Annotated in this window: 196 protein-coding genes and 8 pseudogenes (2 of these 204 only partly in view); 95 read left to right on the forward strand and 109 right to left on the reverse strand. The window is 61.2% G+C overall.

Annotated elements, in window-relative coordinates; translation table 11 throughout:
* Positions 1-296, forward strand: the 3' portion of a protein-coding gene (gene thpR / locus ACZ5Y5_RS06925; RefSeq protein ID WP_464810494.1) for an RNA 2',3'-cyclic phosphodiesterase. It extends 250 nt beyond the left edge of the window; the window shows 296 of its 546 coding nt (coding positions 251-546); the start codon falls outside the window, past its left edge; its stop codon occupies positions 294-296.
* Positions 297-323: 27 nt separating this feature from the next.
* Here the strand turns inward: thpR and ACZ5Y5_RS06930 are convergent, their stop codons facing one another.
* The 12 genes from ACZ5Y5_RS06930 to ACZ5Y5_RS06985 all read right to left on the reverse strand — a co-directional run bounded on the left by ACZ5Y5_RS06930 (position 324) and on the right by ACZ5Y5_RS06985 (position 11,013).
* A complete protein-coding gene (locus ACZ5Y5_RS06930) occupies positions 324-875 on the reverse strand; it encodes a superoxide dismutase family protein (protein ID WP_464810425.1) in 552 nt (183 codons plus the stop codon).
* Positions 876-1,099: 224 nt separating this feature from the next.
* On the reverse strand, positions 1,100-2,188 hold the full coding sequence (locus ACZ5Y5_RS06935) for an OmpA family protein (RefSeq protein WP_464810426.1): 1,089 nt from the start codon (positions 2,186-2,188) through the stop codon (positions 1,100-1,102).
* A gap of 177 nt (positions 2,189-2,365) precedes the next feature.
* Positions 2,366-2,869, reverse strand: a complete 504-nt coding sequence (locus ACZ5Y5_RS06940) for a DUF2793 domain-containing protein (protein WP_464810427.1) — start codon at positions 2,867-2,869, stop codon at positions 2,366-2,368.
* Positions 2,870-2,914: 45 nt separating this feature from the next.
* A protein-coding gene (locus ACZ5Y5_RS06945; protein ID WP_464810428.1) for an IS5 family transposase occupies positions 2,915-3,666 on the reverse strand; the annotation gives its coding sequence in 2 pieces (ribosomal slippage) (positions 2,915-3,330 and positions 3,330-3,666; 753 coding nt in all).
* A 54-nt stretch (positions 3,667-3,720) separates the two neighbouring features.
* Positions 3,721-5,916 carry a GTA baseplate fiber-binding domain-containing protein gene (locus ACZ5Y5_RS06950; RefSeq protein WP_464810429.1) on the reverse strand — a complete coding sequence of 732 codons (2,196 nt, stop codon included), beginning with the start codon at positions 5,914-5,916 and terminating at the stop codon, positions 3,721-3,723.
* The gene (locus tag ACZ5Y5_RS06955) at positions 5,904-6,314 is read right to left on the reverse strand and encodes a peptidoglycan endopeptidase (RefSeq protein WP_464810495.1); all 411 of its coding nucleotides are present in this window, start codon (positions 6,312-6,314) and stop codon (positions 5,904-5,906) included. Before ACZ5Y5_RS06955 ends, ACZ5Y5_RS06950 begins: the two co-directional genes overlap by 13 nt.
* 8 nt (positions 6,315-6,322) lie before the next feature.
* A complete protein-coding gene (locus ACZ5Y5_RS06960) occupies positions 6,323-7,138 on the reverse strand; it encodes a DUF2163 domain-containing protein (RefSeq protein WP_464810430.1) in 816 nt (271 codons plus the stop codon).
* A complete protein-coding gene (locus ACZ5Y5_RS06965) occupies positions 7,135-9,465 on the reverse strand; it encodes a DUF2460 domain-containing protein (RefSeq protein WP_464810431.1) in 2,331 nt (776 codons plus the stop codon). The genes ACZ5Y5_RS06960 and ACZ5Y5_RS06965 overlap by 4 nt, the downstream gene beginning before the upstream one ends.
* Positions 9,462-10,013, reverse strand: coding sequence for a tail tape measure protein (locus ACZ5Y5_RS06970; RefSeq protein WP_464810432.1), 552 nt, complete (start codon positions 10,011-10,013; stop codon positions 9,462-9,464). The genes ACZ5Y5_RS06965 and ACZ5Y5_RS06970 overlap by 4 nt, the downstream gene beginning before the upstream one ends.
* Positions 10,014-10,094: 81 nt before the next feature.
* The gene (locus ACZ5Y5_RS06975; protein WP_464810433.1) at positions 10,095-10,289 is read right to left on the reverse strand and encodes a phage tail assembly chaperone; all 195 of its coding nucleotides are present in this window, start codon (positions 10,287-10,289) and stop codon (positions 10,095-10,097) included.
* On the reverse strand, positions 10,286-10,609 hold the full coding sequence (locus ACZ5Y5_RS06980) for a gene transfer agent family protein (protein ID WP_464807940.1): 324 nt from the start codon (positions 10,607-10,609) through the stop codon (positions 10,286-10,288). The genes ACZ5Y5_RS06975 and ACZ5Y5_RS06980 overlap by 4 nt, the downstream gene beginning before the upstream one ends.
* Entirely contained in the window at positions 10,606-11,013 is a 408-nt protein-coding gene (locus ACZ5Y5_RS06985; RefSeq protein WP_464807941.1) for a phage tail tube protein, read from the reverse strand. Before ACZ5Y5_RS06985 ends, ACZ5Y5_RS06980 begins: the two co-directional genes overlap by 4 nt.
* A 55-nt stretch (positions 11,014-11,068) precedes the next feature.
* Here ACZ5Y5_RS06985 and ACZ5Y5_RS06990 point away from each other — a divergent pair, with 55 nt between their 5' ends.
* Positions 11,069-11,398 carry a hypothetical protein gene (locus ACZ5Y5_RS06990; RefSeq protein WP_464807942.1) on the forward strand — a complete coding sequence of 110 codons (330 nt, stop codon included), beginning with the start codon at positions 11,069-11,071 and terminating at the stop codon, positions 11,396-11,398.
* A 211-nt stretch (positions 11,399-11,609) separates the two neighbouring features.
* Here the strand turns inward: ACZ5Y5_RS06990 and ACZ5Y5_RS06995 are convergent, their stop codons facing one another.
* The 9 genes from ACZ5Y5_RS06995 to ACZ5Y5_RS07035 all read right to left on the reverse strand — a co-directional run bounded on the left by ACZ5Y5_RS06995 (position 11,610) and on the right by ACZ5Y5_RS07035 (position 17,817).
* Entirely contained in the window at positions 11,610-12,008 is a 399-nt protein-coding gene (locus ACZ5Y5_RS06995) for a DUF3168 domain-containing protein (RefSeq protein ID WP_464807943.1), read from the reverse strand.
* Complete coding sequence (locus tag ACZ5Y5_RS07000) at positions 12,005-12,232, reverse strand: hypothetical protein (protein WP_464807944.1); 228 nt, start codon at positions 12,230-12,232, stop codon at positions 12,005-12,007. The genes ACZ5Y5_RS06995 and ACZ5Y5_RS07000 overlap by 4 nt, the downstream gene beginning before the upstream one ends.
* On the reverse strand, positions 12,199-12,738 hold the full coding sequence (locus ACZ5Y5_RS07005; RefSeq protein WP_464810496.1) for a head-tail connector protein: 540 nt from the start codon (positions 12,736-12,738) through the stop codon (positions 12,199-12,201). Before ACZ5Y5_RS07005 ends, ACZ5Y5_RS07000 begins: the two co-directional genes overlap by 34 nt.
* Positions 12,739-12,807: 69 nt before the next feature.
* A complete protein-coding gene (locus tag ACZ5Y5_RS07010) occupies positions 12,808-13,920 on the reverse strand; it encodes a phage major capsid protein (protein ID WP_464807945.1) in 1,113 nt (370 codons plus the stop codon).
* 137 nt (positions 13,921-14,057) lie between these two features.
* Positions 14,058-14,471 (reverse strand): HK97 family phage prohead protease, encoded by a 414-nt coding sequence (locus tag ACZ5Y5_RS07015; RefSeq protein ID WP_464807946.1) that lies wholly within the window; start codon positions 14,469-14,471, stop codon positions 14,058-14,060.
* Positions 14,468-14,788, reverse strand: coding sequence for a DUF6127 family protein (locus tag ACZ5Y5_RS07020; protein ID WP_464807947.1), 321 nt, complete (start codon positions 14,786-14,788; stop codon positions 14,468-14,470). Before ACZ5Y5_RS07020 ends, ACZ5Y5_RS07015 begins: the two co-directional genes overlap by 4 nt.
* A 22-nt stretch (positions 14,789-14,810) precedes the next feature.
* Positions 14,811-15,938, reverse strand: coding sequence for a phage portal protein (locus ACZ5Y5_RS07025; RefSeq protein WP_464807948.1), 1,128 nt, complete (start codon positions 15,936-15,938; stop codon positions 14,811-14,813).
* Positions 15,939-16,083: 145 nt separating this feature from the next.
* A complete protein-coding gene (locus ACZ5Y5_RS07030; protein ID WP_464807949.1) occupies positions 16,084-16,422 on the reverse strand; it encodes a hypothetical protein in 339 nt (112 codons plus the stop codon).
* Between the two features lie 60 nt (positions 16,423-16,482).
* Positions 16,483-17,817, reverse strand: coding sequence for a DNA-packaging protein (locus tag ACZ5Y5_RS07035; RefSeq protein ID WP_464807950.1), 1,335 nt, complete (start codon positions 17,815-17,817; stop codon positions 16,483-16,485).
* An 85-nt stretch (positions 17,818-17,902) separates the two neighbouring features.
* Between ACZ5Y5_RS07035 and ACZ5Y5_RS07040 the strand changes: the two genes are divergently transcribed.
* Entirely contained in the window at positions 17,903-18,352 is a 450-nt protein-coding gene (locus ACZ5Y5_RS07040) for an acetyltransferase (RefSeq protein ID WP_464807951.1), read from the forward strand.
* 280 nt (positions 18,353-18,632) lie between these two features.
* On the opposite strand, the gene ACZ5Y5_RS07045 is transcribed toward ACZ5Y5_RS07040, so the two are convergent.
* The 4 genes from ACZ5Y5_RS07045 to ACZ5Y5_RS07060 all read right to left on the reverse strand — a co-directional run bounded on the left by ACZ5Y5_RS07045 (position 18,633) and on the right by ACZ5Y5_RS07060 (position 23,588).
* Positions 18,633-20,801, reverse strand: a complete 2,169-nt coding sequence (locus ACZ5Y5_RS07045; protein WP_464810497.1) for a glycoside hydrolase family 3 C-terminal domain-containing protein — start codon at positions 20,799-20,801, stop codon at positions 18,633-18,635.
* Between the two features lie 591 nt (positions 20,802-21,392).
* Positions 21,393-21,968: a hypothetical protein gene (locus ACZ5Y5_RS07050; RefSeq protein ID WP_464807952.1), complete on the reverse strand. Its 576-nt coding sequence runs from the start codon at positions 21,966-21,968 to the stop codon at positions 21,393-21,395.
* 141 nt (positions 21,969-22,109) lie between these two features.
* Entirely contained in the window at positions 22,110-22,757 is a 648-nt protein-coding gene (locus ACZ5Y5_RS07055) for a glutathione S-transferase family protein (protein ID WP_464807953.1), read from the reverse strand.
* Positions 22,758-22,820: 63 nt separating this feature from the next.
* Positions 22,821-23,588: a hypothetical protein gene (locus tag ACZ5Y5_RS07060; RefSeq protein WP_464807954.1), complete on the reverse strand. Its 768-nt coding sequence runs from the start codon at positions 23,586-23,588 to the stop codon at positions 22,821-22,823.
* 206 nt (positions 23,589-23,794) lie between these two features.
* Here ACZ5Y5_RS07060 and ACZ5Y5_RS07065 point away from each other — a divergent pair, with 206 nt between their 5' ends.
* The 6 genes from ACZ5Y5_RS07065 (at position 23,795) to ACZ5Y5_RS07090 (ending at position 29,953) form a co-directional block, all read left to right on the forward strand.
* Positions 23,795-24,430, forward strand: coding sequence for a YqaA family protein (locus tag ACZ5Y5_RS07065; RefSeq protein ID WP_464807955.1), 636 nt, complete (start codon positions 23,795-23,797; stop codon positions 24,428-24,430).
* Between the two features lie 10 nt (positions 24,431-24,440).
* Positions 24,441-26,024, forward strand: a complete 1,584-nt coding sequence (gene lnt / locus ACZ5Y5_RS07070) for an apolipoprotein N-acyltransferase (RefSeq protein ID WP_464807956.1) — start codon at positions 24,441-24,443, stop codon at positions 26,022-26,024.
* A gap of 58 nt (positions 26,025-26,082) precedes the next feature.
* Entirely contained in the window at positions 26,083-27,288 is a 1,206-nt protein-coding gene (metK, locus tag ACZ5Y5_RS07075; protein WP_464807957.1) for a methionine adenosyltransferase, read from the forward strand.
* 237 nt (positions 27,289-27,525) lie between these two features.
* Entirely contained in the window at positions 27,526-27,705 is a 180-nt protein-coding gene (locus ACZ5Y5_RS07080) for a hypothetical protein (protein ID WP_464807958.1), read from the forward strand.
* Positions 27,706-27,883: 178 nt separating this feature from the next.
* On the forward strand, positions 27,884-28,579 hold the full coding sequence (gene trmB, locus ACZ5Y5_RS07085; RefSeq protein ID WP_464807959.1) for a tRNA (guanosine(46)-N7)-methyltransferase TrmB: 696 nt from the start codon (positions 27,884-27,886) through the stop codon (positions 28,577-28,579).
* Positions 28,580-28,711: 132 nt separating this feature from the next.
* Positions 28,712-29,953: a tyrosine-type recombinase/integrase gene (locus ACZ5Y5_RS07090; RefSeq protein WP_464807960.1), complete on the forward strand. Its 1,242-nt coding sequence runs from the start codon at positions 28,712-28,714 to the stop codon at positions 29,951-29,953.
* 471 nt (positions 29,954-30,424) lie between these two features.
* Here the strand turns inward: ACZ5Y5_RS07090 and ACZ5Y5_RS07095 are convergent, their stop codons facing one another.
* Entirely contained in the window at positions 30,425-31,024 is a 600-nt protein-coding gene (locus ACZ5Y5_RS07095; protein ID WP_464807961.1) for an SOS response-associated peptidase family protein, read from the reverse strand.
* Positions 31,025-31,065: 41 nt separating this feature from the next.
* Here ACZ5Y5_RS07095 and ACZ5Y5_RS07100 point away from each other — a divergent pair, with 41 nt between their 5' ends.
* The 13 genes and pseudogenes from ACZ5Y5_RS07100 to ACZ5Y5_RS07160 all read left to right on the forward strand — a co-directional run bounded on the left by ACZ5Y5_RS07100 (position 31,066) and on the right by ACZ5Y5_RS07160 (position 43,878).
* Entirely contained in the window at positions 31,066-31,311 is a 246-nt protein-coding gene (locus ACZ5Y5_RS07100) for a type II toxin-antitoxin system VapB family antitoxin (RefSeq protein WP_464807962.1), read from the forward strand.
* A complete protein-coding gene (locus ACZ5Y5_RS07105) occupies positions 31,311-31,706 on the forward strand; it encodes a type II toxin-antitoxin system VapC family toxin (RefSeq protein WP_464807963.1) in 396 nt (131 codons plus the stop codon). The genes ACZ5Y5_RS07100 and ACZ5Y5_RS07105 overlap by 1 nt, the downstream gene beginning before the upstream one ends.
* A gap of 79 nt (positions 31,707-31,785) precedes the next feature.
* Positions 31,786-32,403: an SOS response-associated peptidase family protein gene (locus ACZ5Y5_RS07110; RefSeq protein ID WP_464807964.1), complete on the forward strand. Its 618-nt coding sequence runs from the start codon at positions 31,786-31,788 to the stop codon at positions 32,401-32,403.
* Positions 32,403-32,825 (forward strand): DUF1810 domain-containing protein, encoded by a 423-nt coding sequence (locus tag ACZ5Y5_RS07115; protein ID WP_464807965.1) that lies wholly within the window; start codon positions 32,403-32,405, stop codon positions 32,823-32,825. The genes ACZ5Y5_RS07110 and ACZ5Y5_RS07115 overlap by 1 nt, the downstream gene beginning before the upstream one ends.
* A 118-nt stretch (positions 32,826-32,943) precedes the next feature.
* On the forward strand, positions 32,944-33,720 hold the full coding sequence (locus tag ACZ5Y5_RS07120) for an ImuA family protein (RefSeq protein WP_464807966.1): 777 nt from the start codon (positions 32,944-32,946) through the stop codon (positions 33,718-33,720).
* Positions 33,638-35,443 (forward strand): DUF6504 family protein, encoded by a 1,806-nt coding sequence (locus tag ACZ5Y5_RS07125; protein ID WP_464807967.1) that lies wholly within the window; start codon positions 33,638-33,640, stop codon positions 35,441-35,443. The genes ACZ5Y5_RS07120 and ACZ5Y5_RS07125 overlap by 83 nt, the downstream gene beginning before the upstream one ends.
* Positions 35,443-37,431 (forward strand): annotated as a pseudogene (locus ACZ5Y5_RS07130) (PHP domain-containing protein); the annotation flags it as partial. The gene ACZ5Y5_RS07125 and the pseudogene ACZ5Y5_RS07130, both read left to right, overlap by 1 nt.
* Before the next feature lie 392 nt (positions 37,432-37,823).
* Complete coding sequence (locus ACZ5Y5_RS07135; protein WP_464807968.1) at positions 37,824-38,120, forward strand: DUF736 domain-containing protein; 297 nt, start codon at positions 37,824-37,826, stop codon at positions 38,118-38,120.
* 924 nt (positions 38,121-39,044) lie between these two features.
* Positions 39,045-40,073 carry an ArdC family protein gene (locus tag ACZ5Y5_RS07140; protein ID WP_464810498.1) on the forward strand — a complete coding sequence of 343 codons (1,029 nt, stop codon included), beginning with the start codon at positions 39,045-39,047 and terminating at the stop codon, positions 40,071-40,073.
* Positions 40,070-40,486, forward strand: coding sequence for a DUF2958 domain-containing protein (locus ACZ5Y5_RS07145; protein ID WP_464807969.1), 417 nt, complete (start codon positions 40,070-40,072; stop codon positions 40,484-40,486). The genes ACZ5Y5_RS07140 and ACZ5Y5_RS07145 overlap by 4 nt, the downstream gene beginning before the upstream one ends.
* A gap of 93 nt (positions 40,487-40,579) precedes the next feature.
* The gene (locus ACZ5Y5_RS07150) at positions 40,580-42,604 is read left to right on the forward strand and encodes a ParB/RepB/Spo0J family partition protein (protein WP_464807970.1); all 2,025 of its coding nucleotides are present in this window, start codon (positions 40,580-40,582) and stop codon (positions 42,602-42,604) included.
* 132 nt (positions 42,605-42,736) lie between these two features.
* Entirely contained in the window at positions 42,737-43,006 is a 270-nt protein-coding gene (locus tag ACZ5Y5_RS07155; RefSeq protein WP_464810499.1) for a helix-turn-helix transcriptional regulator, read from the forward strand.
* Positions 43,007-43,008: 2 nt separating this feature from the next.
* Positions 43,009-43,878, forward strand: a complete 870-nt coding sequence (locus ACZ5Y5_RS07160) for a replication initiator protein A (RefSeq protein WP_464807971.1) — start codon at positions 43,009-43,011, stop codon at positions 43,876-43,878.
* A gap of 149 nt (positions 43,879-44,027) precedes the next feature.
* Here ACZ5Y5_RS07160 and ACZ5Y5_RS07165 read toward each other — a convergent pair whose 3' ends face one another.
* On the reverse strand, positions 44,028-44,306 hold the full coding sequence (locus ACZ5Y5_RS07165) for a hypothetical protein (protein WP_464810555.1): 279 nt from the start codon (positions 44,304-44,306) through the stop codon (positions 44,028-44,030).
* On the opposite strand from ACZ5Y5_RS07165, the gene ACZ5Y5_RS07170 reads away from it, so the two are divergent.
* The 8 genes and pseudogenes from ACZ5Y5_RS07170 (at position 44,256) to ACZ5Y5_RS07205 (ending at position 52,744) form a co-directional block, all read left to right on the forward strand.
* Positions 44,256-44,672, forward strand: a complete 417-nt coding sequence (locus ACZ5Y5_RS07170; protein ID WP_464810500.1) for a DUF2840 domain-containing protein — start codon at positions 44,256-44,258, stop codon at positions 44,670-44,672. The two genes, ACZ5Y5_RS07165 and ACZ5Y5_RS07170, sit on opposite strands and share 51 nt — an antisense overlap.
* Positions 44,669-45,214: a S26 family signal peptidase gene (locus tag ACZ5Y5_RS07175; RefSeq protein ID WP_449472700.1), complete on the forward strand. Its 546-nt coding sequence runs from the start codon at positions 44,669-44,671 to the stop codon at positions 45,212-45,214. Before ACZ5Y5_RS07170 ends, ACZ5Y5_RS07175 begins: the two co-directional genes overlap by 4 nt.
* A 113-nt stretch (positions 45,215-45,327) precedes the next feature.
* Complete coding sequence (locus ACZ5Y5_RS07180) at positions 45,328-45,903, forward strand: lytic transglycosylase domain-containing protein (protein ID WP_464807972.1); 576 nt, start codon at positions 45,328-45,330, stop codon at positions 45,901-45,903.
* Between the two features lie 178 nt (positions 45,904-46,081).
* Positions 46,082-47,806 carry a relaxase/mobilization nuclease domain-containing protein gene (locus ACZ5Y5_RS07185; RefSeq protein WP_464807973.1) on the forward strand — a complete coding sequence of 575 codons (1,725 nt, stop codon included), beginning with the start codon at positions 46,082-46,084 and terminating at the stop codon, positions 47,804-47,806.
* A gap of 22 nt (positions 47,807-47,828) precedes the next feature.
* Positions 47,829-49,637, forward strand: a pseudogene (locus ACZ5Y5_RS07190) (conjugal transfer protein TraG); the annotation flags it as partial.
* Between the two features lie 115 nt (positions 49,638-49,752).
* On the forward strand, positions 49,753-51,318 hold the full coding sequence (gene istA / locus ACZ5Y5_RS07195) for an IS21 family transposase (RefSeq protein ID WP_464807974.1): 1,566 nt from the start codon (positions 49,753-49,755) through the stop codon (positions 51,316-51,318).
* On the forward strand, positions 51,251-51,985 hold the full coding sequence (istB, locus tag ACZ5Y5_RS07200; protein ID WP_031293458.1) for an IS21-like element helper ATPase IstB: 735 nt from the start codon (positions 51,251-51,253) through the stop codon (positions 51,983-51,985). Before istA ends, istB begins: the two co-directional genes overlap by 68 nt.
* 321 nt (positions 51,986-52,306) lie before the next feature.
* Positions 52,307-52,744: a CopG family transcriptional regulator gene (locus ACZ5Y5_RS07205; protein ID WP_464807975.1), complete on the forward strand. Its 438-nt coding sequence runs from the start codon at positions 52,307-52,309 to the stop codon at positions 52,742-52,744.
* 4 nt (positions 52,745-52,748) lie between these two features.
* On the opposite strand, the gene ACZ5Y5_RS07210 is transcribed toward ACZ5Y5_RS07205, so the two are convergent.
* A complete protein-coding gene (locus ACZ5Y5_RS07210; RefSeq protein WP_464807976.1) occupies positions 52,749-53,024 on the reverse strand; it encodes an HU family DNA-binding protein in 276 nt (91 codons plus the stop codon).
* 240 nt (positions 53,025-53,264) lie between these two features.
* On the opposite strand from ACZ5Y5_RS07210, the pseudogene ACZ5Y5_RS07215 reads away from it, so the two are divergent.
* A pseudogene (locus ACZ5Y5_RS07215) lies at positions 53,265-53,690 on the forward strand (acyl-homoserine-lactone synthase); the annotation flags it as partial.
* Positions 53,691-53,791: 101 nt separating this feature from the next.
* Here ACZ5Y5_RS07215 and ACZ5Y5_RS07220 read toward each other — a convergent pair.
* Together ACZ5Y5_RS07220 and ACZ5Y5_RS07225 are read right to left on the reverse strand one after the other, a co-directional pair.
* Entirely contained in the window at positions 53,792-56,050 is a 2,259-nt protein-coding gene (locus ACZ5Y5_RS07220; RefSeq protein WP_464807977.1) for a glycoside hydrolase family 3 N-terminal domain-containing protein, read from the reverse strand.
* A gap of 48 nt (positions 56,051-56,098) precedes the next feature.
* The gene (locus ACZ5Y5_RS07225; protein WP_464807978.1) at positions 56,099-57,037 is read right to left on the reverse strand and encodes a ThuA domain-containing protein; all 939 of its coding nucleotides are present in this window, start codon (positions 57,035-57,037) and stop codon (positions 56,099-56,101) included.
* 130 nt (positions 57,038-57,167) lie between these two features.
* Between ACZ5Y5_RS07225 and ACZ5Y5_RS07230 the strand changes: the two genes are divergently transcribed.
* A complete protein-coding gene (locus ACZ5Y5_RS07230; RefSeq protein ID WP_464807979.1) occupies positions 57,168-57,452 on the forward strand; it encodes a hypothetical protein in 285 nt (94 codons plus the stop codon).
* A 61-nt stretch (positions 57,453-57,513) separates the two neighbouring features.
* Here ACZ5Y5_RS07230 and ACZ5Y5_RS07235 read toward each other — a convergent pair whose 3' ends face one another.
* The 7 genes from ACZ5Y5_RS07235 to xylB all read right to left on the reverse strand — a co-directional run bounded on the left by ACZ5Y5_RS07235 (position 57,514) and on the right by xylB (position 68,807).
* Positions 57,514-58,197 carry a TetR/AcrR family transcriptional regulator gene (locus tag ACZ5Y5_RS07235; protein WP_464807980.1) on the reverse strand — a complete coding sequence of 228 codons (684 nt, stop codon included), beginning with the start codon at positions 58,195-58,197 and terminating at the stop codon, positions 57,514-57,516.
* Positions 58,198-58,285: 88 nt separating this feature from the next.
* On the reverse strand, positions 58,286-59,803 hold the full coding sequence (locus ACZ5Y5_RS07240; protein ID WP_464807981.1) for a GH39 family glycosyl hydrolase: 1,518 nt from the start codon (positions 59,801-59,803) through the stop codon (positions 58,286-58,288).
* Between the two features lie 48 nt (positions 59,804-59,851).
* Positions 59,852-62,146, reverse strand: coding sequence for a glycoside hydrolase family 3 N-terminal domain-containing protein (locus ACZ5Y5_RS07245; RefSeq protein WP_464807982.1), 2,295 nt, complete (start codon positions 62,144-62,146; stop codon positions 59,852-59,854).
* A 250-nt stretch (positions 62,147-62,396) separates the two neighbouring features.
* Positions 62,397-64,799 (reverse strand): TonB-dependent receptor, encoded by a 2,403-nt coding sequence (locus ACZ5Y5_RS07250; RefSeq protein WP_464807983.1) that lies wholly within the window; start codon positions 64,797-64,799, stop codon positions 62,397-62,399.
* A gap of 384 nt (positions 64,800-65,183) precedes the next feature.
* On the reverse strand, positions 65,184-66,041 hold the full coding sequence (locus tag ACZ5Y5_RS07255; protein WP_464807984.1) for an aldose 1-epimerase: 858 nt from the start codon (positions 66,039-66,041) through the stop codon (positions 65,184-65,186).
* On the reverse strand, positions 66,041-67,354 hold the full coding sequence (xylA, locus tag ACZ5Y5_RS07260; protein ID WP_464807985.1) for a xylose isomerase: 1,314 nt from the start codon (positions 67,352-67,354) through the stop codon (positions 66,041-66,043). The genes ACZ5Y5_RS07255 and xylA overlap by 1 nt, the downstream gene beginning before the upstream one ends.
* A gap of 10 nt (positions 67,355-67,364) precedes the next feature.
* A complete protein-coding gene (gene xylB / locus ACZ5Y5_RS07265) occupies positions 67,365-68,807 on the reverse strand; it encodes a xylulokinase (RefSeq protein WP_464807986.1) in 1,443 nt (480 codons plus the stop codon).
* A gap of 107 nt (positions 68,808-68,914) precedes the next feature.
* Between xylB and ACZ5Y5_RS07270 the strand changes: the two genes are divergently transcribed.
* Together ACZ5Y5_RS07270 and ACZ5Y5_RS07275 are read left to right on the forward strand one after the other, a co-directional pair.
* Entirely contained in the window at positions 68,915-69,973 is a 1,059-nt protein-coding gene (locus ACZ5Y5_RS07270) for a LacI family DNA-binding transcriptional regulator (protein ID WP_464807987.1), read from the forward strand.
* Positions 69,974-70,025: 52 nt separating this feature from the next.
* Entirely contained in the window at positions 70,026-71,429 is a 1,404-nt protein-coding gene (locus ACZ5Y5_RS07275; RefSeq protein ID WP_464807988.1) for a sugar porter family MFS transporter, read from the forward strand.
* A gap of 336 nt (positions 71,430-71,765) precedes the next feature.
* Here the strand turns inward: ACZ5Y5_RS07275 and ACZ5Y5_RS07280 are convergent, their stop codons facing one another.
* Complete coding sequence (locus ACZ5Y5_RS07280) at positions 71,766-73,487, reverse strand: FAD-binding protein (protein WP_464807989.1); 1,722 nt, start codon at positions 73,485-73,487, stop codon at positions 71,766-71,768.
* Between the two features lie 142 nt (positions 73,488-73,629).
* Between ACZ5Y5_RS07280 and ACZ5Y5_RS07285 the strand changes: the two genes are divergently transcribed.
* The 3 genes from ACZ5Y5_RS07285 to ACZ5Y5_RS07295 all read left to right on the forward strand — a co-directional run bounded on the left by ACZ5Y5_RS07285 (position 73,630) and on the right by ACZ5Y5_RS07295 (position 75,858).
* Positions 73,630-74,121 carry an NAD(P)H-binding protein gene (locus tag ACZ5Y5_RS07285; protein WP_464807990.1) on the forward strand — a complete coding sequence of 164 codons (492 nt, stop codon included), beginning with the start codon at positions 73,630-73,632 and terminating at the stop codon, positions 74,119-74,121.
* A gap of 8 nt (positions 74,122-74,129) precedes the next feature.
* A complete protein-coding gene (locus tag ACZ5Y5_RS07290; protein ID WP_464807991.1) occupies positions 74,130-75,083 on the forward strand; it encodes a hypothetical protein in 954 nt (317 codons plus the stop codon).
* A 187-nt stretch (positions 75,084-75,270) separates the two neighbouring features.
* Entirely contained in the window at positions 75,271-75,858 is a 588-nt protein-coding gene (locus ACZ5Y5_RS07295) for a TetR/AcrR family transcriptional regulator (RefSeq protein WP_464807992.1), read from the forward strand.
* A gap of 64 nt (positions 75,859-75,922) precedes the next feature.
* Here the strand turns inward: ACZ5Y5_RS07295 and ACZ5Y5_RS07300 are convergent, their stop codons facing one another.
* The 4 genes from ACZ5Y5_RS07300 to ACZ5Y5_RS07315 all read right to left on the reverse strand — a co-directional run bounded on the left by ACZ5Y5_RS07300 (position 75,923) and on the right by ACZ5Y5_RS07315 (position 84,003).
* On the reverse strand, positions 75,923-78,790 hold the full coding sequence (locus ACZ5Y5_RS07300; protein WP_464807993.1) for a glycosyl hydrolase: 2,868 nt from the start codon (positions 78,788-78,790) through the stop codon (positions 75,923-75,925).
* Positions 78,791-78,919: 129 nt separating this feature from the next.
* Entirely contained in the window at positions 78,920-80,431 is a 1,512-nt protein-coding gene (locus tag ACZ5Y5_RS07305; protein WP_464807994.1) for a GH39 family glycosyl hydrolase, read from the reverse strand.
* A gap of 60 nt (positions 80,432-80,491) precedes the next feature.
* Positions 80,492-82,177, reverse strand: coding sequence for a family 43 glycosylhydrolase (locus tag ACZ5Y5_RS07310; protein WP_464807995.1), 1,686 nt, complete (start codon positions 82,175-82,177; stop codon positions 80,492-80,494).
* A 221-nt stretch (positions 82,178-82,398) separates the two neighbouring features.
* Positions 82,399-84,003: a DUF5597 domain-containing protein gene (locus ACZ5Y5_RS07315; RefSeq protein WP_464807996.1), complete on the reverse strand. Its 1,605-nt coding sequence runs from the start codon at positions 84,001-84,003 to the stop codon at positions 82,399-82,401.
* A 716-nt stretch (positions 84,004-84,719) separates the two neighbouring features.
* Here ACZ5Y5_RS07315 and ACZ5Y5_RS07320 point away from each other — a divergent pair.
* Positions 84,720-84,932, forward strand: a complete 213-nt coding sequence (locus ACZ5Y5_RS07320; protein WP_464807997.1) for a carboxymuconolactone decarboxylase family protein — start codon at positions 84,720-84,722, stop codon at positions 84,930-84,932.
* Between the two features lie 283 nt (positions 84,933-85,215).
* On the opposite strand, the gene ACZ5Y5_RS07325 is transcribed toward ACZ5Y5_RS07320, so the two are convergent.
* The 4 genes from ACZ5Y5_RS07325 to ACZ5Y5_RS07340 all read right to left on the reverse strand — a co-directional run bounded on the left by ACZ5Y5_RS07325 (position 85,216) and on the right by ACZ5Y5_RS07340 (position 89,998).
* Entirely contained in the window at positions 85,216-86,736 is a 1,521-nt protein-coding gene (locus ACZ5Y5_RS07325) for an MFS transporter (protein ID WP_464807998.1), read from the reverse strand.
* Positions 86,737-87,162: 426 nt separating this feature from the next.
* Entirely contained in the window at positions 87,163-87,972 is an 810-nt protein-coding gene (locus tag ACZ5Y5_RS07330) for an SDR family NAD(P)-dependent oxidoreductase (protein ID WP_464807999.1), read from the reverse strand.
* Positions 87,973-88,034: 62 nt separating this feature from the next.
* Positions 88,035-88,832, reverse strand: a complete 798-nt coding sequence (locus tag ACZ5Y5_RS07335; RefSeq protein ID WP_464808000.1) for an SDR family NAD(P)-dependent oxidoreductase — start codon at positions 88,830-88,832, stop codon at positions 88,035-88,037.
* 272 nt (positions 88,833-89,104) lie between these two features.
* Positions 89,105-89,998 carry a phytanoyl-CoA dioxygenase family protein gene (locus ACZ5Y5_RS07340; protein ID WP_464808001.1) on the reverse strand — a complete coding sequence of 298 codons (894 nt, stop codon included), beginning with the start codon at positions 89,996-89,998 and terminating at the stop codon, positions 89,105-89,107.
* A 296-nt stretch (positions 89,999-90,294) separates the two neighbouring features.
* Between ACZ5Y5_RS07340 and ACZ5Y5_RS07345 the strand changes: the two genes are divergently transcribed.
* The 5 genes from ACZ5Y5_RS07345 (at position 90,295) to ACZ5Y5_RS07365 (ending at position 95,312) form a co-directional block, all read left to right on the forward strand.
* Positions 90,295-91,362, forward strand: a complete 1,068-nt coding sequence (locus tag ACZ5Y5_RS07345) for a hypothetical protein (protein WP_464808002.1) — start codon at positions 90,295-90,297, stop codon at positions 91,360-91,362.
* A gap of 175 nt (positions 91,363-91,537) precedes the next feature.
* The gene (locus ACZ5Y5_RS07350; RefSeq protein ID WP_464808003.1) at positions 91,538-94,072 is read left to right on the forward strand and encodes a TonB-dependent receptor; all 2,535 of its coding nucleotides are present in this window, start codon (positions 91,538-91,540) and stop codon (positions 94,070-94,072) included.
* 42 nt (positions 94,073-94,114) lie between these two features.
* Positions 94,115-94,519 carry a VOC family protein gene (locus tag ACZ5Y5_RS07355; protein WP_464808004.1) on the forward strand — a complete coding sequence of 135 codons (405 nt, stop codon included), beginning with the start codon at positions 94,115-94,117 and terminating at the stop codon, positions 94,517-94,519.
* Positions 94,520-94,545: 26 nt separating this feature from the next.
* On the forward strand, positions 94,546-94,878 hold the full coding sequence (locus ACZ5Y5_RS07360) for an SDR family NAD(P)-dependent oxidoreductase (RefSeq protein ID WP_464808005.1): 333 nt from the start codon (positions 94,546-94,548) through the stop codon (positions 94,876-94,878).
* Positions 94,827-95,312, forward strand: coding sequence for an SDR family NAD(P)-dependent oxidoreductase (locus ACZ5Y5_RS07365; protein ID WP_464808006.1), 486 nt, complete (start codon positions 94,827-94,829; stop codon positions 95,310-95,312). Before ACZ5Y5_RS07360 ends, ACZ5Y5_RS07365 begins: the two co-directional genes overlap by 52 nt.
* 76 nt (positions 95,313-95,388) lie before the next feature.
* Here ACZ5Y5_RS07365 and ACZ5Y5_RS07370 read toward each other — a convergent pair whose 3' ends face one another.
* Positions 95,389-95,970: a nitroreductase family protein gene (locus tag ACZ5Y5_RS07370; protein ID WP_464808007.1), complete on the reverse strand. Its 582-nt coding sequence runs from the start codon at positions 95,968-95,970 to the stop codon at positions 95,389-95,391.
* A gap of 198 nt (positions 95,971-96,168) precedes the next feature.
* Between ACZ5Y5_RS07370 and ACZ5Y5_RS07375 the strand changes: the two genes are divergently transcribed.
* The 3 genes from ACZ5Y5_RS07375 (at position 96,169) to ACZ5Y5_RS07385 (ending at position 99,781) form a co-directional block, all read left to right on the forward strand.
* Entirely contained in the window at positions 96,169-97,431 is a 1,263-nt protein-coding gene (locus ACZ5Y5_RS07375; protein WP_464808008.1) for an MFS transporter, read from the forward strand.
* Between the two features lie 100 nt (positions 97,432-97,531).
* Complete coding sequence (locus ACZ5Y5_RS07380) at positions 97,532-98,836, forward strand: NtaA/DmoA family FMN-dependent monooxygenase (protein ID WP_464808009.1); 1,305 nt, start codon at positions 97,532-97,534, stop codon at positions 98,834-98,836.
* Between the two features lie 255 nt (positions 98,837-99,091).
* Complete coding sequence (locus ACZ5Y5_RS07385; RefSeq protein ID WP_464808010.1) at positions 99,092-99,781, forward strand: TetR/AcrR family transcriptional regulator; 690 nt, start codon at positions 99,092-99,094, stop codon at positions 99,779-99,781.
* A gap of 98 nt (positions 99,782-99,879) precedes the next feature.
* Here ACZ5Y5_RS07385 and ACZ5Y5_RS07390 read toward each other — a convergent pair whose 3' ends face one another.
* The 4 genes from ACZ5Y5_RS07390 to ACZ5Y5_RS07405 form a co-directional block, all read right to left on the reverse strand.
* A complete protein-coding gene (locus ACZ5Y5_RS07390) occupies positions 99,880-101,100 on the reverse strand; it encodes an MFS transporter (RefSeq protein WP_464808011.1) in 1,221 nt (406 codons plus the stop codon).
* A 94-nt stretch (positions 101,101-101,194) separates the two neighbouring features.
* Positions 101,195-102,253 (reverse strand): NAD(P)-dependent alcohol dehydrogenase, encoded by a 1,059-nt coding sequence (locus ACZ5Y5_RS07395; RefSeq protein WP_464808012.1) that lies wholly within the window; start codon positions 102,251-102,253, stop codon positions 101,195-101,197.
* Positions 102,254-102,261: 8 nt separating this feature from the next.
* A complete protein-coding gene (car, locus tag ACZ5Y5_RS07400) occupies positions 102,262-105,813 on the reverse strand; it encodes a carboxylic acid reductase (RefSeq protein WP_464808013.1) in 3,552 nt (1,183 codons plus the stop codon).
* A 348-nt stretch (positions 105,814-106,161) separates the two neighbouring features.
* Entirely contained in the window at positions 106,162-106,845 is a 684-nt protein-coding gene (locus ACZ5Y5_RS07405; protein ID WP_464808014.1) for a TetR/AcrR family transcriptional regulator, read from the reverse strand.
* 466 nt (positions 106,846-107,311) lie between these two features.
* On the opposite strand from ACZ5Y5_RS07405, the gene ACZ5Y5_RS07410 reads away from it, so the two are divergent.
* From ACZ5Y5_RS07410 to ACZ5Y5_RS07430, 5 genes and pseudogenes are all read left to right on the forward strand, one after another.
* Positions 107,312-109,774, forward strand: coding sequence for a TonB-dependent receptor (locus tag ACZ5Y5_RS07410; protein WP_464808015.1), 2,463 nt, complete (start codon positions 107,312-107,314; stop codon positions 109,772-109,774).
* 197 nt (positions 109,775-109,971) lie between these two features.
* Positions 109,972-110,490, forward strand: coding sequence for an ATP-binding protein (locus ACZ5Y5_RS07415; protein WP_464808016.1), 519 nt, complete (start codon positions 109,972-109,974; stop codon positions 110,488-110,490).
* Positions 110,491-110,621: 131 nt separating this feature from the next.
* Complete coding sequence (locus ACZ5Y5_RS07420) at positions 110,622-112,103, forward strand: hypothetical protein (RefSeq protein ID WP_464808017.1); 1,482 nt, start codon at positions 110,622-110,624, stop codon at positions 112,101-112,103.
* A 48-nt stretch (positions 112,104-112,151) separates the two neighbouring features.
* Positions 112,152-112,286: pseudogene (locus ACZ5Y5_RS07425) on the forward strand (IS630 family transposase); the annotation flags it as partial.
* Between the two features lie 218 nt (positions 112,287-112,504).
* Positions 112,505-113,446, forward strand: a complete 942-nt coding sequence (locus tag ACZ5Y5_RS07430; protein WP_464808018.1) for an IS110 family RNA-guided transposase — start codon at positions 112,505-112,507, stop codon at positions 113,444-113,446.
* 13 nt (positions 113,447-113,459) lie between these two features.
* Here ACZ5Y5_RS07430 and ACZ5Y5_RS07435 read toward each other — a convergent pair.
* The 3 genes and pseudogenes from ACZ5Y5_RS07435 to ACZ5Y5_RS07445 all read right to left on the reverse strand — a co-directional run.
* Positions 113,460-113,792 (reverse strand): annotated as a pseudogene (locus tag ACZ5Y5_RS07435) (IS110 family transposase); the annotation flags it as partial.
* Positions 113,793-114,028: 236 nt separating this feature from the next.
* The gene (locus tag ACZ5Y5_RS07440; RefSeq protein ID WP_464808019.1) at positions 114,029-114,817 is read right to left on the reverse strand and encodes a 3-keto-disaccharide hydrolase; all 789 of its coding nucleotides are present in this window, start codon (positions 114,815-114,817) and stop codon (positions 114,029-114,031) included.
* A 689-nt stretch (positions 114,818-115,506) separates the two neighbouring features.
* Complete coding sequence (locus ACZ5Y5_RS07445) at positions 115,507-117,891, reverse strand: TonB-dependent receptor (protein WP_464808020.1); 2,385 nt, start codon at positions 117,889-117,891, stop codon at positions 115,507-115,509.
* Positions 117,892-118,190: 299 nt separating this feature from the next.
* Here ACZ5Y5_RS07445 and ACZ5Y5_RS07450 point away from each other — a divergent pair, with 299 nt between their 5' ends.
* Positions 118,191-119,306: a helix-turn-helix domain-containing protein gene (locus tag ACZ5Y5_RS07450; protein ID WP_464808021.1), complete on the forward strand. Its 1,116-nt coding sequence runs from the start codon at positions 118,191-118,193 to the stop codon at positions 119,304-119,306.
* Positions 119,307-119,340: 34 nt separating this feature from the next.
* Here the strand turns inward: ACZ5Y5_RS07450 and ACZ5Y5_RS07455 are convergent, their stop codons facing one another.
* The 5 genes from ACZ5Y5_RS07455 to ACZ5Y5_RS07475 form a co-directional block, all read right to left on the reverse strand.
* Positions 119,341-119,820: a VOC family protein gene (locus tag ACZ5Y5_RS07455; RefSeq protein ID WP_464808022.1), complete on the reverse strand. Its 480-nt coding sequence runs from the start codon at positions 119,818-119,820 to the stop codon at positions 119,341-119,343.
* A complete protein-coding gene (locus tag ACZ5Y5_RS07460; protein WP_464808023.1) occupies positions 119,817-121,163 on the reverse strand; it encodes a DUF1552 domain-containing protein in 1,347 nt (448 codons plus the stop codon). The genes ACZ5Y5_RS07455 and ACZ5Y5_RS07460 overlap by 4 nt, the downstream gene beginning before the upstream one ends.
* On the reverse strand, positions 121,163-122,863 hold the full coding sequence (locus tag ACZ5Y5_RS07465) for a DUF1592 domain-containing protein (RefSeq protein WP_464808024.1): 1,701 nt from the start codon (positions 122,861-122,863) through the stop codon (positions 121,163-121,165). Before ACZ5Y5_RS07465 ends, ACZ5Y5_RS07460 begins: the two co-directional genes overlap by 1 nt.
* On the reverse strand, positions 122,860-124,080 hold the full coding sequence (locus ACZ5Y5_RS07470; protein ID WP_464808025.1) for a hypothetical protein: 1,221 nt from the start codon (positions 124,078-124,080) through the stop codon (positions 122,860-122,862). The genes ACZ5Y5_RS07465 and ACZ5Y5_RS07470 overlap by 4 nt, the downstream gene beginning before the upstream one ends.
* 156 nt (positions 124,081-124,236) lie before the next feature.
* Entirely contained in the window at positions 124,237-125,031 is a 795-nt protein-coding gene (locus ACZ5Y5_RS07475) for an IclR family transcriptional regulator (protein WP_464808026.1), read from the reverse strand.
* Positions 125,032-125,227: 196 nt separating this feature from the next.
* Between ACZ5Y5_RS07475 and ACZ5Y5_RS07480 the strand changes: the two genes are divergently transcribed.
* Together ACZ5Y5_RS07480 and ACZ5Y5_RS07485 are read left to right on the forward strand one after the other, a co-directional pair.
* Positions 125,228-127,432: a ThuA domain-containing protein gene (locus ACZ5Y5_RS07480; RefSeq protein WP_464808027.1), complete on the forward strand. Its 2,205-nt coding sequence runs from the start codon at positions 125,228-125,230 to the stop codon at positions 127,430-127,432.
* Between the two features lie 62 nt (positions 127,433-127,494).
* Positions 127,495-128,298: a cyclase family protein gene (locus ACZ5Y5_RS07485; protein ID WP_464808028.1), complete on the forward strand. Its 804-nt coding sequence runs from the start codon at positions 127,495-127,497 to the stop codon at positions 128,296-128,298.
* Between the two features lie 52 nt (positions 128,299-128,350).
* Here ACZ5Y5_RS07485 and ACZ5Y5_RS07490 read toward each other — a convergent pair whose 3' ends face one another.
* Genes ACZ5Y5_RS07490 through ACZ5Y5_RS07510 form a run of 5 tightly spaced genes read right to left on the reverse strand, consistent with a single transcriptional unit; the run spans position 128,351 to position 133,869 of the window.
* Entirely contained in the window at positions 128,351-129,130 is a 780-nt protein-coding gene (locus tag ACZ5Y5_RS07490; RefSeq protein ID WP_464808029.1) for an SDR family NAD(P)-dependent oxidoreductase, read from the reverse strand.
* Between the two features lie 43 nt (positions 129,131-129,173).
* Complete coding sequence (locus ACZ5Y5_RS07495; RefSeq protein ID WP_464808030.1) at positions 129,174-130,061, reverse strand: 2-hydroxy-3-oxopropionate reductase; 888 nt, start codon at positions 130,059-130,061, stop codon at positions 129,174-129,176.
* 1 nt (position 130,062) lies between these two features.
* Positions 130,063-130,848 (reverse strand): 2-oxo-tetronate isomerase, encoded by a 786-nt coding sequence (otnI, locus tag ACZ5Y5_RS07500; protein WP_464808031.1) that lies wholly within the window; start codon positions 130,846-130,848, stop codon positions 130,063-130,065.
* A gap of 26 nt (positions 130,849-130,874) precedes the next feature.
* On the reverse strand, positions 130,875-132,194 hold the full coding sequence (locus ACZ5Y5_RS07505) for a glycerate kinase type-2 family protein (RefSeq protein WP_464808032.1): 1,320 nt from the start codon (positions 132,192-132,194) through the stop codon (positions 130,875-130,877).
* Positions 132,195-132,198: 4 nt separating this feature from the next.
* A complete protein-coding gene (locus tag ACZ5Y5_RS07510) occupies positions 132,199-133,869 on the reverse strand; it encodes an L-lactate permease (protein WP_464808033.1) in 1,671 nt (556 codons plus the stop codon).
* A gap of 259 nt (positions 133,870-134,128) precedes the next feature.
* Between ACZ5Y5_RS07510 and ACZ5Y5_RS07515 the strand changes: the two genes are divergently transcribed.
* Positions 134,129-136,285, forward strand: a complete 2,157-nt coding sequence (locus ACZ5Y5_RS07515; RefSeq protein ID WP_464808034.1) for an alpha-amylase family protein — start codon at positions 134,129-134,131, stop codon at positions 136,283-136,285.
* 53 nt (positions 136,286-136,338) lie between these two features.
* On the opposite strand, the gene ACZ5Y5_RS07520 is transcribed toward ACZ5Y5_RS07515, so the two are convergent.
* On the reverse strand, positions 136,339-137,406 hold the full coding sequence (locus tag ACZ5Y5_RS07520; protein WP_464808035.1) for a TolB-like translocation protein: 1,068 nt from the start codon (positions 137,404-137,406) through the stop codon (positions 136,339-136,341).
* A 132-nt stretch (positions 137,407-137,538) separates the two neighbouring features.
* Between ACZ5Y5_RS07520 and ACZ5Y5_RS07525 the strand changes: the two genes are divergently transcribed.
* On the forward strand, positions 137,539-138,270 hold the full coding sequence (locus ACZ5Y5_RS07525) for a FadR/GntR family transcriptional regulator (protein ID WP_464808036.1): 732 nt from the start codon (positions 137,539-137,541) through the stop codon (positions 138,268-138,270).
* Here ACZ5Y5_RS07525 and ACZ5Y5_RS07530 read toward each other — a convergent pair.
* The 5 genes from ACZ5Y5_RS07530 to ACZ5Y5_RS07550 all read right to left on the reverse strand — a co-directional run bounded on the left by ACZ5Y5_RS07530 (position 138,267) and on the right by ACZ5Y5_RS07550 (position 143,220).
* Positions 138,267-139,571, reverse strand: a complete 1,305-nt coding sequence (locus ACZ5Y5_RS07530; RefSeq protein WP_464808037.1) for a glycerate kinase type-2 family protein — start codon at positions 139,569-139,571, stop codon at positions 138,267-138,269. The two genes, ACZ5Y5_RS07525 and ACZ5Y5_RS07530, sit on opposite strands and share 4 nt — an antisense overlap.
* A gap of 97 nt (positions 139,572-139,668) precedes the next feature.
* The gene (locus ACZ5Y5_RS07535; protein ID WP_464808038.1) at positions 139,669-140,916 is read right to left on the reverse strand and encodes an FG-GAP repeat domain-containing protein; all 1,248 of its coding nucleotides are present in this window, start codon (positions 140,914-140,916) and stop codon (positions 139,669-139,671) included.
* Positions 140,916-141,134 carry a hypothetical protein gene (locus ACZ5Y5_RS07540; RefSeq protein ID WP_464808039.1) on the reverse strand — a complete coding sequence of 73 codons (219 nt, stop codon included), beginning with the start codon at positions 141,132-141,134 and terminating at the stop codon, positions 140,916-140,918. The genes ACZ5Y5_RS07535 and ACZ5Y5_RS07540 overlap by 1 nt, the downstream gene beginning before the upstream one ends.
* A gap of 30 nt (positions 141,135-141,164) precedes the next feature.
* The gene (locus ACZ5Y5_RS07545; protein WP_464808040.1) at positions 141,165-141,827 is read right to left on the reverse strand and encodes a sugar phosphate isomerase/epimerase family protein; all 663 of its coding nucleotides are present in this window, start codon (positions 141,825-141,827) and stop codon (positions 141,165-141,167) included.
* Between the two features lie 64 nt (positions 141,828-141,891).
* Positions 141,892-143,220, reverse strand: a complete 1,329-nt coding sequence (locus ACZ5Y5_RS07550; protein ID WP_464808041.1) for an MFS transporter — start codon at positions 143,218-143,220, stop codon at positions 141,892-141,894.
* A 126-nt stretch (positions 143,221-143,346) separates the two neighbouring features.
* Here ACZ5Y5_RS07550 and ACZ5Y5_RS07555 point away from each other — a divergent pair, with 126 nt between their 5' ends.
* The 3 genes from ACZ5Y5_RS07555 to ACZ5Y5_RS07565 are packed head-to-tail and all read left to right on the forward strand — an operon-like array spanning position 143,347 to position 145,962.
* Positions 143,347-143,844, forward strand: a complete 498-nt coding sequence (locus tag ACZ5Y5_RS07555; protein ID WP_464808042.1) for an RpiB/LacA/LacB family sugar-phosphate isomerase — start codon at positions 143,347-143,349, stop codon at positions 143,842-143,844.
* Positions 143,845-143,846: 2 nt separating this feature from the next.
* A complete protein-coding gene (locus ACZ5Y5_RS07560) occupies positions 143,847-144,779 on the forward strand; it encodes a ribokinase (protein ID WP_464808043.1) in 933 nt (310 codons plus the stop codon).
* Between the two features lie 25 nt (positions 144,780-144,804).
* The gene (locus tag ACZ5Y5_RS07565) at positions 144,805-145,962 is read left to right on the forward strand and encodes a hypothetical protein (protein ID WP_464808044.1); all 1,158 of its coding nucleotides are present in this window, start codon (positions 144,805-144,807) and stop codon (positions 145,960-145,962) included.
* Positions 145,963-146,283: 321 nt separating this feature from the next.
* On the opposite strand, the gene ACZ5Y5_RS07570 is transcribed toward ACZ5Y5_RS07565, so the two are convergent.
* Genes ACZ5Y5_RS07570 through ACZ5Y5_RS07585 form a run of 4 tightly spaced genes read right to left on the reverse strand, consistent with a single transcriptional unit; the run spans position 146,284 to position 149,868 of the window.
* Complete coding sequence (locus ACZ5Y5_RS07570; RefSeq protein WP_464808045.1) at positions 146,284-147,300, reverse strand: sugar phosphate isomerase/epimerase family protein; 1,017 nt, start codon at positions 147,298-147,300, stop codon at positions 146,284-146,286.
* A 10-nt stretch (positions 147,301-147,310) separates the two neighbouring features.
* Entirely contained in the window at positions 147,311-148,444 is a 1,134-nt protein-coding gene (locus tag ACZ5Y5_RS07575; protein ID WP_464808046.1) for a Gfo/Idh/MocA family protein, read from the reverse strand.
* Positions 148,445-148,447: 3 nt separating this feature from the next.
* Positions 148,448-149,284 (reverse strand): 3-keto-disaccharide hydrolase, encoded by an 837-nt coding sequence (locus tag ACZ5Y5_RS07580; RefSeq protein WP_464808047.1) that lies wholly within the window; start codon positions 149,282-149,284, stop codon positions 148,448-148,450.
* Positions 149,281-149,868, reverse strand: a complete 588-nt coding sequence (locus ACZ5Y5_RS07585) for a TetR/AcrR family transcriptional regulator (RefSeq protein WP_464808048.1) — start codon at positions 149,866-149,868, stop codon at positions 149,281-149,283. The genes ACZ5Y5_RS07580 and ACZ5Y5_RS07585 overlap by 4 nt, the downstream gene beginning before the upstream one ends.
* A 105-nt stretch (positions 149,869-149,973) precedes the next feature.
* On the opposite strand from ACZ5Y5_RS07585, the gene ACZ5Y5_RS07590 reads away from it, so the two are divergent.
* The 6 genes from ACZ5Y5_RS07590 (at position 149,974) to ACZ5Y5_RS07615 (ending at position 156,176) form a co-directional block, all read left to right on the forward strand.
* Positions 149,974-150,858: a sugar phosphate isomerase/epimerase family protein gene (locus ACZ5Y5_RS07590; RefSeq protein WP_464808049.1), complete on the forward strand. Its 885-nt coding sequence runs from the start codon at positions 149,974-149,976 to the stop codon at positions 150,856-150,858.
* Positions 150,855-151,913: a Gfo/Idh/MocA family protein gene (locus ACZ5Y5_RS07595; RefSeq protein ID WP_464808050.1), complete on the forward strand. Its 1,059-nt coding sequence runs from the start codon at positions 150,855-150,857 to the stop codon at positions 151,911-151,913. The genes ACZ5Y5_RS07590 and ACZ5Y5_RS07595 overlap by 4 nt, the downstream gene beginning before the upstream one ends.
* Positions 151,910-152,704 (forward strand): hypothetical protein, encoded by a 795-nt coding sequence (locus tag ACZ5Y5_RS07600; RefSeq protein WP_464808051.1) that lies wholly within the window; start codon positions 151,910-151,912, stop codon positions 152,702-152,704. Before ACZ5Y5_RS07595 ends, ACZ5Y5_RS07600 begins: the two co-directional genes overlap by 4 nt.
* Positions 152,705-153,949, forward strand: coding sequence for an MFS transporter (locus ACZ5Y5_RS07605; RefSeq protein ID WP_464808052.1), 1,245 nt, complete (start codon positions 152,705-152,707; stop codon positions 153,947-153,949).
* A gap of 343 nt (positions 153,950-154,292) precedes the next feature.
* Entirely contained in the window at positions 154,293-154,631 is a 339-nt protein-coding gene (locus ACZ5Y5_RS07610; protein ID WP_464808053.1) for a hypothetical protein, read from the forward strand.
* 822 nt (positions 154,632-155,453) lie between these two features.
* The gene (locus tag ACZ5Y5_RS07615; protein ID WP_464808054.1) at positions 155,454-156,176 is read left to right on the forward strand and encodes a phosphatase PAP2 family protein; all 723 of its coding nucleotides are present in this window, start codon (positions 155,454-155,456) and stop codon (positions 156,174-156,176) included.
* A gap of 23 nt (positions 156,177-156,199) precedes the next feature.
* Here the strand turns inward: ACZ5Y5_RS07615 and ACZ5Y5_RS07620 are convergent, their stop codons facing one another.
* The 6 genes from ACZ5Y5_RS07620 to ACZ5Y5_RS07645 form a co-directional block, all read right to left on the reverse strand.
* A complete protein-coding gene (locus ACZ5Y5_RS07620) occupies positions 156,200-159,292 on the reverse strand; it encodes an efflux RND transporter permease subunit (RefSeq protein ID WP_464808055.1) in 3,093 nt (1,030 codons plus the stop codon).
* Entirely contained in the window at positions 159,289-160,308 is a 1,020-nt protein-coding gene (locus ACZ5Y5_RS07625) for an efflux RND transporter periplasmic adaptor subunit (protein WP_464808056.1), read from the reverse strand. The genes ACZ5Y5_RS07620 and ACZ5Y5_RS07625 overlap by 4 nt, the downstream gene beginning before the upstream one ends.
* Positions 160,305-161,576 carry a TolC family protein gene (locus ACZ5Y5_RS07630; protein ID WP_464808057.1) on the reverse strand — a complete coding sequence of 424 codons (1,272 nt, stop codon included), beginning with the start codon at positions 161,574-161,576 and terminating at the stop codon, positions 160,305-160,307. Before ACZ5Y5_RS07630 ends, ACZ5Y5_RS07625 begins: the two co-directional genes overlap by 4 nt.
* Before the next feature lie 65 nt (positions 161,577-161,641).
* The gene (locus tag ACZ5Y5_RS07635) at positions 161,642-162,988 is read right to left on the reverse strand and encodes a sensor histidine kinase (RefSeq protein WP_464808058.1); all 1,347 of its coding nucleotides are present in this window, start codon (positions 162,986-162,988) and stop codon (positions 161,642-161,644) included.
* Positions 162,985-163,659, reverse strand: a complete 675-nt coding sequence (locus tag ACZ5Y5_RS07640; protein WP_464808059.1) for a response regulator transcription factor — start codon at positions 163,657-163,659, stop codon at positions 162,985-162,987. Before ACZ5Y5_RS07640 ends, ACZ5Y5_RS07635 begins: the two co-directional genes overlap by 4 nt.
* A gap of 8 nt (positions 163,660-163,667) precedes the next feature.
* Entirely contained in the window at positions 163,668-163,946 is a 279-nt protein-coding gene (locus tag ACZ5Y5_RS07645) for a PepSY domain-containing protein (protein WP_464808060.1), read from the reverse strand.
* Positions 163,947-164,309: 363 nt separating this feature from the next.
* Here ACZ5Y5_RS07645 and ACZ5Y5_RS07650 point away from each other — a divergent pair, with 363 nt between their 5' ends.
* Positions 164,310-165,188, forward strand: a complete 879-nt coding sequence (locus ACZ5Y5_RS07650) for an ankyrin repeat domain-containing protein (protein WP_464808061.1) — start codon at positions 164,310-164,312, stop codon at positions 165,186-165,188.
* A gap of 478 nt (positions 165,189-165,666) precedes the next feature.
* Here ACZ5Y5_RS07650 and ACZ5Y5_RS07655 read toward each other — a convergent pair whose 3' ends face one another.
* Positions 165,667-165,882, reverse strand: a complete 216-nt coding sequence (locus tag ACZ5Y5_RS07655; protein ID WP_464808062.1) for a hypothetical protein — start codon at positions 165,880-165,882, stop codon at positions 165,667-165,669.
* Between the two features lie 144 nt (positions 165,883-166,026).
* Here ACZ5Y5_RS07655 and ACZ5Y5_RS07660 point away from each other — a divergent pair, with 144 nt between their 5' ends.
* Positions 166,027-166,266 (forward strand): DUF6894 family protein, encoded by a 240-nt coding sequence (locus ACZ5Y5_RS07660; protein ID WP_464808063.1) that lies wholly within the window; start codon positions 166,027-166,029, stop codon positions 166,264-166,266.
* Between the two features lie 738 nt (positions 166,267-167,004).
* On the opposite strand, the gene ACZ5Y5_RS07665 is transcribed toward ACZ5Y5_RS07660, so the two are convergent.
* Together ACZ5Y5_RS07665 and ACZ5Y5_RS07670 are read right to left on the reverse strand one after the other, a co-directional pair.
* Entirely contained in the window at positions 167,005-167,907 is a 903-nt protein-coding gene (locus ACZ5Y5_RS07665; RefSeq protein WP_464808064.1) for a nucleoside hydrolase, read from the reverse strand.
* Between the two features lie 87 nt (positions 167,908-167,994).
* A complete protein-coding gene (locus ACZ5Y5_RS07670; protein WP_464808065.1) occupies positions 167,995-169,644 on the reverse strand; it encodes a family 43 glycosylhydrolase in 1,650 nt (549 codons plus the stop codon).
* Between the two features lie 406 nt (positions 169,645-170,050).
* Between ACZ5Y5_RS07670 and ACZ5Y5_RS07675 the strand changes: the two genes are divergently transcribed.
* Both ACZ5Y5_RS07675 and ACZ5Y5_RS07680 read left to right on the forward strand, forming a co-directional pair.
* Complete coding sequence (locus tag ACZ5Y5_RS07675) at positions 170,051-171,133, forward strand: alpha/beta hydrolase (RefSeq protein ID WP_464808066.1); 1,083 nt, start codon at positions 170,051-170,053, stop codon at positions 171,131-171,133.
* Positions 171,134-171,168: 35 nt separating this feature from the next.
* Entirely contained in the window at positions 171,169-173,583 is a 2,415-nt protein-coding gene (locus tag ACZ5Y5_RS07680; protein ID WP_464808067.1) for an alpha-L-rhamnosidase-related protein, read from the forward strand.
* 213 nt (positions 173,584-173,796) lie between these two features.
* Here ACZ5Y5_RS07680 and ACZ5Y5_RS07685 read toward each other — a convergent pair whose 3' ends face one another.
* Complete coding sequence (locus ACZ5Y5_RS07685; protein WP_464808068.1) at positions 173,797-174,210, reverse strand: MarR family winged helix-turn-helix transcriptional regulator; 414 nt, start codon at positions 174,208-174,210, stop codon at positions 173,797-173,799.
* Positions 174,211-174,284: 74 nt separating this feature from the next.
* On the opposite strand from ACZ5Y5_RS07685, the gene ACZ5Y5_RS07690 reads away from it, so the two are divergent.
* Together ACZ5Y5_RS07690 and ACZ5Y5_RS07695 are read left to right on the forward strand one after the other, a co-directional pair.
* Positions 174,285-176,051, forward strand: coding sequence for a chloride channel protein (locus ACZ5Y5_RS07690; protein WP_464808069.1), 1,767 nt, complete (start codon positions 174,285-174,287; stop codon positions 176,049-176,051).
* Between the two features lie 106 nt (positions 176,052-176,157).
* Positions 176,158-176,448, forward strand: a complete 291-nt coding sequence (locus ACZ5Y5_RS07695) for a hypothetical protein (protein ID WP_464808070.1) — start codon at positions 176,158-176,160, stop codon at positions 176,446-176,448.
* 753 nt (positions 176,449-177,201) lie between these two features.
* On the opposite strand, the gene ACZ5Y5_RS07700 is transcribed toward ACZ5Y5_RS07695, so the two are convergent.
* On the reverse strand, positions 177,202-177,900 hold the full coding sequence (locus ACZ5Y5_RS07700; RefSeq protein ID WP_464808071.1) for a TetR/AcrR family transcriptional regulator: 699 nt from the start codon (positions 177,898-177,900) through the stop codon (positions 177,202-177,204).
* 273 nt (positions 177,901-178,173) lie between these two features.
* Between ACZ5Y5_RS07700 and ACZ5Y5_RS07705 the strand changes: the two genes are divergently transcribed.
* From ACZ5Y5_RS07705 to ACZ5Y5_RS07735, 7 genes and pseudogenes are all read left to right on the forward strand, one after another.
* A complete protein-coding gene (locus ACZ5Y5_RS07705) occupies positions 178,174-180,654 on the forward strand; it encodes a TonB-dependent receptor (RefSeq protein WP_464808072.1) in 2,481 nt (826 codons plus the stop codon).
* Positions 180,655-180,740: 86 nt separating this feature from the next.
* Positions 180,741-183,101 (forward strand): sulfatase-like hydrolase/transferase, encoded by a 2,361-nt coding sequence (locus tag ACZ5Y5_RS07710; protein ID WP_464808073.1) that lies wholly within the window; start codon positions 180,741-180,743, stop codon positions 183,099-183,101.
* Positions 183,098-184,564: a DUF1254 domain-containing protein gene (locus ACZ5Y5_RS07715; protein WP_464808074.1), complete on the forward strand. Its 1,467-nt coding sequence runs from the start codon at positions 183,098-183,100 to the stop codon at positions 184,562-184,564. Before ACZ5Y5_RS07710 ends, ACZ5Y5_RS07715 begins: the two co-directional genes overlap by 4 nt.
* Entirely contained in the window at positions 184,561-185,970 is a 1,410-nt protein-coding gene (locus tag ACZ5Y5_RS07720; protein WP_464808075.1) for a DUF1254 domain-containing protein, read from the forward strand. Before ACZ5Y5_RS07715 ends, ACZ5Y5_RS07720 begins: the two co-directional genes overlap by 4 nt.
* Before the next feature lie 77 nt (positions 185,971-186,047).
* Entirely contained in the window at positions 186,048-186,818 is a 771-nt protein-coding gene (locus ACZ5Y5_RS07725) for a glucose 1-dehydrogenase (RefSeq protein ID WP_464808076.1), read from the forward strand.
* A gap of 73 nt (positions 186,819-186,891) precedes the next feature.
* Positions 186,892-187,652, forward strand: a pseudogene (locus ACZ5Y5_RS07730) (IS5 family transposase).
* 131 nt (positions 187,653-187,783) lie between these two features.
* A pseudogene (locus tag ACZ5Y5_RS07735) lies at positions 187,784-188,005 on the forward strand (SUMF1/EgtB/PvdO family nonheme iron enzyme); the annotation flags it as partial.
* Between the two features lie 317 nt (positions 188,006-188,322).
* On the opposite strand, the gene ACZ5Y5_RS07740 reads toward ACZ5Y5_RS07735, so the two are convergent.
* From ACZ5Y5_RS07740 to ACZ5Y5_RS07760, 5 genes and pseudogenes are all read right to left on the reverse strand, one after another.
* Positions 188,323-188,955 carry a tyrosine-type recombinase/integrase gene (locus tag ACZ5Y5_RS07740; protein WP_464810501.1) on the reverse strand — a complete coding sequence of 211 codons (633 nt, stop codon included), beginning with the start codon at positions 188,953-188,955 and terminating at the stop codon, positions 188,323-188,325.
* A 751-nt stretch (positions 188,956-189,706) separates the two neighbouring features.
* On the reverse strand, positions 189,707-191,374 hold the full coding sequence (locus tag ACZ5Y5_RS07745; RefSeq protein ID WP_464808077.1) for an FAD-binding protein: 1,668 nt from the start codon (positions 191,372-191,374) through the stop codon (positions 189,707-189,709).
* A gap of 348 nt (positions 191,375-191,722) precedes the next feature.
* The gene (locus ACZ5Y5_RS07750) at positions 191,723-193,192 is read right to left on the reverse strand and encodes an FAD-dependent oxidoreductase (protein ID WP_464808078.1); all 1,470 of its coding nucleotides are present in this window, start codon (positions 193,190-193,192) and stop codon (positions 191,723-191,725) included.
* Positions 193,193-193,328: 136 nt separating this feature from the next.
* Positions 193,329-194,052: pseudogene (locus ACZ5Y5_RS07755) on the reverse strand (IS5 family transposase).
* A 273-nt stretch (positions 194,053-194,325) separates the two neighbouring features.
* Entirely contained in the window at positions 194,326-194,832 is a 507-nt protein-coding gene (locus ACZ5Y5_RS07760; protein WP_464808079.1) for a BLUF domain-containing protein, read from the reverse strand.
* A gap of 156 nt (positions 194,833-194,988) precedes the next feature.
* Here ACZ5Y5_RS07760 and ACZ5Y5_RS07765 point away from each other — a divergent pair, with 156 nt between their 5' ends.
* Positions 194,989-195,558, forward strand: coding sequence for a PilZ domain-containing protein (locus ACZ5Y5_RS07765; protein WP_464808080.1), 570 nt, complete (start codon positions 194,989-194,991; stop codon positions 195,556-195,558).
* Positions 195,559-195,626: 68 nt separating this feature from the next.
* Entirely contained in the window at positions 195,627-196,247 is a 621-nt protein-coding gene (locus tag ACZ5Y5_RS07770) for a response regulator transcription factor (protein WP_464808081.1), read from the forward strand.
* A 165-nt stretch (positions 196,248-196,412) separates the two neighbouring features.
* On the opposite strand, the gene ACZ5Y5_RS07775 is transcribed toward ACZ5Y5_RS07770, so the two are convergent.
* From ACZ5Y5_RS07775 to ACZ5Y5_RS07785, 3 genes are read right to left on the reverse strand one after another with little or no spacing between them, the layout of a single operon-like run.
* Positions 196,413-197,834 (reverse strand): hypothetical protein, encoded by a 1,422-nt coding sequence (locus ACZ5Y5_RS07775; protein ID WP_464808082.1) that lies wholly within the window; start codon positions 197,832-197,834, stop codon positions 196,413-196,415.
* Between the two features lies 1 nt (position 197,835).
* The gene (locus ACZ5Y5_RS07780; RefSeq protein ID WP_464808083.1) at positions 197,836-198,318 is read right to left on the reverse strand and encodes a three component ABC system middle component; all 483 of its coding nucleotides are present in this window, start codon (positions 198,316-198,318) and stop codon (positions 197,836-197,838) included.
* Positions 198,315-199,349 carry an ABC-three component system protein gene (locus ACZ5Y5_RS07785; RefSeq protein WP_464808084.1) on the reverse strand — a complete coding sequence of 345 codons (1,035 nt, stop codon included), beginning with the start codon at positions 199,347-199,349 and terminating at the stop codon, positions 198,315-198,317. Before ACZ5Y5_RS07785 ends, ACZ5Y5_RS07780 begins: the two co-directional genes overlap by 4 nt.
* Positions 199,350-199,731: 382 nt before the next feature.
* Between ACZ5Y5_RS07785 and ACZ5Y5_RS07790 the strand changes: the two genes are divergently transcribed.
* Entirely contained in the window at positions 199,732-200,949 is a 1,218-nt protein-coding gene (locus tag ACZ5Y5_RS07790) for an RES family NAD+ phosphorylase (RefSeq protein ID WP_464808085.1), read from the forward strand.
* Between the two features lie 287 nt (positions 200,950-201,236).
* Complete coding sequence (locus ACZ5Y5_RS07795; protein ID WP_464808086.1) at positions 201,237-201,920, forward strand: hypothetical protein; 684 nt, start codon at positions 201,237-201,239, stop codon at positions 201,918-201,920.
* 182 nt (positions 201,921-202,102) lie between these two features.
* On the opposite strand, the gene ACZ5Y5_RS07800 is transcribed toward ACZ5Y5_RS07795, so the two are convergent.
* The 4 genes from ACZ5Y5_RS07800 to ACZ5Y5_RS07815 all read right to left on the reverse strand — a co-directional run bounded on the left by ACZ5Y5_RS07800 (position 202,103) and on the right by ACZ5Y5_RS07815 (position 204,628).
* Complete coding sequence (locus ACZ5Y5_RS07800) at positions 202,103-202,405, reverse strand: HigA family addiction module antitoxin (RefSeq protein ID WP_165418773.1); 303 nt, start codon at positions 202,403-202,405, stop codon at positions 202,103-202,105.
* Positions 202,395-202,685 (reverse strand): type II toxin-antitoxin system RelE/ParE family toxin, encoded by a 291-nt coding sequence (locus ACZ5Y5_RS07805; RefSeq protein WP_464808087.1) that lies wholly within the window; start codon positions 202,683-202,685, stop codon positions 202,395-202,397. The genes ACZ5Y5_RS07800 and ACZ5Y5_RS07805 overlap by 11 nt, the downstream gene beginning before the upstream one ends.
* A gap of 113 nt (positions 202,686-202,798) precedes the next feature.
* A complete protein-coding gene (locus ACZ5Y5_RS07810; protein ID WP_464808088.1) occupies positions 202,799-203,440 on the reverse strand; it encodes an autoinducer binding domain-containing protein in 642 nt (213 codons plus the stop codon).
* 555 nt (positions 203,441-203,995) lie between these two features.
* On the reverse strand, positions 203,996-204,628 hold the full coding sequence (locus ACZ5Y5_RS07815; protein WP_464808089.1) for a flavin reductase family protein: 633 nt from the start codon (positions 204,626-204,628) through the stop codon (positions 203,996-203,998).
* A gap of 298 nt (positions 204,629-204,926) precedes the next feature.
* Between ACZ5Y5_RS07815 and ACZ5Y5_RS07820 the strand changes: the two genes are divergently transcribed.
* Positions 204,927-208,664 carry a beta strand repeat-containing protein gene (locus ACZ5Y5_RS07820; RefSeq protein ID WP_464808090.1) on the forward strand — a complete coding sequence of 1,246 codons (3,738 nt, stop codon included), beginning with the start codon at positions 204,927-204,929 and terminating at the stop codon, positions 208,662-208,664.
* 9 nt (positions 208,665-208,673) lie between these two features.
* On the opposite strand, the gene ACZ5Y5_RS07825 is transcribed toward ACZ5Y5_RS07820, so the two are convergent.
* A complete protein-coding gene (locus tag ACZ5Y5_RS07825) occupies positions 208,674-209,600 on the reverse strand; it encodes an NAD(P)/FAD-dependent oxidoreductase (protein WP_464808091.1) in 927 nt (308 codons plus the stop codon).
* Between the two features lie 227 nt (positions 209,601-209,827).
* On the opposite strand from ACZ5Y5_RS07825, the gene ACZ5Y5_RS07830 reads away from it, so the two are divergent.
* Positions 209,828-210,682, forward strand: a complete 855-nt coding sequence (locus ACZ5Y5_RS07830) for a glucose 1-dehydrogenase (RefSeq protein WP_464808092.1) — start codon at positions 209,828-209,830, stop codon at positions 210,680-210,682.
* Positions 210,683-210,936: 254 nt separating this feature from the next.
* Here the strand turns inward: ACZ5Y5_RS07830 and ACZ5Y5_RS07835 are convergent, their stop codons facing one another.
* The 5 genes from ACZ5Y5_RS07835 to ACZ5Y5_RS07855 form a co-directional block, all read right to left on the reverse strand.
* Positions 210,937-211,485: a hypothetical protein gene (locus ACZ5Y5_RS07835; protein ID WP_066529267.1), complete on the reverse strand. Its 549-nt coding sequence runs from the start codon at positions 211,483-211,485 to the stop codon at positions 210,937-210,939.
* 342 nt (positions 211,486-211,827) lie between these two features.
* Complete coding sequence (locus tag ACZ5Y5_RS07840; protein ID WP_464808093.1) at positions 211,828-212,187, reverse strand: winged helix-turn-helix domain-containing protein; 360 nt, start codon at positions 212,185-212,187, stop codon at positions 211,828-211,830.
* A gap of 40 nt (positions 212,188-212,227) precedes the next feature.
* A complete protein-coding gene (locus ACZ5Y5_RS07845; RefSeq protein ID WP_464808094.1) occupies positions 212,228-212,476 on the reverse strand; it encodes a hypothetical protein in 249 nt (82 codons plus the stop codon).
* Between the two features lie 94 nt (positions 212,477-212,570).
* Positions 212,571-212,801, reverse strand: coding sequence for a hypothetical protein (locus ACZ5Y5_RS07850; RefSeq protein ID WP_464808095.1), 231 nt, complete (start codon positions 212,799-212,801; stop codon positions 212,571-212,573).
* Positions 212,802-213,077: 276 nt separating this feature from the next.
* Positions 213,078-213,425 carry a UrcA family protein gene (locus tag ACZ5Y5_RS07855; protein WP_464808096.1) on the reverse strand — a complete coding sequence of 116 codons (348 nt, stop codon included), beginning with the start codon at positions 213,423-213,425 and terminating at the stop codon, positions 213,078-213,080.
* Between the two features lie 462 nt (positions 213,426-213,887).
* Here ACZ5Y5_RS07855 and uvrA point away from each other — a divergent pair, with 462 nt between their 5' ends.
* The gene (uvrA, locus tag ACZ5Y5_RS07860) at positions 213,888-216,803 is read left to right on the forward strand and encodes an excinuclease ABC subunit UvrA (protein WP_464808097.1); all 2,916 of its coding nucleotides are present in this window, start codon (positions 213,888-213,890) and stop codon (positions 216,801-216,803) included.
* A gap of 3 nt (positions 216,804-216,806) precedes the next feature.
* Here the strand turns inward: uvrA and ACZ5Y5_RS07865 are convergent, their stop codons facing one another.
* Positions 216,807-217,259: a hypothetical protein gene (locus ACZ5Y5_RS07865; protein ID WP_464808098.1), complete on the reverse strand. Its 453-nt coding sequence runs from the start codon at positions 217,257-217,259 to the stop codon at positions 216,807-216,809.
* Between the two features lie 10 nt (positions 217,260-217,269).
* Here ACZ5Y5_RS07865 and ACZ5Y5_RS07870 point away from each other — a divergent pair, with 10 nt between their 5' ends.
* The 7 genes from ACZ5Y5_RS07870 (at position 217,270) to ACZ5Y5_RS07900 (ending at position 221,756) form a co-directional block, all read left to right on the forward strand.
* Positions 217,270-218,454, forward strand: coding sequence for an ImmA/IrrE family metallo-endopeptidase (locus ACZ5Y5_RS07870; RefSeq protein ID WP_464808099.1), 1,185 nt, complete (start codon positions 217,270-217,272; stop codon positions 218,452-218,454).
* Positions 218,454-218,888: a hypothetical protein gene (locus ACZ5Y5_RS07875; protein WP_464808100.1), complete on the forward strand. Its 435-nt coding sequence runs from the start codon at positions 218,454-218,456 to the stop codon at positions 218,886-218,888. The genes ACZ5Y5_RS07870 and ACZ5Y5_RS07875 overlap by 1 nt, the downstream gene beginning before the upstream one ends.
* A gap of 121 nt (positions 218,889-219,009) precedes the next feature.
* A complete protein-coding gene (locus ACZ5Y5_RS07880) occupies positions 219,010-220,047 on the forward strand; it encodes a hypothetical protein (RefSeq protein ID WP_464808101.1) in 1,038 nt (345 codons plus the stop codon).
* Between the two features lie 276 nt (positions 220,048-220,323).
* Positions 220,324-220,536 carry a cold-shock protein gene (locus ACZ5Y5_RS07885; RefSeq protein ID WP_464808102.1) on the forward strand — a complete coding sequence of 71 codons (213 nt, stop codon included), beginning with the start codon at positions 220,324-220,326 and terminating at the stop codon, positions 220,534-220,536.
* 81 nt (positions 220,537-220,617) lie between these two features.
* Positions 220,618-220,818, forward strand: a complete 201-nt coding sequence (locus tag ACZ5Y5_RS07890; protein ID WP_464808103.1) for a hypothetical protein — start codon at positions 220,618-220,620, stop codon at positions 220,816-220,818.
* Between the two features lie 138 nt (positions 220,819-220,956).
* Positions 220,957-221,193: a hypothetical protein gene (locus ACZ5Y5_RS07895; protein ID WP_464808104.1), complete on the forward strand. Its 237-nt coding sequence runs from the start codon at positions 220,957-220,959 to the stop codon at positions 221,191-221,193.
* A 218-nt stretch (positions 221,194-221,411) separates the two neighbouring features.
* A complete protein-coding gene (locus tag ACZ5Y5_RS07900; protein ID WP_464808105.1) occupies positions 221,412-221,756 on the forward strand; it encodes a glycine zipper 2TM domain-containing protein in 345 nt (114 codons plus the stop codon).
* A 130-nt stretch (positions 221,757-221,886) separates the two neighbouring features.
* On the opposite strand, the gene ACZ5Y5_RS07905 is transcribed toward ACZ5Y5_RS07900, so the two are convergent.
* From ACZ5Y5_RS07905 to ACZ5Y5_RS07920, 4 genes are all read right to left on the reverse strand, one after another.
* The gene (locus tag ACZ5Y5_RS07905) at positions 221,887-222,816 is read right to left on the reverse strand and encodes an electron transfer flavoprotein subunit alpha/FixB family protein (protein WP_464808106.1); all 930 of its coding nucleotides are present in this window, start codon (positions 222,814-222,816) and stop codon (positions 221,887-221,889) included.
* Between the two features lie 82 nt (positions 222,817-222,898).
* On the reverse strand, positions 222,899-223,648 hold the full coding sequence (locus ACZ5Y5_RS07910) for an electron transfer flavoprotein subunit beta/FixA family protein (RefSeq protein ID WP_464808107.1): 750 nt from the start codon (positions 223,646-223,648) through the stop codon (positions 222,899-222,901).
* 113 nt (positions 223,649-223,761) lie between these two features.
* The gene (gene sucC, locus ACZ5Y5_RS07915) at positions 223,762-224,961 is read right to left on the reverse strand and encodes an ADP-forming succinate--CoA ligase subunit beta (RefSeq protein ID WP_464808108.1); all 1,200 of its coding nucleotides are present in this window, start codon (positions 224,959-224,961) and stop codon (positions 223,762-223,764) included.
* Positions 224,962-225,103: 142 nt separating this feature from the next.
* Positions 225,104-225,436: a hypothetical protein gene (locus tag ACZ5Y5_RS07920; protein WP_464808109.1), complete on the reverse strand. Its 333-nt coding sequence runs from the start codon at positions 225,434-225,436 to the stop codon at positions 225,104-225,106.
* Between the two features lie 62 nt (positions 225,437-225,498).
* Here ACZ5Y5_RS07920 and ACZ5Y5_RS07925 point away from each other — a divergent pair, with 62 nt between their 5' ends.
* The gene (locus tag ACZ5Y5_RS07925) at positions 225,499-225,897 is read left to right on the forward strand and encodes a low affinity iron permease family protein (protein ID WP_464808110.1); all 399 of its coding nucleotides are present in this window, start codon (positions 225,499-225,501) and stop codon (positions 225,895-225,897) included.
* Between the two features lie 13 nt (positions 225,898-225,910).
* Here ACZ5Y5_RS07925 and ACZ5Y5_RS07930 read toward each other — a convergent pair whose 3' ends face one another.
* Positions 225,911-226,090, reverse strand: a complete 180-nt coding sequence (locus ACZ5Y5_RS07930; RefSeq protein WP_464808111.1) for a hypothetical protein — start codon at positions 226,088-226,090, stop codon at positions 225,911-225,913.
* Positions 226,091-226,371: 281 nt separating this feature from the next.
* Here ACZ5Y5_RS07930 and ACZ5Y5_RS07935 point away from each other — a divergent pair, with 281 nt between their 5' ends.
* Both ACZ5Y5_RS07935 and ACZ5Y5_RS07940 read left to right on the forward strand, forming a co-directional pair.
* A complete protein-coding gene (locus ACZ5Y5_RS07935; protein ID WP_464808112.1) occupies positions 226,372-227,757 on the forward strand; it encodes a glycosyl transferase family protein in 1,386 nt (461 codons plus the stop codon).
* A 9-nt stretch (positions 227,758-227,766) separates the two neighbouring features.
* Positions 227,767-228,752: the 5' portion of a hypothetical protein gene (locus ACZ5Y5_RS07940; protein WP_464808113.1), read on the forward strand. The gene runs 76 nt beyond the window's last position; only the first 986 of its 1,062 coding nucleotides appear in the window; the start codon lies at positions 227,767-227,769; its stop codon lies off the right edge, out of view.

Genomic DNA, 228,752 nt, shown 5'->3' on the forward strand with positions numbered 1-228,752 from the left:
CCCTATGGGCTGCCGTCGAGCCGCGCGATACCCTCGCCCAGCTGCATCGCAAGGTTGATCGCGCCTGTGTCAGCGCTGGTTTCGCCGCAGACGACCGAGCCTATCTGCCCCACATCACGCTTGCCCGCTTCAACCGCATCGGCGGGGTGACAGACAGCTTCATGGCGAGCCATGCCGGCCTCTCCAGCCCGCCGTTTCTGGTCAACAAATTCATGTTGTTTGAAAGCCATCTGACGCAAAGCGGCGCGCGTTATGAGATGGCAGCCGTCTATCCAGCCGATCCGCCCGCCATTTGAACAGGCGAGATCAGCCCCGCACTGCCCTCAGCTCGCCGACAAGATTCCGCACGCAATCCGACCGCCCGCATTGCCTGCGGGATCGCTCTTGTTGTCGTCAGCTTGAGCGTGGATCACAACAGCGGCGCCATCGGCATCCAGCAAAGGATGAGGACCTGTGCGCAGCGTTCCGCCCTGGATGAGATATTCCATCTGACCTGATCCGTCGGGACCCGCTGTCAGGTTTGGCATGTCGCCCATATGCATGCCGGCTGGGTTATCCCTGCCATGCTGCCGGCCGGTCGGGTTCCAATGGCCGCCAGCACTGGTGAAATCAGGCGGCGTGCAGGTGCCCGTCATATGGACATGAACCGCGTGAACGCCAGGAGTGAGGCCATTCGCACGGACCGCGACGCGCAGACCTGCCGCCGTTTCCGTCACGGCCGCATCCCCCCGGCGTGATCCATCCGCCGCCAGCAACGGAGCGGTTGCAGAAGGCGCAGCGGCCGATCCTGCATTGTTCATGCTTCCATCCGCACTCGCGCAAGCGGCCAAAAAGGCAAGCAAGGGCAATGCAAAGACAAGGTTTGGCTTGTTCATGATCAAGGCATCTCCGGGCAAAGCATAACTGGCGAACGCAGCAAGAAGGCGTTTGTTGCGGATATAGTTCATGTTGCCAAGCGATCTTCGCACCTCTCACGGCGCTGCCTAAGGATCAGCTTGGACTCCACAGTCTTGGAACACGCCTGATGGCCAAAGGAAAAGGGGCCGGTCTTTCGACCAGCCCCTCAACCTTGTTCCATCCGCGAGGATGAAAATCTTGCTTACTGACCCGAACCCGGACCGTAAGTGATTTCCACGCGGCGGTTCTGCAGTTCGCGGACACCGTCGGCGGTTTCGACACGGGGGTTCGATTCACCGAACGCCTGGGTCGTCATCACACCATCGGGGATGCCCTTCGAAGCCATGTAGGCCTTGACCGCGTCAGCACGGCGCTGCGAGAGGCCGACGTTGTACGAGGCCGAACCCGAACGGTCCGCATAACCTGCCAGCATGACCTGGGCGCTGCCGCAGTTGCTGTATGCCGAAACCGCGTTGTCCAGAATGGTGGCGGCGTCAGGCGTGATGTCCGACTTGTCCCACTCGAAGAAGACGATGTACGGCCCAGGGCTGCACTCTGCAACCGGCGGAGGCGGCGGCGGAGGCGGCGGAGGCGGCGGGGGCGGCGGCGGGGGCGGCGGCGGAGCAGCCGGTTCACCACCGAAGTTGTAGGTCAGACCCAGCAGCAGGCTGTGGGTACGCAGCTTCGTATCCACGTCACCGCCAGCAACGCCAACAGAGGTCGTGTAAGCCGGGACGAGGTTGATGTTGTCCTGGTTGAAGAAGCGATACTTCAGCGAGACGTCCAGGTTGTTGGTCAGCGGATAGCGGACGCCAGCAAGCGCCTGCCAAGCGAAGCCAGTGTCGCTGTCGTTGACCAGGTCGTTCGCCAGCTTGGCGCGCGACACGCCGACGCCGCCGCCGACGAAGCCCTGCAGGCCATCATCTGCGCCGAAATCGAGCAAGCCGTTCAGCATGAAAGAAAGAGCCGACGCCGAACCGCCGAAACCGCTCTTGTCGAGATCGACCTTAGCGCGCTTATAGCCGGCTTCAGCTTCCAGACGGAAACCGCCGAAGTCATAACCGATGACCGCATCGCCGTCCCAACCCTTGTGGTAGTCCACATTGTCCAAGGTGGAGCTGGCGGTGGGGAGGCCCGTAACGGGATCACGGCCGGGGGTGAAGGTGATGTCCTGGTCTTCGACAAGCACGACACCGGAATCGATTCCGATGTACCAGCTGTCGTCACGCGCCAAGGCCGGGGTGGCCAGGGCGCTGGTCGCAAGCACAGCCGCGAGGGCAAGCTTCCGCATCTGAATTCCCCTTTCAATAGTGTCACGAAGGACTGCTGAAACCATGTATCGGCAAGAAAGTTTCATGGCAAGTCCACATTTGGTGAAACTGTTGCACAAATACATCATGCCCCGGCTACAACCCCACCCGTTAAGCATTTCCTGTGCTCTCCATTGTAAAAGATGGACAGCTGCAAGTCATGAATCGATCAATCCGTGGATGCGCATCGCGGACAGGATGGAGCCGATTGCGTCGCGAGCTTCAAGGTCGGGATCAGTGCCCCCGGCCGGGTTGACGATCGCCGCCTGGCGCGGCCCTACCACGCGCAGGCCCTCGACATAAACTCCGTCGCCGCGAACCGCTCCCTCGCGCCACGCGCCCCCGTCATGGAACATCGAATATCCCCTGTCCGCGACCCAGAGCCTCAAGCCCCGCTGAGGCGCGGCAAAGCGCCACCCACCCTCGGTCCAGCAGGCAACGTCACCCTCCCGTCCGGCCCATTCGCCTGTCCCGCCTCCCGCCACGATCCAGCACTGCCCCAATGCCGGTGCGGAAGGAGGCGCACTTTCGTCCGCGCTTTCCGCCTGACCGTGCAACAGCATGTCGATGCGCGCCAGCGCCTCATTGTGAAAGATTTCCTTTTGCGCCTGACCCGCAAACAATTGCGGCAGACCCCATCGCGGGGTCGTTTCTATGGTCATTGTCTAAATTCCCTTCCCGCTTGAGCTATTAAGGCTTGTGGGGATTCATCGTGAACTGATGACGGCTGCTGCGAGGTAGATCATGGCGGAGAAGCTGCGATCCGTTTTGCAGGCACGCATTGCGATGCGTTTGAATTCCTTGAGTTTGCAGAAGAAGTTCTCGATCAGGTGGCGCCACTTGTACATTTCGGTATCGAGCGGGATGGGTTTGGCCCGTCGCGGGTGCTGGGAGATGACGATCTTTGCGCCTCGCTCGTTGAGATCGGCGACGATCTCGTTGCTGTCGAAGGCTTTGTCGGCGAGCAGCGCCCCGAATTCGATGCCTTCGATAAGGGGAGCGACCCCTACGGTATCGAAGCGATGGCCAGGCATCAGATGGAAACGCACAAGGTTTCCCAGAGCATCGGTCAGCGCCAGTATCTTGGTCGTCATTCCACCTTTGGAGCGGCCAATGGCCTGGCGCGAAGTCCCCCTTTTGCGCCCTGACCATGCCGGTGCACCTTGACTATAGTAGCATCGACCATGGCATATTCCATGTCCGGCTCATCCGACACAGCATCGAATATCCGTTTGAAAACATCGGCTTCCCGCCAATCCCGAAACCGCCGGAACGCCGTGCTCCAGTTACCGAATATCGCAGGCAAATCGCGCCACGGACTGCCCGTCCGCACGATCCATAACACCGCTTCCATAAACAACCGGTTGTTTCTGCCGCTGCGCCCCGGGTCTGTCGGCTTGCCCAGGCAGTGTGGTTCCATCTGCGCCCATTGGGCATCGGTCAGTACAAAGCGATCCATCCAAAGCCTGAATCACATCTACCGCAAAATGGGAATCCTAAATCCCCACAAGCCTTAGAGTGACAGTTCAATCCGCCCCGGCCGGCCCAGCGCAAAGGCGCCGATCTGCCGAACCTCGATCGTCACCATGCTCTCGCCATCATCAGCGATCGCCGCCGCATCATAGGTCCAGGCGGGAGACGCCGTTTCCACCCGGCGCAGCAAGCTCCCGCCGTTCAGCACGCGGAGCTCGTGACGCTCGCTTTCCTCGCCAAGCGGCACATCTGCGCCACTGACCCAGCGCCACCCGCTTCTGCTGCGTCTCACCCAACTGAGGTTCCAGCCGCCTGCTCCATCCGATGCGGCGCGCACATGAACCGGAGCGACCGGCGTCACAGCTTCACCGCTCACCGTTAGCGCCGCTTCAACCGGCTCTGCATCCCCAATTCCCACGGCCGCCAGCCGTAGCATGCTGCCGATCTCGCCGCTCGCCTGCCCGGCAAAGGGTTCGACCAGCCGCTCCTCCTCGATCAGCAGGAACCGCTCGCCAGCTTCATGCTCCGCCGCCGCCCAGTCCGTCCCGCACAGCCCGCGCCGCAGCCCTTCAAGCCGGAAGCTCGCCGGGCCGGTCTGCACCGCGCGCGAAAATTGCAGCAGCTCCCGCCCTACCAGACAAAGATTGCGCCCCTGCGCCAACGCCGCTTCGTCGGCATCGCCCAGTTCCATGTCAGCGGCCAGCAACGTCACATGAAGGGTGTTAGCCGCATCGATCAGCGTGCAACTCCCCGCGCGCAGCGCCTCGTCCGCCTGCCCCATCACGGCGCGCGGAGCGGTGAGCCCGACTGGAGAGGCGTCACCCGTATCGCTCATCGCGAGCAGCGCCGCACTCCGCCACCCCGCCCCGCCGCTGGCTGCAGCAACGATCAAAGGAGCGACGGCCGCAGCCTCCCGCAACGGCGGCAGATCGACCAGCATTAAAGATGTCGGCCCATGCGGCGCATCCGCCTGCCGCACGATCGCGCCGGACGACGCCCCGGACCGCAGCACGCCGCCCGCGCCCGGCACCCGGCGCAGCGCGAGCCGCACTGCCATGGCTTCCCATTCGCGCTCCTCGATCCGCCAGCGGCCTGGCCTTCCCTCGACGGTCACCAAGTCTCCGGCGTCATGACGCAGCGCCTCCCAACCGCAGCGCAGCGTCATGGATGCCCGCCCGGCCCAGCCATGGCTCAACCGCCGCGCCGCAAGTTGCCGGCCGGCATCGGCCGACATGGTGACGGGCAAATCGATCCCCTGCTCCGCTCGCCCCGACCCCGGACGGCTCACGCGCTGCACGCCTGCCTGATAATCGCGCGCCGGATCATAATGGCGCAAGGACAGCGCCAGCGGCACCCTCTCCGCCCCCTCGCCGGATTGCTCGACAGGATCGACAGCCCGCCCGTTCACCCGCCTGCACAGAACAACGGCGCTGATCTCCGCAGCCGCTTCCTCGACGCTCGTACCCTTGAGCCGCAACCCATCCTCATCGGCGGCAAAGGCCAGATCCCAGGCTTCCACCAGCGGCGCGATCGCGTCGCCGACATCAGCGCCACCTGCGGCAAAGCCGGTAATCGCCTCCGCAGCCGCCGCGTCGAGCGCCCCGCCGCTCAATTCCGCCGCCACCGTCTTGATTAGAACCGATCCGTCATCCGCCTCGACCTCGAACGTCAGCGAGGGGATACGGTTGCCATAGTCGGCAAGCTGCAGATCCTCGAACACCGCATAGGCGATCCCGCGATGCGCAGGCGTCCGACTGATCCCTTCCGCCGAAGCGATCAACGGATCGGCGGCCTGATCCTCTCCGCCCAGATGCAGGCGGAACGCGTTCAACCCCGTCTTGAAATCGCCCGCCGCCCCGCGCAGCAGATTGCCATCCGCCCATATCCGCCGCACCGCCCGCACCCTTCGCGCCGACAAAGCCACCGCAAAGCTGGCCGAATAGCTATAAGTCGTGACGCTCGGCCGCCCCTTGCCGCCGCCGCTCTTGTTCTTCTTCTCCTTAAGGTCCGTCGCCCAGATGACCGATCCTGCCGCGCGCATCGTCCCGAACAGCTTCGGGATCTGCGCGCCATAGGTCGATGTCTGCAACTGCAGGTCCGCCAGCCGCCTGCCTTCGCGGCCCTTGGGCTTGAACAGCACCGCCTGGTCAAAGCTGCCGCCGATCAATCCGCCGATCGCTCCGCCTAGTGGCCCGCCAATTGCGGTGCCCAGCGCCGTCAGCACTAAAGTCGCCATGTCTCCTCCTGTCTCGTCCGCCAATGACCGATCACCGGCCAGGGGGACGGCCCCGGCGTTTCGACCACGCGCCCCAACCCCGCATGGGCATGCACATGCCCGCCCGGCACCAGGATCATCAGATGCAGTTGCAATGGCCCCGGCCGCACGAGCGCCAGATCGCCGGCCCTGCCTTCGGGCACTACTGCCAGCCCCGCTTCGCAAAGCCAGGCGCGCGCCAGAGCCTCATCCCCGGACCGCAGCCCATATCCGCGCGGCACAACGCCCCGATGCCCTGCTTGCATCAGCGCCAGCGCCGCCAGACCCACGCAATCCACGCCTCTTTCAGCACTGCGCCCATGAAGCCGGAATGGAACGCCCACCAGATCGCGCGCCGCCGCGACGATCCGGTCCTCCATCGCCTCGCTCACGCGCCAGGGTAGCGGGTCAGCAGGTCCGTCCCCGGCAGATAGGGCTCGCCCCTGAAGTTCACGACATTGGCAAAGCGCGTCCGGCATGTCTCCAGCTGCCGATCGCACCCCTCCGTCAGCAGCGCCAGCGTCCCCGCCTCCACCGCGAAGGCGGGTGGATCGGCCAGCGTCAGCCCGCTCGCCCCATTATCCACCACCGCCTGCACCGCGCCAGCATTAGGCCCGGTCATCCAGCGCAGCGTGCCAAAGGCATAAGCCCCCGCCACCAGCCCGGAGGCGCTGACCTCCACATCGTCAACGCCATCCACTGCCACGACCTTCCGCCGCGCCGCCAGATCGACCCGGCACTGCCGGTCCCCCAGCCGGGCGCGGCAATCGGGCGAAGTCGACGGCGCGACCGGCGTCTTCAGCACCGCCATCGCCCCCACCAGTTCCGCCGTAAAAGCCCCGCCCTTGCGCGCCACGCTGCCAATCTCGCCCTTCGCCAGCAGCAGCCACATCTCGCCCGGAGCGTCCCACTCCGTCAGCCGCAACTCCAGCGCCGCGCCATCCCAGCGCCCAGCCATCAAATCCGCCTCGCTGATCGCATCCGCCACCAGCGCACCCTGCAGATCGGTATCGCTCCCCTCCGCCGTGATCCCGCTCCGGATCGCCGAGGGCATCACCCCCGGCGCAGCGCGATAGCGGACATGGCCGATCTCCAGATCGCGATCATGGCTGGTCAGCCCGATCGTCACCCCGTCCCGCCGCTCCAGCCGCCAGCAGAAGGCGAGCGTCGCCAGCACCTTGTCCAACGCCTCCAGCCCGCTCATTCGCGGATCTCCACCAGCGGCACCGAAGGCGCTTCGCCCGCTGCAAAGGTGGCGCGGTTGATATCCAGCCGGTCCTCGGCAAAGCGTACTGGCACATCGAAACGAAAGCCCGCCGTCAGCACAACGCCAGCAGCCGGAGCTTCGTCAAAGGCGACGACCCCCAACCCCGCATGACTCCACCCCTCGGTCAGTTCGACGCCATCCACCGCCACGCGGATGCTCCCCGCCACCGGCCGCGTGATCCGCCGCACCTGCGCCTCCTCCCCCGCGCCATAATAGCGTTGCAGCGGAAACTCCGTCCGCACCCCATCGCCGATCCCCAGCCGTTGATCCAGCGCGCCCGGAACCCCGCCGATCCCGCAACTGCGATCATCATAGGGATCGGTAAAACGAAACCCCCGCGCCGCCCCCCGCCGGGCCCGGAAAAAGGCGACCAGGGCTCCGATATCCGCTTCGGACCGCACCCCCGGCCCCGCGTCGAAGGACAGCCGCGCGTCGGCCCAGTCACTGCTCCGCCGCTCATGCCCCGAAGGGCTCTCGACGATCTGCGTCGAAAAGGTGGGAGCCAAACTCGCCTCCCGCCCGATGCTCAACGGAAAAGCCACATCATCAAAGGCTTGCATCTCTTCCTCCCCCTGAAGTCTGAAGCAGGTGAAGCCATCCCGCGCCACCTGCGGCAGCGCCCACACAAAGGTCGCCGCCGTCCCCCGCCGCACAGCCGCTCCCGCTGCATCAGCGATCCGTCGCCATTGCGCCGCCTGCTCGGGCATCAGCACGAAGCCCGAAAAATAATGCTGCTCATCGACTGGGTAGCCCAGCCGCGCCGTCGCCAGCTCGATCCCGCGCGCGGTGCGGCTCGGCCGCCCCTCCGTCACCCAGTCATAATCTTCCAGCTGCAGCACATCGAAAGCGGGCGAGGCCCACCCCACCGGCATGTTCGCCCGCTTGGCTTCCGGCGCCAGCGGATCAAGTACCGTCGGCAGATAGGCCAGCAGATGCGTCACCGCCCCCGGCGCCACCCCCTTCACCCAGGCACAAATCGCCGCCGTCGAAGACGCCAGCACCGCCCCTGCCTGATCCAGCAACGCCTTCTGCGCCCCGCTGAGCGTCCCCCGCACATCGGGAATGGACACCGGGCTCCCCCCAAAGGCCGCCCGCGCCGCACCATCATAAATGCAGATGCGCCCATCCGCAGGCATCACCCACCACCAGGGCTCGCCCACCTGAAACTTGATCGCTATCCCTGCCGCCAAGCCGATGGAGACAAAGGCCCCCGCCACCAGCCGCAAATAGCTCATCGCGCCTTCATGGGCAGGTGACAGCAAGGTCGATGGCGGCGACCAGCCAGTCAGCGCCGGATCGCCATTCTCCGCCCGCTGCTTCCAATCGTTCCAGCAATGCGCATCCAGCAGCTCATAGGAAAGCGACCAGATCACCCCCAGCCCCAGCGCCTTGGACCGCTGCGCAAAATCCGCATGCCAGGCCGCACAGGGCGTATTCAGCACGCCGCCTGCAAGGCTGATGTAGAATCCCCCGCCCAGCGGTTCGAGCCGGAAATAATGGCTCATCCCCACATAATGGTTGATGTCGCCGCGATAGCCGAGCGCATGGATCGACGCGACGATCCGCTCCGGCGTCTGGTTGAAGCAGTCATCATAGCCCGTCGCCATCGACAGGCCATGCTCGGGCAGCATCACATCCCCGACGCTCAGCACCGACCCCGCACCATCGCAGCGCAAGCCGGAGAGCTCGACCCAACCCTCGACGCCCGCAGCAAAGGGCGTGCTGGCTGCATCATAGCCCGGCGGCGCGAGCGATATGAACATCCGGTCCACATCGCCCGCCCACACCGGATCAGCCTCGCCCGGCAGCAGGAACCCGCCACTGATCGCAGCGAAATTCAGTACGATCTGCGCATCTTCCGCCGACCCGCTGGCATAGTTCCACAGCCGCACATACCAGGATCGTGGATTGCCCGCCGCATCGCGCCCCTCGATCGTCAGCGTCGGCCCATGTACCTCGTCCAGCCGCCTGAGCCCCCCGCTCCGCCAGCGAAAGCGCAGCACGCACTCCCGGAAATCCCGCGATGTCTCATAGGCCAGCAGAGTATGGCTCCACTTGTCGTCCGCCTCCCAGATCAGCCCTGCCAGATCCCCCGATCCGTAGAAGACTGCATCCACCCGCAAAGCATCCGGCGCGGTCGTCACCACGCTCGCCATCATCGGCCGGGGAAAATTGACGGTCCAATGCGTCGGTGCGAACCGCTTCATGAAGCGCTCATCCTGCCCCCGCCGCGCGTCCGCCAGCCAATAGCCAAGTCCACTCATCCGTTCAGCGCCCCCCTGACCGCCCGCGCCACCTGCCGCGCACTCCGCGCCAACAGCCGCGCATTGTCCCATCCCTCGCCGCGCCCCTGCACGGCGATGTTCACTCGCACATCACGCCCGCCAGCGCCGCCATGCGCGACCACCTGCCCGCTCGCCGTAGGGACAAACAGTTCCGGCCCCCGCTCGCCCACCACATAGGCGCGCCCCGGAGCCACCGGCCCGCCCGTAGCCCGCCCCGGCAGACCCAGCGCCGCCGCCCCCAGCGTCAGCAGGGAACCACCGACACCCCCGACGCTGGCCGCGCCCGACCGCACCGCGCCCGCCGCAATCTCCTCCAGCACCGACAGCGCGACCTGCTTCAGCTCCTCAAAGCCGAACCGCCCGCTCCGCACCGCGCGCAGCAGACCCTGCTCGATCCGCCGCCCAGCCCGCTCCGCGCCCGAAGCAAGCGGCCCTTCCAACTCCCCCCGCATCGCCTCCACATCACGCGACAGGCCCTGCGTATCCGCCCGAACCCGCACCACCAGCGTCTCGATTTCCTCGTCCATCCCAACCTCCAGGAGCCAATGACAAAAGCCCCTCCCCTTGAGGGGAGGGGTTGGGGGTGGGGCGTGCCCCAATCGCCATCCTCAATCCGGCATCACGCCCCTAAGCCGCTCCAACTCCCCCTTATCCATCCCCACATCCGGCTCCTCCTCGCCTCTCGCCGCCTGCAGCACCGCCTCCAGCTCCACCGGCGTCGCGCGCCAAAACTCATCCGGCCGCCAGCCCAGCAACCATCCCGCGACGCCAGCCAGCCGCGCCGCCGCTTTGAAAAAGCTCATCTTCCGCCCAAAATCTGTTTGAGAATGCCCCGCAGCACCGGCGACAGCTTCGCCAGCCCCGCCTCGACAATCGCCTCGCCCAGCGCCTCGCGCGTCAGCCCGCGCGGCGCATCGACCAGGCAATGCCAGAACAGCGCCGCAATATCGGTGAGGGACAGCTTCCCGTCCGCCGCCCGGTCGACGAGTTCGAACAGCGGCCCCAACTCCTCCTCCGCCGCCACCAAGGCAGCAAAGCTCGGCCGCAACCGCAATGTCTCGCCCGCAATCTCCAGCGCGGCCTCGCCCCTTGCGCCATTGGGCACCGCGTTCGCCCCCCTCATTCGGACACCACAGCGCCGGAGCTTTCCAGGCTCAGCGCATAGTTGCGCTCGCCATTATAATCGCCCGCATAGTCGAGCCGCGTCACCAGGAAGCGCCCGCGCATCCGCTCGCCGCTTTCGAAACTCAGCTCGAACTGCTCGATCGTCCCGGCCAGCGCATGGTTGCGGATGCGCACCTCGGCCGCCGATCCGGTGAATATGCCCGCCGCCGAAACACTGACGGACCGCACGCCCGCACCGGACAGCAGCTCACGCCAGCCGCCTGAATCCTTCGACGTGACGTTCACCGCCTCGCCATTCACGGACAGCTGCGTCGTGCGCATGCCCGCTACCGTCGCATAGGCCACCGGCGACCCGCCATCGCCGACTTTCAACAGAAACGCGCTTCCTTTTTCCACGCCCATGTAGCATTCTCCTGTGAGATAAACCGTGTCAGAATCGGGATTTGGAGAGGTTTGAATGCTTGTTTCAGCTCCCCTCATGTTGATGCTGGCCGCCGCCCCGCAGAGCGGCGACGCCGTCGGCGCGGGCCGGAAGGCCTATTCGGAATGTCTGTCGAAAGAGATTCAGCCGGCCCTCGATAAGAAGGTCTCGCTCAGCGAATTCCAATCAACGCTGAAGTCCAAGTGCAGCGCAAAGGAAGCCGCCTTCCGCGCTGCCGTCGTCGCAGACGACAAGTCCGGCGGCATGTCGGACAAGGACGCCCAGGCCGACGCCGACGATCAGATCGCCGAATATGTCGACAAGATCACCGGCGAGTTCGAGGATTATTCCCAACCCGGCGGTTGAGGCTGCGATCCTATCCGTTCGTTTCGAGCGCAGTCGAGAAACCGGAGGCCCACACAAATAACGGGTGGAAAGTTCTAAAAAAACCCGCTCCACTCAGTCTCCGTTCGCCCTGAGCCTGTCGAAGGGCATTCGCGCACAGACGTCGACATTCGAATGAGGCAGGTGACTCATTCGGACAGCCCGAACGAAAACTTGAAACGCTCGCCGCACTTCAAGACGCCACCACCCGCAGACGGTAATCCACCAACGCCTGCCAGCCATCCTTCTCCCGCGCCTTCATCACCCTCGACCGGATCAGCCGCACGCTCACCACCCGCCAGCCTGAACCGCCAGCGTCCAGCGCCTGCATCACCGCCTCGACCCGCCCCAGCAACGCCGCCAGCCGCCCCGGCGTCTCCCCCGCATCGTGCAGGCCAACCGTCAACCGCAGCTCGCGGCCATCCAGCCCCTTCGCGCCCCAATCGCCAGCGATGCACTCACCCACCACCGCATAGGGCACGCTCGCCCGCACCGGAGCGCCATCGAAAACCCCGTTGAGCGCGCCCATCAGCTCAGCATCCCCGCGCAATGCTGCAATCACCGCCGCCCGCACCACCAATTCCGCACTCATCCCCTGCCCCTCCCCGCCTCACGCAGCATGAGGTCGCTCATCCACCGGCGCAGCAAACCCTGTCCCGACAGCCGCACCGCCTCGCCCTCGACCTGCCCATCCTCAACCCCTGCGGCCAGCATCGCGCCAGCAATCTCCCGCCGCCTCTGCTCAGCCCGCGCCTCCACCAGCCGCACCAGCGCCGCCAGCTTCACGCCAGCCGCATCCGCCGCCACGGCCGCCACAGCGCACCCACCACGGCGGGCGGCGTCGCCACTTGACCTTCCCGCGCGGAAAAATGCTCCGCGGCGAGGCGCACGATGCCCTGCCGGATCGGCTCCGGCAGGCCCTCCGCCGCCTCCGCCATCCCGGCCTGATAGGTCACCGCCAACGCCCGCCGTCCATCCAGCGGCCGCGCCCTTACCCACCCGTCACCCGCAGCATCAATGTCGATCGCATAGGCATCCGCCGCCAGCGGAACGGCCTCGCCACCAGGCCCCACCGCTTCTACAGCGGATATCGCCACCACCGGCGTCGCCGACAGCCGCTGCCAGCCTCCATCCGCCCGCACCGTCTCCCGCGCCGCGCCTATGATCAGCCACTGCCCGACAAACTGCTCGCACAGGGCCGTCGCACTTTTCAGCAGGCCCTCAAGCAGCCCATCCTCGCCACTCCCGCTGATCCGCAGATAATCCTTCAACTCCTCCAGCGACGCCCCGGCCGCCCCCACTTCTTCCCGCACCAGCACCAGCCCCTCCCGTCAGCAAAGTCCGCCTGGGCGGCGAAAAACCGCCCAGGCGCAGTTGGATGAGGGCGCTGCTTAGGAAGCCGCGAACTTCATCAGCTTGATCGCTTCCGAATTGGCGACAGCGCCGCCGATCCGCTTCACCGCATAGAAATGCACGAACGGCTTGTTGCTGAACGGATCGCGCAGGATGCTCGTCTCGCTGCGTTCGGAAATCACATAGCCCGCCTGGAAGTTGCCAAAGGCGATGGAGAGCGATCCCGCGGCGATGTCCGGCATGTCCTCGGCCTCCACCACCGGATAGCCGAGAAGCGTCGCAGGCTGACCGGCGGCCAGCGAAGGCTGCCAGATAAACGCCCCGTCGCCGGTCTTCATCTTGCGGATGACCGCCAGCGTCGCCGAATTCATCACGAACACCGCACCCTGGCGGTAAGGCGCGCGCAGGCTCTGCACCAGATCGATCAGCTTGTCCGGACCCGATGCGCCAAAACTCGCCGATGCGCCCGAAGCCACATATTGCAGCGATCCGAACGCACGCACGCTATCCGCCTCATTGGTCGCCGTATAGGTCAGGAAACCCTTGGGCTTGTTCGTGCCATTGCCGTTGACGAAGGCCGCACCCTCGGCCGCGGCGAACTCGCGCGCAATCTCGCCCGCCAGCCAGCCTTCGACATCGAACTGCGCATCGTCCAGCATCGCTTGGCTAGCCGCCGGATTGGCATAAAGCTCACCCGATGGCGGCACGATTTCATTGAAGCTTGGGCTGGCCGTCTCGGCCCGTGCGCCCGTCTCGCTTGCCCAGCCCGACACGATGCCGCCCGAAGTCACCAGCTTGCGATAGCCCGCCGTGCCCGTCCGCACGACATTGGCGATCGAACGAATGGGCGAGATGCCCTTCAGCGTCGCATCGATGATCTGATCGATCTCGCGCGGCACCGCATAGCCGCCCGCCGCGCCGCTCGCGCCCGAAAAGCTCTTCAGCTCCACGCCCGCCTCAAGCCCCTGCCGCACATAACGCTCGACAAAGGCCGCCCGCTTGGGATCAAAGGCCCCACCTTTCACCCCGTCCAGCGCGGGCCGCTGCTGCTGCACCAGCGCGCCCTTCAGCGCCGCAATCTCCCCTTCAAGCGCCTCGATACGCTCACCCTGCACCACCGCATCAAAGCTCGCTTCCAACTGATCCGTCATCCACCACTCCTCGCTTAGAAACAAAAAAGGGCGGCCCCACCGGACCGCCCGAACAAATCCTCCCCATCGACAGATGGGGAGGGGGACCGCCAAGGGCGGTGGAGGGGAGCGCCTGCAGGGCGCTGCGACATTTGCCCCTACCCCTCCACCGCAATGACCCGCGCCCAAGGCTGCATCGGATGGGTCACCACGCTCACCTCCACCAGCTCCAGCGCCAGAAGTTCCCGCGGCGAAGTCCCCCGCGCCTCCCGCACCCGATAACCAAAGGACAACCCGTCCACCGCACGATCCTTCAAGGCCCGCGCCGCCGCCCGACCGGCCCCGGTCCGGCCCGAAACCCGCCCGATCACGCGCAGGCCCCGCGCATCCTCCTCGACCCGTTCCACCGTCCCGATCGCTTCACCCGGCAAATGCTGCCACAGGATCGGCACCCCCGCCGCCACACCCGCAAAAGCCCCCGGCCGCACCACATCGCCGCCATGATCGACCCGATCGAACACCGCCGCATATCCGGCGAACCGCACATCCTCGTGCGAGATTGAGCCCCTCATCCCCGCACCATCCCGATCAGCCCCGCCTTCACCGCCACCCCCAACAGCACCAGCGCCATCACGATCCGCACCGCCCAACCGACCACAGCCCCGCGCGCCGCCTTCTTCGCGTCGCGCCAGGCGGACAGCAGTTCGCGTAGCTCCCGCACATCCCCTTCCGCACTCCGGTCGGCCAGCCCCAGCCGCTCCAACGCCCGCCCCGCGCCCAGTTCGCTCGCCTCCTCGATCAGCGCGCGGATCATCACCATGTCCATCTGCCCCGGCGCGCCCTCGGCCTGCGCCACCAGCCGCGCCAGCATCTCGCCATCATATTTCATGACACCCGCCTCCCGCGTTCGATCAAATCCCCAACATCGCCCTCTTCTCATCCGCCGAGAGAAAGTCCGCGCTCGCCACCCGCTCCCACAAGGCCGTCCGCTCCTCTGACAAGGCAGGCACCGCATCCAGGTCGGCAGCAACCGTCAGCCCCGGCCACCACTCCTGCAGCCCCTGCGCCAGCCCGCCGCAGATCTTCGCCACCAGCGGCAAAATCGTCTGACGCCACAGCGCCTTGTTCGCCTCGCGATAATTGGCGTAGCTATTGTCGCCCGGCAGCCCCATCAGCATGGGCGGTACGCCAAAGGCCAAGGCGATTTCCCGCGCCGCCGCCGCCTTCAGCCCCACAAAGTCCATCTCCGCAGGCGTCAGGCTCATCGCCTTCCAATCCAGCCCGCCCTCCAGCAGCATCGGCCGCCCGGCATTGGCCGCGCCAGAGAAAGCCATCTCCATCTCCCGCTTCACCCGCTCGAACTGCTCCGGGCTCATCACCGATCCATCACCCGGATCATAGACCATCGCCCCGGAAGGCCGCGCCGCATTATCCAGTAGGGCCTTGTTCCACACCGTCCCCGCATTGTGGATCGCCACCGCCCCGGCCGCCGCGCCCACACAGCCCAGCCCATAATGATCGTCCAGCGGATGCAGCGCCTTCAGGTGCAGGATAGACGACCGTCCCGCCCCATCCTCAGGCAGCAGCCGCGTCACGCTGTCCCCGACCCGATACAGATAGGCCGCAGGCCACCCCCGCGCGTCCGCCTCCACGCTCACGCGCTCTGGCCGGAGCGCATATAGCTCGGCGGGCTTCCCATCCGCGCCCGCCATCACCTGCACATAGCCATTGCCATGCAGCAGCAAATGGCTCGCCAGCGTCTCGACCAGCCCCTGCCCCGCCAAACAGCGCGTCAGCAGGCAAGCCACACGCCCGCGCTCATCCTCGCTGACGCCGCCGACGGTCAGCGCCGTCGCCCCCGCGCCCTCCGTCACCAGCCGCAAGGCGCGCTGCGCCACGGGATTGCCGATCACGCCGCTCCGCACCTGCGCCTCATAGGAAGCAGGCCACTCCCCCAAAGCCACCGCGCCCGATCCCCAGGCACGCGCCAACACCGGCCGCGCGCCCGCGCGCGCCGCCTTCGCCCCAAAAAACTTCATGAAAGCCCCCACAAAAAAAAGGAGAGGGCAATACCCTCTCCTATTAACCGAGACGTCATCCTGAACTTGTTTCAGGATCCATCGCGCCGCTATCTGCTATCGCGCCTGGTGAGAAATGGCTGCCGAAAGCAGGTCAGGGCAAAGCTCAGGGATTGCGCGCCAACACCCGGTCACAAGCCGCATTCGTCCCCTCACTCTTCCCGATCACGCGACCGGCCACGGCCCCAGCCGCGCCCGCCAGCAGGGACTCACCCAAATTCCCGCCGGCCAGCGCACCCACGCCAGCACCGCCAGCCGCACCAATCACCGTCCCGCGATCGCGACCCTTCTTCGCCTGCAACAGGCAATAGCGCACCTCATCCCGGTCCCGCGGCGCAGCCCGAGCGATCCGCGCCCGCTCCTTGCCGTTGAGCGAGGCAGCCATGACCGGCGTCGCCACCAGCGTAACGCCCGCAGCTATCATCATGAATTTGGCCAGCTTCATTGCCGTCACTCCTCAAAAAATTGACTTGGGATAATACGCAAGACAGCCCAGCGCAGTTCCTCAAACCGCCCGCACCCGCGCATCCCCGCGCCGCCCCAGCATCAACTCGGTCAGCGCCCAAACCAGTGCATCGGCCCGATCCGGCGACCGGCCCGGACCCACATAGCCGCCACCGGCCACCAGCCCGCACATCTCATCCTCAAGGCGCCAGAAGGCCCCGCGATGCCGCACCCGCCCGGCCTCATACAGCGCCGCCACCGGCTCGGCCCGCGCCGTCTTCCCCCGGCTTGCATGCACCAGCCGCACCGGCAGCGCAGCCTCCGCCGCGCGCAGCACGCTTTCCACCATAGCCCCACCATTATTGGCCTCGGCGATCACCCGATCAGCCCCATGCACCGCCGCCGCTTGAGCCACAGCCCGCGCCCAGCCTTCTGGGCTCGCCTTTTCCACGCTCGCATCGGCAATCACATAAGCCCGTCCATCAGGCCCAAGCCCTGCCACGACGATCCCGCACGCATCGCCATGCGCCGACGCAGGCGGATCGACGCCCACCACCACGCGCGACAGCAACGCGCCGCCATCCTCCCGCTCGGGTACATGCGCCACCCGGCACCGCTCCAGCAGATCGCGGCTCCACAGCGCGCCCTCGACCTCGCCGATCAGCTCGCCGTCCAGCTCCTGCCGCCCCAGCCGCGTCGCGCCATAGCTCTGCTCCATCGCCGCCACGAAACCATCGGCAAGGTTCGCCACATTGTCCGCCGTCCGCCCCCGCGTCACGACGACATCAGCGCCCTCCCGCGCCACCAGCCCGCGTATCAGCGGCACCGGCCGCGGCGTCGTCGTCGCCAGCACGCGCGGCCGCTCGCCCAGCCGCATTCCCATCATCAGATTGTCCCATGCGGCCTCGCCGCACGGCCATTTGGCGATCTCGTCCGCCCAGCCATGGCTGAACTGCGGCCCGCGCAACGCTTCCGGCTCCGCCGCCCCGAACAACAGCGCCGTTGCACCATTTGGCCATATCAACCGCCGCAGCGCCGGCGAAAAGACCGGCCGGTTCCACCAGGGCGCAACCGACAGCAGTCCCGAAGGCCCCTCCACCATCACGCTGCGCGCCTCGCCCAGCGTCGCGCCCACCAGCGCGATCCGCGCCTGCCCGTCCCGCTCGGCAATGCTGCGCACCCACTCCGCCCCGGCCCGCGTTTTCCCAAAGCCGCGCCCCGCCATCATCAACCAAATGCGCCAATCGCCATCCGGGGCCAGTTGCTCGGGCCGCGCCAGCCATTCCCAGTCATGCGCCAAAGCCTGCGCCGCCGCGCCGTTCAGTCCCGCCAGCACCCGCTCGCGCGCTGCATCAGGCAGTGCCGCCAGTCGTTCAAAATCCGAAATTCCACCCATCCGGCCTAGCTCCCCTCGCCGCGCTCAGCCTTTCGTCCGTCGCCCGCCCCTTCGTTTGCGCCGCTTCGTCGCTATATGCGTGCCCATGATATCGATCCGTCCTGCCCGCGCCGCCGATGGCGCCCGCCTCATCGACATCTGGCGCCGCGCCGTCGATGCGACCCATGATTTTCTCCAGCCTACCGATCGCCACGCGATCGATCAGGAAGTGTCCGCCTTCCTGCCCCAGGCGCCCGCATGGCTCGCCACCGACGCGGACGACTGCGCCGTCGGCTTCATGCTGATCGACGGCACGCATATGGAGGCGCTCTTCATCGATCCCGACTGGCACGGCAAAGGCGTAGGCCGCTCGCTCGTCGAACATGGCCTCGCCCTCCATCCGGCCATGACGACCGACGTCAATGAACAGAATGAAGGCGCCCTCACCTTCTACGAACGCATGGGCTTCGCCCGCACTGGCCGCTCCGACCAGGACAGCCAAGGCCGCCCCTACCCGCTCCTCCACCTGCGATATGCGCCGGAAACCGGGCGCTGAAGCAGAACCTTTTCCAACCGTCACCCCGGACTTGATCCGGGGTCCCGCTATATTCCCTTAACCAAAGCAAACGGGATCCCGGCTCAAGGCCGGGATGACGGAAGAGTTGTCGGGTAACGACCATTTGTTGCCATTTAACCGAATGTGCCGTTCTGCGTTCCGGCTCGTCCGCTTACCATTATTCCGGCGGCTATAATCGGGTCACCATCGAGCACCCGCTACAATGCTTGGACGGAAGCCGCCGCTTAGGCTTGTAGCACTAAGACTCCGACAGCTGCGGCTATGGCCGAAGCTTACGATGGTTCATCGCGACGTTCGAGGTCTGGACCACGTGTCCAGCATCGTGGGCAACTTCGATCCCATATCGTCCTTTGCGGATGATCCACTTCTGTAACTTCTGGTCGAATTCTCCGATTAACCGGGGGTCGGCGGTGACGGTCACCATTGTCGACTCTCCAGCTTTCAGATAGGGCTTGCTCCAGCCGACCAAGCGCTTGGTGCGTCCCGGGGGCGAAACATAGATCTGCGGAACGTCCGCCCCATCATGTCCCCCGATATTGGTTACGCGGAACGTCACTTTGAGTTGGCGACCGCCTGTCGCCTTCAATCTGTCATAGCTAAATGCCGAATAGCTGAGGCCATAGCCAAAGGAATAAAGCGGTTTCGCGCCGCTTTTCTCGAACCAGCGATACCCGATGTCGGAGCCTTCCGGATATTCGAGGTCAAACGGCATTCGGTCTGCCTGAAAGCCGAACGCCCGACGGACGTCGGCATTAGCGCGCGGTACTTTGGAACCGGGAAGGACGGGCAGCGGTAGCTGCTCCAATCCGGCGGGCCATGTCACTGGGAGATGGCCGGAGGGATTAACTTTCCCGGAAAGAATCGCCGCTATTGCCGCCCCCCCTCTTTGACCAGGGTACCATGCAGCTAAAATGGCGGGCACTTTCGAAGCCCAGGGCATAAGAACAGGGTTGCCCGTTTCGAGGACAACGACGCTGCGGGGATTGGCAGCAGCCACTGCATCGATCAATGAATCTTGACCCTCACCAAGTGAGAAGTCGGCATTGTCGTCAGACTCGTTCGACCATTTTTCAGCAAACAGGATCGCCACATCGGCCTTGCGTGCGAGTTCGGCTGCGGCAGCTACATCTTGACCATCAATATAGTCTATTTGCGCGTTCGGGAACGCGCTTCGCAAAGCGGCCAGAGGTGCGGTTCCACCGTAGCTACGTTTAATTGGACCTTTGTGAAGAACTTCGAGAGCGAAACCGCCGACAGGCACAACCTGCGAAGAGCCACCGCCGGACAGAACGCCAATGTCGGCATGTCCACCGATGACGGCGATACGCTTTGCCGCGCGGGCGAGAGGCAGAAGATTTCCTTCGTTACGCAAGAGCACCATGCCGCCTTCAGCCGCAGCCTGGGCGATGTCTGCGTGAGCATCATAGTCGATTGCGCTTTGAACCGGTGGAGCATCCACAAGTCCGCTGGCGAAAAGCGTGCGCAGTATCCGGCGCACCGCAGTATCTACTGCCGCATAGGGGATGGTGCCGTCAGCCAGTTTTGGCTCCAATTCTTTGCTGAAGAACAGCTTGGTATCGATGTTGCCGCCTGACTTCTTGTCCAAACCGTTTGCGAGCGCTTCGGTCGAATGGACCGCGCCCCAGTCAGACATCACGAAACCCCTAAACCCCCAGTCCCTTCTTAACACATCCGTAAGCAGGAACTTGTCTTCACAGGCGTAGACGCCGTTAACGCGATTATAGGAACACATCACCGACCCGGGTTTTCCGATTTCGTTCGCTATTTGAAAGGCGAGTAACTCGGTTTCGCGCATGGTCGATTCGCTGATGTTGACCGAGTAGACGGCACGACCCGTTTCCTGATTGTTGAAAGCGAAATGCTTCAATGTCGAGATGATCTTGTTGCTCTGAATACCCGCAATCGATCGACCAGCGAGCACGCCGGTGAGCAGCGGGTCTTCGCTTATATATTCAAAGTTGCGTCCGGCGCGGGGGTCGCGGATGAGGTTCGCACCTCCTCCCAGGAGAATGCCAAAGCTGCTCGCACGCGCTTCCGATCCAATCATAGCGCCGCCCCGGAAGGCTAGGTCAGGGTCCCACGATGAGCCTAAAAGCAACGAAGCTGGCAAAGCCGTTGCGACAAATCCTTTTCGCATGTTCCCGATATTCGCGATGCCTAGGCTCGCATCCGTTTCCTTGATTGCTGGAATGCCAAGGCGGGGCACGCCAAGTGGGTCCGCATTCAAGATCGCAATCTTTTCCTGATGCGTCATCGCGGCCAGTGCTGCGTCCGCCCGAAGGTCTGGCGACAGATGCTGATTAGACCACCGGCCGCGTATTACGGTTTTCGCCTCAGCCGCCTCGACCTGATCCTGCGCATAGAGAATGTCCTGCGCTTTAAGAGAAACTGGCTGCAGGAACAGCATCGTCACAAAGGCAATCCCATGCCCTGGTAGCCACCAACGCGAGTTGCTCGACGCTCCTCGGGCATGGGATGGCTCCCCGTCGTTCCGGCATCCTATGTCCCAAAAGATGCTTGCAGACCTGCATACCTGTTGTCCGACGGCCACGTTTCCATCTCCCTCTTCTGACACCTTATAACGCACCCTTAGTTTGGGGGCCGCATTGGTCGCGCTTAGCCGCGACCGACCCCAAACGACCTGGCCGCCTAAATCGAACGCACGCGTACAGAAAAGGAGGTTCGTTTTGCAATGTCAAGCATCAGGGAGTTGGCGCTTCGCGGGCAAAAATTTGCGACTCAGGATGAGTGCGCACCAGCGCACCCCAACGCGCGTGACTTCCGGCTGCGATGGAGACTACCAATTGCGTTGATTGATTGCCTGCACGTGGCCGGTTCATCAGCATGGAATGGGCAGCTTTGTCGATTAATCGCCGCAACCCGCCATTCCGGAATCCACCCAGCATTGTCATTCCAGCGAAAGCTGGGATCTCAGAGGCAAAACGCACCGTGTCGATAAAAACGCCAGCTTCCGCAGGCACGATGACGCACCAAAACCTCACTCCACCCCGATCCTCTCCCGCACCTTCTCCAGCGCCCTGCGCAAACGCTCGACCGCGTCCTCGCCGTCCGGCCGATCCGCCTCCTCCACAGCGCGCCTGTCCCCTACCTCACGCCGATGCTGCACCAGCAATCGCACGCCCACCGCATTGGGGTGACCCCGCTTCACCTTGCGGCTCTTCACCATTCCCTCGGCGTCCAGCGTCACCTCTTCCTCCTCGGTGCCGAACAGCGCCTGGCGCAGCAGCAGCGCCTCCAACTCTGCATAGCCGATGTTCAGCGCCTGCGCCCATTCCCGCGCAAAGCCAGGATCGCGCCGCTTCTGATAATAGGCGCTCGACAGGTTCATGCCCGCCGTCCGCGCCGCCTCGCTGACGTTGCAGGTCGCGGCCAGCGTTTCCATGAAAATCCTGCGCCGCTCCGCTGTCCATCCATCCTTGCGCACTGCCCGCAACTGCGCGCCGCTCCCTGCCCGACCGCGCTGGCTGCGCTGTACCGACAGTTCACGGTCCGGCGCATCGCTGGCCTTGCCTGAAAAGCGCCGCACAGCGCCCGCCTCACCCCTGTCGCCCATGCCTGCCCCCCAGCAAAAAGGGCCGGCCCTTTCGGACCAGCCCTTGTCGTGCCGCCTTCCCGGCGACTCACAATTCCCAATATCGACATTCCTGCCAGAACAGCGTGACGATGTCAACAGAAATGTTCCAAATAGGTTATTTCAGCTTACCCTCATCCTCTCGATCTGTGCGGCCTCGGCGGCCAGAGCGCTCGCAAAACTGGGGCGGGCGCGCATCTGCTGCACCCAGCCTTCGACCCTCGGCCAGCGGCCTTCGGCAACAGCCTTGCTGCAATAGCCGATATTGATCAGCGGACAGGCCACGGCGATGTCGGCCAAGGTAAAGCGATCTTCCACCAGAAATCCGCTTTGCGGCAATATCTTCTCGATATAATCCAGCACGCGCGGCAAGGCTTCCGCCTCGGATTTTTCGGCCGCTGCCAGATCCTGCGGCATCCCCAGCAGCGGCGCAACCATGCGGTTGAAGAAGATCGGCATGCCGGCCGCCTGCACGATCGTATCGCCAAATTCCTCATACCATATCGTCCGCGCCCGCGCCTTGGGCTCCAGCGGGATCAAATTGGGATCGGGCTTGACGGCATCCATATAGGTTATGATCGCCGTACTGTCGCTGATCAGGAAATCGCCGTCCTGGAAGGCTGGCATCTTGCCGAATGGCGATGCCTCGGCAAAAATGTCGCCGCCCCGCCCAAATCCGCCGGGCTGCACATCAACCGCCAGCCCCTTTTCCTCCGCAAAGATGATGACCTTGCGCACAAAGGGCGAAGGCCGCGCTCCATAGATGATCATGATTCCACTCCCTGATGTCAGGCGGCCTCACCATGCCATTTCAGTATCGAAACGCAACCCAATTCACATGCCTGCCGCGCCGCTCTCTACCGGCTTGCGGCTATAATCGATCCTGATGCGTACCCAGCTGCCGATCATCGGCTTGCCATTGACGCGCGGGGGCCGCACCAGAAATTGCCATGCCGCCAGCCGCACCGCCCGCGCAAAGCCGGACCCCTGTGGCGATTCTCCCAGCGCCTGGCAGTTTTCGACGCGGAAATTCTCGACCGTCTTGCACGCCACCAGACCCCAGCCATCGCCCGGCGCCGTGGCGGGGATATAAGTCCCCAATTCAGCGGGTGTCGGCCGCCGATACCATTCCGCCTCGAACAGCTGCACCCCGCCGGGGCCTTCGCCCGGCCCCGCCGCCATGCGGCTGTTTCCCTGGCCGGACGCCCCTTCACCGGCGTCCTTTTTCGGCATCTTCCCGATGTCCGCCGACGCCATTTCGGCGCTGTCCATCTCGATAAAGGGCGCGGGTGAGGGCAAGGGCAAAGGGGATCGCAGGATCGGCCTCTCCCGTTCGGCAGGTTTCACCACTGGCTGCGCCTTTGGCCGGGCCGCAGCTTTTTCCTTCCGCTTCTCCTGGCTCTTCTCCGCTCGCGCCTCCTGCTTGGCTGGCGCGGGCGCCATTTCGAAGGTCACCGGATTGCGCGGGTCCTCCACCCGTTGTTCCAGCTGCGGCGCCATCGTCAGCAAGGCCAGCAGCAACAGCGCGTTCAGCCCCAGCGCGAACAACAGCCCCCCGCCGCGCTCGCGCAGCCTGGACCATGATGGGGAAGAAAATGTCACAGGTAGTAACTGGCCGAGCTGCTGGTGCGGAAGAACGGGGTCTTGCCCAGACGTCACCCGCCCGTCAACGCCGTCGCGTCAGCGCATAGAGTCTTCGCGGACGAGTGGACGTCTTTCGCCGCTCGCCTGCCCTCCTTGTCATTACGATATCGTTATAAAATGAAAGCTCTGGCGGTCCCCTGCAATCTCCGCTAGGCCCGCCCCCGATGCTCACCAAGCTCTATCAATGGACGCTGGCGAAAGCCGCCCACGCCCATGCCGAACGCTGGCTTTTCGTCATTTCCTTCATGGAATCCAGCTTCTTCCCCATCCCCCCGCATCCGCTGCTCGGCCTGATGTGCCTTGCCCGGCCGGAACGGGCGATCCGCTTCGGCATCATCTGCACCATTGCGTCCGTACTCGGCGGCCTGCTCGGCTATGCGATCGGCCATTTTCTCTATGAAGCGGTCGGCCAGCAGATCCTGCACGCCCTCGGCCTCGCCGCGAAATTCCCCGTGGCCGCCTGCTATCTGCGCGATTATGGGGCAGAGATCATCCTGGTGAAGGGCGCGACGCCCATCCCCTTCAAGCTCATCACCATCACCGCGGGCTTCATCGGCCTGTCGCTTTTCACCTTCCTCTGGGCCAGCATCCTTTCCCGCGCCTTCCAGTTCATGCTGGTGGGCTTCCTCTTCTGGAAGTTCGGCCGGCCGATAAAGGCGTTCATCGAAAAATATCTCGGCCTCCTCTCCGCGGCCTTCCTGGTGCTGGTGGTCGGCGGCTTCATCGCTGCCTCTGCGCTGTCGGGCGGCGGGCACAAGAGCGACAAGTGCAGCCACGCCACCATGGCGACCCTGCGCTGATCCGCACCCGATGAAAGTCATACCGGACCGCTTTCCAAAGCTCACCGCCCTCTCCGCAGGCTTTCTGTCGGCGACAGGCTTCGAGCCGCTGAAGCTCTGGCCCGTCACCCTCGCCTGCTTCGCGCTGCTCCTCTTCCTTATCGAGCGGGCGCCCAACCGCCGCGCCGCTTTCATTCGCGGCTGGCTGTTCGGCCTTGGCTATTTTACCCTTGGCCTCAACTGGATCGCCCATGCCTTCAGCTTCCAGGACGCAATGCCGCACTGGTTCGGCTATGGCGCGGTGGTCCTCCTGTCGCTCTATCTGGCAGTCTATCCGGGTCTCGCGACATTGGCCGCGTGGTGGCTCCATATTAAACTTCCATCACCCAGGCGGGAGGGGCCGGGGGTGGGCCGCGCGCGCAATGCCCTGCCCCTCGTCCTCCTCTTCGCCGCCGCCTGGATCGCCAGCGAATATCTCCGCGCCACCGTCTTCACCGGCTTTGCCTGGAACCCGCTCGCCGCCACCCTTCTTCCCACAGGCATACCCATTGCCGCGACGCTGGTCGGCACCTATGGCACAGGCGCGCTCGCCATCCTCGCGGCCGGAGCCATTCTCCTCGCCCTCCGCTGCCAGTTCACTCCCGCTGCGGCGATCTTTTTCCCGCTCTGCGCCCTCGCGCTCTGGGGCCTCCTCTCCCTCGCGCCTCCCACGCCAGCAGGCGCGCCACGCATCCGCGTCGTCCAGCCCAATATCGGCCAGGACGAAAAATACTCCCCGGAACTGGAAGAGGCGCATTTCCGCACCCTGGCCCGCCTCTCCGGCGAACCGCGCCCCGCCCCGCGCCTCATCTTCTGGCCCGAAGCCGCCATCCCCGCTTATCTCGACATGGAACCGCAATGGCGAACCCGCCTCGCCGCCCTGCTCGGGCCCGGCGACCTGCTGATGACCGGCGCGACCAAAGTCTATTTCAAACAGGTCGAAGAAGGCGGCGTCACCACCAACGCGCTCGCAGGTGCCAACAACAGCCTCTTCATCGTCTCGCCCCAGGCGCAGCTGCTCGGCCGCTACGACAAATCACACCTTGTCCCCTATGGCGAATATCTGCCCATGCGGAACATCCTTCAGCCGCTCGGCCTGTCCCGCCTTGTCCCCGGCGACGCCGATTTCTGGCCCGGCCCCGGCCCGCAAAGCCTGACCCTCCCTGCCACTCTTGGCCGTCCCCCGCTCAAGATGGGCGTCCAGATCTGCTATGAGATCATCTTCTCAGGCCAGGTGATTGACGCGAAGAACCGCCCCGCCTTCCTCTTCAACCCCTCCAACGACGCCTGGTTCGGCAGCTGGGGCCCGGTCCAGCACCTCGCCCAGGCCCGCCTGCGCGCGATCGAGGAAGGCGTGCCCATCGTCCGCTCCACCCCCACCGGCGTCTCCGCCGTCATCGATGCTCGCGGCCACGTCCTCCACGCACTCGGCCTCCACCGGGCCGGGTTCTTGGACACAAGCCTGCCCGCGACGTTACCGCCGACCCTGTTCGCCCGGCTCGGCAATTGGGCGTCCTTCCTGTTCCTGGCACTGCTCGCCGGACTGGCCATTGCCACCCGCCGCGCGACCCGCTAATAGGCACATAAACTTTTCTTTATATCGCCTCAGACCCAAGCGTGCTAACGGGAGTCCCATGCGCAACAACTATCTCTTCACCTCGGAATCCGTTTCCGAAGGCCATCCCGACAAGGTCGCCGACCAGATTTCCGACGCCATCGTCGATCTGTTCCTGTCGAAGGACCCCGAAGCCCGCATCGCCTGCGAAACGCTGACGACGACCCAGCTTGTCGTCCTGGCGGGCGAGATCCGCTGCAAGGGCGTTTATGAAGACGGCCAGTGGGCGCCCGGCGCGCAGGAAGAGATTGAGCGCACCGTCCGCGAAACGGTAAAGCGCATCGGCTATGAGCAGGACGGCTTCCATTGGGAAAGCTTCCGCTTCGAAAACAACCTCCACGCCCAGTCCGCGCATATCGCGCAGGGCGTCGACGCCGCCGGCAACAAGGACGAAGGCGCTGGCGACCAGGGGATCATGTTCGGCTTCGCCTGCGACGAGACGCCTGACCTCATGCCCGCCACGCTGGACTACAGCCACAAGATTCTCGCCCGCATGGCGCATGACCGCCACTCCGGCCGCGCCCCCTTCCTGGAGCCGGACGCCAAGAGCCAGGTCACGCTCCGCTTCGAAAATGGCAAGCCCGCCGCTGCGACCGCGATCGTCGTCTCGACCCAGCACGCCCCCGGCTATGACCAGGGCGACAAGGAAGCCGAACTGAAGGACTATGTGAAGGGCGTCGTCGCCGAAGTCCTTCCCGGCGAACTGCTCTCGGCCGAGACCGTCTATCACATCAACCCGACCGGCAGCTTCGAAATCGGCGGTCCGGACGGTGACGCTGGCCTAACCGGCCGCAAAATCATCGTCGACACCTATGGCGGCGCATCGCCCCATGGCGGCGGCGCATTCTCCGGCAAGGACCCGACCAAGGTCGATCGTTCCGCCGCCTACATCACGCGCTATCTCGCCAAGAACATCGTCGCCGCCGGCCTCGCGCGCCGTTGCACGATCCAGCTCGCCTATGCGATCGGCGTCAGCGAACCGCTCTCGCTCTATGTCGATACCCACGGCACCGGCAGCGTCGACGATGCGAAGATCGAGGACGCGATCAAGTCGATCAAGGAACTGGGCGGCCTCACTCCGCGTGGCATCCGCACGCATCTCGGCCTCAACAAGCCGATCTACCGCCCGACCGCTGCCTACGGCCATTTCGGCCGCAAGGCGGAAGGCGACTTCTTCCCCTGGGAACGCACCGACCTCGTCGAAAAGCTGAAGGCCGCGCTCTAAGCCGCTCCTCGCTAGTTTAAAAGGCGGCGCGCAAGGCACGAGCCTTGCGCGCCGCTTGTTTTTATCTGCACACTGAACCCCGTTCGCCCTGAGCCTGTCGAAGGGCGCGCACGCTCCCATCAATGGGCGCAACATGACGAAAAGTTCATTAGCTTCCGCTGTGCGCCCGGCTCATAAAGCCCCTGTCGAACCCGCACCCCTGTCGGGTTCGGCAACTCCTCTCAGGGAGACCAGCCGATGACCAGATCTCTGACATCCGCTCTTGCCTGCATCGCCCTTCTCGCCGGCAGCGCCGCTCCCGCGCTCGCCGCGCCCTGCAAGGACGCAAAAGGCAAATTCATCAAATGCCCGCCCAAGCCGGTCGCCAGGAAGGGACCATGCAAGGACGCCAAGGGCCGCTTCGTCAAATGCCATTGATCTGACGGGCGGCATTATCCCATCGCACTGCATGCCATAGCCCGGCCGAGCAGCCCCGGCCGTGGCCCTGCGTGCCTCCCGTCCCGCATTCTCCTCACCATGGGGGCGGGAGGCACGCTTGCACAACAGCGCGGCCTAATGCTTGCTCCCATCGCTCCACGCCGCTAAGCGCGCCGCCATGACCGCGCACAAATCGGGCGATCCCACCACGCTCAACCGCCTCTATGGCCGCCAGTCGGGCCACAAGCTCCGCGCCGGGCAGCAGCAGCTCGTCGATACGCTGCTCCCCGCCTTGTCCGTTCCGGAAGAAGGCGAAATCACCGCCGCCAACCTCTTCGGCTATGACCGCCCGCTACATTTCGAGATCGGCTTTGGCGGCGGCGAGCATCTCGCCTATCGCGCTGACCTGTTGCCCGACCACGGCTTCATCGGCGCCGAGCCTTTCCTGAACGGCGTCGTCACAGCGCTCGGCCACATCCGCGATCAGGGGCTGGGCAATATCCGCCTCCACATGGGCGACGCGCTGCAAGTCCTCTCGCGCATCCCCGACGGCGCGCTGAGCTTCGTCTATCTCCTCCATCCTGATCCCTGGCCAAAGGCGCGCCATGCCAAGCGCCGCATGATGAACCCCGGCCCGGTCGCGATGATCGCCCGCAAGCTGAAACCCGGCGGCGAATTCCGCTTCGGCACCGACCATCCGGTCTATCTCCGCTGGGCGCTGATGGTGATGAACGGCCATCCCGATTTCGACTGGCTGGCCAGCGAGCCCAAGGACTTCCTCAACCGCCCCGGCGGCTGGCCCGAAACCCGCTACGAATCCAAGGCCCGCCGCATCGGCCACGAAGTCTGGTATGTGCGCTGGAGACGTAGGTAGATCGTACTATAGCGTTGAAATAGAAAGGTTTTTCTTCGGCCTGCCTACGCCAGCCTGGTAGTCTTTTAGCAGTGTTTTCCGCTACGGTGATTACCCGGTGATTACTCGGCACGCTAGGCGGGAGGCCCCAAGTTGGCGAACGGAAAAATCACAAAGCGGACCATCGATTCGTTGGTGTCCCAAGGCTATATCGGCTTTGTATGGGACCTCGATACCAAAGGGTTCGGGGCCAAATTCACCAAATCAGGAGCCATCTCCTACGTAGTCCAATACAGGATGGGCGGTCGTGAGGCTGCTACGCGGCGATATACAATTGGTAGGCACGGATCCCCCTGGACACCGACGACAGCTCGCACCGAAGCAGAGCGCCTCCTGATCCTTGTCGCGCAAGGCCGAGACCCGGTCGAAGCAGACAAATTGCGGCGGCGGGAGGCCGTCGATCTCGCCTTCTCCAACTACGCGGATCTCTTCGGCAATTCAGTGAGGGGAGAGGGGTGGACAAAAATGGTCAAGCGCTCCCTCCGACTGCATGTTAAGCCCATACTCAAGAACAAACCGCTGCCGCAGATCACCCGATCCGACATAGCCGCTGTTCTCGACGCCATGCCCGTCAGTCAGATCGCCAAGCGGCGAGATGTCTTCGCAGTGATCAGACGCATGTTTCGCTGGGCCGTCAGCCGAGGCGATCTCGAGCGCAGTCCTACGGAAGGTATGGAGACGCCGCCTCCTGTCACGCCACGGGAGCGCTGGCTCGCCGACGATGAGCTTAAAAGAATCTGGAAGCACGCTCCTACAGCAGATCCCTGTTTCGGTCCGATAGTTCGGCTCCTCATTGTAACCGGCCAACGCCGAGAAGAGGTGTCGAGGATTGCATGGGAGGAGCTCGATCGCGCCGAAAAGCTTTGGACCCTTCCCGGCACACGGGCGAAGAATGGCAAGGCGAATACGATCCCCTTGAACGACCTTGCCATCCGCGTCCTTGATGACGTCGCCGGGGGAGCACAGTGGCCCGGCCATGGAAGGCTCTTTTTGACCTCCAGGGGCGGCTCGTTCACCAGCTATCACAAAGGCAAACTGAAGGTGGATAGCGCAATAGCAGCAGAACGCGGGTTCGCCTTGCCCCCCTGGCGTTTGCATGATCTCAGACGCACCTTGGCAACGAACTTTCAACGTCTGGGTGTCCGCTTCGAAGTTACCGAGGCTGTGCTGAATCACGTAGGCTTGGCTCGGTCCGGCGTGGCGGGGATCTATCAGCGACATGATTGGCGCGATGAAAAGCGAGCCGCGCTTGAGGCCTGGAACGATCACGTGGCGCAAATAATCGCAGCAGATTCTGATGTCGCGAGCGAAGACTATCTCCGCTTGGTCGCTTGATTTCTTGCGTCCTATGATTCGGAGAGCGGAGGATGTGACCGGGAGGGATCGGGTTTGCAAAACCAATGGAGAGGTTTGCTGCGGCAGGCCCGATCGGTTACTTTCAGTTCGCTGCGGCCTGATTTCCTAGTCATGGCATCTGACTGCCGAATCGGGCTCGCTGGATAATTGGTGCGGCGCGATCTGGAGTTTTGCCGCCAGCCGTGGCAGTGCGAGGCATGCATTCTCGCCCGATCTGGCTTCTGTTGGCGCTCGTCACTCTTAGCGCCCTCACGCTGTCGATCGCTCGCTTCGGCGGCCATCCGGTTTGGCCGACCGAGGTCTTGGCCTTCGGGTTCCGATGGGCGTTCATTGCCGCCTTTGCGATGTTCGGCCGTGCCGTTTTTCACCGCCGATCACGCTAGCGGCTGCTCGGCATAAACTTGACCATCCTGGCTACCGTGACCCGTCGCCGCACGCTCGCTGCCTCGATCAGAGGGCGAGGCTAGTCTGAACCGGTTTCGTCAAAATCTCCTCGATTCGGAACATCCAAGCCGGTGGCGTCACGAGCAGTTCTGCCTCGGGACGGGTCAGGTCTAACCACTGCATGACCTGACGCCGCTCGATAATCGCGCCATGGCGAGCCTGATAGCGCATCACCTCAGGACTGGCGTCGACCGTGAGGATACGATAGCTGACCGGCCAGTCACCCATGGGCGGCTCCCAGATCGCAGCCAAATAGAAGAAATTGCCATCTTCCCTGAAGGCGCGAAATTTCTTCTCGCCATTGCGGATGTGGAATTCGGACGCCGCGACCAGGCAGCGGTTGCTGGCAAAGCGTTTTCCTTCGGCACGGATGAACTCGTAGGATATGCCGTCACTGAACTGCGGATTGGAACCCCAGACCGCCTCGATCATCTCGATCTCAGCTACGTCATCGGGGTTTCGCCTGATGATCGCACGCCGGCTTCCCGCAGCGGCCGTATCGAATGGAGTTGCGTTCGAGTCCATCATAAGAACATACAGAGAACGAGGGTTGGCAGCAAGGCGCGTGACTGGTTTACGTTCCGGCCTCCATGGGTGTTGTTCCACTGATATATATGAAGTATATCCTACCTGTTGGAGGATATCCCATGTCACTTTACGTCAAGGATAATGAAGTGAACCGGATGGCAGAACGCCTCGCCGTGCTGCAGAAAGTGAGCAAGACCGAAGCCGTTCGCCGGGCTTTGCGACACGAGCTCGAGCGCGAACAACAAATGCCTTCGCTGATGGAACGCGGTTTAGCTTTTGCCCGCTCGCTGCGTGCAAAAGCGGGACCTGCTGCGGGACGAACGGCCGACAAGGAATTTATCGACAGCCTCTACGGTGAACCATAATGTTCGTGGACGCGTCTGCTCTTACAGCGATACTGGCTGACGAAGGCGACGCTCCGGAGCTGTTGGCTCGGCTCCAGAAGGCACGGATCCGTATCACATCCCCTCTCGCCGTCTGGGAAACGGTCCTGGCCATCTCTCGAATCCTCGACCTGGAGGTTCGTCACGCTCATGAAGCCGTAGAAGAATTTCTGGTCCTATCCGAAATTCAAGTCACAGCGGTACCGCCAGAGGCCCGAAATCACGCGATCGATGCCTATGATCGCTACGGAAAGTCACGGCATTCGGCTTCCCTCAACTTCGGCGACTGCTTTGCCTATGCCTGTGCCCGGATCGCCGGTGTGCCGCTCCTCTACAAGGGCGACGACTTTCCTCAGACCGACATTGAAACAGCCTAGAGGAGCAAGGCCCGCCATGAGACCAACCCTATCTGTTGGATAGCCGGGAGCAAGAGGCGCAGCTGGTGAGGATCATGCAATGTGCAACGACTACCGCCTTGAGGTCGATATCGCCTCGATCGCCGAGGATTTTGAAGATCTGCAAATCAAGATCAAAATGCCTGAAGGCGCGCCCAATGTGCCCGCGCGCGAGGACATCAAGATCACCGACATGGCGCCCATCCTTCGTTCCGTTGAAGGCGAACGGGGCATCGGCGAACTGGTGAACAGGCGCTGGAGCTGGCCGGGCCCCAGGGGCAAGCCTGTTTATAATTTCCGCAGCGAGGGCCGCACCTTCAGTTCGCACCGCTGCCTGATCCTGGCCGACGGCTTCTATGAATTCACGGACCCGGCAGACCCGAAACAGAAGCGGCTCGACAAATGGCTGTTCACCATGAGGGATCACCCATGGTTCTGCATCGCAGGGATTTGGCGCGAGAGCGCTGCTGGCGAGGCGTTCACGATGCTGACCATGGATGCAGGCCCCGACGTTGCGCCCTATCATCATCGCCAGATCATCCCGCTCGCCCGCGACCAATGGGCCGACTGGCTTGATCTGACGGTGCCGGCCAATGAGGTGCTCCGCTGGCTGCCGCAGGGGAGCCTGCCGGTCACCCAGGTCTATGGCGCCCCACCCGCGCAGGGAGCGCTCGTTTGATGACGACCGATGCGACCCTCGCGCGCTTCGTCGAGGCGCAGGCCAAAATCTATGATACGGCCCTGGCGGAAATCCGGGCGGGTGCAAAGCGATCGCACTGGATGTGGTTCATCTTCCCGCAGCTTCGCGGCCTCGGGCAGAGCCCGACTGCGCAATATTACGGGATTGCCTCGCTCGCCGAAGCCCGTGCCTATCTTGACCATGGCTTGCTCGGCCCCCGCTATCTCGAGTGCGTGACGGCGCTGCAGGCGCTCGGGAACCACGACCCAGTCGCGGTCTTCGGTTCTGTCGACGCCATGAAGCTGCGCTCCTCTTTGACGCTGTTCGAGTGGGCTGACTCTCGGCCGCTCTTCGCCGAGGCGCTGGACCGCTGGTTTGACGGTGCGCGGGACCCGGCAACGCTGCAGATGCTCAAAGGTTGAGCCGATAAGCCAAGCCGCTGTCGCCGCGCCAAGAGACTGGAGCGGCAGGATTCATCAGCCTTGACGAATCCCGCGTGACAACGGAACATAAAGGGAACATTTGAGTCGATATGTTCCCATGCCCAGCCCCTCTCTTTCTCTTGATCAGCCCCAGGCTGATGCTGTTGCGGCGCTTCGCGCGAGCCTCGGGCAGAGCTGCGCGGGACAGGCCGCTCCGCTGCCTTTCCGATTGCCGGAGATGGATAACCGGCTTGCCGACCAGGGCCTCCATGGCGCTGGCCTGCATGAGATTGCCCCTGCTTCCGCAACGCTGAACGATGATGCCGCCGCCACGCTCTTTGCAGCGGGCATTGCCGCGCGCTTCGCGGCGAGCGAGAATGCCGAGATTTTCTGGGCGCTCAGCCGTTTTGACCTTTATGCCCCGGGTCTTGAACAGGTGGGCCTTCGTCCCGACCGGATTTTCTATGCGCAAGGCCTGAAGGACAGCGCCGTTCTCGCGATGGCCGAGGACGCCCTGCGCGATGGATCACTGGCCTGCGTCATTGCGGAGGTGAAGGCGGCGGATCAGACCGCAACCCGGCGGCTGCAACTCGCGGCTTCCGACGGCAAGACCCCAATCCTGCTCTACCGCCGCCATCGATTGCGCGAGCGCTGTCCCTTGAGCGGGCTCTCTTCGGCGATGACACGCTGGCGGATCGGCTGCCGGCCTTCTGAGCCCCTTCTTCATCCGGGAGTGGGCCGCGCCCGCTGGTCGGTCGAGCTGGTCCGCCAGCGCAACGGAAACCCCTTCTCCCTCGAACTGGAAGCGTGCGATGACACGGGTCGCCTCGCTCTACCTGCCGCAACTCGCCATCGAGCGGTTGCGGCGGTTGGAGCGGCCAGCCAGGCCGCTTGAGCACGTCCCGGCCGCGCCCCGTTTCGCGCCGCCGGTCGACGATGATCCAGGTGCATGCTCTGTGCCGCGCGGCGGCGGCTGGCGGCCCGGTGCGCGCTGGGCGCGAGACGGGGCGCTAGGACATAAGCCCAGCCAGTCCGACATCGACGCCTTGCCGGCGCATCAACGTCCGTCCATGCGCGAGATGGGCCGCAGGAGTGAAGCGGCCGAGCATCCCTTCAAGGCCATGGCGCGAGGTGAAGGCAGCGGCGGTTCAGCGCCTGCGATAAGCTGGGGGCGCTTGTGGGGCAGGCCCACTATCCTGATCGCTCGCTCCGGGCAGCGCGACATTGTCACCTCCGGCTGCCCGGTCGCGCTGGATCTTGGTCTACGGCCTGGCATGGCGGCGGCCCACGCTCGGGCGCTGGTGACAGAGCTTGAGGTCCGCGAGGCCGAGCCGGATGCCGACCGCGCCTGGCTCGATCGCCTCGCCCTTCATGCGGTGGGGCATTGGACACCGACAGCCAGTGTCTGCGGTCCCGATGGTCTCTGGCTGGACCTGACGGGGACCACCCATCTCTTCGGCGGCGAACAACCATTCTGCCGCCGGCTGCTGCGCTTTCTGCAGCGGCTGGGCTTCACCGCCAGCATCGCGGTCGCGGGGACGGCGGGCGCGGCTTATGCGCTTGCGCGCCACGGCGGCGCCCCCATCACGCTCTTGCCGCCGGGAGAAGAGACGCAGGCGCTTGCCGATCTGCCGCTTGCCGCACTGCGCCTTGAACCTGAGGCGCTGCACGCAGCCGCCCGCTTTGGTCTCGAGCGGATCGCGGAACTCTATTCCATGCCGCGCGCGCCGCTTGCCCGGCGGCTTGGCCTCACGACCGTGCAACGGCTCGACCAGGCGCGCGGCATGGCGGCCGAACCCATAATCCCGGTGGTGCCGTTCGACGCGCCCCGCGTGGAGCGGCGGCTGCTTGAGCCGATTGGCACGGCAGAGGCGATCATCCAGGTGATCGGCGATCTCGTTGATGACCTGGTCATCCTTCTGCAGCAACGCGGCCTTGGCCTGCGCACAGCCCATCTTGCCTGCCTGATCGTGGACGGCAGCGAGCAGCGCGTCGCCATCGGCACCGCCCGGGCGACCCGCGAGCCCCTACATTTGAAGCGCATGCTCGCCATGCGCGTCGGGCGGATCGATCCCGGCCTCGGGATCGAAGCAATGATCCTTGCCGCGCCGCGCGTTGAGACGCTCGCAGCCCAGACGATAGAGGCCGGCCTTGGCCGGGATGATCGGCGGCGCGACATCGTGCCGCTCATCGATCAGCTGACCGGCAGGATCGAGCCGGACAGGCCCTTCCGCCTCTCGTCCCACGAAAGCGATGTGCCCGAGCGGGCGGTGCGGCGTGTCGCGCCGCTGGCAAAGCCGCTGGGCTGGCCAGATTGGAAACGGCCGGTGCGGATGCTGAGGCGCCCTGAGCTTCTTGTCCATGTCGTTGCCCTGATGCCCGACCATCCGCCGCGCCGCTTCACCTGGCGCGGCAAGAGCTACCGCGTCATCGCCGGCGACGGCCCCGAGCGCATCCATGGCGAATGGTGGAGGAACGAGGACGAAATGTGGGCGGTACGGGATTATTTCCGGGTGGAGGCGGCAGGCGGCGAACGCTTCTGGCTCTTCCGCCGCGGTGATGGCGTCGACGCGCAGACCGGCAATCTCAGCTGGTTCATGCACGGGATGTTCGGCTGATGGCCCGCTATGTCGAATTGCAGGTCACCAGCCACTTCTCCTTCCTGCGCGGCGCGTCCTCGCCCGAGCAGCTCTTCTCCGCTGCTGCCCTGCTTGGCCATGAGGCCTTGGGGTTAGCCGACTGGGGCAGCGTTGCGGGCGTGGTGCGCGGCTGGGACGCGCAGAAGGCGACCGGCGTGCGCATGATCACAGGCACACGCCTGGATCTCACTGATGGCAAGGCGCTTCTCCTTTACCCCACCGATCGGCCGGCCTGGAGCAGGTTGACCCGGCTCCTCTCCCTGGGCAAGGCGCGAGGCGGCAAAGGCTGCTGCCGGCTCGACTGGGCCGATGTTGCAGCGCATGCTGAGGGGCAGGTCGCCATTCTCCTGCCGGACCAGCCCGATAGCGGCACGCTCGCCGATCTTGCGGACATGAAGCAATTGTTCGGAGCCCGCGCCTATATGGCGCTGTCGCTGCGCCGCCGGCCCGATGATATCGCGCGGCTGCACGAGCTCGACGCCATGGCACGCGCGGCTGGCGTGCGCAGCGTCGCGACCGGGGACATCCTCTATCATGCCCCCGAGCTCCGGCCGCTGCAGGATGTGATGACGGCGATCCGCGAGAAGAGGACGATCGACGCGCTCGGCTTCAGGCGCGAGCGCTATATGGATCGCAACCTCAAATCCCCTGAGGAGATGGAACGGCGCTTCGCCGCCTTTCCCGATGCGATCGAGGCGAGCGCGGACATCGCCGGCCAGTGCCGTTTCAATCTTGGGGAGATCCAGTATCAATATCCCTATGAGCAGGTGATGGAGGGCCGCACCGCGCAGGAGGCGCTCGCCGCGCTGACGCAGGAGGCGGCCGCGCGGATGTTTCCCGATGGCGTGCCGAAAGACTATCGTGACCAGATCACCCATGAGCTGCGGCTCATCGATCAGCTTGGCTACGCACCCTATTTTCTCACCGTCCATGCGATCGTGGCGGAAAGCCGCCGGCGCGGCATTCTCTGCCAGGGCCGCGGCTCGGCCGCGAACAGCTGCGTCTGCTATATGCTTGGCATCACCTCGATCGATCCGATCCAGCATGAGCTGCTGTTCGAGCGCTTCGTCTCGGGCGAGCGCAAGGAGCCACCCGACATTGACGTCGATTTCGAGCATGAACGGCGCGAGGAAATCATCCAGTGGATCTATGAGACCTATGGCCGCACCCGCTCGGCGCTGACGGCGGTGGTGACCCGCTACCGCACACGCGGCGCGGTCGCCGAGGTGGGCAAGGCGCTCGGGCTGCCGCGGGACCTCACCAAGATGTTGACCGGTCTCGTCTGGGGCTGGTCCATGGACGGCATCAGCGAGGAACAGATCGCCAGCGTCAACCTCAACGCCGATGATCATCGGCTGAAACTCACGCTGGAGCTCTCCCGTCAGCTCATCGGCACGCCGCGCCATCTGTCCCAGCATCCGGGCGGCTTCGTGCTGACGCAGGACCGGCTCGATGATCTGGTGCCGATCGAACCTGCCCGGATGGAGGACCGTCAGATCATCGAGTGGGACAAGGATGATATCGACGCCTTGAAGTTCATGAAGGTCGATGTGCTGGGTCTTGGCATGCTTGGGTGCATGAACCGCGCCTTCAACCTCCTGGAAGAACATAAGGGCATCAAGGTCGGCATGGCCGACCTCCAGGATGATGACCCGGCCGTCTATGCCATGATCCAGCGCGCCGATACGCTCGGCGTCTTCCAGATCGAGAGCCGTGCGCAGATGTCGATGCTGCCGCGGATCAAGCCACGAGAATTTTACGACCTTGTGATCGAGGTGGCGATAGTTCGTCCGGGACCCATTCAGGGCGACATGGTCCATCCCTATCTGCGCCGCCGGGAAGGCAAGGAGGTGCCGGAATATCCCAAGGAGGAGCTGAAGGCGGTCCTGAAGAAAACGCTGGGTGTACCTCTCTTCCAGGAGCAGGCGATGAAGGTCGCGATTGTGGGGGCGGGGTTCCCCGCCTCACCTAAATTCATCGGCCGCCCGCGACGACATCTTGCAGGTGCGTAGTCATGACTTTCATTGACCCGCACGCACCAAAATGGCCCCCGATCTGACCGGGCTCGATCGAGGGCCGCCAAGCACATGTTCCCAAAGCTGCGGAACGGACCTTCCGACCTCTCCTGGGATGGCTGCCTGGCCGAAGCCGGCTGCGCCTTCGCGGTTGGACTGCAACCCTGCGCTTGCCGCCATTTTCCGCCGCCGGTCGTGCCGGCTTTGCATCGCGAAACAAAATGCCGGCGCTCCGGGTCCTTCGCTGCCGCTGCGGTGCGTCTCGCATGCGGTCACCGCGCCTCCGTCCCTCCCGGCGCCATCGAGGTCGCGAAGGGCGCGGCCTTCCGCAAAGGAGAATGAACATGGCTATCATCGGTACACTCACCAAGACCCAGGCTGGCTTTGCCGGCACCATCAAGACGCTGACACTCGATATCGGCGTCACCCTCCGTCCGGCAGACAAGGAAACCGACAAGGCGCCTGACTACCGCTTCTACGCCGGCGATGCTGATGTCGGCGCGGCTTGGCAGAAGATCTCCGCCGCAGGATCGGAGTATCTATCGTGCAAGTTTGACGATCCAAGCTTCCCCGCTCCGGTCTACGCCTCGCTGGTCCTGCGCGAGGATGGCAAGACCTGCGACCTCATCTGGTCACGATAAGCCGAGGGGCGCCCCGCAAATCCGGGGCGCCCACTTCGCGTGGAGCATAGGAAACCAGAGGGGGCGCTGCTCTCCGTCCTGAGCCAAATGCCCTGACCATAGAGACTTGCTTCACCCCACGGGATAGATCATCATGCGGACAGCCCGGCGGGTGAGCTTGCCGACGGGTCAGGTCATGCTGACGTTTTGAGCCGCGTCCTCATGGCCGCCATCCTGCGGACGGCGGCATGTCTTCCTATGGGCAGGGACATGACCGCTGGTCTGTTGGCCAACGTTTTAACCCGGGTGCTTCACGACCATGGGCGCCCAATGCACGCATGGCGCAAGATCGTCGGGCCAATCTTCAAGCCAATGGCTCATCCAGCCGGCCGACAATCCCGATAAGATCGCCACGGCCGCACAGGGCTGGCAAAATTCGCCTGACCGAACGCCTCGGCATGGATGTTTGCAAAGATGCGAACAGATGCCGACCAACCTTCCAAGGGGAGATTCCACCAATCCCCTCGTGGCCGCGGCGTCCTCTTGTGAGGTCCATTCCATAAAGAGCGTCACTCCGGCGCCTCCTTCCGACCGTGCTCTAGGGCTTCGCCCCAAGCCCCTCCGGGTCTTGGCCTGCGGTTACGATCACTGGCGCGACGCCCCGTCCTTTGGACGGGGCTTATCCATGGTCGCCGCGGCGCTTGCCGCGACGGCGGGATGATGAGGCCTCTCCCGAAACGCGGGAGCGGGCGTCGCTCCCGGATAGTCCCGCCGCGGCCTGCGGCAACCCCGGCGCTACGCTTGGGGTGCTCCATGTGCATTGCGCCCCTGCCGGTGCCGCCGGCCGCTCCAGCGGGCCTTCCCGTCCGCTCATCGCCGCCCACCCCCGCTTTCCGGGGAGGCCTTGTGGTTTTTGGGCAGGCTTGGAGGACAGGCATGAACCAGATGATCAACGGAAAGGCCCGTTCCGCTCCCGGAGCGAGGAAGGAACGCAAGTTGCGGGCAGCAGATGGTGAAGGCACCAACCGCAAAAGCCTCTACGAGGAAGTCACAGCCAAAATCATATCGCAGCTGGAAGAGGGACGCCTGCCATGGGTTCAGCCATGGGACAGCACCGCCTGCGCTGGACCTGCTCTGCCCCGCAACGCCATCACCGGTCGCCCCTATTCGGGCGTCAATATCCTCATGCTCTGGAGCGCGGTCATCACGAACGGCTGGCCCTCGCAGGGCTGGCTGACTTATGGCCAAGCGTTGCAGGCAGGCGGCAATGTTCGCAAGGGCGAACAGGGGACGATGGTCGCCTATGCCGACCGGTTCGTCACCGACGAGGAGAAGGCGCGGGTCGCTGCGGAAGGTGGGGAAGCCAGGACCATAGCCTTCCTCAAACGCTTCACCCTGTTCAATGTAGCGCAATGCGAGGGGCTTGACCCCGACCTTGCGCGCGATCCCCTTCCCCTCCCGGAACGTGAGATCATCCCGGTCGCCGAGGAGGTGATCGCCGCCAGCGGCGTTGAATTCCGGATCGGCGGCGACGAGGCCTATTATGTTCCGTCAGAAGACTTTGTGCAGGTGCCGCCGCAACCGGCTTTCTATGCGCAGGTCGATTATTACCGCACCTGTCTGCACGAACTGACCCACGCGACAGGCCATCCCAGGCGTCTTGCCCGGACGTTCGGGACCAGCTTCGGGACCAAGGACTATGCCCGCGAGGAACTCGTCGCGGAAATGGGATCGGCTTTCCTGTGCGCGGCGCTGGGCATCGTTCCGACCGTGCGTCATGCGGACTATATCGGATCATGGCTGGAGGTCTTGCGCGGCGACATGAGCGACGGTCCCGCCGTGCGCGGCAGCACCGGCCCGCGTGGACGCACCATCTTCCGGGCAGCCCGACAGGCAAGCCAAGCTGCTGAATGGCTGCTCGCGCGGCATCGGGAGGCTGGACAAGCCGTTTGCGACGGGAGGCTGGCCGCATGATCCTCCTCACCCCCGAACTGCGCGCCGCGCTGTCAGCCAATCTCGCGGCCAGCATGGAGGCTCAGCATGATGACCGGCTTCATGATCCCGCCCCGGTCGTCAAATTCTTCAACCCCGTTGGCGCAGCGACTTGGCTGGCGACGGAACTGTATGAGGACGGAGACACCCTCTTCGGCCTCGCCGACCTTGGCTTTGGATGCCCGGAACTGGGCTGCTTCTCGCTGATGGAAATCGAGGCGATCCGTCTGCCTTTTGGCCTTCGCATCGAACGGGACCTGGGCTTTGCCGCGCCCTTCCCCCTGTCCGCATGGGCGCAGACCGCCCAGCGCACAGGCTCGATCATCCAAGCCGAAACTTTCCTGAACCGGGCATCCTCCCGCTTCCACAAGCTTCCGCCCTCGCACGGCGGCTGACGCGGCGGCCGTTTGCCGTCTTTTCGAAGAAAGCCGGTTCCGTCTGGCAGTCCAACGCATAACGGAACCGGCACTCCATCAGGAGCCAGACCGATGAAACTCGACTTTATCGACCTTTGCAATATCGATGTGTGTGTCATGAACATGCGGCACAGCCGCAGGGACCCGGACGTCTCCGATCTCCTGCCAACGGTCCGCAAGCGCGGCGTCATCGTCCCCGTGATCCTCCGGCCCGGCAGCGAAGAAGGCCGCTTCGAAATCGTTGCAGGAAGGCGGCGCGTGCACGCAGCGCGACTCGCGTGCCAGGAGGAGGGTGCCGACCCCGAGCTCGCCCGCCTGCCGGCCGCCATCATAGAGGCAGGAGACGATGCCGCAGCGCTCGAAGCCTCGCTGATCGAAAATCTCGCCCGCCTCGACCCTGACGAAGTGTCGCGCTGGGAGAGCTTTGTGCGGCTGGTGAAGCAGGGGCGGACGCTCGAGGATCTTTCGTCCACATTCGGTCTGCCTGAACTGACGGTGCGGCGCATCCTTGCGCTCGGCAACCTGCTGCCCCGCATTCGCGAACTCTATCGGCGCGACGACATAGACGCCACGACCGTGCGCCATCTGACGCTCGCGACCAAGAGCCAGCAGAGGGCGTGGCTCGCGCTGCTCGATGATCCCGATCGTCACGCCCCGGTCGGACATCAGTTGAAAGGCTGGCTGTTCGGCGGTCAGGCCATTCCGGTTCGTCACGCCCTTTTCGACCTGGCCGCTTTCCCGGGCACGATCCTTGGCGACCTTTTTGGTGAGGACCGCTATTTCGCTGACGCGGACCTGTTCTGGACAGAGCAGAATAGGGTGATTGAAAAGCGCAGGGAGCGCTATTTGGACGCGGGGTGGAGCGATGCCGTCATCGTTCCGCCAACCGAGCATTTCCACCAGTGGGAACATGAGAAAACCAGCAAGCGGGGCGGCGGGCGCGTCTATATCGTGGTGCGATCCAATGGCGAGGTTGCCTTTCATGAGGGCTATCTCAGCCGGAAGGAAGCGGATCGCGCTCGGCGGAATAGCGGCAGTGGCGCGACCGGCGAAAAAGTTGCCCGGCCCGAACTGACCTCGGCCATGGGTGACTATGTCGATCTTCACCGCCATGCCGCCGTGCGGGCCGCTCTGATCGGGCATGGGCAGGTCGCGCTGCGCCTGATGGCGGCGCACGCCATCGCGGGCTCCCGTCTTTTCAGGGTGTCCCCCGAACCGCAGACGACGCGCAGCGACGCGCTGTGCGAAAGCTTCGAAACCTCGGTCGGCGAGACGGTTTTCGACAGAGAGCGCCGGTCCGTGCTTGGTCTGCTCGGCTTTTGCGCCGATGATCCATCCGTGATCGACGGGTCTTTTGAGGGGACGCAGAACGATCAGGAGAAAGGCATGGCGCGCGACCAGTTGTCCGCCGTTTTTGCTCGCCTGCTGACCCTTTCCGATGAGGATGTCCTGCGCGTCGTCACAATCGTCATGGGCGAAGCGCTCGCCAGCGGCAGCCCCGTGATGGAAGCGCTCGGCCTCCACATGCAGGTCGACATGGCGGACTGGTGGGAAGCCGATACGGTCTTTCTTGAGCTTATCCGCGACCGCGAAGTGCTGGGCGCATTGCTGGGCGATGTGGGCGGAAGCGCGGTGGCTGTCGCAAACGCAGGTGAGAAGACAAAAGTCCTGCGGACGCTTGTCCAGGATCATCTCGGGGGTGCCAACGGGCGGGACAAGAAGGATCGCTGGGTGCCCCTGTGGATGCAGTTCCCACCCAGCGCCTATACCGGGCGCGGCGGCGTTCCGACCGTTGACGCCCACGCGCGCATCAGTGCGGATCAGGCGCGTGGCGTTGGGGAATCACGCCAATCCTTCCCTTGGCGGCGTGAGGGAGCCGGGGGGCGGCTTGACGCCGCCTCCCGTCTCCTTGCCCCTAAAAAAATGGGCCGTCGCCGGTCGCGACGGCTTCCTTCTGAAAATAGTGGCCGGCCTTCTGCCGCCAGGCGCACAGCGCTCTTCCCCCAGCAGGTGAACGCTCGGGGCAGCGCTATCGTCGGCCATCTTTACCGTCTTCCCGGAATTGAGCTCTCGCTTGCAAGCGCCGGGCCCCAATGACGGGAGCGTCCCTGGCCTTCCTCCCCCAGACAGCGGAACAATCATCCCCAAAGTCCGGGAGTTCCGCCCCACCAGCGATTGTCCAATCTGTCCGGCACCAACCGCGAGCGGCCCATGCTGCTCATGCCCTTGATGGAGCCGCCGATGGATCCCGTACGCCCCCGCTATTTGCGGACGCCCGATGCTGCCGTGCATCTCGGCCTTTCCGCCCGCACCCTTGAGAAGCATCGTTGCTATGGCACCGGTCCGATCTATCGGAAGCTCGGCGGCCGCATCGTCTACGCCCTTGCCGACCTCGACGCCTGGGCGGAGGTCGGGACACGCCGGTCCACCTCCGATCCCGGCGCCGGGACGATCCACCCGGCGAGGCGAATGCGCAACGATGGTCCGGTGCGGCGCTGACCATGACTATCGCCGCGCCGCGCGCCCGCCAGCTCGCGCTGTTCCATCCCGGTCCCGGCGACATCGCGCCGCGCGACGCGCAGGATCTCATGTCCTGGCCCTTTTTCAGCTTGGCCAAGCGGAAACGTACCGCGCCCATCCGCTTCACCATGGGAAAAACATGGATCGATGTGGAAGCGACCCATGAGCATGGCATGGCGACCATCTGGGACGCCGATATCCTCATCTGGGCCGCAAGCCAGATCGTCGAAGCCCGAGACATGGGACGCCCGACCTCGCGACTGATGGCCGCAACGCCGCACGAAATCCTGCGGTTCATCCGGCGCAGCGCAGGGGGCGATCATTATGGCCGCTTGAAGGCGGCGCTCGATCGGCTGCAATCCACATCCGTCGCAACCTCCATCCGGCAAAGCGATGGCCGCCGACGGCATCGATTTTCATGGATCAACGAGTGGAAGGAGCGTCTCGACGCCTCCGGCCGCCCGGTCGGCATCGAACTGATCCTGCCTGACTGGTTCTATGCCGGCATCCTCGATCGGGCCCTGATCCTCACCATCGATCCTGCCTATTTTTCGCTGACCGGCGGCCTGGAACGATGGCTCTACCGCATCGTGCGCAAGCATGGCGGTCGGCAACTTAACGGCTGGAGCTTTGATGTCGCCCATCTGTATCTGAAATCGGGGATGCTCGAACCCAGGCGGCATTTCGCCTTTCGCCTGCGCCGTATCGTCACAGCGCAACCGCTCCCCGGTTACCGGCTCACCCTGGAAACCATGCAGGGGCGGGAACGGCTGCACTTCGTGGCTGAACCAGTCGATCCGATCCGACAGGCCATGCGGCGAGTCCGGCACGACCGGAGGTCCAGAGCATGAACGGCATCGGCCTTTTGGAAACGCCGGAACTCGGCCTAAGGGAAACGCGAAGCTCGGCCGATTGGAAACAGGTTTTCCGCGCGACTCGCGGAAAAACCGCCGCCGCCGAGTGGCTTAACCATGCTAATAAAAGGATCAGCCGATCCTTTCTAACCGCCTGGCTGGCGCTTGGGGCAGCACGGACCGGCGTCGCACGGCGCGACCGCTCCCTCTTTCCGATGCCGATGAACAGCGCCACGTGGCGTCCATCCGTCAAACGGCGCGCGCGCGTAAAAGGCGGCCGCCCATTGTTCGCAAGCGGCAGTAACGTCGCTGGCCACGGCGAGCCTCTGACCCGCGTCCAGCTGCAATGGATCGAGGGCCGGATCGAAGACGAGCTGCTCTTCGGCCGGCCCCTGGATGAGGCTGTCGCCGATCGACAGGATCATTTCGTGAGCTTTCCACCAGGCGAGTGCGTAGCGCTGAGCCGCCGCTCGCTGGACCGACGCGGCACATCGATATCGCGCCTCGACATCTTCCTGACCGTCCGCGCCGATGAAGCCTATACCACGATTCCGCATGTGCTGCCGGGCGGCGTTCTTCTGCTCAGCGTTCGGGGCTGGACCAAGGTCGCCGCCGTGCTCGAAGCCATTGCCGCGATTAGAAGCCTTGGCATCGATCCGCGGAGCGCCGCGCCCGATCACTGGCGCCATGTGCACAATCGGCTTGCCGCCGACCTGCCGCCACGCCTCTATTCGCGCGAACGCCACGCCGCCTTTGTCGCCCGCTCGACAGCGATGGAGCGATCGCGATGAAGGCGCGCTCCATTCTTCTCATGACCGCTTTGGCGGCGCTTGGCCCGGCCTCTTCGCTGCTCTTCGACATTGCTCCGCGCCTCGCATGGAATGCGAGCGCGAGCGCACCCACGGGCTTCTACCGCATTCACCCCGGCCGTACGCCGCGCCTTTCCGACATGATATTCATCACGCCGCCTGCGCCGCTCGCCACATGGATGGCGCGCCGCCATTATCTGCCGCTGGGCGTACCGCTGCTCAAGCATGTAAGGGCTCTGCCCGGCCAGACGATATGCCGGTCCGGCGCTACGGTCTGGGTCGAGGGAAAGGCCGTCGCGCTCGCTCTGGAAACCGATCGCTTCGGTCGACCCCTGCCGGTGTGGACAGGGTGCCATCGCATGAGGCCGGGACAGATATTCCTCCTCAACGCCGAGTCCCCCGACAGCCTCGACAGCCGCTATTTCGGGCCTATCGCCAGCGACGGCCTCATAGGCACAGCGACGCCATTACTCACCTGGCCGAGCAGGATCGGCGCTGGAGCATGGAGCCGAGCCACGTCATGAGGCTGCACCCAACAGGCACTCGCGCTGTCGCCACTTTGCTCATCCTTCTCCCGCAGTCATCGCCCTCCAGCGCAACGGAACCGCCATGTCGCGACAGCGCTAGCCTGTCTCGCTTGCGCACCCATGTTGCCGAAGCGGCGACACGCTCGGCTTTGCCGGAGCGCTGGATCTGGGCCGTCATGGACCAGGAAAGCCGCTGCAATCCTTCCGCCGTCTCGCCCGCCGGTGCCATCGGCCTCATGCAGATCATGCCGGGAACCTGGCGCGCGCTGCGCGCCCGCTACGGTCTTGGAACTGACCCCTTTGATCCGCGCGACAACATATTGGCAGGCGCTGCCTATCTGCGCGAGATGCTGGATCGCTATGGTCCAAACGGCATGCTCGCCGCCTATAATGCGGGGCCTGGCCGCTATGAACAATGGCTGCGGATGGGGCGCCCCCTTCCCGCAGAGACCCGCGACTATGTCGCTCGGCTCTCTCCCCACATCGCCACCCAAGAGCTGCCTGTGCGCGCAAGGAGCACGCCCGACTGGCGCCAGTCCGGGCTATTCGCGCGCGGTGGGGCGGCCGCCGGATCGACGAGCGCTGACGAGCCGGGGCCTGCTTCTCCCTTCCCTTCCCCGACCGCGCTCTCTCGCGCAGCCCCCGGGCATGACCTCTTTGTCGTTGTGGGGAGCAGGCGGCCATGAGGGAGAAAAGCGCATGGCGAGATAAAAGGGGTGACGTCACACCCCTGCTAAAGGGTTGTCAGACAGGCATTTTCCGCGACGGTCCTTCCCTGTCGGCAGCGTCGGGAGGATCCGTTTTCCCAGCATTTTCAATGATGAAGGCGACGCCACCGGCCGCCCAGCCCAGGAACTGCCTCCGATGACCAGGGACGACCACAGCTTTCGTCCCCGCCTTTCGGGACCACGCGACAGCGGAGCCCGGCCCCTCTCCTTCATGGGCGAGGTCCGCCGTGCGGCGGCAAAGGCAGGCTTTCTGGCCAAGGGACGTGCGGGCAGCGGCACCGGCTGGACTGGGCGGGGCGCACGCGCCGGTCTCCCCACCCGCGCGAACCCTCATGCGCGGCGGGTCATCATCAAGGCACGGATCGTCCGCCACAAAGGTCTTCGGTTCCGCGCCGCACCCATGAGCCGTCACCTCTCCTACCTTCAGCGCGAGGGGGTGAGCCAGGAGGGGCAGGAGCCAGACATGTTCGATGCGACGGGCGACGGCGTCGACACCAAGGCCTTTGCGCAGCGCTGCGCCGAAGACCGGCACCATTTTCGCTTCATCCTCTCACCCGAAGATGCCGCCGAAATGGACGACCTGCGCGGCTTCACCCGGGACCTGATGGCGGACGTCGCAAGCGACCTCGACACCAGACTGGACTGGATCGCGATCGATCATTGGAACACCGATAATCCCCACGTCCACATCCTGCTGCGAGGCGTCGCCGAAGACGGCACCGACCTCGTGATCGGCCGCAGTTACATTCGCGAGGACATGCGCCTTCGCGCGCAGAACCGGGTGACGCTCGAACTGGGTCCCCGCTCCGATCTGGACATTGCCGCGGCGCTCGACCGGGAAGTTGGCGCGGAGCATTGGACAAGCCTTGATCGCCGGATCCTCTCGATCACGCAAGAGACAGCGGGATTGCTCGATCTGCGGCAACAGGCGAGCCCGGGCGCCTACGCGCAACGGCTCATCGGCCGCGCCATGCAACTGGAAAAATGGGGGCTCGCCGAACCGCTGGCACCAGCCTGCTGGTCGATCAACCCCGACCTTGAAGCGACGCTGCGGGAGCTTGGTCTCCGCGGCGACGTCATCAAGACGATGCACCGAACACTGACCCATGCCGGACGCGTGGTCAGTCCGACAGACTTTGCGCTGCACGAGCCTCAGGCACAGGGCCATGTCATGGGTCGCCTTGCCGCCCGCGGCCTTGCCGACGAGCTGTCGGGCAGCGCCTTCGCCATCGTCGAAGGGGTCGATGGCCGGGCCCATTATCTGCGCTTCTCCGATCTTGAGTGGACAGGCGATGCACCGCCCGGCGCCATTGTCGAACTGCGGCGATGGGAGGGACGCGATGGCAGGCCCCGCTCCGCGCTCGCCGTTCGCTCCGACCTCACGCTTGGCGAACAGATCAGCGCGCGCGGCGCTACCTGGCTCGACCGGCAGCTGATCGGCAACGCGCCGCTAGCGCAAGGCGGCTTCGGCGGGGAGGTGCGCGTCGCAATGGCGGCGCGAGCCGATCATCTGATCAACGAGAATCTGGCGTGGCGAGAAGCAGGTCAGTTGCTGTTCTCCCCTCGCCTTCTCGCCCATTTGCGTGAGCGCGATCTTACCGAAGCCGGTGCCGCAATCGCCAAGCGATCGGGCCTCACCCCGCAGTCCGCAGCGGCAGGCGAACTGATATCGGGCACCTATCGCGAACGCGTGACGCTCGCCTCGGGGCGCTTTGCGATGATCGATGACGGCGTGGGGTTCCAGCTCGTGCCCTGGCGTCCAGCATTGGACGCGCATCTCGGCGAGCATGTCGCAGGGACGATGCGGCCAGGCGGTGGCGTCGAGTGGACCCTCGGACGCTCCCGTAGCCTCTCCCTTTGAACCGAGATGAAAGGAGGTTCGCATGTCAGCCACGCGCATCCTATGGGGTCAGGTCGCCCTTGTCTGCTTGCTCACGCTCGGCGCCGTGTGGGGCGCGACCCAATGGACGGCTTTTGCACTTGGATATCAGGACGCGCTCGGCTCTCCCTGGTTTGCGGTCGCGGGCTATCCCCTCTATCCCCCGCCTGCCTTTTTCTGGTGGTGGTTCAGCTACGACGCCTACGCGCCAGAGATATTCGTGACCGGCGCGTGGATCGCAGCCTCAGGCAGCCTGCTTTCCGTTTGCGCGGCCATCGCGATGTCGGTTTGGCGGGCGCGGGAAGCCCGGATCGCCGAAACCTACGGATCGGCGCGCTGGGCAAGCCAGAGGGACATCCGGGCCGCAGGCCTGCTCTCGCCCCATGGCGTGGTCCTTGGCCGTAGCGCCGGTGACTATCTGCGTCATGACGGCCCAGAGCATGTTCTCTGCTTTGCGCCCACCCGGTCCGGCAAGGGCGTAGGTCTTGTCATTCCGACGCTGCTTTGCTGGCCTAACAGCTGCGTGGTTCACGACATCAAGGGGGAAAATTGGCAACTCACCTCCGGTTTTCGGAGCCGGCACGGCCGCGTGCTGCGGTTCGACCCGACATCGCCTGACTCCAGCGCCTATAATCCCCTGCTGGAGATCCGGCGGGGCCCTGGGGAAGTGCGTGACGTCCAGAATGTCGCTGATGTGCTGGTGGACCCGGAGGGCTCGCTCGAACGCCGAAACCATTGGGAGAAGACCAGCCATTCGCTGCTCGTTGGAGCCATTCTCCATGTGCTCTATGCCGAACCCGACAAATCGCTCGCCGGTGTCGCCGGGCTTCTGTCCGATCCCGGACGGTCGATCGAGAAGACGCTGCGGATGATGATGACCACGCCCCACCTTGGCAAGGAGGGCGTCCATCCCGTCGTTGCCAGCGCCGCGCGCGAGTTGCTCAACAAGAGCGAGAATGAAAGGTCGGGTGTCCTCTCGACGGCGATGTCGTTCCTGGGGCTGTACCGCGACCCTGTTGTCGCCAAGGTTACCGCCCGCTGCGACTGGCGCATTGCCGATCTTGTTGGTCCAGTCCCGACGACGCTCTACCTCGTGGTTCCACCATCGGACATCAGCCGGACGAAACCGCTCATCCGTCTCATCCTCAACCAGATCGGGCGGCGGCTCACTGAAGACCTCGACAGTGGCGGACGGCGCCAGCGGCTGCTCCTGATGCTCGACGAGTTTCCGGCGCTCGGCAGGCTCGATTTTTTCGAAAGCGCCCTCGCGTTCATGGCGGGCTACGGGATCAAGAGCGTCCTCATCGCCCAGAGCCTTAACCAGATCGAGAAGGCCTATGGCGCGAACAACGCGATCCTGGATAATTGCCATGTCCGCGTCTGCTTCGCCACCAATGACGAGCGGACGGCCCGGCGTGTTTCCGATGCCTTGGGAACGGCGACAGAGATGCGGGCCATGAAAAATTATGCCGGCCACAGACTCTCGCCCTGGCTCGGCCATCTGATGGTGTCGCGCAGCGAGACGGCCCGCCAGTTGCTGACCCCCGGAGAAATCATGCAACTGCCACCTGGGGACGAGATCGTCATGGTCGCTGGCTCGCCGCCGATCCGGGCCAAGAAGGCGCGCTACTATTCCGATCCCCGCTTCCGGGCGCGCATTCTGCCCCCACCCAGATTAGAGCCCGAACAAGTCCCCGGCGCAGTGAGGGACGACTGGTCGATGCAAGCGCCCAGTCGGCCGTTGGCTCCGCCGATATCACACGGACCTACGACCGACACAGCTAATGGGGGAATCAGACGAGAACCGGAGCTGGGTGTGAATAAGCCTGCAATGTTGACCCCAGTTCTGGGGTGATAGGCGTCCAAAGTTGACCCCCTGAACGATTGCGGTTCACGCTCTTGCACTTTGCTGCGGGAGCGGGTGGGAGATGCTGATCGTGGAGACGGTAGCGCGCATCCGGCGCGAGTTTTTCGTTAAGGGCAAGTCGATCAAGGAGATTGTGCGAGACCTTGGCGTGTCGCGGAATACGGTTCGCAAGGTGCTGCGCTCGGGCGAGACGGCTTTCACATACGAACGCAGCGTGCAGCCCTTGCCGAAGTTGGGGCCTTGGGCTTCGGATCTGAACAGGCTTCTGGAGGCGAACGACCGCAAGGCCCGGCGCGAGCGGCTGACGATGGTCAGGTTGTTCGAGGAGCTGCAGGGTCTTGGCTATCGTGGCGGCTATGACGCGGTCCGACGGTACGCGGCAAACTGGCATCGCGAGCGCTCAGCGGTGACGGCGGGAGCCTATGTGCCGCTGAGCTTCGCACCTGGTGAAGCTTACCAGTTCGACTGGAGCCATGAGATCGTCGTCATTGCCGGGGCGACGACCACCGTGAAGGTCGCGCACATGCGGCTTTGTCATAGCCGGATGTTTTACGTGCGTGCCTATCCGCGCGAGAGCCAGGAGATGGTCTTCGATGCGCACGACAAGGCGTTTGCCTTCTTCGGCGGGGCCTGCCAGCGCGGCATCTACGACAACATGAAGACGGCGGTCGATGCGATCTTTGCCGGTCGCGAGCGGCAATATAATCGCCGCTTCCAGCAGATGTGCGGACATTATCTGGTCGAGCCGGTTGCCTGCACGCCGGCATCGGGGTGGGAGAAAGGCCAGGTCGAGAATCAGGTGGGCCTGGTGCGTGAACGCTTCTTCACACCCCGGCTGCGGTTCAGGAGCTACGCCGAGATGAACGCATGGCTGGAGGATCGCTGTGTGGCGCGGTCGAAGCATGCCGCCCATCCCGAGTTGAAGGACCGCACAGTCTGGGAGGTGTTCGAGACTGCGGACCGTCCCGCCCTGATCGCCTATCGCGGGCCGTTCGACGGCTTCCACGCTCTGCCCGCGTCGGTATCAAAGACGCTGCTGGTGCGGTTCGACTATAACAAATACTCGGTGCATGCATCGGCGGCGGGGCGACCGGTGGACATCCATGCTTATGCCGATCGCGTCGTCATCCGGCAGGAAGGCGAGATAGTCGGCGAACATGTCCGCCGGTTCGGCCGTGAGCAGACGATCTATGATCCCTGGCATTACGTCCCTGTGCTGGCGAGAAAGCCTGGCGCGCTGCGCAACGGCGCGCCGTTCAAGGACTGGTTGCTTCCGCCAGCAATCGAGCGGGTACGCCGCCGCCTTGGTGGCCATGCTGATGGCGACCGCCAGATGGTCGGCATCCTGACGGCGGTCCTGAGCGACGGGCTTGATGCCGTGGAAGCCGCCTGCGCCGAGGCGCTGATCGGTGGCACCGTCAGCCGCGACGTTGTGCTCAATATCCTGACCCGTCAGCGCCAGCCATCGGCGCCGCTGACCATCGCTACGCCCGAGGCGCTCCGGCTTCATCACGAGCCCGTCGCCGACTGCGCCCGTTACGATAGCCTGAGGAGGTTCTATGGAACGCCACGAGATCCTGGAGATGATGGGGACGCTCAAGCTCGCGGGCATGCGGCACGCCTATGATGAGGTGATCGCCGATGCGGTAAAGCGACAGCATGGCCCAAGCCGCGTGGTCGGCGATCTGCTGAAGGCCGAGATCGACGAAAAACAGGCGCGCTCGATCAAATATCAGATGACGATCGCCAAGCTGCCGCTGGCCAAGGAAATTACGGCGTTCGACTTTGCCGATACGCCGATCAATGAGGGACTGGTGCGCGATCTGGCGACCGGCGCCTTCCTGGCCAACCAGCGCAATGCCGTGCTGGTCGGAGGAACCGGGACCGGGAAAACCCACCTTGCCATTGCGATCGGGCGCTCCTGCGTGCGCACCGGCGCCAGGGTCCGATATTACAACACCATCGACCTGGTGAACCGGCTCGAAGCTGAAACCCGCGCCGGAAAAGCAGGGCGCATTGCCGATCATCTGTCCCGGCTCGACCTGGTGATCCTCGACGAGCTGGGCTATCTGCCGTTCGCACTGTCTGGCGGTCAGTTGCTGTTCCACCTGGTCAGCCGGCTCTACGAGCAAACCTCGATCATGGTGACCACCAACCTCGCGTTCGGCGAATGGCCCTCGGTGTTCGGCGACGCCAAGATGACCACCGCGTTGCTCGACCGGCTGACGCACCATTGCGATATCATCGAAACCGGTAACGAGAGCTGGCGCTTCAAGAACCGCGAAGCTGCCTGATAGGCCAGGAGAAACGCCATCGGCATGGGGGTGAGCCGGCTCCGGGCTACGCCCTCCGCCGCCTCACCCCCATGCCGACGATCCTGGCACACTATCAGGGGGTCAATGTTGGGCGCTTATCAGGGGTGAATATCCGGTGCCGATTGACAAGCTGGGCATGCATGAAGATGTGGCGCCCTCAAAGAGGCCCGCACAGGTCCGAAATGAATTTCTGTTCGACGATGCGCCTGACGACGCAAGCCTCGCACGCGAAGCTTTGGCGCGGCGTGCGGCGCGCGCCGCACGACAGGCATCCATGGATCCCAAGGATGGAATAGAGATATGAGCCGTCAGACCATTAGGCACACGATCCGGCTCGCGCCCGGCCAGTCCCGGCAGCTCAGCGAATTCGCGCGCATGAAGCGGATATCGCAGTCCGATGCGGTAGCCCGGGCGCTCGCCAGCTATTTTTCTCCCGATGGCTCTGACCGGATAGAGGCGGCCATCAGCCGCCGCTTGGATCGGCTGACCCGGCAATATGATCGGGCCGCCTGGCGCAGCGATGTCGTGGCAGAGACGCTCGCGCTCTTCATTCGCACCTGGCTGATCCACACGGCTCCTCTGCCCGACGAGGCCTCGGCGTCGGGGCGCGCCGTGGGCAAGGCGCGTTGGGAGTCGTTTGTCGAGGCGCTGACGCGTCGGCTCGAGCGGGGCTCCCGTCTCAGCGAAGAGATTGCCCGGGACATTGTGCCGCACGGCGAGGATGCCCCGGACGCTTGAACTGTCAGCCGTTGACCCTGTCCTTGAGGGCCTTGGCCGGCTGGAAACTGACTTTCTTGGAAGCTGCGATGGTCATGCTTTCCCCCGTACGCGGATTCTTGCCTTCGCGCGCGGCGCTCTGCTTGATCTTGAACTTGCCGAAGCCAGCCAGCGACACTTCATCGCCGCGGACGGCCGCATCGGCAATGGCGGCCAATGCGGCGTCAATGATCTTCTTGACGTCAGCCTTCGTCACGCCCTGCGCCGCCGCGACAGCCTCGATCAATTCGGTTCCGGTCATTGTTACCCTTTCATCAGGAAATTTCGGGACTTCGAGGTGCCAGACGATGCTCTGAAGGTCGAGGCCGAATCGGCAGGCATCCGCGCCAGAGCATCTCGAGGTGAGCGCTATACCAATATCCAGGTATGGCCGTTTTTCGGCTGATCTGGTCCGCTTCGCTCTCCAACATGGGAGGTGGACATGTTCGAACATTCGAACAAAAGCATGATTTACGGCGCAGAAGGCGCGGCGATGCGCGCGATGTTCAGGGCCCGCAAGGAAGTGTTCATCGATTTGCTGGGCTGGGACCTGCCCGTCCTGGCCGGGGAATATGAGCTTGATCAGTTTGACGGCCCCGGCGCTGAATATGTGATACTCACCGACCGGGACGGTGCGCACCGCGCCTCGGCGCGCCTACTCCCAACCGACACGGACCATCTTCTCTCCGCATGCTTCCCCATGCTTTGCGCGGCGCCGCCGCCCTCGGGGCCGGCGGTCCGGGAGATCACGCGCTTCTGCCTGAGCCGGCATCACCGAGGGGCGGCGCGGCGCCTTGCACGCAATCAGCTCGTGACCGCCCTGGCGGAATATGGGCTCGCGCATGACCTGACTGGCTTTACCGGTGTGGCTGCGCCAGCCTGGTCCGAGCAGATCATGACTTTCGGGTGGCGCTGCAAGCCCCTGGGGCCAGTGGTCTCCGTGGCGGGCCAGGCGTTGGTCGCGATCCATATCGAGATCGATGGCGACACCATTGCCGGACTGAAGCGTACGGGCGTAGGCGGGCGAGATCACAACACCTCGAACTCTCCGGCGAGACCGGCAGCGTCGGCGGATGGCGATATCCACAGCTTGAACTTGCCGGCTTCGATGACGGGCTTCAGATCAACACCGAGAAAGGCAAGATCAGTGATCGCGAGGTCAAATGTGACCTGCTGCGAACGGCCCGGCGCCAGATCAACATGCTTATAAGCCTTGAGCTCCCGTATCGGTTGGGCGACGCTTGCAACGACATCCTGCACATATAGCTGCACCAATTCCTTGGCCGCATATTTGCCTTCATTCTTGACCGTCACCGTCACCCGTAACCGGCCATCCTTCGGGATCTGCTTGGACGACAATATAAGATCGGCATAGCTCATTTTCCCATAGGTCAGACCATGGCCGAACGGAAACCGCGCCTCATATTTCGATGTAATATATCGCGCGTTGGCCGGACGGCCCGGCCGGCGATGCGCGTAATAATAAGGCACCTGCCCCGCCGAAATAGGAAAGCTGACGGGGAGGCGCCCCGATGGTCCTGTAGCTCCGAACAGGATATCTGCGACGGCATTGCCCATTTCCGAACCCAGGAACCACGTGACGAGGATCGCCGGGGCATTAAGGATCGCGCCCTCCAGCGCGAGTGCGCGGCCGTTGCGCAGGGCGACGACCATCGGCTTACCCGTCGCGGCCACTGCCTCGGCCAGAGCCTGTTGCGGGGCTGGGACCACGATCAGATCGCGCGACGCGCCTTCGCCCGACATCGCTTCGCGTTCGCCAATGGCGAGGATGATGATATCCGCCGCGCGGGCGGCGGCCACGGCTGCATCGAGGCCGCCGTCAGTCGGCGCCGTGATCTCGCTACCCTTCACCACGGTAACGAGCGAAGGGTCGTTGACCGCGGACCGCACGGCGCTGGCTAGATCGACCGCTTCCTTGTTGTCGGCGAACAGCGTCCAAGGGCCGTGCAGATTGCTGGGTCCTTCCGCAAAGGGGCCGATGATCGCAATGCGCTTGCCCTTGCGCGGCAGAGGCAGAAGGTCCCCTTCATTCTTCAGCATGACGATGGAACGTTGGGCCGCCTCGCGTGCAAGCGAGAGCGCCGGCTTGGTGCGCATGCGCGCCTGCTGCCGCTGGAGGTCCATGCGGCGGAAAGGATCTTCGAACAGGCCGAGCCTTTCCTTGAGCGCGAGGACGCGGCCGACCGCCTCGTCTACCCGCTCCATCGGCACTTCCCCCGCTTGCACCAGCGAAGGCAGATGATCCCGATAGATGCCGCTGGCCATGCTCATGTCGAGCCCTGCCATGATGGCGATCCGCGCGGCGTCGCGCGCGTCGGCCGCAAGGCCGCGCGCTGCGATTTCGACATCGCCGTTATAGTCGCCGACGACCAGTCCGTCGAAACCCATCTCGCCGCGCAATATGTCGGTCAGGAACTCGCGGCTGCCATGGACGGGGCGGCCCGCAATATCCTCGAATGCGGCCATGACGGTGGCGCAGCCTGCATCCACGGCAGCCTGGAAGGGTGGCAGATAGACTTCGCGCAGCGTGCGTTCTGAAATGTCCGCCGTATTATAGTCCACCCCGCTTTCCGCGGCCCCATAAGCCACAAAATGCTTCATGCAGGCTGCGACCGACGCGTCATCGGCAAGAGACCGGCCCTGGAAGCCTCGCGTCCGGGCACGAGCCATGTCGCGTGACAGCAGCACATCCTCCCCCGCGCCTTCGACCGTTCGGCCCCAGCGCGCGTCGCGCCCTATATCCACCATCGGCGCGAAAACCCAATCGATACCGGTCGCCGCCATTTCGACCGCCGCCGCACGGGCGGTGCGCTCGGCAAGGTCTGGGTCGAAGCTTGCCGCTTCGCCAAGGGGCACCGGAAAAACCGTGCGATAGCCGTGGATCACATCCCCCGCGAAGATCATTGGAATGCCAAGACGCCCCTTCATGGCGGCCGCCTGAAGCTTGCGATGCGCTTCCACTCCGAAACCGTTGAACACGCCGCCCAGCCGCCCGGCATGCGCGTCGCCCGTCAAATTCTCGACGTTGCGCAAGGCGGCTTCTGGATTGATCTTGGCCGCCGCGGCTGACGTCCAAGGCGTAGGCATGAGCGTGAGCTGCCCCGCCTTTTCTTCGATCGTCATCTGCGCGATCAGCGACGTGATCCGGCTGGAAAGCGGACGGCGAACAGCGGCCATCGCCGCCGGAATGCCCGAGGCCTGCCATGCGAACATGCAGGCGGAGCTGATCAGGACAGACCTGCGGCTGATATTGGTATCGCGCAACATTTTTCGGACAACTCCAATGAGAAATGCATGTGGTCGGCAGACCGCTGATTATGAGGTTGTTTCCTTGCCGCCGGCGCAGCCCGGCCCTTCCAGCCCTGCAGCCCAGCCAATCGCTCCAGCAATCATTTCGCGATGCTGCGGCTCCTGGTAAGTGGAAGCCGCGTGCCCCAGTGCGGAATAAAATGCCCGGCCGTCCTTCACGCAATGCGTCCAGACCATCGGATGATCGGCACCCATGCGGATGTTCTTTGGCCTGGTGAACGGCAACAGCTTTTCTTCGGGGCGGTAGGTCCGCTCATCGATCGTCACAAGAATATGGTAACCCTTGTCGCGCGGGTTGGTCGCGAAGGAATACCATTCGTCGGTGCGGCGCCACGTCCGGCCCAGATGGCGGGTTGCGGGATGGTCACGATCCTCGACGTTGAGCGTCGCCGTCTGAAATTGTGGGTCCATGATATGGCCGATGAACTGGGTTCCGATCAGCTCATAGACATACCATCGCCACGCATATTGCGGATCGCCGCCCGCACCGTGCAGCCCGACAAAGCCACCGCCCTTTTCGAGCCACGTGCGGAAGGCTTCGCGCTGTTCCGTGGTTAGCACGTCGCCGCTCACGCTATTCCATATTACAGCTTTGAAGCGTCGAAGTTGCCCCGGATTGAAAATAGCCGCGTTCTCGGTCGTATAGCTGCCCCAGCCGTGCTGGCGCGCGATTTCCTCCAGCGCGCGGTTTGCGGCAACGATCTGCGCGTCGTCGCGAAATCCGTTCGTCTTGGAAAAGATGAGAATGGCAGGGCCGGGAAGCTGAGCGGGCAATTGCGGCGGAGTCTTGTCATAGCTGCTGCCGATACCCAGCACCAACCGGCCAAAATTAGCAGGCCCCACAGCGCTCATGAACATCAGGGAAAGGCCTACCAACACGAGGATCAGGGCGGCCGCGAGCACAGCAAGTACCCGGAGCATCTTCCGCTTCGCGATCGCCTTCATCACCTCACCCTTGGTCAACCTTGTTCAGCAGCTGGCAAGGCATAGCCCTTTATGACGAAAGAAGTAAACAGTCTCGTTGCATTCTAGCGGAATCCTGCTAGAGCGTTGCCACCTTGATGGAGAGAAGAAGATGAAGAAACTGATCCTGGTTGCGGCGGTTTTCGCGATGTCGCCTATGCCCGCGCTTGCCCAGATGGCCTATTCGAGCTCGACTACGGAAATTGGCGCGTTACTTGACGATCCGGCTGCAAAGGCCGTTCTGGAAAAGCATATCCCCGGCATGACCACCAACGACCAGGTCGACATGGCTCGGTCGATGACGCTGAAGGACGTTCAGCAATATTCGCCGGATCAGATCACCGACAAGGTGCTTGCCGAGGTTGACGCGGACCTGGCCAAACTGAAGTCCAAGTAAGCTTCAGGCGGCTGGTCGGCTATCACAGCCCCGGCCAGCCGCCTCAAGGCCCGCCTATACTCTACCAAATGTCCCTGCCGCGCAGAAGCACATCGACCGCCTGGGACGCAAATTCCGCCGCCTCTTCAGCGCTGATCGTGCGTACCGTTTCCTCGGTCCTGCGCCATCCCTGGATCATGCTCAACAGCTGCAGCGCTACGCGTCTGGGATCCCTGGGCGGTACAGCATCGTCCTGCGTTCCTCTGATGATTTCATTGGTGAGAAAGCCGAGCTCGTACTTGTAGCCGACGTCATAGAAAGTTTCAGCAATCTCGGGGAAACGATGAGCGGTCGTCAATATCAGCCGATCAAACTGGCGCACTTCAGGGTTAGCCAGCATGTGCACAAAGGTTTGCGCATGTCGCTTCAGGCTGTCGGGAAATTTCTCCGGCGCCTCGCTGTTCCGCGCACTTGCTTCCTTGGACCAGCTGCGGACGCGATCCTCCACAACAGCCTTTATCAAGGCCTCCTTGGTGGAATGGCGGATATAGAGGGTCCGCTTGGAGACACACGCCATCTGCGCGACCGCTTCCATCGACGTCGCTTCATACCCAAGCGACAGGAACAGGTCCTTCGCAGCAGATAGAATCGCTTCCTCTATCTCGCCCGCTCTTTTGCTTGGCGGTCGTCCCATGCGTCGAATTCGCGTGGCTTTGACTTCAGGTTTGGCGTCAACCCGCGAACCGCGCTTCTTGGCTTCCTTCACCCGCATGTCCTGTCTTCGTTAGGCGTGTCTCCCTTATGGAGATAGCACCTCTGCCGCAAGCTGCCTCAACATGTTGGTTTCGACAGTCTCAGTGGGACAATTCAACAAGTGCGACGCCTTCGGGCGGCAGGTCGAGTGCCAAAACGCCCTCTCCATTCAGTTGGCGCGTCTCTGGTGGCGCGAGTTCGGCAGACCGGCGGATCTGCTCGATCTGATGCTTGTTGGGATAGTGCGGCGACCCCAATTCCCGCCATTTGGGAAGAGGCGAACCACGTTCCTGATCGACATAGCTGACGCGCACGCTCTTTCCTGGAGCCGCGCCCTTCAGTTTGACCTCGACCCTTTTGCGCTCGCCCGTGACGATCCGCTGGTTACTCATGCCGGGAATTCCCGAAGGCTGCTTCACTTCGGCCAGGTTCCAGATCAGCGCAGCCGCGCCATTCCGCGTCTTGCTGGCAAGAGCCGGGCCTGTGGCTGCCAGCCTGCGCTCGCCCAGCCGGTGCAGCAATTTATAGGTGTTGAAGGAGGGACGCGGGATACCGCGCTGGGCGATCATGCCCCAGCCCCCATCGCCTTCCTTGAGGATGAAATTCGGGAAGTTGATCTCCTCAAACACGTTGCTGATGCACCATTGTGACATGGCGTGGCAGTAAGGCAGGCAATTGCTGATGACATGGGCGATCATCGCGGGACTGTCGGAGGACCATTCCGATAGCCACAGCTCCACGCCCTTGTAGCGCGTCGCATCGATTTGGCTGCGGACCTTGGCCATGGCGGCGGGGATCACATCCTTGTGAGGATATTTGTTCGCCTGACCGAACAGTTCCTTCTGGTCGTCACCGGCATAAATATGCGTTGAGACGAAATCGACGGGCAGATTCTCCTGGGCGCAAAACCCGAGGAACTCAGGCATCCATTGCGCCGCCGCCGTGGAGGGGCCGCCGACGCGCAGTTTGGAGTCGACCGCCTTGATTGCCAGCGCCGCAGCTTTGTACATCGCGAAATAATCGGCCTGCGTTCCGCTGAAGAACCAGGTCAGATTGGGCTCGTTCCAGACTTCGAAATACCATTGGCGCACGGCGCCAAGGCCGTAGCGGTCGATCAGATGGCGCACGAAAAGGCCGATAAAATCACCCCAGGCCTGCGGCGACGCCGGCGGCGTGATATTGGCGTTGTAGGTGAAGTTCAACTTTGTGTTCCCGCTGGCGAGCTTCCTTGGCATGAAGCTCAATTCAACGAAAGGCTGCACCCCTCTCGCCAACACGCCGTCATAGACATCATCGACATTCTGGAAGTTGGGATCCTGGCCGTTCATGCCACCTGGCCAGACGCCAAGATCATCGTTGAAAATGCCGTGGAACCGCACCCGTTCCAGCCCAGTCTCCGCCCTGAAACGCTCGAGATCGTGCCGCCAACTTTCGCGCATCGTGGCGGATGCCCGATCCGACCCAGCACATCGCGACCAGATATGATCCAGCGGGCCTGTTTCGCGGCGCAGGTCAATTTCAACATGCTCGACGGAGGTCTGGCCGAATGCGGGCTTCGTCAAAGCAGAAGCAGCCAGGGCCGCTGCGCCGACCCCGATTATTTCACGGCGATCCCACATTATCTGCACTCCTCGATGGACGGGTGACGCCCTAACTATAATAGCTGGTCACGCGACCGTAAGTTTCGCCGACTTTAGATCCACCGAGTTGGGGCCCGCTTGGATCGTGAAAGTGCCGGGTTCCACGACATAGTTCATGTCGATGTTCCAGAATGCCAGGCTGTCGGGATCAAGGCGGAACTGAACAGTGCGCTTCTCACCCGGCTTCACTGTCACACGTTCAAACCCGCGCAACTCAAGCACGGGACGTGGCACCGAACTTACATCATCGCGTACATAGAGTTGCACCACTTCGTCACCATCCCGTTGCCCTGTATTGGTGACATCGACCTCCACGATCGCCGTTTCGCCTACCACGATGGCGGATTTGGCAAGGCGAGGCGCGGACATTTCGAACGTCGTGTAACTCAGGCCATGGCCGAAGGGAAAAAGTGGCGCCGGCTTGCCCTCGACATAGCGTTGTATCTTCGCCGAAGGATGCTTGTTATAATAAACCGGCAGATCGCCCACGGAGCGGGGAAAAGTGATCGGCAGCTTGCCTCCAGGGTTGACCTTGCCGAATAGCATATCGGCAAACGCGTTTCCGCCCTCCTGTCCAAGATACCAGCCCTCCACCAGAGCACTAGCCTTTTCCGCAAGCCGATTGACCGCGAGCGGACGCCCGTTGATCAGCAAGCCGATAATCGGTTTGCCCGTCGCGATCATTGCCTCCACCAGCGCATCCTGATCGCCGAACAGATTGAGGCTGTTGCGATCGCCTGGCGCGCCAGCATGGATCGCCTCGCGCGTGATTTCCGGCACGTCGCCAACGACCAGCAGGATGACGTCCGACCGTTTCGCGACCTCGACGGCCTGGGCGATGCGCGCCGCATTTTCCGCCGGATCGGCGTAGCGAGCCCCACGGGCGGGCAGATGCTGACCCGTTGGGTCCGACTTGACGATCTGGACGCCCTCAGCGTACTCGATGGAGATCGCCTGCCCGGCCGCCGCTTTCACGCCCGCCAATATCCCAACCGCCTGAGCATTCACGGACGAATAGCCGCCAAACAGCGGTTCGACAGCATTCGGACCGATGATCGCGATCTTGCGCGGCTTGGCCGGATCGATCGGGAGCAACCCATCATTTTTCAGCAGTACGAGTGACTTCTGCGCAACCTTGCGCGCGAGTGCCTTGCTTGCGGGCGCATTGACCTGGCGCAGGGCGCGCGACTTGTTCAGATAGGGATTCTCGAACAGACCCGCCTCAAACTTGAGAGCCAATATGCGGGAGACCGCCGCGTCGATGCTGGCTTCGGAAATGCGGCCAGCGCGCACCAATTCCGGCAAGCGCGCATAGGCCTGACCCTCCGGCATCTCCGCATCAACGCCCGCATGAATTGCCAACACGGCGGCATCATCGTCATTCGCCGCCATCTGATGGTGCGTGACCAGATTGGTGACGCCGCCATAATCGCTGAAATACGCGCCGCGAAAGCCCAACCGCTCGCGCCCGGTACGCTGAAGCAATTCATAATTCGCGTGCGACGGAACGCCTTCTAGCTCATTGTAGGATGGCATGATCACCGCCGGATCGGCCTTTTTGATCACCTGCGCGAAGGGCACGAGGAAATTCTCGCGCAGTGTCCGCTCGCTCATGTCGGCCGGACCGATGTTAAGCCCGCTCTCCGGCGCCCCGTGAATGAAGTGCTTGAGCGTTACGAACACCTTGTCCGCCGCCAGCGGCCGCTTCCCCTGCTGACCGCGTACCGACGCAATGCCCATCTGGCTGACCAGATACGGGTCCTCGCTAAAGAATTCCTCGACCCGGCCGAAGCGCGGATCGCGGGCGAGGTCCAGCACCGGGCTAAGCGCAACTGTAGCGCCGCGCATACGGGCCTCGCGCCCCGCCAGTTCGTAAGCCTGCTGCACCAGCGCGGGATCCCAGGTGCTGCCAAGGCCCAGAGGGATTGGGAAGATCGTCGCATCCCGCGCCTTAAGCCCATGGGCAGTTTCCTCATGAAACAATGCTGGAATGCCGAGGCGGGTCTTTTCGACGAGGTGCTTCTGGATCGCGTTCACCAGGTCGATCGTCTCTCCTACAGCGCGATAGGCGTCCTTGGCTGAACGGGCCGTACCATTGGTGTCACTCGGATTGCCGATCTGCCCAATGCCATTGACGAAAACCTGCCCCGCCTTCTCAGGCGAGAAACTATCGCCATCCAGGAATAAGGATTTTGTGTAAGCTATGGACCGCATCTGTGCGGCCTTTTCCTCCAGGGTCATCCGGCTCAGCAGATCGCGGACGCGATCTTCGATCCGCGCCTTGGGATCGCGATATACCGCCCTGCCCATTACGTCAGCCATTGCGGCTACCGGCATCGCTAGAGCAGTTGAAGCGATGAACGTACGCCGCGTAACGGCGAGCCTGTTAGCCAAGATAATCCTCCGTCCGAATGTGCCGACGATCCCGCGACTTGAGCCCTGGGCCGTTCTCTACCATCTTACAACAAGGCAAACGAATAAGTAAACTATATCGTTGCATTATTTCGAACCGGTGGGGATCCTGAAGCAAAAAAACCCCGCCAGCCAAAAGGCTGGCGGGAGGTGGAGAGACTTAGAATTTGAAAGTTCCAGAAAGACCAAATTCACGTGGATTGGTAAGATTCACCGTACGATAACCGGAATCGTAGATCACACCAGCGCCGCCAGGAATAACATTGTTGCCAGTTATGGTTGAATTGCTGATCGAGATGTTTGTGATCTTCTTCTGATTAAGAAGGTTGCGGATAAAGGCCGAAACCTCCCACCTATTCTCCTCCCCACGAACACCGACGAACAGATTGATCAGTTCGCGATGGGGGTAACGGAACTGCTGGTTTTGAGAATAGACGCTTGGACGATATGTAATCAGGCCACGAATGAAGGGCTGGATCGGCCCAGACCCAAAACGGAATTCGCTGTTTGCGGTCAGACTGAAGTCAGGAACATCGGCAAGGCGAGAATCACGCTGGCAATAGCTGACATTATTTACGCCGCCAAAAGCCGGGTTCGTGATCACCACTGCTCGCCCCGTCACTGGATTTACAGTGTTGCAGGGCAACAGAGCATTTTTGTAGCGCGCCTTCACGTAGGACATGCTGATAGACACGTCCCAGTTATCAGTCGGTCGCCCTGCGATCGTTGCTTCGACCCCCTTTACCGTGGCGTCACCATTATAGTTGTAATCCGCCGTGCCATCCACAGTGCCATCGGGCGGCCCGAAGAAAACACCATCGGGTATCCCGTCAGGCACACCCGCAGGCCCCGTATAGTCTATGTTGGTGCCTTGATCGGTGGCGATCCCGGTGAAGCGGGAGATGAAGTTGTCAAACTTCTGGTAGAAGGCAGCGACATCGAGCGACAGACGGCGATCAAGGAACGCCGACTTCAAGCCAATTTCGAACGTGTCCGAATGCTCCGCTTTACTGATCGCCAAATCCTGGCTCACATTTTGTGGCACGCCGACACCAGCCGTGGGGGCGCGGAACGAACGTCCATAAGCCGCGTAAACGGTTAGATCTTGCGTAGCCTCATAGGTCAGCGTGGCCGACCCAGTAAATGGGTGCGACTTCTTCTCGAAGTCCACGATCGGGAATGCGCCCACGCCCGGAATGGCGATGGTTGCAAACTGCTTTCCGCTGATAACCGAATAACGACCCGCCGCTTCAAAGGTCAGCTTGTCTGTCGGCTGCAGGCGGACGCTGCCAGCGATGGAATAGGTCTCTGCGCTGACCGGTATGTCGATCACGCCTGTGAGAGGGAAAATGGGCGCAACAGGGAAAGGCACGCCAGGAACGCTAGGAATATAGTCGAGCGGCTTATCGACAGTCACATCCCCGGTCTGCTTCGAGTAGGTGCCACCGATCGTCCAGTTGAAGAATCCATCATCATTATTGGACAGCAGACGCAGTTCAACAGAATCAACATTATAAGGTGAACGGGTTATTTGCGTCGGCGCATAGTTGTGGATCGCATTGCCCGGATCATACTCGCCATATTGAGTCAGCTTGGTTTCCTGATGGCCGCCAACAAAAGCAAGGGTAACCCCGCCCAGATCATATTTGGCGTCCAATGTCAGTAAGTGACTGTTGTTGATAAAGCGGCTACGTCCTTCCGCCAGCGTGTAGCGATCATCCAGTGCGATAGGCGGATTGCCGATCACGGAGTTTCCTGGACCAAAGACCTGCGGATATAGGCGGTTATCAGCATTGAGATATTGATACATCACGTTGATGTCGAAGCCTTCGACGGGCTGGAAGGCTAAGGAAAGGCGCGCACTTTCCGTGCGGCTCCGCGAACGATCGCCACGAACGATGTTGCGGACTTGGTTCAGGCGGTTGCCATCTACCAACATCGAGGCGCGGATCGCGAGTTTATCAGTGATGAGCGGCAAGGATACGCCGCCTTGGACATTGTAGCCGGCGTCCTCGGTCGCCGTGCCCTGCACATAGCCCTCGACTGTATTCAGGTTCGCGCGGCGGGTGCGGATCGTGATGGCACCCGACGGCGCCGTGCGGCCGCGCAGACCGCCCTGCGGGCCACGCAGCACTTCAATCTGGTCTATATCATAAATCGCAGTAAAGGCGGTCTGAGCGTCGATTGGCACTTCGTTGAAGTAGAGATCGACCGCAGGGCCAGTACCCTGATCCGGATCGAAACTTACACCGCGCAGTGTCGCCGAATTGGCGCGGCCATTATCGTTCCGCAGTTCGAGGCCAGGAGCAAGCTGCTGCACGTCCTTTACGTCAAAAATCTTCAAGCGCTCGATCTGCTCGCCCGTGGCGACATTGATGCTCATCGGAACATCTTGCAGCGCTTGCGCACGACGCGTTGCCGTAACGACGATTTCAGCACTCGACTGATTGGCGCCTTCTGAAACATTTCCGGCCATAGTCTGCGCCCCAGCGGGGACAGACAGGCCAAAAGCAGAGCTCGTCGCAAGCAACAATAAAGTTTTACCGTGCAGATGCCTGTGCATCATCCTCTCCCATTTGAACCTAAAGAACAGGTTTTATAAGCAGTTAGACCCTAAAGAGGGCGATCAAGAGCCTCAGACTTGCTGATCGTTTCCCGGACCTTTGGTTGTCACGCACGACCTTTGGAACCACCCAGTCGTCATGAGCAGCAATGCGAGGTGAGCACTGCAAAACGACGCCTGATCCTGTTCAAACAGGATTTGGTAGCGCTATCTTACGAATAGAAGCGTCGTGATTGGTTGCTGTATGATTCCCCCTTTTCGTGCGCGACCAAAGGAGCTTACGCAAGCTGATCAAAAAGTAAACTGCTGCGGAAACTTTTTCTGCTTTATATCTCTTCCTCGCGCGGGCGTTGGCCATAACACAATGAAGGCGCAGGTGGCTCCTTAAGGGATGTTACTCCGGGTGGCGCAGAATGAAGTGGCCACTACAAAACTTTCGCCAGGCGCCAACCATTTCATGCTGGATGATGCAGAATTCAGCGCGTTGGTCGAATGGCTGACCGGCTCCACGCAAAAAAACTTTTGGTCCCGGGGTGTATATATCACTGTATGAGGAAGCGCGTCTCCAGGACTGATCTGAAGGGACAAATTGCGGGACTGCCAGGAGATCGAAAGTGGCCCTTTACGATCGGTGTAGACGGTATCAACCTCACGCTCACAAACAGCGCGGCCCAGCCACCAGTCGATCTCACGATCACTGACATAGAGACTTTCGGGAAGACAGCCGTCGTCATTCTGCCATTCGCCCCGGTGCAAGCCATGGTAGACGGCATCAGGCTCGCTCGGAAAATAGGGATGAAGTCCCAGGCCGGCTGGCATCGAACTGTCGCTTAGATTGGTCACCGACAAGGCTATGGTCAGTCCATCCTCAACAAGTTCGAACTGCTGTTCGGCATAATAGCTCCAGGGCCACTCCCCGGGGGTATGGTGATGCCCGATAATAGCGCCGTAAGCGTCATATGACTGGACAATCCAAGGCGACAGCCAGCCATATCCATGCAGCGTATGAGGATGATCGGAACCGGGGAAATTGGGAGCGAGTTGCACGTCCCGCCCGTTCGCTTTAAAGCGGCCGAAGGCTATCCGGTTCGAAAAAGGCACAAGCGGAAAGCAAGCGACATCCATTATCGACGGGCCGCAGGCAGGGCGAAACAATGCTTCGCCCTGCCACTCGAAGGCAAGGATGGAGCCGCCGCGCTCCGGCGCCAGCAGCAGCCGATATTCGCCTGCAGCCAGTTCCATCAGAAGCGGTTCACCATATTTTCCAGCCACTCCTGGCGGCCGGAACTGGGCTGCGGCACAAGATCGCGCGCAACTGCAATATCAGCGATCGAACTAAGCGTTCCCTCGCTCGACCGGATATGCTGACCAAGCTCACCCTGCCATCCGGCATAACGCTCGGTCCGGAATGCGTCGACGCGCCCATCCTCGATGATTGCGGCTGCCTTTACGAGTGCATGCGCAACCGTGTCGATCCCGCCGATATGACCGTGGAACAGATCGACCGCATCGACGCTCTGTCGCCTGACCTTCGCGTCGAAATTGAAGCCACCGTCACTGAACCCGCCTGCACGGATGATTTCCAGCATGGCGAGCGTCAGCTCCTCCACCGAATTGGGGAACTGATCCGTATCCCAGCCATTCTGATGATCGCCACGATTGGCATCGATCGACCCAAAGATGCCAAGCGCCCGCGCCATGGCGATCTCATGTTCGAATGTGTGCCCCGACAGGGTGGCGTGGTTCGCCTCGATGTTGACGCGAACTTCGCCTTCCAGGCCAAAGCGCTTCAGGAAGCCGTAGACCGTTTGAGTATCAAAGTCATATTGATGCTTGGTTGGTTCATGCGGCTTCGGCTCGATGAGAATCGTTCCGGTAAAACCGATGCGATGCTTATGCTCGACGACGAGATTGAGGAACCGGCCGAAATTCTCCTGCTCGATCCCTATTTCAGTATTGAGGATAGTGTCATAGCCTTCACGACCGCCCCACAGCACATAATTTGCGCCGCCCAACCGGTGTGTCGCCTCCAGGGCGTCACGAACCTGGCTTGCCGCCCAAGCATAGACCTCCGGATCGGGATTGGTCGCAGCGCCAGCCATGTAGCGGGGATGGCTGAACAGGTTGGCCGTCCCCCACAGCAGCTTGCGCCCATGTTTGCCCTGCAGTTCCTCCAGATGATCAACCGCCTCGGCAAAGCTTTTGCGGAACGCGGCGATGGTGTCGGCATCGGCCATGACGTCAACGTCGTGGAAGCAGTAGAAGGGCACGTCCAGCTTCTCGACGAAGGACAGCGCAGCCTCCCGCTTCGCGCGGGCCGCCGACGCATCGTTAACGCCTGCATGCCAAGGGCGGCGGAAGGTGCCGGCGCCGAATACATCGCTTCCCGGCCAGCAGAAGCTATGCCAGAAGCAGACCGCAAAGCGCAGATGATCTTCCATGCGCTTGCCCAATATGACCTTGTCCTTGTCGTACCAGCGATAGGCAAGGTCATTGCCGCTTTCTGGCCCTTCGTAGCCGATGGTCGGGAATTCAGCGAAATAATTGGCGGTCACGGATCTCTCCTTAAAGGGATTTCAGGGCGGAATAGGCGGCGCGAAAACGGGCGAGCCGCGGCGTGAGACGATCGGCAAGAGCGCCGTCGGGCTCTATCACGTGGGAAATGGGCGGCCGGACGCAGGCTTCAGTTGCGCTCGCGCCAGTCACAGCCATGAGGGCGAGCTTCGCCGCGCCAAGAGCAGGGCCCACCTCCCCGCCTTCCAGATAGGCAAGACGCACGTTCAGTGCAGCAGCGATGATCGTGCCCCAATAACGGGATCGCGCACCTCCGCCAATCACCGAAAGCTCTTCAATTTCCGTGCCCGCGTCGCGCAGCACGGCGATGCCATCGGCATGGGCGAAGGCGACACCTTCGAGCACGGCCGCAGCCACACGCCCCCGGCCCGTGTCATTGTCGATGCCCAGCACAGCGGCTCGGATATGCGCGTCATTGTGCGGCGTGCGCTCACCGGAAAGATAGGGAAGGAATATTTCAGGTCCCGTTCCCGCACCTGCCGCTTCGGCAAGAGCAAAGAAGTCCGCCGGGTCATCGGCTCCGGTAGCCTTGATACCCCAGTCAATACAGCAGGCCGCCGAGAGATGAACGCTCATCTGGTGCCACATGTCGGGAAGGCAGTGGCAAAAGGCGTGAACGGCCCGTTCAGGGTTGGGACGGAAAGCCCCGGTAGCCACGAAGATAACGCCAGACGTGCCGAGCGACAGCAGCGCATCGCCTTCATTGACGACGCCAATGCCGACAGCGCCCGCAGCGTTATCACCGCCGCCAGCAGCCACCGGCACCCTCGCCATGCCCCATTGCGCCGCGACCTCGGGCCGCAACATGCCCGTAATGGCATTGCCCTCGAACAGCGGAGCCATGTGATTACTCGAAAGGCCCGTGGCAGCAAGCATGACCTCGCTCCAGTCCCGCGCCGCTACATCGAGCCACAATGTTCCGGCGCTATCGGATAGATCAGACCCTATGTCGCCGGTCATGCAAAGGCGCACATAATCCTTGGGCAGCAAAATCTTCTCGACCCGCGCAAAGATCTCAGGTTCATGCTCCCTCACCCACAGCAATTTGGGTGCGGTGAACCCAGGCATGGCAAGATTGCCCGTGATGGAGCGCGACTCAGGAGCCCGTTGCTCAAGTTGGCGGCATGACTCTGAACTACGCCCGTCATTCCAAAGAATGGCTGGCCGTAGCGGACGATGATCTGCACCAAGCAGCGTGGCGCCATGCATCTGTCCGGCGAGGCCGACCCCCTGCACCCTAGCCCGGAGCTCTCCAGGCAGCGCAAGAACGGCGACGTCGGTCGCCTGCCACCAATGATCAGGATCCTGTTCTGACCAGGACGCGCAAGGTCGCGAAACTCCGAGCGGGGCGGTTCCGGCAGCCAAGACCGAGCCGCTCTCAGCTACGATGACCGCTTTAATTCCGGACGTTCCAATATCTATGCCGAGATACATCCAACTTCATCCTCTCGCCTTCACGGTAGCGCTACCATCACCTATTGCGCAAGAGGCTTGCTCAACCTCCCCTGTGCGAATAGGCGGTGAGGACGGGGGAAGAGACCATGGTTGCCAGAAGAAGTTTGCGCAGGAGAAATGAAGGGCCGACCGTTGCCGATGTGGCGCTGGCCGCGGGCGTGTCGCCGATGACGGTCTCGCGCGTCATCAACCGGGATCAGCGCGTGAAGGAGACAACGCGCAAGAAGGTCGAGGAAACCATCGCGGCCCTTGGCTATGTACCAAATGCCGCCGCCCGATCCCTTGCTGGCGGGAAGCAATGCCGCATCGTCCTGCTTTATGGCAATCCCAGCGCGGCTTATCTAAGCGAATTTCTTCTCGGCAGCCTCCGTTCGGCGCGCGAGAACGAAGCAGAATTGATCGTCGCCGAGCATGATCCGGAGGAAGGACCCACGACTTTGGCTGCGCGGCTGGCCGCGCAGCGCGTCGATGCGATCCTGTTGCCCCCGCCCCTTTGCGATGACAGCGATTTGCGTAGTGCCTTGCAGAAAACGGGCCTTGCAGTGGCTCAAGTGGCATCAGGGCGCCCGGCGCCTTCCTCTCACGCCGTTCTGATAGATGATGAGGAAGCTGCTTTTGCTATGACGCAGCATATTCTTGCCTCCGGTCACCGACGAATAGGCTTTGCTGCAGGCGATCCGAATCAGACGGCGAGCCACCTTCGGCGGCAAGGCTATGAGCGGGCCTTGCGTTTGGCTGGCATCGAGCCGGAAGAGGAACTAATCGCGCTCGGTAATTTCACTTACCGCGGTGGCCTAATGGCCGCAGCATCCCTGCTCGACGCCTCATCACCACCTACCGCCATTTTCGCCGCCAATGACGACATGGCGGCGGGCATTATCAGCGCCGCGCATCAACGTGGATTGGACGTTCCGCGTGATCTAACGGTGTGCGGCTTCGACGATACTGCCATAGCGACGACCATTTGGCCGGAGCTGACCACGGTCCGGCAACCGATTTCGGAAATGGCGAGCCTCGCTATTGAGATACTGGCCCGCGCCGTCAGGTCCAGGCAGGCTCTCGCAAACTCTCCGCCAGAACATGTGAAACTGAGTTTCCAGCTTATCGTACGAGGATCTGACGCAGCACCAATTGGAGAGACTTGACGGAAGCGACAAGTTCGTCATGGTAGCGCTCACAATAAGGAGGGGTTCAGCTATGCATCGGGCTGCGCAGGAGCGCGTCAATCTGGCACTGATCGGTCGTCTCGTCGCTGTAGCCACGATCGGCGGCTTCATGTTCGGTTACGATTCCGGAGCCATCAACGGCACGCAGGAAGGGCTGCGGCACACATTCGGTCTCAATGAGGCCCAGCTCGGACTGACCGTGAGCGCGCTGCTTCCCGGATGTGCGCTGGGGGCATTCCTCGCCGGCCGCTTCGCGGACATTTGGGGACGCCGCACGGTGATGATTGTGGCGGCGATCCTGTTCATCGTCAGCGCGGCTGCTTCGGGGGGCGCGTTCAGCGCCACAGTCTTGGGGATTGCGCGCTTTTTCGCCGGCATGGCGGTTGGTGCCGCGAGCGTCCTTTCACCAGCCTATATCAGCGAGGTGACTCCCGCGCATATCCGTGGAAGGCTATCGAGCATTCAGCAAGTGATGATCATATCGGGTCTGACGGGAGCATTTTTTGCCAACTACTATCTCGCAAACATAGCTGGGTCGTCACTCGGCACAGCGTGGGCCGGCCAGCCAGCCTGGCGATGGATGTTCTGGGTTCAGGCGCTTCCCGCCCTCTTGTTCCTGGTCGCCTTGTTCGGAATTCCAGAGAGCCCGCGGTTCCTGATTGCCAAAGGACGGCTGCAGCAAGCAAGACTGGTGCTCGACCGCCTTCTTGGACCGCAGGCGGCTGCTGCCAAGATGGATGAAATCGGCGCGTCGCTTTCCCATGACCACCAGCCAAGTCTCGCTGATATCCGGAAGCCAGGCGGCGGTTGGCGGAAGATTGTCTGGGTTGGCATTGGCCTTGCCGTGTTCCAGCAACTCGTGGGTATCAACGTCGTCTTCTACTATGGCGCAGTGCTGTGGCAGGCGGTGGGTTTTACAGAAAGCGACGCTCTGAAGATCAACATCGTTTCAGGCGCCGTATCGATCTTGGCCTGCCTGGTTTCGATCCTGCTCATCGACGGAATCGGACGCCGGCCACTGCTTCTGATCGGCTCCGCGGGTATGACGGTGACGCTTGGAACATTGGCATGGTGCTTCAGTAACGCAGCCATGGTCGATGGATCCCTTCGCCTGCCCGAGGGATTGGGGCTTGTCGCCCTCCTCGCCGCAAACATCTATGTCATATTCTTCAACCTGAGCTGGGGTCCGGTAATGTGGGTCATGCTCGGAGAAATGTTTCCGAACCAGATGCGCGGCTCGGCGCTTGCGGTGGCTGGCGCGGCACAGTGGCTCGCAAACTTCCTCGTAAGTTCAAGCTTTCCTTGGCTGGCGAAGAATATCGGTTTGCCCGTCACCTATGGCGCCTACACAGCCTTTGCCCTGCTTTCCCTGCTGTTCGTTCTGATGACGGTTCAGGAAACCAAGGGGTTGGAGTTGGAGGCCATGCAGGGCTGATTTACGAAGTGGCGCGGCACGTGCCGCTTGGGCTTGGCTGCCGTCGCGAACGCGCAAGTGCCCATCACTTCTCTCAGAATATAAGCGCTACTGCATATTAAAGACACAGCAGCCTACGACAGGCTGAGAGCGACATCATGTCAGTACGCCCCGGGCCGCCGTGCAGCTCGGCCCAGGGCGTAGCGCCGACGGAGCGAGAGGCTCTCGCTCTGCGGACACAATTCATGCCGACAGTGATCGAAGCGATTCGACGAACCCCAGCATACACAGTTCAGCAATTAAGTAAACGACATCGGAGCATTAGGGCAAGCTTAATGTATGTGCCGCAGGTGGCGCTCAGTCTGGCCCTGCCAAGGAACGCGCAGCCCTCCTTCCGGAGAAGATGCAATCTGCAACCGACAGACCGCTCACATATATGTTGGAGCAAATCCCGATCGCGTTCCGGCCAGCCGCATACAGTCCCGGGATCGGTTCACCCTCCCCGTTCAGGACCGCGCCGCTCGCCTCCTGCACCTTGAGCCCGCCGAGCGTCAAAACAGGCAGGAAACCCAGCTTTGCATCGATAGACATGTTGATGGCGTGGAATGGTGCTTTGAGGATCGGCACGACATCTTCCGCCCCCTTGCCGAACGGATCGGGCGCACTTGTTTCAGCCAGTCGGTTGTAGCCGATCACCGCTGCCTCAAGACCGCTCGCATCGATCCCGCACTTTCTGGCGAGACTCTTGATCGAGCGTGCCTTCTTAGACCCTAGGAGCATCGCCGCGAGCGCCGGATAGCGCTGAAACGCTAGGATCGATTTGCTCTTCGATTGAAGCTTGGCCTTTCGAAAGCCTTCGTCATCCAGGATGATCCAGCACACGCCTTCATGATCCTCGACCATCGGCGTCCCGATGGACGCGCCATAAAGCATCTCGTTCACATATCGATGCCCCTGCCGGTTGACGATCATCCCTTGCGCCCAAGCCATCGGCGGATTGATGAAACGCCAGGCGCTGACGTGGCTCAGGCGGGCAACGTTGCCACCCGCGCTCTGTCCCAATCGGATCCCGCTTCCATCATCCCCGGGGGTCCCCAGGGGCATCCCCTTCAGATATTTGGGCGCATATTGGGCAACCATGTTCCGGTTAAAAATGAACCCGCCCGCTGCAAGACATACACCGCGTCGGGCGCGGATCATGCGGGCGACGCCTGCCTGCCGCTCCAGTGCCCGCGCCTTGCCGAACAGGCGCGATGCTAGGCGAGAGATGATGGGAGCACCCGGCATAGAGGGCGGCAAACGCAGTATCATTGCCGTTGCGCGGCGCATCAAGGCGTCATAGCGCTTCCCCTCGATCGTATCGGCCGGCATCTGGACTGCGACGACGCCGATGACGCGCCCCCTGCCATCCATGACCAGTTGCCTCACTCTCGTCCAGGGCAGGCATTTCACGCCTGCGCGATCCGCTGACTGCCTCAGCGGATCATAGAGGCCTTTTCCATATCCCATCGGGGCGTCCAGCTTTTCGACCAGGGCGCGATGACCCCTTGCCGCAGGTTTCGCCACCGCCCTGTAATTGGGCGCGAGACTATTGTCCGAATGGTAGAGGGAGTAGTCGGTGTGCGGGTAGCTGGTCTTCTTCTTATAGACCCGCCCTGCAAAGCGGACCCCATGTCGGGCGAGCCAGCCAGCAGTTTCCGCGCTTTCCTCGCAGAAGCGCCGCAGCGTATCGTCACTAACCACGCCTTGCGTTTCCAGGCGAAGATAGTTGAACATGTCGTCTACGCTATCGTCGACGCCTGCTTCCAGCTGCGCTGGAGTGCCGCCGCCTCCGTAAAAGATGCCTCCATTGATGCGCGTGGCCCCTCCCCCGTCGGCACGATCGATGGTCATGACTGAAAGCCCCTCCTCCCGCGCCTGGATCGCTGCGGCAACGCCAGCGCCGCCATAGCCGACGATCACCACATCTTCCGCGCCGTCCCATGCGACGGCGGCGACATCCTCGATCACGAGCGGCGCTTCCACCTCGCTATTCCAATGAGGATCGCCGGGGCGAGGTTCGCTGTGCGGGCTGGTCATGAATGGTCTCCTGGATCCGCCGCACCCTATAAATGGACATTGATGTATATTTCAATTGGCATTCTCAGCAGACCGCCTTAAGCCGCGCCAACGCAGAACAGCGAAAGGAACGAAAGTGGCAGGAACTGGAAAGCTTGTCCTGGTGACGGGCGCGACAGGCAATATGGGCAGAGCGGTCGTCGATGAGCTGCTACAGATGCCCGGCGTGACGGTTCGCCTCCTCGTCCGCCCGGAAGAGAAATCTCATCCTGTCATTCGCCGCCTGCAAAAGCAGCATAGCGTGGATTATGCATGGGGCGACCTCACTGACGCCGCGTCGATCGATCGTGCAGTCGCGGGCGTAGACATCGTCCTGCATATGGGCGCGCTGGTATCGCCGCTCGCCGATGAACTTCCCCCGCTGTCGTCGAAAAGGTCAATGTCGGCGGCACGCAAAACGTCGTCAACGCCATCAAACGCCAGCCCAATTCTGCTCATGTCCGTCTGGTCTATATCGGCACCGTCGCGCAGACCGGCAGCCGCAATCCACCCATTCATTGGGGCCGGACGGGCGACCCCATCTGCATCGGCTATAATGGACATTATGCAGGGACAAAGGCGCGGGCGGAAGCAATCGTTGCCGAATCCGGGCTGAAACAGTGGGTGTCGATCCGCCAGACCGGCATGGCCCATTATGACATGTGGAAGACCCAGGGACCGATCATGTTTCACAATCCTCCAAACGGGGTGATGGAATGGTCAACCGTGGAGGATAGCGCGCGGCTGATGGCCGCCCTTTGCGGAGACGGCATACCGGAAGATTTCTGGCGTCACTTCTACAACATCGGCGGCGGAGAAGCGGCGCGGCTCGTCAATCATCAGTTGATGGTCAGGATGATGACCGCCATGGGCGTCAGCGACTTCCGCCGTGTCCTCGATCCCAAATGGCTGGCGACGCGCAACTTCCACGGGCAATGGTATCTCGATTCCGACCGGCTGCAGGAACTGGTGCCTTATCGCCGCTTCTCGATCGACGATTTCTTCGCCGAACTTTCGCGCCGCATTCCCTGGCCCCTGCGTACCATCATGCGGTTGTTCCCATTCCTCGCCCGCAAGCAGATCCGCAAAGTAGCCGAAGGCCCAGGGGGACCTGTCACCTGGCTACGCACCAATGATGTGGAACATATCAACGCCTATTTTGGGTCTCGGGAGGAATGGGAGCATATTCCCAGCAGCTGGGACGATTTCCCCCTCGCGCAGCCTTCGCGCGAACCCGTTGGGCTCGCCCATGGCTATGACGATGCGAAGCCGAAACGCGAGTGGACGACAGATGATCTGACCACAGCCGCCCAGTTCCGCGGCGGCAAATGTCATGCACCTGCTCTTGACGATCCGTTCAGGCCGGTGGAGTGGGAATGCAGTCTGGGCCATCAATTCTCGATGTCGCCCAATCTTTATCTGGCGGGTGGCCATTGGTGTCCCATCTGCCAGACCGACATCGCCAGCTATCCCAAGGTCGCAGCGTCAAATCCCTTTTTCGCGCAGGTGTGGCCGGGGCCATCCGCTCATACATCGGCAACCCCCACGCAGTCCTCGATCGACTGCAAAACCCCATGAGAAATCTTATCTTGCTTTGCGCTGCGCTCGCTGCATGCCGATTTGGCCGGACTGAAATAGAGGCTGGTTCTGCAGCGGCAACGGCGTTGCCATAGCAACCATCCCGCATCACAAGGTGATGATGGCACGCCGAACCACTAGCCCTGCGAAACTGACTTTAAAAAGGGGCCGCCCTACCTCGACAGAGATGGCCCTGATCGAGCAGGCGATCCTTTCGACAGCGAGAAGCATGTTTCTGGCCGATGGCTTCGACGGCGTGTCGATGGAAAAGATCGCGGCGGAGACCGGCATCACCCGCACAACACTTTACAGCCGTTATCCGACCAAATCCGACCTGTTCCGCTCAGTCGTCAGGGAGACTATCGCCCGCTGGTACGCGGCCTCCCGCGTCCAAACGACGGGTGACGTCAAAGACATAGGCGAGGTTCTGCGCCTGCGCGTAGCGGACATGGCTTCGCTGCTCGTCGATCCGCTGTTCCGCGGACTTCATGCACTGATCCTTCTGAACCGCCATCGCTTCCCCGACCTTGCACCCCTTATGCATGAACTCGGTTATTTGAACGCGGTTCGGCTGCTGACGCAAGACATCCGAGCCGCCGCGCAACGGGACGGCATCCCAGTTTCGCAGCCGGAAGCCGTGGCTGAACATATTCTGACCGCCGTACATGGCTGGTTCTTGCAATATGATCTGGTCCGCGAGCTCGCCGCAAAAGACATCGAAGCGCATGGGAGGAAGGTGGTCGATCTCATGCTCCTCGCCCGCGACCGCTGGTGATTCGCGGCGAACGCAGCTACGGCCAATAGGAGCGCGCGACGGGAGACCCCGCTCGCGCCTGTGATCACCGGCTCGCCTCCAGCCGCCCTGTGGCAGCCCATCCCGCCGCGACCGGTTTCAATTTTTTGAATGAAGGAGTGCCCGGATCGATCATTCCGTTCTGCGGCACATTCGCCACCGTTACCTTGAGCATGTTCGGGCCCGGGCGCAGCGCATCCGTGACATCGATGCGGAACGGAGCCGCGATGACGGGAGGAAAAGTGCGTCCGTTGATCGTCACCGTTGCCATGTCATGCACCTGCCCCAGATCCAGACTGACGCGAGTGCCTGGCTTGAGCCACGATGGATCGATGCTGATCAAACGACTGTAGATGGCTTCCCCAGAGAAGCCGGCCAGCTGAGGCACCTTGCTCCAGTCTTGCAGCGCGACCTTGCCGAAATCATGTGCGTAGGGCTTGCGGGCCACATGACCGGACACCGACAGTGCCCAGCCTTCGGCGGGCAAGGCTGCCGATCCCACTACATCTGAGGCCGCGACGGACTGCGCACGGGTTTTGGGATCAAGAATGAGAAGCACGCTCTCGCCAGCGGAAAGCGACAGAGGCACCTGGGTCATGTCTGCCGCAACAATGGCGGCCACGGGCTTTACGCTGCCGTCCATTGCGTCCCAGCGCGTGACGCCGCCCACACCCGGTAGGGACACCGTGAGACTCCGCGCAGCATCCGCCCGATTGTGAATGAAGGTGACCCGTTGCCCATCCACAATGCGCTGGACGAAAACAATATCAGAAGCATCGCCCTCGAAACGCAGATTGCCTGCGACGCCTGCTGCGCGGATCGCCTCTTGCAGCTCCGCTGCAGGGACGATCTTGGCGCCCGCCTTCGTCGCAGCAGCCACAGCTTTCTTCACGCGAGCATCGCGCGCCTTCGCGTCGGCCAGTCCTTCATCGCGGCGGGGTGCGTGATCGGTGAAGAAAACTGGCAGGCCCGCCTTGGCAAAGCCTGCTATCGCTTCCATCGTGTCGGCCCGAATGCCGTCGATCGGCGGCAGCACGAGTACGCCATATTCGTGCCCGCCCTTGGATATGAGCCGGCGCGACCCGACCCTCGCCTGCGCTATGGAGTCTGGATTGATCCGGTCGAAATCATATCCGGCGGCAAGAAACGCCTTCTCGCCGGCCTGCTTGCCCGCGCCCCCATCCTCGATACCGATATAATAGCCATAGCGGCCATAGAACCAGGCGACGGGAACGACAGACTTGCCCGCCTGCATGACGGCCTGCAACCGGCCCATATAGGCGGCAAGCGGCTTCATGGCGGGCCAGACCGGGTTGGTCTCATTTAGCGGACCGCTGAAGCCCAGGGAAAAAGGGCTTGGTTGGAAGGCGTGCCAGCCCGGCCAATCCTCGGCGTGGAAACGGTAGTTCATGCCGTGCAGGATCATGCTGTTGACCCCGCCGGCCATGATGAGGTCGATGCGCCGCCTCATCTCGGCCGGGGTCACGCTATAGGCCCGGTCGGGCCACACCAGGCTTTCGGCCGAGATGATGCGGCGTCCATAGAGGTTGGCCGCGGAACGGGCGAGGCGCATGAATAGCGGATCACCGCTGTGAACAAGATCCTCGGTTTCCGGTATGTCGGCAAGCCCATAGCCCCGAATGATATCGAATGCGCCGCCATGCGCCTGGAACTTGGCCTTCAGGCCGTGGGCATGGTTCCACGCCACGAAGGGTTCGATGAAGCCCGCAATCATCATGTCCGACACGGTATGGCGATAATCCGCCCTGACACGTTCTGCCAGGTCGCTGTTCGCCGCTTCGAAATAGGGCGGCGAATAATGCTCGTCCCATGCCTGCATCCAGCCCGGCTGCAGCACAAAGGGAAGATAAGGCGTCAGATCATATCCGCGCCGCTTCTTGAATTCCTCCAGCAGTTTGGGCCCCCACTGGATATCCTGCATCAATTCAAGGGAATCGACGAAGGTCGCACGCATGCCCGGCGGGTTCTTGCCCAGCGGATCACCGGTGCGCGCAGCATGTGCCGCAAATGCTGAAGGATCCGTGTGATCCAGGATCAGTTGCGGTCCCCGTCCGGCCGCGCCAAGCACACTCACGTCGGAAGCAAATTGCCGAAATACGAAGACCTGCCACTCACCAGCCGGCGGCGTCCAATCGAGCGTGCCGTCCTCCCGCAGCTTGTCAGTCAGGACAATGCGGCTGGCTGGATCGAGTGTCCCGGAGGTCAGCACATCACTCCAGGGAGAAATGGTCATCCCGTTCATGCCGCCGCGCTTCTTCAGGTCAGGCGCGCTGCCCTTCATCGCAACCACCGCAACGGTTCGTGCGCGAGCATCTAATCGCTTGCCCCAATCCGCATATTTGGGATCTTTTGTACGCGGATCGAAAAAGTTGAGGGCGCCAAGCCTCTTGGTCCGCTTCGGCAGTTCGACCTTGATCGGGCCGGAAGCGCCGCCCTTCACCGCGGTGTGCGCCATGGCCAACTCCGTGAACGCCTTTTCCGGCGGAATTGCTTCGCCGCCGCCGGACGGCCAGGCAGACCCCAAGGTATAGTCGAGACTGAGACCGGCGCTCTTCGCGGCATCCGCCGCCGCGCGCAGATGCGCGAAGAAGCCGGGTTCGGCATAGTCGTTGACCACCGCCCGCTCCTCAGGGGTCAACGTCACGAAGTTTGGCGAAAAGGATTGCACCTCGGCGCCGCCGAAGCCCGTCTCCTTCATCAGTTGGACCTCGCGGCGCAGTTCCGCATCAGTGACAGCGTCGCCGGGCCACCACCACCGCAGGCGGGGCTTGGCCTCCACTGGCGGCGACTTGAACGCGTCCGACAGGGGATCGGCCCATGCCTGCACGGTCAGAACGGACAAGGCCATTGCAGTGGCGGCCAGAAGCTTTGCCGTTTTCCTCTTGGCGAACATGATCTGATCTCTCTCTCAGCTATTAGCCAGGCGCCATTCCGGCGCAAAATATTCGGCTTAAAAAAATATCGGCGGTAGCCCGCATTCGGCTCGATCAACATTACGGCCGAAAGATTATCCTCCCCAGGATCAGACAGCCTCGATCAGCGCGACGCCCTCTGGCGGAAGATCCAGGGTGATTTCGCCACGGCCATTGAGCGTCCGCAGTTCAGGCGCAGCCAACTCCGCAGACTTGCGGATAGCGTCCATCTGCTCTCGCGTGGGATATTGCGGAGACCCCATGGCTCGCCAGGCAGGATAAGGGGAACCGCGCTCCTGATCGACATAGCTCACCTGTACCCGCTGCCCCGCTGGCGCGCCGCGCATCCTCACGAGCATCGTCTTACGCGCACCTGTCACCTTGCGCTCCCTGCTCGCACCAGGGATGCCTGGCGCCTGCTGCACGTCGGCAAGGTTCCAGACCAAAGCTGAAAACTTGCCGCCGCCCTTCGTCGAGGCCAAAGAGGGTCCCTTGCTCGCAAGTTTGCGATCACCCAACCGATTGAGCAACTTATACGTGTTGAACTCGGGTTTTGCGACACTGCCTCGGGCCAGCATGCCCCAGCCATTCTGCCCTTCCTTGAAGAGCCAGTTGGCGACCATATTCTCCTCATATTCGCCGCTGATCTGCCACTGACCCATGGCACGACAGTGAGGGAGGCTTTGCGTGATAGCGTGCGCGATCATGGCCGGGCTGTCGGATGACCATTCGTTCAGCCACAATTCGGTTCCTTTGAACTTGGTGGCATCGATTTGTCTGCGGGCGAGCGCCACTCCGGCAGGGACGACGTCATACTCCTTGTACTTCGCTGCCTTGCCAAAGATCATCGCCTGATCATCGCCGGGGTAAATGTGGGTCGATACGAAATCGACCGGAGTGCCCGTCTTCTCACAATAGTCCAAAAACTGTGGGATCCACTGGATAGCGGAGGTCGCAGGGCCGCCGATCCTGAGCGACGGGTCAACGGCCTTCACGGCGCGGGCGCTCGCCTTGTAGAGCGCGAAATATTCCTCCTGGGTTCCGGTCCAGAACCATGATTTCAGGTTCGGTTCGTTCCATGCCTCGAAATACCATTGCCGTACCTCCGAGGCGCCATAGCGCTGGACCAAATGGCGCACGAATTTCTCGACCAGTTCTGACCATTTGTCCGGTGACGTCGGCGGGGTGACATTGGCCTTGTAGAAACCAAATTCCTTGGCCCCGCTCGCCAGTGCGCGCGGCATGAAACTCAATTCCACGAATGGCTGGACGCCGCGGTCCAGCAATCCGTCATAAACGGCGTTGACGTTCTGGAAATTGCCGTTCGCGCCGACGCCCATTTCATCGTTGAAGATTCCGTGAAAACGCACGCGCTTCAGACCTGCCTCGTTCCTGAAACGTTCCAGATCCTTGCGCCAGGGCTCCCGCATCGTGATTGCGGCGCGGTCCGATCCCATGACGCGTGACCAGATATGGTCCAGCTTGCCGGTTTCCCGCCGAAGATCGATTTCGACCACATCGCTCGCACCTTCCGCCCATGCTGGTGAAGCCAGCGCTGCGGCGCCAAGCACGCCGCTCAGGGCGGTGAACTGGCGACGTGTCCAGACAGGCGTCTCTTCCATAGGTCTTTTATCCTGCATTTCTGACAAACATAATGAATCTCGAGCGGCGCGCAGACCCGCTCATCGTGAACAGACCGGCCTCCCGCCCCGGGTGATGCCGTTTTCGTTCACAGCATCAATGGTGACGCAGTACCCAGTCCCGATGTTGAGGCTCGCTACTTCGATAGAAGTCTCTCCATCATAAACCTGGTAATTCTGGTTCAGAAGGCCGGGGCGAACACCCATGCGCACGACGTAGAACTCGGCCCCGCGAGCCGCTGTCCATCTGATCACCGACTTGCGGCCGTCGTCACTGTCGCGTTGGAACCACGCCTGCCGCACCTTGGCGGACTTTACCCCTCCACCATTGCCGAAGACGCGCAGATCCGAGAGTGAGAACTTACCACTCTCTGGAGAATGGATGTTGCGAAGCCGAACGTAGCGAGCACGCTCTGGCTTGGGCAGAACCTCATAATCATGAGGGGCATCGGTGCCTATGCGCGAGCGATCGACAGCGGCTTTCCATATCCGGCCATCCAGCGACAGTTCGAGGACATACTTATAGACGTCCGCGCTGATCCCGAGCGCCTTGGCATCCTGATCGGCGAAGTTGATCTGCACCGCCTCGATGCGCTTGGGGGCGCCAAGATCCACCTGGAACCATTCACCTGTCGCGCCGGTCTTGGCCGACCACCAGCTCCGCACGTCCTCGTCCACCGCATCCTTGGCGGAGAAGCCGTCCAGCGTCGAAGAGGCGCTCACGCCTTTCCGGCGCGAGAGGAGCATCCATTCTGTAAGCTTGCGCTTCCCTCCGATGTAGCGGGGATAATCGCTCAGATAGGTGTCGGCGATTACTTCACCCGACTTCGAGAAGCTCGTCGGAAATAAGCCAAGCCGACGTTCGAAAATGTGCCGTTGAGAAATCGTCATCGTCCCCACGTGCCACCACTGACCATCCTTCCCCTGGAAGGTCGATCCATGGCCTGCTCCGGCGATAAAACCGCTGGGCTTGAACGCAAAAGGACTATAATCCTGATAGACGAACGGCCCCATGGGTTTGCCCGCCACCAGGACCCCATTGGCATAGGTTTTGAATTCCGTACCAGGCGCTGAATATTCAAGATAATATCGGCCCTTGCGCTTCGTCATCCAAGAGCCCTCGACGAAAGTCATGCCCTTCAACTTGTCATTCCTGTCTCCAGGAACTTCCCAGCCGCGCTCGTCTGGATTGCGCGACTGGGCGATGTCCACCTTCGCAATCGGCTGAAATGTCTTGGGATCAAGCTCCTCGACGTGGAGCGGCCCCTTGGATGCGAGCCCATGGTAAAGATAGAGCCGCCCATCATCGTCCAGGAACAGGGCAGGATCCTGATAGCCAGCATCGAGGTATGCCGCCACGCGCCAGGTCCCCTTCATTGGATCGTCTGTCACCCAGATGTGCCGGGTATCTTCGCTGGTAGCGAGATACATCTTGTCGTTCATGACCGCGACGGTCGGAGCGAACTTATCGACCGCGTATCCGGTCGGCTCGACGAACTCCCATCGCAGAAGGTCCCTCGAATGCCAGTAGCCGCTCGAGTGCGAAGCAAAAAGCCAATAGCGGCCCTTGAACAGGACAATCGTGGGATCTGCAGCTTCCCGGAAGGACTCCTTGGGCCGCGGCTGAAGCGGACGAAAGGGAGAAGGCTCCTGGTAGCGGTAGGGTAGATCAACCGGGTTCGCATAAGTCGCAAATCGGTCAGCGGTAGCCGCTTGCAGCGGGTGCATGGAAGACATCGCGCCAGTGGCCATCAGGCAGGCGACCCGAGACACCCCCGGTCGAACGCTGGAATAGGGACCTAAAATCGTTCTGACGACGTCATTTGCCATGTTCTTGCAGACCCCCTCAAATTTTCGACGACTTAATTGTGATTAGAAACAGTGTAAATTTTGCCATGTATTGCGCACCGCTAAGGCCGGTGGGGAAATACCCTGCGACAGCGGCCTATTCAGTACGTCGAGAGCTTCACGCGAAGTAGCGCAGGCTGCTCGTTGAAGTTAAACCCATAGGAGATTTGATCACCATTCCAGCGGCGGCTTGCTTGCCAGTGGCCATCGATGAACGTCCCCTCCTCCGCGCTCATAATCTGCCCGTTCACGGCCGGATCGACGGGCGTGAACTGAAAGCGGCTATATTGCCCGGCAACCAGAAATTCATTAGGTCCCAGTTGGGCAACAACACCACCCCCAACGGGCTCCTTCGCCCATGGCGGCGGCTCCTGGTTGGGCCAGGGGATGTCGAAGCTGTTGCGGCCATAGGCGACGGAGATCTTCCAGCTGCCCATGGACGTAGAGTCCTCACCCGCGCTGTTCTTGGCGGTGCCCCAGGTCGAATGCTTGCTGGCGATCGCAGCCCAGTCGCTCGCGATAGGCCGGAACAGGCGGTAAGGAGCGGCGAATGCCTCGATTGTGGCAGCGTCCAACTTTCGCGCGCCGAGCGGGTAGTTGGAGTAGTTGGTGCTATCCATGCCAAATGGCGCCCAGCCGATAGCCCCGCGGCCCAGCGCCGCCCAAAAGAAACGAGCAGCCCAGACCGCGTTGCTCGTCTCGGGGACAAACAGCGCATTGTCTGGCCGCGCATAGCGATCGAGCAAGCCAAGATAGGTTTTTTCGAGCGGCAGGTAGAGGTCAGGACCGATGAGATCCAGCGCAGGCGCAGCCGTCTTCCAGATTGGCAGCACATTCCAATTGGGGCCGCCGCTCGCAACCTGGGCGGCCATGGCAGTGCCCGTCGCGTCGAAGACCGCGGCGTTAGTGTACAGGGGCAAGTTCTTCTCAGCCTTGCCAGCGGCAGCCACTTCCTGCACGAACCGCGCATAGGTCCAGGCGGCAAATGCCTGGTCCGCCTCCTTACCGAACACCTCCGCCCATATCCCCGCCTGCTTTCCTGATGCGCGGCGAATGTCTTCGGGCACCTGCTGGGCGAAAAGCTGCTCGGCTGCAGGCGAATAATCGCGGGCGACGCCGTGGCTACCGATCTCATTTTCGACCTGGACCATGATGACCGTGTGCTTGCGATCGACCTCGCGCAAATGCCGCATCAGCGCCACAAAAGCCTTCCGGTCAGCAGCGAGCGTTGCCTCGCCCAGCGGGGAAAGCGTGTTTGTGGGGCGGCCGTCCCGCTTCTGCAGACGGGGGAAGCGCTTCGTGTCGGCCTTCACCCATTCCGGCGTGTAGGTTGACTCTCCGTTTTTCCAGCTCCCGAACCAAAGCAGCACGACACGCATGTTATTTTTGCGCGCCTGGGCCAGCAGCGTGTCCACCCAGCTATAGTCGAACCTGCCCTCTATAGGCTCAAACTGTTCCCACGCGACGGGCACTTCGATCGTATTGATACTGAGCGCCCTCATCACCGGCCAAACCTTGGGGAGTTCCGAGGGGTAGTTGCTCGAATTGTGCACCTGGGCGCCGAGCATAAGATAGGGCTTGCCGTCCACCAGCAAGGCATGACGCCCGTCTTCCGAGCGCAGGCGTGGTAACTCACCCGCCAGGGCCTGCCCAGCCAGCCCTACGCCGCACAGCATGAGCGTCAGGAAACGAACAGAGTGAGCCACATGATCTCCATCTCTCAATATTGCAATCTCAGGAAGGCGCGCAGCCAGAACTTGCACCGCTTTAGCGCCGTTTCAGCTTGGCGTTTCCTTGAACCGAGGCAGAACGTTTACAGTGAGGAAACCCCGACGCCATGCCTGCACGTGCCCCTTAGCCCACTAGACAGCGCATATACGCATTTTGGCATAAAGTAAACATTATCGTTGCATTTTTATGATGACTTTCCTCCTCGAGGTTTCCTGTTCGCTCCTGAGCGTCGTAGATTCTTGGCCTCACTGAGCGTGACTCGCAGGTCCGCGGTCGATGACCACCCCTTCTATTTGGCGCTCGTCGCCATTAACGCCGCGACATCGCCAGCGCTCTCAGCCTCTAGTCCGCTGTTGCTAGAAGAGGTCGTTCAAAGAAGAGGCATCAAATCCTTCATCTCTGAAGCGCAGTCGCATTCTCGAAGGGTGACGGTCCGCCATGACGAGGACAGCATCATGACAGAGACGGCACGTTTGAACTGGTCCGAAGTCGCTCCCGAAGGCGCCAAAGCGCTCTTTGGGGTCCATCATTACGTGACAAAGAAGACGGATCTTTCCGACGAGTTGATCCACCTGGTCTTCCTTCGAGTATCGCAGATCAACGGCTGCGCCATTGCATCGACATGCATACCCGCGATCAGTTCAGGACCATGCCGGTTGACAAGGTTGCGCTGGTAGCCGTCTGAGCGGAGGTGACGCACCTGTTTCCCGATCGAGATCGCGCGGCGCATGCCCGGGCCGAGGAAGTGACGAACGTCAGCACCACCCACGGCTCCGACAATGCCTATGAGGCCGCGGCCTTTGCACCGAAGGACCTGGTCCATCTAACGCTGGTCATCGCGGCGATGAACGCATTCAATCGATTAGGCCCGCAATTCCGCCTCCCCGTTGCAGCAGCGCCATGAATGCACAGAGGCGGGCGCATATCCTTGCTCCCGCCCCTGACAGCAGGCGACCACATTCGGTCGTAGAAATTGCTTCGAGGAATGTCGGGTCATGACGAAAACTGTCGATCAGCCTGCACGGTCGTCGGTGTGACGATGAGCTGCCACATATCGGACCGGACGGACGCCACGATTGGCTAGAACATCGCGTTAGGCTGCATCACAGCGGGTCCTGTCCCTGAGCGGGGATGATCGTGCCGTGCCTGTATTCTATCAAGTATCCGATCCCGGCCAGGGGTTGGGATCAAACATCTCCGTGCGCGGTGGCGCCCTCAATCGGTTTGTAGTGCCTTAACGCCACAAAGACGGTGATGCCTACTAACCCGAAGGCGAGCGCACCGGTCAGGAGAACGGTGGAGTGGGCGCTGGAGAATGCCGCGCTGATCGCCCCTTTTAGCACATTGTCGTCCAGTCCAATGCTTCGAGCCGCGGCGATCGTCTCTCCTACCGAGCGGGCCGCGCTGGATGGCAGATGTCCGACGAGGTGGTCGGGCAATCGGAGCGAATTCGCGTAACTGGAAGACAGCAGCACGCCGAAAAGCGTGATGCCCAGGCCAGCGCCGAGCTCGTAGCCGGTGCCTTCAAGAGAACCTGCAACGCCAGCTTTCTCAGGCCTCACGCTGCTCATTATCGCCAAACTGGATGCTGTAAGGCCTATGCCCAAGGTCAAGCCGAGGAAGAACAGTAGCGCAACCACACCAGCTCCCGCTGCGCCGAAGTCGCTTACTCCGAGCCCTGCAAGACTCGCGGAGGAAATAAACAGAGAGAACGCCGCCACTTGGCGCAGGCCGAAGATGCCGACCAGATACCCGACGACCGGACCGCCAATGGCCGACGCGAGGATCAGCGGCAGCAGGAACAGTCCGGCCTGCAGCGGAGTAAGGCCAACTATGAACTGCAGTTCCTGCGCGATTGTCATTTCGATGCCGGCAAGCGATCCGGACACGACCATTGCAGTAACCACCCCCATACTGACTGCGGGAGTGGAGAAAAGCTGCAGATCCAGCATAGGATTGCGGCTGCACAGTTGCAGGCGCACGAACCAGCCCAGAAGCCCAAGCCCCGTTCCGGCAGCCAGCCAGCTCGGGCCTGGGCGGCTGTCCACGTTGAAGCCTGACTTAATCGCAAAGATCGTGCTGATAAGTCCGAGAAGGAAGACCAGTGCCTGCCCTAGCTGCCACTTCCCCTGAACTTCCAGTGTGTGGCTGGGCAGGGTGACGTAGGCTAGCAACCATACCGCAAGTATGACAGGAACGTTGATCAGGAAAACTGCTCCCCACCAGAAATGCTCAAGCAGCAGACCGCCAGCAAGAGGACCGAGAGCGGCACCGGCAGACGCCACGGTGCTCCAGAGACCCAGTGCGAGTCCCATTTCCTCGGGACTGTCGAACGTCTGCCGGATGATCGCGAGCACGTTGGGCAGCACCATTGCGCCGCCGACCGCCAACAATGCACGCGCGCCGATCAAGACCTCTGCAATCGAAGCGTACGCCGCGATCACGGATGCCATGAGAAACGCGGCCAGACCGCTCAACAACAGGCGACGATGTCCAACGCGGTCGGCCAGAGCGCCCATCGGCACAAGAAGTCCCGCCATGATCAGCGGATAGATATCAATGATCCACAAAATCTGACTACCGCTGGCATTAAGCGCTAGCGTCATCGGGGGAACCGCGATGTGCAGGATCGTCATGTTGATGGCTATCGGGAGGAAGGCCAACAGAACGGCTGCAAGGATGAGCCACCGGCTGAATTGAGTAGTCATGACGTTGAAGATGTACCTAATTCACTTGGAGGTCTCGGGAAGGTGACTGCATCTGGTGATCCCGCTCGTCACCGCGTCGACAAATAGACAACGACAGCTGCGCAATATCGCGCGCGTCTGTCGCACCGTAGAGAACAACATCTGGGATAGGAAACACTTCGCCGAAGGCAGACATGCGCCATATTCGTGCGACGATTCGTCTTCGTACTGAAGCGATCTTTTGCACGTCGTTCGGCACAGACGCGATAGCCATTCGATCATTCGCAACGTGTGCGCAGTTGCAGGCCTACACAATCGAAGCATTCTGTCGTCATCTGTCATCTCTTCCGTCCCATCGCGGGTGGCGGCGACTAGGGCTGTGCATGTTATAGGTTTACGAACTACGCAGTCTGACGGAGATTCAGCTATGAACTGGATCGCCATAGGCTACGGCTCACGAGCGACATCGTTGATCTCAAAGAAATCAGGCGCATTGAGCATCTCGCCATTGGCGAAGCGACCGGCGCTCGGATTCGTCGCTAGCCATGTGATTGTCTGAGCAGTTTCCTCGGGGCGGCGAGCAGGATGTCCTTCACCGATCGTGGCGGCTGCTTCACTGCCCCAGCGCGCCTCCATGCTGTCGGTGAAGGTGAATTGCGGCTCGACAAGAAAGGCGAAAATTCCGTCTGGCCCGTGCTCGTAATTTATAAAGCCGGGAATGCGGTTCAGTGCCGCCTTGCTCGCGCTGTAGAGCAATCCTGCGCCAACCGGGGGCGGCATCACCGCGGCGCCGCTGGTGACGAAGACGATGCGGCCACCGCCATTGCGCGCCATGTGCACGATTGCCTGCCGGCTGATATACATTTGATTGACGACGCTGCCGGTAAAATTATCCTCTGCCTGCTGCATCGTAAAGTCCGCAAGCCGGTCCATGATGCCCGGCCCTTGATAAATCGCGTTGTTAACGAGCACATCAAGACGCCCGAACTGTGCGATTGTCGCGTCAAGCGCAGCATCGATTGAGGCGCGATCAAGCAAGTCGAGCTTGACGCCAAGCGCCACACCTCCTGCGGCTTCAATCGCTGCAACGGTCTCCTCAATGCTGCCTGGAACGAACTCGCCATCGCCGACCGACCCCTGCCCCGCTTGCAGAGTGCGGCCGGTCACAACGACGGAAAAGCCGTGAGCGGCCAATGCCAGCGCCGTAACCTTACCAATGCCCCGCGTGGCTCCTGTAACCAGTGCGACCTTTTTCATCGATTCTCCTGTATCTACGGTGCGTTTGGCATCGTGAGCCAACAATTTTCAAAAATGTGCGCTCATGCGTCCGGCAACTCAGGTGCCCAGGCGACGCCGTTGATATGGCCCCCGCCATCGACGAACAGCGTGTTCCCAGTGAGGTACCGAGCATCTTCGCTGGCTAGGAACAGGGCAACGCCGCCGATATCGGCTTCCGGATCGCCCATGCGGCCCATGGGATTGGCAGCGGCCGCCGATGATGCGGCGGCAGGTTGCAGTTGCTCGAACTCGCGGAATGACGCCGAAGCTGCTGCAGGGCAAATGATGTTCGCGCAAATACCGAAGCCAGCCCATTCACGTGCCACTGTTCGCGTCAGCGTCCGAAGCGCTTCCTTTCCCACATTGTAGTCGACCGTGCCGACATGCGCGTTGACGCCATTGAGCGAACATATGTTGATGATCCGGCCCCAGCCTTTGGCCTTCATATGCGGAAAGGCTCTATCCATCGCCCATTTTGGGCCAAAAAGGTTGATCGCGAAAGATCCATGAAAATGGATGTCGGACATTGCTTCCGCGCGCGAGAATGTCCCACCACTATAAGCATTGTTCACCAGGATATCCACGCTGTCAAAGCGGTTGACAGCGGCGTCGACCGCCGCTTCCATCTGGCTGCGATCTGTGACGTCGGTGCGGATGAAATCAGCTTGGCCTCCGCCCGCGCGAATAGCTGCAGATGCAGCCAAGCCCTTCTCTTCGCTGAACTCCGCGATGATCACCGATGCGCCGGCACGGGCAAGGCGCTTTGCAATACCCAGTCCGATGCCATCTCCCCCGCCGGTGACGATTGCTGCTCTGCCTTCAAGTCGTACATCCACCATCAATCTGTCTCCATAGTAAGGCGTGGCGATCTCCCCGTCACATTCGCAGCAACGCACATTCCGCAGCAGCTTGGCGCACGGTGTAAATTCTCCCAACGGGAGGATCTAAATTACTCCAGACTGGCTTGCAGGCTCAACCAATCAAAGTGAACGGTTATCTTTAAATCGTGCGTGCAGCCCCGCCTTTATCGAATGTGGTCAAGGCTCGTCGCTGCGCATGCTAACGATGGCACAACTGCCTGCCCGATTTGGTGGACTGCTGCGCACGGTATTCAGCCAGGTTCAGCAACGGCATCGGTCTGCGCCATTTCCGGGATTTCGCGAGGCCAGCGGCCAAGTGCAACCTCGGGCGGCACGATATCGCTAAACTGGTCCCTTTTCCGAGGGTCCGTGTAAAAACCCAGAGAGTAGTTACCGAATGAATATCCTAATAGATCCGTCAGTTCTTGGTCGAAATCTTTCGCAATTTCGGGCGGACACGAGAGATACTGATTTTCCTCCTGCCGCAACCAGCCGAGCGTATACGTAACGTTCAACGCCTTTCGAGGGCCCTTGCTGCGATTTTCACCGCCGCCATGGATGACGGTGCCGTTATACAGCAGGACCGACCCCGCCTTCATCACGGCCGGGATTGCCTCGTCGCGGCGAGCCTGGCGGCTGAAAGGCCATTTATGGCTTCCCGGCACGATGTTGGTGGCGCCATTTTCAGCAGTGAAATCTTCCACCGCCCAAATTCCATTGCATTGCGGCTCGATACCTTCTGGAATCACACCGCCGCTGTCGTCGCCCCCCCATACAAAGCGGTCGCGGTGAAGTGGCTGCGCGCCCTGTCCGGGCATGATAGTGATGAGCTGCGTGATGTTGAGCTGGATCTTCGAGCAATAAGGGCGGAGCGTGGCGTTCGCTGCGCCGACGATCAGGGGATTGATGGCGATCTTGCGCACTGACGCACAGCGCGCGATCAAAGCGCCCGTCCGCTTGGTCTTGCGACCGGACCAGTCATCCAGGCCATCGGCCGTCTGCTCGATCCAGGGCGCCGTTTCTTCCTGCAATTCCTTCAGATCTTCAGGAGAAAGCACATCGCGGATGATGCAGGCGCCGTCCCGCTCCATTGCGGCGACTATTTCTTCGACGGTGCAATCGCGATCCAAGGTTTGAAGGCCCATGACATTCCTTTCTGTCGCAGTCGCCCACCTGGCGACCAGCTATCGATGACAATCCTGACTCTTCTTATCGCCAATAGATGACGGTCGTCAACATTCTAAATTGGTGCAGAAATGACGGGCGCGCTATCCACCTGACGCGCTATTTTTCTCACAAAAGAGAACCGGAAATGCGAAACCGTTGACGATCGTCAACTTATGGTCCAGCTTTATCATCGCCAGCTGATCGACTCGGGCTTGCTGCTACTTTGCCATGCGCGCTGGGACGATCGCCGCTTCATCTAATCGAGGAGGGACCGATGACCACTGATCTTGCCGACCAATTCCGCCCCGTTGCGCCGCCTTACGTCGTTGAAAACGCCTATACCGACGATCAGTATAATCGCCTTATCCATGTCGTGCGTGACCATGGGCCTTGGCCGCTCATCCTTGCTGAAAACTTCAAGTCTCCCGAAGAAGTGATCGCGACGACTGGCGGCGCTATCCCTGAAGGCGTGACGCTGACCTGGGACATGATCCTAAATGGAACATTCAGGGGATATTTTGCGCGGGGGGGCGTCTGCTTTTATCCTGAAGTCGAAGATTGCTATTATAATTCTAAGTTTCTCGACATGGTGCGCAAATATTGGGGGGCGCAATATGCGGAACCCGAAACCTTCTTGTTCAACCTGCAAGGTCCGACGCCGATCGGCGGCCCGCCGCATCTCGACGGCACCGTTTTCCGCGGCATGACGATGGAAAATACGCCCCTTTGGCTGCTGCTCATCATGGCCAAGTCAGGGCTGTTCCGCCGTTGGCAGAGCAAAAAGGCTCAGGTTACCGGCTGGTACTATAAGGGCAAGATTGGGGGCGGGTTCAACTATTGGCCGGACGGTCCGCGGGGCGAGCCCCGGCAGGTTACCGCGCCGATGTGGGGCCGCGCCGTTGTCGCTGAAAACGAGATGATGTTCCACCATGCTCAGGCGACTGGCCCTGTGGATATGCGCCGTCCCACAGGCCTCGACATTTCCAGCAAGATCGGCGTCGACCCGACGGTTGAAGGCGGTTGGCGGATCGAAACCTTTGGCGAGGTCACGCAGCAGATCCCGCCGCAGGAAATCCGCCTGCTCGTCCACTGGGGCGCGCGCGTGTTCATGGACATGGCGGACCTGAAGCGGACGTTCGACCATACCGACGACATCACGCACGAGCAGGCGCTGAACATGCTGCTGGATGACCTGCGCAAGCGGAAGGTGCCGTTCGAAATGCCAACCGATCCCATCAACGATCGGGCGTTCATCGGCATGCTCAGCCAGGCCTATGCGGTCGACGGGCCGACCAATGTCCCGGCTGATGTAAATGAAGTTCTGGCCGCCGAGGGCGACTGAGGAAAATCAAAGCGGGAATGGCTGGCGGATCGATCATCGACCGCCAGTCCTAGCATAAATCGCGGACACGTCGTCCGGGGGCATGCCTCATCATGTTCAATAGACACCGGCCAGTCGAGCCGATGCTTTCCTTTTTCACAAAGGGTTAAGTCATAAACCAAGGGGGATTTTTGCGATGCTACGATCCGTGCAGAATGGTGTTCTTCTTTCCACTTCCGCGATGGCGGCGATCTGGATTGGCGGTCCGGCCCAAGCTCAACTTTCGCCATCATCTGCCGCCGATGCCGCCGCGCCATCACCGGCCAACGAAATCGTCGTGACCGCGCAGCGTCGCAATGAACGGGCGCAGGACGTCCCGATCTCCATCACCGCCTTCTCTCCCGAGCGACTCCAGCAGCAGGGAGTTACGCAGGCGCAAGATCTTCAAGCAACCGTGCCGTCGCTGGTCGTCGGCAATAACGGCAATCCGTCACGCGAAGCGCAAAGCTTCACGATCCGCGGTCAGGGCGCGACGTTCCAGGCATCCCCCGGCGTCGTCGTCTATCTGAACGAAGTGCCGCTCCCAGCCCCGATTTCGCTCCCGCAACAAGGCGGGCCGGGCAATTTCGTGGACCTGGAAAATATTCAGGTGCTCAACGGCCCGCAGGGCACGCTGTTTGGGCGCAACACGACCGGCGGCGCGGTTCTGCTGGTTCCGAGGAAGCCGACGAACGATTTTGAGGGATATGTCCAGGCCAAGATCGGCAATTACGACAACAGGGAGCTTGAGGGCGCGCTCAATCTTCCCGTCATAGAGGACAAGGTCCTTCTGCGGGTTGCCGGAGCCTATCAGGATCGCGACGGCTATACCCACGATGTGGTCTGGAACACGGATCGCGACAATCTGCATTGGTATTCTGGACGTGTAGGATTGACGCTCAAGCCATCCGAGGACTTCGAAAACTACACCATGGCGTATGGTGCCTATTCCCGGACGCATGGCACCGGCCTTGTCAGCACGGACATCAACATTGCCGGGCTCCAGTCGCTCACCGACGCTGCGGGAAACCCCACGCCTTTCTGTTATGAAGGGCCGACGATTCCCAGCGCAATAGCATCATGCGACGTGTATCGCGCTTCGGTTGCCGAAGCGGCCGCGCGGGGTCCGCGCGAAACCGCGCACGGCGTCGCTTCCTTTCAGAAGACGAAGACTTGGGGCATCACCAATACATCCACGCTCGACCTGACGGATGAGCTTACAGTCCGGAATATCATCAGCTACCAACGATTCTGGACCAACTACAGCATCGATAGTGACGCAACAGTTTTCCAGTTTGACGATGGCGATCCCCGCAATTATCCAGCTCTAGGCCAAGCGTTCGTGCCGGGGGATGGGACACCGATCACCTATCTCAACGCAACCGCAGCACGCATTCCCCGCGACGACCTGAAAGTCTTCACCGAAGAACTACAGCTGCAAGGCAATCTTTTCCACAATCGGCTGACCTTCACGGCGGGTGCATTCCTCTACGACCAGCGCCCAGTTGGCGAGCAGGGCGCCGGCACCGTCGGCTTCTGCCCGGCCGCGTTCACCGGCAGCGATGTCGCGTGCAGCGGCTATGACATCAGATACGTGATCGCCAACCGGTCAAAGGCGCTCTACACGCAGGCGACGCTGGATCTCGGCCTGGTCACGCCCGCGCTGGAGAAGCTGAAACTGACAGGCGGATATCGCCACACCTGGGACAGGATTACCGGCTCATCCAACTATTACCTGGCTTTCCCCGGCGGCGCGTTCTGCCTCGCCACCAACGCGATCGTGGCTGACCAGAGCCAATGTGGCTTTGAAGCCACGCTCAAAACCAATGCACCGACCTGGAATATTGGCCTTGATTATAGAGTGTCGCGGGCGCTGCTGCTGTATGGAAAGATCAGCCGCGGTTACAAGGCAGGCGGCGTCAATGCGAACGCGGTGTTTGACAACACTCGCACCTTCACGCCGGAATATGTCACCTCTTATGAAGGAGGGTTCAAGTCGGACCTGCGCATCGCCGACATGCCTCTTCGCCTGAATGCAACCTATTACTATCTGAACTACCGCGATATTCAGCGCGCGACGGGAGACTTCAATCCCGCGACCGGCGCTGGCGGCGCGCAGATCCTGAGGGCAAACGCCAGAATACAGGGCGTCGAGGCGGAGGCGTCCTTGCGCCCCTTCCCTGGTCTCGAAGTCGGCGGCACGTTCAGCTACACGGACGCCAAATATAAGCGCTACGACTATCAGCCAAACATCCCGGTTCAGGATTGCACTGGCAATCTCGTCAATCCGGGCGGCACGGCCGTTCTAACTTGCCTGCCCTTCCAATATGTTTCGCCTTACATCTACAGCGTGCATGTATCGGCAGAGCGGCCGCTAGGCGGCAACCTCGGCACGATATCGATGTTCCTCAACTATGCGCACACTGCCTCGCAGCACACCGAAGCCACGGTCGTTCCGGCCAGCATGAAGCCGGGCGAGAAATTGGCCGCATTCGGGACGCTTAGCCTGTCACTCGACTGGCACAATGTCGGCGGCAGCCGCGTCGACATTGGTCTTTATGGCACCAACCTCACCAACAAGCTGTATCGGGTGAGCAACAGCAACACCTATTCATCCCAATATTACAACGCCACTTTGTATGGCGAACCCAGAATGTACGGCCTCCGCCTGCGCTATGCTCTCGGTGGCTGATCCATCCCAATCGACCGTTCATCACATCAAGGAATAGAGCATATGTCCACAGGTTCAGGTGGAGCGATCCCGCTGGCTTTTACAAAGTTGATCGTTGAAAACGCCGACCGCATGGCGCGCTTTTATGCCACGTTATGCAGCCTGGAAGAGGAAGGGCGCGGCGAAGACCAGATCGCCGGTCGCCCCATCCAGGAAATCTATTTCCGTTCCGATCCGCCGGGCACCGGGCGTTTCACGCTGACGAAGTTCCTGGATGCGCCAAGGTCTGCGAGCGAGGCCGTGATCCTTGGCTTCGTGGCCGCAGACATCGATCGGTTCGTCGAAATGGCGCAGTCAGCAGGGGCGACACTCATCGAGCCGGTGCAATCCCGTTCAGACCATGGCGTGAAGGTTGCTTTCGTGAAGGACATTGAAGGCAATCTGATCGAGGTGGTCCAACTCCTCTAAAAGGCGGTGCAGGCCGGAGGCTGATCATGGATTTAGGACCGAGAGGCAAGACTGCCGTCATCACCGGCGTTACCCTCGGCATAGGCCGGGCCATGGCCAAACTGTTCGCGGCGGAGGGCGCAAAGGTCGCGATTTGCGGCCGTGCTGCGGATCGCGTGGCAGGCGTGGTGAAGCAGCTGGAAGCGCACAATGTCGAGGTCTTCGGAGCAGCGGTTGACATCGCTGATGCGCAAGGCTTGCAAACCTTCATTCATGAGGCCGCTGCCGCCCTCCACGGCATTGACATATCGCCAACGCCAGCAGTCTGGTGCAAGGCAATGGCGAGGCTGAATGGCGCAAGGCTTTTGAATCGGACCTGATAGGCGCGGTGAATGCCGCAGCGGCGGTCTGCCCCTATCTAGAGGCTGCCGCCGCCGCAAAGGGCGACGCATCGTTCCTGGCCATTTCGTCGATTGCGGCGACCGAGGTGGGCGCGCCCAGCGCCTATTCGGCGATGAAGGCTGCGCTTACCAACCTGACAAAGGGATTTGCTCGGGAATATGCGCCCAAAAAGGTCCGGTTCAATTCCATATCCCCGGGCCTCATTTATGATGAGGAAGGCAGCTTCGGCCGGATGCGCGTAGAGAAGCCCGACTATTTCAACGCGATGCAGTCAATGATCCCGGTCGGAAGGATGGGCGCGCCGAACGATGTCGCTGCGATGGCGCTGTTCCTGTCGAGCCCCTGGTCGAGCTTCACGACCGGCGCGAACATCGTCATCGACGGATCGATGTCCACCCGGGTGAACTTCTAGAAACCTCCCTGCTCCTGCCGGATCATGGCCCTGCCGGTGCGATGTCGTTCGTCCGGCCCTTGTCCCATCCCCTGCATCAGCCGCGGAAGCTGCCTGGGTAGGCGATCTCGTCCAGCGGCTTGCGATCGCTCGGCACCTCGCGCGCCTGCAGCTTTTCTGGCAGCGTGCCAGGATCGCCCCGACGTCCGATCGCCGCCGCCGCCTCGATCCTGAAACCATCAGGAATCACCAGCTCCGTCCTGGTCCTTTCCATGTCGATCCCCACGATTCCGTGGGCGTGATAGCCGAGCAAATGCGCCTGAAGCGCAATGCCGGCCCAGGCCGCGCCTGCATCGAAGCTGTGCGAATGGCTCGGCTTGTCCAGCGCGCCCATCGCCGTTTCGCTCAGGATGAACAGCAGGACCGACGCGTCCTTTGCCCAGATGGCGTTGAACGGGATCAGGAGCTCGAGGAAACGCTGCCAGTTTTCCGCGTCATTCCGGGTTGCGTAGAGGAAACGCCAGGGCTGATAGTTAAAGGATGACGGCGCCCAGCGGCCCGCATCCAATATCGTGCGCAAGTCTTGCGCACGCATGTCCGATCCGTCGAATGCACGGGGCGACCAGCGGTGGAGGAACATCGGCTCCAAGGCGGTATCGGTCTGCCGGTGTGTCGTCATGTCAGTCACTATCCTCCAAAATCCGTTGCGCTTTCGCGGCGAGGCAACGAAAGGCTTGACTAAACGTTGTCATCTGTCAACTATTCTACTGAGTTGAGAGAGCATCTTTCATGACAGACAACGTCCGCCACTCCTTATCCTCACTGCTCGCCACATTCGCAGGAGCGTTCAGCACCCGCCTTACTCAGGAACATAGGCATGTCTGAAGCCATAGCGGCCGGCCAGCCGGTCAGGCAAGGACGCGGCGGCATGCTGGTCCGGGCAATGCTCGCGCAGAATGTCGGCACGGGATGCGCGTTCGGTGGACTGGGCGTCAGCGTCCTCGCGACGCAGGAGAGATATCATGCGTCCCTTGGAACGGCCACCATGGGGCTGTCCCTAACCGTTCTGTCCATGACAGCCCTGGGTCCGATGATGGCTGGCCTTATCAGCCGCTATGGCCTGAGGTCCGTTATGACAAGTGGCGTGGCGATGTCGCTGCTGGGATATCTCGCCCTGGCCTTCGCGCCGACGATGGCGCTGGCGCTTGCCGCCTGTGCACTGCTGATCGGGCCGGGTGCTGCGCTCTTCGCGGCCTTGCCTCCCGCTATCCTTGCGAGCGGCTGGTATCCCCATGACCGCGGAAAGGTGATGGGCATCGCCTACCTTCCCCTGCTGGTCACTTTCCTTCCGATGCTGGGCGTGGTCATCATCCAGCGGCATGGGCTGACCGCCTTTTATCTGTCGATCGTCGCAATACACCTGCTGCTGCTGCCCCTCATGCTGGGCGTCGCTGATCCGCCCGAAGAGCTTCTGGAGGAGCAGGAGACGGCCGCGTCGCCTACAGGGTCGGCCAAGGTCGTCATTCTGGGCAGCATGCTCTTCTGGGTGATCGTAATGGGCGATGGCATATTGAACGGCACGGCTATCGCGGGATCGGCCCACATGCTGCCGGTCATTAAGGAATATGGCGTTACGCTGGAGACGGGCGCCATGCTCCTTTCCTCATCCGGCGTGGCCAGCATCATCGGATCGCTGGTGGCGGGCTATGCCTGCGACCGAGTTGGCCCTGCCACCACGCTTGCCCTAGCTGCCATGGGGTTTGCTCTCGCCTGGACGCTGATTGCAATCACGGGATGGTTGCCGATCCTGACGGGGGCGTCATTCCTGATCGGATTTTGCGGAGCGTCGGTGTTCCCGCCGATCAGCGCCCTTATAGTCCAGATCTTCAGCATAGACGCGCTTCCTAAGGTTCTGGGGCTGCTAGGCATTATGACGCTGCCCTTCACCTTCGTCATGTCGCCGGTGGCAGGATGGTTGCATGACCTATGGGGCAATTATGAACCGGCGTTCGCAACGCTGATCGCTTCCTGCCTGCTGGCAGCGGCGGCGTTCTTTGGGATCAGCCGATACCTTGCGCGGAGGGGAGCGGCCGAACCGGATGTGTGTGGCGGCTATCTGTCGCCCGCGGACCCAGGCTGACTTGCGCACTACGCCGGTTCACAATTTTACGCCTTCACTCTTGCAATAGTTGATGTTCGTCAACTATCATCCCTGCAAGATCACAAGAGAGGTTCGAGCGATGGCACACACCAAATTCCACCTGGGCTATTTCACCAAATTCGGAGCCACGTCATGGCCGGGTGACGGCAAGGAGTTCGGATCGCAATGGGCGGACGGGTCCTACCATAAGGAACTGGCTAAGATTCTGGAGGCAGCGAAGTTCGACTTCGTCTTTTTCGAAGACAGCTTGATCGTCGGAGATCGCTACGCAGACTCTATGGAGCTGGACCTCAAGAATGCGACGCTCTCGCCCAAGCTCGATCCGCTGCCGCTACTGCCGGTGATGGCGCAGGAAACGTCGCATATCGGCCTGATCGCGACGGCGTCGACCACCTTCTATCCGCCATATCTGCTCGCCCGCCTGCTTTCCACCATCGACTCGCTAACGAAGGGGCGAGCAGGCTGGAACATGGTGACCTCGAGCGAGCGGAACGCCGCCCTGAACTTTGGCATGGACAAGATGCCGCCGCCGGTCGAGCGCTATGACATGGCCGACGAATTCGTCGATCTGGTCAAGCAGCTGTGGGACTCGTGGGAAGAAGGCGCGCTTGTCGCTGACACTGAAACCGGCGTCTATGTCGATCACAGGAAAGTGCGCACCGTCAATTTCGAGGGCAAGCACTACCGGTCGCGCGGTCCGCTGAACACCTTGCGATCGCCCCAGGGCTATCCCGTCCTCGCACAGGCGGGAGCCTCCGAGCGCGGACGCCAATTTTCATCCAAAAATGCCGAGGTCGTCTTGGGGATGATGACCGGTGGCGTACCCGGCATGAAGGCCTATCGCGAGGACATCCGCAATCGCGCCGAAAAACAGGGGCGCAATCCCGACGACATCAAAGTCTTATTCCTAACGCCTGTCGACATCTATCCCGAAGGTGAAGGGCGACCCGAAATGACCGAAGCGGAGAAGCAGGCTTCGTTCGAACATAATATTGTAATGGCCTCATCCTCGTTAGATGTCGACTTTTCGCAATATGATGTGGATGCGCCCGTGCCACAGGACATCGTCGCAGGCGGCCACACCAGCGCACTCGACTTCATGAAGAAGGCGGGCAGGGAAGAAGGAAAGTCCCTCCGCGACCTGTTCTCCGTCGGCAAGGGCGCGAGCGGAATGGATTTCAGCGGCACCGCCGATCAAGTGGCCGAAAAGATGATGGCGGTCATGGACGAAGTGGGCGGCGATGGTTTCCTGATCGAAGGATCGGGCTATAATCGTCAACTCCCGGATCTGGTGAATGGCGTCATTCCCACGTTGCAACGGGCCGGCGCTGTTCGCACCGAATACCGCGGCACCACACTGCGGGAGATACTGCGCGAATTCTGACTAGGCGATGGCGATCATCTCAGTGGTTGATCGCACCCGATCGCCGGCTGCGGTATGCTCGCCCGCAACGCTAATCCCATGAAAGCGGCGGACGGCGTCCACGCTATACTCGGGGCCAACCTCTCCAGGTAGCCACGAGATCGCTGCGCCCTCGCGGCTGAGAAGCAGGATGGGTTCGTTATCGCTCCAGGATCATCGGCCGCATACAGGTTCAGGTATCTTTCCTCGCGCCGAATTCATGCGTACGGATGCAGCATGACCAAACAGAAGCCGAAGACCACGAAACTCCCAGCTCCGACCCGTCCTGGCGTATATTCCCGCGGTTCCGACACCGTCGATGCAATTTTGAAAGCGGCTTCGCACGTACTGATAGAGGAAGGCGCAGCGGCATTCACTCTCCGGCGGATCGCTTCGGAATGCGGCATGCAGGTGGGAAATGTAAGCCGACATTTTCCACGCAAAGAAATGCTAGTGCAGGTTCTTCTTGAAGAACTTCTCAGCCCTAGCGAGGGCGAGATCAGAAGAAATATCACCAATACAGGAATGCCTGCAGACGAGGCGCTTGCGCTCGTTATCGGAGGGAGTCTGGAGGAGATCCAGACAAAGAGGATGACGCACCTGTTCACAGAACTGTGGGCAATGGCCAATCATAATGAGTTCGTGGCGGAACGGGTTGAATTGGTATACCGGTATGTCCATGGCCTCATCGGGACGTTTGTAGCGGAACTTAACCCCACTCTGTCGCCCGACGAGGTGGAGATCGTATCGGTATACATCAGCGCCTCAATCGAGGGAGCAACGATGCTGGCGGGATATGGTAAGCCATGGAACAGCGCGATGCCTCAAATCAAGGCCATAGCTGTCAAGTTCCTGGTAAGTCTGGCGAAGACGATCACCCCCGCAGAGGTTCACGGGCTATCGGATGTCGCCACCGACGCGGGTTAACTGGCGCCGCAACGACGAAGCGTAATGTACTTGGTTTTTTCCAACCGAGGTCATGTGAAAGCGCGCACAGACCCCCGGCGAACAGGATACCAAGATCTTCATGCCGCTAAGGTTTGGCGGCCGCTAGTTGTCCGGTCGATCCAGGTGAATATCGTGGCCGCGCCAAAAGATGCTGCCACCAACAGGAGCATCGCCAAATGGTAGCTGCGAGTGGCGTCGCGGAGCCATCCGGCAACTGGAGCGCCGAACGTGAACGGCAGCGTGAATGCTCCTAGAAATCCTAGGACCCGGGGGAAGGCTGCGGTCCCGAATATCTGGGCAACAAGAACGGTAACGAGTGGAAAAATGGCAGCGCCAGAAATGCCCATGATGATCATGGCGAGAGCCAATCCGGAAAACCAATCGCTCGCCGAAATTATTATCCAGCTGACGGCCAATCCTGCACCTGCAATGATCAGCGTTCGCGCGGCTCTGAGTTTATCGCAAGCCAGTCCTGCCAGGATGGACCCAATGATGCTCGCTAAACCCTTGATGGACAGGAGCAGCGCCGCGGAGGAGGCGGCCACGCCATATTCGGTCGCTATGGCGACAATATGTGCCGAACCGGTGATGGTGCTTGCCTGAAGTACCCCTTCGCCAACCAAAATCGCCCAAAATAATGGCTGCGACAGAATAGCAGGCCTTGAAGCCGGATTTACGGCCACATGTTCTGGTTGCGCGCATTCAGGCGGCTCCGAAACCCCCAGCAGCACCGGCAGAAGACAAATGTGCAGCCCCGCCAGCGCGAGGAACATCGCCGGCAGCCCAAATCGCTGCATGATCATCAAGCCAAGCAACGGGATCACCGTCACGAACAGCGGAATATAGGCGATCCCGACCGCCCGCCCACGCGCGTGCGGATGCCAGTTGCCCGCAAGAATACTAGGCGGCAGACCTCCGAGCAGCGAAGCGCCCGGACCAATTGCCAGGGTGCAAATGACAAGCGTGGCTTCAATCGACTGAACAAGGGCAAGCAGAACATAGCCTGTCACCGACAGCGCAAGGCCGAGCATCATCGTGCTGCGCAGGCCGATCCGGGAAATCAATCCTGCGACAAGCGGTCCCAGCCCGCTCATCGCCAGCACGGTCAGCGCAAGAACCATCGCGGCCATGCCCCGCGTCGTATCGAAACGGTCCTGGATCGCTAATATGCTGACGGCGAACCCACCAAATGCGGAGCCTGTAGCCACATTCTGCGCAAGGAACGCGCGAACAAGCATCCTGCGCGCTTTGCGTCTGTCCGGGTCTGCGGCGGCGCGGCGCTGCGCAAGGCTGCTCATATCGTGGCGATCCCCGATGAATGTATAGCGAGAAGTCGAACGTGCCCGCCGGACCAAGCCCAGCGCGCTGATACGTTATCGACGACCCCTTCCTTTATGATTTCCGCAGCGATGCGTTATCGATGACGAAGCGGTAGTGGACGTCGCCCTTTTTCATACGTTCATAGGCGGCGTTGATGTCCTGGATGTCGATCATCTCGACATCGCAGGTGATGCCATTGGCGGCGCAGAAGTCGAGCATCTCCTGGGTTTCCGCGATGCCGCCGACATTGGAGCTGGCGACGGACTTGCGGCCCATCATCAGCGGCACGTTGTGGAGCGGCGGGTCGATCGCCCCGAGCAGTCCCAGGAGGATGAGCGTGCCGTTCCACGCCAGGGTGGCGACATAGGGATTGACGTCGTGCGCGTTGGGAACGGTGTCGAGGATATAGTCGAAGCTGTTGGCTGCTGCCGCCATCTGCGCCTCGTCGGTGGAGAGTACGACATGGTCAGCGCCCAGGCGCCGCGCTTCCTGCTCCTTGTCCGGGCTGCGGGTGAACAGGGTCACCTCCGCGCCCATCGCCTTGGCGAACTTGAGCCCCATATGGCCGAGGCCGCCCAGGCCCACCACCGCCACCTTGTGCCCCGGGCCGACCTTCCAGTGGCGCAGCGGCGAGTAAGTGGTGATACCCGCGCACAGCAGCGGCGCTGCGGATTTGGCGTCCATGCCCTCGGGAATGCGCACCGTGAACTTGTCCGATACGATGATATTTTCAGAATAGCCGCCATAGGATGGCGTGCCGTCATGCCGATCCATGAACCCGTAGGTCGGCGTTGCATATTCCACGCAATAGGGCTCTTCGCCCCCATGGCATGGCTTGCATTTCTGGCAGGAATCCACATAGCAGCCGACCCCCACCATGTCGCCGGGCTGGAACTTGCTGACCTCGCTGCCGACCGCCGTTACCCGGCCGACGATTTCATGGCCAGGAACGGTGGGATAGATGGTGTAACCGGCATGGTTGCGGGCGTGGTGGAGATCGGAATGGCACACGCCGCAATAGAGGATGTCGATCGCCACGTCGTCGGCACGCAGGTCCCGGCGGGTGAAGGAGAAGGGCTCCAGATCGGTGTCTGCGCCCTGGGCTGCATAGGCTTTGGTCACGTTGGTCATGGCTTTGTCTATTGTCCCTGGATGAGGCCAAGCCGCGAAAGGTCGGCCAGATATTTGACGATAAGAGGGCGAGACAGGTGGGGCACATCCTTCGCCGCGCTCACCTCATGCGCGATCACGTCGGCACGGAAGCGTGCCGAAGGAACCGACGTCCCGAACTCACCGGGCATTTGATATTGCAGCTGGTGCAGCAGCGGCAGGGAGCTTTGCTGCCTTATGCCGTCGGGCAGCGCGCGCAGCGCCGTGCCGAAGCGGTCCAGCCAGTCGGCATAGTCCTCTATCCGCTGTACCGGATATCCCGCCGCATCAATCCAGTCGACGAAGCTATCGAGCGAGATGCCGTCATCATGGGAGTTGATGACATGGTAGGTGCGGTAGCCGCTCGTCGCCCTCGCGCCCAGGCCAGCGATGGCCTCAGCCGTGAAGTCCACCGGTAGTCCTGGATAATGGGGCTTTGCCGTACCCCTGTAGAAGGATCGCGGCGCCAGCCCCGTCGCCACGATGCTCATGATGAGGCGGGTGAACATGTCGGGGACATTGAGCTGCCCCTCGTAGCGGCTGTGCGCCAGGATCATGTCGGAGCGGAAGGTCGCGACCGGCAAGCCGAAGCGGTCATGCGCATCGCGCAACAACACCTCTGCGGCCCATTTGCTGTTGGCATAGCCGTCGGCATAGCCTTCGCTCGACAGCGGGCGGACCGGGGATGTCGTGCGGACATCGGCATCCTCGTCGATCATCGCGCCCTCCGGCGTATGCGCCGCTGCGATGGTTGAGACATTGTTGATGGGCTTTAGCCGGTGCGTGATCGCGAGGCGGATAATCTCGGCCGTGCCGACCACATTGGGGCCGAACAGCTGCTGATAAGGCAGGACATGGTTCACCAGCGCGGCCGGATGGACGATCAGGTCGACGCTTTGCGCTAGCCTTTCCCAATCGACGTCGGCAAGGCCAAGCTGCGGTTCACCTAGGTCGCCTGCCAGAACTTCCAAATGATCCTTGGCAAGCTGGTCAAAGCGGCTTTTGAGTTGCGGATCGCTGTTGAACACCGCGGCGATGCGCTGGCGTGCAGCCTCGCCATCCTGGCCACGGGCAATGCACAGCAGCTTACCACCCACCGCTACCATGCGCTCTAGCCATTCCAGGCAGAGGAACCGCCCCAGATAGCCGTTCGCGCCGGTGAGGAACACTGTTCGGACGTCGCTCGCAGGCGGCAGAGCGTCCCGCGCCGCCTCCAGCACGGCGCCGTCGATGAAGCGATCCAAGGTCAGGTCGCTTGCGCGGATCTCCTTGGCTCCCGGCCCATGCACTGAAGCAAAGGTCGGCCCCTTGGCACCGCCGCTTCGCCCCCGTTCGATGAACTGGGCGACATCGTGCATGCTTCCGGCAGGACTGTTGATGACCGAGACCGGTACATCCACGCCATACACTTCTTCAAGCAGCAAGGAACAGGACACCGCCGAAAGAGAGTCGCCCCCAAGGTCTGCAAAGCTCATCCGCTTCGACAGGTCGACATCCTCAAGGCCCAGCGTCGCCTTGAGCGCGCGGGCGACCGTTTCCAGCACCGGCAGGTCCTTGCCTTTCCGGCGCAGCGTCTCAAGTTCATCCTGCTGACTGGCCGCGATCCGGTCGTAGACCGCTTCGAGCGCCGCAGTGTAGCGCTCCTTGAACTTGGGCCGCTGATATTTGCCGATGCCTGCCAGCAGGCCGTTTTCGGCACTGAAGGGTTCCTGCTCAACGATGAAGTCGCGCGGCACCTCATAGGGTTGCAGCTGTTCGGCGCGCGCTATGGTTTGGATCGCCTCGCGCAAGGCATGTTTGATCGCGGTCGGATCATCAGCGATGCCCATCTGCTGGAGCGTCGCTTCATTGGGCACGAACACGCCGACCAGGAAGGCGCGCTCGCTGGTTCCGTAGAGATAGACCTGCTTGATCAGCGGATCGCCATTGGTGAAGATCGCCTCCAGCCGGGCGATCGCGACGAACTCGCCCTGGGCGAGCTTGAGCACATTGTTGCGGCGATCGACATAGACCAGATGGTCTGGCGCGATTTCCTGCATGATGTCGCCGGTCTTGTAATAGCCTTCCTCGTCGAACACCGCGGCGGTGGCATCGGGGCGCTTGTAATAGCCCAGCATGATGCTCGACGTCTTGATGCGCAGCTCGCCGCGCGGATAGGGCTTGTCGGTCCTGAAGTAGCCAAGCTCAGGTACGTCATCGAGCTTATAGTCCAGGACCGGCGGGCGCTGGATGCGGTTGTCGGCCAGGACGGCGGCGACTTCGGTCGCGCCATAATTATTGCCAAGCTTGTAGCCCAGGCACTCTTCCATGAACTGCAACACTTCAGGGGCAAGCGGGGCCGAGGCGAAGGACGCGACCAGCAACCGCCCGCCCAGGACCACGTCGCGCGTCTCGCGCAGCAGCTCGGCCTTGACCGCATCCATGTCCGCGCTGGGCACGGAGCGCCGTTCCAGCGCGACCTGATAATGCTGGTAAATCATCTCGCACACGCGCGGCACCAGCATCATGTAGGTTGGGCGGCAGATGCGCAGGTCGTCGAACAGTTCCGACAGGTCCTTCTTACCCGTGAAATAGCCGATCCCGCCAAGGCCGAGCAGCGAGAAGACGATGCTGCGCCCCGATGTATGGTTCATCGGCATGTAGATGAGGTTGATCATCGGCATGGGGGAATCGACCAGCCACAACTGCTTGATCATCCGCTCAGGCAGCATCGCGCCCTTGGGCAGGCCGGTGCTGCCCGACGTATAGTAGATGGTGCTCAGCCGCTCGCCATCGGCCTTCTCGAACAAAGACGCGGGCGGCAGGGCCCTGCCCTTTGCCAGGGCCTCGTCCAGCGTGACCAGCAGATGCGCGAGCCCCGCCTCGGCAAGCTTCGCCTGGGCCGCTTCGAACCGCTCGCGCTCGTCATCGACCTGCGGATGATAGTCGAACAACAGCAATCCGCGCGGGCGATGGCCCTGGATGACCAGTTGGACCGCAGTCTCGATATATTCCTGGCTGACGGCCAGCCAGCTGGGCGCCACCTCGTTGAAGATGGACAGCGACTGTTGCAGCGCCCCATTGGCCTGGAGCGGAACAAGGACGGCGCCATTGTGAATGCCCGCAAGATCAACCGTGACGAAATCCACACTGCCAAAGGCCAAGATGCACAGGAAATCGTCGGCCTTGAGCGGCTGCCCGGCATCGTCATGCCAAAAGGCCGCCAGATGCCGCGCCCGCTCCCAGAGCGTGGCATAGCTCGTGGTCTCAAAATGCTTCTGGATCTCACGCGTGGCACGGCCCGTTGCCGGATCGACCTTCAACGCCACCGCCCGCTCGGCCAACGCCGCACGATCGGCATAACCCTCCATGCAGGTCGCCACGATCCGCGCAAAACCCATACCGCTGACACGCTTGGCCGTGTTGATCAGAGGGTCCGGAAGCGCACCAGAAACCTGTGCGTCGGTCTCGACCAAGAACTTGAGACGATCCGCAATGCCTGTCGCATAGTCCTCAACGGACACCGTATATTGCGCCCGGTCCAGCTTGTCCTGAATACCCATATCACCTCTCGATTTTATTTTAATGCGGACAATGATTATATTGCCCGAAACATTTTTCTTCGGATCATCTTGCCTCCAACTTTCCACTTTTGGTTTGGCAATCCGGATGATCCAACATGCAGCAAGTCAACCGCGCGAATTCAATGTCCGCTTCGGGTTCATGCTATAAGTTGGTTATTCCACAACAGGCGGTGCTCTGCCGCAAAAGCATGACGAGAATATTTGGTAATCACCAAGTTTTGTCAATGGCGATTTTTTGAGATAGACCGGTTTCGCGCGCGCAAGCAGGGGCAAGGCGTTGAAAAACCCCGCCTGACCTTCCTGCTTATACCGCGGTCTCCCGTCGGTTTATATATTTCGGGACTTGATCGGAGCGGGAGGCAGATTCGCTATTTCCGCCGGCGTGATTGTCTTGGCGAGGTCGACCAGACCCTTGATCGCAATATTCTTCACGCCGGGCATGCAGGACGCCCACGGCCGGTTATAGCCTGAAAACATGGTCATGCCATCGACCGCACCGTAGATGAATATGGCGACCACCGCGGCGTCATCATGACTTAATGCCGGATTCAGTTGCTCAACCATTCCCGCAATCACGCGGTGAACATGGCGATGCAGCGCTTCCAGCCGGTCAGCCACGACCTGATTGTGGTTCGCCATCGCCCAAAGCTCAGTGAACAGATGCGCCGTCTGCTTCGTGCTGACATCATCCAGAATGTGCGCGATCAGCCGGGCCAACCCGTCCTCAGCGAGGAAATAAGGCTGCTCCATAGCCCATTTGACCTGCTGTTCACCGGCAAGCAGGATCTCGTCCAGCAGAACCTCGACCAGCATTTCCTTGCGGGGGAAATGGTGGTTCACATGCCCCACCTTCAAACCGCATTCCGTAGCGATGCGCTGAAGCGTAAAGGCGCCCGCGCCTTCCTCCACCAACACATGCAACGCAGCCTTGAGGATCGCGTCTACCGTCTCGGCTCCGCGCGAATAGACGCCAGGCTTCCGACGTCTGGCTGTTTTCAGGTCATCGCTCATCGGCCCTCTATATCTGTCGCTAAGCGGCGATCAGCAAGCGAAACCGACGCGAGGCAACGCGGGAGAGCTATTATATTATCTCCGAAAAAGCGGGCGTTAGGACGCCCATCGGCAATTCAGTTGTATTTCCCAAGCGCACTTTCCGCCCCGCACTCCCAACCCGAATTTTCCTGATTGACAAAACCTTGTTAATCTCCAAGTATTCGAACTCGGCCCAGCATGGCAGAATGCCGTTAGAAGAGGATGACGGGCGGATCCCGAATTCTCGGGCAATTTTCTGAATGTGAGGACGCCTCCAAAGTCAACAAGCGCTTCTGGAAAAGAGGCAGATCAGACCGGACGCGGTCGATCGAAGTAAGGGCCAGATGTTCATTCGTATCGGATGGGCCTGTCTTTGTTACGCCATAAGAACCGGGCTCACATCAGCATAATGACAGAGAACAATAATCAATAGAGGGGAAGAATCATGACTATGCGACATTTGACTTTGATCCGGGCGCTGATGGGAACAGCCGTCCTCGTCGGCTGCGCTGGAACGGCCTTCTCCCAGACATCGGCGCGACAGGATGAGCCTGCTCCGACCGCCTCAGCCACCGGATCGGGCCTTTCGGAAATCATCGTTACAGCACGCAGGCGCGAAGAACGGCTACAGAATGTCCCGATCTCCGCGACCGCGTTCGACGCCAACTCGCTGACGCAACGTAACATCTCGAATACGCAGGACCTGCTGGGGCAAGTACCCTCGCTTGTGGTCGGCGGATCGGGACAGCAGCGCAATACCGAGAATATCACGATCCGTGGCCAAGGCGCGACCTTCAACGCGGCGCCGGGCGTGGTACTCTATTCGGCTGAAGTCCCGCTGATCGCGGATCAGCGCAACAACGCCCAGAATGGCGGCGGCCTCAACTATTACGACCTCGCCAGCCTGCAGGTCCTGCGCGGACCGCAAGGCACGCTGTTTGGCCGTAACACAACTGGCGGCGCGGTCCTGTTCGAACCGCAGCGTCCAACGGACCGACTCGAAGGTTATGGCCAGATCCAATATGGCAATTATGATTCGATCGAGTTGCGCGGCGCGCTGAACTTGCCGATTGTCGAAGATACGCTCCTGCTGCGCGTCGCCGGCATCTATCAGAAGCGCGACGGTTTCACGCACGAAATCACCACGGACACGGACCTGGATAATCGCAATCGCTATTCCTTCCGTGCAGGTTTGACCTGGCGCATTGCGCCCGGCATCGAAAATTATCTCCTCGCGACCGTGGGCCGCGTCCAGGAACATGGCACGGGAACGGTGCCTAATGCCGTCCCCGACGGCGTTGATCCTCAAACGGGGCTGCCATTCAGCACCTATCTCCAGCAACAGAACGGTCGCGGTATCCGGTCGGTCGCACTCAGCCCGTTGCTCTGGAGCGAACGGACACGCTATTTCTCCATCACCGACATCTTCTCGGCAGAACTTACCGATACTTTGACCTTCCGTAACATCGCCAATTATCAGCATCTGAAGAACAGCGCGCCTTTCGATGGCGATGGCTATCCTGACGATCACAGGCCTCCATCCACACAGGGCGGTACTTTGATCGGCGCCGATGAGATCAGTCCCGGTGGATTTTCAAAGTACAACTACTACACCGATGCACGGCAATATTCGTTTGAGCCCCAGTTTCAGGGCAAGCTCGCGGGGGAAGCGCTCAACTTCACCGTGGGCGCCTATTATGAGAGCGTGAAGCCGCTGGGCGCGCAGTTGGTTTCAGCTTTCAATCCGACCCGTCGCGGCCAGAGGACGATCAGCCAAGCCCTGTATGCACAAGGAACCCTATCCTTCGGCAGCCTGTCACAGAGCCTTGATGGACTGCGGCTGACCGCGGGCTATCGCTATACATGGGACAAGCTGACGGCCTTCTCGAACTTTGGGTTGCCCGATGCGCCCGTCACGAGGTCCAGTGCCAAGTTCAAGGCGCCGAACTGGACAGTAGGCCTTGATTATAATGTGAACCAGAACGTGTTGCTCTACGCAAAGGTCAGCCGGGGATACAAGACGGGCGGCGTCGGCACTTCGACCCCTGCACCTGATCTTCGTTCCTTCCAGCCGGAATTCGTAACCGCTTACGAGGGCGGCATCAAAGCCGACTGGCATGTCGGCAGCATTCCGATCCGCACGAACATCAACTATTATTACACAAGCTATAAGGATTTGCAGAGGACCGGGGGAACTGCCTATTTCTACAATGGGCAGCAGGTCTTTGGCGCGCAAACCAGCAACGCGGGCAAGGCGCACCTTCAAGGGGTGGAGTTCGAGGGCGAGGTGCGGCCCACACGCTGGCTCACGCTGTCGGGCACCTATTCCCACACCGCTGCAAAATATGATGAATATACCGCGCCATCCCTGTTTCCCGATGGCATTCCTGCCTTTGGCCTGCCGCCCGGCTTCGATTGCGGCGTGGGTGTTCCGTTCAATGGCGAAACGGGTCAGTGCGTCCTGACCGACATCCCTTTTCAGTTCACCCCGAAAAACCAGTTCAGCATCACCGGCAGGGTCGATTTGCCGCTTGATGAATCGATTGGGAAGGTCAGCATTTCGGCAACCTATTCCTACATCGATGCTCAATATACCTCACCGTCCAAGGCACCCATTGACGAGCCGTTCGCCTATATCGGCGGCAACTGTCCCCGCGTGAATAGCGGAACCTATGCCGGGTCGGTCCAGTGCGGGCCGGGAGATGGCTACGGCTTGCTGGGACTGAACATACAGTGGCAAAATGTCGCTGGGTCGAACTTCGATCTCGGCGCTTTCGCCACGAACCTGACCAATGAAAACTATATCATCAGCAGCCAGGGCATTTCCTATCAGAACGGCTTCAACTCCTACATTTATGGCGAGCCTAAAATGTACGGCATTTCGCTTCGGTATCACTTCGGTACCTGAGCAAGCGAAGCGCAATCGCCTTCTCAGCGATTGCGCTTTGCCTTCCCTGTCGGTCCGCTGGCATCTGGGTGGGATATCAGTCGCTACTGCTACATAGCATCGAGCACGGATTTGCGCAGAGAGTTCCGGTCAAACCGCTTGGATAATTGGAGGGTCGATAATGGTCTTCCTGCTGAGATCACAAAGAGGTCCAAGAAATGGCACGTACGAAATTTCACCTTGGCTACTTCACCAAGTTTGGAGGTACTTCATGGCCAGGCGACGGGAATCACTGGCCAGACCGCACCGGAAAGACTTGGCTGGGATGTGCGTTCGATCATCAGGATGCGCGCAACGATCACCCAGTACTGTATATGCATATGCCTCTCTTGTTCGAGGACCTTGCCCTCGCGCGCCTCGATGGCCGGTTCCCGCTAGTGGGCGACAAGCTCATCCGCGTGCAATCGCTGATCCTAGATGACTGGGGCACTCACGGTCTCAATGATCAGCAGCGGCTCAACCTGCTCGAAATCTTCGAGGATCGCTATCGTCGCAAATCCACATTGATCACCGCTCATCTCCCCGTCGCCCGGCGGTGCGAAAGATGTCAGCGACCTCGAGTGAGGTGCGCAGCGGCTCAGCCGTCTGGCGCCACTTGTGGATCGGGCAACGTTACCAACCTGTCGAGCGGGTTCCGCTACTGCCTTGGAGCTGGGACCATGACGCCGTGCTATTAACTTCTGTACCATTAACCCTCAAATCGGTCATGGGCCAAGCACCTTTACAGTCTCCGCCCAATGGTTATTGGCTACTTTAAAGTCGGCAGAAATGTAGATCGCCGGTAATTATCATCTAAGAGGTTCGAGCAATGATAGACCGCCGTAATTTCCTGAACGCGGGAATATTGACAGCGGCCGGGGCGCTAATCGTCCCGGCGCGCGCTGCGGAAACCCCGGCGAGCCTGTCGCTCTCGCTCAATGGATCGGCGCAAGGGCCGCTGGTGCCCCGCGACTTTGTCGGCCTGTCCTACGAGACGCAGCAGCTTGAAACGCCCGATTTCTTCAACGCGCGCAACCGCCCGCTGGTCCGCGCTTTCCGTGACCTGACGCCCGCTGGCATTCTGCGCATCGGCGGCAACACCAGCGAATTTTCCTGGTGGAAGGAGCGCCCCGGCGACAAGCAGCCGCCGCGCATCGAACGGCCGATCAAGCCGGGCCAGCCGCGCCCTGACCTGAGCTACGCCGTCACCCCAGCAGCCATCGATGCGCTCAAGGGCTTCCTGGATGCGACCGGATGGCGGTGCATTTATGGCCTTAACCTTGGCAATGGCGTGCCGCATGACATGGCGCGCGAGGCAGCCTATGTCCAACGGCGGCTTGGCAAGCGGCTGGTTGCGTTCGTCATCGGCAATGAAGTTGACGTGTTCAGCTCGCACCTGCGCGATCCCAAGACCTGGGGTCCCGACACCTATCTTGCCGAATGGCTCGCCGCTGCCCATGCGATCACGGCGGTCAGCCCGGATGCCCGCTTCATCCTGCCCGACGTCGCTTACAAGCTCGACTGGCTGCCCGCCATCGCCGACCGCTGGGCGTCGATCAAGAATCCGCCGCGGATCGAGGCATTGTCGCATCATTTCTACAAGGGCGGTCCCAATGATCCGCGGATCAAGCCCGACCGCCTCCTCCTGCGCTCGACCCGGGAGGCTCAGGAAGGCAAGCTGACCAGCGACGCCGCGCGCAAGATGGGTGTTGCCTACCGCATGACGGAAGGCAACACCGCCTACCACGGTGGCAAGCCGGGCGTGTCGGATAGCTATGTCGCAGCGCTCTGGGCCGCTGATTATATGCTCCAGCTCATGTCGCTAGGCTATTCCAGCGTGAACCTGCACGGCGGCGCTGGCCCTGCGGTTGCCAACTCGGTCGGCGGCCTTGCGGGCGAAAAAATGCTGCCCGACGCGCAGCCCCGCCCGCGCCCCTTCTACACGCCGATCGGCAATATGGACGGGCAAGTGCAGCCGCAGCCGGTCTATTGGGGCATGAAGTTTGCCGGGCTGTTCAGCGGGGCGCGCATGCGGACCGTCCAGTTGGACGCGCAGGGCCTCAACGTCGTCGCTTATGCAGCCGACACGGCTCAGGGCACGCTGCTCGCTATCCTTAACAAGGAAGTCAGCACCGACGTCCGCCTGCCGCTGCCCCGCCACCAGAGCGTCGCCACGTTGAGCGGCCCGTCCCTTGACAGCCGTGAGGCCCGCCTGGACCTCACCTCCCGCAGCGTCCCTGCCGCTACTGTCGACATCGCGCGGTCATCCGCCACTATTGTCAGATTGGGCAAAGTCGTTGCGGCTGTTTGATTGCAGCTTCGGACCCTGATGGGGTTGGCGTCGCCAAACGGGGCAGGCCTCAAGGCCATGCTCCGAAAAGCAGGCGAGCGCACCGTCAGCGGCCTGTGTGGCCTCATCGGCAGGCTTGTTGACATCTTCCAGCCCACCGAATGTGCCAACTATTTCAGCTCGTGCGGTTATGATCCAGACTGATCGAAAACCGCTTGTCTTATGACATTGCGGTCCGTTTGGGTCATGCTGGATTGCCCGGGCCGGGGTGGCCACCCCGGCCCGGGCGGAAGGGGACGGATCGTGAAAGCGCCGGTCGTTGTGGGACCGGGTTAGAGTAGGATCGCCCCTTTCTTTTCCATCAGGCCCGAACGGATACCGGGGTTTTGGACCCGGATGACAAGCATGGGACAGCGGAAAAGATGAGCGACAATCTACCACAGACGATCGGCATCGACATCTCCAAAGCGAGCCTCGACTGCCATGTCCACCCTGCCGGCGCCGAGCGCCAGTTCGCCAACACCGCCAAGGGCCACAAGGCGCTGATCGCCTGGCTGCGACAATGGCCGGTCGAGCGGATCGCCTATGAGGCAACCGCAACCTACCATCGGGCGCTGGAGGCGGCTCTGGCTGCCTGGCCCTGCGTGAAGCTCAACCCGGAGCGCGCCCGGCGCTTCGCCCAGGCGACTGGCATTCTGGCCAAGACCGATCGCATCGATGCCATGTTGCTGGCCCGTATGGCGGCCACCTTGCAGCCGCCGGTCAGACCCGCTCGAAGCGCACAGCAGGCGCAGATGGCGGAGCTCATCAATGCCCGAGACGGCCTCGTGCGCGATCGCACCGCGCTCAAGAATCGCGAGAAGAACCTCACCATCGCCTTCCTCAAGCGCCAGTGCCGGCAGCGGCTCGAGCAGATCGATCGGCATATCGAGGCGCTCGATACCGAGATCGCCAACCTGATCGCCGCCGATGCCGCGCTCGCCCGCCGGCATGAGATCCTCACCAGCATCGCCGGCGTCGGAACGCTGACCGCCAACCAGCTCATCGCCACCATGCCCGAACTCGGCAGCCTCGAGAACAAGCAGGCCGCATCCCTCGCCGGCCTCGCCCCCGTCGCTCGACAGTCCGGACAATGGAAAGGCAAGAGCTTCATCCGTGGCGGACGCGCCAACGTGCGGCAGGCTCTCTATATGCCGGCCCTCGTCGCCGCCCGGTACAATCCCGATCTCAAGGCAAAATATCAGCAGCTCGTTACTGCCGGGAAGCCCGCCAAGATCGCCATCACCGCCGTCATGCGAAAGCTCGTCGTCACCGCGAACGCCCTGCTCAAAGCCGATCGATGCTGGACGCAATCTCCAGCTTGATCATCACGGATACTCTAATCGGCACGAAGCGCATGTTCGGCCTGGCGACCGCTTCGCAAATCGATTCCGCGTCGGCGGCATCCGTCTTATTTCTTTTGACAAAAGGTTTGACGTACTGCGGCGGAATGAGCCTCATCGTATGGCCCAATTCGATGAGCAAACGCCCCCAATGATGCGCGCTGGAGCACGCTTCCATGCCTACCAAACATGCTGGTTGTTTCTTAAAAAACGCGATGAGATCTACGCGAGAAAGCCTTCGGCGTAGAACCGTATGGCCGTTCTCGTCCACGCCATGGACTTGGAACACCGTCTTTGCGAGGTCGAGGCCGATAGCGATCACTGACATGCTTCCCTCCTTTGATGACTGGCCATGAGAGTGCACCCTTCAATAGGGGTGGTCCATGCCATCAAATGGGCGGTCCAGCGCGCCCGCTACATGACACTGGAAAGCGTCGCCCAAATCGGCGATGATCCGCTCGTCACGCTGCCGCCTATGGCCGCGTGATCAACCCGGCTCTCGCCGGAGATCGCCATGGCTACGCCGGCGAACCTACACCATGCGTTGGGACACGATCCCTCGGTTCAGTCCAGCCTGCGCAGCCATATGTTCCGCACCTCGACCCGCGCCGGGTTGAGCTCGGCTTCGATGCCGATCAATCCGGCGCGATTGTCAGGGGATTGCGGATCGTCAAACACGCTCGCCGCCATAAGCTGGCCGTTCAGGAGGTGAAGCACGACAGGGCCGCGCGCGATGATCTCGTATTCGTTCCAGTCGTCCGGGCGAACGTTGAGCGCGAGATTGCTGCCCTCGGCAATCGTGCCCACCAGTTCCGGAGCGGCGCCGGCGGAGCGTCGCGTCACTTGTCCGCGCCAGCTCGTCACCCGCGCGGGCTCGTTCTCCATGTAGACTTGACCGCTGAACAGGTCGCGGCCGAACGTCTTAGCCGGCCAGAAATCGGCCTGCGGCCCTGTCATCATCCAGCGCAGATTGGGCGGCGGTGCGCCCGGCACAGTGTTGGTCCAGGCAAGGCCGGTGCGGCTGCGGTACTGAATGCCCGACCCACCAACAGCCGCCTTGATTTCCAGGCGCAGATCAAAGTCGCGAGCCTTCAGGCCGCGATAGACGAGGTAACTGTTGTTCATCGCCCGGTTCGGCGGGCGAACGGCGACGATCACCCCATTTTCCACGCGCCAGACCTGGGGGTCGCCATCCCAGCCCGCCAAGGTCCGACCATCGAACAGTGAAACAAACCCTTCGTGGTCCTGAAACGCGCGTGGGCTGGGTTGCTTTAGCAGAAACGGTTGCGCCACGCGTTTCGCCGCGAGCGATTCGGCTGTTCCTGCACCGCCCGCCAGCGCGGCGCTCAGCACTGCGCCGCAAACCTTCAGCGCTATTGTCCTCATGCCCACCGTTCCTCTCTTTTTCGCGTCACCATTCAGGCGAATACCGCCGCGCTCCCGTTGGCCTTATCTAGAACCTCGGCGGACTGGATCAATTAGGCAGTTCTATCCCGCGCGAAGCTCCGCTCCTTGGAGGACAGCGGGGCCCGACTGCCTCTTACCAGGTCGCAGCCCGGAAGCTTGCATCGATGGCGAGATCGACCAGGAGCCGATTCCGGATGCGTCCGTGTTGGTCGAGAAAGAAGCGAAGCGTCCAAATCTGACAGGATTTCAGCGCTCGTTCGCGCCAACCTTGGTTCCGGCGTTCCATGACACTCGCTCACGAGCGGCGGGATCAAATTCTGATAATCCCATGACACGCCTCCTACGGCCGTGATGGTCGCGGGATTAAAGCTACAGAAGAGACCGACTCTTTAAGGTCGCCCAGGTACCAATTTTTTTGTGCCTAGGTCCAGTCGATCCGCCCTCTTGCCGGAGTTGGAGGATTTACGAACAACATGTCGGTCGTCCCACCCTTGCGATAGCCGCGCATCGGGAAATGGGGATCGAAGCGCCAGGTTCCTATCTATGCAATTAAGTCGAGCAACCTGCCGACAAAGCGCGACTACTCGATAGGGTGTTGATGGCCGGGGATCACCTTCAAACCCCCGGCCAATTGATCACCAATTAAATCGCAGCGTAGCGCCGAATTCCCGCGGCGACGTGATGGTCGCCACGCGATAGCCTGAGTCGAACGGGATCGTACCAAAGCTTCCAAGACCCGGCAGTGCGTTCGTTCCAACCTGGAAGTTGCCCTGCGACACCCGCTGTGCACGCGTCTGATCGAGGAGGTTCTTCACGAACAAGTTGAATTCCCAACGATCTTCGCCGCGGATCCCAACGAAAAGATCGACTTTGGTGAAATCACGGTAGGTATAATTGCTGTTCTGTGACTTGAAGCCCGGCCGATAGGACAGAAGGCCACGGATGAATGGGGTTAGTGAACCCATGCCAAAGCGAATTTCGCCATTACTCGTCAGGCTGAACTTCGGCACGTCAGCGATGCGATCGTTACGGGTGCAGACAGCAACCTGTTCCGTTCCTGGTACGCTGGGCGTGCCTATAGAGTCAGGGATGCCATCACCATTATAATCGTTGCAATACAGTCTAGCATTATCGTAATGCGCGTCAGCGTAGGTGGCATTGACATTTAAGTCGACCCACGGAGAAGGCTGGAAGCCAAGTTGAATCTCAACGCCCTTGCTGATGGCATCACCATAGGTCGGCAGCGGAGCAGTCGCTGTGTCAACAGCACCCGGCACGCGTGACGAGTTAGTCGTCAATGCTGGAGCAAAGTCCACGTAGTTTTTGAACTTCTGGTAAAACGCCGCGATGTTTATGGAAACTTTTCGGTCAAATAGGCTCGACTTAAGGCCGACTTCAAATCCGTCCGATGTCTCGTCAGGGGTTTGCAGATATTGGGAATCGAGTGGCGTCGATACACCCGTTGCTGCGACGCCCGGACGGAATGACCGGCCGTAGTTCGCATAAATGTTCAGATCAGGGTTTACCTTCCAGCTAATGGCCGCACCGCCAGTCAAAGCGCTTGGCTTCACAACACTTACTGTGGTGGTGTCAGTGCCAATAGCCGGGATTATGAGGCGCTGAGAACGGGTGGTTTTGCCCCAAGTTTGGCGGAGACCGCCGGTTATGGTTAAACCATCGACCACTTCATATCCGAGCAAGCCTGACACTGCATAGGATTTGCTAAGGATCGGGAGGATCACCGAGACATCGACAGGAAACACAAAAATTTGGGGAGGCACGGGGCCGGGACCGGTCATGCCGGGGAAGATTGTGCCGAACGGATCGGTAAAAAAGGCGTCGTTGCTCTGATTTACGCGGACGTCGTTGAACTTTGAATAGTCGTAGTTAGCCGCGATCGCCCAGGTAAGACGAGAGTGGCTTGGCGACTGAAGACGGACTTCGGTGGTCCAGAGGTCATAGGGTGTGTGCACATGCTGATTCAGCTGATAGCCCGGGACCGCATTGCCCTCGTCTTGGTCACGCTGCTGTTCCAGCCGCGTTTTTTGATAGCCCCCATTGAATACCAGTTCACCCCAGCCAAAATTATAATTGGTGTTGAGGGTGATCAGATGCGTCTCATTTGTGAACCGCAAGGCGCCTTCGCTAACTGCCAAGCGGTCATTCAAGCTGATCGCAGGACCGCTACGTAAGGGGAAGAAGCTGCTCGGGCTGGGCTGATTGCCGGGGCCGAAGACGGCACGGAACGGACGCGTATCGGTCCAAAGATATTGGTAAACCAAATCGGCACGGAATTCTGACGACGGTTGCCAAGCAAGCGAAATACGCCCGCTCATCGTTTCGTTGTAGGATTTGCGCCCGTCGACATTCTTTACCTGACCGGCGCGGTTACGGTCATATAGGAGCGCGCCGCGAACAGCCAAGCTGTCCTGGATTATTGGCACGGACGCGGCACCCTGGAAGTTGTACGCATGGAGATCGCTGGCCGCTGCCTGTGCGTAGCCGGTCGGCTTGCCCAGGTCCGGACGAGCCGAGCCTATGACGATCGAGCCAGCAGGCGATACTTTACCGCGGAACAAGCCTTGAGGGCCGCGCAGAACCTGTATCTGACCGATGTCGTAAATGGCGCTGAAGAATGTGTTGGGATCAACGTCGATCTCGTTGAAATAGACCTGAACTGCGTCGCTCGATCCGCTGTCCGGATTGAACGAGATGCCGCGCAATGTCGCAATATTACTCCGACCATCGCCGTTCTCCAGCGTTAGGCCAGGAACGACGTTCTGGATTTCCTTGACGTCGAAGAGATTGAGCTTGGAGATCTCCTGCCCTGTAACGACATCAACTGCCAACGGCGTTTCCTGCAGCGTCTCGGCACGGCGCGTCGCGGTCACGATGATCTCGGCGGGGTTCGGCTCAGCCGCGCCTTGTTCCACCTGCTGGGCCGCTGCGCCGCTGGCGATGGCCAGGCCGCATGCACAGCTTAGCAAGCTGATAAGATGATGACCCCTTCGTCCCTTCATAGTCCCCTCCGTTTTCATGGCGATTTACCCGTTAATGAATAGCCGGCATCTTAGAGGAAGGGTTCACGCGCCATAAGCGCCCATCCCACCATGTGGAACAACGCTGACAACTTGGTGCAGTAGCGCCTGGAAGCTATCCAGGCGCTACGCCCCCTTTAAGATGCGCTTCTTCATGACACCAAAAGCGTTGGCGAGATCAAATGCATCTGTCATTCATCCCATGATGTGGAACGGAGCCATTCACCCTCCCATTGACTTGCCCTGACGATTTCGGTGTCTTGGGACCACGGGAGAGGATCATGGATCTTGGTGGAGAGAAGGAATTTCCGCCCCAGGCCGAATTAGTCGGTTCCGATGGGAGCAGCACGCTGTCGACAGGCATCGGCGAACCGGGCCATGATATTGTCGCACGGCTGCTAACATTGCTCGCTCGTCGTGGAGGCAACGCCGCCGGTGTGTTGCGCGTCAATGGCTTTGAGGAGCCGCTCGATCAATTCATCGTGAACACGCTGCCAACGCTAGAAATCACAAATTTACAAAAGCTGTCTTCACGTGCCAGCGTCGAACTATCGGACATGCAAGCCTCGGCAACGGGGCGGCCGCCTTTTCGGGGTGGCGATTGGAGGCTGCTTTTCTATTGCCTCGTAGGCAGTCGTACCTTGCGTGAAGCGATCATGAGGACCGAAGAACTGCTGCGAGCGATTGACGGGCGCATGGGTAGCATGGCGCTAAGACGAAGCGGCGGAAAAGCTATTCTATCCTACACAGGTGCGCGAAGCGGCGATGAGGAGATGGACTTCATCGTTACGCTGCACGGTCAGTTGATGTTTCATTCTATTTTCAGCTGGCTGATAGGGAGGCCAATCGAAGGCACATTGGCGCTCGATTTCCCTGAATCTGCCGAGCGATACCTGAACGCCGAGCCGTTGCCATTCAATTTACTGCTTGGCGCGGAACAGCTGGAATTACGCTTTGCCGCGTCCTTGCTCGACCAGCCAGTCATTCGCACGATGTCCGATTGCGAAGCTTTACCGACGCTCAACTTCCTCTTCGGCTTGAGGGTCGGCGAAGATCCGCTGGAGATTGTTCGCCGCTCGCGTCATTTCATGGCGATGGCTCTACGGGAAAGGCGCAAGCTTCCCTCGCTCGAGGAATTGGCGCGCCATCTCGCCGTTGCGCCGATGACCTTGCGGCGCAGGCTGCAAAGTGCAGGCACGTCCTTCCGAGTCATCCGGGACGAGCTGCGCCGCGAAATGGCTATCGACATGCTGACGAACAGCCGGATGTCGATTGAAGATATTGCCGAACGGCTGGATCTGTGTGATTCCGATGCCTTGCGCCGCGCATTTCGCGGCTGGACCGGGATGGCGCCCACTGAATTTCGCCGAACGCTGGTGAAAGCCACTATCGGCTAAGCCGCTATTTTGGCGCTGGTAGAGCAGAGCGCTGCTACGGCATCCGCAATTCGACCAACTCCACGATCACGCCATCCGCATCTCGCACAACGCTGTTGATCACCGGCCCTTTTTCGTCAGCGGCAGCGATCCTCGCGACCGGGAAGCCTGCCTTTTGCAGTTTCAACGCCGCAGCGCGGCTGTCACTGACACGGATGCCGACTTTTGCGCCTGTCGAATGGTTCTGCGTCGCATTGGGCTTTTGATAGTGGATCAGGATCAACAGGGGCTCGCTCGATTTGGGATCACCTGAAAAATTGAAGGCAATCTTCTCTGCGGGGTCCCCCGGCTTGCTGACGGTGAAGACCGGTTTCATGCCCAATCCATCGACGTAGAAGGAGCGTGCCCGCCCCATGTCTGCGACCTCGAGCGACAGAAAGCTGAAGCCCGACGCCGTCGCCGGCCCGACTGGCTGCGCAGAGGCGAGGGTCGGCGTCAGCAGCATGGAAAGAAAGATTGCGAGAATACGCTTCATGCCATGATCTCCGACAAGGTGCGGGAGGTTCGCATTGCTTCCGTGCCCCATGCGTCGACCGGCACGCCCATGACCTGCTGCATGGTCAGGCCGATGCGGGAAATGGGGTCCCCCTGGCTCGCTACGTGAATGCCGCTCTTCACCTTGCCGCCCGCCCGCCCGGCGAGCATTACAGGAATGCCGTTCAAGTCATGGTTCTTGGCATAGCTGACCTCGGAATGGGCAACGACCAACATATTATCGAGCAAGGTCCCATCGCCTTCCTTGATTGCTGCCATAGCCGTCACGAAATCTGCCCAGCCCTGCATGCTCTGCGTGGAGAATTCGTCGACCGTCGGCTGATATCCCTTGGCGCGGTCCACCTGTTCTTCATGCGTGGCCTGGTGATATGCGGTCGGCGATCCGGCCTGTCGCAGATCGGCAGTGGCCGTCGAAAACACCATGTTGAAGACCTTGGTCTGATTACACGCCATCGCCATGGCCAGCATTTCCGCCATCAGCTTGTGAGACTTTTGCCGAGCCGGAACATCAGTGCTGGCGACGAGGTCCTCTGGCTGCGCTGGTACGACACAGGCTTCGGCCGGGGGCGGCTTTTCCAGTTGCAGCGCCAGCTTGTTCTCGACTTCACGGATCGAGGTAAAATAGCTGTCGATCCGCGCTTTATCTTCGGCGCCCAGCTTCCCCAACATGCGGCGACGCTCTTCCGTGACCGCGGTAAGGACGCTGCGGCGCGCCATCACCTTGGGGTCGGGGGTGAATTCGGCCGCGTTGGGATCGCGAAAATCCGCGCCGAAGATGCGGCGATAAAGCTCCATCGGCGACGCCACGCTAGGGTTCATCTCGGTCCCGCTGCGGTAGGAAAAGCTGGTGCGTGGATTGCCGTCCGCACTCAGTTCCAAACTGCGAAACAACGTTCCGCCGCCGATGGTGTCTGCGATACTAACGTCGAACGTCGGACCCACGATCTGCTGCCAAGTGTCGTTGGGAGTGCCGGTGCGCAGCCCGACATTACCTGAGATATGCGGCTGATTGCTCTTGCCGCCCAAAGTGACGCTGAAGCCCGAAAGAACCGACACTTTGTCCTGCACCGGCTTGATTGGGGCGAGTTCCGGCGGCAGGTCGTAATTGGCCCCGGCTGTCTTGGGATTCCAGCGGTCCGGGATCATTCCGCAACCCCAAAACCACGTGCCGAAACGCACGGGCAGACGGCCACCGCCATAGGTCGCGGCTAGAGCAGCGCCATTATTGTCCAGGAAATAGTCGAGGAATGGCAGGCCGACGGCGACTGCGCCTCCACCCAGCATCCCGCGTAGCAAAAATCCACGCCTGTCCAACGACCTCATCAGCCTTTCCTTCCTGAAGATGGCTTGCTCGCGACACGAGGCGCCGATGGCGACCGGACTGCGAAGAATTGGGGATCGACGGCGATCTGCCGGAACAGCGAGCGAATGCGATAGCCGGTGCGAGCGAAATCTTCATGCAGCCGGTTTGTTACCGCCTCCTCGGACGGCAACAAGGCCCGGCCAGCGGCATAGCGCCATGCCGACTGCGTCAGGCACTGCGTCACCTTCGGATTGTCATGCAGAGCCTTGCCCAAGCCGGCGCTGTCACTGAATGCGACCTTGTCCAACATGCCAGTCGTGTCGATCGGCACGCCGTTTTCCGTCGCCCTGAACTGGCCTGCTCCATCAAAGCTGTCGAGCGTCAGTCCCATGGGATCGGTCAGCTTATGGCAGCTGGCGCATTCCTCATCATCCAGGTGCGCCTTCAACCGCTCGCGGGTCGTGCGGAAGGCTGGGTTGCTGGTGTCCTGTACGATGGTGAAGTTCACATTGGCAGGGGGTGCTGGGACATGTTCGCACATCAGCACCTCCCGCACGGCTTTGCCGCGCAGCGTAGGCGAGGAACGGCCCTCATGCGAATGGAGCGCGAGGAAGCTGATCTGCGTCAGAATGCCCACACGCGGGTCATCATCAGGCGGCGTGACCATAGACCAGTCGCGTGGACCATAGGGCATGCGGTAAAGCGGGCTCAGCTGGCGGTTCATAGCTACGCGGCGCGTGGTGAACAGGTCGCGATAATCGCCATTCTCGGCCACCAGCAACGTCGTGATGGTGCGCAGCGTCTGTTCCCGCGCAGCGGGCGCGGCGGACGAGCGGAAAGCCGGATATATGATGCCGTCCTTTGACAGCGACATCATGCCTTCCAACTGCAAGAAGTCGTCGAAGAAGGACCGTACCCCGGCCTCGAACCGTGGCGAGGCCATCAGCCGGTCGACCTGTGCCGCAAGTCCCGCACGCGTCATCAGGCTGCCATCAGCTGCTGCCTGCAACAATTGCTCGTCCGGCGTGCTATTCCAGAGGAAATAGCTGAGCTTGCTGGCCCGTGACCAAGCGTCGATCGTGCGGCCACCCGGCGCGCGGGGGTCGGCAACCTCCCGATCAGTCTGGAACAGAAAAGGCAGGTCCGACAACATCGCTGTCAGCATGATCGCAAGGCCGCCGTGGAAGTCCTTGAGGGTTGTTGACGCCGCCAAGGTTTGGGCGACGGCGAGCTTCACCTCACCATCGGTGAGCGGCCTGCGGTAGATGCGAAGGCCCACTCGCTTGAAGAACCCTTCGGCGCAAGTCGCGCCTTGCGGATCGGAAGGCTGAGGCGCGCACCCGACCAACTTGTCACGATGCTTCGCGTCGACCACCTGTTCCGCGATGCCGCGTGCAATCTGTTCATACTGTTCGGCACCCGCAGGCGTCAGAGATACTGCACTGGTTCCCACCGCCAGCAGGCCTCCGACCCGCATGTCGGGTTCGAACCGTCCGCTGACCTTGATATCGGGTCCGAATATATCAGCGATGGTCGAGCGATATTGCGCTTCGGTCAGCCGCCGGAACTTGGGCGCTTGCTGTTGCTGCAGCACCGAATCTTCCGATGGCGCATCTGCATGCCCGGCGCTTGCCGCCAGCAGGATAGCACCAATCGATCCCAGCGCAGTGACCCCTGACAACGCCCGAAGAAGGAGCGGAAAATTAAACGGGCGGCTCATGGCTGGCCACCTTGCGCCAACTGCTCAGGCTTGATCAGGAAGGCCGGCACGCCTTTAAAGCGCAAGGCGGACGAGATGGCGCTGTTGCGGCCCGTCTTGGGATCAGGATAGCCGTCGGCATAGCGACGCACCGCCTTGATCAACGCCGGACAGGACATGCGCGTCAAATTGGCACCGACCTGGGTCGATTGATGATAATTATCCTCGATGCTCGCCAGCGTATGGTAGCCGTAAATGCCACCTTCGATGGTTTCGCCAGGCTTGATCTTGGCCTGAATGCGGGCTTGGCGCAGCTCGCGATAGCTGTCGACGATCTGTTCTCTTAGGCGCATCTTCAGGTCGAACGGCTGGGTAATCAATTCGCCGTCGCGAATTTTCCCCGTGGTCTGCGCCATGAAGCGGCGGTCCTTATCAACGTCCAGGCTGGCCCAAGCCAACGGCTTCCCCGCGCCCGATAACTCCAGCGGGCTGGCGCTGGCGTAGATGCGTACAGTTACGTCGTCGTCATTGGCTGGATCATCGACGCCGCTGATTTCCACCAGCGTAGGCGAAGACATGGACGTAATCACATTGTCCGCAACCTTCGGCGTGCCGAAGTCCCGCGTCGAAAAGGTACATCCGACCGCCCGGATCAGTTGATTGTCAACGCCCGGTTTCTGGTCGGGACTGACATAATCATCCTTGCCAGTGCGGCCGTCGAGATCGATGCCATAGGCGATCGGCCCGCGATAATCCTCATTCCCTTTTTCCAGGAAGGGAAAGTCTTCGGGATTGGTGCAGCTGTCATAAGCGAACCGCGTCCCGAGAAAGGCGGGAATCCCTTTGCCCTCGGGAATATTATATTGCTGCCGCAATGCCTGCCGCTCGGCCTCGGTGAGGCTTGCCATGCTGCCATTAGATCCGGAATCCTTGCCAGTCGGCACCATCTTGAAGCCGAGCCGCTCACCCATCAGCTTGTGCAGTTCCTGCACCTTTTCAGGCGCTTCATATTTGGCCCGCTCGGCAGGCGGCAGCGTCTTGAGAAAGAGGTCCGCCGAGCTGAGCGACAAGCTTCGGCACGCCTTCTCATCCTCATAGGCCGCCACATAAATGTTAGTCAGCGCGAACGACAAGGTCTGAGGCTGAGGCGCTGAGGCGCCGGACATCAGCAGGCTGGTGATCGCCAGCGATCCGGTTGCGGCGCACCTCTTGAGGTCATGAGCCCTCATATCTTTCATCATCCTCTATCCTGCCGCCTCGCGCTGTTACGCGGGCGTTGCGCGTCTTATGTCGCAATGGATGGAGTGCCCGCCACGGCGTTTCTGTTCATCAACCCGACAGAAATGATCTCAAGTGACGAAAGCTAGGCCCCGAAAGCGGCGTAGGGCCGTTGTTCAGAAGCTCTGCGCCGCAATTTCCATGCTCATGCGCTGCGCAGCGCTCATCAGCGCTGGGCCGAGAACATCAAGTCGCTCGCGGGTAAGGTGCGAAGATCGATCCGAGATCGACAGCGACCCCTTTGGCAATCCGTAACGGTCGTTCACCACCGCCGCGACGCAACGCAGCCCGTCGCTATGCTCCTCATCATCGAGCGCATAGCCGCGAGCCCCTATCTCCGCCAGTTCGCGACGGAGCCGATCACCGTCGATGATGCTGCGTGCGGTACGGGCTTTAAGAGGGGCGCCGTCCAGATAGCGGTCGAATTCAGTTCTGGACCATTGTGCCATCAGGACCTTGCCGGACGCAGTGGTATGCAGCGGCAAAACAGCGCCCGGCCGTGCGGCTGTCTGGCGGAACCCGTTCGTGGCAGCCTGCCCCACATAGCAGACGCCTGCACCTTCGGGCACGGCTATATTCACGCAATGCTGCACTTCGGACATGAGTGATCGCATGATGGTGCGGCCCAACTGACCCAGGTCACGCGTTTGCGCGAATACGGCTCCTACCGTGAAAGCCTGCACGCCGATGGACCAGCCGTTCCTACGCCGATCAAATGCGACATAGCGCAACGCTTCCATGGTCGTCAGCAGGCGATGGGTAGTGGATCGGGGCAGTCCAACGGCGCGAGACAGATCGCTGAGCGTCATATTGTCGCTCTTCGCCAGTTCATCGAGAATGCCAAATGCCCGCACCAGCGACTGAACTCGCCCAAGCAAGCCGTCTTCCGGCTCATGCTGACTATCGGTCACGCCTGTTCCTCACCCTGCCTGATTACCACCGCACAAGCGGTAATCTGTCAAACTGGTATGACCTGTTTGTCCCTGCTTGTCGAGATGCTTTCTAAGTTGGGCGGCAAGAGCGTCTTGGTGCCCGCGTTCCATATCATGGGATGAAGAATTGTGGATGCCGCAGCTTTGGCTACCTTCATCGCTCCAAGGAGAGACGATGCCCGAACTATTACCACTTGATCGCCGCACGGCCCTTGCATTGGGCGCTGGCGCACTGCTGTCCGGGATCGAACCCGCTTTCGCCCGACGGTTAGGCGGTGGCGACACGCCCAGCTGGGCCAGTGAACCGATGTGCTGGTTCCAGCTCGCCTTCACCGAAGATGATCCGGGCCATTACGACCCGGAATTCTGGACTGACTATTTTCAGCAGATTCACGCGGATGGCATATGCCTCAGCGCCGGGGGGGGCATCGCTTTCTACCCCACAGACATTCCCTACCACGGTGTGGCGCAGGGGGTCGGCAAAGGCGTCGATCCATTTGGCGACATGGTGGCGGCTTGCAAGAAACTTGGGCTGCGTGTCCTCGCCCGCATCGATCCGCACGCGATGAACGCCGCCGCCGCAGCTGCCCATCCCGAATGGGCGCTGACCGGTCCGGACGGCAAAATCAAGCAGCACGGCAGCGCGCCGGATCTGACGCTGACCTGCGCCTATGGGCCTTATAATTTTGAACTGATGCCAAAGGTGATCGAGGAGATTGCACGGCGATATCCGGTTGACGGGTTTTTTGGCAACCGTTGGAACGGCAGCGGCACCTGCTACTGCCAAAGCTGCCGGACGCTCTATCGCGCTGCATCGGGACAGGAAATCCCGCTCGACCCAGACCCGTCAAAGCCAGAGGGGCGACGCTATGCCGCATGGATCGAAGAGCGGTTACTCTCGCTCATCGATCTGTGGAATGCGGCGGCGCGCAAGCACCGGCGGGAAGCCTTCTTCACGCCAGGCGGGGACCGCAGAGGTCTGGTCGATCTGAATGGACCGGCGTTGGCGAAACGCCTACCGATCGCATTTTGCGACCGTCAAGCGCGATCTTCAGACAGCTCACCTTGGGGCACGGGGCCAGAGGTCTGGGGCGCGGGCCGCTATACCCGCGAATTGCGCGCCTTCATGAAGGACAAGCCGGTCGGCCACATCATCTCCGTCGGGGTAGAAGAGACCTATCGATGGAAAGATTCGGTACAGAGCCCGGCAGAAATCCGCATCTGGGCCGCTGGAGCGATCGCTCAGGGAGCGCGCCCATGGATCACGAAGTTCAACGCCAAGCCTCTGGATCGACGCTGGATGGATGTCGTACGGCAAATCTACGTATGGCATCATGCCAATGAACCCTACCTCCGCAACACCGGAAATCTGGCCCGTGTCGGATTGGTCCACACGCCCCGTACCACCGCTTTTCTTGGCGGCTGGACCGGGCGCGGAAAGCTTGAGGAACATCGCGACGGCTTCTACCAGGCCGCGCTGGAAAGCCGGGTCCCGTTCGACCTGATTGACGAGGATCTCCTGGACGCTGAAAGCTTGTCGCGCTTTGACACCATCATCCTCGCCAATGCGGCAGTGCTGTCGGACCGGCAATGCGATCAGGTGCGTGCCTTCGTAGCGCGCGGCGGCAGCGTCATCGCAACCTATCAGACATCGCTTTATAATGGCGACGGGCAGCAACGGGCCGATTTCGGCCTTGCTGACCTATTCGGCTGTTCCATCGCGGGCAAGGCAGAAGGCCCAATGAGGAACGCTTATCTCACCTTGCGCCACGCCCATCCGGCCATGGCGGGGCTCAGCGATATCAGCCGAACCATCGGGCCGTTATTCCGCCTACCCGTCACCGCGCGCGACCATCGGGACGTCGCCTTGACGCTCGTTCCCAGCTATCCTGACTTGCCGATGGAACGGGTGTTCACCGATCGGACAGAGACCGACATACCCATGGCGATCTGCCGTCAGGTCGGGCGCGGCCGCGTCGTGTATTTGCCGATGGACCTTGATCGCAGCTTTGCGGAACTTGGCCATGGCGATCATCTGACGCTGCTGCGCGCGATGCTCAGTTGGGCGCATGAACAAGCGCACCCGTTGCAGATCGATGGGCCGGGCCTGCTCGACATTGCCTGCTGGCGACAGCAAAGGTCCATCACCGCGCATCTCGTCAATCTCAACAATCCCATGGCGATGCGCGGTAGCTATCGCGAAGCGATTAGTACCGGCCCTTATCGGGTCCGCATTCAACTGCCTAAAGGCAGCCGTGCAACGCGGGCCTGGCTCCTAACCGCCGAAGGCGACGTGACGTACCGCGCAACGGATGGCTGGGTAGAGGTTGAAGTGCCGCACGTCGATTTCCATGAAGTGGTCGCGATCGATTTGATCTAGCGTGTCAGACCCCTCACCCCTTAGTCTCGGTACCTGCCTATTCTGGAGAGACATCAGCCGTCATGATAGACCGCCGCGACATGCTAGCTCTGAGCACGCTCGGTGCACTTACTCTTGGTGCATCATCGCTTGCCGAAGCCGCCTCCGTTGCTCCAGACGAGACCAGCCTCCCCCTCCATGGCCGGCAATTACATGTCCTTGACCTCACGCACCGCCTTACACGCGCCTTCGCGTTCGCACCGGGCCGCCTTTCCATGGAGGCGGTCGAGGGATCGGGCACGAAAGCGGGCATGGCGCTCAACCGCATATCCATCGTCGAACATACCGGCACCCATCTCGACGCGCCGCGTCATTTCGCGCCCGACGGAGCTTCTGTCGGAGACATTGCGATCAGCCAGTTGATCGTCCCGCTCGTCATCATCGATATTAGGAAAAAAGCAAAAGCCGATCGTGACGCGCGGATCGTGCCAGAGGATGTCACAGCTTGGGAACGGAAGAATGGCCGCATCCCCGCGAGATCCTGCGTCGCCATGTTGTCGGGCTGGGACCCGCTCGGTGCTGTCGCCAGTTACGGCAGCCTGTCTCCGGCTGAGCGACGAAAGAGCCCGGGCTTCGATGTTGCAGCCATGGACATTCTGATGAAGCGAAAAGTCATCGGCATCGGCGTCGACACTATGTCGATCGACGCGGGGGAAGCCATGCCCGCTTTTCCCGTGCATCAGGCGTGGCTGCGGAGCGGGCGATGGGCGCTGGAGGGATTGGCCAATCTGGACCGGGCGCCTGCCGCCGGTGCCCTGCTGTTTGCCGGGGTACCGCCGTTGGAAAACGCCACCGGCATGCCTGCGCGAGTGATCGCGCTCTATTGACCAAGCGCTGCGGCGCCCGCCCGTGCAGGAGCGAGCGCCGCAGCCATTGACGTCAGGCGCGCATCAAGGAGCCACCGTTGACGTCAAAGATCGCGCCGTTGATCCAGCGACCATCTTCCGACAGCAGCATCGCCACGACCCCCGCATGATCTTCGGATTCGCCCAGACGCGTGTGCGGGGTGCGCGCCATGAAATAGTCGGCCCACTTTGTCGCTTCTTCGGCATTCGCTTCCATCGCCTTCTTCATCTCGCCGGTGACCGTGAAGCCGGGTGCGAGCACGTTGGCGGTAATCCCTTCCTTGCCCCAGCGCGCACCGACATGGCGCGCAAGCGCGTTTACGCCCGCCTTGGCCATGGCATAGCAGGGCCGCGTCGGCTCGCCGCCATGCGCCGAGCCGGAGCTGGTGTAGACGATCGCTCCTTTACCGCTCTTGACGAGGTGCGAGACGACGGCGCGGGTGCACAGCAGATGTCCGCGCAGGTTGACTGCAATCGTGCGATCAAAGGTGGAAAGATCGATGGCAAGCGCATCGCTATCCTCCATAATGACACGCAGATCCGCCGCGTTGATGTGCGCGCCATCCAGGCCACCGAAACGGCTCACCGCTGCTTCGGTCGCCTTCTGCACGGAAGCTTCGTCGGCAATGTCGACAGGGACGGCGAAGGTCTCGCCGCCTGCTTCCTGCGCCACGCGCGTCGCGCCATCGATGTTGATGTCGGCCGCGCAAACCCGCGCGCCTTCTGCAGCCAGGCGCTTGACAGTGGCGGCGCCGATGCCGGTCGCGCTGCCGAACACGATGATACGGCGGTCTTTAAGACGATTGTTGGTCATGAGCATCCTCCGGAGAATTCGGTGGTGGGAGAAATGTGTGCGGTTAGCAACCACTCACCAAGTGGCTAGCAGCCCGTTCGAGCGCCGTCACCATCGCGCTGTGATCCCTTTCCGCATCTCCGTAGGCAGCGCAGCTGCTGAAGAGTTGCTGGGCATTTGCCGTGGCGGGCAGCGAAACGCCGAGCGAGCGTGCACCCGCCAGCGCGAGATTGAGATCCTTCTGGTGCAACCGAATACGAAATCCGGGATCAAAGCTGCGGTCGATCATGCGTTGACCATGCACCTCCAACACCCGCGACGCAGCAAAGCCGCCCATCAGCGCTTCCCGCACCCGCGCGGGGTCCGCGCCGGCCTTCGATGCGAAGACCAGCGCCTCCGACACGGCTTCGATGTTCAGCGCTACGATGATCTGATTAGCGACCTTGGTAACTTGTCCCGCGCCAACTTCACCGACGAGCGTGATGTTCTTGCCCATCAGCTCCAGCAGCGGCCGGACCTTGTTGAACACATGCTGCTTGGCTCCGCACATGATCGTCAGGGCGGCATTTTTCGCGCCGACTTCGCCGCCGGAAACCGGCGCATCGACATAATCGCCGCCGAGCGCCTCGATCTTCGCCGCAAAGTCGCGCGTGGCGATGGGATCGATCGAGCTCATGTCTATGACGGTAGTGCCGGGCTTCACACCCTGGGCCACTCCATTTTCGCCGAAGAGCACGCGTTCCACGTCCGGCGTGTCAGGCAGCATCAGGACCAGGCACTCCACCTCCTCCGCCACCGCTGCCGGCGTGGCGCATGCGATCGCGCCGCCTTCGCGCAATTCCTGGGGCATAGGGGCACGATTGGCGCAGCTGTAGATCGCATGTCCTGCCGCTTGCAAATGACTGGCCATGGGCCGCCCCATGATGCCGAGGCCGATAAATCCGATTTTCATGTCACGCGCTCCTGGAGTTTAGATAATTGCGCGCCCAGCCAAGGCCCGCCGTCGTGTCGCCCGCAGGTCGATATTCGCACCCGATCCAGCCGTTATAACCAAGCGCGTCGATATGGCTGAGCAGCCAGGGATAGTTGATCTCTCCGCTACCCGGTTCGGCACGGCCCGGATTGTCCGCCAGCTGCATATGACCGATCCGCGGCAGCAGGCGTTCGATCGTGCGAGCAAGGTCGCCTTCCATGATCTGCATATGATAAATGTCATATTGCAGGCGGACATTGTCGCGCGCCGCCTCGTCCATGACGGACATGGCTTCGCTTGTCGTGCCGTAGAAGTATCCCGGGATGTCGACACGAGTGTTGATCGGCTCAATCAATATCTCGACACCATCAGCCGCCGCCAGTTCGGCAGCGTGCACGATATTGGCAACCAGCGCGGACCGGCATTCAGCAGTGGCAGGCGTCTTTCCCGCCATAAGGTGCAGGCGTGGGCAACCTAGCGCTCGCGCATAATCCAACCCCCTGGCGACCCCCGCCCGGAATTCCTTCACCCGGTCAGGCAGGGCTGCAATACCCCGCTCTCCCCCCGCCCAGTCGCCCGCGGGGAGGTTGAACAGCACCACCTCCAGCCCGCATTTCTGTGCGCGCGCCGCCACATCGGTAGCGTCATGGTCATAGGGGAACATGAATTCGACGCCGGAAAATCCCGCCGCCTCTGCCGCATCAAAACGGTCTAGGAACGGCAGGTCCTGGAACATCATCGCCAGATTAGCTGCCAGCTTCACCATATCTCTTCTCTCTCAAACAGTGCGGGTCAGAACGCGATGCCCAGCACCAGGTCCATGACGTTGGTTCCCGTTGGCCCCGTACGGAACAGGTCGCCGGTCGCCTCGAACAGGTGGTAGCTGTCGTTGCGCGCCAGCATGTCTTCTACATCAAGCCCTGCCGCGCCCGCTCGCTTGAGCAACGCGCCATCGGCAAATGCTCCTGCCGCATCTGTAGGCCCATCGGTACCATCCGTACCAGCGGCGAGCAGCGCGGCATTATCCTCGCCCGCCAGCGCCAAGGCTGCCACAAGCGCGAATTCCTGGTTACGCCCGCCCAGGCCGTCGCCGTTGACCTGCAATGTCGTTTCCCCGGCGGATACCAGCAGCGCGGGGCGATATTGCGGCGGCACCGCCCGCAGAGCCTCTGCCATCTTCAGCGCGGCGTCATGGGTGTTGCCCGCCATGACTGCATCAACGTTGTGGACGGTTAGCCCTTCGCGAGCGGCTATTCCGTGCACCGCTTCGACAAGCATCGCGCTATCCGCGAGCATTAGATGCTCCTGGCGCCCCGCGGCTTGAGGAGCATACGATGGCCCTTTCGCCAGCACGTCACGGATAGACGCCGGTACTGATTGCTCCAATCCGTAGCGCGCCAGGATTGCCATCGGACTTGCGGCATCATCGCTGTTCGCAATGGTGGGCCCCGATCCGATCATGCATAGGTCGCCACTGGGAATGTCCGACATCAGCAGCGTCAGCACCGATGCTGGACCGATATGCTCCAACAACCCGCCGCCCTTCACGCGCGACAAGCGCTTTCGCACGGCGTTGATCTCCTCGATCGACGCGCCGGATCGCAGCAGCAAGTCGGTCACCTCCGCCTTTTCCTCAAGCGTCACACCATTGGCAGGAGCGACCATCAGCGCCGACGCGCCACCTGTCAGCAGCACGATGACCGTATCCCGCTCCGTCAGTCCTTTGACCGCACGCAGCATTTCGATGGTCGCTTCCACCCCCTGCGCGTCAGGGATCGGGTGCCCTGCTTGGCGCTGCCGGATTCGCGCCAGCATCGGCTCGACATGGCCATGCTTTACGATGATGCAGCCGCCCGAAATCCGGTCGCCGAGAAGCGTTTCCAGCCCCTTTGCTAGAGAGCCGGCTGCTTTCCCCGCGCCAATCACCACAATCCTGCCATCGGGGTGCAAAGGCCAGTCGATCTCCTTGCCCCTATGGCTGATGCGCCAGTGATCACCCTGCGGCGCGCCCAGACCTTCGACCAGTCTTTTCCCGCGAACTGACTCCAGCGCTTCAACATATATGTTCTTCAGCAGCGCGCGGACGGCTGCCCCTTGTGGAAAATCGCGCATGTGGTCAGGGCACCAGCAGGGTGAAGGGATAGACATAGGCTTGCAGCATCACGAACAGGCCGATCAGCGAGCCCAGCACCAGGCTGTGGACGAATACATGGCGCAGGATGCGGCCTTCCTGCCCAAACCAATGGGTGGCGGTAGAAGCGACAACGATGCTCTGCGCGTCGATCATCTTGCCCATGACGCCGCCCGCACTGTTCGCCCCTGCCATCAACACTGGAGGGAGGTTAAGCTGCTCTGCGGTGATCTTCTGCAATCCGCCGAACAGTACGTTCGACGCTGTATCCGATCCGGTGACAGCAACGCCCAGCCAGCCAAGCATGGTGCCGAAGAAGGGATAGAGCACGCCCGTCGCCGCAAATGCCAGCCCCATCGACGCGTCGATGCCGCCAAACCGGGTGAGATATCCCAGCGCCAGCATTGCCGCGATGGTGAGCAAAGATGGCAGCACCAGCTTCCATGTACGCAGATATACAAGGCCAATCGTGCGCGCGGGCACTCGCAGCAGCAATGCGGAGGCAAGCGCGGCTACCAGTATCGCAGTGCCCGTGGCTGAAAGGAGATTGAGGTTATAGACCGCCTTTTCGAACTCCGGAGCGGTGACGACCGGTGGCAGCCGCTGGATCACCCCATCGAGCCCTACGAAAGGCAGGCGCAGCGCAAAGATGGCGTCCAGGCCTTGCTTCATGAAAGGCAGACCCCACAGAAAGACGCAGGCGGTCAGGATGATCCATGGCATCCATGCCCGCCGGACGGCGGCGGCATCATGCAGCGGCTGGGCATGGGCCGCATCCGCCGTGGCCGCAACATCCCGCTCATCTCCTGCGGCGAGCTTCGCTTCATTGACATGCATGATGCGTGCAGGCTGCCAAATGCGCAAAAAGGCGATCAGCGCAGCGATCGAGGCAAGCGCTGCGCCGATGGACGTCAGCCATGGCCCATGCAAATTCGAAATAAGCAACTGCACGACCGCAAAGCTGACGCCCGCGACCAGAACAGCCGGGAACACTTCCATCGTCCGCCGCCACCCGCAATAGGCGACCAGCAGCCAAAAAGGCACGATAATGGCGAAGGGCGTCATCTGCCGCCCCACCATCGCCGATAGCTCTAGCAAGGGGAGACCCGTCACGCCGGAAAGCGTGACCAGCGGGGTACCCAGCGCGCCGAATGCAACCGGCGCGGTATTGGCGATCAGCGACAGTCCGGAAGCCTGCAGTCGCGTGAAGCCAAGCCCTATCAGCATCGCTCCCGTCACCGCGACCGGCGTTCCAAAGCCCGCCGCGCCCTCGAAAAAAGCGCCAAAGCAGAAGGCGATCAGCAGAAGCTGCAAACGGCTATCGGCAGTGATCGATGTTATCGCTCCACGCAGCACATGGAACTGCCCGGTGGTCTCCGTCAGCTGATACAGGAAGATGATGTTGAGCACGATCCAACCGATCGGCAGAAGCCCATAAGCCGCGCCGAATCCTGCCGCGCGAAGCGCCAAGCCGGCGGGCATACCGAAAGCCAGCACCGCGACGGCCAGGCCAGCACCAAGGCCCATGAGCGCGGCGATGTGCGCCCGCACATGAAAAAGACCGATAGCACCGAGCAACACCACCACAGGAACGGCCGCAACAAGCCCGGACAGCAGGCCGTTGCCGAACGGATCGTAATTCTGCGCCCAAATCATCGCGCCACCTTTGCCTTGATATCGGTCAACTTCCGCTTCAATCGCGCCGCCATTGTCGGTTCGGCATTCTTGGTTAGCCGTCGCTAGGCTGGAGGGCATGTGAACGAAACTCGCCTTTCCGCGATACGGAACACATCCACCGTCCGGAGCAAAGTGTTCCACAGGGCGGAACGCCGTTCTCAGGAAGATTGTCGGCTTGGCGTAGCCAGGGCAGACTGCTCGTTTGACGTCAAATAATAGTTCAGGAGCATGAGGCAGGATGGAACTGAAAGCCAACGGCGGGATTTCGCGCCGCGATCTCGTGCGCGCCCTGCCCGCAACAGCGATGGTGAGCGCACTTCCTGATCAAGCCTGGGCAGCCGCGGACAGTGGCGGATTCGATCGGCGCCGATGGTGGGAGCATGAATATCGGATCCTTCAGACCAACCTGCGCGAAATCGACGCGCTGGAAGACCCCCGTACGATCGCTCGCGAAACCCGCGCCTTTGGGGCGAACGTCATCGTGTCGAACATCGGTGGCATTGTCGCCTTCTATCCTAGCCAGCTAGCGCTCCACTATCGCAACCCGTTCATGAAAAGCGACTTTGCAGGTGACATGGTCACCGCCGCCCATGCTGAGGGCCTGGCCTATATCGGGCGCTTTGATCTCTCCAAGGGGACAAAACCTGCCTATGACGCGCATCCCGATTGGTTCATGCGCAACCGCGACGGCACGCCGCGCGAATATGCCGGGACGTACCAGGCGTGCCCCAATGGTGGGTGGGCGCAGGATTACAGTCTGCAAATCTTGAAGGAGGGCGTCGAGCGTCACGACGTCGACGGCCTGTTCTTCAACATGACCGCCTTTGCTCGCACCGACTATGCCGACGTAGATCACGGCATTTGCGTATGCGAAAACTGCAAGCGGCGGTTTCGCGAGCTTTACAAGCTGGAACTTCCCCGGACCGACGACGGGGCTGATTCCAACTGGGGTGCCTATCAACACTTTCAATCGCGGATCATGGCTGAACTGTCGGCGAAAGCGCGCGATGTCATCAAGGCAGCACGTCCCGACGTGCCGCTTATGGACTTTTTTGGTGGCGTGGTGGCGCGGGGAGAGGTGCAGCGACGTCTTTCGCGCAAAGCTCCGGAATGGCCCCACGCGATGGGAGAACAAACGCGCGCCTTGAGGGCGATCGCACCGGGCAAGGCTTTTTCCGCGACGTCCACAGCGCACATGGACTATCCGTGGCGGCAGGTAACGGAAAGCGCCGACAATCATCTGCTGCGCTTCGCCCAGGCATTGGGCACGGGAGCCAAACTCGACCTTTACCTGATGGGCACGCTGAGCGATCAGGACGATCCGCGCTTTCTCCCTCCGGTCTCACGCCTGTTCCACTGGCACGCCGCCAATGAGCAGCACTATGTAAGGTTGGAGCCGGGCGCACGGGTCGCACTCTACAATATGGGCTCGTTCTTCCAATCGGTCGGCGCCGGGCTTACCCGCTACAGCATTAATGCGCAGCGGGGCGCCTATCAGGCGCTAGTTGATGCGCGTCTGCCCTTCTGGATGACAACCGGCATGCAAGTGGCCAAGGCGACCAAGGACCGCGCCTATGACGTCATCATCATGCCGCATATCATGAGCCTGGATGAAGGCGACGCCACCGCGCTCGATGCCTTCGTAGAGGGTGGCGGCCTGATCATAGCCACTGGCTATACCGGTGCGCTGGGCAAAGACGGCAAGCCGCGCAGCAGCCCGGCCATGAAATCAAGCCCGGTTGGCAGCTTTGGCCAACCGCGCGACGGTCATGGCTGGTCACTGGACATGAGCAAGGCGGCCATACCGATGGGACCGGGGCGGATGCCCATCGACGAGACATTCTTCCCGGTTACGCCACGCAGCGGCGCGACGAGCCTGATCCCATTCGCGCCGGACCAGCGCTTCGGCCCGCCTGAATTTTCCTACGCGCGTCCCGGCGAAGCAGCGCGTGACGACGCGGGGGCGCTCGTGATGCCGTATGGCAAAGGCCATCATGTCCATATCCCCTGGCTTCCTGACTGGCTCTATTATCGTGATGGGATCGACGCGCACCGTGTGCTGTTCGAAAGCCTGATCGCGCGTTACGCTCCGCCGCCGCCCCTCGTCCTGGAAGGTCCAGGTCCAATCGAGATGATGGTGATGCGGCAACCAGCTGCGGGCAAGATGCTGGTCCACGTCATCAATTATTCAGGCCAGCGCAACACGCATTATGGCGATCCAATAATCGCTCAAGGCCTGAAGCTCGGCGTCCGCGGCCTTGTGGGCGGCACAGCTCGGATGCTGGTGGCTGGGAAGGCGGTCAGGGGCAGGCGGCGTTCGGATGACCGCGATCATTTGTGGTTTGACCTGCCGCCCGTCGAAACGTTCGAGGCGGTGCAGCTCACAATGACCTGACGTCTGAAACGGGCGAGGGGCGGTCGGCCGCCCCTCCCCTCCCTCGAGCCCGATCAGAAGTTCGGAGCAAGGTCCATCAATACGATGCCTTGGCCGACCCCTGCGTCGATGACATCGGCCGATCCAATCTGCGCCGCGATCATTCGGCCATCCGGCCGCACGACAGGATTGCCATATTTCCACCCGCCATATTGCACGATGTTCGTCATGCGCGTGTAGCGCGGCTTCTTAGGATCAAGATCAAGTACGCAAAGGTCCATGCCCTTCGAACGATCCTGAGCGCATTCGACCAAGGTCCGCTTGCCGTCAGGGAAAATCCCCTCGACTTCGTTGTAGAGTGTCGAAGGCGTCGGGTACTCAGTGATCTTCTTGGTCGCGAAATCGACCGAAATGACTTTGGTCTCCACGCCCTTCGGCCCCTTGCCGTAATAATAGCAGGGCATGGTCAGCCCCTTGTCGCCCGGCAAGAAATCTTGCGCTTCAACGAAGCATTCGGCGGTGGTGATGATTTCCCGCACATCTTCCAGTTTCGCCGACTGACCTTTAACAGCGACGCGGCCGGTATAGATGGTTGTCGATGCTGGCTTGCCGCCACCGGCCGCCTTCACCTGGCTCCATGCAACCATGTTGCTGTGCGGGCTCACCGCGATCCCTTCAAAAACGGTAATGCCTAACGGAACCGGTGCGTTCATCGCCTTGGCGTCCATCCAGAACAGCTCGATGCGGCCGTGCCGGGTTTCTTCCCGCGTCTTGCCCAGGATGCGTGGGCCGAGCAGCAGGTAGCCGCCGTCGGGGAGATAATGGACCCGAAGATAGCCTTCGCTGGCGGCATGGCTTGTCAAGTTGCGCGTCTGGCCCGTCGCCATGTCATATTCAAAGGCGTCCCCATAGGATTTGCCGATGAACGCTAGCTTGTCCCCTTTAGCCGAAAAGACTGGTCGTTCCCCGAATGCGGAGATCAGGCGCTGCCCGGGCGGCATGTCCTGGATCGGATTGCCCGGCTTGTTCCCCAGCGGCAGGGTCTCGGGCACGGGCTCGCCGCGCGTAAAGGTCTGCGCGGAGAGCGCGGACAGCGGCGCTGCCGCGAATAACGCGGTGGCCAACACATGCTTTGCCTTCATTGATCGTCCTCCTTATGCCTTCGCAAGCAGCTTGTAGGCCGCCATAAGTCAAGCTGGCGCCATGGATGTCCCACCATATGGACAGGACACTAACCGCTGGTCAGCCAACAAGGCGGGCGGTAAAGCAAGAGCATGACCATCGAGTGCGCAACCGTCACTGCTGAGCCGGAGACCTCCGGATATCGCCGGGTTCTGGCTCACCTGCGCGACCTGCTCGTGAACGGCGGTGTGGAAACGGGGCATCGGCTGCCGAGCGAAAGGGAATTGGCGCTGCGCCTGGGGGTTAGCCGCCCTGCTGTGCGCGAGGCCGTCAGGGCAATGGAGATGATCGGTGTTCTGGAAACGCGGCATGGACGCGCCAGCACCGTCCGTGTACCCGATGCGGTGGTTCTAGGCGAATTCTTCTCGCTAGCATTGGCGCAGCAGCCCGCGATCATCGACGACATTGTCGAGGTCCGCATCGCGTTGGAACGTCAGGCCCTTCGCCTCGCCTGCACCCGAGCGACGCCTGAAGATCAGCGCAATCTCGAAGATGCGCTTGAGCAGATCGAAGCGACGATCGATGATGTGTCTGGGGGCGGCCAAGCGGACCTTCGTTTCCACACGCAGTTGGTCGCCGCTGCACATTCCCCGGCGCTTTCCACGGTTTACGGGACGATCACGCATCTGCTGGAGCGCTCCCATGTCGAACGACGCAGGAGAATCGCCGACAGCCCCAAGGCGCGAGACTATTTGGTCGATCATCACCGCAAGATCTTCGAGGCTGTTCGCGCTGGCGACGCAGCGATGGCTGACGATTTGATCCTGAGCCATTTCGCGATCGGCGCCGCCTGGAAATTGCAGAAAGTGGCCGCCGCCCCCTAGCCGTCGATCAGGATCGCGCGAAAGTCGTTCACGTTGGTTCGGGTCGGGCCCGTAAACACCAGATCGTCCAGCGCCTTGAAGAACCCGAAACTGTTATTCTCACGCAGCATGCCGCTCGCCGACATGCCCGCTGCTCTTGCCCGCGCCAATGTGCTTTCGTCAGCGATGGCGCCTGCATGCCCCCCAACGCCATCGATGCCGTCCGTGTCGCATGCCAAGGCGGAAATGCCCGGCGCCGCATCCAGTGACATGGCAAGGCTCAGCATATATTCGCTATTGCGCCCCCCGGCTCCCGAGGGATTGCCCACCAGCACCGTGGTTTCTCCGCCCGACAGCAACGCCCAACGCCCGCCCTTGCGCTGATGGTGGAGGGCGAGCGCGGCATGAACGATGCCAAGTTCAGTCGCATCTCCTTCCAGGTCATCGCCCAGATAGACCGGCATATATCCCGTGGCCCTCGCCACTTCTCCCGCAGCCTCCAACGCCATGCGGTTGCGCGCGACAATGCGCGTATCCGCCCGCGCAAGTTCAGGCGAACCGGGGCGCGGCGTCGCGTGCCGTTCGTCGTTCAATACCGCCATGACATTGTCCGGAACGGTGATGCGATAGCGCTCGATCACACGGCGGGCATCGGCCAGCGTGGTGCGATCCGCCACAGTCGGGCCTGACGCAATGAGCGCGGGATCATCGCCCGGCACGTCGGAAAAGGCCAGGGTGACGACCTGCGCCGGATACGCCAGCGCGGCAAGGCGTCCCCCCTTCATCTGCGACAAGTGGGTGCGCACGCAATTGATCTGCGAAATAGTCGCTCCACATAGCAACAGTTCCCGCGTCACGCGGCGCTTGTCGTCCAGCGAAACCCCCTCGACCGGCATCGCGAGCAGGGCAGACCCGCCCCCCGACATCAGCGCAAGCAACTGATCCTGTTCGCCAAGCCCACGCACGGCCTCTTGGATCATCTGCGCCGCCTGCAAGCCATGTTGGTCTGGCAAGGGATGCCCTGCCTCGATGATCAGCGCATCTGTCGGCAATGTGCCGGGCGGCAATCCGTGGCCATAGGGAATAAGAATGATCGCCTGCGTCCCCGGCGGCGAGTGGCGCAGAGCTACACTGGCCATGGCCGCCCCTGCCTTGCCCACCGCCAACACAAGCCGCCGACCTTCCGGGGGTTGCGGCACGTGCGATGGCAGACAGCGCTCAGCCGAGACCGCTGTCAGGGCGACGTCGAACATCTCCCGCGCGAGCGCAACACGCGCCGCTTTCACCTTGTCGCTCTCCGTCAATGCCCGTCCCTCGACCATCTTTATCCGCCGGACTTACAAAGCGGCGCGCCAACCTGCAAATCGCAACATTGGTGGGCTGCGGCAATTCCATCTGGCGGAACAAGGTCGAATATGTTTACTCGGCCTTCTTTCCCAACAGCAGGCGAGCTTGCGTGCCCCAGGCACCGACGAAAAGATCTTCGACGCCGTCTCCGTTAACGTCGCCTTTCGCCATGCTCCAGCTGCGTCCCACAGTGGTCGCGGGGATGACCGCCGCCGTCACATCACTGAAGCGGCCCTTGCCATCATTGGCATATGCCCGCAGCTGCAATGGCTTGAACCCGGGCACGTCGATCGCACCGACAATCAGGTCGGGACGACCATCATGATTAAAGTCCATCACCATTCCGCCCCAGCTGGAAAAGCGGTTGGCAGGCATCCAGGGCTTGGTCTCGTCAAGAAACCCACGCCCCTTGTTGATCAAAAGCCGCGCCTGGGGATCCTTGTCCCATTTCTTGTTGTTGCTGGTCAGGTTCAGGAACAGGATGTCGGGCCGTCCGTCAGCATTGGCATCGAACACATGCACTTCACGCGTCTCCATCGGCGTCAGCAACTGGAGGCCCTTCGACGACTCGCGAAAATGCCCTTTGCCATCGTTCAGCAGCAGCCGGTTCGGCGGGCTTTCATTAGCGACCACCATGTCGAGGTCGCCGTCGCCATCGACGTCGACCAGCGCGATGTCCTGCGTATCATCCTCATACGCGGGCAGATGAGTTGCCGTGGCGTCGATAAAGGTGCCGGGCAGTTTGGGATCGTTGAGCCACAGGAAATTCTGTCCCGAAGCGCGCGGTTTGCCGGGGCGGTCCTCCGCCGAATTGCCGATGGCGATGTCGGGCAGGCCGTCGCCATTGACGTCGCCGACCGCCAGCCCATTACCTTCACTCATCTTCGGCAACCGGTCCGACGCTTCGGTAAACACACCTCCCGGCCCGCCGAGGAACAGTTGGTGCGCATGATCCTCCTCGGCAACGAAGATCAGGTCGGGAAAGCCATCGCGGTTGAAGTCGGCCGACAGCACATGTTCGCTATCATGCGCCTTGGTGCCTAGGGCGCCCTGTTTCCAGGTGAAACGCCCCTGCCCGTCATTGATGTAGAGCCGGTTCGGCCCCATTTCGACGGCCAGCACTGCGTCCAGATCGCCATCACCGTCCACGTCAACCAGCGCGACATCCAGGGCGTGGAGATATTTGGAAACGGGGACATGCGTGTCCGTCACATCGTCGAACATCAGTGTCGGCGCGGCTTCATTCTGCGCCTGCCCGGGCATCGCGCCTACCATCAGAAAAGCGAAGATCGCCGTGCGGCTCATCAGGCGACGGTTCATCATGCGGTCTCCAGCTTGCGAAGATAGGAAAGGCTCTTCTTGAGAGAGTCGATGCGCGCGCCGGTGAAAGGCGGTTCCTGTTCAACGAAGAAATTGCGCACGCCCGCACTTCGCGCCGCCTTTAGGATTGCAGGCCAGTTCATTATGCCCGACCCGACCTCCGTCGGCTTCTGCTGCATATGATAGTTGATCTGCGTCCCCGCCGCGATGTCCTTCACATGCATCTGGGTGAAGCGGCCGCGATAGCGTTAGAACCAGGCGGCGGTATCGTGCCCGCCCGCTGCCAGCCATTCGGCATCCAGCTCGAAATCGACGATGCTCGGGTCCGTTCGTTCAAGCAGGATCTGCAAACCCGTCTTCTTCCCCAGCGGCGCCAGTTCGCCGTTATGATTGTGATAACCGATCCGGATACCGTGTTTCCTGAGCACCGCGCCCTTCTCATTGAGGAAGTCGGCCATGCGCTCATAACGGTCGGCCGTAAGGGGCGCTCCGCCGGGCTTCATCAGCGACATGAAGGAGATCGGCGGACCCCAGATCGGGTCCCTGGGGAACTGGAACAGCGGCAACACGGCGTTGCGCGAACCCAGGATATTGAGCTGGTCCACAAGCTTGTCGAGATCATCGAAGTTGAGCCCGCTTGCGCCCGGCACCGTCGACGAAGCGGCGACATGCGCGCTCCGGCAGACAAGGCCCGCTTTGTTCAGCGCAGCCCGGAATTCAGTGGCGGAGCGACGGTGCAGCGACGCAAGCTCCACCGACCGCACACCTGTCGCCGCGATGCTGGCGAGCGCGCCGTCGAAGTCACGGTTGAGGTCAGGATCGAACATATAAAGCTGGACCCCCGCCCCATCCTTCCCAAGTAAGGAAGCGGATTTGCGACGCGCCATCGTGGGCACGCTCGCCGCCAGCATCAACAACGCAGAGGATTTGAGGAGGTCGCGGCGATTCGTCGACATATCTTTCAGTTTGGAAGGGTCAGGCGAGTGCGGCCTTGCGGCTCGCCTCCCGCAGGGAGGTTTCGGGATAGCGCATCATGCACAGGACCACGCCAAGGGAAAACAGTGCGGGCACGATGCCGATCAACGTGCGCAGCGGCAAGGCGTTGCGCGGATCGCTGGCATGGGCGGGATCGAAGCCGAGCCAGCCAAGCAGCAGGAAGGCAAGGCCGACCGCCAGCCCCAACGCCAGCTTCATCGATCCGTTGAGCGTCGCATAGAGCAGCCCGGTGCGATCGACGCCGAAGCGGGCGCGAGTAGCGTCGGCGACATCGGCCATCAGCGCGCGCGGCAGGAACCAGGCGATGGGTATGCAAAGGCCCAGCGCCGCGACATTGGCAGCCGTCAGCCAGAAGGCGTTCGCAGGCTGCGTCGCCATGAGCAGTTGCAGTGCCGCCTGCATCAACGCGCCAACTTGCAGCGCGCGCGCCTTGCCGATCCGCCCGGCAAGCTTCGCGAACAGCGGCGTTCCGGCAAAAGCTGCGGCATAGGCGATCAGGATGAGCGTGCTGGCAGCCGCCCGGTCGAACCCCAATTGCCCCATATAGAAGAACAGCGCCACGGCGTTGGCGACGCCGGTCGACAGGGCGATCAGCAAATCTGCCAGGACCAGCCGCACGACCGGGCCTTGCGAAAAGAGCGCCACATAGTCGCGCAGGGCCAGGGGCGATTGCGCGCCCTCCGCCGGTTGCTTTTCAGGCGTGGTCTTGAGCGCCAGCAGGATCGCGGCGGGGATCAGCACGATCATCACCCACCCTGCGGCGTGCATACCTGCCGCCGGATCTCCCGGATAGGCACGGGCGACCAGAGGCAATATGGCAAGGATCGAAAATTGCCCCGCCGTCGCGAACATTTGCCACCAGGCAAAGATACGCGTTCGCTCCGCCGCGCCAGTCGCGAGTGTCGCTGTCCAGGCGAGGTGCGACAGCACGATCATGGAAAATCCGATGAAGGCGATGAAGAGCCATGCCCATAGATAAGGCATGCCGACCCCCCGCTCCGCCTGGAACAGCGCGTAGGTCGAGATCATCAGGATCGGCGCGCTTGCGACTAGCCAAGGACGATAGCGCCCCCACCGAGACCGGGTAGCGTCCATCATCCCGCCCAGCAGCGGGTCGATCATCAGGTCCAGTACCCGCACAGTCATAAAGGCGGTGCCGACCGCAGCTACCGGCAACGCCAGGGCGCTAGCATAAAATTCGGGGAGAAATACCGTGACTAGAGTTGCATAAGCCTGGATCGTCAGCGCGGTGACGCAGAAGGCGGCGAGTCTGCCGCGCTCCATCGCCCCTCCCCCGGTCTGCGTCATTTGGCCTTCCCCTTGATCAGATTTCAAACTGGTAATACCACATAGATGTAAAAGCGCCAGTGAGCAGTTCGATTCCGTCAGTCAAAGAGTGTGTGGAAGCGGCGCGGGCAAGGGGTCGGGGAATTTATGCGTAAACCAGAAACATTGTCGGGTAACGAACAGCATATTCCCTTTCGGGACGTCATCGGTTTTGCGAACGACCATGCCGGTTTCCCGCTGCGCCCGCCAGTGCTGGACTTGCTTGGGCGACATAGCGGGCGCATCATCGATGTCGGCGCGCAGTCGGAAGAACCGGTGGACTTTCCTGACATCACTCGCCGCGCAGTCCAGACCATACTCGACAAACAGACAGATCGCGTGATTCTGCTGTGCGGCACGGGCGCGGGCGCATGTATCGCAGCCAACAAGGTGCGCGGCATCCGCGCAGCCGTTGCGCACGACACCTATGTTGCGCGGCAGGCCGTAGCGCATGACGATGTCAATGTGCTCTGCATCGGAGCGTGGATCACCGGCCCGCAGATCGCGCTAGATATTATCCGCCATTTCCTGGCCGCGCAGTTCAGCGACGAAGAACATTTCCGCCGCCGCGTAGCGAAGCTCGCGATGCTTGAGCAGGGCGGCTAGTCATGGTGGGCAAGGTCGTCGTGCTGGGCAGCGTCAACATCGACCTTATGGTCAGCACGCCGCGCCTCCCCCGTGCGGGAGAAACAGTGTCCGGGATCAGCCTGAGCCGCCAACTCGGTGGCAAGGGCGCAAATCAGGCCGTTGGCGCGGCACGTGCAGGCGCCCCCTGCATTTTGCTGGCCGCCGTGGGACAGGATGAGGAAGGCGCCGCCATGGTGGCAGCGCTCGACAACTATGGCGTTGATACCAGCCACATCCACGCCACCTCCTCCGCCACCGGCTGCGCGGTGGTGGCGACGTCTCCGCAAGATAATCAGATCATCCACATCGCTGGCGCGAATAGCGACGTCGACGCCACGCTGGCGGCAGAAGCCGATCTCGCCCCGGAAGACGTCTGCCTCGCCCAGATGGAAACACCCATTCCAGCCACGGCTGCCCTGTTCCAGAGTGCCCGGTCCGCCGGGGCCTTTACCATCCTCAACGCCGCACCTGCGTCAACTGCGGCTCTTTCGTTGCTGCCGCTCTGCGACATTCTGATCGTCAACGAGAGCGAACTTGCCCTGCTCGCCGGATCGGACGCTGGCTCCGTGCTAGACGACAAGGGTCTGCTGTCGAGCAGACATCTGTTGGGATTACGGCTCAACCAGAGTCTGCTCGTCACCTTGGGCGCGGACGGTCTGGCAATTGTGGGGGAGGATGCGATCCAGCGTCTTGCGGGGAGACCAGTCAAGGTGGTCGACACGACAGGCGCGGGTGATTGTTTTTGCGGTTATCTCGCCGCTGGCTTGGCACGGGGCTACCCAATCGATCAGGCCGCAGTAGAGGCGAATGCCGCTGCGTCCATCGCAGTCCAATCCTTCGGCGCGGCGGCCTCAGTCCCCAACCGGGCAACCGTGCTGCAAAGCTTTGGCAACAGCCCCGCACTTACCAGCTAGAAATATCGACAAAGGAGCCTGAACCGTGACCCATTTTCTGGCGGGCCATAAGCCCAATCTAACCGCCCGCATTGTAAAAGCAGGCTTGCTCACTGCAGCCCTTCCCCTGACTCTATCCACCGCTGCCGCAAAGGAAGGCGGGATCGACTATCTCACGGCGCCCTTCCATCAGGAACGCCTTTTGGACTGGGGCAACCGACCCAACTGGTCGCCCGACGGCCGCCGCATCGCTTTTACGAAGGACGATCTGGTCGACAGCCCGGCCTATGAGGTTAATGTGCGCACGAAGAAGGTGCGCTGCCTGACCTGCAAATTTGGGGACACGCAGTTCGTCACCCGCATATTCTACCTGCCCGACGACAGCTTCCTGATCGAGGCCGCACCGGGAATGAAGGGGGGCAGCGGCGGAGCAGCGGATGCTGCGCGCACTCAACTCTTCTGGATGTCCAAGACGCTGGCCCGCCCTGTTTCCTTGAACAGTGGAGCTATGGGCGACATTGCCATCGCACGCAGCGCCAATACCGATGGATCGGTGGACATCGCCTGGTCCCGCCCGACCGCGACGGGCCTGGAACTAACCAGGGCAAGGCTGGTCAGTGACGGACGCACCGCGCACCTTGCTGATCAGCAGGCACTATACACCTACCGGCCCGGCCAGCCGGGCCCCGCCAGCTTCCCCGAAGCTTACGACTTTATCGACGGCGGCCGCAGCGTCATGTTCTGGACAACCGAAATGGACGCGCTCGACAGCGAAATGTATAAGGTCGACATTGCGACCAAGGCCGTGAGCAAGGTTTACGCTACCCCTTCTCACAATGAAACGCATGTCTTTCCGGACGAACGCTACGGATTGGAAGAAGCGAACATCCATTCCGATCCGGACGGGCCCTATCGCGGCATCAGCGCCCACATTAAGCCGGGCGTCGAGCAGATTCTGCGCTTTGCGGGTAAAAGCAACGCGGCGGAGCTCGCCGCAGCCAACTCGGGAAAAGGCTTCGACATCTTCGTCATCACGATGGACGGGAAATCTCGCCGGGCTCTTACCAATGTCAGCCCGTATGGAGCGCAGGCGCACCAATCCATCGTTTCTCCCGACGGCCGCCGCATCGCTTTTGCGATCAAGAATACCATTGGAAAGTCAGACCATTCAGCAGGGCTCTACATAGGAACGTTCAGTGATTAATAAGCAGCGACCTGGAAAAGCAGTGGGACCGGGGCTGACGATATCGGCGGGTTCAAGGATCGCCTGGCGGCGCGAGCTGCTCAAAAGCCAATTCTATTTTGGTCCGTGGCACGAAGATTCACTATTCCCCAAGAGAGAATTGCCACCTTATCGTCAAAACCTGCCTTGCACGAACGGCAGGCCGAGGTCTGAGATTAACGCGTTATCTCCGCGGGAGCCGGACAAAATGTGCCCAGGACAAAGAGCTTTTACCGTGTGACATGCTGTGATCTGCGGCGCTAACGGAAGATGACGACCAAACAGGTGCGGAAGCCACCGAACTCATCCAGTCTTGGCAAAATTGTCGAAGGCGCGGTCGGTGACAGGGATGATGTGCCGCGCGATAAAGGGCGCGCCTTCGCGTGCGCCTTGTTCAGGATGCTTCAGCGCGCATTCCCATTCAAGGACCGCCCAGCCGGGAAAATCATATTGCGCCATCTTCGAAAAGATCTGCCCGAAATCCACCTGCCCGTCGCCAAGCGAGCGGAATCGTCCCGCGCGGTCGATCCAGGATTGATATCCCCCATAAACGCCGGTCCGGCCTGACGGACGGAATTCGGCATCCTTGACGTGGAAGCTCTTCACCCGCGCATGATAAATGTCCAGGAACGCGAGATAGTCGAGCTGTTGCAGCACGAAATGGCTGGGATCATAAAGAATACTGGCGCGCGGGTGCTGATCGACGCGGTCGAGGAACATCTCGAACGTCGCCCCGTCGTGCAAATCCTCACCAGGGTGGATTTCAAAGGAAAGGTCCACGTCATTTTCCTCGAACGTGTCGAGGATTGGCCGCCAGCGCCGCGCCAACTCATCGAAAGCTTCTTCTATCATCCCCGCCGGCCGCTGGGGCCAGGGATAGACATAGGGCCATGCCAACGATCCTGAAAAAGTGGCATGGGCCGTCAGCCCTAGCCGTCGGCTCGCCTGCGCCGCCAGCTTTAGCTGGTCGACTGCCCATTCCTGCCGCGCATCGGGACGCCCCCTGACTTCAGGCGCGGCAAAGCCATCGAACAGGCTGTCATAGGCCGGATGCACCGCGACCAGCTGCCCTTGCAGGTGCGTGGACAGCTCGGTGACAGACAGCCCCTTCTCGCCAAGCTTCCCCAGGATTTCGTCGCAATAATCCTGGCTTTGCGCGGCAGTGGCCAGGTCGATAAAGCGCGGATCATTGGTCGGGATCTGCAAACCTTTGTACCCCAGGCCCGCCGCCCAATCCGCAATCGCGTCCAGAGAGTTGAAAGGCGCGTCGTCGACAATGAACTGCGCCAGGAAAATCCCCGGCCCCTTGATCGTGCGCATATAAGTTCCTTCAAACGATAAGCGGGACCCAGCCGCTTTCATTGCGGCTGGCGTGGACGGCCGTTTCGATCAGCGCCATGCCGCGCAGTCCATCGGCCATGCCGGGCAACAAGGGCGCTTCGCCGCCGCGTAGCAGCTCGGCAAAGTCGCGGTAGAGATTGGCGAAGGCCTCCAGATAGCCTTCCGGATGCCCACCCGGTGTACGCAGCCGCGCCGTTGCATCTGCGCCCAGCGACGCATCGCCTGCCTGCACCAGTTCCGTCCGCCCATCGCCATGATGGACGACCAGCATGTTGGGCGATTCCTGCCGCCAATCGATCCCGCCGCGGTCGCCATGGATACGCAAGCGCAGCCCGTTGCGTTCCCCGATCATGATCTGCGAGGCGAGCAACGCCCCCCGCGCGCCATTGTCGAAGCGCAACAACAGCTGGCAATCATCATCCAACATACGGCCCGGCACCACCGATCCCAGATCGGCGAGCAGCTGCGTCACACGAAGGCCGGTGACGAATTCCGCAAGATGGAAGGCATGGACGCCGATATCCGCGATGCAGCCGCCCGGCCCCGCGCGCTTCGGGTCCAGCCGCCATGCCGCCTGCTTGCTGTCCGCCTCGGTAGCGAGCCAGCCCTGGGGATATTCGACGATCACCTTCGTCACACGGCCGATGACGCCCGCCGCAATCCGCGCCCGCGCCTCACGCACCAACGGATAGCCTGAATAGGTGTAGGTCAACGCATAGGGAACCGCCGCGCCATCCACGACTTCGGCGAGTTCGCGCGCTTTCTCCAGCGTCGCGGTCGCCGGCTTGTCGCTCATCACGGCGATGCCAGCCTCCAGCGCGGCGCGCGCGGCAGGCAGGTGATGATGATTGGGGGTGGCGATCGTAACGAAGTCGATGCCGTCAGGCCGGGCCGTTTCCGCCGCCAGCATCGTCGCAAGGTCGGGATAAGCGCGCGCCGGATCGATCCGGAAAGCAGCCCCCGCCTCCGCCGATCGCGCCGCATCACTGCTGAAGGCGCCAGCCACCAGTTCAATCTCCCGGTCCAGTTCAGCCGCGATCCTGTGCACGCTGCCGATGAAGGACCCAGGGCCTCCGCCGACCAGGGCAAAACGCAGGCGTCGGCCATTTTTGTCGTTCTTCACTCTTCAGACCTCTCTGATCCTGATATTCCGCCATCGGCAAGCTGCTCCGGGGCCCCAGCGGGCCTGGCCGAAATGGGAATCATGGTCATGCACTTCGAATGCGATATGGCCGCGCTCACCCAATAGCGTGGCGACGGCGGCGGCGTCATAGCCAGGTGATTGCAGCGTGGCGGTGTCCACTTCGCTGATGCGCAGCCCATTCACCCAGGTCGTGATGACGGGCAGCGCGCCGCCTACGCAGCGGACGCGCAACGCGTTCCAATCACCCCACCGCCAGACGTCCAGAAAATCCTCGACTTTCGCGGCGTAGGACAGGCGCGCGATCTTGTCCGGCGTCACTGGCTCCGCGCTGGTCACGGGATCGTCGGCCCTGAGGCCCATCGGTCGGCCCTCACTGTCCAGCACAGCGTCGACCGCGAACGGCACGGCGGAAAAACCGGCCAGGCCATTGCCGTAAAAGCCCCCGATGCCGCCTGATGGACGATGATCTACCAATATCTGGAAACCTTCCCAGCTATCGCGCTGGCGCCGCACCATCACGCCGGTATCGGCGGGCCAGTCGGGGTGCATTTCCAGTTCCAATTCGAAGTCGCCGAATGTTTCTTCAGACAGCAGATAGCCGCCATAGCCCCTCTTTGCCTGACGCCCCACGATCGCGCCGTCCTCGACCGCCCATGTCGCGGGGTAGGACTCCGGATCGGCGGGCGTTTCTATGCCATATTGCGCCATCAACTCTGTGACAGCCGGGCCGCCCGGATTCCACTTGCCATAGACGCGGGGAATGGCCCGCCAACCGTCGAGCGTATGCCCGTCGAACAATGTGCGAAACTCGTCCGTCATTTGCGCCCTTCGCCATGTCCCAGCAGGAGTTCAATTTCGGTTTCCAGCGCTGCCGCCATGTCGATCGATCGATCGACCAGCCAGCGGACCTGCAACCCGTCCGATTGCGCGATCAGCATCATCGCGGCATGATCGGCGTCGATTGCCTTATCTACGCTCCCCGCCGCCTGACGCCTGCGAATTTCATCGCCAATATAGGATTGCAGCACGGCAAAGCGCGCTTGGAAAAACTCATGCGCGGGGTGCGACGCATCAACCGCTTCGGCGGCAAAGGCGGTATAAAGCTGCACCAGCCCCGGCGTGCGCGTGTTACGCCTTACCCCTTCCACCAGCCCGGCAAAGACATCCTTGTCAGCGGTCAATTGCGCCGCATTGCCCTCGTCCCACATGCGCAGCACTTCCTGCAACAGCACCTCGCGCGTCGAAAAATAGTAGATGATGTGCGCGCTATCGATGCCGATGCTTCGCCCAATCTGACTGAGCGATGCGCCACGATATCCCTCGCGGCTGATGACATCGACAGCGGCGCGCAGGATTTCGTCGCGCCTTTCTTGGCCTTTCGCATAGGGTCCGCGCCTCTTCATTGCGTCGCCATAACAGCAGGATGAGTGAAAATATAGTTGTCCTTAATTTTTAGCGTCGCTATAGGTTCGGGCGCAGCGGTTGCAAGCCGCAACGGAGGATGTCCATTGAAACGCGTCGCAATCAACCCGCTCCCCTGGGTGACTGGTCCGATGGGGCCGCACGTCACCGAACAGAATCTGCGCGAAGCTCTGACCGATCTGGTGAAGACCGGCTTCCGCTCGCTCCACACCGACGTTCCGGGGGACATGAGCGTTGCGGACTACAAGTCGATCCTGGACGAATTCGGCTTCACTCCCGCTCCCGGCTATTTTGCTGGAGATTTTCATGTCGCTGCCAAGCAGGCGGCCATTGTCGAACAGGCAAAGGCGCATGCGGGCACGCTGGCCGCACTGGGCGTTGACAGCACGTTCGTTGCCGGCAACATCGACATGACCCGCTTCACCAATCCCGCCGTTGGCGACAACGCATCGGCTGAACGGACCAAGCGAATAGCAGAAACGCTGGCTCTTGTGGCTGATGCCGGCTTTTTAGAAGGCGTCCGCTTTGCCCTTCATCCGCATATCGCGATGATTGTCGAGACTGAGGAGGAAACGCGCGGCGTGCTTGACATGACCGCCGGCTCTCACCTCGGCTTTGGACCTGATACCGGCCACTTGTTCTGGGCCGGAATGGTGCCGGAAAGAATGATCGCAGACTATGCCGATCGTCTGGTGGCGGTGCATCTGAAGGATGTGGATCCCAGCGGGTTCCGCCAGACGCTACGCTACGAAGATGATTATATGGCGGCAATCGGCACCCGGCATATCTGGAGCGAGCCCGGTCGGGGCATCATCAATTTTGACGCCGTGTTCGATGCGCTGCCCGCTGGTTTCGACGGATGGTTTGTGGTGGAGGTCGATATACCGAACCTGCCCACGCCGCTGGAAAGCACCCACGCATCCTATGAATTTCTCGCTTCCCATCCCTATTTCGCTGGAGCCAGGGCATGAACATGGTCAAGCCCTTGGGCGTCGGCTTTGCAGGTGCGGGGCCGGTTACGCAGGCGATCCACCTGCCAACGCTCGCCCATCTTCCGGATCTGTTCACGCCCGCTTGCGTGATGGACGTAAATGGCGATCTGGCCGCCGCAGTCGCGGCCAGTGCCGGCGCGCGTTCCGCCACGTCGCTCGAAGCGATGCTCGCCGACCCGGCGGTGGATGTCGTCGCTGTGTGCAGCCCGCAACAATGCCACGCCGATCAGGTGATCGCCGCCTTGCGCGCAGGCAAGAAAGCCGTTCTGTGCGAAAAGCCGCTGGCGAACAGCGCCGATGAAGCGCGGGCGATCGCGGAAGTATCGGCGGAAACCGGCATCCCGGTGATCCTGGGCGCCATGCATGTGTTCGATCCCGCCTGGATCGCGGTGAAGGAAATGCTGGGCGATCTTTCGCCCCACGCACGCAGCATCCGGTCCAGCATCGTGCTGCCGCTTAATGACCGGTTTGAAAACTGGGCGACTGAGGTGACCGGGCGGCCCGAAATGGCCTTTCCCATGCCCGGTGAAATGACGCCGGACGTGATCCGCCAGATGTTCCACACCCTGATCCTTGGTCTGGCGGTGCATGATCTGCCGCTGGTCCGGACTTTCCTGCCGGATTGGCGCGACCTTGAAATCTGGTCGGCCCGCCAGCTTGCACCTTTCGGTTATCTCATCGCCGGTCATGCGGGCGGTCGCGCGGTCCAGCTTGCCGGGACGATGCACGGCCATGGCGAAGCCTATTGGGATTTGGAGGTCGTCACCGACACGGACCTGCTGCGCATCCGCTTCACGCCATCCTATGTCCATGGCGGTTCGGCGGTCGCGACAATCACCGATGCCTCAGGCGACGTCCGCCAGATTGGCCCCTTCGACCGCAATGGCTACGTCGAAGAATGGCGGGCGCTTCATGCGGCCGCGCATCGCGACCAAGGCGCTGTGCCTTCGCTGGCCACGGTCGCAGAGGATTTCGATTTCGTGATCGATGTCGCCAAGAAAGCCAGCGCGAGCGCGATCGGAGAGCTGTCATGACCCTTTCACTGACCATCGCCGCCGAAGCGCCCGGCCTTGCACAAAGGCTCGGCAAGACGCTCGCTACCCTTCCCATGTCTTATCGGGCGTCAGATAACAGCGCTTCCGCTTCGGTCATGTTCATTGCTGGTAACGGCGACTGGGCGGCGCGCGCGACGGCGGCGATCGACGCAGGCGCATGCGGCGTCATCATCGCCGATCCCGGCATTACCGACGCAGACGCGATCCTGAAACTCGCTGATCGGACCGAGCAAGCCGGCGCGGTCGTGGAACTGGCGGAACGCTATGCGGGCGATCCGACGCTGCTGCGCCACCGTGCCGACCTGATCGAGCATCTGGCCGCGACATCGACCATCCTGATTAGTCAGGTGTGCGACTTCGCCACACCCGCCGATGCCGCGCTCGACATGGTGCGCACGGCGCACGCGCTGGGCCAACGGCTAACGCTTACCCATCTGTGGCAGGCATCCCATGCCGTAGTCGTGCGCGGCACGGCGGGCGAAAAGCTTTTCGAAGGCATGGCGACGATCGGCAGCGGCGGCGCGGGCCAGCGGATCGACGCGCTTGGCTTTGGTCGCACGCTGCGGCTGGCGCTGCGGGGCGATGGATCGGCCAGTCCCTCGGACCTCCGGATCGCCAACGCAAAGGGCGAACGGAAGCTGTCACTAGTCTATGAAAGCGTGGAGCGCGCAGCGTTGTTGCGGGCGCATGCCGCGCTCAACGGCGGTCAATCGACCAGCCAGCCCCTGCGTCAGTTCGCGGCCGACGTCGCCATGATCCAGGCTCTCTGAATGGCGACCACGGCCGACGGTCGCGCAAGCGGTGCATTCATCGCGGCCTATTGGATCGCTCAATGCGGCAACTGGCTGGGACTCATCACCCCGGTCACGCTGACGATCGCCATGCGCATCGCGCAAATCGCCGATCCCGCGCACAAGATGAGCCAGCTTGGCATGATCCTTGGCATTGGCGCGCTCGCCTCGATCATCGCGACCCCTGTCTGGGGTTATATTTCCGATCGCACAACCGCGCGCATCGGCCGGCGCAAGCTATGGATGATTGTCGGCGTCGCCGGGGGCGGCGCGGGCCTTTTGTTGATGAGCGCTACAAGCAACATCATGTTGTTCGGCCTGGGATGGGTGATCGCCCAGATCGGCTTCAACGCCAATCAGGCCGCTCTCAACGCCCTGTTGCCGGATCAGGTGCCCGAAGCACAGCGGGGCCGAGTGTCAGGCCTCTTAGGCCTCACCATAATCGTGGGGGTGATGACGGGCACATTCCTCACCCAATTCACGGCGGCCAGCCCCTATCTGCTGTTCATGGCCCCCTGGTTGGGCACGGTCCTCAGCGTCGCGGTGATCCTGCCGATGTTCAAGGACGGGCCCGCCCCCCCCATGGTCAAGGCTTCCGGCGGCTTCCGGCAGTTTCTGGCTTCGTTCAGTATCAACCCGCGCGAACATCCCGGTTTCTACTGGGCATGGATCAGCCGCTTTCTTGTCATCATGGGCATGTCCTATATTCAGGTTTACGCTGTCTATTTCCTGTCGGATCGGCTTCATCAGCCGATGTCGGACGTCCCCCGGCTGATGTTCATCAATGGCAGCATCGGCGCAGCGATCACCATCGCGGTGTCGCCCCTCTCGGGATGGCTGTCTGACAGGATTGGAAGGCGCAAACCTTTCGTCATCATCGCCGCGATGATCGGGGCCGTTGGGCTTCTGACCATCGGCATGGCGCAGACCGTGCTTCAGTTCCTGATGGGGTCGGCCATCGCAGGCGTCGGCATGAGCGTTTATTATGCGGTCGACCTTGCCTTGGTGGCGGCCGTTCTTCCCGACCCGGACAACAGCGCGAAGGATATGGGCATCTTCCAGATCGCCAATACTCTACCGCAATCGCTGGCCCCGCTCATTGCTCCGACCTTCCTGGCGATCGGCACCGTGCAGGGCGGCAATTACCCGGCGGTATTCGTCGCAGCATCCGCACTTGCATTGGTCGGCGCCATGGCGGTTATGCCAATAAAGAAGATTTCTTAGAGAATTGATCCAGGAGGCCAGGCGCATGAATTGGCTGCCCCTGCCCCATATTCATCGCTATAAGATAATGACTTTCTGGTCGACCGCATGCTGCGGCATCTGCTGCCGCTCCTATCTCGCCAAATGGCACGGCATAGCTCAAAGGCGGCTTTGACACGCAGCGAACAGAACCATATTGTTTCTGTATAGCCGGATGGCTTGACGGGACGGCATTCCTAATCTGGTCTCGCATTATCGACCCCAAGAGCTCAGTTCAGGTTCGTCCGGGCCAACCCAAGCATGTCCAAGAGTTGGCTACCCATCGTTTCGTCGCCGTTTTTGGAGAATGGCCGCGAAGCCACCGATGATCTTGCCGAGATGCTCGCCGGCCAACCTGCTGTCGCGCGGCACGCGCTTGGTCTTATCGGCGGTGATCAGCGATCGCTACCGCCTGCACCGTAAGGACCTGCCTGTTTCGCCGGACCTCTCCTTCCCTGGCCGCGCGAAGGTCATATTCGCGCATGGCTGCTTCTGGCATGACAGGACTGTAAGCATGGCGCGCGTCAAGCCAAAACCAATGGTGAATATTGGCGCGCGAAAATCTCCGGCAGTGTGGCCCGGGACGCGCGCGTCGTGCAAGAGCTTGAGCAGCTGGGCTGGAAGGTCGCGATCGTCTGGAAATGTGAGACGGAGGACGAATTAGCGCGTGCCGAGCGACTGCGCGCATTTCAACGAGACGTGATAGGCCGCGTTCAAGGCGATATCGACCCATTTAAGACTCTCAAGAGCCAAATTTTGGTCCCCAGCTGCTGACGGTCTGCTATCCCGGCAGGTGTCGACCAACTCAAGCCGTTCGGCGGCTCCAACATGAACGTCGGACTGCGACAAGGCCGGTCACTCACGCTGCGTCTACGGAGCCGCCTCGTTCAAAGGTATTTCCCAGAACCGTCTCCACGAAATATTGCCATTGAACTGGCACGCTGACGAAGATCGACGCAAAGCCGCCTGATCCGCGGCAGCGCTCATCCTGAACTTCGTCTCGAAATACATTCGAGTTGAGCACACGTCCGAGCGTCGGGTGCAGCCAGGGCGGCGCGCGCCGGCACCGTTGTGCCTGAACGTCTTCGAGCCGCAAGGTACGAGCCGCACACGCAAATGTCAGATTTCACAACGTGCAGCCAGACTCTCTGTCAGCGCACTCGTGCACCATCCAAGAACAGGTCGACTGCATCACTGGCCCATTCTAGCCGTGCGCTACCCTCAAAAATGGTGTTGCCCAAGGCCGCTGCTCGCAGGGGAGAGCCGAGCACCAGATCCTGCAGCATCAGCATCGCCCGACGCGGATCTCCCCTGGGGCGACGGCCACGGCGCAGGCGTCGCGATGGCGATGGCGATGAAATTTTGAAGCAACGGACTTTCTCAACCAAATTCGCCGGGTTTCAGAGGCCTCGCAGTGCCGGGACAGGCACCCTCTTGCTTGGAAAGGCGTTTCATCCACCCCAGCCTGTAGCGGAGCGTGTCCGTCATGCCGTTTGCCCACTTCCGTCCCTTCAGCGGACATCGGATCGACAGTCGCATCCTGATTGTTTTTCTGGTCGTCGTGATCTGTGGCTTCGCGTTCCTTAAACTGGGTTCAGAGATTATGGAGGGTGACCAGTTCGCCCTGGACAGGCTTATCCTCCTCGTTTTGCGTCATAGAACCGATTTGGCAGTCCCGGTCGGCCCCGCCTGGCTCCAAACAGCCATGATCGATGTCACAGCGATCGGCGGGGTGACGGTACTCACTCTCCTGACCGCCATCATTGCGGGCTATCTGATTGCAGCGCGCCGGAACGGGACAGCATTGTTCCTGCTGTTGGCGATCGCCGGAGGCGCTCTCGCCAGCAGCCTGCTCAAATCCGGCTATGCACGCCCCCGGCCGGATCTGGTGGCGCATCTGGTCGAAGCCCACACCGCGAGTTTCCCGAGCGGTCACGCCATGAACTCCGCGATCACCTACCTAACTTTGGGAGCATTGCTGGCCCGCGCTGAGAAAGACAGGCGGGTTAGAGTCTACATCATCACGGTCGCCATTCTCCTCACGGTGGCGGTCGGCACCTCTCGCGTCTATTTGGGCGTTCACTGGCCGAGCGACGTTCTGGCCGGTTGGTGCGTCGGCGCGTTCTGGGCGGCAACCTGTTCTTTGCTGGCGCGCGCCTTGCAGCGCAATCGTAAGATCGAGGCTCCACAAAGTGCAGCCGCCGAATGAACTTAGATCCTTGGCGTAAGCGTTTACGGCAGCCTCGCACTCTTCTCGTGACCGGAGAACAGCAGCAGGGCAGCGGGAAGGAACAGCAACACGAGCGGCACCGCGGCTGTAAGACCGAAAATGATCGCGGTCGCGAGTGGCTGCTGCAGCCCGGCACCCCGGCTGAAGCCAAGCGCCAGCGGGCTGAGCGTGAGAATGGCGATCAATGCCGACATAAGGATCGGTCGCAACCGCTTGCTGCCGGCGGCGCGCAGCGACTCCTCTTCAGCCGCTCTGGCCGGGTCGAGCTCAGCTAGATAGAAGATGACCAGTTCCGTCACCATGCCGACAACCATCGTCAGGCCCATCAGCGCGGAAATGTTGAGCTCGATCCCGGTGATCCAGAGTCCGACCAGGACGGCTGCGGCCGACAAGAGGACCGTCAAGACGGCGGCAAGGGTCCAGGCGATCCGTTCAAACAAGATGGTCAGCAGCAGTGCCGTCAGCAGCAATGCAGAGGCGAATACCATGCTGAGGTCAGCAAAGCTCTTCTGCTGCTCAGCGTAAAGGCCACCATAGTCGACGCGGATGCCGCTTGGCAGATGCAGCTCGGCGACGGTCTTGCGGACATCGTGCATTCCGGACCCGAGATCGCGTCCTTCGAGGCGAGCAGTGACTGCAACGAACGGAGCCAGATCCTCGCGGGTTAGCTGCTGCTGGCCTGCCTGCACCATCACATCGGCGACCTGCCCCACCGTGAGGCCATGGCCATCCGCCGCGACCAGCGGCAGCTGCGCAATCTGCGCCGCGCGTTGGCGCAAGTCTGCTGGCGCCCGCACCCGGATCGGGACCAACTGCTCTCCTGCGCGCATCCTGGTCGCTTCGGTCCCACCGATCAGTCCCTCAATCTGCGATGCGAAGGCGTCGGCATCCAGGCCCTGCTGTGCGAGCGCGCCAGGGCGCACGTGGATGTCGATAGCGTCGCCAGCGACACGCAGGCCGTTTACGACCTCGACCACCCCGGATATCTGGCCGATCGCGTCGCCGACCTGCTGTGCTGCCTTATTGAGGGCGACAGGATCATCGCCGAACAGTTTCACTTCTATCGGCTGCGGCACCGCGGTGAGATCGCCGATCAGGTCCTCCATCAGCTGGATTGTCTCGATCTGGAGGCCCGGAACCTCTTGCTCGATCCGCGTCCGAATGTCCGTCATCACCTCCTCGATCGGGCGGCGCGACCCGCCTTTCAGACGGATGAAGTAATCGCCTTCATCCGCTTCGGTAAGGCCGCCTCCGAGCTGAACTCCGGTTCGCCGCGAATAGCTGGCGACTTCAGGGGTCGCCGTGATGATCTGCTCCGCCTGTCGCAGGATGTGATCGGTATCCGTCAGGGCGGCGCCGGGCTGGGCTTTATAGTCGAGGACGAAACCGCCTTCGTCCATGGCCGGCATGAACCCCGACGGCACATTGGTCCAAGCGAGATAGCCAAGACCGGCGGTCGCGACCGTGGTGACGATTACGAACAGTCCTGGCCTGCCAAGCATGCGCCGCTCTGCCCATTCGTGACCACGCTGCAGTCTGTGCATCAGCCGATCGGCCTTAGCTGCCGATTGCACATCCTTGTCGCGCAGCCATGAAGCCGCGAGGAGCGGAATGACAAAGCGCGCATAGAGCAGGGACAGAAGCAGTGCCGCTGCCATGGTGAGTGCAAGCGCCTTAAAGAAGCCACCCGTAACGCCGCTGACGAACGCAAGCGGCAGGAAAATGATGATCGTGGCAAGGCTCGAACCATATAGCGGCTTGCCCATTTCGGCGGCCGCCGCGAGGAGACTGTCGCGGTCCTTCGCCGCCCCCTCCTGCATGCGCCGCATCATGTGCTCAAGCATCACGACGGCGTCATCGACGACCAAGCCGACCGCAGCGGCCATGCCGCCCAGTGTCATCATGTTGAACCCCATGTGGAGCGCCAGCAATATGAGGCAGGTGGCGGCGAGAACGGCCGGCAAGGCAACACCGGTGATCACCATCAACCGGAACGAGCGCAGGAACAAGAACAGCACCAGCCCTGCAAGAAAAGCCCCCAACAGGATGGCGTCGCGCACGGCGTTGGCTGCACCCGTCACGAGTTCCGATTGGTCATAGAAGGGCGTGACTGAGACAGTTGGTGGCAATTGTATCTGCTTCAGGCGCGCGTTGACTGCGGTCACAATAGCGACGCTGTCTCCGGTCAGAGACTGGCGGATGTTGATCAGCACCGCATCGCGTCCGCCTGAAGTGACGCGAGTGAAGTTCGGTGCGGTCGCCGGGTAGATCGAGGCGATCTGGCCAAGCGTTACCACAGAGGCCGACGGCGGAGGGGCCGGTTGGCCTGGCAGCGGATTTGGGGCAGTGGGGGATGCTGTTGCCGCCTTGACCGGCAGTCGACCGATATCGTCGATGGACGTCGCCCGGTTTTCGACCAGCACAAGGTAGAGGCGATGCCGGTCCTCGATCCGTCCAACGCCGCGGATCATGCTTGCGCGCCCGATTGCCGCGGCGACATCGGCCAGGCTGATGCCAAGCGCCTGCAGCCGCCCGGGGTCGATGTCGACCGCAATCTCCCTGGGCGCGCTGCCGATCACATCAACGCCAGCGACGCCTTGCACCGATGTGAGCGCAGGACGAATCTGCAATTCGGCAATCTGCCGAAGTGCGGCCGGATCAAGGCTGGGCGAAGTGAGCGCTAGCCCGAGCACCGGAAAGATGGTCGGGTCGGACCGGCGGACGCTGAAGCGCGTACCCTGCGGCAGGTCTGGGAGCGTGGTCGCCAACGCTCCCTGTGTGGCGAGTGTCGCCGCCACCATGTCCTCGCCCCAAGCGAAATTCACTCCGACCTCGGCCGACCCCCGGCTCGTGGTGGAACGGAGGCGAGTGACGCCAGGCACCTCGCGTAGCGCAATCTCGACAGGTCGGGTGATTTCGGCGGCCATCTGGGCAGGCTCGCGGTCGCCCGCTTCGATAGAGACCAGCACGCGGGGATAGTCGATGTGCGGAAACAGGCTGACCGGCAGTTTTAGCCCGGCGATGATGCCGGCGAGCGCGAGCAGAATCGCGGCGAGCGCGATCGCGCGTGAATGGGCGCTCAGGGTCCGAATCATTTCGTGCGGACTTTCATACCGTCCGCGAGCGCTGTGCCGCCCTCGATCACGACCGCCTCGCCAGGCTTCAGACCGCTCATGATTTCGACGTGCTGGCCGTCGCTCGCGCCGGTCGTCACATCACGCCGGTGCGCGCTGCCGCCCGTTACGACGAATATGTAGGGCTGACCTGCATCATCAAGCAACGCGGCATACGGGATGGTCGGCGCGCTGCCGCCTGCGGCCAACGACAGGTCCCCGGAGAGAGGCTGACCCGAGCCGACGGAGGCTGCCACCGGAACCCGCACAAATAGCGAGGCGAGACGCGTCTGCGCATCGACCGTCGGATCGATTGCCACTATTGGCGCGGTGAAGCCGGAGCCGCCCTCCGAAGGCATGATGCGGATCGATGCCCCGGCGGGAATCTGGCGCGCCAGGGTGGGTTCGATGCCGAAGCGGGCCCGCAGATCACCTGCGGCATTGATCGTCGCTACTGCTGTACCAGCCGGCACCATGCTGCCCAGTGCGGCGGAAATCGTCTGGACATGGCCGGCGATGGGAGCCCTGAGGGCGAGCGCGCCGGCGCGGGCAGCAAGGCTCGCGCGGGTGGCGCGGGCGGATTCTGCGGCCGCGCGCGCCGCTTCCACCTCGGCGTTGCTCATCAGTCCATCAGCACGAAGCCTTTGAGCGCGCGCATAGGACTGCTCGGCCGCGCGCGCATCGCTCGCCGCTTTGACGAAATCAAGCCGCGCCGTCGGGCTCGGGGCGAGACGGACAACCAATTGCCCGCGCGACACGGCGCTGCCGGCGGGCGCTGCGATGGCGGCAACGATCGCTTCCTCTGGTGCGGTCAGGATCGCGTTGCCAGCAGCTCCGGCCTCCGCTGTACCATAGAGCCGCGTTGTCGCCTGCACCTTCGCCCGTTCAGCCTTGGCGAGCTTGACCAGGGCAACCGGCTCGGCCGACGACTCTTCGGACCCTTGCCCACCCGAACAGGCGGCGAGCGCCAGCGCAGCCACGCAGAAACCTCTTTTCATTGTGTCCATGTCTCCTGCGGCGTGCCGGTCAGCAGTTCTAGCGCGATGGTCTGTTCAGCAATGTCTCGCTCGGCCTGAGCGAGCTGCAGCTCTTTGTCGCGAAGCGCCTGTTCGGCCGTGGCGGCGGTCGCCATTGAAAGATCGCCCCGCTCTGCGGCGCGCACGCTCGCGTGGGCGTAGCGTCGAACTGCGGGCAGCGACGCAAGTACGGCTTCGCGCTGGCGGCGCGCAAGGGTGACGCCGCCAGCGCTAGCGGCGATCTCGGCGCGTGTCTGGAAAAGGCGCGCTTCATATTCTGTCTTGAGCGCGGCGCGGGTTGCGCGTTCGACCGCGATCCCGCCGCGATTGCGATTCCACAAGGGAAGCGTGAATGACACTGCCGGGCCGAGCGTGACGTTGCCGGCGGTGTCGCGGCCGGCATTGACGGTAAGGTCAAGCGTCGGGAACTGGGCGAGCACAGCCTTGTGGACAGCTGCCTCTTGTGCCGCATAGCCCGCTCGCAGCGCCTGCAGGTCGGTCCGACGTTGCTGGGCGATCTCGAACAGAACGCCAGCCTCCGGCAGGCCCGGCGGAAGCGGCGCTGAAACGAGTTGCAGGGCTCGATCAGGCGGAAAACCGATCAGCTTGGCGAGTTCAAACCTCGCCGCGCTTAGTTCCTTCTCATCATTGCGTAGCCGCTCGGCGGCATCGAACGCAGCGAGTCGAGCGCCCTGCACCTGTTCGCCGCCAATGTCGCCGCGCCCAGCGGCGCGGAGCATGCGGTCGAACATGGCCTGGGTAGAATCACGGCTCGCCTGATCAATGGCTAGCTGGCGCTCCAGCGACACGATCCGTGCGCCCTGGAGCCGCGCTTGCCCCGAGGTCTGCCATTCGCTCCAGGCGAGATCGAGCCGGACCTTGCGCGCCTCTGCCCGGGCTTGCTGCCGCGTGACGGCGCGCGTGCGAAGCGCATTAATGTCGAAACCCAAGCTTGAGGCGATGCCCAGCATGGTGTCGGGACCGCTCAGCACCTTATCTGCCCCGATGCTGAAACTGGGGTCCGGCAGAAGGCCGGCGGCGAAGGCCTGCGCATCGGCTACACCGGCCCGGTCGCGCAATGCCTTAAGATCAGGATTATTGACTACCGCGAGCGCTGCAAGACCTTCAGGCGTTAACGGCGCCGAGAGATCAACGCGGGCTGGTTTCAGCCATGGCCTCTCAATCGCGCTCGCGGCGGGCTCCAGCACGGCGGCTACCGGGCTCGCAAGGAGGGCAGGATTGTCCGGCAAAGGGGAAGGCGCATAGGTTGCACATCCCGCCAGAAGCGTTGTGAAAACGAGAGTGGGGAGGACCCTCAAGACAGGATCCTTTCGGGGAAGATCAGAGTCGCGATCAGACCTGGGCGGGCATTATCGAGTGAGAGGCAGGCCCCATGTGCTTCAGCAATGGCGCACACCAGACTGAGGCCGAGGCCATGTCCCGGCGTTGCGCGTGCAGGTTCGAGCCGAACGAAGCGTTGCTGCACGCGTGCCAAGTCAGCTTCTGGGATTCCTGGGCCATTATCCCTCACTTCCAGTGCCACGCCGCCTTTCTTGCGCCGCACGCCAAGCTTTACGCGGGACCCGGGTGGCGTATGGCGGAGCGCGTTTTCGACAAGGTTGATAATGGCCTGAGCAAGTAGTTCTCTGTCGCCCGTAACGATCTGGCCGCGATCGATGGCCGTGTCCAGATAACGTCCACCATCGCTCGCAAGAAGAGACAGGGTTTCGCTTAGATCGGTGGCGAGCGTTGAAAGATCGACCGGCGCGAAGGCTTTTCTGAGGTTGCCTTCCTCGACTTCCGAGATCCGCAGGATCGCATTGAAGAGGGCCAGCACATCGTCGGCCCGGTCCACTGCCGCGTCCACCTGCTCAGCCCCTCCGGCGCTGCCATCCTGCCGCAGCAGTTCGAGCTGGTTGCGCAGCGCCGTCAGCGGGGTACGCAGATCATGGGCGAGGTCGGCGCTCACTTGCCTCAGGTTGGCGACCAGCGCCGCAATGCGGTCGAGCATGGCGTTGAGCGAAGCTGCGACGCGATCGAACTCATCGCCCGCCGGCCCTTCTATTGCGCGCTGAGCCATGTCGCCGGTCATGATCGCCACGGCCGTGGTCTCGATATTGCCCAGGCGACGCCGCAGATAGCGCGAGAGTAGCAGTGCGCCCATTAGCCCGACGAGCAGGATCACGATCAGGGCTCCGGCGAAGAGGCCCAAGATGATACTGTCGATGGACTCGAGTGATTCCAGATCGGCGGCGACGACCAAGCGATAGCCCCCTGCCAGCGCCGTTGTCTTTGCGCGCGCGGGATCGGGCCCTTCAAGCGGATCGAGGAAAACAATCCGCCGCCAACCTGTTGGCGGCATCTTAGTGTCAAGGTTGCCGGCGACGCGATGGCCGTCCGGATCGAACAGCGCGGTACCGAGCGCGATAGGACCGGGTCCGTGCTGCGCAATGAGAGCCTCCGAAATGCCTCTGACGCCGTCGTCGCGATATTCGGCGAGCAGGGCTGTCGTCGCTTGCTCGATGCTGCTGTCAATCTGGCGCGCAAATGCCGCATGTGTTGCCCAATAAACTGCCGACCCGAGCAGCAGCATCGCAGCGGCATAAGCAAGGAAGGCGACCAACGCTATGCGCCGGGCTGCGCTGCGGGGCAGCAACCTCATGACGCTCGCATCCGGTAACCAACACCGCGCACGGTTTCGATCGCGTCCTGCGCAAAGCCCTCATTGAGCTTGGCTCGCAGGCGACTCATGTGCGTCTCGACGATCTTGGTTTGCGGATCGAAATGGAAGTCCCAGACCCGTTCAAGCAGCATGGTCCGCGTAACGAACTCGCCGGCGTGGCGCATCAGTTCCTCGAGCAAACGGTACTCGCGCGGCTGGAGAAGGATGCACTTTCCCGCGCGCCGCACCTCGCGCGTCAGCAAGTCCATCTCGATGCCGTTGGTGTAAAGTTTCGTCGTCACAGCCGCCGGCGCCAGCCTCCGCCCCAGCGCCTGGATCCGAGCAGCAAGTTCGCTAAAGGCGAAGGGCTTTATTAGATAATCGTCGGCGCCCGCCTGAAGGCCGACAACCCGGTCCTCGATTCTTCCCAACGCGGTCAGCATGAGGACAGGAGCCGTTACGCCCCCCGCCCGCAGCCGCTTAAGCACGCTCAAGCCATCCATCTTCGGCAACATGCGGTCGAGAATGATGACGTCGAGCGTTTCGGTCAGTCCATGGTGAAGCGCATCCTCCCCGTTGTTGGCAGCGATGATGTTGTGCCCCAGTTCGCCCAAGCCCCGCTCGACGAACCGCAGCGTATCCTCCTCATCTTCTGCCACCAGGATGCGCATCCCGAATTTTAATCCCTTGCGTTCAGGGCTTCGAACTTGTCCTCCACAATCCGCCCCGTCGCAACATCGACGCCGATCTCGTGGATTTTATTACCCTGCCGGATATCGAACGAATAGCGCAGGCCACCGCCTTCGCGCTCGCGCTCGGCCTTTTCGATCCGGCCGGGAGCGACCTTGAGGGCGATCGCCCGGGCATGCGTCATCGTGATCCCCACGGGCTTTGCTGCGGCCAATTGCGGGAGGGCGGATACAATGAGGATCGGAACGCTCAAAATTAGCTTCTTCATGGCTTGTTACTCCTTGGCTTGTGCGTCTTGCACATGCCTTGGGATAGCGCTGAATAGCGCACACCACGGTTGCGGTGGGGATACAAATTCCCAACCTATGCGAAGGTGAGGCCACCGCCTGCACTCTTCGGAGTGACCACATTTCTGCACGGGCAGGTGGCATTCCAGATCAGCTGGGTCTGATCCTAGACAGCCTAATACATCGAGGAAAGGGTAGCCGACGGCTGCCGAGTACCAGATTGAATGTCGATGGCTGAAGAAAATGGCCTTCGTTTAGAAACATATGATGCATTTTAATGTCACTGAGGGACAAGCTGCTAATCGAAGTAAGCAAATGGGGGAGTAGGTAATTTGTACCGTAACATGCTGATCGGGCTGATGGCCTTGTTGATGTCTTCTGCCGCCATCGCTGGCGATCCCTTCGATGATGCACGCTATTATCTCGGGGTGAAGAAAAACGCTGAGGCTCTGGCAATTGTCGATAGCGAGCAGTTCGATGTGAACATGCAAACCGAAGAGGGCTATAGCCTTCTTCACTACGCAGCCGACGCCGGCAATCTCGAAATGGTAAAGGCGCTGCTCGCTCGCGGTGCCGATCCAAGCCTAAAATCACGATCGGGCGCCACGCCTTATCAGATGGCTATCGGTACTATGGTGCAAGCTGAGATCCGCAAGGCCGTGGCGAAAGCTTCGACAGTGCCCGGAACAACTGGCCAGGTCGGAACCGCTGCAGCCGTGCGCTCGCAGCCAGTCCGACGCGCCGGAAATGGCATGTGCGAAATGGTCCGCTCGGAAAAGGTGAATGACGGGCGTTCCCCTGCCATGCGTCCTTTCTTAAAAGCCAAAGATGCGATCTGGTACAATCATCCTGACGAACTGACCGGATTGATCGAGGATTGTGTAGGCGTTGACGATCAGGACCAATATGGCTGGACGTTACTTCATCATGCAGCCGATCGGGATCGCGTTGCCCTGGCCAAGATCCTTCTGGATCACGGAGCTAAACGGAATCTTCGCAATAAGGACGGCCAAACCGCGCCCCAACTCGCCACCTCCCCCGAGATGAAGGCGCTGCTGGGCCTTGCGGTTGCGAAACCTGCCACGCCCTCCCCAGCGGCCAGTCTAAAGGTGGAGTGTCAGCAGAAATATCAGGCGGACGCGGCCCTTTCCTCGGACACGACAGGTAAGATGCGCGCCATGCGCCGGTGGCAACAGTGCCTGAACACCGGCCGCTATTGGTAATGTTGTGTGTCCACTGAAGAAACTGGCGGTCATCTTCAGTTTGCCAATGGGTCGCCGATCAATGTCAGACGGAATGGTTGGCTGCGATTTTGCTGGGCCGAGCAGATGAAGGTGCGACCCAGAACCACAGCCCGGCCCAGCGCGGTGCAGCCAAAACAGCGCTCCGCTGACCGGCGTCATACAGGAAAAATGACCATAGGCATCTGGTTTTGTACGTTTGAACAGCAATCGCCTTGCTGCTCATAATTTCCAGTGCGTGTTTGCAACGGACATGGTATTTAGCTTCCGCGACCCGAGGCTACTGCATTAAGCAGGACGCTTCTGCTGACCCTCACCGCGCAATCGGTGGGGGTCATTTTATCCCCGCGTGTTGGTCGGGCTCTTCCGTCTATTGCGTTTCGCCGACGCATTCATCCGACAGCTCTTCATCATGCAACTTCAGCCTGCCAAATGCTTGAGAGCATGGTGGCCAACAGGCTTACCGCCGGACCAATTCAACCGTTCCAGTAGAAGTTGCACCGATTTCAAAGGGAAGAAACAGGATATGTGAATCTGACTCGATGCACATTCCACGTCGACCCGCCATCACTTCGATTTCTTCGAAGACGGAACGCTCAATGCGCCAGATGAAGCGCCCACTTTCGGTGGCAATGCATTTGGAGAGTTCGGTGTGGAAATCTTGGAGGAATTTCATTTCACTGCCCGGCTGCAAAAGACGTTATCTACTGGATCAGCCGTGTAACCTGCTATAAAATGGGTTAAAAGTGGGGCGAAGCAGAGGCAGCAATCTCTTCGCTTGGGTTAATGAACTCTCTCCGGCTCGCAGATATAATCGGGCATGCCTCATTATTACTTTCACCTGCATGAGCAAGCCGGAACGGTAAAAGACCCGGAAGGACGCGCACTTGAAAACGCGGCATCTGCTCGCAACCATGCTGTTATCGCAGCACGCTCAATAATGAGCGAGAACGTACTAACTGGCTTCCTCGACCTCTCCGATTACGTGGAGGTAACTGATGAACTTGGTGACTTAGTGTTGGTAGTTTCTTTCGAAGAGGCGGTTACGTGCTTCATGTGAGAGTGTTATTACTACCTTCAATCCCTCAACTACCATGTGTTATGGCGGGGTGTTGCTTTTCAAGTCACCTCTGCTTTGATGAACTCATGCACCTATGTCGTCCTCCGCACCAACGCAGAAGCCGCCAGAGAAAAGGCTACAATCGCCCGTGCTCAAGCACGTGGTGCTACGTCTCGTATGAAGATTTTGGTTGCGCAGTCGGGGCAGCAGCTTGAAAGGCACCACACTCGGCACGGATAGCGGACTGTCCCCAGTTGGTCGCCACCCGCTGATGTTATCCGGAAGGAAAACTACTCAACGGTGGCAATCAGCCCCTCATCCTGTAACCGCGCAAGGCGGCCTCGGGGTCATGGTTACCAATTGGGAATGGCTGAACTCTGTTAAATGACCTTAACCGGTGAGGTGCGGCCGACGGCCTTTTCATCAACAGATGGCCCGCGCAAACTTGGACGAATGACCGCTTCGGAGATCGGTGCGAATTGTTAGACGACGTGGGTCTGGCGCCAAGCAGAACGTGGTGTCCAACATATTGGGCGTTATCGCACTTACCTGTCAGAAACAAGCCGCCGGCTGGAAGCGTCACCGGTGGACGGCCTTAGTGCAATCCGACCCTTTACAGACGCTCAAGAACGAAAGCACGGTCCTTAAGAGCGGACATTGATCAGCACATATAGTACAGGCTAGACTATCGTGGCCTTGGTAATCAACTAGCATTCTTCGCGAGGCGTCAACTATCCGTCAGTAGCCCTTTGTCGTCCGTATTTCGAGCAACGCGAGAAAGTCTTCAAAGGTCAACCGTAGGTCCAGCGTCTCAAACACACGGAGCCGGCGCCCTTCGGTCGTATCACCGTAGCGCCCATCACTCCCTATTCGGCGAGCCCATTGTTCGCGAACGTTGCTGCTTTCCTGCGAAATGGCGGTCAACAAGACCGTTGGGCTGTCACCCAGCGGCCAGCTTCCGCCGACATCGATAAAAGATGGGGGACTGGTGAAACGCTCATACAGCCAGCGACCAAATGGTGAGATGGAACGCATCCGCGTGCGCAGCTCAGCATTGGACACTTGCATCAGACGGTAGGCGTTCTGGGGTATTTGCCAGATGGGTATGGCTGATCGCTCTATAACTTGCCGGGCGGCCTCGATGTCGGTGTTGAGATTATACTCCCAGCCTCCCTCGGGATAGCGCCCGCCACCTATCCAGACCAGCGTCGCGCGGCTGGCAATCTCCGGCTCCTGGCGCAGGGCCGCTGCGATATTGGTAAGCGGCCCGCCGCATGTGATGAAAAGCGGCAGTGGGTCGTCGCGCATCGCTTCCGCGACGATGCCACGCGCCGCGTCGCTCATCTGTGCGGGACCAGCCCCTAAACTTTCCGACCCCGCCAATGTGGGGACTGGCTTCATGCTGCCGCGGCTCATCAGCTCCAGGGCGATGTCTCGGCCCGCTTTGGCAGTGGCACCAACCGGCACATTCCCGGCCAGTTTCGGATCGAGGGCAGAGCTGGTGACCAGCACCACGCGGGTTTTGGGCGTCAACAATTGATGCGCCAGCGCTACCAGCCCGTCAGGATCGCCGGCAAAATCATTGTCGATGATCACCCGAGCGGATGCCCGTTGCGGGATGAAAGGGTCGATCGCTGCCATGGTTCGACCGGGCAACGCTGCGGCCAGTCCCGCGAGGCCAGCCGCACGCAACATTGCCCCTGGAGGACCTTGCTTCCTCGCGCGCGCTCATAGTGCCGCGCCCTGCGGCAACGCCTGATAACGATAGCGAGAAAAGCGGACAGAGCCTGCCCCCGCGGCATAAAGCGCCGGCCGCAGAGAGGACAGGTCGTCCACCGTATTCGCATTATAGCCTGAAACCTCGCTGCGGATGCCGTGCCGGGTCCAGCTTTTGCCATCGAGACTATAGTAGAAAGTGACGATATTCCGATCGTTGACAATCCGAAGTCTGATCCGCCGCGACGCGGAGACAGGCTCCTGCCAAAAGCTCGCACGACCACCACGCCACGTTGTCATCCGCTGACCATCATGGCCCATGCCCAGGAACAGTCGATCATTATAGAATAGCAGCAGGCCGCCTTGCGCCTCGCCCAGTACCTCCATGTCGACCGAGATCTCATAGGCGTGGTCGCCGACCATCTGGGTCAGAGGCGATGCATCGGCGGGTGTGCTGCCCTTGGCGGCAAGCTCCAGCATTCCCCCGCGAAATGAAGCGCGTCGCGCTTCGTCAGGGGCTCCACCATAAAAGGACCAGCGCGTTCCGAATGCAGGTTTCGCAAAATCGTCTGAACGCGCAATGCCATGCGGTCCGCCAGCGATGCCGGTCGGCATCGGCATAGCCGTCGACAGGTCTCCACCCATGGCGCACGGCCAGCCATCAGCGGTCCATTGGATCGGCTCGAGCAGGCTTTGGCGCCCCAGCGTACGGAAATCCTTCTCGTAGCCGTGATAGATCATATACCATGTGGATCGAGGGCCTTCGACCATTGTGGCGTGACCGCGCGACCACCAAGCTTCCTTCGCACTGCGGGTTCGCACGATCGGATTGTGCGGGCAATTAATCCAGGGGCCGTGGATTGATCGGCAGCGGGCAACGATCACCATATGGCCGGTCGGCGGGCCGCTCGTGCCACCCACTGCCGACACCAGATAGAAATAACCGCCGCGCCGGAACAGTTTTGGGCCTTCCAGCGAATAGCCCTCGGTCACCCAATCATCAGGATAGTGCCAGCCATCATAGACCTTCTCGACCGGACCTGCCGTCGCCAGCCCATCGTCGGTCAGCCGCACCCGGTTGATGCCTGACAGAAACAGGTAACGATGGCCGTCCTCGCCCACAACATGGCCGGGGTCGATAAGGCCGCCGATCTTCAGGTCGACGGGAGCGCTCCATGGACCGGCCATGGTGTCGGCATGGATCACGTAAATGTTCGCGAAGTCGGCAAGCTCCTTGGACCAAGGGGCTTTCATGAAGGGGATGTAGATATAGTAGCGGCCATTATGTTTGGCGATATCTACCGCGAAAACCGTTCCCAGCGGCTTTTCCAGAGCAGATCCGATGGGAGCCCAGTTCACCAGATCGCGGGAATGCCAGATCACCAGACCGGGCGACGCATCGAAGCTCGAATGCGTCATATAATAATCGTCGCCATCCTTCAGAACCGACGGGTCCGGATAGTCGCCTGCCATGATGGGATTACGGAACAGGCCGTTTCCCAGATCGGCGCGGCGCTGTCCCTCCTGGCCGGCACGCCATGACGCGTCCGACGAGAGTCCGATTGAGAAACTCTCAGTGTCGGTAGCGAATGCGCGCGATGTCGCCCGGAAACCGACCACTCCAGAAATCATGCTGCCCAAGACCAACCGACGAGTGACCATTCCCTCTCCTGTTACATATTAGAATTATCATTCTAGAGAATGTCGAAGCCTTCCACAAGCAGGTTCCCGCAAGAGGCAATGGCGCGTTCGGGAGAACATGATTAGATCGACCCTTGTTTGCCGTCCAAACGCCAAATCTCGATCCCTAGGTTCGGAAGGGCAGCTATTCAATCTACGCACCTCAAGTCTGGCCGATAGGCGAATGTCCGCTGCCGAGACGACGCTGGGAAAGCTGCCGCTCGCGCGACGTCAGCTCCCGACCAAAGCCGGTCAGTCTTTATGCAAGCTATGAACGTCGGCTTCCGCACCCTAACTCGCCGATAAGCGGAATATCAATTTAGCCACTTGCAGTGCCCACTCCTCACGTGGCAATCGAACGACGTCGGATGATAAAAAGGAGGGGTCGATGAGCAGGGATGACAAAGAGATGGATCGAAGAGGCCTGCTGGCCGCAGCCGCAACAGCCGGCATCGTGTCCTTGGCGAACGGCCCGGCGCATGGCTCAACGAAGCCCGATGCAGCCAACCACATCTCCTCGCCCCGGAGTTTCCCCCCACCCTCCACGATCAGCAAGGCCGCGCAGGATTACCTGCGCAAGGGCGCGACGCAACCACCGGCGCTGCCTGTGCCGGCGATAAAGGATGCAGCGGGCTGGCACGCTTATGTTGCGGCGGGCAACGCCCCCCTGCCCGTTGAAATGATCCTGAAAATTCCCGGCGTTGAGGTGGAGACGCGGCAGATGGGTGGAGCAACAGTCTATGTGGCTACCCCCAAGGGCCTGAGCGAAGCTGGTCGCCGCAAGGCGCATCTTAGCATTCACGGTGGCGGCTGGGTACTCTTTGGCGGTCGCGCCGCCATGGCTTTGGCCAAGATTACGGCGATGCAATATGGTGGCGTAACCTATGCCGTGGATTATCGGATGCCGCCGGAACATCCTTTTCCCGCAGGTCTGGACGATTGTTTCGCGGCCTATCGCGCATTGCTCAAAGAGTATGGGGCGAAAGACATCCTGGTCTCGGGCGGGTCAGCTGGCGGCAATCTGGCCGCGGCTTTGATGCTTAAGATACGGGATGCTGGCTTGGAAAAACCAGGCGCACTGGTTCTCCAGACTCCAGTGACTGACCTGACCAATGCGGGCGACAGCTGGCGGGTGCTCTATGGTCTCGACCCCGTTCTGCGCGACCCCGATGGCGTTGGATCGACCGAACTCTACCTCAATGGCAATGATCCGCGTCAGCCTTATCTTTCACCGCTTTTCGGCGATCTTGCGACAGCCTTTCCGCCGACGCATCTGGTCACGGGAACACGGGACCGCCTGCTGTCTGATACGGTCAGGATGCATGCAGCTCTAAGAGCCGCTGGCATCGAGGCAGATCTCTTCGTCAGCGAGGCCATGCCGCATGCTGGCTTTGGCCAACAAACGCCGGAGGATCAGGCGGTTCTGAACGACACACGCAAATGGCTCAAGGGGCGCTGGCCCCGCGCCTGATTATCGTCGCGCTGACTTTAGATTGGAGAGGATGGATGATCATGCGGCATTGGGTTGCGATGATGACGGCCGGGCTTGTTTCCGTGGCACATGTTGCGGATGCGGCGGAATGGATCAGCACACCGGCGGCGCGAACGGCAGATGCCGCCAAAGCACCGATCGCGCTCGACTTTCGCAGGGATGTGAAGCTGCAAAACCGACCGGACCGCTTTCTTGTAAAGGTCAGCGCCGACCAGCGCTTCATACTCTATGTTAACGGCCAGCGGATCGCGGCTGGGCCATCGCGCGGCGATCTAAGACGATGGCGCTATGAAGAGGTCGATCTGGCCCCATATCTGCGCCCGGGCGACAACTTGGTCGCCGCGAAAGTGTGGAGCGACGGCAATCTTGCTCCACTGGCCCAGATCAGTGCCGGCATCACGGCATTTTCCCTGGCAGCGGTCGATCCCAATCAGGCGCCGCTGATCGACACTGGTACTGCCTGGCAAGTTCGCGTCGACGCCTCTCGCGATGTCGGCGGCTGGATGGCTCAGCTTATTCCGCAGGTTGGTCCCACCTTCTACGCAGCTGGCGGACCGGAAACGATCAACGGCGCGCGACAGGCTGCCGACTGGAACGCGCCGCGCACGAGCGCGCAAGGGTGGAGTGCGGCCTCGCCTGCCTTTACTGGGCTGCAGCCCTGGACCTTGGTCGCGGACACCCTTCCGCAGATGCGCTATGATCGCGTCGCGAGCGGCCAAGTCGTTCGTACGACCGGGATTAAGAATGGGGGGCGCTTTCCCAAAGCTCCCCTGACCATTCCCGCGCATAGCGAAGCAGCCATCCTGATCGACGCTGGACGTCTCCTTGCAGCCTATCCGGCGCTGCGCACTACTGGTGGAGCGGGCGGGCAGGTCACGGTCACCTATACCGAAGCGCTTTACGATCCGGCCAGACGCCGGGGCGGCCCTAAGAGTGCACCGCTGCGCTTCGAGGATCGCGCGCGCGTCGCCGACGGCCTCGCGCTGGGCGTAACCGACACGTTCAACATCGATGGAGGCCGGGGCCGGACCTTCGCCCCTTTCTGGTGGCGTGCGTGGCGATTTGTCGAACTCAAGGTCAAAACGGGTGTTCAGCCACTCACACTCGATGGTTTTGACACTTATGAGACCGGCTATCCCTTCATCCAAAAGGGCAAGTTCGTCAGTGACGACGAGCAACTCAATCGCATTTGGCAGATCGGCTGGCGGACCGCACTGCTCGACGCGCATGAAACCTATATGGACACGGCGTATTGGGAACAGCTCCAATATATCGGTGATACACGGCTGCAGATGCTGCTGTCCTACGATGTCGCAGGCGATACGCGCCTGGCGGTACAAGCGCTCGATGCGTTTGACTCCTCGCGGCAGCTTGAGGGCATACCCCAGTCGGCCTGGCCCGAAACCAACAAGAACGCCATTCCGCCTTTTGCCTTACTGTGGATCGGTGCACTCCATGATTATTGGATGCGGCAGACAGATACTGCCGTACTGGTCCGTACCTTGCCGGGAGTGCGGGCGGTGCTCGACTGGTACGCACCCTATGTTCGGGAGAACGGCATTGTCCGTCCGACGCCGCACTGGCCGTTCATCGACTGGCGGCCAGATCTCAACGGGATGGCGCGCAAGAATGGCAAGGGACCGGATAGCTGCATCATCACGATGATGTATTATGGCGCGCTCCAGGATGCCGCCGACCTGGAAACCGCGCTGGGGGACCGGGCGCGTGCAGACGACAATCACATAAAGATGCGCCGTGTGGCCGATGGCTTGAAAGCGCAGTGCTGGAGCACGCAGCGCGGCCTTTATGCCGATACCCCGGCAAAGGCACAGTTCAGCCAACATGCCAACGCATTGGCAGTCATCTATGATCTGGTTCCCGCAACCGAGCAGCGTGCAGTGCTGGAGAAGGTCACCCTTCCAGGCGAAGGCATCGATGCGCCGGAAGGGGTTACGGGTACGACCTATTATTTCTCCTACTATCTGGGGCGCGCGCTGGACCACGCCGGCATGGGCGATCGCTATCTCGACCTCATGCAGACCTGGCGAAATTTGCTGGTCCAAAACTTCACCACATGGCCGGAAGAATTCGAACCGAGCCGATCCGACAGCCATGCCTGGTCGGCGCACCCGACAAGCGGGCTGCTGACCTATGTCGCGGGTATACAACCTGACGCCCCGGGTTTCGCTCGGGTGAACGTGGCGCCCCATCTCGGCGCGCTGAGGCGGCTGGAGGCCGCCATGCCGCATCCAAACGGGCTGATCGAAACGCGCTATCGAGCGCGGGGCAATAGGCTCTTTGCCGTCGTCAAACTGCCGCAGGGGGTGGATGGCAGCTTCTCTTGGAAAGGGCAGACACGCAGCCTCCACGCGGGCGTTAACCGGTTCAGCCTTGACGCAGAAGCGATCGCGAAGGATCGCTTGCCATAGTGCCATACGACGCCCCCGTTGGGCTGCGGCGCAAAAGCATCGATGACGGGGATTTGGGAGAAGATGTCGATTGACGGCTTAACAAACGTCGTTTTCATCCCAATCCCCACCAACGACCCTTCTTTGCCGTTCAGCTGCAGATTTTTCGTTCTCAGATCCGGCCCGTCCGGTTTCCTGTTCCGTAACCCCAAGGCTGGCAGACTGCGGCTATCGCTAGGCGAACCTGTCAAGTAATTCTCTGAGGAGCGGTTTCAGCCGCAAGATCTCATCCCGATGGGCGGCCGACAGGCTTGCCAACAGAGCATGAGCCCGGTCAGTCAGCCTTAACTCCGCCCTGCGCCGATCAACGTCGCTTACATGGCGGGCAACCAGGTTCAGCTTTTCCAGCCGGTCGACTAGACCCGTCGCGCTGTGAGGTTTCAGCAGCAGGCGTCGCGCAATGAACCCCACAGTAGCTTCGTCAGGCGACGCCGAGCGCAACGCCAGCAATGCCTGATGCTGTTGGGGCGTGAGGCCCATCTGGGTGGCGCGGTCATCGCTGAATGCCTGGAACTGGCGCAGGGCAAAGCGGAACTCCGCCAGGGCCGCATAATCTTCATCTCTCAACTCGGCATCTCTTGCGGCCATAATCTTCGCACCCTTGATATATATCGTTCTGCGATATAATCGCCGAACACTTTGTCGACAAAGAGGGATTTTGCATGATTCGGGAAGCCTTCGTTTCCGGCGATGCCGACACATTGGGCGATCACAGCGCGGACAGGCGCATGGTGATGCTGGCCGCCATGGCGCTGGTGGTCGGTAGCGGCGGCGCCGTGGGCGCATGGATTCTGCTCAAGTTGATTGCCCTCGCGACCAATCTCTTCTGGTTCGGCCGCCTGTCGGTCCATGAGACCGACATGGCGGATAGCGCCGTCGGCCTGTCCATGTTGGCCATTCCCCTGGCCGGCAGTATGATCGTCGGCCTTATGGCCCGTTATGGTTCGGAGAAGATCCGCGGCCACGGCATACCTGAGGCGATCGAGACGATCCTTTTCGGGGAAAGCAGGCTTTCGGTGAAAGTCGCGATCCTCAAACCCATATCCTCCGCAATTTCCGTTGGCAGCGGCGGGCCGTTCGGCGCGGAGGGGCCGATCATCATGACCGGCGGCGCCATTGGGTCGCTGTTCGCCCAATGTTTCCATCTGAGCGCGGCAGAACGCAAGACATTGCTCGTCGCTGGGGCCGCTGCGGGGATGACGGCAATTTTCGGGACGCCGCTCGCCGCGATATTGCTGGCGATCGAGATATTGCTGTTCGAATGGAAGCCGCGGAGCTTTGTACCGGTCGTGCTGGCCGTGTTGATTTCCTTTGCCTGGCGGCCATGGCTGATCGGCAGCGGCCCGATGTTCGGGGCCCACCTGCATGTGCCCGGCGGCGTCTGGCCGTTGGTCGAGGCACTTGGCCTGGGGCTGCTGCTGGGAGCGGAGGCCGCGCTACTGTCCAAAGCGCTCTATCGAATAGAGGACGGCTTTCATTGCCTGCCGCTGCACTGGATGTGGTGGCCCGCACTGGGATCGATCGCAGTGGGTCTGGGCGGCCTGGTCGACCCGCATGTGCTGGGCGCGGGCTATGCCAACATCCATGCGCTGCTGGACAACAGCCTTGAAATGCGCGCGATTGCGACGCTGCTGATCGTGAAGGCGCTGGTTTGGCTGATCGCGTTGGGATCGGGCACTTCGGGGGGCGTGCTGGCGCCGTTGTTAATCTTGGGAGGTGCGCTTGGCTGTCTAGCGGGGCAGTATCTGCCGGGCGATGCGGGCTTCTGGGCGATGATCGGCATGGCGGGCATCATGAGCGGAGCCATGCGTGCGCCGATGACGGGCGCCTTGTTCGCTGCCGAACTGACCGGACATTTCGACGCATTGCCACTCTGCGTCGCGGGAGCGGCGGGTGCCTATGCCGTGAGCGTACTGCTCATGCGCCGGTCAATCCTGACCGAGAAGATCGCACGGCGCGGCCGGCACATTTTTCAGGAATATAGCGTCGATGCGCTCGACCTGGTGCAGGCCACGGAATTGATGACGGCTGATCCCGACACACTACCGGGCGCGATGACCGTGCAGGCTGCGATCGACTTCTTTGAAAATGAGGCGCGGCACCGCAGCTATCCCGTTGTAGACGAGATGGGGGCGCTCCTCGGACTGGCGTCGCGCAGCGACGCGCTGCGTTGGCAGGTCGAAGGCGTGGAACCGGCGGCATCGCTGGCTGAATGCCTATCCGACGCGTCGCAGCCCTCGGCTTTTCCAGACAGCCTCAGCGGGATTGTGGCGGACCTGATCGTCCAGTCCGGCGTGGGACGCATTCCGATCATAGAACGCCATAATCGCAAGGTGATCGGCATCCTTTCGCGCCAGGATCTGCTGAAGGCCCGGCATAAAGTTCGCAGCGGAGAAACCGTGCGCTCGCGCCATGTCGGCCGGCCATGAATGAAGGAGGTTGACATTTATATCGCATTACGATATATGCTGTCTTGTAGGAGAGGATGCCGCCCGGCGGCGATAGCCGCAGCGCCATCCCCAAGGGAGATGGCGCATGTTCGTGATGACCGTCATTCTGGAGTCCATTGCTCTGGTAGCTGGGAGCGCACTGATGGCCGGCTTCCTGTGCTGGACAGCGGCCCGTCTTGCGGACCGGATACACAGTCATGGCTGGGCGGCATTCCTTGTGCCGTTCCTTCTGTCGATCCTGTTCCTGACCGGACTGACGCGCAGCGAGTTTATCCGGCTCAGTGCGATATGTGGCCTGTTTGGATCTCTATTTCTTTGGATGTCCAGTGGCCGTGGCGCCGGGGCTGCAAACATGAAGCGGCGGAGCGACCAATAATGGTTTTCCGCCGCTGGACCTATCCTGCGCTGCTAGCCAACATTGGTGAACAACAAAAACCAAACCGTGCGGCGCTGCGTCTGCTGGCGCGGCGAATAAGGCGGGAAGTTTATCCCAGAATTGAAGCGCCTGCGGAGCGACGGCGACAGGTTCGGCGTGCGATCATCGCCATGCTCAGATATTGAACCTGTCATCCGATCGCGGGGATGAGCGACCCTTCCCGGCCGTTCAACTGCCGATTTTCAGCACTTAGGTGCGGACGTTCTGCTATCGCGGCGGCTATCGACCAGACCCGGTCGTTCGCACCTGAAGCGATCTATGTCCGGTTAGGCTATCATTCCTGCCACTCCCGTGCCGATCTAACGTATGCAAATCTCTCATTCAGACATCAGCTGAACTTGCTGATCCCGCACAGGCCCCGCAGGATAGTGGCTTAAGTTTCAGCACAATCCTGGCACCTTCACTTGGCGCGCGGCTGTCAGTTTCCGGCAACTGATGAAGCAGTCTGAATGAATGGCCTCTCAAAGTGCTCCCAACTTGAATTTTCTCAGCAGTCGGAAATTTGGTGTATCACAGCACCTATCCGTTCAAGCATTAGTATGGACCGCAAGCGGATAGAAACAAGGCGGTTTGTAGCACAAACAGGTCGATTTTTGTACAAATTATATGAACTGGAGAAACTGTCGCGTGCGTCGACTTACTTATATTAGAAGAAGCGTGCGTAATTCTCTATGGCTTTAAAGCAGAATTATACTAACTTTCTATAAAAAAACTCTGCAGGAAACTAGCCTGTGATTTATGAACCTGAAGCACTAGCGATGTCGCCATTTGATCCAGTGTATCATCTATTACCGCTTGGTACTTTGTCTTAGACATCCGAGGAACGGCATTCTCTGCACCTATAACGGCTGTGATGAATGTCAACATGGCGTGAAGAATCCGGCGGTCGGCTTTTTCGGGATCAAGGTAACTTACCCTTGCCCGCAGCAACTCTTGTGCGATGTTCAGGGCTGGCGACAGGGCGCCCGCTTCGTCGGCGGTGTGTCGGAGACCCTTGGGGCGATAATACAGCAGATATTGCAGCATGAACGCCGGATAGGAAAAGGTCCCGTCAGGACTGCGAAGGGCAAAGTACGGCAGGCAGATGACTTCGATTATTGCCCGCGGATCTGTCTCAAGGTTGGCCTCCTCGAGCCGGGTAAGCAGCTTTGCTCGGACGGGCTCCATCTGCATGACCCGATGGCGAAAGATCGCCTGCACAAGGCCGTTTTTCGACCCGAAATGGTAGCGGACAGCGTTGTTATTTCCATGACCCGCCGAGGCAGCGATCTCGCGCAGCGATGTGGCTTCGACGCCCTGCTCGGCAAAGAGCTTCTCACCGGCCAAGATGAGTTGAACCTTGCTGTCGCCGGTATCGGTCGGGAAGTGTTCGTGGCGTGCAATCATGTCCATAGTATAACGCGACTGCGGTTAATCCGTAAGCCCCTGGCAAAATGATTAAAGCGGTTGCATTAATAATGGAGGCGTTTTTCCGCTCGCATGCTAGATACTCCGCAAAATCCGGCCGTTTTCATGCTATCAAAAAAGTCAGGTGCGTTAAATATCTGCGTCTGGATATATGGTCGCAACAGCGGCGCCCATGAGTCGGACTTGGGCTGCAGGAAGAGGGGAGTGTCTAAAATGAGAATCCTTGGACGCGCCAGGCGTAGTGCAGTCGCACTGCTGATGTCTGGAACTGCACTTGTCATATCGGGCGGCGCGCGCGCGCAGGACCGGTCGGGGGAAGCCCGAGCCGAAAGCGCCGCTGCTGAGCAGGGTGGCATCCAGGATATCGTGGTCACCGCTCGCAAGCGTACCGAAACCACGCAGGACGTCCCTGTCGCGGTCACCGCGATCTCAGCTGCGACGATCCAGAAGTACGACCTGACCAGCCTCGAGCGCATCGCCGCGAGCACACCCTCCTTCGTGGTCGGCCGTTCACCTTCTGGCTCCGGCGCAACGCTGGTGCTACGCGGCATCGGCTCGAACACTACGTCGATCGGCCTGGAGCAGTCCGTTGCCGTGATCGTCGATGGCGCGTACTATGGCCAGGGCCGCACGATCAACGAGGGCTTCTTCGACCTCGGCCGGCTCGAGATCCTTAAAGGGCCGCAGGCGCTGTTCTTTGGCAAGAACGCGACGGCAGGCGTCGTCTCGATCACGACGGCAGACCCGGGTGACCATCTCGAAGTGATCGCGCGCGCGGGCTATGAATTCCGTGCGCACCAGATGGTGGGTGAGGCGATCATCTCCACGCCGGTAACCGACACGCTCGGCGTGCGCCTGGCCATTCGCGGCAGCAAGATGAACCGCGGCTACTTCAAGCAGATCGGCACGGACCAGACCTACCCGACGCTGAACCGCACCTCGACCTCGCAGGTCGTCACGCCGACCAACCATGTATCGGGACCGGCAGGCGATGGACGAAGCGAGGAGTTTTACGTTCGCGGCACCGTCAAATGGGAGCCGACCGACCAGTTCACCGCGACGATCAAGGCCAATTACGGCACCAACAAGTCGGACAATCCGGCTGCAGCGTCGGTCTACTACAACTGTCCCACCGGCAACACTGCAGGCAACCCGGCGATCCCTTGCGCCCGTGCATTCCAGTCCTCGGGCAACCGTTTTCCTTCGGCTATCGCCGCTACCGTGCCCTATGCCAATAAGGACGGGCAGACCGGCAACCAGTACAAGAGCTGGGCCATCAACGCGAACCTTGCCTATGAGATGGACAACGTCACGCTGACCTCCGTCACCAACCACAACTGGAACCGCAACATCTTCCAGTTCGACGCCGACAGCGTATCGCGCTCGGGCGCCGCGGGCGTTTTCGCGAGCGAATGGTCCACGTTCCATGCGTTCTCCGAGGAGCTTCGCGCGCTCACCTCGTATGATGGTCCGGTCAACCTGATGGTCGGCGGTTACTACCAGAAGACCAAGCGCGATTACCGCGCGTGGACCGCGTCGGGCGGGCTCGAGAACAGCAACGCGCCGCTGCCCTTCCAGCGCTATCTGGCCAACTCCAAGGACTCCGAGACCAAGGGCGAGACGATCGCGGGCTTCGGCCAGGTGATCTACAAGCCCGTCGACCGGGTCGAGCTGACCGGTGGCGTCCGTTACACCCACGAGACGAAGGACAGCTACTTCCTGCAGCCCTATTCGCACCCGATCCGCGTGACACAGGGCATCTTCCTGCCGGGAACGACCATCCGCTCGGCGCAGGAGTTCAGTGACTGGTCGCCGGAAGTCACCTTCAGCTTCAAGCCGACGTCCGACATCAATATCTGGGGCGCCTACAAGACCGCCTACAAGTCGGGCGGCTTCTCCAACTCGGGCATCCTTAGCCCGAACGCCGGCCTGCCTGACTTCGAGTTCGATCCCGAAAAGGCGCGCGGCTTCGAAGGCGGCATCAAGACAATGCTGATGGATCGCCAGCTGCGGTTCAACGTCACGGCCTACACCTACAAGTACTCCAACCTGCAGCTCGATTTCTTTCGGTCGGACATCTTTGCTTTCACCACGATCAACGCCGGTTCGGCGCGGACCAAGGGCGTGGAGGTAGACTTCGAGTTCGCGCCGCGAGGGCTTGAGGGTTTCGACATCCACGGGTCGATCAATTACAACAAGTCGCGCTATGGCAATGCGATCGGCGCGCCGTGCTATGCCGGACAGACCCGGGCGCAAGGTTGCAACCTGGTTTACGTCAACGACGGGACGGCAAACGGTACGGCGCGTCCGTTCCTGGCCGGCACCGACACGGTGGCCAACCGCCAAAACCTCAAGGGTCAGCCGACGGCAAACGCTCCCGAGTGGGTTGGCACGCTGGGTGTGAATTATGACGCCAAGCTGCCCGGCGGCCTGACGCTGGGGATGGCCGTGGATGCACGTTACAGCGACTCCTACATCGCCACCGCCTTCGGCAACCCGGCGACGCTGCAGGACAGCTACGTCAATGTCGACGCCTCGCTGCGCCTGCGCACCGAGAACGACCGGTGGGAACTGGCGGTCATCGGCAAGAACCTGACCAACCGCTGGTATGCAACCGGTGGCACCGATGCGCCGAACACCGGTTCGGGCACTGGTGGCACCACCGGCGTCCTCGCCGACCAGATCGGCTTTGCCACGTTGCCCCGGACGGTCATGGTTCAGGCCACCTTCAAGTACTGAGATCCTCGCTCGCCCGGTCGCGCTTCTTTCTATGAGGGCGGTGCGACCGGGGCTTTTTCCAGATTTCACTCGAAGAGGTTCCCGCGATGCGCGCATTCCGTTCCGCCTTCCGTTTGTCCGCCTACAAGCGCCGGCTGTGCGGATGTTCCGCCATCGTGGCGCTTCTCGCGCCGTCGTTCGTTCTCGCTCAGGATGCAGCAACCGACCCGATGGCCGGGAAGGTCGGCAAGACCGTGCAGGAGACCCATGCACCAGCGTGGCCCTCGCAACCGCAGGCACCGAAGGGCGCACCGAACGTCCTCGTCATCCTGACCGACGACGTGGGCTTTGGCGTGACCAGCGCGTTTGGTGGCCCGGTCCCCACCGCGACCTTCGACGCGCTCGCCCAGACCGGCCTTCGCTACAATCGCTTCAACACTACGGCCCTTTGCTCGCCCACGCGCGCCTCGCTGCTGACCGGCCGCCTGCCGCAGAATGTCGACATGGGCAACGTGACCAACCTGCCAACCGGCTATGATGGCTACACCACTGTGATCCCGGACTCCGCCGCGACCGTGGCAGAAGTGCTCAAGGAAAATGGTTTCAACACCGCGATGTTCGGCAAGAACCACCTGACGCCCGAGTGGCAGACCAGCGCGGCAGGTCCGTTCAATCAGTGGCCCACCGGGCTTGGCTTCGAGTATTTCTACGGATTTCTCTCGGCCGATACTTCGATGTGGCAACCTAGCATTGTTGAGAACACCGTGCCGGTGGAGCCGCCGCACGATGATCCAGACTACTTCTTCGAGAAGGACATGGCGGATCATGCCATCAAGTGGATGCGCACTCAGCAGGCCGCCGCGCCCGACAAGCCATTCTTCATGTACTATGCGCCTGGCATCGCCCACACCCCGCACCATGCGCCGAAGGAATGGCTCGACAAATTCAGGGGTAGGTTCGACCAGGGTTGGGACAAGCTGCGCGAAGAGACGTTTGTGCGCCAGAAGCGGATGGGCATCATCCCGGCCAACTCGCAGCTTTCACCGCGCCCGGCTTCGCTGCCCGCATGGGATTCGCTCAATGCTGACCAGAAAAAGCTCTATGCGCGCCTGATGGAGGCCTATGCCGCCAGCGTCTCCTATTCCGATTCCCAAACCGGCCGCCTGATCGACGCGATCCGTCAGACGGGTGAACTCGACAACACCCTGATCATCTACATCCAGGGCGACAATGGCAGCAGCGCGGAAGGCGGGCCTGAAGGCCTGCTCTACGAGCAATCGACCATTACGGGCCGCAAGGAGACCATGGCCGAGAAGATGGCGCACATCGACGACATCGGTGGGCCCAAGCTCTACAACCACTTCCCCGCAGCATGGGCCTGGGCGACGAACTCGCCGTTCCCGTGGTGGAAGCAGGTCGCCTCGCAGGCTGGCGGCGTGCGAAACGGCATGGTCGTTTCCTGGCCCAAGCGCATTGCCGAGAAGGGGGCTGTGCGTTCACAATATGCCCACGTCAGCGATATCGCACCGACGGTGCTCGATGCGGTGGGGATAAAATCTCCCGAAGTGGTCAAGGGCGTGGCCCAGAAGCCGGTGGACGGGATCAGCCTGGCCTACACCTTCCAGCAGGCCTCCGCGCCATCTGCTCGCCGGATGCAGATCTACGAGATGATGGAGAACTTCGGCATCTATAGGGACGGCTGGATGGCCGGCACCCTGCCCAAGCGTGCGGCGTGGGACGCTGGGGCGGCAGGCGACCGCAAGCTGACGGTGGGACCGGATCAGCGGGAGTGGTCGCTGTTCCATCTCGACGTCGATTTCACCACGGCGATGGACCTGGCGAGGAAGAACCCGGCCAAACTCAAGGAAATGCAGGCCCTGTTCTGGGCAGAGGCCGCGAAAAACAATATCCTCCCGATCCACGACTATAGCCAGGGAACGCAGGGCCGGCCGTCGCTCGGCGCCTATCGTACCAGCTTCACTTATCGCCCCGGTGTCGCAGCGATCGCTGAAGATGCCGCGCCGCATACCATCGGCAAGAGCTTCCGCATTGATGCCGAGGTTACCGCCGGTAGCGGCACCAACGGCGTGATGATCGCTCAGGGTGGGCGCTTCGGTGGTTACAGCTTCTATCTGAAGAGCGGCAAGCCGGTGTTCCATTACAACGCGGTGGGCGCCGACAACTTCACCGTTGCCGCTGGCAGTCCCCTTGTCGATGGCAAGCACACCCTCTCCGCGGAGTTTACCGCCGACAACGCGGCACCCGGCACCCCCGGCACGCTGACGCTCTACGTCGATGGCAAGGCGGTGGGCTCTGGCAGGCTCGGGCGCACCGTGGCCGGCTGGCTCTCGCACACCGAAGGGCTCGATATCGGACTTGACCGCATTAGCGCCGTCAGCCCCGATTACAGCGTCGAAGACAGTACGTTTACCGGAGAGATCCGCGAAGTGCGAGTTTCGATCAAGTGAAGACCCGTGGCGCAGGGCGAGGCAGCGCACATCTTGCCCTGCTTGCGGTCACCTTCGCTGCGAACTGGCCCGCAGTCGGCTCGGCAAAGGTGGGCGCGCCGGCTTACGATCCGGCGCTGGCCGACCAGTACCAATCGGCCCGGCTCGAGGACATGCTGCCTGCTACAGCTGATGCGAGGAAGGTGCTGGCCCGATCGCGCGCTTTTGATGCGACGATCTACGGAACGGCAGCAGTTCTCGAATATCGGCAGATGTACTCTCAGGCAGTGGACCGCAGCGATCCGCAATATGTCGGCTTCAATGCTTTTTCTCATGGCCGCGCTCTGGCAGGGCCCGGCTACAAGTCCTTCAAGACGCCCAACGCCGATACCCTCTATTCAAATGCCTGGCTCGATCTGCGTAGCGGACCGGTACTACTCGAGGTGCCTGACACGGCCGGGCGGTATTTCACTGCCAACTTCCTCGATATCCACGGGAACGCATCGAACATCAGCGCACGTACGCACGGCTTCAAAGGCGGGCGGTTCCTGATCGCGACGACTGACTGGCAAGGCAGAGTGCCGGAGGGTGCCACGCTTTTCCGCGTGACGACACCTTTCACATGGATACTGCTCAGGATGCTAGTGCATCCTTCGGGCGAAGACCTTCGCGCCGCACAGGACCTGCAGGACCGCTTCGTCTTGCGCGAACTCAGCCGCGCGAGAGCAAGCGGCAACTTTCCCGACGGTCGTGATGAAAGCGTCGCGGGGTTCATGCGGATACTCGATTTCGTGTTGCGCAGCTGCGGCCATCCGCAAAGCGAGGAAGCACTCATCCATGGTTTTCAAGCTATCGGCGTTGCTGGCACGGAGACCGTCGACGCCGCTCTGGCAGATTCGGCGATCAAAGCGGGAATCGAGCAGGGCTTCGCCGACGCTCAAGGCGTAATCAAGGCTTCGCTGACGCAGACCGGCGGGCGCTCGGGCGGCTGGTCCGACCCCGTCGATGTGGGCCGATACGGACTCAACTATCTCTATCGCGCGGTCATTAATACGCGCGGCACCGGTGCCAACGTAATCGAGGAAAACCATCCTTTCACGACCTTTACCGATGCAGTTGGAGAGCGGCTTGACGGTTCACTGTCGGATTATCGGCTGGTGCTAGACCCGCCGCCTCCCGCGCGCTTTTTCTGGTCGGTCACCGTCTACGATTCAACGACGCGGGAACTCGTCCCCAATGGGCTCAATCGCTACCTGATCAGCGACCGGACGTCGGGATTGAGGCGCGGCAAGGACGGATCAGTCACGATCATGTTCAGCCAGAGGCTTCGCGGTCACCCAAAATCCGCCAACCTGCTGCCCGTCCCTCCCAGACCCTTCTATGTCGTGATTCGCGTGCAAGGTCCTGAAGCGGCAATAGCGACTGGCACCTGGCGACCACCGGAAATCGCGAAGATGTCCCAAGCGAGGATTGCAAAGGAATGAAGGCGGGAGGCATTGCATTCGCCATCGTGACGGCCGCGCTAGTGCTTCATGCGGAGCTGGCCTGGACGAGCCCGGCCCATCAGGCACTGTCGCTGAACGAGGCTCAGGCCGAGGAGCTGGCCTATCGCGGTTATGTTTGGGGAATGCCGCTCGTGGAGGCCGCGCAGATCCGCAAGCGGTTCACGCAAGGGCAGGCAGCGGGCGATCCCGGGACGCCGATCAACGCATTCAAGCACCGACGGTTGCTTTCCGGTCCAGAAATGCGCGTCGGGGTTGGGCCAAACAACGACACGATCTATTCGTCGGCATGGCTTGATTTGGCGGAGGGGCCGCTGGTCGTTTCAACGCCGGACTTCGGCACCCGCTACTATACGTTCTCGATCAACCAGGCGGACTCGTCGTCGGAACAGTCGCTCGGCCAGCGGACCCATGGCGGGCAGTTGCCGCCGTTGTTCGTGCATGGCCCGGGCTGGCGCGGCACTGTTCCCAAAGGCATGGTCAATGTGCCGAGTTCGACCCGCTACATCAACCTTGCCGGGCGCATCCTGGTCCGATCTCCCGCCGAGTATGACGAGGTCCACCGCTTGCAAGACAGGCTGGCCATTGTCCGCTGGGCCGATTGGCGGGCAGGAAAGCGGTTTGCCGCCCCACCGGCGGAGCAGCGCGACCTGGCGCAAGGTCCTGAGGGCGCAACGGCCGACATCGTGTTCTTTGCCCGGCTGGGCTCCGTTCTGCAGGACTGGGTCGTGCGGCCTCAGGACCGGACCATGGTTGCGAAGCTGGAGCGACTTGGCATCTCGCGCCAAGGCGGCTTTGCGCCCGAGTTCCTTTCCCCAGCCCAGCGAGATGCAGTAAAACGGGGCTTCGAACGCGCCCGTGCAGACGTGCGGCTGGCGTCGCTCCACCTTGGCGTCGAGCGCAACGGCTGGACAACGAACTATAACGGTCCGCGGTTCGGCACCGACATCCTGCTGCGGGCAGCGGTTGCCAAGGACCAGATCTTCGTCGCCGTACCCGAAGAGGCGGTCTATCCCATCGGACGTGTCGATGCCGATGGAGCCAAGCTTGATGGCGCGTACCGCTACCGCATCCGCTTTCCTTCTGGGCAGTTGCCGCCGGTGGATGCATTCTGGTCGATCACGGCGTACGACGATACTGGGTTCATGATTCCCAACGCGGCGAACCGCTATTCCGTGGGAGATCGCACTCAGGGCCTGACTAAGGACGAGGATGGCGGTGTGACCATCGACGTCGGCGCCCGGAAGCCGACGGACGGCGCGAAGGTTAACTGGTTGCCCGTTGCAGCGGACGGGCCATTCTATCTTATGATGCGCCTCTATCGCCCGCGCCCCGAGGTTCTGGACCAGACCTGGGTGCCACCGGTCATCGAACGGTTGGGACGTTAGCCGCCTGCTAAATGTGCCGGTTTCGGATCAGGGCGTGGCATTGCTAGGTTAGCAGCAGATTGGAAAGGGAAGAGGACATGCGCTTCAACGATAAGGTCGTGATTGTGACGGGCGCGGGCTCCGGCCTCGGGCTGGCGACAGCGCAGCGGCTGGCGGAAGAGGGCGCGACCCTTGCTCTAGTGGACTTGCGCGAGGATTGGCTGGAGGCGGCGCGGGCAAGCCTGCCCGATGGCACGCGGACCCGACTGATCAAGGCCGATGTAGCCGACGTCGCGCAGGTCCAAGCGTATGTAGACGCCACCTTGGCCGAGTTCGGAAAGATAGACGCCTTCTTCAACAACGCCGGGATCGAGGGGCGACAGAACTTGACCGAGGACTTTGGCGCCGAAGAGTTCCATCGCGTCATCTCCATCAACCTTGATGGCGTGTTCTTCGGCATGGCTGCAGTCCTGAAAGTGATGCGCGAGCAGGGCTCCGGCGCGATCGTAAATATGGCATCGGTTGGCGGCATCCGCGGTGTTGGCAACCAGAGCGGCTATGCCGCAGCCAAGCACGGCGTCGTCGGCCTTACCCGCAACTCGGCGGTCGAGTATGGCCAGTATGGCGTGCAGATCAACGCCATCGCTCCGGGAGCGATCATGACCGCGATGGTCGAAGGTTCGCTGCGCCAGTTGGGTGGCGAAGACTGGGAGGAGACCGGCCGACAGTTCGTCTCGGTCAACCCGATGAAGCGCTTTGGACGGCCCGAGGAAGTCGCGGCACTGGTGGCCTTCCTGCTTTCGGGCGAAGCGTTGTTCATCAATGGCGCGACCATTCCGATCGATGGTGGCCAGTCCTACAAATACTAGGGCGCGAACTCATAAATTGAGTTGAGCTCTCCGCCTTCGCATGATTCAGGCGCTCTTTGAGAATGGAGGGCGTATGGCGCGGCGGCGGTATGAATTGACGGACAAGGAATGGCTGTTCATCGAGCCGTTGCTGCCCAACAAGCCCCGCGGTGTTCCGCGGGTAGATGATCGGCGCGTGCTAAATGGAATTCTCTGGCGCTTCCGTTCCGGTGCGCCTTGGGCCGAGATCCCAGAGCGTTATGGTCCATCTACGACCTGCTACAACCGGTCGTTCGTTGGCGAAAAGCCGGTGTGTGGGACCGTCTGTTGGCAGCGGTTTCCGCTGGCTTCAACGGCGAACTGGTGATGATCGATTCCACCTGCATGCGCGTCCACCAGCACGGTGCGACGGGGAAAAAGGGGGACCTGGAGATCATGGCATGGGACGTTCCCGGGGCGGCCTCACGACCAAGCTTCACGCTCTTGTCGACGCTGACGGACGTCCTGTCAGCTTGCGACTGACGGGTGGGCAGGTCCACGATGCGTGCGAAGCCGAAGCCCTGATCGAGGCTATTCCCCCAGGGCGCCACCCTGCTCGGCGACAAAGGGTATGACAGCACCGCAATACGCCAGGCTGCGGCAGCCAGGAACATCTGGGCCAACATTCCCAATCGCTCCAATCGCAAGCAGCGCTTCGGCCTCTCGTCCTGGCTCTACCGCCAGCGCAATCTCGTCGAGCGCTTCTTTAATCGGATCAAGCAGGTCCGGGGCATCGCCACTCGATATGACAAGGATGCTGCCAACTATCTGGCAGCGATCAAGCTCATCTGCACACGCCTCTGGTGCAATGCATAATGAGTCTGCGCCCTAACCAGGTCTGGCTCAGGTCTGGAGCGCGTCCAACATGGCTGATCTTTCCGGCATGCGCCTGATTGCGGGCGGCACTTTCACGATGGGCTCACGACAAGCCGCGCAAGGCTGCCAGGAAGACTGCTTGCTGCGCGCTTAGTAACCCGCGCGGCGCCAAGCTCAAGGACAGCTACGATCCCAGCCAATCCGGCGTGCGGATCGGTCGCAAGGTTGTCAAAGGCGGCTCGCACCTGTGTGCGGCCAACTGCTGTCAGCGCTATCGCCCGGCTGCACGCCACCCGGAGATGGTCGACACTGCTACGACGCATATTGGTTTCCGATGTGTGGTGCGCATGTAGTTTAAATTTACTCTGAACGCTGTCCGCTGATGTACGACTTGTGAGTAAATCTCCAAACCGGAATGTCGGCAGGCCCGAAATAGGAGAGAGGGCTTGCATCGCTCCACGAACGACCGGTTCGGCGTGTCTCGATGTTCCAAGGCGCCACGGCGACCGGCAGATTTGTCCCAAGCCGGATCCTTCCTTCCGGTCGATCTCCGCCCTCAGCGAGTGTCCAGTCTTGGGCGCGGCGTCCAAGCCGGTAAGCGGCAGAGAATGGCGCGTAGCAGCCGCGAAACAGGTTCTGGCTCCCCACAACGGCGAGGAGCCAGGCAACCTCAGATTTCCGTGCCTTCTGCCAATGTTAGTGCATCCTCCACATCCACCCCGAGATATCTCACCGTGCTTTCGATCTTCGTATGCCCCAGCAGGATCTGGACCGCGCGGAGATTTCCAGTGGCTTTGTCTATGATGGACGCCTTGGTTCGCCGCAGAGAATGAGTACCGTAATCCTCGCTCGGCAGTCCAATTCCCGTGACCCATTCGTCAACAAGGCGGGCATATTGCCGTGTGCTGATGTGGTTCGCGTGGTCGGTGCGGCTCGGGAAGGCGAAATCCTCAAGGGATCCACCGCGCAGCTCTAGCCACTTGAGCAGGCTGGATCGAGCATCGTCCATCAGCTCGAACTGGACTGGCCTCCCGGTCTTTTGCTGAACCACGGTGGCTCGCGTCCGAATTTTTCGATCACAAACGATATCGCTGATCCTGATCTTCACCAGGTCGCAACCGCGCAGCTTGCTATCGATCGCGAGATCGAAGAGGGCCCGATCCCGAATGTGTCCGTGTTGGTCAAGAAAGAAGCGGATCGCCCAAATCTGACGGGGTTTGAGCGCGCGCTTCGCGCCAACCTTGCGTCCAGCGTTCCACGATATTCGCTCCCGAGCGGCGGGATCAAACTCTGATAATCCCATGACACGTCTCCTACGGCCGTGATGGCCGCAGAAATAACGCTTCAAAATAGGCCGACCCATTGTCGCCATTCAGCGGCCGATTTTCCAGCTCCAGATCCGGAACGGCAGCTATCCAATCTACCCAACTCATAACTGGCCCATTCTGGAATGGCGGCTTGACGACAGCGAATGAGGAAGCTGCCATATCCTGGCGGGCCTCTATCGGGCAACTTCTGGACGAACCGATTTGCGTTTAAATGGTGAACCGATTTGGCTTCGTCGCTCCGCCAGCTAGCACGTGCAACGCAAACCGGCGACCCGAAGCAACCTACGTGTCGCGAAGGCTCACGCCGGCACCGCTAATGACAGAAGGGGCGGTGCCCTAGTTGGTCAGCCTGGCTGGCGGCCGTGATGGCGCATAGGAGTGAGGCTGCTGCGCTTCGGGACATGCCTGCCAGTAGAGAGACGCGGCGGTCGAAGGGACGCGCGCCGCGCCTCGGTTCAGTCCAGCTTGCGCAGCCATATGTTCCGCAGGCCCACAGGCTATGATGTCCGTTCTCTCAATTAGCTCATCCCGGAATTTCTAAACATCCTGAGAACAAAGGGATCTCCAATCTCCAGCCTGTGCCGCGCATGCGTGATCCTCGTGGGCGTGCGCGTAGCAGCTAATCCGTGGTCTGCAGGTGGTACGCGCACAACACCGTGGCAAAGAGCAATCGCGGAACAGCATACCACGCCTGAGAGCACGCGACGCTAAGCGGTAAACGCTAGTTTATCCGGCCCTCACGTCAAAAGCGGGTTGATTTGTCCTTGATGCAGCGTGGCGTGCAGCAATGTAACCGAAGGTCGCAGCGGCACCGATCGTCGCACCAGCGCCCGGATAAGCGCGACCGAAGGGAGAGCCGCTGCCGTTGCCAGCGGCATACAGCCCGGAGATCGGCTGCTCCTTAGCATCGAGAACTCGGCCGTGCTGGTCGGTTCGAAGCCCGCCGTTAGTCCCCAGATCGCCAGGGCGGATCAGGGCAGCCCAGAAAGGGGGCTTGCAAATTTCACCCAAGCTTGGGTTAGGCTTATGTGCCGGGTCCGCCCAGTGACGATCATAGTCCGTCTCACCTCGATGAAAATCGAGATCATGACCGCTTCGGGCAAAGCCATTGAAGCGCCCAATCGTCTGTTCGAACGTCGGAGGGTCGATTCCGCATTGCACCGCCAAATCCGCAATGGTGTCAGCGCACTTCAGGAAGCCGTGCGCCATCATCGTCTCGCGGATGTTCTTGTGGGAAAGTTCGGCAAAGATGTACCGCTTCAGAAATTTATCGTCCATGATTAACCAGTGCCGATCGGTCCCGGCACCCTCACGGTGCATGATCTTTCCAGCGATCATATAAGCGCGGGCTTCATTCATGTATCGGCAACCCCTGCTGTTCACAATGATGCTACCTGGTAGGGCTCGCAGGCCAAGCGCCAGTCCTAACTGGCTTGGTCCGACCTGAATTGAGGGCATCCACCAGCAATCGTCAGTGAGCTCGGTCGCGGCTCCGACAGCGGTCGCGGCAACGAGAGAATCGCCTTGGTCCTCCGGTATCGCGTTACTCCAAGCCTCATCACGCCCTTGCAGCGTCCTGCGGAGGGCGGCGCTCTGGGCAAAGCCGCCAGCCGCAAGCAGTACGCCCGCAGGCGCGTCCAGTCGCATCTGGCGGCCCGCGCTCTCCGCCACCACCCCAACGACGCTACCCTGCTCCACAATAATCTCGATGAGCCTCGTGGAAAGTTTGAGTGGTATCCCGAGCCGAATGGCGATCTCCATCAAAGAAGCCACTAGCGCGCGCCCGAGGCCGAATGGCTGCTGCCCCAGCAGCTTGCGAACCTTGTGCTCGATTGCCACACGCGCGGCGCTGAGGAACGGACGCGGGCCCGTCCACGCCAAGGTCAGCTTTCCGAGCAAGCTACTGCTGATCGCCGGTAGATCGAGGCTGGCATTGCGCATAGTCTTCAGCCGTTCACCCAACCTTCGTCCGTTGAAACGCGCAGACTCGATAGTGCGGCCCGCCGCATTGCCGGCTACCTCCGGATAATAGTCAGGATGGTGCGCGTCGCGAATCCAGCGCACCCCTTCATCTGCGAGCATCCGTGCCATCTCCGGCGCGTTGGCGAGATAAGCATCTGCCTTGGCGATCTCCCGGTCTGTGGCCTCCTCGCCGAGCAGGCCACGGAGGTAGGTGCGCGCCTGCTCGTCCGTGCCGTCCACATTCTCGCCGCGCATCAGGTGATTTTCCGGAATCCACAGAACCCCGCCTGAAAGTGCAGTTGTGCCGCCCCACTGATCTGACTTCTCGATGATAATTGGACGGAGGCCGGCGAGTGAAGCGGTGATCGCTCCCACTAGTCCGGCGGCACCGCTACCAACCACAACAAAATTAAACATCTCTTCCATGAACATCTCTCGCTGCTCGAAGATGGCTTTCTAAGCAGTTCGGCCACCGCACCAAGGTAAATACAAATAGAATTTGAAAGCTAAATTTCCATTGAAGCGAAAATTACACCTCATCGATTAGCAGGTCGGCTGACCGTGGCATCTCATAACTGCGAATAAGAAACAGGACGTCCTGCATCCTCTTCACTGATCTCACGCTTCTCGATTTCTATCCTCGAGGACGTTCAACCGAACTCAAGACTGACGTCAGATCAACTTAATGATAGCACGTGGTCCTGCTGCGCTGGTGGGTTATTGAGACGCGGACCGACTAGGGGCTTTGGCTTTGGCAGCGTCGATGCTGGTGGCGAAGCTTCAGCCAGCGGCCCAAGGTGCCCCCGCTGCATGACGTCCTGCCCGGCGGCCGAAATAGGAGCCTGGCCCCAGGCTGAGACCGCTCGCATAATGTTTGCCGGTCCTTGGAATATGTGCAGCAGTGGCGCCCACTGCGTAAAGCCCGGGGATCGGATTGCTGTATTTATCGAGCGCCTCACCGTTCAGGCCTGTCTTCAATCCGCCCAAAGTAATGAATAAGTAGATCGATTTATTAAAGGAAATGTCGAACGCAGCATACGGACCCTTATCAAGCGGCTTGAGATAGTCCGGGTGCTTGTGCAGCAGCCGATCCTGGCCGGTCATGGCGTCGCGATTGTACTCGGACAGAGTCCCAACGAGCGATCCTGAAGGCAGGTTGAGACCTACCTCCATTTCTTCGATGGTTTCCCAGCCATCCACCAGCTGATGGTGGGCCGAAACGATCTCCGGATAAGCGAAGATCTCGCTATCGGCGATCAGGAAAGCGGTATGGTTCGGCTGCTCCATGATGAAGGTGGCGGTGCGGCCGTGATAGCTATCCTCCGCAACGAAGCGCTCTCCGCGATCGTTGACGATGATGCCCTTGATGAGTTGCTCCGGCGGGTAGATGGAAGCAGTGGGGATCACCCCATCCATAGCACTTGTCGCTGCGCCTACAGACAGCCCGAGCAGAACGCCGGCACCATCGTTGCTTGGAATACCCAACGGCTCGGCGGTCTCGCTCATTAGCGGAATATTCTCAATGATCATCTCTCGATTGAGGTTGAAACTCCCTGCAGCTAAGATAACCGCCTTTCGCGCCTCAACGTGCAGCACGCCCTCAGGCTGCGTCACGCGAACGCCCACGATCCGACCACCACTGTCACGGACGAGCGCAGTTACATTGCTGTCGTAGATCGATGAAATACCCTCTTCACGGCAGCGGTTGAGTAGCGGAGCCATTGCTACCGCACCGGCGTTCTCGCCGGTGCCCGCGACTTTATGTCCGCGCGGCACCGGATTTGCGATCTCCCGATAGGGCCACGCCTTCTCGTTACCTGTCATGAACAGGCATTCGGTCGAGTTCAGGAACACCGCCTTGCCCTTGTAGCAGGTCCTCTCGAATGGAAGACCTTGCTGCTCGAGCCAATCAAAATGTGCGACATTGTCGTCGCAGAAGTTGCGCAGGGCGACCGGGTCGAGCGGATCGGTGCTCGCCATTAGGAAACACGCCATTTGGTCGGCGTCGTCTTCATAGCCGCAGGCGGACTGAACCGCGGTCCCGCCGCCCAGGTAAAAAATGCCAGAGGACATGCCGCTCGCTCCGCCCCCGCCGCTCGCGCGTTCGATAATGAGCACGTCAGCACCAGCGCGATGCGCCTCCAAAGCGGCGCAGCACCCGGCAATTCCCTGCCCGACGACAATGACGTCCGCAGAGCGGTCCCAGGAGCTGATTTCGCCGTCATTTATCGGCTGTGGAACGCTCGTCATGAAGTCACCTCTAATCCACTAGTCGCATGGCTATCATTACGGTCTGGTCTAGATAACCTGACATTAAAGATAGTGATGGTGAAAGCAGATGAACGCTCGAACAAAAGAATTGTGTGTTATGGTCATGACGCGTTGATCAGAGCCAGAAGATGACAGTGGCAGCGAGAGCGATGGCGGAAAAGAAGGCCGTTGGGCAGCGGTCGTAGCGGGTTGCGAACCGGCGCCAGTCCTTCACGCGGCCGAACATGATCTCGATCCGGACGCGGCGCCTGTAGCGGCGTTTGTCGTATTTGATGGGCTCGTTGCGGCCCGGGATGCAGGGCTTGATGCCCTTTTCCTCCAGCCCGTCCTTGAACCAGTCGGCATCATAGCCCCGATCGGCGAGTAACCACTGCGCCTTGGGCAACTCGTCCAGCAGGGCCGCCGCGCCGATATAGTCGCTGACCAGCAGTCATGAAGAAGTTCGAGGGACGGCCGTTCGCATCAGTAACGGCGAGGAACTTGGTGTTCATGCCGCCTTGGTGCAGCCAATCAGGGGGCCGAGATCCCCTTCTTACCGCAAGGCTTGATGCCGTGCGGTGCGCCTTCAGATAGGTCTCGTCGATCATCACCATCTTGCGATCGGCGCTAACAGAGTACAGCCCTTCAAGCATCCGGGCAAAGATGCCCGCCGCGCCCCACCGCTTCCAGCGATCGTAGAGCGTCTTGGGCGGGCCGTAATCCTTCGGCGCATCCCGCCAGCGCAGTCCGTTGCAGTTAACGAAAATGATCCCGCTCAACACACGCCGATCATCCACCCGGGGCCTCCCGCAGCTCCTCGGGAAATACCGCTCCAACCGCGCCGTCTGCTCATTCGTCAGCCATTACAAATCACTCAGATCCAGCCTTCTCAAGGAGCCTGAACCACATCGCGCCGATCACATTAATCGGTCCTGACCCTAATACTTCAGCAGGGCCCATCGACCCATTCCGGCCGCTCAAGAGCCAGAAACACGTATTCAACTGCTGACCGTCAGCTGTTAATCGACGTGAGGTTTTAGGCTGACAGCCGGCACAGCCTGGGGTCCGGGGATCAAGCGCCCTCCTGTGGTCCGTTCCGGCTTCCTAGTCTGGTCCGCCATTAGATTGCTGGTTCAGCCATGTCCTTCGACCGCGAAGCCGGCAAGCATATCAGCCAGAGGTTCAACCTTGTCGATATTGCCCTGAAGTGCATCGTTGAGCGCATCTTCCACCTTATTAGCAATGAAGCGCGAGGGCCCGGCATAAGCGAGAGACCAGGTTAAAAACCGCCGTACGTCGTAAGGTCCCGATGCAATCGTTCGAACATCCTCATGTCGAGCGTCTCGAATGATGCTTTGCTTGAGCTCGGCTATGGCGGCGGGCGTGCCTTCAAGATATTGCGCGAAGTGGCGCCCAGTGAACAGAAGCGCGCCCGTTACCGCTAGCAGCCGGTTTCGCGGTCTTGAGACGTCGACGATATCTCGCACCTGTTCATCAACCTGCACGGCACCCAAGCGGCTCGTGCTGATATAAAACCATCGCTCAAACATGTGAACGCTATAGAACGTTCGTACAAAAGGAGTAAAGACGAGGCGCACGGTGGGGACCGTTCTGCGCGCCTCGCCTTTACCGGCAGCCATTCCTTCGGGGGAGGAAATGACCGATCGAAGAACTCCCTATTACGGATTCTTGGTTAACAGGCGCCCAGCACGACTGTCGTAAAAATGCGACACCGGGATGTTCCTGTTGCTTAGGCTCGCAGCGCTAGCGCCCCTCGCGAAATTCGGAGGATCGCAATGCTCGAACAGAAAATCGAGGTTTTCAGCACAACTGAGGGTGGCGCAGACCTGCGCCGTCACCCTCGGCGGACGGTGTTCAAATCGGCGTTGCTCTACCCCGTCATCAAAGAAGCCAGCTTGTCGATCACGAATATCTCCAGCCAAGGCCTCAGCGGCCGGAGCGCGTTGTCATTGGGCTTACGCGATCAGGTGCACATCAGCTTCAATGCGACGGATTTTCTCACCGCGGAAGTCCGCTGGACCAACGGCGACCAGTGCGGCTTGCTGATGGAAGAGCCGCTGCTTTGGCTTGGCGGGCATGAGACCTTCATGAACCAACTCGCTCCTGATGACCCACCCAGGGAGACCCGCATTTCAGTGGACATGCCCGCTACGATTGTTACTTCAGCGCCCGTCATGGTTGGCACGATCCGCAATCTGTCCCTCGAGGGCATGATGATTGAGACCGCGGGCCTGAGAGAAGGCACGCGGCTCCTGGTGAAAAGCCGTGGACGAGGCGTGCGAATGGGCCGCGTGCAATGGTCGAGCGCCGGGATGGTGGGTGTATTTTTCGAAAGCGGAATCTAGTAAAGTAGGTGACAACCATTTCTACAATGACGTGACGCGGCTAAGGAGAGGAGTAAGAGTCGTTCGCGATGGGCGCTAAATGTCCCGTATATATCGTCCTCAAAGACTCCCGCATCCGCCGACACCTGGTGGAGACTCTTCGTGCAGAGCAATATCATCCGACGCCATTTGCATCCGGTAGCGACTTTCTCGAAGCTCTCAATCACCTTCCCGCAGGTGTAGCACTCTTAGACTTGCATCTCCCGGACAATTGGGTGGATGTGCTGACGCAACTGCTATGGACCCGGAAGGATATTCCGGTGGTGATTACGGCGGAAAACGCTAATATCCAGACAGTAGTTCAGGTCATAAAGGTAGGCGCTGACGATTTCCTTGAACAGCCTTTTTCAAGGAAAATGCTGCTGGAAGTAATCGATCAAGCGTCCGATCTTCTAGCGTCGAGAGAAGATCTCCAGAGACAGAGAGATCGCGCCAACTCTCTGCTGAAGAAACTTACAGCGCGAGAGATACAGGTGCTAAGGTCAATCCAATCCAACAAGAGCAATGAAGCCGCGGCGAACGAACTGCATCTTAGCGTCAGAACGATCGAGACATACCGCTTACGCATCATGAGAAAATGCGGCGTCACGAAATTTTCGGATGCAATTTCAGTCGTGGCGACCGCTTTGGATGGCCGCAGCAAGCTTTGAGCGATATCGCCCCTACTTTCGTCACCATCCATGTGCAGCACAATGGGGAACGTCTGCCCCGAACTTGCTAGCCGACATCATAGCGAAGGCATCAACGTCAGATCAAAAGCCGAAAGGCTCGCGGAGTTGATCGTCTCATACTCTTCTTGTTATGGAGTAGTCCCCCTAAGGGCCGAAGAGGATGGGTTTGGTAAAGCGCGTCGACGAAAGAACTGAGTTCATCCGCTCCATCCGGCTATCCCCCATCGCGTCGATCATCACCGACGCCAAGGGCGTTGATAACCCAATCATCGCTGCCAATATGCGGCCTTGGACCCGCGCGCGCTTCGCTTGTAGATTTCTTATCTCGCGAAGCTGTTCCGCCTGCGCAAGGATATTGTTGATCTGTGCCTGGCTGGTTGATATCTGTTCACGCAGTTCCGCTTGGCGTCTTTCCAAACGCGAGATATGCCCCTGAAGGCGGGGTCCATGGACTTGTAGTTCAGCTATCCGATCTGAAACGTTCGAAATCTCGTCGCTAAGGAGCTCGAGCAAGCCTTGGCTAGCTTCGTCCTCCTTATGGCAGAGAGGACAAACTACAGCTTCCCCATCGTTCTCCGGCAGGAGCGAAAGCCGAGCGCGCTGTTCCAGGAGCTCCTTGCCATACTCCTTGCGGCTGATGGACAGACTCAGCGCGTCTTCAATGCGCTTTCCGATAGCGAAATATTCGTCCCTTAAACTGTCTCTGACATCCTCCAGCTTTTCCAGCTCGTCATCGGTATCCAAGAACTCGGGATCCTCAACGGTCATGGAGAGAACATCCGCAAGCAATTCGAAAACGGTGTCGGACGAAACTGGGCGCTGTTCTGGGCCGATGAGTCGGACTTGGCGAGCCTCCGAGAGGAATCCTTGTGCGCGGTCGATCGAAGCCTCTTGCCAGCTTATGGCGACCGTCAACTGTTTCTCGAGCTGCTTGAGCCGCCTCTTCAAATTCGCTAAACGGTTCTGGTTCAGCAATTCGTCCCGATCAACTGCGCCGAGGAAGTACGGAAGCGTGTCCCGAATGGCTAGTTCCACAAAGGACTCATTTTGAGAGTAGAATAGCTGATTCTTGTTATCGATTAGGCTCTGGTCCTGAAAACTGTAAATGATGGCATGACGGAAATTCGCTTCCAGTGGATCACGTGTCTGCCCCTCAGCCGGGACATGCAGATTTTCGTCGATGCCAACAGCTGACGACAAGACTTTGCGCAGACCGTCCAAATTTGAATTGGCGTCCAATTCTTCATGCGTTTCTGGAGAAGCTTCGGGTTGGGTATCGAGGAATATTTCGAAGGATGTCTTCTTGCCCACATCAGGGTTTTTCCGCGCCACAAAGAGTTCGCCATTATCAAGTATCAGCCTAACGGCATACCAGGCGACCTTTTCTCGAATGATCCCGAGCGGGATGTGACAGTTTTTTGAACCGAGACAATAATCCAAAATATGGATGATCGCCGATTTGCCAGATTTTGACTCGCCAGTAATTATGTTCAATCCGCTCGAAGAAAAGGTAATCTGCCGTTTCTGGCCATCATGGCTATAAACGAGGATTTCGCTAATACGCATATCAAATGCCAATTCCGAGAATGCTGAGGACGGTTGGCTGATTACCCGAGACTGAAAGCCAACGCCCGATGAAGTGGCTCTTTTGCATTATCTCTCCTATCTCGTCAGATTTCTTCAATTCGTTTTGGGCTGCCTTAGGATTGAACTGCAACGATGCGCGCAGTCGAGCTTTGTCATCAAATTGTATGATGTCGAAATGTGCGCCAACTAAGATCGCACTTCTAACCGCTGGCTGAAGTTCGCGTGCATGATCGGGAAGGAAAGCGAGTACGGTCGAGTTCTTGTGTGCCCAGTCCGGAAGCTTCGAGGTGATCATTTTGGGCAAAACATCACGGGTGTCCTTGTGGAGCACCAGCGGTGGCAAGATGAATGACAGCGCGAATGGCAGGCCCTGATCCTTATGCTCGGCATAGCCGATCGCCGCATGGCCTATCACAGTAGCGAGAAACGCCGGGTTGAGGAGGCGGAGCGTTTCGGGGGTCATTTATTGGACCCGAATAGATCAGAAAATTCTGGATGCCATCCGACCACCCGCGCATCAGCTAAGGCGTGATAAGATCCGCTGGTGAGGTAGACGCTACGAGTCGATCTGATGGGAACTTCGCTGGTCTCAGCCCATCGTAGAACTGCCTTCCCCGCCGCCATCATTTCTTCCGGCGTCGGGGCGGACGAAAGCAAATCGCACTCGCCAGCGTGGTGAGCCTCCCATCGTTCCTTGAGCGTATCGTCGAAGCTTTCAAGCTCGGTGGGATCGATACGATGCTCCCGTACCCATTTCGATCTTTGTACCTTGGCTCTCAAGAACGCCTTTTGGGCGTTCCTCAGGCGCCGTTCGCTGTCGGTCACCGCCAGGATTTGCTTTATGAAGACGCTGTCTTCCATCAGATCTTCACAGTCCTGTTCGGGGACATCGAGTGGAAGCTCGCTCGGCTTGTAGCGTTCTTTAAGAAAACTCACTTGCGCTCCGAGCTCCTCGAGCTCGATTTGCGCGCCTCCATCCGCCACCCACCTGTCGAAGACACGCCCGATCCACCATCCCTCCAAGTCTTGCCGGAAGGAGGCGACTTGCCCTGCTTCACAAGCGTAGCGAATTTGGTATTCAATCTCACTTCCGATCACTTCTAGATTAGGGCTGCCGTCAACAAGGCGAATGCGCCGCACAAGTGACAGCCGTTCTCCATCGGAAGCGGCAAGAAATGCCGCTCTGTCTTTTTGAGTAGTGGTGCTAGAGGAACTCTGCGCAGTCCCTTCCAGCCCCTGGAGCGCCGCATTTACCGCTAAATCACTCGGCGTCGGCCGAAGGAAAATCAAGGGGTTGTCGTCGTCAACTTGGCCAGTGGTAATGAAGTGAAATTCGTGATGGTCATCGACGCCCAGACGCAAACGCGTCATCCAAATGGCCAAGGTTCTCCATATCGCCGGACTGAACTTCGAGATCTTTTTCCCGGGATCGACGCTGTGCTTCAACTGGCTGTCGATCGTGAGATTCTCGCCCTCGATCGATACGTCGTCCAACGATTCTATGGAAATGATTGATGTCGGGTGCTTCGGGAAGACTTCCAATGCCCTCAGCAGGCCATATCGGAGCTGGTAAAAGTAACCAGCCGCCGGCCCAACCGCAGAACTACCAGAATTTGCCCCTTCCCCCGTCATTCGCTGAGAAGAGGTTAAATGCTATTTCCTGTCAAGTAGATGCAACCAAAAGAGCTTTGTGCAAACCATCCTTGGAGATGCTAACTTTACGCTGGTTAGCTTCCCGTTCTAAAGACGGTATGCAATGCCCCTCTTTTGTCCCTACTGCTTCGATGATCGTGGCCTGCGAAAGCGGCTGGAGGAGATCCGTCCCCACTTCGATGAGGGCAATTGCTCCATTCACCCCCGTCGGAAAGGCCTGCCGATGGACGCCATCGCGGCAGTTGCGGACGAAGTTTTTCGAGCAAACTTCGACTACGGCGGCGTCGATTACTACGATGATCCCGATGACCCTGGTGCTCACGGACCGCAGCGCGGCGACTATCTGTCAGATGCCATCTACGGCCTGACTCAAACAGTCGATGACAGCGTTCTCAACGCCTTGGTTGAGCAGTTGATCGAAGACGATTTTTACCTGCCGCAGGACGGCGAAGAGCCATTCTATTTAGACGAAGACGACGTGAAATACGAACGCGTCGATGCTGGGGAAGGAGGCCATGGGCGCGCTTGGCATTCCTTCTGCCATACGGTCACGCATGAGCAGCGGTTTTTGAACCCTAAAGCCGCAGATCTTCTTGCGGATATTTTCAAATACATCCACCTGCAGCGAGACGTTTCAAAGCGCTGTCCTATATATCGCATCGACCCGAAAGACGGCCTGCACTTTCACCGGGCTCGAATCGTCACGGACGCCATTCGAGCCGAAATCCAAGATGACCCGGCGCGCCATCTCGGTCCTCCACCGCGACGGTTGGGCAAACCTAATCGGATGAACCCCTCCGGCATTCCGGCCTTATACGCATCGTTCGACATCGCGACATGCATTTCCGAGCTCAGGCCTTTGGTAGGCGCCGAGATCATATCAGCTGAGTTTGAGCTGATCCGGGACATTGTGGTGCTGGACACCACGCGCTTCGCTGCCCCTGTGAAGGAGTTGAACCTTTTCGCCAAAGACCACATCCGCCGTATCAGCCAATGGCGGTTCATGCAGCGGTTCATGAGCGAGATTGCTAAGCCGATTTCCCCCGACGACGAACACCTTGACTATGTTCCTACGCAGTTCGTCGCCGAGTACCTGAACAAGCTCCACGAGGTGCGGATCGGGAAGGATCGCCAGCACATCGATGCGATTATCTATCGGTCCGCCCAGCGACCGGAGGGAAAAAACATAGTACTGTTGGGCGATGCAGCACAGGTAAAGGGCGTGTCGATGCAGAAGACTCCGACCTTCCCATCGTGGGCGCTTAGCCTCGGCGAGCCGGATGCGCTAAACAACCCCGGCGTCAGCTATGTCACTCGATCGCTGAAGGCGATGGTTGTGTCGGCGGCAGATTTCCCGGTTACGCAACAAATGCTTTATGAACGGCCGTCAAATCCAAAGCTTCAGCCCTCGTTGCGCGACCCGTTAGAGGATGCCTTCTGACAACCATCGACGCCGGCGGTACCGATCTTTTGACAGCAAACATGACGAACGAAGGCCAAAACCCTATTGGCTAGCGGACAACTGACCGGAATCGTGAAGAGCCATGCCGTGGATGTGAATGAAGGACCGCTTTCGACGATCGGCATCCGACACGTGACCGACCGCTATGTTCGCGAGCAAGACTGGGATATTGTCGTGTGCTCAAGTGACCAAGGTACCCGCGAACATATGCTCCCGCCGAAGAATGGAATGCCATGACGAGCCCAGCGCCCCATCCAGTTCCGTCCGTGCTCGACCGCTGGCGGCACCTTGCTGTGGCGCCCCAGAGCATCGCATTTCCGAATATGGAGTTGTTGGCCGGCGACTGGGAGCCTTCAATCGTGAAAGGCAGCGGCGAAATCCGCTTCAACTCTCCGGATAGCTTCGAATACACTCTGACGGGGGTATATGGCGATCTCTTGCTCCACATCGCCCGGGCCGGCGAATTCGAGGGCCACAAGATCATCAAGCTCTACGAGGAAGTCATCCAGGCTGCGCGCGGGTCGCGGTGGGTCTGGGCACTGACATTCGCGAGCAGCATCGAAGGGTTAATTCGGATGCTGTCGCCGCGGGGCAGCAAGCGTGCTGACGCCGATGATGCTGCGATCGGATCGATCACCGAGCATATCAAGAATTGGCGCGATCCCGAGAGGCCGAAAGAGACCGTAGATCGCCTGAAGAGCATCGCCGTGAATTCGATCCGATACGCCGCCAACACCACCCCCAAGCATGTGCTGACGCAATTGTGTCGTGCACGAGTTGTGACCCAGTTTCAGTTCGATGCCTGGGAGAAGATCCGGAATGACGTGATGCACGGAGAACTGGTGTCGCCCTACTCCAGCGCGCAAGATGACGCGCTCCTGCTGGCACTGGCCGCCCTGCTGCATGCGCTGACCCAGGAGGTCATCCGCCCGACCGTTGTGCTGTCCTAGGCTGTTGCCGGTCCTCGTCCTAGCTGGCTCGACCGGCTATTCGTGATGGTCGTTTGGAAACTAAGCTGTGAATCTCGTAAACCGCCATTCTTACTGTTTTCTGAGCTTCCCAAGCTGGCTGAATGAACGGCAGTTATCGGGGAAGCGGTTTGGTGGTCCGAAGGTCGGCTATGTCGGCGATGTCAGGCAGCTTTTGCGAGCTTCTCGACCTTTATGTCCTGCTCGTGCTCGCGGGCCTGGGCCAGCTCATAGGTTGTCTGCATCCGCAACAGAGTATCGGCCTTGATGCCGAAAGCCTTCTCAAACCGAATAGCCATATCAGCAGACAGGTTCGCATTGCCATTCAGCAAGGTGCTCAACGCCTGCCTCGATACGCCAAAATGCTCAGCCAAAGCTGTCACGCTGACCTGTGCAGGCTCCACGATTTCTGTCTTCAACCAGTCTCCCACGTGCACCGCGAGCGAAGGGTGCATCTTAAGCGCCATGATAATCCTCCAGATCCATATCGATTAGCGCGCCTTCATCATTCAAACCGAAGGTCATCCGCCAGTTTCTCGTAACTGTCATCGACCAGCTCCCCTTCCGATCGCCTGTCAGCTCATGCAGTCCGAAGTTCGGAGGCACTGACAGTTCTTCGAAGCTTTCCGCAGCGTCGATGAAGGCGAGCATCTTGCGCAGCCGTCCCACGTCTCCAACCAAGCCTTTAGCGTTGCCCGTCTCAAAGAAGCGGCGCAGGCCTTTGTGCCTGATGCTCTCGATTTCCATCGTTCGGGTGTAGCGCAGCGCCGCAAGATTGTCAAGTGTCGCGTGACACTTGTCTGATGGTGGTTTGACATAGGGCTACAATCGCTCTGGCCATTCCGGCCATCGGAGAACTATCATGGGACATTCAGACCTCGACCCTGCCCTACATGATCGGCGGCCTTGGAACGCAGGGAAAAATGTTGGACCGAAACGCCCGCTGAAGCCTCGCGATATCTGGGCGATCCGTTTCTATCTCGACGAACACAGCCTCCTGCCAGGAACCGCGCTTTCTCAAGCGCGATTTCTCCGACCAGCTGTGCGCTCCACAACATGTCTTCGGGAAGCGGCTTGCCGTTCAGAACTACGAAGGAGCAGGAGCCGCTCACCTCGCCAGGTATGTGGGCCGGCACCGTGAAGCCCTCGCCGATCCCGTGGGTGCTGCCCGCTGCAAGTATGTTGCGATCCCTGCTCGACAGCGCGATCATGCGACCTATGTGGGACCATCGAAAGCCGCGGTTTGTTCGATGGCTCATCCGCCGCACCGGATCGATCGGCCCAAGCTCCTCCTCCTGGTAGAGATCTGCCCAGTTTTCGGGGTAATTATGAATGAGGACAGGAATGGCGCCTGCCGTTCGGAGGTCTACATGATGGGCAAGAGCATAATAGTCGAAGCCCATCTCGACTGCGGCCTGCTCCAGTTCACATTGCAGCCGCGACTGATCGTCGGCGCCTAGAAGAGCGCCAGCGAAACTTTCCACAAGTCGCAATCGACCCATGGCTTGCACCGTTTCTCGATCGCAAGGGCGTTCGCAACCCGCGGAACTCGCGTATCGCCTTCCTTGTTGCGCGCCCGATGCCACCAGTCCAAAGCAGCTCGCAACGCAGTTGCAGCGCAAATATGACAGAATTTCATCGCCTAGCAATCATCTCAGAATGGTGCGGTGGGTGCCCACGCTGGTTTAAGCTGATGAGAGGCTAAGTGGTGCGGCGACTTGTCCTCTATGCCTCCACATCCATTCACACGCTTAGCGGGGACGACAATCAGCATGCCTCACGTGCCTGAGTTCGATAGGCGACAAACCTGGTGGTCCTCACCCGGCCATTCCGATCGGGTGCTCGAAGAACGCGGTCTGCTGAGGGTCAGTCCCCTCTAGGTGGGCCAGACTACCTCATTATTTGGTGATTACCCGGTGATTACCTTTGCGAAATAACGCCCCTGATGACAGCAATTTAGGGCTTAATTTTCAACTACATAGTTGAAAACGAGCACGAAGTCTGGTATTTCCGCTACCGCCGTAAGTAGATCGCACCACAGCTTGGAAGCGCGAATATCACTTGCTGCGCTCTGACAACCAATCCGCATAAGTCGGACGGCTGAGTTGGAATAAGTCGGTCGAACGAGTGTACCACCCCGCTCCGTGCATGCGGGCGACCAGTTGCATCGCCAGCGTATCGACGTGCAACCTTTCGCTGTCGATAAGCGCGTCGTCGATATGGAAGCACATCACTTCGCCCAGTATGATGGTACTCTGCCCCGCATCGATGCGCTGGTACAGGCGACATTCCATGGCGACCGGAGCGGACGCTATCCTTGGCGGGGCGACCCGTGTGGATGGCGTCGTTTGCAGCCCCTCATGGGCCAATTCGTCAAATTCCGGCGGCGCGTCGATGCAGGTGAAGTTCATGGCCGCCGCGTCGGGTTCCGACACCAGATTGACGACGAATTCCTCCATGTCGATGATATTCTGGGCGCTGTCCTTGTAACTGCCATCCGGACGCCGCATCAGCCCGATCGCGACGAGCGGCGGCTCCGCGCTCATCATGTTGAAAAAACTATAAGGAGCCGCGTTGCGCGCGCCCGTTTTCGACAGCGTGGTAAGCCAGGCGATGGGCCGTGGGGTGATGGCCGCGCTCATCAGCTTGTAGCGATCCGGACCTGTCATTTGCGAAAAGTCAAAGTCCATCGCCCTATTCCGCTCCTTCGCGCTTCACAGCCCGTTGTCGGGCAACATTGACCGACAGGCTGAAGACGTCCGGTCGCGCATAGCGTTCTGCAGCGAAGTTGCCCTGCAGATATGAAAAATATCCGGCCTTCATATCCTCATCTAATCCTTCTTAGAAATCCTCATCCAAATGCCCACTCGACGCCTTGGCGCATCGGGATAACAAAATCGCGCGACGCAATTGGTTCGGTGCGGAGACAAATGCAGGAGGCGGGCTCCTGTATCGCGAGGGCGGCTTTTCTGAAGCGGAGGGGGATCCATGGCGAACTTTTTCAATGTCACGGGAAGTTCGACCGTCACCGGGACAACGGAAAAGGATCAGTTCTTCGCTTTCACCCGGCTCGTGAACCTGGACTATGTTCGCCCCGATGCGGTACTTGCCCAGTTGAGCTGGGATACGGCGATCCTGACCGGCAGCGGGACTCCTTACCGCCTGATTGCTTCCAACATTCAGATCTCGACCGATCTTTTTCTTGGCGGCACCGGCACTGACGTCATCTATGGGTCCAATCTGTCCGACGCCATTTTCTACAATAATGGCGCGATCTCCGGCGGTTTTGGAGGCTTCGACAATATCGAGCAATTCTGGCTGGCCGACGGCGACGATGTGATCGATCTCAGCGCCCATGGCGTTGGCGGCATCGACTACACGAAGGACGTTCTGGTCCAGGCCGGACAAGGTAACGACGTCATCATCGGTGGCGCAGGCAAGGACAATCTTCAGGGCGACGCTGGCGACGACATCATCTTCGGCTGGCGCGGCAGCGACACCATTTCGGGCGGCCTGGGCAATGACCTGCTCTATGGCGATGACCTGGGCTTCAACAATATCGCGGGCGACGACATCATGGATGGCGGCGCGGGCAACGACATTCTCTATGGCGGCCGCGGCAGCGACAAGATGACGGGCGGCGACGACAATGACATCCTCTATGGCCAGGCTGGCGGCGACAGCATGTCGGGCGGCTCTGGCGATGACGTCCTTTATGGCGACGATGCAAATACCAGCAGCAATGATACCCTGAATGGCGACTCCGGCAACGATATGCTTTTCGGTGGCGCGGGCGATGACGAACTATATGGCGGAACGGGTGACGACCTGCTCGATGGCGGGATCGGCAACGACTATATGCACGGCGGCGCGGGCAATGACCGCATCATCGCAGGCGCGGGCAACGATCTTATCGACGGCAGCGCCGATATCGACACCTTGGTCTTCACGGGCAATCGCGCCGACTATCTGATCGCTCTGCAGGCCGATGGCAGCTACCTCGCCACCGATCAGCGGCCGGGTTCCCCCGAAGGCGTCAAGACTGTCCGCAATGTCGAATTCTTCCAGTTCGCCGACATGACCGTGCCCTCGGGCGGCCTGAACTACGCGCCCACCATCACATCGAACGGCGGCAATGCGAGCGCGGCCATCACGATCGACGAAAACGGCACATCCGTCACCACCGTGACCGCGACCGATCCCGACGCGGGCCAGACGATCAGCTTCTCGATCACCGGAGGCGCCGACGCGGCCCTGTTTCAGATCGACGCCGTGACCGGCGCCCTGCGCTTCATCACCGCGCCCAATTTCGAAAATCCGATCGATGCCAATGCCGACAATATCTACGATATCGTCGTCTCCGCCAGCGACGGCAGTGGCGGCGTGGATCAGCAGGCGATCGCTATCACCGTGCGCGATGTTGCAGACGGCTTTGCGCCCGTCATCGGATCAAATGGCGGCGGCCCCAGCGCGGCCCTTACGATCAATGAAAATGCGACGGCAGTGACCACCGTCGCCGCCACCGACGCAGACGGCCCCTCCATCACCTACGCGATCGTCGGCGGCGCAGATGCCGCCCTGTTCACCATCGATCCCGCCACCGGCAAACTGACCTTCGGAACAGCGCCCGATTACGAAACCCCGGCCGATGCCGACCACAATAATGTCTATGACGTCATCGTTCAGGCCAGCGACGGCTCCAACGCGGACCGGCAGACGCTGTCGATCACCATCGCCAATCTCAACGACAATGCCCCTGTTTTGACCTCCTTCGGCGGAGCGGCGGCAGCAGCGATAAGCCTCGCGGAAAACAGCATCGCCGCCGGGATCATCACCGCTACGGATGCAGATGGCTCCGCGCTGACCTACACCATCGCCGGGGGCGCCGACGCGGCGCGCTTCACGATAGACGCCGCCACGGGCGCGCTGTCCTTCATCACCCCTCCCGATTATGAAGCCCCTGGCGACAGCAACGCCGACCGCATCTACAATGTAACCGTCCAGGCAAGCGACGGCACGAACGCCGTCACGCAGGCGCTGGCGATCAGCATCACCAACCTCAACGACAATGCGCCCGTCATCACCTCCAATGGCGGCGGCGCATCCGCCAGCATCAGCATCGCCGAAAATCAGAGCGCGGTGACCATTGTGACGGCCACCGACGCGGACGGTCCTGCGCCCAGCTTCACGATCACTGGCGGGGCCGATGCGGCATTGTTCACCATCAATCCCCAGACCGGCGCCCTCAGCTTCGTCAGCGCGCCCGACTTCGAAAACCGCCTCGATGCCGACCGCGACGGCGTCTATCAGCTGGTGGTCGCTGCAACAGACGGCACGAATATCGATGAGCAGCTTCTGTCGATCACCGTCACCGACATCAATGAAGTTGGCAAGACGATCACCGGGTCATCGGGCAACAACGTCATCAATCCCACCACGACGGTGGTGGGTTATCAGACGACAGCGCTCAACGACACCATCTACGGCCTGGCCGGAAACGACGTCATCGATGGTGGTGCGGGGGCCGACTATATGGACGGCGGCACCGGCAACGACACCTTCTATGTCGATACCTATTCGGACGACGGCTTCGACGGCAATGACGATCGGGTCATCGAAGCGGCGGGCGGCGGGCTCGATCTGGTCTATGCCTCGGTCAGCTACCGCCTGGCGGCAGAGGTCGAAAAGCTGACGCTGACCGGCGCGGCATCCATCAACGGCATCGGCAACGACCTTGCCAACACCATCACCGGCAACGACGCGGCCAATAGCCTGGAGGGTGGCCTGGGGGCGGATACGCTGCAGGGAATGGGCGGTGCGGACCGGCTGGACGGCGGCGGCGACAATGACTCCCTCTACGGCGGCGATGGCGGGGACACGCTGATCGGCGGACAGGGCGATGACCTGCTCGACGGCGGGACCGGCGTGGACTTGATGACGGGCGGCGCTGGCAACGACATCTATGTCGTCGACAGCTGGTCCGACGATGGCAATGCGGCCAATGACGATCAGGTGATCGAACTGGCTGGCGAAGGCACAGACCAGGTCAACGCCTCCGTCACCTATCGGCTAACCAGCGAGGTCGAAAAGCTCAACCTGACGGGCAGCGCTGCCATCGACGGCTATGGCAACGACCTTCCCAACACGATCACCGGCAATGGCGCGAACAACCTGTTGCGAGGCGGACTGGGCAATGACGCGCTGATCGGCAATGGCGGCGACGACTTCCTTTATGGGGAGGATGGCCTCGACAATCTCGACGGCGGAGCGGGCAACGACTTCCTCGATGGCGGCGCTGGAGCCGACACGCTGAACGGCAAGGCCGGCAATGACATATTGAAGGGCGGCGTCGGCAAGGACACGCTGACCGGCGGCACCGAAGCCGACACCTTCATATTCGAGCGGGGCGACACCACGCTGAACACGGCAAGCTATGACCGGATCACCGATTTCAAGATCGCTGAAGGAGACAGGATCGACTTCGATTTTTTGAACGGCTCGCTCCCCACGACAGACTATGCCGAACTCGCCATCGCGACCAATGTCTTCGCCGACGCTTTGTCCGCCGCCAACGCGACGGCGGGCGTCAATCATGTAACCTTCGTCGCCGGAACGACCGATGGATGGGTCTTCTATGACGCCAATGGCGACGGCGCGTTCGAACAGAGCATCTTGCTGGTCGGCGTGAACAGCCTTGCGGGCGTGGATTCCACCAGTTTCATCTGATCCCGCCGTTCACGTCCCGCGCCCCCGCAGCAGCGAGCGCGACTTTGCAAGATCATTTCTTATCGTCGTGGCGGCGACCCCGCCCTCGCCCATGGCGTGGCTGATTTGATCCAACCCCTTCGCCACATCTCCGGCGGCATACAGCCCCGCGACGGTCGTGCGCTGATGACTGTCCACGATCAGACAGCCCTCCTCCGATCCCTCCGCGCCCAGCATCATCGCCAGTTCCGACCGGATGACCGACCCCAGAGCGGGATAGACTGCGTCATATCCCATCACCCCGCCAGGAGTGGGCACAAGGATTTCGTCGTCATCGATACGCAGCGGCTCGCAGGGTCCATCCAGCATATCCACCCCCGCGTCCTCCAACTGCCTGCGCTCCTCTTCGGTCAGCGCATGCTCGCCATCAGGCGCGATCAGGCTGACTTCGGCAGTGAACATCCGCAGGAACAATGCCTCGTTCAATCCATGGGCCCGCGTGCCGATCACGCCGACGCGGCGATCGGTCACCTCATAGCCGTCGCATATGGGGCAGTAACGCAGCAGCCCGCGCGCAAGGGCGGCGTCATGAATTTCCGGAGCGATGGGAGGACGGTTGTTCACCACGCCCGTCGCCAGCAGGATGGTCCGCGCCCTCCACCGCTCCTCCCCCATATGGGCGATGAACAGGTCCCCATCCTTCTCCAGCTTCTCCACCAGTCCGTGCGTCACCGTGGCGCCAAACTCCGCCGCCTGCCCCCGCATCCGCTCAAGCAGCTCACGCCCGGAAATGCCGCCCGGATAGCCGGCATGATTGCGCGTGCAGGGGATCATCGCGGCGCGGCTATGCCCTGCATCGGCCATGGCGATCTTCAGGTGGAAACGCGCCAGGTAAATCGCAGCCGTAAGCCCCGCGGGACCAGCCCCGATGATCAGGCAATCCAGTGGCGCTGTCATGTGCGATCCTTCAACAGCCGGTCGTCAGTGCCGCAGCACTTGGCGTGTCGAGAAGTTCCCTCGCTGCTCATCCCCTTCCGGATGAGCAGTCCGCGAGCGTCAGACATGGTCCGAAACCACATCATCCTGCGGCGTCACGCTCAACTAAATCAGTCCGGTGCAGCCAGTTCCGATCCGGCTGAACCATCCCCTTCCCCATGTGTTGGCCGGGGAAAGGAGAATGCGCGATGCCCGACAATCATGAAGAGATGATCCATGAAGACGGCCTCCCCGGCCATGAAAGCCAGCTTGAACCCAAGCCCGAATGGGAACCCCGCTATCCCGGCTCCGGCCGCCTCGCGGGCAAGGTCGCTCTGGTTACCGGCGCGGACAGCGGCATCGGCCGCGCCGTTGCCGCTCTCTATGCACGCGAAGGGGCCGACGTCGCCATCCTGTACCTGTGCGAACATGACGACGCTAAAAAGACCGCCCAGATCGTCGAGGGCGAAGGGCAGCAGGCGCTCACCATAGCCGGTGACATCGGCGACAAGGCATTTTGCGAAGACGCCGTCAAACAGGTCATCGACCGCTTCGGCCGCCTCGACATTCTCGTCAACAATGCCGGGGAGCAGCATCCAGATCAGGACATCACCGACATCACCGAGGAACAATTGCGCCGGACGTTCCAGACCAACATTTTCGGCATGTTCTTCCTGACGCAAGCCGCCCGCCCGCACCTCAAAAAAGGCGCGGCGATCGTCAACTGCACCAGCGTCACCATGTATCAGGGGTCATCGGAACTGCTCGACTATAGCAGCACCAAGGGCGCCATCACCGCCTTCACCCGCAGCCTGTCGGAAAATCTGGTGAAGGACGGCATCCGCGTCAACGCCGTCGCCCCCGGCCCCATCTGGACGCCCCTCAACCCCAGCGGCGGCGCGAGCCCCGAAAAGCTCGAACATTTCGGCGAATCCGTCCCTATGGGCCGCCCCGGCCAACCCAACGAAGTCGCCCCCGCCTTCCTGTTCCTCGCCTGCGATGACTCAAGCTACATGTCGGGCCAAGTGTTGCACCCCAATGGCGGCACGATAGTGAATGGGTAGCGTCGGCGCTTCCAACCCTCTCGCCTTCGTCACCCCGGACTCTATCCGGGGTGACGCTTAACCCCCTCAAGCGGCGGATCTGGATATCCCTCATCGCCCAAGCAGGGCCTCTAGGCGCCATCTGCGTTCGTCCTGAGCCTGTCGAAGGACCCCGCGGCCACCCCAAAAACAACAAAGGCGCAGCAACCCTCCCGGCCGCCGCGCCCTCGTTCCACTTCGGATCGCCCCTCCCCCGGAGGAGCGCCCCACAAAGCTCAGTTGGCCTTGCTCATATCCACCTTCTCCACCCACTCAGGGTAGAAGGTAGGCTCCCGGTTCGACCACCCTACCGCAGTCGCCGCCGCCTCGCTGATCGACTGCAGCAACGCGCGCCGCTTTTCCGGATGAAGATGCGGCAGGCTCGCCGCCGCGCAGAAAGCGCCGGGCAGCCACGGCCGGGCCCCCGCCCCCAGCAGCCGCTCGTAAAGGAACCGATAGGAGGAAAAGCTGCAGAGCCTGTCCTGTCCCAAATCGAAGGCGGAAATTGTCACCAGCGGCGCCATGAACGGCTCCATCTGGTCGAGCCCGCTATCGTCAGGCACCCGCGCCTTGATCTCATCGAGCCGCCCGTAAATGCGGGCCTGCGCGCGGATGCTCGCTTCCTCCACCATGTCGCGCGACCACAGCTTCATGGCGTCGCGACGGTGGAGGCCGATGTCCAGCGATCGGCGGATGTAGCGCTGCGTGGCAGACGGGAAACTGGCGAATTCGCGCAATTCAGCCAGGGTGATTGCCCCGTCAGCCGGTCTTGCATTGGTGCCCATGCTCTTGCCCTCCGACTTCAAGTCGATCAGCAGAACATGCACCCATCATGGTTACTGAATGCTTAAGCGCCGGTTCCGCCGACATCCTTATGGAATCATGTTTCGTTGTGCGGTGCAACATGTAAATTTTGTGAATGCGCCGAATGGAATAGCACAACATATTCTGAAACGCGGTGGACCCGAGCTTGGTTCAAGCTTCCTTTGTCTGCGGTCGAAATCTTTCCAGAATGACGTCGAGACCTGAAAAGGAACCGCTCGGGCCGACCCTGTCGAAGCCCCTCCACGCCTTTTGGTCTGGAGTTCATCCACATTCGGTCTCAATCGCAATAATGAAGCGGAGCCCTACCCCTGCGCAGGCAAAGGCTCTCCCCTCACCTGCTCCGCCAGCGCGGGCCAGTGCGCCCGCCCCGCAGCCCTCGCGGTCGTCCTCTGCAGCCCGCGATATTCCGCCAGCACCTTCTGTCCCAATTCCGTCAGCACCGCGCCCTCGGTCGATGTCTGCACCAGCGGCCGCGCCCAGCATCGGTTCATCACGTCCACCAGCATCCAGCAGCGCCGATAGCTCATCTTCAACTTGCGCCCTGCCGCGGAGATGGACCCCTCGCTGGCGATCGCGTCCAGCAGGTCGGCCTTGCCGGGCCCCATGGCGATCTCGTCGCCGCAATAGATCTGGACTTTGATCTTCAGTGCCGGACCGCTCATGCGCCGCTTATGGCATGCGCGGGCGGCCCCGCCAACCGCGTCAGGGCCGTCGTTCGAGTACCGCGCCGATCATCTTGCGCCACACCGCGACGTCACCCGCCTGCGCCATCTGCTCATCGGGCTCGCGTAGCGTGTGCAGGATCGCATAGGCGTCATCCACATGGTTCTGCCAGCTTGCATCCACGGCGCCCGACGCATGCGGATCGCTGCCCTCGCCATTCAGGCTTAGCTGGCGCCCGGCCAGCACACGGGCAATGCGTTCGATCGCGGGGGTAGTGGAAGTCGGCATCAACAAGGCTCCTCTCGCCAGTCAGGCGAACCGCCCGGCCATCCGCCGATCCGGTCCGCCTGAAATCCCATCATATCATCAATATCAGCGCCGTCTATCGTTCCGCCTTCTCCTCTTCATCTTCTTCATGGAAGCCCGAAGAAGGCACCGGATCGCCATGATCGCCCGGAGCTGTCGCCGACGGCGGATCGGACGCGTCCATGCTGTCCATCAATCCTTCGTCCAGCTTTTCCTCTGTGGTCACGGCATGGTCCTGCGCGTCGGTGGGGCGCTCATCATGCGCCTCTTCGCGGCTGTTGGGCCGAATATCGGTCTTGTCGCTCATCGCTCTCTCCTCGGCGCAAGCCTCATGCGCGCCATGCAAGATCAACGGCCAGCGCCAATCGGCGGTTCCGCACGCGGCCGATCGAAGCCACCCCGCGCCCGCTCGTTGCGAACGAAGTCGAGTAACGGTCAGAACCCCATCCATCCCGCCAATAACCTCTCCACCAACCCAACCCCCGTCGGGCTGAGCCTGTCGAAGCCCGGCCGCGCACCGCCTAAGAAAAAAGGCCCGGCAATCAACCGGACCTCCCTTCACCTGATGATCGGCAAAACCGTTTCAGTCGCCCGAACCAGGCACCTTATCCTTGCTCACTTCCGCAAACCGCCCGGCATCCCGCCCCTGAGCGCTCGCAATCGCCGCAGCCACGGGCTCCCGAACATGATCCAGCGCCGCCAACTGACAGGACCGCGATTCCTTGACCGACTTGCCCGGGCACACCTTCACCGCCGCGCGGCGGACGCGCCGCGTCAGTTCCCGCTGATCCGCCGTCTTCGACAGGTCCAGATCCTTATAGGCCACTTCAAACGTGCGGCCGTTGGATTCGAACGGAATGCCGCTCGCCATCGCCGCCGTGCTCATCAGAGCGCAGGCGCTCACCGCAACCATTTTCGCAACAATAGACATGATATGGGTCCCCCTATTTCAAAACGCTGCGGCCGCCGCTCTCCGGGCGATCTGGCCACAATTGAAATGGGCAGGCTGGGACCCGTCAGTCCTCCCCATCAGCAAGGCGCGCCAATAAAGAAATGCGGCCCCGCTGTCGAGCAAAAATCCTTATTTTCGTAGCGTAAAACACCGCTGAAGCCGCCAACAAAAACGCCCCCGGCGCAAGGGATGGCCGGGGGCGTATCCGGGATGCTGTCGGGCTATCCGGGATCTCTCATAAAGCTCAGCGACAGGACGCCGCCACCGCGGTTTTCCCGTCACGCACCTTATACACCCAAAGCGGTTAATGCTGCTTTACCAATCGACGACCCGCAGCCCATCCGCGCCGGAAAGCATGCCCGGCTTGCGAGCCACCGCCCTCTATCCCATATCCGCGCGAGAAACTTGCCCCCAAAGAACAAATCTGGAACAACACGGCCCATGAGTCTGACCACTATTTCCGTGCGCGGCGCGCGTGAGCACAACCTCAAGGGCGTGGACGTCGATCTTCCTCGCGACAGCCTGATCGTCATCACCGGCCTGTCCGGCTCGGGCAAATCCTCTCTCGCCTTCGACACCATCTACGCCGAGGGGCAGCGCCGCTATGTGGAGTCCCTCTCCGCCTATGCCCGCCAGTTCCTTGAGATGATGCAGAAGCCGGATGTCGAGCATATCGACGGCCTCTCGCCCGCCATCTCGATCGAGCAGAAGACGACCAGCCGCAATCCGCGCTCCACCGTCGCGACCGTCACGGAAATCTACGACTATATGCGCCTGCTCTGGGCGCGCGTCGGCATCCCCTACTCCCCCGTGACCGGAGAACCGATCAGCGCCCAGACCGTCAGCCAGATGGTCGACCGCGTGATGCAGCTGCCCGAAGGCACCCGCTTCTACCTCCTCGCCCCCGTCGTGCGCGGCCGCAAGGGCGAGTATAAGAAGGAACTGCTGGAATGGCAGAAGGCGGGCTACACCCGCGTCCGCATCGACGGCGAAATGTATCTGATCGAGGACGCGCCCGCCCTCGACAAGAAATACAAGCATGACATCGAAGTCGTCGTCGATCGCCTCGCCGTCAGCGAAGACATGTCCACCCGCCTGGCCGACAGCTTCGAACAGGCGCTCAAGCTCGCGGACGGCCTCGCCTATGTGGACCTGGCGGACGGCGTCGTCCCCGGCCGCGAAGGCGAAGCGGAAGCCAGCGGCAAGATGAAGAATGCGGAAATCCCCGCCAACCGCATCGTCTTCAGCGAAAAATTCGCCTGTCCCGTCAGCGGCTTCACCATTCCGGAGATCGAACCGCGCCTCTTCTCCTTCAACGCCCCGCAAGGCGCGTGCCCGGCCTGCGACGGCCTGGGCGAGCGGCAGGAGTTCGACCCCGAACTCGTCGTGCCCAACGAGCATCTCAGCCTCAAGAAGGGCGCGATCGTCCCCTGGGCCAAATCCAACCCGCCCAGCCCCTACTATATGCAGGTCCTCGGCTCCCTCGCCCGCGAGTTCGGCTTCTCCCTCGAAACCCCTTGGGAAGACCTGCCCGCAGAGGTGAAGGTCATCATCCTCCACGGCACCGCCGGCAAGCCCGTCACCCTGCGCTTCGTCGATGGCAAGAAGAGCTACGAGGTCAAGAAGCCCTTCGAAGGCGTCATCGGCAACTTGAACCGCCGCCTGCTCCAGACCGAGTCCGCCTGGATGCGCGAGGAACTGAGCAAATACCAGACCGCCATGCCGTGCGAGACCTGCCACGGCGCGCGCCTCAAGCCCGAAGCCCGCGCCGTCAAGATCGCGGGGGAGGACATTTCCATGTCCACCCGCCGCTCGGTGGTGGACGCGCTCGGCTTCTTCTCCACCCTCCCCGCCCAGCTCAACGACCAGCAGAACCAGATCGCCAAGGCCATCCTCAAGGAAATTGTCGAGCGCCTCGGCTTCCTCAACAATGTCGGCCTCGACTATCTGAACCTCGACCGCACCAGCGGCACCCTGTCGGGCGGAGAGTCCCAGCGCATCCGCCTCGCGTCGCAGATCGGCAGCGGCCTGTCGGGCGTCCTCTACGTCCTCGACGAACCCTCCATCGGCCTGCACCAGCGCGACAACGACCGCCTGCTCATCACCTTGAAGCGCCTGCGCGACCTCGGCAACACCGTCATCGTCGTGGAGCATGACGAGGACGCGATCCGCACCGCCGACTATATCGTCGACATGGGGCCGGGCGCAGGCGTCCACGGCGGCACCATCGTCGCGCAGGGCTCCCTCAACGAACTGCTCGCCCACCGCGACAGCCTGACCGCGGATTACCTCAACGGCACCCGCCGCATCGAAGTCCCGACCAAGCGCCGCAAGGGCAACGGCAAGAAGCTCACCGTCCACAACGCCCGCGCCAACAATCTGCAGAACGTCACCGCCAGCATCCCGCTCGGCACCTTCACCTGCATCACCGGCGTGTCAGGATCGGGCAAGTCCAGCTTCACCATCGACACCCTCTACGCCGCATCAGCCCGCGCCCTCAACGGCGCGCGCATCGTCGCGGGCCCGCATGACAAGGTCACCGGCCTCGAAAACTGCGACAAGGTGATCGACATCGACCAGTCGCCCATCGGCCGCACCCCGCGCTCCAACCCGGCGACCTATACGGGCGCCTTCACCAACATCCGCGACTGGTTCGCCGGCCTCCCCGAAGCGCAGGCGCGCGGCTACAAGCCCGGCCGCTTCAGCTTCAACGTCAAGGGCGGCCGCTGCGAAGCTTGCCAGGGCGACGGCGTGCTCAAGATCGAGATGCACTTCCTCCCCGACGTCTATGTCACCTGCGACGTCTGCCACGGCGCGCGCTACAATCGCGAAACGCTGGAGGTAAAGTTCAAGGGCCACAGCATCGCCGACGTGCTCGACATGACGGTCGAGGACGCGGTGGAATTCTTCAAGGCCGTCCCCCCCATCCGCGACAAGATGGCGATGCTCGCCGAAGTGGGCCTCGGCTATATCAAGGTCGGCCAGCAGGCCACCACCCTCTCCGGCGGCGAAGCCCAGCGCGTCAAGCTCGCCAAGGAACTCTCCCGCCGCGCCACCGGCCAGACCCTCTACATATTGGACGAGCCCACCACCGGCCTCCACTTCGAAGACGTCCGCAAACTGCTCGAAGTCCTCCACGCCCTGGTCGAACAGGGCAACAGCGTGGTCGTGATCGAGCATAATCTGGACGTCATCAAGACCGCCGACTGGATCATCGACATGGGACCGGAGGGTGGCGTCAAAGGCGGCGAAGTCGTCGCCGAAGGCACGCCCGAAAAGGTCGCGAAGAACGCCCGGAGCTTTACCGGGCGGTACTTGGCGCCGTTGTTGGGGTTGGAGGCTGTGGCGGCGGAGTAAGTATTATTGGAGGGACCTATATTTGTTTATCAAAGGATGGATCTTTTCCAGCGCGATAAATTCCATCCAGCACAAAACTGCAAAAAACCACGCTACCGTCAGTATGATGAGCAAGATGCTCTGCACCTCGTTTAATTCATAAGCGGAAGCTACCGTCGCCCACGTCAAAAATACCATGTTGAGAAACGCGCCGGTAAGAGCAGCCACAAGGGGAGGGCGCTGTGCCAATTCAACATCTATTTTTCGCGCTGCCAGTTCGAGCTTCAGGGTCATCAAAGCCAGACGTCTCTCAACCCCTACTCCTTTCGTGACGTGATCAACTACAATCAGATCATTTTCTATTCTGCGCGACAACCAACCCGTCCGCAGATCGATCGGAGCTTGAAAAAAGCTCAATCCGATTCCAGTGCCAACACCTAACTGCAAAAGGCTTGCAAAGTCGCCAAAGGTAGTCAAATTGCACTCCGTGTCTGACGCTCCCAACCCTCAAAGCCTTACATCTGCTAGAGAACAGCGCAAGCTGGACCTGTTAGAGGTTGCCGAATACACGGGCATCAGCGCATCGCGACTTGAGGAGTTTGAAGCTGGCGAGCGTAAGCCGTCGTTGAGGCAAGTCGAACAATTGGCTGCGCTTTATAACGTACCGATTTACCTTCTTTTCTTAGATGCAATACCCAATCTCGAACTGCTACTTCCGGATTTTCGAAAAACCGACCCCCGCCCTGCGGACATCTCGCCCAGAGGACTAACCAAAATATGGGCTGTGGAAAAAATCTCTTTATTCACCCGTCAGCTAGAAGCCGAACTGACGCATGTCCTGCCCGCCAAGAGGACATTGCCAAGAGCGAACCGGCTCAGCGCATCATTCGCAAATAGACTACGGGCAGAATTTGACGAATGGTTCGCCTCGCGGAGAACTAATTTAGCACTCGCGGGGCCGTCCTCTACCCAAACATTAACAGGCCTTCGGCTTTTCTTCGAAACGTGTGGCTCACTGTCGTTAGTGAACGATGCACCTGAATCCGATTACATGGGGTTTTATAGTGAACCCCAGGGAGGACTCAGGTCTATTTTCATTAATAGGAAAATCAGTTCGAAAAAGGCTCAACTGTTTACCTTTGCGCACGAATTCGCGCACTCGCTCATTGGCGAAGAAGGAATTTCAGATCCGTTCAAAACATCAAACGAGATTGAACGGAGATGCAATAAATTCGCTGCCGAATTTTTGGCACCGTCCGATCAGTTCTCCAAGCTTGTCAGCCAGTTCTATGCGCGTGACAAGGGCGATGTTTTTTCTCTCATCCGAAAGGTTTCGGAAAACTCCCTTCTGAGCAATCAAGCTACGGCTATTCGATTGCTCGAACATGACTATATAAAGCGAACAGACTATAACGCTTTTGCCAAAGCTTGGCGAAGCTACCCCTCAAAGGAAAAAGAAGAGGAGAAGTTGGAGACACCCCCTGGAAGAGCGGGGGCGTTTGCCAAAAGAGTGGGTGAACTGGGATATTATGCCACCTATGTTTCTGCACTCGCCATAAAACAGAACATTGTAGACTCGATTGATGTTCAGCGGGGATTGGCACTTTCTGAATCTATTCAGGAGAAAGCGTTCAGCTTAGCTCAACGTCGCTTTGAGGCGGCTGTTAAGTAATGGCGCTCCCTCACGTCAATGGCTGGCTTATCGATTTTCGAACGGCGCGCGCAGTATTCTCGGGCAGAGCTAATTTGCTTATTCAGACCCTTGTATCGATGTGCCAAAATGGAAACTTAAAGTATTGTCATTGCGAACACGATGATTTCAAGGCCAACGATATATTAAAGCCGCCTTTCATCGATGATCAAGATTGTCGACTTATCCCATGCGGGCAAGTTATGCAGACCTCGATGGCGATTGTAGGTGGAACGTATGGGAAGCCGCTGCTGCGCTCAGACAATCTAACGTTATTTCTGGTCAGTTCTGCGTTAGTTAATAAATTTGGGATTATCTCTGATTTGACAAATTCATCCTTCAGCATGGCAGCAGACATTGGACCGAGTTTAGGGCTCCATGTTATGACCGCTCAGCAGTTTCAAGCTGCTATTTGAGGGCAAGCCCCGTCATGGGCGGCGCATCGACTTAATAATTCGTTCCCATTTTGTTCTGTCCTACAACCCCTCACCTTTGATACCGTCCCGGCAAACCCTCCCCTAAAGCGGAGCTTTTGCCATGTCCTACCACTTCCCCCCGCTCCCCACCGCCGCCGAGCAAATCCGCGCCGACGGCTGGAGCCCCGCGCGGCAGCGGCAGTTTCTGGAAACCCTCGCCGCCACCGGCATCATCACCACGGCCTGCGACGCCGTCCACATCTCCCCCCGCGCCGCCTATGCCTTGCGCATCCGCCGCGACGGCGCGGCCTTTCGCCTTGGCTGGGACGCGGCCATCCTCATCGCCCGCGCGCGCCTCGCCGACGAACTGCTCGCCCGCGCCCTCACCGGCCATGAGGAAGTGATCCACAAGGACGAGGACACCATCACCCGCCGCCGCCACGACAATCGCCTCGCCATGTCGATGCTCTCCCGCCTCGACCGCATGGCCGACAATCCGCCCGAAGGCAGTGACGCCGCTCTCGCCCGCGTCGTCGCGCAGGATTTCGCCGCCTATCTGGACCTCATCTGCCCGGAGGATGAAGCGTCCGACCTGCCAACACAGGACGCTGACCGCCTCGGCCTCCCTCCCTTAAACGCCGCGCCCCTCGCCCACAGTGCCCATGACGCCGACCTGCTCGACCCCGCCGGGCCGGATATGCCGCCCGCTTTCGAAGCCGCCGCCGCCCTTTCGCCCGGCGCATCCGCAGCGCTGTTCATCGCGGCGCGGATGGCGCTCAATACCGGCAACAAGGCCCAGCCCTACCCCCTCAATGAACGGTGTGAACTTCGCCCGCCGCTGGTCGATCGGGCGACCCTTCCGCCCGATGAAGCCGCCGCCCGGCTGCGCGGCATTTGGTGGGATGAGGATCGGGAAGCCTGGCGCACCGACTATCCCGCGCCGCCCGGCTTCGACGGCGATGAAAGCGACGCCATCTACGACATAGACGCCTATGAACGCGACCTCAGCGATCAGGAGGAAGAAGCGTTGGAGGAACGGCAGGCGGCGGAGCGCCGCCCCTATGAGGATGCCGCGGCCCGCGCCCGCGACGCCTTTTTCGGCTTCGCCGCGCTGGAGGAGCGGGTGAACGGGGCGGGAGATAACAGCCGTTCGCCCTGAGCGTGTCGAAGGGCTTACTGTCCTGCAAAAAGGGGCTTCGACGGGCTCAACCCCGAACGCAGGCGGGATGGAGCCCGAATTAACGCACCACGCTTTAAATCTGCGACTCCTCCTCTCAATGCTTGCAATCCCCGCCCCCAGCCCCCACATGAGCGCTGCTACAGTCGCAAATCGACGGTCTTTCGGCGCTTTGCGGCCCCAAACTCCTTCTTTCCCTGCCCCTCTAGCGCAAGGCCCGCCCATGCGGGGCGCGCCGCACGAAGAAGGAAATACCCAATGAGCATCGTCGGAACCGTCAAATTTTTTAACGCCGACAAGGGCTATGGCTTCATCGCTCCCGATGATGGCAGCCCGGACGCTTTCGTTCACATCACCGCCGTTGAGCGCGCTGGCTTCGCCACGCTGCGCGAAAAGGACCGCGTCTCCTATGATCTGGAGCAGGACAAGCGCGGCAAGATGGCGGCCGTGAACCTCCAGCACGCCGAATAATCGGAAAGGCCGGGCGCGCTCCTGAAAAGGGGTTGCGCCCGGTCCTCCCCACGCCGCCTTAGCAGGACGGGAGAAACGCCCATGACCCACCCCGACTATCGCGGGCTCGCCGCCCAGGCTCGCAGCGAAGCCGACGCCGCCACGCTCGACAATGTCCGCAACCGCTGCCTGCGGTCGGAAGCCGCCTTTCTCAACATGGCCCATCGTCAGGATCTGGCCGACGCGAACCGCGCCCGCCGCGAAGCCGCCGCAGCGGCAGCGAAGGCCGACGAGCCGGTCTGATATGGCGGGCGTCACGCCCTCACATCGCCCGCTGCGCTCGCCCTGTCGATTACCCAAAAGCGCCCGGAACCCAACGCCGCTCCGCCTGTTATCTGTGCAAACCCTGGCCGGACAACATCCCGTAAGGAGCAAGGCACAATGATCCGTACCCTGATTTTCGGCGCCATCGCCGGCTATGTCGGCAAGAAGCTGTATGACGAAGGCAAGCTGACCGAGTTCAAGGAAGACCTCGTCTCCCGCTATCAGCAGGCCCGCAACGACCTGTCCAGCCGGACCGGCAGCAGCAGCAGCAGCCTGAGCGGCAGCGACATGTCGCCCGCAGTGACCCCCAGCTCGCCGCGTCAGACGCTGTCCAGCTCCCCGATCGCCAGCTGATTTCTCCGCTGACGTCACCCTGATCACAGTCTCCGGCGGCTTATCCCTCTGGCCGCTGGCCACCGCCCGCCCGGCCCGCGTTTCCCCCCTTTCGCGGCGCTGCGGCGGGCGGACTAATTCCGGCGCATCCACTCCCTCACCATCCGTTCCGGTCACGCAACTTACCCCCAATTGACGGGTTGTTACGCTGCCGGGGGTCGTGATTAGGAGAGTATAAGATGCGCACCCCGATAATCGCCGCCGCGCTGCTGGCCCTGCCCTTGGCGGCCTGCACCACGGATCGCTACGGCGACCGCTACGGCTATGGCTATGATCGCCCTGCAGGCACCTATTCCGGCCGCGTGATCACTGACGACGACTATATCTACCGCGACACCGACGGCCGTTATTATTGCAAGCGCCCCGACGGCACCACCGGCACCATCGTCGGCGCGATCGCCGGCGGCGTCCTGGGCAACATCATCGCCCCGGGCGGTTCCAAGACGCTGGGCACCATCTTGGGCGCAGGCGGCGGCGCAATCGCAGGCAACGCCATCGACCGCAGCAGCGTCCGTTGCGAATAACAAAAAAGGGCGCGACCACCAGCCGCGCCCTTTTTTCGACGGAAAGCCCCACCTCCGTTCGCCCTGAGCCTGCCGAAGGGCGCGCACGCCCTCAACAGCTCAGCCTGAACGGAGGCAAAGGCAAAGTCCGTTAGAGTTTCTCGGTCAGCTCCGGCACAACCTTGAACAGGTCGCCGACCAGGCCGATGTCCGCCACCTGGAAGATCGGCGCATCCTCGTCCTTGTTGATGGCGATGATGGTCTTGCTGTCCTTCATGCCCGCCAGATGCTGGATCGCGCCGGAAATGCCGACCGCGATGTAGACTTCGGGCGCAACGATCTTGCCTGTCTGGCCGACCTGATAGTCGTTGGGCACATAGCCCGCGTCAACGGCAGCGCGCGACGCGCCGACCGCCGCGCCCAGCTTGTCCGCCAGCGGGAAGATCACCTGCTCGAACGTCTCGCCGTCCTTCAGCGCACGGCCGCCCGACACGATCACCTTGGCAGAGGTCAGTTCGGGACGCTCCTGCTTGGCGATCTCCGCGCCGACGAAGCTCGACAGCCCCTTGTCCCCGGTCGAGGACACAGCTTCCACCGCGCCCGAACCGCCCTCACGCGCCGCCTTTTCAAAAGCGGTGCCGCGCACGGTGATGACCTTCTTCGCATCCTTCGACTTGACCGTCGCGATCGCGTTGCCCGCATAGATCGGACGGGTGAAGGTGTCTTCGCTCTCAACCGACAGAATGTCGCTGATCTGCATGACGTCCAGCAGAGCCGCGACGCGGGGCGCGATATTCTTGCCGTTGCTGGTGGCAGGCGCAACGAACGCGTCATGGCTGCCCATCAGTTCGACGATCAGCGGCGCGACATTCTCGGCGAGCGCATGACCGAACGCCGCGTCATCGGCGACATGGACCTTGCCCACGCCCGCGATCTTAGCAGCAGCCTCACCCACGCCGCCGACGCCAGCGCCAGCGACCAACAGATGCACTTCACCCAGCTTCGCAGCGGCAGTGACGGCGGAAAGGGTCGCGTCCTTCACGGCGCCGCCCTCATGTTCAACCCAGACTAGAGTCTTCATATTCTCGATCCTCTATCCCCATTCGCCCTGAGCTTGTCGAAGGGCTTCGACCGGCTCAGCCCAAACGGGCTTGGAATGATGGTCAGGCAGCGACGCCCAAAGCTTTCAACTTCGCGACCAGTTCATCGACATCAGCGACCTTGACGCCAGCCGAACGCTTGGCAGGCTCGGTGACCTTCAGCGTCTCCAGGCGCGGCGCGATATCGACGCCGTAATCAGCAGGCGCCTTGGTTGCGAGCGGCTTGCTCTTCGCCTTCATGATGTTGGGCAGCGAAGCATAGCGCGGCTCATTGAGGCGCAGGTCGGTGGTGACGATCGCCGGGATGTTCAGCTTCACCGTCTCCAGGCCGCCATCGACTTCGCGGGTCACGCTGACCTTGTCGCCTTCGACTTCGACCTTCGACGCGAAAGTGCCCTGCGGCAGGTTCAGCAGCGCCGCCAGCATCTGACCAGTCTGATTGCTGTCATCATCGATCGCCTGCTTGCCCAGGATGATCAGGCCAGCGCCTTCCTCTTCCTGCACCTTGGCGAGCAGCTTTGCGACGCCCAGCGGCTCGACTTCATCGTCGGTCTGGATCAGGATCGCGCGGTCTGCACCCATGGCGAGCGCGGTGCGCAGCGTTTCCTGCGCCTTGGCAACGCCGATCGACACCGCGACGACCTCGGTCGCCACGCCCTTTTCCTTCAGGCGGATGGCTTCCTCGACCGCGATCTCGTCGAACGGGTTCATGCTCATCTTGACGTTCGCCAGATCGACGCCCGTGCCGTCGGCCTTCACCCGCGGCTTCACATTATAGTCAATGACCCGCTTCACGGGCACAAGGATCTTCATCGCAACATCCTTTCGGTTTCACGCCATCGCCCGCATATGCGGACAAGGACGCAGGCGGCCCCTAAAAGACCGCCTGCGCCCCATGGTGTCTGTTCAAATGGCTGGAAAGTGCCTCAGGCTGCCTTCCTCACTTCCGCCACGATCTTCTTGGCTGCGTCGCCCAGGTCGTCCGCGGGGACGATGGCCAGGCCTGACGAGGCCAGAATGTCCTTGCCCTGCTGGACGTTGGTGCCTTCGAGGCGCACGACCAGCGGAACCGACAGGTCAACTTCCTTGGCGGCGGCGACAATGCCCTCGGCAATGATGTCGCACTTCATGATGCCGCCGAAGATGTTGACGAGAATACCCTTCACCGCGGGGTCCTTCAGGATGATCTTGAAGGCTGCGGTCACCTTCTCCTTGGAAGCGCCGCCACCGACGTCCAGGAAGTTGGCGGGGAATTCGCCATTCAGCTTGATGATGTCCATGGTCGCCATGGCCAGGCCCGCGCCGTTCACCATGCAGCCGATGTTGCCGTCGAGCTTGATGTAGGCGAGGTCATATTCCGAAGCTTCGACTTCCGCCGGATCTTCCTCGGTCAGGTCGCGCAGTTCGGCGATGTCCTTGTGACGGAACATGGCGTTGCCGTCGAAGCCGACCTTGGCGTCCAGCACCAGCAGGTTGCCCTGCTCGGTCAGCGCCAGCGGATTGACTTCGATCTGCTCGGCATCGGTATCCAGGAACGCGGCGTAGAGCGAGGAAGCGACCTTCGCGGCCTGCTTCGCCTGATCGCCGGTCAGGCCCAGAGCGGCCGCGACCGAACGGCCGTGGTGCGGCTGGAAACCGGTTGCGGGGTCGACGGTGAAGGTGTGGATCTTTTCGGGGGTCGAGTGGGCGACTTCTTCAATGTCCATGCCGCCTTCGGTCGATACGACGAAAGCGATGCGGCTGCTGGCGCGGTCGACCAGCAGGGCGAGGTAGAATTCCTTCGCAATGTCAGCGCCGTCGGTGATGTAGAGGCGGTTGACCTGCTTGCCCGCTTCGCCGGTCTGAATGGTGACCAGCGTGTTGCCGAGCATGTCGGTGGCGTGGGCCTTAACCTCGTCCAGGTTGAAGGCCAGACGGACGCCGCCCTTCGCTTCGGGAGCCAGTTCCTTGAACTTACCCTTGCCGCGGCCGCCAGCATGGATCTGCGACTTTACGACATAGAGCGGCCCGGGCAGCTTCTTGGCGGCCTCAACGGCTTCATCCACGGAAAAAGCGGCGTAACCCTGCGCGATCGGCGCGCCATATTTCGCCAGCACTTCCTTGGCCTGATATTCGTGAATGTTCATGGGCCCGGCCCGTCCTTTCGCTCGAAAAGCTGATGACGGGGCTAAAGCACAGGCCGGACGGCTAAGCCAGCATCATTTCGCAAAACCACTTTGCAAAATTGCAAACTCCACCGCCGGATTCGCGTTCAATTCGCGACTTCATTCATTCAATCGCGCAGACGATCGCCGCCTTGCTGGTCACCATGAATATCTCCGGATCCTCCAGCGCCCGCACCTTGTAGAGGAACCGGTCGACCGTCATGCCCGCCATGTGCGAATTGCGGAGCGATGTCAGCGATTGCAGCCGGCGCAGCTGCACCAGGCTCAGCCGATCGACCATCCGCTCCGCCATACACCCCGCCATGCGCGGCGAAAGTCCAGCCTCGATGAGCCCCGCCCGAACCCGCGATTCGGGCGAAACGGTGGCGCAGGAAGACAGCAGCAGCCCGACGGCAGGCAGGGCGAGCGCAAAGGCGCGAAGGGATATGGTGATCATTCCCTCTCCATGGCAATCAGAGCCTGAACGCAAGGTAAATGGGTCGCAACGGGGAGAAGAGAATGGACAAGATATTCGGAGCCTTCGCACATCGCGTCGCCAGTTGGTCGGGACAGCCGCTGGCCTTCATCCTCGCCGTGACCATAATCATCGGCTGGATTCTCACCGGCCCGCTCTTCCACTATTCCGACACCTGGCAGCTCATCATCAACACCGGCACGACCATCGTGACCTTTCTGATGGTCTTCCTGATCCAGAACGCCCAGAATCGCGACGGATCAGCCATCCAGGCGAAGCTGGACGAACTGATCCGCGCCGTCACGGACGCCCGCAACGAATTCATCGGCATCGAACATCTGACCGAAACCGACCTGGAGCGCATCAAGGCCGTACTGGAAAGGGAATGCGGCAGCGACGAAACCCATCGCCAATCGATCGACAGATTGATCCAGCGGCGGTGAAAGACGTCTGCAATCAATGGGCGAGGTTCACCATCCGCACATTCTCTTCCCGATACGCATCAATCTGATCGGTATAGCCGCGCGCAAGATCCTCATAGGCGGTGCGCGCCCTTTTCGTCCGGCTCATCTGAGCTCGGATCAAAGACACCTGCTGCCTGTGCAGCAGATAATTGACATCCATCTCCCCGGTCATTCACGCCCTCCTACCTTATCGCTCTCTAAGAGACTGGTTGGGGTGCCGCGACCCTTTGCGAGTCGTCGTTCCGGCAAAGGGGACAATAGCATCCCCCTTTTGGATTAGCGATTCACTCCAACGCATCGCCGGAGCAGCTTGCCGGAAATGCACGGGCCACTCTCCAGGCTGCAGACCCCACAGCAAGGCAACTACACGCCTCTGTGCTAAATTTTCAGCAACCCCTTGGAATCGCAAGCATCTGATGCCAATGGGCGCTCCAACAGGGGGCTTTTTAAACTATGGCGCAATCGCTGACCGCGATATTGGCGGTCATTTATCATGAGGTGCTGCTTTTCGCAGTGGTAGGGCTCGCGATAGGCGGGCTCGACGATTTTCTTGTGGATATCCTGTTTCTGCTCCGCCGATGGTGGCGCAACATCATCATCTATTCGCGTCATCCGCGCATGACGACAGCCACCTTGCCTGCATCCGAAAACCCCGGCCGGATCGCCATATTCGTGCCAGCCTGGGGTGAAGCGGAAGTCATAGGCCCCATGCTCCGCAACGCGCTAAACCAATGGCGCCAGGGCGATTATCGCATATTCGTTGGCGTCTATCCGAACGACCGCGCCACTATCGACGCCGTCATCCCAATCGCGGATGGCGAAGAGCGGCTTATCATCTGCATCAATGATCGCCCTGGCCCCACCACCAAGGCGGATTGCCTGAACCTGCAATGGCGCACCATGCTGCAGGAGGAAAAGCGAACCGGCGTCCCCTTCAAAGCTGTCGTTTTGCATGACGCGGAAGACGTCGTGCACGCCGATGAGATCCGGCTGTTCGACCTCATGATCGATCGCTTTCAACTGGTGCAATTGCCGGTTCTTCCGCTGACCGGCCATGGCAGTTGGTGGAACCGCGCCATAGCCAACCATTATTGCGACGAGTTTGCCGAAAGCCACGGAAAATATCTGACCATCCGCGAAGCCATGGGCGCGTCAGTGCCCTCGGCCGGAGTAGCCTGCGCCTTTGAACGCGCGACGTTGGATAGCCTCATCGATGCGAAAAATGGCGGCCCGTTCGATCCTGACTCGCTGACGGAAGATTATGAGGTAGGGCTTCGGATCAAGAATATGGGCGGCCGCGGTGTCTTCGTACGCATGCGTGACAGCTCAGGTGAACTGGTCGCCACGCGGGAATATTTCCCCGACAATCTTGAAGCCGCCGTAAAGCAGAAGGCCCGCTGGATGGTGGGTATTTCCCTCGCCGGCTGGGATCGCATGGGCTGGCAGGGCGGCATGACGGAAAGGTGGATGCGCATCCGCGACCGCCGCGCCGCGATCGCAGCGATCGTGCTGTTCGCCGCCTATCTTTCCTTGCTGCTCTGGGGCGTGCTGGCGATCGCAGGCTGGTTCGGCATTCTGCCTGCCCGCCGGAGTTCCAGTCTGATTGAACCGCTATTGTGGCTGAACTTCATTTTCATGCTCTGGCGGCTTGCAATGAGGGCGATCTTCGTCGGCCGCAGCTATGGCTGGGTCTATGGACTGGGTGCCATCCCCCGATCGATAATCGCCAACCTGATCGCCATGATGGCCGCGCGCCGCGCCATATTTCTCTACCTTGATTCCCTGTTCGGCAAGCCGCTGGTCTGGGACAAGACGCAGCATCGCTTTCCCCAGCTTTAGAAGGTCCGCATGAGCCGAACCGTCAGCGGACGTCCCGTCCGTTTCTTCGTCGTCCTCATGGGCGGCTGGACCCTCGTTCGCCTGGGCAGCATGTTCTGGCCCGCATCTCTGCCGCAAGCTTCGCCCGCAACGCAGACAACGCCCGCCCCTCGCCCCCTCTCCTTGACGGGAGAGCGGACGACGGTTGCGCCAGCCTCTACGCTCATGCTGACCAATATACCGGGTTTGAAGATGCCGATACTGGCTCCAAAGGCCGTGACATCACCCCGGAAACCTGCCGCGTCTGCGGTGAGGTCAGCCCATAACGCCTCACCCACCATGCTGGCGCTTGCCGGATCGGACAATGCCGCAATCCCTGATCCTGTTCGGCAGCAAGGGGAGCCGCCACCGGCTTCGGCTGTGCCACTCACCCTCTCGGCCCGAGCCGGATCGGATCGATGGCGGGGCGGAGCCTGGCTGCTCTGGCGCGACGGCAGCGCCAGTCAGGCGAACATCGTCGCCGCAGGCCGGCTCGGTGGATCTCAGGCGGGCCTTCGTCTGGACTATGATCTGACGCCGGGGTCGCCCGGACGAGCCGCTGCCTATGGACGCGTCACGGCCGCGCTAAACCGCCCGACCTCGCCAGAAGGCGCACTGGGCATCGCTTGGCAACCGTCGCGCGCCATCCCCGTCAGCATCGCCGCCGAACGGCGCATCGCCCTCGGCAAGGGAGCGCGGGACGCGAACGCCCTGTTGGCAGTCGGCGGCTTTGGCCCGACCCCGCTCCTTCCCGGGGTGGAAGCAGAAGCCTATGCCCAGGCTGGCATGGTCGGCTTTCATCGCCGCGAGCTGTTCACCGATGGCAAATTCTCGCTTCTCTCTCCGATCTCGCGGTCGCCGCTGCGGCTCGGCGCGAGCCTGTCGGGCGGCGCACAGCCTGGGGTTGAGCGGCTCGACATCGGCCCCGAAGTCCAACTGCGCCTCCCACTTCCTCAGGCGGCCGCCCGTCTCAGCAT

The organism is Sphingobium sp. TomTYG65 (genome assembly GCF_055395525.1).

Excerpts from the sequence above, each read along its gene's own strand:
- ACZ5Y5_RS07210 (WP_464807976.1), bottom strand. The coding sequence starts at position 53,024 with ATGACCGGAACCGAATTGATCGAGGCTGTCGCGGCGGCGCAGGGCGTG.
- ACZ5Y5_RS07635 (WP_464808058.1), bottom strand. The coding sequence starts at position 162,988 with ATGAGGTTGCTGCCCCGCAGCGCAGCCCGGCGCATAGCGTTGGTCGCC.
- ACZ5Y5_RS07875 (WP_464808100.1), top strand. The coding sequence starts at position 218,454 with ATGGCGCTCCCTCACGTCAATGGCTGGCTTATCGATTTTCGAACGGCG.
- ACZ5Y5_RS07045 (WP_464810497.1), bottom strand. The coding sequence starts at position 20,801 with ATGCTGTTCCTGCAGCCAGTTTCTCTTAAAGCGCAGGACATTCTCTAT.
- ACZ5Y5_RS07025 (WP_464807948.1), bottom strand. The coding sequence starts at position 15,938 with ATGAAGTTTTTTGGGGCGAAGGCGGCGCGCGCGGGCGCGCGGCCGGTG.
- ACZ5Y5_RS07485 (WP_464808028.1), top strand. The coding sequence starts at position 127,495 with ATGATAGACCGCCGCGACATGCTAGCTCTGAGCACGCTCGGTGCACTT.
- ACZ5Y5_RS07330 (WP_464807999.1), bottom strand. The coding sequence starts at position 87,972 with ATGAAAAAGGTCGCACTGGTTACAGGAGCCACGCGGGGCATTGGTAAG.
- ACZ5Y5_RS07840 (WP_464808093.1), bottom strand. The coding sequence starts at position 212,187 with ATGAGCGGTCCGGCACTGAAGATCAAAGTCCAGATCTATTGCGGCGAC.
- ACZ5Y5_RS07175 (WP_449472700.1), top strand. The coding sequence starts at position 44,669 with ATGAAGGCGCGCTCCATTCTTCTCATGACCGCTTTGGCGGCGCTTGGC.
- ACZ5Y5_RS07650 (WP_464808061.1), top strand. The coding sequence starts at position 164,310 with ATGCTGATCGGGCTGATGGCCTTGTTGATGTCTTCTGCCGCCATCGCT.
- ACZ5Y5_RS06980 (WP_464807940.1), bottom strand. The coding sequence starts at position 10,609 with ATGAGGGGGGCGAACGCGGTGCCCAATGGCGCAAGGGGCGAGGCCGCG.
- ACZ5Y5_RS07250 (WP_464807983.1), bottom strand. The coding sequence starts at position 64,799 with ATGCACAGGCATCTGCACGGTAAAACTTTATTGTTGCTTGCGACGAGC.
- ACZ5Y5_RS07145 (WP_464807969.1), top strand. The coding sequence starts at position 40,070 with ATGATCCTCCTCACCCCCGAACTGCGCGCCGCGCTGTCAGCCAATCTC.
- ACZ5Y5_RS07550 (WP_464808041.1), bottom strand. The coding sequence starts at position 143,220 with ATGACGCAGACCGGGGGAGGGGCGATGGAGCGCGGCAGACTCGCCGCC.
- ACZ5Y5_RS07710 (WP_464808073.1), top strand. The coding sequence starts at position 180,741 with ATGCGCGCATTCCGTTCCGCCTTCCGTTTGTCCGCCTACAAGCGCCGG.
- ACZ5Y5_RS07430 (WP_464808018.1), top strand. The coding sequence starts at position 112,505 with ATGAGCGACAATCTACCACAGACGATCGGCATCGACATCTCCAAAGCG.
- ACZ5Y5_RS07390 (WP_464808011.1), bottom strand. The coding sequence starts at position 101,100 with ATGAGCAGCCTTGCGCAGCGCCGCGCCGCCGCAGACCCGGACAGACGC.
- ACZ5Y5_RS07585 (WP_464808048.1), bottom strand. The coding sequence starts at position 149,868 with ATGAAGAGGCGCGGACCCTATGCGAAAGGCCAAGAAAGGCGCGACGAA.
- ACZ5Y5_RS07830 (WP_464808092.1), top strand. The coding sequence starts at position 209,828 with ATGCCCGACAATCATGAAGAGATGATCCATGAAGACGGCCTCCCCGGC.
- ACZ5Y5_RS07030 (WP_464807949.1), bottom strand. The coding sequence starts at position 16,422 with ATGAAGCTGGCCAAATTCATGATGATAGCTGCGGGCGTTACGCTGGTG.
- ACZ5Y5_RS07080 (WP_464807958.1), top strand. The coding sequence starts at position 27,526 with ATGACCAGATCTCTGACATCCGCTCTTGCCTGCATCGCCCTTCTCGCC.
- ACZ5Y5_RS07905 (WP_464808106.1), bottom strand. The coding sequence starts at position 222,816 with ATGAAGACTCTAGTCTGGGTTGAACATGAGGGCGGCGCCGTGAAGGAC.
- ACZ5Y5_RS07885 (WP_464808102.1), top strand. The coding sequence starts at position 220,324 with ATGAGCATCGTCGGAACCGTCAAATTTTTTAACGCCGACAAGGGCTAT.
- ACZ5Y5_RS07415 (WP_464808016.1), top strand. The coding sequence starts at position 109,972 with ATGGCACGTACGAAATTTCACCTTGGCTACTTCACCAAGTTTGGAGGT.
- ACZ5Y5_RS07040 (WP_464807951.1), top strand. The coding sequence starts at position 17,903 with ATGATATCGATCCGTCCTGCCCGCGCCGCCGATGGCGCCCGCCTCATC.
- istA (WP_464807974.1), top strand. The coding sequence starts at position 49,753 with ATGCTGATCGTGGAGACGGTAGCGCGCATCCGGCGCGAGTTTTTCGTT.
- ACZ5Y5_RS07815 (WP_464808089.1), bottom strand. The coding sequence starts at position 204,628 with ATGGACTTTGACTTTTCGCAAATGACAGGTCCGGATCGCTACAAGCTG.
- ACZ5Y5_RS07515 (WP_464808034.1), top strand. The coding sequence starts at position 134,129 with ATGGAACTGAAAGCCAACGGCGGGATTTCGCGCCGCGATCTCGTGCGC.
- ACZ5Y5_RS07615 (WP_464808054.1), top strand. The coding sequence starts at position 155,454 with ATGCCGTTTGCCCACTTCCGTCCCTTCAGCGGACATCGGATCGACAGT.
- ACZ5Y5_RS07520 (WP_464808035.1), bottom strand. The coding sequence starts at position 137,406 with ATGAAGGCAAAGCATGTGTTGGCCACCGCGTTATTCGCGGCAGCGCCG.
- ACZ5Y5_RS07020 (WP_464807947.1), bottom strand. The coding sequence starts at position 14,788 with ATGAAATATGATGGCGAGATGCTGGCGCGGCTGGTGGCGCAGGCCGAG.
- ACZ5Y5_RS07470 (WP_464808025.1), bottom strand. The coding sequence starts at position 124,080 with ATGAAAGATATGAGGGCTCATGACCTCAAGAGGTGCGCCGCAACCGGA.
- ACZ5Y5_RS07560 (WP_464808043.1), top strand. The coding sequence starts at position 143,847 with ATGGTGGGCAAGGTCGTCGTGCTGGGCAGCGTCAACATCGACCTTATG.
- trmB (WP_464807959.1), top strand. The coding sequence starts at position 27,884 with ATGACCGCGCACAAATCGGGCGATCCCACCACGCTCAACCGCCTCTAT.
- ACZ5Y5_RS07490 (WP_464808029.1), bottom strand. The coding sequence starts at position 129,130 with ATGACCAACAATCGTCTTAAAGACCGCCGTATCATCGTGTTCGGCAGC.
- ACZ5Y5_RS07140 (WP_464810498.1), top strand. The coding sequence starts at position 39,045 with ATGATCAACGGAAAGGCCCGTTCCGCTCCCGGAGCGAGGAAGGAACGC.
- ACZ5Y5_RS07065 (WP_464807955.1), top strand. The coding sequence starts at position 23,795 with ATGCTCACCAAGCTCTATCAATGGACGCTGGCGAAAGCCGCCCACGCC.
- ACZ5Y5_RS07780 (WP_464808083.1), bottom strand. The coding sequence starts at position 198,318 with ATGACCCCCGAAACGCTCCGCCTCCTCAACCCGGCGTTTCTCGCTACT.
- ACZ5Y5_RS07335 (WP_464808000.1), bottom strand. The coding sequence starts at position 88,832 with ATGGTGGATGTACGACTTGAAGGCAGAGCAGCAATCGTCACCGGCGGG.
- ACZ5Y5_RS07655 (WP_464808062.1), bottom strand. The coding sequence starts at position 165,882 with ATGAAATTCCTCCAAGATTTCCACACCGAACTCTCCAAATGCATTGCC.
- ACZ5Y5_RS07280 (WP_464807989.1), bottom strand. The coding sequence starts at position 73,487 with ATGACCAGCCCGCACAGCGAACCTCGCCCCGGCGATCCTCATTGGAAT.
- ACZ5Y5_RS06960 (WP_464810430.1), bottom strand. The coding sequence starts at position 7,138 with ATGAGCGGGCTGGAGGCGTTGGACAAGGTGCTGGCGACGCTCGCCTTC.
- ACZ5Y5_RS07670 (WP_464808065.1), bottom strand. The coding sequence starts at position 169,644 with ATGGTCACTCGTCGGTTGGTCTTGGGCAGCATGATTTCTGGAGTGGTC.
- ACZ5Y5_RS07480 (WP_464808027.1), top strand. The coding sequence starts at position 125,228 with ATGCCCGAACTATTACCACTTGATCGCCGCACGGCCCTTGCATTGGGC.
- ACZ5Y5_RS07420 (WP_464808017.1), top strand. The coding sequence starts at position 110,622 with ATGATAGACCGCCGTAATTTCCTGAACGCGGGAATATTGACAGCGGCC.
- ACZ5Y5_RS07230 (WP_464807979.1), top strand. The coding sequence starts at position 57,168 with ATGAAGAAACTGATCCTGGTTGCGGCGGTTTTCGCGATGTCGCCTATG.
- ACZ5Y5_RS07165 (WP_464810555.1), bottom strand. The coding sequence starts at position 44,306 with ATGATCCTGTCGATCGGCGACAGCCTCATCCAGGGGCCGGCCGAAGAG.
- ACZ5Y5_RS07850 (WP_464808095.1), bottom strand. The coding sequence starts at position 212,801 with ATGAGCGACAAGACCGATATTCGGCCCAACAGCCGCGAAGAGGCGCAT.
- ACZ5Y5_RS07185 (WP_464807973.1), top strand. The coding sequence starts at position 46,082 with ATGACCAGGGACGACCACAGCTTTCGTCCCCGCCTTTCGGGACCACGC.
- ACZ5Y5_RS07450 (WP_464808021.1), top strand. The coding sequence starts at position 118,191 with ATGGATCTTGGTGGAGAGAAGGAATTTCCGCCCCAGGCCGAATTAGTC.
- ACZ5Y5_RS07380 (WP_464808009.1), top strand. The coding sequence starts at position 97,532 with ATGGCACACACCAAATTCCACCTGGGCTATTTCACCAAATTCGGAGCC.
- ACZ5Y5_RS07605 (WP_464808052.1), top strand. The coding sequence starts at position 152,705 with ATGGCGACCACGGCCGACGGTCGCGCAAGCGGTGCATTCATCGCGGCC.
- ACZ5Y5_RS07340 (WP_464808001.1), bottom strand. The coding sequence starts at position 89,998 with ATGGGCCTTCAAACCTTGGATCGCGATTGCACCGTCGAAGAAATAGTC.
- ACZ5Y5_RS07405 (WP_464808014.1), bottom strand. The coding sequence starts at position 106,845 with ATGAGCGATGACCTGAAAACAGCCAGACGTCGGAAGCCTGGCGTCTAT.
- ACZ5Y5_RS07680 (WP_464808067.1), top strand. The coding sequence starts at position 171,169 with ATGATCATGCGGCATTGGGTTGCGATGATGACGGCCGGGCTTGTTTCC.
- ACZ5Y5_RS07570 (WP_464808045.1), bottom strand. The coding sequence starts at position 147,300 with ATGCGCACGATCAAGGGGCCGGGGATTTTCCTGGCGCAGTTCATTGTC.
- ACZ5Y5_RS07505 (WP_464808032.1), bottom strand. The coding sequence starts at position 132,194 with ATGCGCGATTTTCCACAAGGGGCAGCCGTCCGCGCGCTGCTGAAGAAC.
- lnt (WP_464807956.1), top strand. The coding sequence starts at position 24,441 with ATGAAAGTCATACCGGACCGCTTTCCAAAGCTCACCGCCCTCTCCGCA.
- ACZ5Y5_RS07310 (WP_464807995.1), bottom strand. The coding sequence starts at position 82,177 with ATGCACCCGCTGCAAGCGGCTACCGCTGACCGATTTGCGACTTATGCG.
- ACZ5Y5_RS07325 (WP_464807998.1), bottom strand. The coding sequence starts at position 86,736 with ATGACTACTCAATTCAGCCGGTGGCTCATCCTTGCAGCCGTTCTGTTG.
- ACZ5Y5_RS07765 (WP_464808080.1), top strand. The coding sequence starts at position 194,989 with ATGCTCGAACAGAAAATCGAGGTTTTCAGCACAACTGAGGGTGGCGCA.
- ACZ5Y5_RS07375 (WP_464808008.1), top strand. The coding sequence starts at position 96,169 with ATGTCTGAAGCCATAGCGGCCGGCCAGCCGGTCAGGCAAGGACGCGGC.
- ACZ5Y5_RS07895 (WP_464808104.1), top strand. The coding sequence starts at position 220,957 with ATGATCCGTACCCTGATTTTCGGCGCCATCGCCGGCTATGTCGGCAAG.
- ACZ5Y5_RS07455 (WP_464808022.1), bottom strand. The coding sequence starts at position 119,820 with ATGAAGCGTATTCTCGCAATCTTTCTTTCCATGCTGCTGACGCCGACC.
- otnI (WP_464808031.1), bottom strand. The coding sequence starts at position 130,848 with ATGGTGAAGCTGGCAGCTAATCTGGCGATGATGTTCCAGGACCTGCCG.
- ACZ5Y5_RS07465 (WP_464808024.1), bottom strand. The coding sequence starts at position 122,863 with ATGAGCCGCCCGTTTAATTTTCCGCTCCTTCTTCGGGCGTTGTCAGGG.
- ACZ5Y5_RS06995 (WP_464807943.1), bottom strand. The coding sequence starts at position 12,008 with ATGAGTGCGGAATTGGTGGTGCGGGCGGCGGTGATTGCAGCATTGCGC.
- ACZ5Y5_RS07855 (WP_464808096.1), bottom strand. The coding sequence starts at position 213,425 with ATGTCTATTGTTGCGAAAATGGTTGCGGTGAGCGCCTGCGCTCTGATG.
- istB (WP_031293458.1), top strand. The coding sequence starts at position 51,251 with ATGGAACGCCACGAGATCCTGGAGATGATGGGGACGCTCAAGCTCGCG.
- ACZ5Y5_RS07820 (WP_464808090.1), top strand. The coding sequence starts at position 204,927 with ATGGCGAACTTTTTCAATGTCACGGGAAGTTCGACCGTCACCGGGACA.
- ACZ5Y5_RS07255 (WP_464807984.1), bottom strand. The coding sequence starts at position 66,041 with ATGGAACTGGCTGCAGGCGAATATCGGCTGCTGCTGGCGCCGGAGCGC.
- ACZ5Y5_RS07350 (WP_464808003.1), top strand. The coding sequence starts at position 91,538 with ATGCTACGATCCGTGCAGAATGGTGTTCTTCTTTCCACTTCCGCGATG.
- ACZ5Y5_RS06985 (WP_464807941.1), bottom strand. The coding sequence starts at position 11,013 with ATGGGCGTGGAAAAAGGAAGCGCGTTTCTGTTGAAAGTCGGCGATGGC.
- ACZ5Y5_RS07600 (WP_464808051.1), top strand. The coding sequence starts at position 151,910 with ATGACCCTTTCACTGACCATCGCCGCCGAAGCGCCCGGCCTTGCACAA.
- ACZ5Y5_RS07660 (WP_464808063.1), top strand. The coding sequence starts at position 166,027 with ATGCCTCATTATTACTTTCACCTGCATGAGCAAGCCGGAACGGTAAAA.
- ACZ5Y5_RS07220 (WP_464807977.1), bottom strand. The coding sequence starts at position 56,050 with ATGTTGCGCGATACCAATATCAGCCGCAGGTCTGTCCTGATCAGCTCC.
- ACZ5Y5_RS07125 (WP_464807967.1), top strand. The coding sequence starts at position 33,638 with ATGACACGGGTCGCCTCGCTCTACCTGCCGCAACTCGCCATCGAGCGG.
- ACZ5Y5_RS07810 (WP_464808088.1), bottom strand. The coding sequence starts at position 203,440 with ATGGGTCGATTGCGACTTGTGGAAAGTTTCGCTGGCGCTCTTCTAGGC.
- ACZ5Y5_RS07270 (WP_464807987.1), top strand. The coding sequence starts at position 68,915 with ATGGTTGCCAGAAGAAGTTTGCGCAGGAGAAATGAAGGGCCGACCGTT.
- ACZ5Y5_RS07525 (WP_464808036.1), top strand. The coding sequence starts at position 137,539 with ATGACCATCGAGTGCGCAACCGTCACTGCTGAGCCGGAGACCTCCGGA.
- ACZ5Y5_RS07495 (WP_464808030.1), bottom strand. The coding sequence starts at position 130,061 with ATGAAAATCGGATTTATCGGCCTCGGCATCATGGGGCGGCCCATGGCC.
- ACZ5Y5_RS07760 (WP_464808079.1), bottom strand. The coding sequence starts at position 194,832 with ATGGCTGCCGGTAAAGGCGAGGCGCGCAGAACGGTCCCCACCGTGCGC.
- ACZ5Y5_RS07775 (WP_464808082.1), bottom strand. The coding sequence starts at position 197,834 with ATGCGTATTAGCGAAATCCTCGTTTATAGCCATGATGGCCAGAAACGG.
- ACZ5Y5_RS07010 (WP_464807945.1), bottom strand. The coding sequence starts at position 13,920 with ATGACGGATCAGTTGGAAGCGAGCTTTGATGCGGTGGTGCAGGGTGAG.
- ACZ5Y5_RS07665 (WP_464808064.1), bottom strand. The coding sequence starts at position 167,907 with ATGGCAGCGATCGACCCTTTCATCCCGCAACGGGCATCCGCTCGGGTG.
- ACZ5Y5_RS07545 (WP_464808040.1), bottom strand. The coding sequence starts at position 141,827 with ATGCTGGCGGCGAGCGTGCCCACGATGGCGCGTCGCAAATCCGCTTCC.
- ACZ5Y5_RS07015 (WP_464807946.1), bottom strand. The coding sequence starts at position 14,471 with ATGAGGGGCTCAATCTCGCACGAGGATGTGCGGTTCGCCGGATATGCG.
- ACZ5Y5_RS07920 (WP_464808109.1), bottom strand. The coding sequence starts at position 225,436 with ATGATCACCATATCCCTTCGCGCCTTTGCGCTCGCCCTGCCTGCCGTC.
- ACZ5Y5_RS07740 (WP_464810501.1), bottom strand. The coding sequence starts at position 188,955 with ATGGGATTATCAGAGTTTGATCCCGCCGCTCGGGAGCGAATATCGTGG.
- ACZ5Y5_RS07510 (WP_464808033.1), bottom strand. The coding sequence starts at position 133,869 with ATGATTTGGGCGCAGAATTACGATCCGTTCGGCAACGGCCTGCTGTCC.
- ACZ5Y5_RS07675 (WP_464808066.1), top strand. The coding sequence starts at position 170,051 with ATGAGCAGGGATGACAAAGAGATGGATCGAAGAGGCCTGCTGGCCGCA.
- ACZ5Y5_RS07295 (WP_464807992.1), top strand. The coding sequence starts at position 75,271 with ATGGCCCTGATCGAGCAGGCGATCCTTTCGACAGCGAGAAGCATGTTT.
- ACZ5Y5_RS07110 (WP_464807964.1), top strand. The coding sequence starts at position 31,786 with ATGTGCAACGACTACCGCCTTGAGGTCGATATCGCCTCGATCGCCGAG.
- ACZ5Y5_RS07245 (WP_464807982.1), bottom strand. The coding sequence starts at position 62,146 with ATGGCTGACGTAATGGGCAGGGCGGTATATCGCGATCCCAAGGCGCGG.
- ACZ5Y5_RS07100 (WP_464807962.1), top strand. The coding sequence starts at position 31,066 with ATGTCACTTTACGTCAAGGATAATGAAGTGAACCGGATGGCAGAACGC.
- ACZ5Y5_RS07800 (WP_165418773.1), bottom strand. The coding sequence starts at position 202,405 with ATGGCGCTTAAGATGCACCCTTCGCTCGCGGTGCACGTGGGAGACTGG.
- ACZ5Y5_RS07685 (WP_464808068.1), bottom strand. The coding sequence starts at position 174,210 with ATGGCCGCAAGAGATGCCGAGTTGAGAGATGAAGATTATGCGGCCCTG.
- ACZ5Y5_RS07790 (WP_464808085.1), top strand. The coding sequence starts at position 199,732 with ATGGACGCCATCGCGGCAGTTGCGGACGAAGTTTTTCGAGCAAACTTC.
- ACZ5Y5_RS06965 (WP_464810431.1), bottom strand. The coding sequence starts at position 9,465 with ATGAGTGGACTTGGCTATTGGCTGGCGGACGCGCGGCGGGGGCAGGAT.
- ACZ5Y5_RS07355 (WP_464808004.1), top strand. The coding sequence starts at position 94,115 with ATGTCCACAGGTTCAGGTGGAGCGATCCCGCTGGCTTTTACAAAGTTG.
- ACZ5Y5_RS06930 (WP_464810425.1), bottom strand. The coding sequence starts at position 875 with ATGAACAAGCCAAACCTTGTCTTTGCATTGCCCTTGCTTGCCTTTTTG.
- ACZ5Y5_RS06990 (WP_464807942.1), top strand. The coding sequence starts at position 11,069 with ATGCTTGTTTCAGCTCCCCTCATGTTGATGCTGGCCGCCGCCCCGCAG.
- ACZ5Y5_RS07640 (WP_464808059.1), bottom strand. The coding sequence starts at position 163,659 with ATGCGCATCCTGGTGGCAGAAGATGAGGAGGATACGCTGCGGTTCGTC.
- ACZ5Y5_RS07910 (WP_464808107.1), bottom strand. The coding sequence starts at position 223,648 with ATGAAGATCCTTGTGCCCGTGAAGCGGGTCATTGACTATAATGTGAAG.
- ACZ5Y5_RS06955 (WP_464810495.1), bottom strand. The coding sequence starts at position 6,314 with ATGGAGGACCGGATCGTCGCGGCGGCGCGCGATCTGGTGGGCGTTCCA.
- ACZ5Y5_RS07720 (WP_464808075.1), top strand. The coding sequence starts at position 184,561 with ATGAAGGCGGGAGGCATTGCATTCGCCATCGTGACGGCCGCGCTAGTG.
- ACZ5Y5_RS07935 (WP_464808112.1), top strand. The coding sequence starts at position 226,372 with ATGGCGCAATCGCTGACCGCGATATTGGCGGTCATTTATCATGAGGTG.
- ACZ5Y5_RS07205 (WP_464807975.1), top strand. The coding sequence starts at position 52,307 with ATGAGCCGTCAGACCATTAGGCACACGATCCGGCTCGCGCCCGGCCAG.
- ACZ5Y5_RS07805 (WP_464808087.1), bottom strand. The coding sequence starts at position 202,685 with ATGGAAATCGAGAGCATCAGGCACAAAGGCCTGCGCCGCTTCTTTGAG.
- ACZ5Y5_RS07825 (WP_464808091.1), bottom strand. The coding sequence starts at position 209,600 with ATGACAGCGCCACTGGATTGCCTGATCATCGGGGCTGGTCCCGCGGGG.
- ACZ5Y5_RS07845 (WP_464808094.1), bottom strand. The coding sequence starts at position 212,476 with ATGCCGACTTCCACTACCCCCGCGATCGAACGCATTGCCCGTGTGCTG.
- ACZ5Y5_RS07610 (WP_464808053.1), top strand. The coding sequence starts at position 154,293 with ATGATCTTGCCGAGATGCTCGCCGGCCAACCTGCTGTCGCGCGGCACG.
- ACZ5Y5_RS07925 (WP_464808110.1), top strand. The coding sequence starts at position 225,499 with ATGGACAAGATATTCGGAGCCTTCGCACATCGCGTCGCCAGTTGGTCG.
- ACZ5Y5_RS06950 (WP_464810429.1), bottom strand. The coding sequence starts at position 5,916 with ATGGCGACTTTAGTGCTGACGGCGCTGGGCACCGCAATTGGCGGGCCA.
- ACZ5Y5_RS07690 (WP_464808069.1), top strand. The coding sequence starts at position 174,285 with ATGATTCGGGAAGCCTTCGTTTCCGGCGATGCCGACACATTGGGCGAT.
- uvrA (WP_464808097.1), top strand. The coding sequence starts at position 213,888 with ATGAGTCTGACCACTATTTCCGTGCGCGGCGCGCGTGAGCACAACCTC.
- ACZ5Y5_RS07555 (WP_464808042.1), top strand. The coding sequence starts at position 143,347 with ATGCGTAAACCAGAAACATTGTCGGGTAACGAACAGCATATTCCCTTT.
- ACZ5Y5_RS07725 (WP_464808076.1), top strand. The coding sequence starts at position 186,048 with ATGCGCTTCAACGATAAGGTCGTGATTGTGACGGGCGCGGGCTCCGGC.
- ACZ5Y5_RS07930 (WP_464808111.1), bottom strand. The coding sequence starts at position 226,090 with ATGACCGGGGAGATGGATGTCAATTATCTGCTGCACAGGCAGCAGGTG.
- ACZ5Y5_RS07385 (WP_464808010.1), top strand. The coding sequence starts at position 99,092 with ATGACCAAACAGAAGCCGAAGACCACGAAACTCCCAGCTCCGACCCGT.
- ACZ5Y5_RS07360 (WP_464808005.1), top strand. The coding sequence starts at position 94,546 with ATGGATTTAGGACCGAGAGGCAAGACTGCCGTCATCACCGGCGTTACC.
- ACZ5Y5_RS07160 (WP_464807971.1), top strand. The coding sequence starts at position 43,009 with ATGACTATCGCCGCGCCGCGCGCCCGCCAGCTCGCGCTGTTCCATCCC.
- ACZ5Y5_RS07595 (WP_464808050.1), top strand. The coding sequence starts at position 150,855 with ATGAACATGGTCAAGCCCTTGGGCGTCGGCTTTGCAGGTGCGGGGCCG.
- ACZ5Y5_RS07120 (WP_464807966.1), top strand. The coding sequence starts at position 32,944 with ATGCCCAGCCCCTCTCTTTCTCTTGATCAGCCCCAGGCTGATGCTGTT.
- ACZ5Y5_RS07105 (WP_464807963.1), top strand. The coding sequence starts at position 31,311 with ATGTTCGTGGACGCGTCTGCTCTTACAGCGATACTGGCTGACGAAGGC.
- ACZ5Y5_RS07155 (WP_464810499.1), top strand. The coding sequence starts at position 42,737 with ATGGAGCCGCCGATGGATCCCGTACGCCCCCGCTATTTGCGGACGCCC.
- ACZ5Y5_RS07700 (WP_464808071.1), bottom strand. The coding sequence starts at position 177,900 with ATGGACATGATTGCACGCCACGAACACTTCCCGACCGATACCGGCGAC.
- ACZ5Y5_RS07345 (WP_464808002.1), top strand. The coding sequence starts at position 90,295 with ATGACCACTGATCTTGCCGACCAATTCCGCCCCGTTGCGCCGCCTTAC.
- ACZ5Y5_RS07225 (WP_464807978.1), bottom strand. The coding sequence starts at position 57,037 with ATGAAGGCGATCGCGAAGCGGAAGATGCTCCGGGTACTTGCTGTGCTC.
- ACZ5Y5_RS07625 (WP_464808056.1), bottom strand. The coding sequence starts at position 160,308 with ATGAAAAGAGGTTTCTGCGTGGCTGCGCTGGCGCTCGCCGCCTGTTCG.
- ACZ5Y5_RS07580 (WP_464808047.1), bottom strand. The coding sequence starts at position 149,284 with ATGACGGACGAGTTTCGCACATTGTTCGACGGGCATACGCTCGACGGT.
- ACZ5Y5_RS07460 (WP_464808023.1), bottom strand. The coding sequence starts at position 121,163 with ATGAGGTCGTTGGACAGGCGTGGATTTTTGCTACGCGGGATGCTGGGT.
- ACZ5Y5_RS07135 (WP_464807968.1), top strand. The coding sequence starts at position 37,824 with ATGGCTATCATCGGTACACTCACCAAGACCCAGGCTGGCTTTGCCGGC.
- ACZ5Y5_RS07050 (WP_464807952.1), bottom strand. The coding sequence starts at position 21,968 with ATGGGCGACAGGGGTGAGGCGGGCGCTGTGCGGCGCTTTTCAGGCAAG.
- ACZ5Y5_RS07115 (WP_464807965.1), top strand. The coding sequence starts at position 32,403 with ATGACGACCGATGCGACCCTCGCGCGCTTCGTCGAGGCGCAGGCCAAA.
- ACZ5Y5_RS07890 (WP_464808103.1), top strand. The coding sequence starts at position 220,618 with ATGACCCACCCCGACTATCGCGGGCTCGCCGCCCAGGCTCGCAGCGAA.
- ACZ5Y5_RS07620 (WP_464808055.1), bottom strand. The coding sequence starts at position 159,292 with ATGATTCGGACCCTGAGCGCCCATTCACGCGCGATCGCGCTCGCCGCG.
- metK (WP_464807957.1), top strand. The coding sequence starts at position 26,083 with ATGCGCAACAACTATCTCTTCACCTCGGAATCCGTTTCCGAAGGCCAT.
- ACZ5Y5_RS07770 (WP_464808081.1), top strand. The coding sequence starts at position 195,627 with ATGGGCGCTAAATGTCCCGTATATATCGTCCTCAAAGACTCCCGCATC.
- ACZ5Y5_RS07370 (WP_464808007.1), bottom strand. The coding sequence starts at position 95,970 with ATGACGACACACCGGCAGACCGATACCGCCTTGGAGCCGATGTTCCTC.
- ACZ5Y5_RS06970 (WP_464810432.1), bottom strand. The coding sequence starts at position 10,013 with ATGGACGAGGAAATCGAGACGCTGGTGGTGCGGGTTCGGGCGGATACG.
- ACZ5Y5_RS07035 (WP_464807950.1), bottom strand. The coding sequence starts at position 17,817 with ATGGGTGGAATTTCGGATTTTGAACGACTGGCGGCACTGCCTGATGCA.
- ACZ5Y5_RS07300 (WP_464807993.1), bottom strand. The coding sequence starts at position 78,790 with ATGTTCGCCAAGAGGAAAACGGCAAAGCTTCTGGCCGCCACTGCAATG.
- ACZ5Y5_RS07150 (WP_464807970.1), top strand. The coding sequence starts at position 40,580 with ATGAAACTCGACTTTATCGACCTTTGCAATATCGATGTGTGTGTCATG.
- ACZ5Y5_RS07395 (WP_464808012.1), bottom strand. The coding sequence starts at position 102,253 with ATGACCAACGTGACCAAAGCCTATGCAGCCCAGGGCGCAGACACCGAT.
- ACZ5Y5_RS07880 (WP_464808101.1), top strand. The coding sequence starts at position 219,010 with ATGTCCTACCACTTCCCCCCGCTCCCCACCGCCGCCGAGCAAATCCGC.
- ACZ5Y5_RS07410 (WP_464808015.1), top strand. The coding sequence starts at position 107,312 with ATGACTATGCGACATTTGACTTTGATCCGGGCGCTGATGGGAACAGCC.
- car (WP_464808013.1), bottom strand. The coding sequence starts at position 105,813 with ATGGGTATTCAGGACAAGCTGGACCGGGCGCAATATACGGTGTCCGTT.
- ACZ5Y5_RS07305 (WP_464807994.1), bottom strand. The coding sequence starts at position 80,431 with ATGGAAGAGACGCCTGTCTGGACACGTCGCCAGTTCACCGCCCTGAGC.
- ACZ5Y5_RS07695 (WP_464808070.1), top strand. The coding sequence starts at position 176,158 with ATGTTCGTGATGACCGTCATTCTGGAGTCCATTGCTCTGGTAGCTGGG.
- ACZ5Y5_RS07535 (WP_464808038.1), bottom strand. The coding sequence starts at position 140,916 with ATGAACCGTCGCCTGATGAGCCGCACGGCGATCTTCGCTTTTCTGATG.
- ACZ5Y5_RS07835 (WP_066529267.1), bottom strand. The coding sequence starts at position 211,485 with ATGGGCACCAATGCAAGACCGGCTGACGGGGCAATCACCCTGGCTGAA.
- ACZ5Y5_RS07645 (WP_464808060.1), bottom strand. The coding sequence starts at position 163,946 with ATGAAGAAGCTAATTTTGAGCGTTCCGATCCTCATTGTATCCGCCCTC.
- ACZ5Y5_RS07445 (WP_464808020.1), bottom strand. The coding sequence starts at position 117,891 with ATGAAGGGACGAAGGGGTCATCATCTTATCAGCTTGCTAAGCTGTGCA.
- ACZ5Y5_RS07705 (WP_464808072.1), top strand. The coding sequence starts at position 178,174 with ATGTCTGGAACTGCACTTGTCATATCGGGCGGCGCGCGCGCGCAGGAC.
- ACZ5Y5_RS06940 (WP_464810427.1), bottom strand. The coding sequence starts at position 2,869 with ATGACCATAGAAACGACCCCGCGATGGGGTCTGCCGCAATTGTTTGCG.
- ACZ5Y5_RS07055 (WP_464807953.1), bottom strand. The coding sequence starts at position 22,757 with ATGATCATCTATGGAGCGCGGCCTTCGCCCTTTGTGCGCAAGGTCATC.
- ACZ5Y5_RS06935 (WP_464810426.1), bottom strand. The coding sequence starts at position 2,188 with ATGCGGAAGCTTGCCCTCGCGGCTGTGCTTGCGACCAGCGCCCTGGCC.
- ACZ5Y5_RS07750 (WP_464808078.1), bottom strand. The coding sequence starts at position 193,192 with ATGACGAGCGTTCCACAGCCGATAAATGACGGCGAAATCAGCTCCTGG.
- xylB (WP_464807986.1), bottom strand. The coding sequence starts at position 68,807 with ATGTATCTCGGCATAGATATTGGAACGTCCGGAATTAAAGCGGTCATC.
- ACZ5Y5_RS06975 (WP_464810433.1), bottom strand. The coding sequence starts at position 10,289 with ATGAGCTTTTTCAAAGCGGCGGCGCGGCTGGCTGGCGTCGCGGGATGG.
- sucC (WP_464808108.1), bottom strand. The coding sequence starts at position 224,961 with ATGAACATTCACGAATATCAGGCCAAGGAAGTGCTGGCGAAATATGGC.
- ACZ5Y5_RS07275 (WP_464807988.1), top strand. The coding sequence starts at position 70,026 with ATGCATCGGGCTGCGCAGGAGCGCGTCAATCTGGCACTGATCGGTCGT.
- ACZ5Y5_RS07530 (WP_464808037.1), bottom strand. The coding sequence starts at position 139,571 with ATGGTCGAGGGACGGGCATTGACGGAGAGCGACAAGGTGAAAGCGGCG.
- ACZ5Y5_RS07240 (WP_464807981.1), bottom strand. The coding sequence starts at position 59,803 with ATGTGGGATCGCCGTGAAATAATCGGGGTCGGCGCAGCGGCCCTGGCT.
- ACZ5Y5_RS07900 (WP_464808105.1), top strand. The coding sequence starts at position 221,412 with ATGCGCACCCCGATAATCGCCGCCGCGCTGCTGGCCCTGCCCTTGGCG.
- ACZ5Y5_RS07745 (WP_464808077.1), bottom strand. The coding sequence starts at position 191,374 with ATGTTCATGGAAGAGATGTTTAATTTTGTTGTGGTTGGTAGCGGTGCC.